Annotated in this window: 155 protein-coding genes, 1 other RNA gene, 5 pseudogenes and 1 other annotated feature (1 of these 162 running past the window's edge); of the genes and pseudogenes, 136 read left to right on the forward strand and 25 right to left on the reverse strand. The window is 45.8% G+C overall.

Translation table 11 applies throughout. From position 1 onward, the window contains the following. Positions 1 to 207, forward strand: partial view of a hypothetical protein gene (locus WA407_RS14000; RefSeq protein ID WP_336077609.1) — the 3' portion only. 183 nt of this gene lie to the left of the window's left edge; 207 of the gene's 390 nt are visible here — the last part of the coding sequence; its start codon lies beyond the left edge, outside the window; its stop codon occupies positions 205 to 207. A 352-nt stretch (positions 208 to 559) separates the two neighbouring features. On the opposite strand, the pseudogene WA407_RS14005 reads toward WA407_RS14000, so the two are convergent. Further along, positions 560 to 1,309 (reverse strand): annotated as a pseudogene (locus WA407_RS14005) (SDR family oxidoreductase). A 238-nt stretch (positions 1,310 to 1,547) separates the two neighbouring features. On the opposite strand from WA407_RS14005, the gene WA407_RS14010 reads away from it, so the two are divergent. From WA407_RS14010 to WA407_RS14050, 9 genes are all read left to right on the forward strand, one after another. After that, on the forward strand, positions 1,548 to 2,165 hold the full coding sequence (locus WA407_RS14010) for a TetR/AcrR family transcriptional regulator (protein WP_336077610.1): 618 nt from the start codon (positions 1,548 to 1,550) through the stop codon (positions 2,163 to 2,165). 468 nt (positions 2,166 to 2,633) lie between these two features. After that, on the forward strand, positions 2,634 to 3,083 hold the full coding sequence (locus WA407_RS14015; RefSeq protein WP_336077611.1) for a GNAT family N-acetyltransferase: 450 nt from the start codon (positions 2,634 to 2,636) through the stop codon (positions 3,081 to 3,083). An 89-nt stretch (positions 3,084 to 3,172) separates the two neighbouring features. Then, the gene (locus tag WA407_RS14020; protein WP_076157288.1) at positions 3,173 to 3,586 is read left to right on the forward strand and encodes a GNAT family N-acetyltransferase; all 414 of its coding nucleotides are present in this window, start codon (positions 3,173 to 3,175) and stop codon (positions 3,584 to 3,586) included. Positions 3,587 to 3,766: 180 nt separating this feature from the next. Next, positions 3,767 to 4,264 (forward strand): GNAT family N-acetyltransferase, encoded by a 498-nt coding sequence (locus tag WA407_RS14025; protein WP_023989595.1) that lies wholly within the window; start codon positions 3,767 to 3,769, stop codon positions 4,262 to 4,264. A 206-nt stretch (positions 4,265 to 4,470) separates the two neighbouring features. Further along, entirely contained in the window at positions 4,471 to 5,094 is a 624-nt protein-coding gene (locus WA407_RS14030; protein ID WP_336077612.1) for a hypothetical protein, read from the forward strand. Positions 5,095 to 5,164: 70 nt separating this feature from the next. Next, entirely contained in the window at positions 5,165 to 5,590 is a 426-nt protein-coding gene (locus tag WA407_RS14035) for a protein export chaperone secb (RefSeq protein ID WP_336077613.1), read from the forward strand. A 237-nt stretch (positions 5,591 to 5,827) separates the two neighbouring features. Then, positions 5,828 to 6,394 carry a hypothetical protein gene (locus WA407_RS14040; protein ID WP_061829684.1) on the forward strand — a complete coding sequence of 189 codons (567 nt, stop codon included), beginning with the start codon at positions 5,828 to 5,830 and terminating at the stop codon, positions 6,392 to 6,394. 349 nt (positions 6,395 to 6,743) lie between these two features. Further along, positions 6,744 to 7,199, forward strand: a complete 456-nt coding sequence (locus WA407_RS14045; RefSeq protein ID WP_336077614.1) for a DinB family protein — start codon at positions 6,744 to 6,746, stop codon at positions 7,197 to 7,199. A 21-nt stretch (positions 7,200 to 7,220) separates the two neighbouring features. After that, the gene (locus WA407_RS14050; protein ID WP_336077615.1) at positions 7,221 to 7,847 is read left to right on the forward strand and encodes a class I SAM-dependent methyltransferase; all 627 of its coding nucleotides are present in this window, start codon (positions 7,221 to 7,223) and stop codon (positions 7,845 to 7,847) included. 152 nt (positions 7,848 to 7,999) lie between these two features. Here WA407_RS14050 and WA407_RS14055 read toward each other — a convergent pair whose 3' ends face one another. Beyond that, the gene (locus WA407_RS14055; RefSeq protein WP_336077616.1) at positions 8,000 to 8,848 is read right to left on the reverse strand and encodes a sulfurtransferase; all 849 of its coding nucleotides are present in this window, start codon (positions 8,846 to 8,848) and stop codon (positions 8,000 to 8,002) included. A gap of 74 nt (positions 8,849 to 8,922) precedes the next feature. Further along, positions 8,923 to 9,867, reverse strand: a complete 945-nt coding sequence (locus WA407_RS14060; RefSeq protein ID WP_061829689.1) for a DMT family transporter — start codon at positions 9,865 to 9,867, stop codon at positions 8,923 to 8,925. Positions 9,868 to 10,100: 233 nt separating this feature from the next. On the opposite strand from WA407_RS14060, the gene WA407_RS14065 reads away from it, so the two are divergent. The 7 genes from WA407_RS14065 (at position 10,101) to WA407_RS14095 (ending at position 17,123) form a co-directional block, all read left to right on the forward strand. Continuing rightward, entirely contained in the window at positions 10,101 to 11,009 is a 909-nt protein-coding gene (locus tag WA407_RS14065) for a hypothetical protein (RefSeq protein ID WP_235309209.1), read from the forward strand. 212 nt (positions 11,010 to 11,221) lie between these two features. After that, positions 11,222 to 11,935 carry a 2,3,4,5-tetrahydropyridine-2,6-dicarboxylate N-acetyltransferase gene (gene dapD, locus WA407_RS14070; RefSeq protein ID WP_061829691.1) on the forward strand — a complete coding sequence of 238 codons (714 nt, stop codon included), beginning with the start codon at positions 11,222 to 11,224 and terminating at the stop codon, positions 11,933 to 11,935. A gap of 182 nt (positions 11,936 to 12,117) precedes the next feature. Continuing rightward, positions 12,118 to 13,254, forward strand: coding sequence for an N-acetyldiaminopimelate deacetylase (locus tag WA407_RS14075; RefSeq protein ID WP_254325200.1), 1,137 nt, complete (start codon positions 12,118 to 12,120; stop codon positions 13,252 to 13,254). A 76-nt stretch (positions 13,255 to 13,330) separates the two neighbouring features. Beyond that, positions 13,331 to 14,440 (forward strand): ABC transporter ATP-binding protein, encoded by a 1,110-nt coding sequence (locus WA407_RS14080; RefSeq protein ID WP_025720927.1) that lies wholly within the window; start codon positions 13,331 to 13,333, stop codon positions 14,438 to 14,440. After that, on the forward strand, positions 14,430 to 15,242 hold the full coding sequence (locus WA407_RS14085) for an ABC transporter permease (protein ID WP_023989586.1): 813 nt from the start codon (positions 14,430 to 14,432) through the stop codon (positions 15,240 to 15,242). Before WA407_RS14080 ends, WA407_RS14085 begins: the two co-directional genes overlap by 11 nt. Further along, positions 15,232 to 16,053 carry an ABC transporter permease gene (locus tag WA407_RS14090; RefSeq protein ID WP_013311255.1) on the forward strand — a complete coding sequence of 274 codons (822 nt, stop codon included), beginning with the start codon at positions 15,232 to 15,234 and terminating at the stop codon, positions 16,051 to 16,053. Before WA407_RS14085 ends, WA407_RS14090 begins: the two co-directional genes overlap by 11 nt. Then, positions 16,050 to 17,123: an ABC transporter substrate-binding protein gene (locus tag WA407_RS14095; RefSeq protein WP_220025672.1), complete on the forward strand. Its 1,074-nt coding sequence runs from the start codon at positions 16,050 to 16,052 to the stop codon at positions 17,121 to 17,123. The genes WA407_RS14090 and WA407_RS14095 overlap by 4 nt, the downstream gene beginning before the upstream one ends. Positions 17,124 to 17,570: 447 nt before the next feature. On the opposite strand, the gene WA407_RS14100 is transcribed toward WA407_RS14095, so the two are convergent. Continuing rightward, on the reverse strand, positions 17,571 to 18,734 hold the full coding sequence (locus WA407_RS14100) for an aminotransferase A (protein ID WP_336077617.1): 1,164 nt from the start codon (positions 18,732 to 18,734) through the stop codon (positions 17,571 to 17,573). Between the two features lie 183 nt (positions 18,735 to 18,917). Between WA407_RS14100 and WA407_RS14105 the strand changes: the two genes are divergently transcribed. The 5 genes from WA407_RS14105 (at position 18,918) to WA407_RS14125 (ending at position 25,823) form a co-directional block, all read left to right on the forward strand. Further along, positions 18,918 to 22,292: an S-layer homology domain-containing protein gene (locus tag WA407_RS14105; protein ID WP_336077618.1), complete on the forward strand. Its 3,375-nt coding sequence runs from the start codon at positions 18,918 to 18,920 to the stop codon at positions 22,290 to 22,292. Between the two features lie 115 nt (positions 22,293 to 22,407). Then, positions 22,408 to 22,809, forward strand: a complete 402-nt coding sequence (locus tag WA407_RS14110; protein ID WP_061829696.1) for a VOC family protein — start codon at positions 22,408 to 22,410, stop codon at positions 22,807 to 22,809. A gap of 109 nt (positions 22,810 to 22,918) precedes the next feature. Next, the gene (locus tag WA407_RS14115) at positions 22,919 to 23,449 is read left to right on the forward strand and encodes a GNAT family N-acetyltransferase (RefSeq protein WP_235309222.1); all 531 of its coding nucleotides are present in this window, start codon (positions 22,919 to 22,921) and stop codon (positions 23,447 to 23,449) included. Positions 23,450 to 23,650: 201 nt separating this feature from the next. After that, positions 23,651 to 25,060 carry an aspartate ammonia-lyase gene (gene aspA, locus WA407_RS14120; protein WP_061829699.1) on the forward strand — a complete coding sequence of 470 codons (1,410 nt, stop codon included), beginning with the start codon at positions 23,651 to 23,653 and terminating at the stop codon, positions 25,058 to 25,060. A 175-nt stretch (positions 25,061 to 25,235) separates the two neighbouring features. After that, positions 25,236 to 25,823 (forward strand): restriction endonuclease, encoded by a 588-nt coding sequence (locus WA407_RS14125; RefSeq protein ID WP_336077619.1) that lies wholly within the window; start codon positions 25,236 to 25,238, stop codon positions 25,821 to 25,823. A 95-nt stretch (positions 25,824 to 25,918) separates the two neighbouring features. On the opposite strand, the pseudogene WA407_RS14130 reads toward WA407_RS14125, so the two are convergent. Continuing rightward, a pseudogene (locus WA407_RS14130) lies at positions 25,919 to 29,096 on the reverse strand (bifunctional cytochrome P450/NADPH--P450 reductase). A gap of 286 nt (positions 29,097 to 29,382) precedes the next feature. On the opposite strand from WA407_RS14130, the gene WA407_RS14135 reads away from it, so the two are divergent. From WA407_RS14135 to WA407_RS14160, 6 genes are all read left to right on the forward strand, one after another. Further along, positions 29,383 to 30,387: a BMP family lipoprotein gene (locus WA407_RS14135; RefSeq protein ID WP_235309227.1), complete on the forward strand. Its 1,005-nt coding sequence runs from the start codon at positions 29,383 to 29,385 to the stop codon at positions 30,385 to 30,387. A 27-nt stretch (positions 30,388 to 30,414) separates the two neighbouring features. Further along, a complete protein-coding gene (locus WA407_RS14140) occupies positions 30,415 to 32,070 on the forward strand; it encodes a methyl-accepting chemotaxis protein (protein ID WP_235309229.1) in 1,656 nt (551 codons plus the stop codon). A gap of 214 nt (positions 32,071 to 32,284) precedes the next feature. Next, the gene (locus tag WA407_RS14145; protein WP_235309231.1) at positions 32,285 to 34,726 is read left to right on the forward strand and encodes an AraC family transcriptional regulator; all 2,442 of its coding nucleotides are present in this window, start codon (positions 32,285 to 32,287) and stop codon (positions 34,724 to 34,726) included. 129 nt (positions 34,727 to 34,855) lie between these two features. Next, on the forward strand, positions 34,856 to 35,863 hold the full coding sequence (locus WA407_RS14150; protein ID WP_336077620.1) for a tripartite tricarboxylate transporter substrate binding protein: 1,008 nt from the start codon (positions 34,856 to 34,858) through the stop codon (positions 35,861 to 35,863). Between the two features lie 48 nt (positions 35,864 to 35,911). After that, positions 35,912 to 36,913, forward strand: a complete 1,002-nt coding sequence (gene kdgT, locus WA407_RS14155) for a 2-keto-3-deoxygluconate transporter (protein ID WP_336077621.1) — start codon at positions 35,912 to 35,914, stop codon at positions 36,911 to 36,913. 139 nt (positions 36,914 to 37,052) lie between these two features. Further along, the gene (locus tag WA407_RS14160; RefSeq protein ID WP_235309238.1) at positions 37,053 to 37,406 is read left to right on the forward strand and encodes a hypothetical protein; all 354 of its coding nucleotides are present in this window, start codon (positions 37,053 to 37,055) and stop codon (positions 37,404 to 37,406) included. A gap of 82 nt (positions 37,407 to 37,488) precedes the next feature. Here WA407_RS14160 and WA407_RS14165 read toward each other — a convergent pair whose 3' ends face one another. Next, a complete protein-coding gene (locus tag WA407_RS14165; RefSeq protein ID WP_254328850.1) occupies positions 37,489 to 37,971 on the reverse strand; it encodes a DUF1641 domain-containing protein in 483 nt (160 codons plus the stop codon). Positions 37,972 to 37,983: 12 nt separating this feature from the next. After that, positions 37,984 to 40,926 (reverse strand): formate dehydrogenase subunit alpha, encoded by a 2,943-nt coding sequence (fdhF, locus tag WA407_RS14170; RefSeq protein ID WP_336077622.1) that lies wholly within the window; start codon positions 40,924 to 40,926, stop codon positions 37,984 to 37,986. A gap of 640 nt (positions 40,927 to 41,566) precedes the next feature. Between fdhF and moaA the strand changes: the two genes are divergently transcribed. The 8 genes from moaA to WA407_RS14210 all read left to right on the forward strand — a co-directional run bounded on the left by moaA (position 41,567) and on the right by WA407_RS14210 (position 49,099). Then, positions 41,567 to 42,580 (forward strand): GTP 3',8-cyclase MoaA, encoded by a 1,014-nt coding sequence (moaA, locus tag WA407_RS14175; protein ID WP_235309242.1) that lies wholly within the window; start codon positions 41,567 to 41,569, stop codon positions 42,578 to 42,580. Positions 42,581 to 42,620: 40 nt separating this feature from the next. Further along, the gene (gene fdhD, locus WA407_RS14180; RefSeq protein ID WP_165178516.1) at positions 42,621 to 43,433 is read left to right on the forward strand and encodes a formate dehydrogenase accessory sulfurtransferase FdhD; all 813 of its coding nucleotides are present in this window, start codon (positions 42,621 to 42,623) and stop codon (positions 43,431 to 43,433) included. Between the two features lie 133 nt (positions 43,434 to 43,566). Next, positions 43,567 to 43,815, forward strand: coding sequence for a MoaD/ThiS family protein (locus tag WA407_RS14185; protein ID WP_235309244.1), 249 nt, complete (start codon positions 43,567 to 43,569; stop codon positions 43,813 to 43,815). 55 nt (positions 43,816 to 43,870) lie between these two features. Further along, positions 43,871 to 44,602 carry a molybdenum cofactor biosynthesis protein gene (locus WA407_RS14190; RefSeq protein ID WP_302058564.1) on the forward strand — a complete coding sequence of 244 codons (732 nt, stop codon included), beginning with the start codon at positions 43,871 to 43,873 and terminating at the stop codon, positions 44,600 to 44,602. Positions 44,603 to 44,665: 63 nt separating this feature from the next. After that, positions 44,666 to 45,745, forward strand: a complete 1,080-nt coding sequence (locus WA407_RS14195; RefSeq protein WP_302058565.1) for a thiazole biosynthesis adenylyltransferase ThiF — start codon at positions 44,666 to 44,668, stop codon at positions 45,743 to 45,745. Positions 45,746 to 45,847: 102 nt separating this feature from the next. Then, the gene (gene modA, locus WA407_RS14200) at positions 45,848 to 46,669 is read left to right on the forward strand and encodes a molybdate ABC transporter substrate-binding protein (RefSeq protein WP_061829723.1); all 822 of its coding nucleotides are present in this window, start codon (positions 45,848 to 45,850) and stop codon (positions 46,667 to 46,669) included. A gap of 27 nt (positions 46,670 to 46,696) precedes the next feature. After that, positions 46,697 to 47,362, forward strand: a complete 666-nt coding sequence (gene modB, locus WA407_RS14205) for a molybdate ABC transporter permease subunit (RefSeq protein ID WP_336077623.1) — start codon at positions 46,697 to 46,699, stop codon at positions 47,360 to 47,362. Between the two features lie 201 nt (positions 47,363 to 47,563). Beyond that, positions 47,564 to 49,099 carry a right-handed parallel beta-helix repeat-containing protein gene (locus WA407_RS14210; RefSeq protein WP_336077624.1) on the forward strand — a complete coding sequence of 512 codons (1,536 nt, stop codon included), beginning with the start codon at positions 47,564 to 47,566 and terminating at the stop codon, positions 49,097 to 49,099. 236 nt (positions 49,100 to 49,335) lie between these two features. On the opposite strand, the gene WA407_RS14215 is transcribed toward WA407_RS14210, so the two are convergent. Beyond that, positions 49,336 to 50,649 carry an amidohydrolase family protein gene (locus WA407_RS14215; protein ID WP_336077625.1) on the reverse strand — a complete coding sequence of 438 codons (1,314 nt, stop codon included), beginning with the start codon at positions 50,647 to 50,649 and terminating at the stop codon, positions 49,336 to 49,338. Positions 50,650 to 50,799: 150 nt separating this feature from the next. On the opposite strand from WA407_RS14215, the gene WA407_RS14220 reads away from it, so the two are divergent. Next, positions 50,800 to 51,234, forward strand: a complete 435-nt coding sequence (locus WA407_RS14220; RefSeq protein WP_442952033.1) for a MarR family winged helix-turn-helix transcriptional regulator — start codon at positions 50,800 to 50,802, stop codon at positions 51,232 to 51,234. A 119-nt stretch (positions 51,235 to 51,353) separates the two neighbouring features. Continuing rightward, positions 51,354 to 51,701 carry a DUF2294 domain-containing protein gene (locus WA407_RS14225; RefSeq protein ID WP_013311231.1) on the forward strand — a complete coding sequence of 116 codons (348 nt, stop codon included), beginning with the start codon at positions 51,354 to 51,356 and terminating at the stop codon, positions 51,699 to 51,701. A gap of 109 nt (positions 51,702 to 51,810) precedes the next feature. On the opposite strand, the gene WA407_RS14230 is transcribed toward WA407_RS14225, so the two are convergent. Further along, a complete protein-coding gene (locus tag WA407_RS14230; RefSeq protein WP_442952034.1) occupies positions 51,811 to 52,245 on the reverse strand; it encodes a DUF4395 domain-containing protein in 435 nt (144 codons plus the stop codon). Positions 52,246 to 52,550: 305 nt separating this feature from the next. Between WA407_RS14230 and WA407_RS26755 the strand changes: the two are divergent. The 3 genes and pseudogenes from WA407_RS26755 to WA407_RS14240 all read left to right on the forward strand — a co-directional run. Continuing rightward, positions 52,551 to 52,929: pseudogene (locus tag WA407_RS26755) on the forward strand (tRNA(His) guanylyltransferase Thg1 family protein); the annotation flags it as partial. A 2-nt stretch (positions 52,930 to 52,931) separates the two neighbouring features. Further along, entirely contained in the window at positions 52,932 to 53,384 is a 453-nt protein-coding gene (locus WA407_RS14235) for an AAA family ATPase (protein WP_235309259.1), read from the forward strand. An 11-nt stretch (positions 53,385 to 53,395) separates the two neighbouring features. After that, entirely contained in the window at positions 53,396 to 54,226 is an 831-nt protein-coding gene (locus WA407_RS14240) for a siderophore biosynthesis protein (RefSeq protein ID WP_235309261.1), read from the forward strand. A 60-nt stretch (positions 54,227 to 54,286) separates the two neighbouring features. Here the strand turns inward: WA407_RS14240 and WA407_RS14245 are convergent, their stop codons facing one another. Both WA407_RS14245 and WA407_RS14250 read right to left on the reverse strand, forming a co-directional pair. Continuing rightward, entirely contained in the window at positions 54,287 to 54,775 is a 489-nt protein-coding gene (locus tag WA407_RS14245) for a hypothetical protein (protein WP_061830400.1), read from the reverse strand. Between the two features lie 568 nt (positions 54,776 to 55,343). Continuing rightward, a complete protein-coding gene (locus tag WA407_RS14250; RefSeq protein WP_235309263.1) occupies positions 55,344 to 55,562 on the reverse strand; it encodes a helix-turn-helix domain-containing protein in 219 nt (72 codons plus the stop codon). A gap of 168 nt (positions 55,563 to 55,730) precedes the next feature. Here WA407_RS14250 and WA407_RS14255 point away from each other — a divergent pair, with 168 nt between their 5' ends. From WA407_RS14255 to WA407_RS14285, 7 genes and pseudogenes are all read left to right on the forward strand, one after another. After that, positions 55,731 to 56,156: a hypothetical protein gene (locus WA407_RS14255; RefSeq protein WP_235309265.1), complete on the forward strand. Its 426-nt coding sequence runs from the start codon at positions 55,731 to 55,733 to the stop codon at positions 56,154 to 56,156. Further along, complete coding sequence (locus WA407_RS14260) at positions 56,140 to 56,364, forward strand: hypothetical protein (RefSeq protein ID WP_235309267.1); 225 nt, start codon at positions 56,140 to 56,142, stop codon at positions 56,362 to 56,364. Before WA407_RS14255 ends, WA407_RS14260 begins: the two co-directional genes overlap by 17 nt. Before the next feature lie 717 nt (positions 56,365 to 57,081). Then, entirely contained in the window at positions 57,082 to 58,683 is a 1,602-nt protein-coding gene (locus tag WA407_RS14265) for a ClC family H(+)/Cl(-) exchange transporter (protein WP_235309269.1), read from the forward strand. 120 nt (positions 58,684 to 58,803) lie between these two features. Next, positions 58,804 to 60,275 (forward strand): annotated as a pseudogene (locus tag WA407_RS14270) (carboxypeptidase-like regulatory domain-containing protein). 272 nt (positions 60,276 to 60,547) lie between these two features. Then, positions 60,548 to 62,020, forward strand: coding sequence for an Ig-like domain-containing protein (locus WA407_RS14275; RefSeq protein ID WP_336077626.1), 1,473 nt, complete (start codon positions 60,548 to 60,550; stop codon positions 62,018 to 62,020). 203 nt (positions 62,021 to 62,223) lie between these two features. After that, positions 62,224 to 63,102: a hypothetical protein gene (locus WA407_RS14280; protein ID WP_336077627.1), complete on the forward strand. Its 879-nt coding sequence runs from the start codon at positions 62,224 to 62,226 to the stop codon at positions 63,100 to 63,102. 193 nt (positions 63,103 to 63,295) lie between these two features. Beyond that, a complete protein-coding gene (locus tag WA407_RS14285; protein ID WP_336077628.1) occupies positions 63,296 to 67,879 on the forward strand; it encodes a fibronectin type III domain-containing protein in 4,584 nt (1,527 codons plus the stop codon). A gap of 48 nt (positions 67,880 to 67,927) precedes the next feature. Here the strand turns inward: WA407_RS14285 and WA407_RS14290 are convergent, their stop codons facing one another. Then, positions 67,928 to 68,437 carry a discoidin domain-containing protein gene (locus WA407_RS14290; RefSeq protein ID WP_235309277.1) on the reverse strand — a complete coding sequence of 170 codons (510 nt, stop codon included), beginning with the start codon at positions 68,435 to 68,437 and terminating at the stop codon, positions 67,928 to 67,930. 238 nt (positions 68,438 to 68,675) lie between these two features. On the opposite strand from WA407_RS14290, the gene WA407_RS14295 reads away from it, so the two are divergent. Next, positions 68,676 to 68,840 (forward strand): hypothetical protein, encoded by a 165-nt coding sequence (locus tag WA407_RS14295; protein WP_235309278.1) that lies wholly within the window; start codon positions 68,676 to 68,678, stop codon positions 68,838 to 68,840. Positions 68,841 to 69,229: 389 nt separating this feature from the next. Next, positions 69,230 to 69,931 (forward strand): RNA polymerase sporulation sigma factor SigK, encoded by a 702-nt coding sequence (gene sigK / locus WA407_RS14300; protein ID WP_013311218.1) that lies wholly within the window; start codon positions 69,230 to 69,232, stop codon positions 69,929 to 69,931. 328 nt (positions 69,932 to 70,259) lie between these two features. On the opposite strand, the gene WA407_RS14305 is transcribed toward sigK, so the two are convergent. Then, complete coding sequence (locus WA407_RS14305; RefSeq protein WP_061830395.1) at positions 70,260 to 71,234, reverse strand: alpha/beta hydrolase; 975 nt, start codon at positions 71,232 to 71,234, stop codon at positions 70,260 to 70,262. Further along, positions 71,231 to 71,860, reverse strand: a complete 630-nt coding sequence (locus tag WA407_RS14310) for a TetR/AcrR family transcriptional regulator (RefSeq protein WP_061830394.1) — start codon at positions 71,858 to 71,860, stop codon at positions 71,231 to 71,233. The genes WA407_RS14305 and WA407_RS14310 overlap by 4 nt, the downstream gene beginning before the upstream one ends. A gap of 189 nt (positions 71,861 to 72,049) precedes the next feature. Here WA407_RS14310 and WA407_RS14315 point away from each other — a divergent pair. Next, positions 72,050 to 72,196, forward strand: a pseudogene (locus WA407_RS14315) (sigma factor); the annotation flags it as partial. A 328-nt stretch (positions 72,197 to 72,524) separates the two neighbouring features. Next, entirely contained in the window at positions 72,525 to 72,986 is a 462-nt protein-coding gene (locus WA407_RS14320) for a DUF523 domain-containing protein (protein WP_061830393.1), read from the forward strand. 103 nt (positions 72,987 to 73,089) lie between these two features. Here the strand turns inward: WA407_RS14320 and WA407_RS14325 are convergent, their stop codons facing one another. Next, positions 73,090 to 73,839, reverse strand: a complete 750-nt coding sequence (locus WA407_RS14325; protein ID WP_061830392.1) for a YdcF family protein — start codon at positions 73,837 to 73,839, stop codon at positions 73,090 to 73,092. A 217-nt stretch (positions 73,840 to 74,056) separates the two neighbouring features. Here WA407_RS14325 and WA407_RS14330 point away from each other — a divergent pair, with 217 nt between their 5' ends. The 5 genes from WA407_RS14330 (at position 74,057) to WA407_RS14350 (ending at position 79,756) form a co-directional block, all read left to right on the forward strand. Then, a complete protein-coding gene (locus WA407_RS14330) occupies positions 74,057 to 74,944 on the forward strand; it encodes a DMT family transporter (RefSeq protein ID WP_104497103.1) in 888 nt (295 codons plus the stop codon). Between the two features lie 241 nt (positions 74,945 to 75,185). Beyond that, a complete protein-coding gene (locus WA407_RS14335; RefSeq protein ID WP_336077629.1) occupies positions 75,186 to 75,962 on the forward strand; it encodes an NAD-dependent epimerase/dehydratase family protein in 777 nt (258 codons plus the stop codon). Positions 75,963 to 76,196: 234 nt separating this feature from the next. Continuing rightward, complete coding sequence (locus WA407_RS14340; protein ID WP_069290040.1) at positions 76,197 to 77,192, forward strand: ABC transporter permease; 996 nt, start codon at positions 76,197 to 76,199, stop codon at positions 77,190 to 77,192. Between the two features lie 18 nt (positions 77,193 to 77,210). Beyond that, the gene (locus WA407_RS14345; RefSeq protein WP_061830389.1) at positions 77,211 to 78,104 is read left to right on the forward strand and encodes a carbohydrate ABC transporter permease; all 894 of its coding nucleotides are present in this window, start codon (positions 77,211 to 77,213) and stop codon (positions 78,102 to 78,104) included. Positions 78,105 to 78,214: 110 nt separating this feature from the next. Next, positions 78,215 to 79,756 carry an extracellular solute-binding protein gene (locus WA407_RS14350; protein ID WP_254328867.1) on the forward strand — a complete coding sequence of 514 codons (1,542 nt, stop codon included), beginning with the start codon at positions 78,215 to 78,217 and terminating at the stop codon, positions 79,754 to 79,756. A gap of 125 nt (positions 79,757 to 79,881) precedes the next feature. On the opposite strand, the gene WA407_RS14355 is transcribed toward WA407_RS14350, so the two are convergent. Together WA407_RS14355 and WA407_RS14360 are read right to left on the reverse strand one after the other, a co-directional pair. Then, a complete protein-coding gene (locus WA407_RS14355; protein ID WP_336077630.1) occupies positions 79,882 to 82,143 on the reverse strand; it encodes an AraC family transcriptional regulator in 2,262 nt (753 codons plus the stop codon). Between the two features lie 225 nt (positions 82,144 to 82,368). Further along, on the reverse strand, positions 82,369 to 83,082 hold the full coding sequence (locus tag WA407_RS14360; protein ID WP_061830386.1) for an expansin EXLX1 family cellulose-binding protein: 714 nt from the start codon (positions 83,080 to 83,082) through the stop codon (positions 82,369 to 82,371). Positions 83,083 to 83,434: 352 nt separating this feature from the next. Between WA407_RS14360 and WA407_RS14365 the strand changes: the two genes are divergently transcribed. Beyond that, complete coding sequence (locus tag WA407_RS14365; RefSeq protein ID WP_061830385.1) at positions 83,435 to 84,151, forward strand: metal-dependent hydrolase; 717 nt, start codon at positions 83,435 to 83,437, stop codon at positions 84,149 to 84,151. 99 nt (positions 84,152 to 84,250) lie between these two features. Here the strand turns inward: WA407_RS14365 and WA407_RS14370 are convergent, their stop codons facing one another. Then, on the reverse strand, positions 84,251 to 85,330 hold the full coding sequence (locus tag WA407_RS14370; protein WP_235309291.1) for a M42 family metallopeptidase: 1,080 nt from the start codon (positions 85,328 to 85,330) through the stop codon (positions 84,251 to 84,253). 185 nt (positions 85,331 to 85,515) lie between these two features. Here WA407_RS14370 and spoVAC point away from each other — a divergent pair, with 185 nt between their 5' ends. The 15 genes from spoVAC to WA407_RS14445 all read left to right on the forward strand — a co-directional run bounded on the left by spoVAC (position 85,516) and on the right by WA407_RS14445 (position 98,410). Then, positions 85,516 to 86,022, forward strand: coding sequence for a stage V sporulation protein AC (spoVAC, locus tag WA407_RS14375; protein ID WP_025723396.1), 507 nt, complete (start codon positions 85,516 to 85,518; stop codon positions 86,020 to 86,022). Then, positions 86,019 to 87,041 carry a stage V sporulation protein AD gene (spoVAD, locus tag WA407_RS14380; RefSeq protein WP_023989537.1) on the forward strand — a complete coding sequence of 341 codons (1,023 nt, stop codon included), beginning with the start codon at positions 86,019 to 86,021 and terminating at the stop codon, positions 87,039 to 87,041. Before spoVAC ends, spoVAD begins: the two co-directional genes overlap by 4 nt. Then, on the forward strand, positions 87,038 to 87,394 hold the full coding sequence (gene spoVAE / locus WA407_RS14385) for a stage V sporulation protein AE (RefSeq protein WP_013311204.1): 357 nt from the start codon (positions 87,038 to 87,040) through the stop codon (positions 87,392 to 87,394). The genes spoVAD and spoVAE overlap by 4 nt, the downstream gene beginning before the upstream one ends. Positions 87,395 to 87,607: 213 nt before the next feature. Then, positions 87,608 to 88,567 carry an AAA family ATPase gene (locus WA407_RS14390; RefSeq protein WP_103049576.1) on the forward strand — a complete coding sequence of 320 codons (960 nt, stop codon included), beginning with the start codon at positions 87,608 to 87,610 and terminating at the stop codon, positions 88,565 to 88,567. A gap of 3 nt (positions 88,568 to 88,570) precedes the next feature. Beyond that, complete coding sequence (locus WA407_RS14395; RefSeq protein WP_254330629.1) at positions 88,571 to 89,818, forward strand: DUF58 domain-containing protein; 1,248 nt, start codon at positions 88,571 to 88,573, stop codon at positions 89,816 to 89,818. Beyond that, a complete protein-coding gene (locus tag WA407_RS14400; protein WP_336077633.1) occupies positions 89,815 to 92,061 on the forward strand; it encodes a transglutaminase TgpA family protein in 2,247 nt (748 codons plus the stop codon). The genes WA407_RS14395 and WA407_RS14400 overlap by 4 nt, the downstream gene beginning before the upstream one ends. Positions 92,062 to 92,206: 145 nt before the next feature. Further along, on the forward strand, positions 92,207 to 92,737 hold the full coding sequence (locus WA407_RS14405) for a YqeG family HAD IIIA-type phosphatase (protein ID WP_013311200.1): 531 nt from the start codon (positions 92,207 to 92,209) through the stop codon (positions 92,735 to 92,737). Next, positions 92,730 to 93,857 (forward strand): ribosome biogenesis GTPase YqeH, encoded by a 1,128-nt coding sequence (yqeH, locus tag WA407_RS14410; protein WP_039272319.1) that lies wholly within the window; start codon positions 92,730 to 92,732, stop codon positions 93,855 to 93,857. Before WA407_RS14405 ends, yqeH begins: the two co-directional genes overlap by 8 nt. A gap of 105 nt (positions 93,858 to 93,962) precedes the next feature. Further along, positions 93,963 to 94,832, forward strand: a complete 870-nt coding sequence (gene aroE, locus WA407_RS14415) for a shikimate dehydrogenase (protein ID WP_322160757.1) — start codon at positions 93,963 to 93,965, stop codon at positions 94,830 to 94,832. 68 nt (positions 94,833 to 94,900) lie between these two features. Further along, on the forward strand, positions 94,901 to 95,197 hold the full coding sequence (gene yhbY, locus WA407_RS14420) for a ribosome assembly RNA-binding protein YhbY (protein WP_013311197.1): 297 nt from the start codon (positions 94,901 to 94,903) through the stop codon (positions 95,195 to 95,197). A gap of 17 nt (positions 95,198 to 95,214) precedes the next feature. Further along, complete coding sequence (gene nadD, locus WA407_RS14425) at positions 95,215 to 95,805, forward strand: nicotinate-nucleotide adenylyltransferase (RefSeq protein WP_336077634.1); 591 nt, start codon at positions 95,215 to 95,217, stop codon at positions 95,803 to 95,805. After that, positions 95,789 to 96,385 carry a bis(5'-nucleosyl)-tetraphosphatase (symmetrical) YqeK gene (gene yqeK / locus WA407_RS14430; RefSeq protein ID WP_039272316.1) on the forward strand — a complete coding sequence of 199 codons (597 nt, stop codon included), beginning with the start codon at positions 95,789 to 95,791 and terminating at the stop codon, positions 96,383 to 96,385. The genes nadD and yqeK overlap by 17 nt, the downstream gene beginning before the upstream one ends. Further along, a complete protein-coding gene (gene rsfS / locus WA407_RS14435; protein ID WP_025723405.1) occupies positions 96,382 to 96,729 on the forward strand; it encodes a ribosome silencing factor in 348 nt (115 codons plus the stop codon). Before yqeK ends, rsfS begins: the two co-directional genes overlap by 4 nt. Beyond that, on the forward strand, positions 96,726 to 97,634 hold the full coding sequence (locus WA407_RS14440) for a CvfB family protein (protein ID WP_235309301.1): 909 nt from the start codon (positions 96,726 to 96,728) through the stop codon (positions 97,632 to 97,634). Before rsfS ends, WA407_RS14440 begins: the two co-directional genes overlap by 4 nt. A gap of 2 nt (positions 97,635 to 97,636) precedes the next feature. Then, positions 97,637 to 98,410, forward strand: a complete 774-nt coding sequence (locus WA407_RS14445) for a class I SAM-dependent DNA methyltransferase (RefSeq protein WP_235309303.1) — start codon at positions 97,637 to 97,639, stop codon at positions 98,408 to 98,410. Positions 98,411 to 98,482: 72 nt separating this feature from the next. Here the strand turns inward: WA407_RS14445 and WA407_RS14450 are convergent, their stop codons facing one another. After that, positions 98,483 to 98,872, reverse strand: a complete 390-nt coding sequence (locus WA407_RS14450; RefSeq protein ID WP_039272313.1) for a tautomerase family protein — start codon at positions 98,870 to 98,872, stop codon at positions 98,483 to 98,485. A 184-nt stretch (positions 98,873 to 99,056) separates the two neighbouring features. After that, positions 99,057 to 99,313: a binding site (T-box leader), on the forward strand. Positions 99,314 to 99,374: 61 nt separating this feature from the next. On the opposite strand from WA407_RS14450, the gene leuS reads away from it, so the two are divergent. Continuing rightward, on the forward strand, positions 99,375 to 101,813 hold the full coding sequence (leuS, locus tag WA407_RS14455) for a leucine--tRNA ligase (protein ID WP_039272311.1): 2,439 nt from the start codon (positions 99,375 to 99,377) through the stop codon (positions 101,811 to 101,813). Here the strand turns inward: leuS and comER are convergent. Next, complete coding sequence (comER, locus tag WA407_RS14460) at positions 101,794 to 102,639, reverse strand: late competence protein ComER (protein ID WP_028540440.1); 846 nt, start codon at positions 102,637 to 102,639, stop codon at positions 101,794 to 101,796. The two genes, leuS and comER, sit on opposite strands and share 20 nt — an antisense overlap. Positions 102,640 to 102,934: 295 nt before the next feature. Between comER and WA407_RS14465 the strand changes: the two genes are divergently transcribed. The 7 genes from WA407_RS14465 (at position 102,935) to holA (ending at position 111,616) form a co-directional block, all read left to right on the forward strand. After that, positions 102,935 to 103,582, forward strand: a complete 648-nt coding sequence (locus WA407_RS14465) for a ComEA family DNA-binding protein (RefSeq protein WP_336077635.1) — start codon at positions 102,935 to 102,937, stop codon at positions 103,580 to 103,582. A gap of 88 nt (positions 103,583 to 103,670) precedes the next feature. Next, positions 103,671 to 104,189 carry a deoxycytidylate deaminase gene (locus WA407_RS14470; protein ID WP_336077636.1) on the forward strand — a complete coding sequence of 173 codons (519 nt, stop codon included), beginning with the start codon at positions 103,671 to 103,673 and terminating at the stop codon, positions 104,187 to 104,189. A 256-nt stretch (positions 104,190 to 104,445) separates the two neighbouring features. Continuing rightward, positions 104,446 to 107,025, forward strand: a complete 2,580-nt coding sequence (locus WA407_RS14475; protein WP_442952035.1) for a ComEC/Rec2 family competence protein — start codon at positions 104,446 to 104,448, stop codon at positions 107,023 to 107,025. A 125-nt stretch (positions 107,026 to 107,150) separates the two neighbouring features. Then, complete coding sequence (locus WA407_RS14480) at positions 107,151 to 108,140, forward strand: iron-hydroxamate ABC transporter substrate-binding protein (RefSeq protein ID WP_336077637.1); 990 nt, start codon at positions 107,151 to 107,153, stop codon at positions 108,138 to 108,140. Positions 108,141 to 108,368: 228 nt separating this feature from the next. Further along, positions 108,369 to 108,917, forward strand: coding sequence for an RNA polymerase sigma factor (locus WA407_RS14485; protein ID WP_013311184.1), 549 nt, complete (start codon positions 108,369 to 108,371; stop codon positions 108,915 to 108,917). Beyond that, positions 108,914 to 110,371 (forward strand): anti-sigma factor family protein, encoded by a 1,458-nt coding sequence (locus tag WA407_RS14490; RefSeq protein WP_336077638.1) that lies wholly within the window; start codon positions 108,914 to 108,916, stop codon positions 110,369 to 110,371. Before WA407_RS14485 ends, WA407_RS14490 begins: the two co-directional genes overlap by 4 nt. 213 nt (positions 110,372 to 110,584) lie before the next feature. Further along, positions 110,585 to 111,616 carry a DNA polymerase III subunit delta gene (gene holA / locus WA407_RS14495; RefSeq protein WP_029515366.1) on the forward strand — a complete coding sequence of 344 codons (1,032 nt, stop codon included), beginning with the start codon at positions 110,585 to 110,587 and terminating at the stop codon, positions 111,614 to 111,616. Between the two features lie 142 nt (positions 111,617 to 111,758). Here the strand turns inward: holA and rpsT are convergent, their stop codons facing one another. Then, a complete protein-coding gene (rpsT, locus tag WA407_RS14500; RefSeq protein ID WP_013311181.1) occupies positions 111,759 to 112,031 on the reverse strand; it encodes a 30S ribosomal protein S20 in 273 nt (90 codons plus the stop codon). A 198-nt stretch (positions 112,032 to 112,229) separates the two neighbouring features. Here rpsT and gpr point away from each other — a divergent pair, with 198 nt between their 5' ends. The 6 genes from gpr (at position 112,230) to WA407_RS14530 (ending at position 119,367) form a co-directional block, all read left to right on the forward strand. Next, on the forward strand, positions 112,230 to 113,231 hold the full coding sequence (gpr, locus tag WA407_RS14505; protein WP_039272306.1) for a GPR endopeptidase: 1,002 nt from the start codon (positions 112,230 to 112,232) through the stop codon (positions 113,229 to 113,231). Positions 113,232 to 113,454: 223 nt separating this feature from the next. Then, positions 113,455 to 114,714 carry a stage II sporulation protein P gene (locus WA407_RS14510; protein WP_069290028.1) on the forward strand — a complete coding sequence of 420 codons (1,260 nt, stop codon included), beginning with the start codon at positions 113,455 to 113,457 and terminating at the stop codon, positions 114,712 to 114,714. 27 nt (positions 114,715 to 114,741) lie between these two features. Continuing rightward, positions 114,742 to 115,254: a hypothetical protein gene (locus tag WA407_RS14515; RefSeq protein ID WP_336077639.1), complete on the forward strand. Its 513-nt coding sequence runs from the start codon at positions 114,742 to 114,744 to the stop codon at positions 115,252 to 115,254. 71 nt (positions 115,255 to 115,325) lie between these two features. Next, a complete protein-coding gene (lepA, locus tag WA407_RS14520; protein WP_029515362.1) occupies positions 115,326 to 117,140 on the forward strand; it encodes a translation elongation factor 4 in 1,815 nt (604 codons plus the stop codon). 405 nt (positions 117,141 to 117,545) lie between these two features. Next, positions 117,546 to 118,733, forward strand: a complete 1,188-nt coding sequence (gene hemW, locus WA407_RS14525; protein ID WP_039272303.1) for a radical SAM family heme chaperone HemW — start codon at positions 117,546 to 117,548, stop codon at positions 118,731 to 118,733. A gap of 157 nt (positions 118,734 to 118,890) precedes the next feature. Continuing rightward, positions 118,891 to 119,367, forward strand: a complete 477-nt coding sequence (locus WA407_RS14530) for an N-acetyltransferase (RefSeq protein WP_013311174.1) — start codon at positions 118,891 to 118,893, stop codon at positions 119,365 to 119,367. 82 nt (positions 119,368 to 119,449) lie between these two features. Here the strand turns inward: WA407_RS14530 and WA407_RS14535 are convergent, their stop codons facing one another. Further along, positions 119,450 to 120,016 carry a hypothetical protein gene (locus tag WA407_RS14535; RefSeq protein WP_235309319.1) on the reverse strand — a complete coding sequence of 189 codons (567 nt, stop codon included), beginning with the start codon at positions 120,014 to 120,016 and terminating at the stop codon, positions 119,450 to 119,452. A 326-nt stretch (positions 120,017 to 120,342) separates the two neighbouring features. On the opposite strand from WA407_RS14535, the gene hrcA reads away from it, so the two are divergent. The 10 genes from hrcA (at position 120,343) to WA407_RS14585 (ending at position 131,384) form a co-directional block, all read left to right on the forward strand. Further along, the gene (gene hrcA / locus WA407_RS14540) at positions 120,343 to 121,374 is read left to right on the forward strand and encodes a heat-inducible transcriptional repressor HrcA (protein ID WP_013372178.1); all 1,032 of its coding nucleotides are present in this window, start codon (positions 120,343 to 120,345) and stop codon (positions 121,372 to 121,374) included. A gap of 121 nt (positions 121,375 to 121,495) precedes the next feature. Further along, positions 121,496 to 122,068 carry a nucleotide exchange factor GrpE gene (gene grpE / locus WA407_RS14545; RefSeq protein ID WP_013311172.1) on the forward strand — a complete coding sequence of 191 codons (573 nt, stop codon included), beginning with the start codon at positions 121,496 to 121,498 and terminating at the stop codon, positions 122,066 to 122,068. Positions 122,069 to 122,155: 87 nt separating this feature from the next. Next, positions 122,156 to 124,000: a molecular chaperone DnaK gene (gene dnaK / locus WA407_RS14550; protein ID WP_013311171.1), complete on the forward strand. Its 1,845-nt coding sequence runs from the start codon at positions 122,156 to 122,158 to the stop codon at positions 123,998 to 124,000. 247 nt (positions 124,001 to 124,247) lie between these two features. Then, on the forward strand, positions 124,248 to 125,378 hold the full coding sequence (gene dnaJ, locus WA407_RS14555) for a molecular chaperone DnaJ (protein ID WP_069290025.1): 1,131 nt from the start codon (positions 124,248 to 124,250) through the stop codon (positions 125,376 to 125,378). 156 nt (positions 125,379 to 125,534) lie between these two features. Continuing rightward, the gene (gene dcuS, locus WA407_RS14560; RefSeq protein WP_336077640.1) at positions 125,535 to 127,190 is read left to right on the forward strand and encodes a DcuS/MalK family sensor histidine kinase; all 1,656 of its coding nucleotides are present in this window, start codon (positions 125,535 to 125,537) and stop codon (positions 127,188 to 127,190) included. Further along, positions 127,183 to 127,890 (forward strand): two-component system response regulator DcuR, encoded by a 708-nt coding sequence (gene dcuR / locus WA407_RS14565; RefSeq protein ID WP_069290023.1) that lies wholly within the window; start codon positions 127,183 to 127,185, stop codon positions 127,888 to 127,890. The genes dcuS and dcuR overlap by 8 nt, the downstream gene beginning before the upstream one ends. A 121-nt stretch (positions 127,891 to 128,011) precedes the next feature. Then, positions 128,012 to 129,358, forward strand: coding sequence for a 2-hydroxycarboxylate transporter family protein (locus WA407_RS14570; protein WP_336077643.1), 1,347 nt, complete (start codon positions 128,012 to 128,014; stop codon positions 129,356 to 129,358). A gap of 64 nt (positions 129,359 to 129,422) precedes the next feature. Beyond that, the gene (locus WA407_RS14575) at positions 129,423 to 130,619 is read left to right on the forward strand and encodes an NAD(P)-dependent malic enzyme (RefSeq protein WP_235309324.1); all 1,197 of its coding nucleotides are present in this window, start codon (positions 129,423 to 129,425) and stop codon (positions 130,617 to 130,619) included. Positions 130,620 to 130,799: 180 nt separating this feature from the next. Continuing rightward, complete coding sequence (locus WA407_RS14580; RefSeq protein ID WP_013311164.1) at positions 130,800 to 131,174, forward strand: hypothetical protein; 375 nt, start codon at positions 130,800 to 130,802, stop codon at positions 131,172 to 131,174. 24 nt (positions 131,175 to 131,198) lie between these two features. Then, positions 131,199 to 131,384, forward strand: a complete 186-nt coding sequence (locus WA407_RS14585; protein ID WP_235309326.1) for a YfhD family protein — start codon at positions 131,199 to 131,201, stop codon at positions 131,382 to 131,384. A gap of 84 nt (positions 131,385 to 131,468) precedes the next feature. Here the strand turns inward: WA407_RS14585 and WA407_RS14590 are convergent, their stop codons facing one another. After that, complete coding sequence (locus WA407_RS14590) at positions 131,469 to 131,888, reverse strand: hypothetical protein (protein ID WP_039272296.1); 420 nt, start codon at positions 131,886 to 131,888, stop codon at positions 131,469 to 131,471. Positions 131,889 to 132,083: 195 nt separating this feature from the next. On the opposite strand from WA407_RS14590, the gene prmA reads away from it, so the two are divergent. The 5 genes from prmA to WA407_RS14615 all read left to right on the forward strand — a co-directional run bounded on the left by prmA (position 132,084) and on the right by WA407_RS14615 (position 136,581). Continuing rightward, positions 132,084 to 133,049 (forward strand): 50S ribosomal protein L11 methyltransferase, encoded by a 966-nt coding sequence (gene prmA, locus WA407_RS14595; RefSeq protein WP_069290019.1) that lies wholly within the window; start codon positions 132,084 to 132,086, stop codon positions 133,047 to 133,049. A gap of 2 nt (positions 133,050 to 133,051) precedes the next feature. Continuing rightward, positions 133,052 to 133,744, forward strand: coding sequence for a site-2 protease family protein (locus tag WA407_RS14600; RefSeq protein WP_023989504.1), 693 nt, complete (start codon positions 133,052 to 133,054; stop codon positions 133,742 to 133,744). 188 nt (positions 133,745 to 133,932) lie between these two features. Then, entirely contained in the window at positions 133,933 to 134,697 is a 765-nt protein-coding gene (locus tag WA407_RS14605; RefSeq protein ID WP_235309328.1) for a 16S rRNA (uracil(1498)-N(3))-methyltransferase, read from the forward strand. 1 nt (position 134,698) lies between these two features. Continuing rightward, positions 134,699 to 136,042 carry a tRNA (N(6)-L-threonylcarbamoyladenosine(37)-C(2))-methylthiotransferase MtaB gene (mtaB, locus tag WA407_RS14610; protein WP_235309330.1) on the forward strand — a complete coding sequence of 448 codons (1,344 nt, stop codon included), beginning with the start codon at positions 134,699 to 134,701 and terminating at the stop codon, positions 136,040 to 136,042. Between the two features lie 104 nt (positions 136,043 to 136,146). Continuing rightward, entirely contained in the window at positions 136,147 to 136,581 is a 435-nt protein-coding gene (locus WA407_RS14615; RefSeq protein WP_013311157.1) for an NUDIX hydrolase, read from the forward strand. Here the strand turns inward: WA407_RS14615 and WA407_RS14620 are convergent. After that, positions 136,571 to 137,593, reverse strand: a complete 1,023-nt coding sequence (locus WA407_RS14620; RefSeq protein WP_336077664.1) for a Na/Pi cotransporter family protein — start codon at positions 137,591 to 137,593, stop codon at positions 136,571 to 136,573. The genes WA407_RS14615 and WA407_RS14620 overlap by 11 nt on opposite strands. A 358-nt stretch (positions 137,594 to 137,951) precedes the next feature. On the opposite strand from WA407_RS14620, the gene WA407_RS14625 reads away from it, so the two are divergent. The 32 genes from WA407_RS14625 to rnpB all read left to right on the forward strand — a co-directional run bounded on the left by WA407_RS14625 (position 137,952) and on the right by rnpB (position 179,355). Beyond that, the gene (locus WA407_RS14625; protein WP_336077647.1) at positions 137,952 to 139,331 is read left to right on the forward strand and encodes a class I SAM-dependent rRNA methyltransferase; all 1,380 of its coding nucleotides are present in this window, start codon (positions 137,952 to 137,954) and stop codon (positions 139,329 to 139,331) included. A 236-nt stretch (positions 139,332 to 139,567) separates the two neighbouring features. Next, the gene (addB, locus tag WA407_RS14630; protein WP_336077648.1) at positions 139,568 to 143,134 is read left to right on the forward strand and encodes a helicase-exonuclease AddAB subunit AddB; all 3,567 of its coding nucleotides are present in this window, start codon (positions 139,568 to 139,570) and stop codon (positions 143,132 to 143,134) included. Further along, positions 143,131 to 147,150, forward strand: coding sequence for a helicase-exonuclease AddAB subunit AddA (addA, locus tag WA407_RS14635; protein WP_336077649.1), 4,020 nt, complete (start codon positions 143,131 to 143,133; stop codon positions 147,148 to 147,150). The genes addB and addA overlap by 4 nt, the downstream gene beginning before the upstream one ends. 28 nt (positions 147,151 to 147,178) lie before the next feature. After that, complete coding sequence (locus WA407_RS14640; RefSeq protein WP_165178415.1) at positions 147,179 to 148,363, forward strand: exonuclease SbcCD subunit D; 1,185 nt, start codon at positions 147,179 to 147,181, stop codon at positions 148,361 to 148,363. Beyond that, positions 148,360 to 151,755 (forward strand): SMC family ATPase, encoded by a 3,396-nt coding sequence (locus tag WA407_RS14645; protein ID WP_336077650.1) that lies wholly within the window; start codon positions 148,360 to 148,362, stop codon positions 151,753 to 151,755. Before WA407_RS14640 ends, WA407_RS14645 begins: the two co-directional genes overlap by 4 nt. Before the next feature lie 261 nt (positions 151,756 to 152,016). After that, positions 152,017 to 152,421, forward strand: coding sequence for a hypothetical protein (locus WA407_RS14650; protein ID WP_254330583.1), 405 nt, complete (start codon positions 152,017 to 152,019; stop codon positions 152,419 to 152,421). 329 nt (positions 152,422 to 152,750) lie between these two features. Further along, positions 152,751 to 154,094: an aminotransferase-like domain-containing protein gene (locus WA407_RS14655; RefSeq protein WP_336077651.1), complete on the forward strand. Its 1,344-nt coding sequence runs from the start codon at positions 152,751 to 152,753 to the stop codon at positions 154,092 to 154,094. A gap of 162 nt (positions 154,095 to 154,256) precedes the next feature. Beyond that, the gene (locus WA407_RS14660) at positions 154,257 to 154,616 is read left to right on the forward strand and encodes a histidine triad nucleotide-binding protein (protein ID WP_025722131.1); all 360 of its coding nucleotides are present in this window, start codon (positions 154,257 to 154,259) and stop codon (positions 154,614 to 154,616) included. A 171-nt stretch (positions 154,617 to 154,787) separates the two neighbouring features. Continuing rightward, positions 154,788 to 154,961 carry a 30S ribosomal protein S21 gene (rpsU, locus tag WA407_RS14665; RefSeq protein ID WP_005547957.1) on the forward strand — a complete coding sequence of 58 codons (174 nt, stop codon included), beginning with the start codon at positions 154,788 to 154,790 and terminating at the stop codon, positions 154,959 to 154,961. A 16-nt stretch (positions 154,962 to 154,977) separates the two neighbouring features. Beyond that, positions 154,978 to 155,421, forward strand: a complete 444-nt coding sequence (locus WA407_RS14670; RefSeq protein WP_013311146.1) for a GatB/YqeY domain-containing protein — start codon at positions 154,978 to 154,980, stop codon at positions 155,419 to 155,421. Positions 155,422 to 155,701: 280 nt separating this feature from the next. Beyond that, a complete protein-coding gene (locus tag WA407_RS14675; protein WP_336077652.1) occupies positions 155,702 to 157,069 on the forward strand; it encodes an NfeD family protein in 1,368 nt (455 codons plus the stop codon). 43 nt (positions 157,070 to 157,112) lie between these two features. After that, the gene (gene floA, locus WA407_RS14680) at positions 157,113 to 158,114 is read left to right on the forward strand and encodes a flotillin-like protein FloA (protein ID WP_039272282.1); all 1,002 of its coding nucleotides are present in this window, start codon (positions 157,113 to 157,115) and stop codon (positions 158,112 to 158,114) included. Positions 158,115 to 158,158: 44 nt separating this feature from the next. Further along, the gene (locus WA407_RS14685) at positions 158,159 to 158,737 is read left to right on the forward strand and encodes a hypothetical protein (protein WP_235309343.1); all 579 of its coding nucleotides are present in this window, start codon (positions 158,159 to 158,161) and stop codon (positions 158,735 to 158,737) included. A 419-nt stretch (positions 158,738 to 159,156) separates the two neighbouring features. Further along, positions 159,157 to 160,566, forward strand: a complete 1,410-nt coding sequence (locus WA407_RS14690; RefSeq protein WP_336077653.1) for an amino acid permease — start codon at positions 159,157 to 159,159, stop codon at positions 160,564 to 160,566. Between the two features lie 378 nt (positions 160,567 to 160,944). Further along, positions 160,945 to 161,238: a sporulation protein YqfC gene (gene yqfC / locus WA407_RS14695; RefSeq protein WP_029517796.1), complete on the forward strand. Its 294-nt coding sequence runs from the start codon at positions 160,945 to 160,947 to the stop codon at positions 161,236 to 161,238. Next, positions 161,235 to 162,428, forward strand: a complete 1,194-nt coding sequence (gene yqfD / locus WA407_RS14700; RefSeq protein WP_336077654.1) for a sporulation protein YqfD — start codon at positions 161,235 to 161,237, stop codon at positions 162,426 to 162,428. Before yqfC ends, yqfD begins: the two co-directional genes overlap by 4 nt. A gap of 6 nt (positions 162,429 to 162,434) precedes the next feature. After that, complete coding sequence (locus WA407_RS14705) at positions 162,435 to 163,406, forward strand: PhoH family protein (protein ID WP_029517794.1); 972 nt, start codon at positions 162,435 to 162,437, stop codon at positions 163,404 to 163,406. Positions 163,407 to 163,501: 95 nt separating this feature from the next. Continuing rightward, positions 163,502 to 165,748 (forward strand): HD family phosphohydrolase, encoded by a 2,247-nt coding sequence (locus tag WA407_RS14710; protein ID WP_039272278.1) that lies wholly within the window; start codon positions 163,502 to 163,504, stop codon positions 165,746 to 165,748. Positions 165,749 to 165,803: 55 nt separating this feature from the next. Beyond that, a complete protein-coding gene (gene ybeY, locus WA407_RS14715) occupies positions 165,804 to 166,301 on the forward strand; it encodes an rRNA maturation RNase YbeY (protein WP_336077655.1) in 498 nt (165 codons plus the stop codon). Continuing rightward, entirely contained in the window at positions 166,301 to 166,675 is a 375-nt protein-coding gene (locus WA407_RS14720) for a diacylglycerol kinase family protein (protein ID WP_039272277.1), read from the forward strand. Before ybeY ends, WA407_RS14720 begins: the two co-directional genes overlap by 1 nt. A 49-nt stretch (positions 166,676 to 166,724) precedes the next feature. Further along, positions 166,725 to 167,627, forward strand: coding sequence for a GTPase Era (era, locus tag WA407_RS14725; protein WP_029517791.1), 903 nt, complete (start codon positions 166,725 to 166,727; stop codon positions 167,625 to 167,627). Between the two features lie 516 nt (positions 167,628 to 168,143). Beyond that, positions 168,144 to 168,281, forward strand: a complete 138-nt coding sequence (locus WA407_RS14730; RefSeq protein ID WP_013372137.1) for a YqzL family protein — start codon at positions 168,144 to 168,146, stop codon at positions 168,279 to 168,281. Between the two features lie 42 nt (positions 168,282 to 168,323). Further along, on the forward strand, positions 168,324 to 169,076 hold the full coding sequence (gene recO / locus WA407_RS14735; protein WP_013311133.1) for a DNA repair protein RecO: 753 nt from the start codon (positions 168,324 to 168,326) through the stop codon (positions 169,074 to 169,076). Positions 169,077 to 169,479: 403 nt separating this feature from the next. Continuing rightward, the gene (gene glyQ, locus WA407_RS14740; RefSeq protein ID WP_023989480.1) at positions 169,480 to 170,367 is read left to right on the forward strand and encodes a glycine--tRNA ligase subunit alpha; all 888 of its coding nucleotides are present in this window, start codon (positions 169,480 to 169,482) and stop codon (positions 170,365 to 170,367) included. Continuing rightward, a complete protein-coding gene (gene glyS, locus WA407_RS14745) occupies positions 170,360 to 172,435 on the forward strand; it encodes a glycine--tRNA ligase subunit beta (RefSeq protein WP_336077657.1) in 2,076 nt (691 codons plus the stop codon). Before glyQ ends, glyS begins: the two co-directional genes overlap by 8 nt. A 121-nt stretch (positions 172,436 to 172,556) precedes the next feature. Continuing rightward, positions 172,557 to 173,033 (forward strand): YaiI/YqxD family protein, encoded by a 477-nt coding sequence (locus WA407_RS14750; protein WP_250268942.1) that lies wholly within the window; start codon positions 172,557 to 172,559, stop codon positions 173,031 to 173,033. Further along, positions 173,026 to 174,900, forward strand: a complete 1,875-nt coding sequence (dnaG, locus tag WA407_RS14755; RefSeq protein ID WP_336077658.1) for a DNA primase — start codon at positions 173,026 to 173,028, stop codon at positions 174,898 to 174,900. The genes WA407_RS14750 and dnaG overlap by 8 nt, the downstream gene beginning before the upstream one ends. A 43-nt stretch (positions 174,901 to 174,943) precedes the next feature. Next, positions 174,944 to 176,077, forward strand: coding sequence for an RNA polymerase sigma factor RpoD (gene rpoD, locus WA407_RS14760; RefSeq protein ID WP_007431230.1), 1,134 nt, complete (start codon positions 174,944 to 174,946; stop codon positions 176,075 to 176,077). Between the two features lie 87 nt (positions 176,078 to 176,164). Continuing rightward, positions 176,165 to 177,004, forward strand: coding sequence for a hypothetical protein (locus WA407_RS14765; RefSeq protein ID WP_336077659.1), 840 nt, complete (start codon positions 176,165 to 176,167; stop codon positions 177,002 to 177,004). Continuing rightward, entirely contained in the window at positions 177,001 to 177,762 is a 762-nt protein-coding gene (locus WA407_RS14770; protein ID WP_039272271.1) for a tRNA (adenine(22)-N(1))-methyltransferase, read from the forward strand. Before WA407_RS14765 ends, WA407_RS14770 begins: the two co-directional genes overlap by 4 nt. Further along, positions 177,738 to 178,853: a Nif3-like dinuclear metal center hexameric protein gene (locus tag WA407_RS14775; RefSeq protein ID WP_039272270.1), complete on the forward strand. Its 1,116-nt coding sequence runs from the start codon at positions 177,738 to 177,740 to the stop codon at positions 178,851 to 178,853. Before WA407_RS14770 ends, WA407_RS14775 begins: the two co-directional genes overlap by 25 nt. 103 nt (positions 178,854 to 178,956) lie before the next feature. After that, positions 178,957 to 179,355: RNase P RNA component class A (gene rnpB, locus WA407_RS14780), an RNA gene on the forward strand. A gap of 410 nt (positions 179,356 to 179,765) precedes the next feature. Here the strand turns inward: rnpB and WA407_RS14785 are convergent. After that, the gene (locus WA407_RS14785; RefSeq protein ID WP_039272269.1) at positions 179,766 to 180,986 is read right to left on the reverse strand and encodes an aminotransferase-like domain-containing protein; all 1,221 of its coding nucleotides are present in this window, start codon (positions 180,984 to 180,986) and stop codon (positions 179,766 to 179,768) included. 116 nt (positions 180,987 to 181,102) lie between these two features. On the opposite strand from WA407_RS14785, the gene pdxR reads away from it, so the two are divergent. Both pdxR and WA407_RS14795 read left to right on the forward strand, forming a co-directional pair. Continuing rightward, positions 181,103 to 182,578 carry a MocR-like pyridoxine biosynthesis transcription factor PdxR gene (pdxR, locus tag WA407_RS14790; protein WP_235309360.1) on the forward strand — a complete coding sequence of 492 codons (1,476 nt, stop codon included), beginning with the start codon at positions 181,103 to 181,105 and terminating at the stop codon, positions 182,576 to 182,578. 88 nt (positions 182,579 to 182,666) lie between these two features. Further along, positions 182,667 to 182,897 carry a hypothetical protein gene (locus WA407_RS14795; RefSeq protein ID WP_071558470.1) on the forward strand — a complete coding sequence of 77 codons (231 nt, stop codon included), beginning with the start codon at positions 182,667 to 182,669 and terminating at the stop codon, positions 182,895 to 182,897. Positions 182,898 to 183,067: the final 170 nt, after the last annotated feature.

The raw sequence follows: 183,067 nt of genomic DNA on the forward strand, positions 1-183,067 counted from the left end.
TTCATAGTGTCTATTACAATTGATGGTAATATATATACTCTTATGAACGATAAACAGGGAAACAGAGAAATTCTTCTGGTTGTTGGTGGTCAGTTAGGAAATTATTGCGATAACATTTGTATAGAATTAATTCCTATGCTTGGAGTAATAAAGTATTACTATGAAACTAGAAAACTACTCGAAACACATAAATGGAAACAAGAATAATAATTACTTTGAACGCAACTCGAAGAAGTAGGTTTCATCATCTAACATCGAATTAAACGCATCGGAGCAGGACAAGCTCTACGCTTTGTCTGGAAGAGGCATTTCGGAGGAGCGGATTCACCGGACACATTCGACCTGTTAAGTCTGACGAGTCACCTTAAGTTGCTTGAACTTCAGAAATACCCAACGTTATGTGAAATCAACGGAATTATTTAAGAGGTAAACATGGGGGTTCCGCTTGGCGCTTTTTCTTACTCCACGTGCAAGTTGCAATAAAATGAACATGAAGTAGACGGAGCTGAGTGTCTACTTCATGTTCGCTTAAATTTTTAAAAACTGAATTACAGATGGATCAATGGATCTTTGGAGGTTCAGAATTCATCATATCGTTAAGCTGGGTCACAAAAACACCTTCGTTCGGGCCAGGGTGATTTCGAAACATTTTAGCTTCTTCCACCAGAACTTCGTCTGTATCCGTAACAAGTATCTTTATTGTTGCATCAATGAATGAAGTAAGTGGCATCGCCCGTGGTTCATCGTTGTTGCTTTGAACCCATGGGGGCACAATTTCTATTACTTTAACCGATGTGTCTTTAAGCAAGTACCTTTGAGACAGCGTATAGGTATGAAGTGCTGCCTTCGTCGCGGAGTATACAGCAGTTGTCGCTAACGGTACAAATCCAAGTATTGAAGTCGTGTTGATGACAACCGCTTCTTCTTTGGACTTCAAATGCTCGATGAATACAGAAGTCAACCGAATGGGACCTAGCAAGTTTGTAGTGACAGTCGAAATCAAAACATCCTCATCGATCACGCCCGCCGCGTCATCGGACTGTATGATGCCAGCGTTGTTAACCAAGACATTAACATCCGGGTATTCTTCGATTAACTGCTTGGCGGCCGCCTCTATGCGGGCAGGATCTTGTACATTCAATTCCACTGCGGACATGCCGGGATTCGCTTTGATCGTCTCCTCCAGACGCTCTTTACGTCGACCGGCGATAATAACTTTGTTTCCAAGATTGTGGAGAGCTTCTGCTAACGCACGTCAAATTCCCGAACCGCCGCCTGTAATAAAAATCGTGTTTCCTGTAAGTTTCAATTTTTAAACCCTCCTAATTCAATGTAAATTAAATTATCCAAAGATTGTAAAACAATAGATTTCATGATTATACTCCTCTAAAATTGAACATATGTTGAATCATCAACATAAATTTTATAAAGTGAATGTAACAGAGCGGTATATGGGGTTCAATGGTTAAAACAAGCGTGGTTGTTGATTTTTCAACAGAGGACTTCGAAATGTTCATTTTTTCGGATGGTGCAAAGGGGAGAAGGATATGGACAGGCGTATTCAAAAATCGAGGCAAGCCATTATTGATGCTTTTATGAGGCTGATGTCAGAAAAGGAATTCGAGAGAATTACGATCAATCAAATTGCGGAGGAAGCGAATGTTAATCGTGGAACGGTTTATTTGCATTTCGCTGACAAGTACGATCTGCGCGACCAATGCATGGAAGTTCAAATTAACGAGTTACTACGCAATTGTATGTCTGAAGATAACTTCTTTCATCTCCCTTCCAAAACCGCATTACTGCGCACGTTTGAATATTTAGAGCAGCATGCTTCATTCTACTCTAGAATGCTAACGAACAAGGGAAGTACGGTTTTTCGGAACCAAATGGAGACCATGTTTCGGCAAAGTCTGAGCGAGCATCTGGATTCGATCAACCTCGATCAGGAAATGAACAGGGACATTACGGTGCAATTTTTAATTTCAGCGGCAGTGGGGGTATTGGAATGGTGGATTACCCGTTCGATGCCATATCCGGCATCGGTCATGGTTGAACAATTTTGGAATTTGCTGAACTGTGGTGTCGAGGGACACGAACGAACATCGTCCATAGGAGCCTCTAATTTAGAGGCTTTATACACAAACGTTATCAGAAATTCTTGAATTACTAAAAACATAATAATTAGATCTCAAAAGTACTAAAAACTATAGTATAAAGAACGCGAAAGATCTGGAGGTCATTTTATGGATATACTCTTTGCCAATTATTGGATTAATATAATTCGAAGAGATGGGAGAATATTCATTATTTTGATGCTGGTGGAATAGTGGTTCAAATGATAGAAATAGAAATAACAGAAGAAGAGTCATTAAAAGCTCAGAAAAGTGAAAGAGATGCATATGAACTAATAATTAAACTACAAAATGAAAAAAGACCATATTAGAAAATTCGCTGATAAAAAAATTTGCAGATTGATTTTGAATGCATAGTGAAGAAGTTCGGTAACTTCTGATAACATAATATTCAAGCATAAGAATCCTCACGGAGCTTTGGCCTGTTGGGATGGAGTTGGAGGAGGGATTTCAGCAGACAACCCCAGAAAAAATAAAAAGACAATGGAGGTATGTTGGGTGCTGACACTAGAAAAAGCTAGAGAAAATGATGCACAAAAACTTGCTGAAATACAAAAGGCCAGTTTTGAGGATGAATCAAAGCATTTTAATAACAACGAAATCGTTGGGCCAATAGGATATGACTCCATAAGTTGGCAAGAAGAGATGATGCAAAATTGCGAATATTTCAAGGTACTCTTTAATGGAAAAATAATCGGGGGAGCAATGATATTCGTAGAATGTAATCAAGTGCATAATCTAGGAAGAATCTTTATTGATCCAAATTTTAAAAATCAAGGAATCGGAACGAAGGTGATGGAGAAAATTGAAAATAGATTTCCAGATAGCACTGAATGGTGGCTGGATACTCCTAGCTGGAGTGTGAAGAATCATCACTTCTACTCAAAGTGTGGGTTTACTAAAGTTAGAGAAGAAGGTGACTTATACATTTTTGAAAAGACTTTATAAACTTATGTAATGTACAAACGTTATGAGACATCAGTACTATGTGTTACCAAGAAGATATTCAATGAAAAGAGTGAAAGGGAGGATTTACAATGAAGATTGATTTTGCAATTGAATCAGATTATGAGTATATCTCGTTAAGAGACAAGCACATACATAAGACACTTATAAGACCAAAAATAAAAGAAAATGAAATTCTAATAATTAGAGAATCCAATCAAGAAATAGGTTGGATGAGATACGGATTTTTTTGGGACAACACACCATTTATGAATATGATATGGATAGATGAGGAGTATAGAGGAACAGGTATTGGTAAAAAAGTTGTCCAGTATTGGGAAGAATTAATGAAACAAAAAGGATTTGAAATGGTCATGACCTCAACACAGTCGAATGAAGGAGCTCAACATTTTTATAGAAAGCTTGGATATAGAGATGCTGGATGTTTAATGCTTGAGAATGAACCTCTGGAAATAATACTGACAAAGGAATTAAACAAAAATTGACGTTGAGTAAATCAAGGAAGGCACTGTCATCTGACAACATAATATTCAAGTTGCGTCTCCAATGGAGCCTAGGTCTGTGAGTTGGATTTCGAAGAGGGATTTTGCAGACACCCCCTTCGGGTTCAGGAATACAGAAACGTTAGGTGAAACCTTTGAGAATCTAGAAATGAGGTAACTTCAATGATGCAATACAGAATCCGACCAATAATAGAAGATGATGTGTTTTTTTTATGGGAGATGTTATATGAATCATTATTTGTCCCAGAAGGTCAAGAGCCATTCGATAAAGCGATAATAAAAGACCCTTATATATCAAAGTATATTGAAGGTTGGGGGAGAGATGGGGATTTTGGATTTATAGCAATGAACCATGAGGGTGAACCCGTCGGATCAATAACAGTTCGATATTTTAACGAGGATAATAAGGGATTTGGATTTATTGATAATGATGTACCCGAACTAGGAATGGCTTTGTTAAAAGAATACAGGGGAAGAAAAATCGGAATGGCCTTAATGGATGAATTATTTAAAGAAGCTAGGAAGAGGAATATAAAAAAATTATCCCTCAGTGTTGATCCGAGCAATGCGGCGGCAATGAAACTCTACGAGCGATTCGGATTTAAAGAAGTTGGGAAAGTTGATTCATCAATCACGATGGTTGTCGATTTGAGAAGTTAAAATACAGTAGTAATAGGGATTATTTTAAGGAACTCAAAAGAGATCAAGGGTATCGCCTAACATCATATTCAAGCAGCGGTCCTTACGGAGTTTGGGTCTGCGAGGTGGATTTCGGAGAGGCATTTCAGCAGACAACCCCTTAGGGGTTCATGAATAAAAGAACGTTAGCTGAAATATGACTAAAGAAACAAAAAGGGGCCAAAACAATGAGTGAATTGACTTCAGGATGCTTATCACTATTGAAATATAAAGAAGCAATTCTTGAGCATGATCCTATATACGCGGAGGATTTAAATGACAAATGGTTTGTTTTCGTAACCAAAGATACAGAAGAAAGTGAAGAAATTCCAGAAATTTTATTTCAAATTTCAGAAAAAATCCCAGTGTTATATTTTTATAATTTTGAAGATCACTGTTGGGGATACCGTGTAGTTTATAATTCACAAGAGATAGCAAGTCTTCATATATCATATGTGTTATTAGATACTTCAATTATTAAGCTTGCAGAAGAAAGATATCCAGAGGAAGATCACATTGAATTTTTATATGTCGACCCTAGAGGGGACAAAATCAGAACTGAATTAATTGAAGAAGTTCTGAGATCTAATGAATACAATGAGAAAATAGCAAAACAGTTTACAAATTGCAATCTAAAAACATTTAGATTTTTTGAACTAGATAATGAGCGAATAAAACAATTAGACGATATTTTGAATAATAATTACTATACACAACTGGAATCTGAGCATCAGTTAGTAGAAGAGTTTAAAGAATTATTAAACATTGAGGAAATGAGCTGGATACGAGCAGATAGAATGAATGAAGATTAGAAGCTAATAGATAGTGAGGGCTTGTAGATATAAGAACGTTAGGTGAAATACGGAGTGTTAGGAGGTTTGCATGAATTATTATGAACTAATGAATGAAGTATTCTTTAAAGATGGAAGTCTAAGGGACATTTATATATTGGATACAGACATCCAAGTATGGGCTCTAATTTTTGATCATTTGGAAAGTAATAGAATAAATTATCGAGTGACTATAGATGGGCTAATAACTAGAATTAGGGATATTGCTGAATTGTTAAGAATAAAAAAAGAAGCAAGTATTGGGATAACTATTGAATATAGTGAAATTGATATTTGTGGGCATTTTTATGAAGGAAGCGTTATTGAATTTGATATTTCACCAATACAGATAGATTCAGAGAAAAAAATAGATGTACTTATGAACTTCCTAAAAGATTTAAGTCGGAACCTAAACAAAACGATAATTATAACTCCAGAAATGACTATGGAAGAGGTATTAGTTCGAGTAGAGCCCTAAAGGGAAAATTGAATTAATTATGTGAGTATTTCAGTGCATTCCACCTAACATCGTAATTCACACTGTGGCCGCTTTCGCTTCCTTGATCCGCTAGATGCGACCCAAGAAGCGAATTCAGTGGACCGTCTGAGAACTTAACCACATAGCGGATAGCTTCTACAGAGTCTTAAGGTTCGCATGTTCGTGAATACACAAACGTTAGCCGAAATAACTGTAATATTGAAAAGGAGAATATACATGAAATTTACTTATACACTAAGTAATATTGGTTGGGCAGATATACATCTTCGAATTGAAAATTCGGAAATTTATATTTCTCCAAGCTATCTCTCTGAGCCATTAATTGACCTAGTAAGAGCAATTGAAGTGTTGTTGCCTGAATGTACACCTGCGGATGAAGTTAAAAGTATTGTTCACTTTGATTGGGATTCGGAACCAGCTATACATAACTGGAAAATTGTAAAGAAATCAAAAGAAAAGGTGCAAGTTAATATAACTGTCTATGAAGATGGGATAAAGACACACCCAGGGAAATTAGAGTTCAGTGAAGAATGTAACTTTAATGAATTCATATCAGAGGTTGTACAATCAATGGAAGTATTACTAAAGGATCATGGAATTTTAGGATATAGAAAACAATGGTATGCTCAAGATTTTCCGATTAGTAGTTATCTTCAATTGAAATATTATCTTGAGAATAAGAGCAGCTTTCCAACTACAATTAGAAATCCAAATGATTGGATTGAAAAAATAGAAACTAATTTGAAAGACGAACTAGATATTTTAAAGAAATACATTTTGTAAGTATTTAGATTTTAGCTATTAGGAATTAGTTATTCAAAGAAGCGACATAAGTAGATATCACAGTATTCATGCTGCGAGCCTATCGCCCTTGGGTCGTTCGAAGGTATGAGCTGGGAGGGGATCAGGCGATCAACCTTGCAAGGCTAAGTATTCGACTCGGTGCTGAAGCACCTTAATCCTTTCGGGGGCATGAATACAGATACTTAATATTCAACTGCGTCTCCTGACGGAGCCTAGGCCTGCGAGAAGGAGTCTCGAAAAGGGATTTTCAGCAGACAACCCCTTTGGGGTCCATGAGTCAGAAACGTTGTCCTAGATAAATGAAATTTGAAAAAAGGAGCGTGATACCATGAATGAGAAGTCGCGGTTACTAGAGGAGTTCAAAGAATGGATCAGTTTTGTTTCTGAGATTCGTGAAATGGATTGGCAAATAACGATTGCTGAAGGTAAATGGTCAGTTCAGGATATCGTAAGTCATATACTGCTGTGGGATAAATACTTTTTTGAAGCAGCAATAAGTCCCATATTAAACAATACACCTTTGACATTAACACATATGGATTTTGAACAATTTAATCAGGATGCTATTGAATATGGAAAAACAAAAACGAAAGAAGAATTAATTAAAATGACTATTCAGTATCGTAACATGATATTGGAGAGTATAGAGAGTTTTGAAGACGACAAGTTTACTAAAGAATATGCTGACGGGAAGTTTACTGTAATATCCTATTTAAGAGATTTTATCTGGCATGATCAACATCATATCAGACAGATTAATGAACTTAAAAGAAGAGCTATGTGAGTATATAGGCGGGTGAATCATATGGGGGATTATTGGAACAAAAGATTTACTGAAGAAGGGATGATTTGGGGTTGTGAACCAAGTCAAACTGTAACCCAAGCTATAGATTTGTTCAAAAAGAATCATGTACATGATATTTTGGTTCCTGGTGCTGGATATGGAAGAAATACGAAGGCGTTCTCTTCTTATTTTCAGGTCGATGGAATTGAGATATCTAGTTCAGCTATAAATCTAGCAAAAGAATGGGACTTAAAAACGAATTTTATTCAAGAATCGGTATTAGAGTTTAGTACATGCCAAAGGTATGATGGGATATACTGTTATGATTTATTACATTTATTTTTGTTAGAAGACCGAAAAAGACTGATACAGAATTGCGTGAAGCATTTGAAGGAATTGGGAGTAATGTATTTCACATGTTTTTCTAATTGTGATTTTAATAACGGTGTGGGTAGGGAAATTGAGGAAGGAACTTATGAATACAAGGAAGGGAAATATGCTCACTTCTTTACTGAAGAAGATTTAAAAGGTCATTTTAATGATTTGAATATATTAGAAACGGGTTCCATAAGAGAAACTCTGATATATGCAGAAAAACAACAGAAAAAATATGAATTAAGATATATATTTGTTCAAAAGATGGGATAGCTATTCAAAAAAGCAAGCAACTTCAACTACATCGTTTTATTGCTTCACTCAGCTCAAGTTGTTTTTTTAAACAAAGACAAATACACTGCCGTAAGCCTAATCGCTAGGACAGTGTATTTGTCTTTAGAACCTGTATATCCGTTGAAAACTTTTTATTCCTCTCCGGTCGCCACCGGATTCTCCTCATAACTGATCCAGTCGCTCCAGCTTCCCGGATATAAACGGACCTTGCTAAATCCAGCTTCATTCAGGGCGAGTACATTGGGACAGGCGGATACGCCAGAACCGCAATACACGATAATTTCTGCGTTTGGATCAAGGTCGGCAAAGTGCTGCTGCAATTGTTCCGCATTTTTAAAGCTACCTTGTTCGTCCAATACTTCTTTCCAAAAGAAATTCACCGCACCTGGGATATGCCCCGCTGCTTGATCTATGGGCTCCTCCAGCCCCAGGTAGCGAGGCCGCTCTCTCGAATCAATCAATATGGAAGAGCCACTAGGAAGCGAACCTTCGGATACACGTTGCACCTCTTGCATACTTGTGAGCATTTGCGGCTGTACATTCGGTGTGAATGTACTTGGAATGCGAATCGGCTGGTCTGCCGTCACCGGGAACTTCGCTTCTTTCCAAGCGCTGTAGCCCTCTTCCAGTACATATACCTGCTCATGCCCGAGATAGCGCAGGAGCCACCAGAAGCGGGAAGCCATCATACCGCCTTGGTCATCATAAGCGACGATGCGTGAAGATGCGTTGATCCCGGCACGACTCAGACGTGCGGCAAGTGTATCCACATTAGGTAATGGATGGCGACCACCATGCTCACCTAGAGGAGCGGTAAGGTCTTCTTCCAAATCGAAGTGAACTGCCCCTGGAATATGGTCTTCATTAAATTGAGTCCGTCCAGCCCCGGCTTGTCCGAGCAGGGAACGGCAGTCGGCAATGATCATGTCCGGCTCATACAATCGGGCCAGTAGCCAGCGTTTGGATACGATGGATTTCATAGAGGATTCCGCCTTCCTTTATTTAACAGTAAATTTAATCCATTGAGTATGGTTTATGAAAATGGGGTAATAAGTTAAGAGCTGGCCTTCAGGGGGTGCTCAGTGTCGGGCAACTCACTTTGATGGATGACTTTCTTTTTAAAATCCGCTCCGTATCGGATAAAAATCCATACCCCGAACAGGATGAAAAAGCCTGCACCAAATTGTAAAGTAGACAGCCTTTCCCCGAGCAGCACCCAAGCTAGCAGGGAAGAAATAACGGGTTCGCCGAGTACCGCCATCGATACCGCGGTGGCGTTAATATATTTGAGTAGCCAGTTAAACAGGTAATGTCCGAACAGCGTAGGCACAATGGCAAGCAGCAGGAATAGTCCCCATTCCCGTGGAGCGTATCCGGTAAAAGGAATGGCATTGACCATATTATACAGCGCAAGTGATGTGGCTGCGATGGCGAAAACCCAAAAATTATACACAAACGCGCTCAAATGCTCGCGTAGATGCTTACCCATCAGCATATGGATGGACACGGCTACCATACCCAAGAAGGACAGTGCGTCCCCGAGCAGGGCTTGTCCCGAGACATGAAAGTCTCCAGCTCCGATGGCCAGTGAGCCGATAAAAGCCATACCCATTCCGATGAGCATAGCGCGATTCGTGCCCGTCCGGAAAAACAAAAAAGAACCGAGCATGACAAGGATCGGCTCCAATGTCATAATAACGGTAGAGCTTGCAACGGTGGTCAGTCGCAGTGAGCCCATCCAGAGCAAGAAATGCAGCCCCAGCGCTATACCGGACCAGAGGATCAGCATCCACTGCTTGCGGGTCAGGCTAAATAGCTCGGTGCGGTATTTCCAGACCAAAGGCAGCATGATCAGATTGGTTAGGTACAAACGGTACATAGCGATGACGGACACCTCGGCTTCAGACCATCTTACGAAGATCGAGGAGAACGAAATGGCGATAATACCTATGATGTACAATAATTCAAAGGAAAACGACGGTTTGTGTGCTTGATTCATGTGGCAGCTCCATCCGTATGGAGGAAAATAAATACGTTTATATTCCTTCCAAGCGGTATCTCGAAAATTGGGTTTAATACAGCCCATTATACCGTACCTGACATTCCCGTGGTATTAGGATTTTGCAAAATCCTGAGAATATAATAAACGGGAGCAGGAGGTAGGGTTTTAAGTGAGATGCTGCGTAGAACTTTTGCTGCACAAGCTCGTCTATCATAGTGGAGGTGGATTTTATGAAAAAACAAAACACATTTTCAATCATACTACTGACTGTAGTGGCAGTGCTGGCTCTGTCAGCCTGTGGAACGAAACCGCAAACCAATAACACCGCACCTCAAGGGTCAGACCAACCGCAAACGCAACAGCAGCCGCAAGTTAAACCGGAGCCAATCGCTGAGCCGGAAGTTAAAAAAGGCACAGGTGTATACAATGGAGCTGCTGACCCGCATACGGTAGAGATTGAAACCAATGGTGAAGCCCAATCCTTCCAACTGGGAGACGGACTGGACACGGTAATAGCAGGGCTTAAGGAAGGCGATACAGTAGCGTTTGAATACAACGAAAAAGCAGTAGAGGGCGACGCGACGGCGAAGCAACTGACTTTAACGAAAATACAAAAAACAGAGGCTGCAACAGATGGCAATCAAAACGGAAGTTCTGGTCAAGCAGTAGGCGGAGAACGCTCGAAGACTCAAACTTTTGAGCTTACCCTTGAAGGAAAAAAGGAAAAGCAGACAGCAACATTGGCAAAAGGAGAGGGATATTCACTGTATGTGTTTGATCCGATGTCCCTGTTTCCCGATCAAAACCGTGTTGCCTTGGCTGTAGATGATAACTATTATGCTGAAATTACGAAGCTGCCCTCCGACTTTAATCTGGATGAGCTTCAAAAAGAAGGCGAAAAGGACCTAGCTTCCATCGGCAAGGTGCAGAAGCTGGACAAAGCAGCCGTACCTCAAGCGCTGTCCAGTAGCCGTCTGTTCTTACAAGCGAGCGGTTCGAAGATGACACAGCAATATATTGTTGTAGAAAATAAAACAGGTGGTTTCATCGTGAAAGTGAACATTCCACAAGGTGAACCTGCTGAAGGATTCGAATCCTTCATTTATACATCGCTGGAGAGCCTGCAAGCTAATAAATAACCCTACTTTGTTGCGGGATGGTCGGCGGCTTACAATTATGAATTTAAGGCAGTTACGCCGCTGGAAATTGTTATTTTAAGGGATAGGTTAGAGCTATAAGGGTCTAATCTATAATTGCGAGACCTGCACTTTTGTGCTATAAAGGATGAGAGAATAAGATCATTCCGGCTTACGAAGTCGTATGAAGCGATGAAGGAGTTGTTAGATTTACTATGTCCATCGAAATGAATACACAAGAAGTCATCAACGTGATTAAAAACAGCAAGAAAAAGACGCCTGTTAAAGTATATGTAAAAGGAGCTTTGGCTTCCGCATCTTTTGGCGAGAATGTTCAAGCTTTTATTTCTGGAGACAGTGGTGTTGTATTTGGGGATTGGGCTGATATCAAGCCTGTACTGGATAGCGCAAACGCGAAAGAAGAAGACTATGTGGTGGAAAATGACCGCCGTAACTCTGCTGTTCCTATGCTCGATCTGAAAGGCATCAATGCCCGTATTGAGCCAGGCGCATATATTCGTGATATGGTTGGCATCGGTAACAACGCAGTCATCATGATGGGTGCAGTGATTAACATCGGTGTCACCATTGGTGAAGGCACGATGATTGATATGAATGCTGTGCTGGGCGGTCGTGTTAAAGTAGGTAACATGTGTCACATCGGTGCAGGCGTTGTCCTGGCGGGTGTCATTGAACCACCATCTGCACAACCAGTTGTAGTAGAAGACGATGTATTGATCGGTGCAAACTCAGTCGTATTGGAAGGCGTACGAATTGGTAAAGGTGCAGTTGTTGCAGCCGGATCTGTCGTAACTGAAGATGTGCCTGAATACTCCGTAGTGGCGGGTACACCTGCACGTGTGATCAAACAGGTTGACGATAAGACCAAATCTAAAACTGAGATTTTGAAAGAACTGCGCATTCTGTAAGAAGGCAAAATTTTTTTAATGTACCAAAGGTGAACGATTCCTTGTCAGAAGCATGATGCACTGACAGCATAACTTAGGGACGAAGCACAACGGACAAGGCTCGGCGGCTGCGCCGGGCTTTTGTCCTTTTGTTCTTTTGCCCGATAAGAGCTGATGAGCTATAAAGAGGAGGCGTAGCAGCAATGAGTACGGTCGACTATCGTTCTTTTGTCCAAATACGAAGGGATTTACACCAAATTCCCGAACCGGGTTTTGAGGAATACAAAACACAACAATATTTGCTGGATTATTTGGAAACGCTCCCTCAGGAGCGGTTGGACATTCGTACATGGCGTACGGGCGTGTTAGTGTTCATTCATGGAACAGCTCCTGAACGCCGCTATGGATATCGTTGTGATATGGACGGTTTGCCGATTGAAGAAGAGACAGGGTACGATTTCCGTTCGACCCATCCCGGCTATATGCATGCTTGTGGACACGATTTACATATGACGATTGGATTGGGAATTGTTACTCACTTTGCAAGCCATCCGATTAAGGATGACCTGGTTGTTCTGTTTCAACCTGCTGAGGAAGGGCCGGGCGGAGCCTTGCCTATGCGGGACAGCACGGAGCTGGCAGACTGGATACCCGATGAAATTGTCGCACTGCATGTTGCGCCCGAATATCCTGTTGGCACAATTGCGACTCGCCCGGGCATTCTATTTGCCAATACGTCGGAGCTTTTCATCGATCTGAAGGGTATGGGTGGGCATGCTGCGTATCCACACAAGGCGAATGATATGGTAGTGGCTGCTTGTCAGCTTGTGGGACAATTACAGACGGTTGTAGCCCGTAATGTGAATCCACTTGATGCAGCGGTCATTACCGTGGGTAAGGTTAGCGGAGGCACGAAGCAAAATATTATCGCGGAAACCGCCCGTTTGGAGGGTACGATCCGAACGTTGTCAGCCGATACGATGAAGCTGGTTAAATCACGGATTGAAGCACTAGTGCGTGGTGTGGAGGCTGGATTTGAATGTCATGCCGAGATTCATTATGGCTCCAATTATTTGCAAGTGTACAATGAAGCCAAGGTGACCGAGGAATTCATGAACTGGGTCCGTAATCGGCAGGATGTGCAGCTTATTGAATGCGGAGAAGCGATGACCGGAGAAGACTTCGGGTATTTTCTGGAGCGAATTCCCGGTCTGATGTTCTGGCTTGGTGTTGATACGCCTTATGGTTTGCATCATGCCAAGCTGGAGCCTGCGGAGGAAGCGATTGGTGTAGCCATTCGTGTGCTGACAGACTATTTTACCTGGAAGTCTCAAGGGTAAATGATGCGCCCTGAATAAATAGGTTTAATGAAAAGAATGAAATGGAATGAAGTCGAATTTTTTGAAGGAGGGTGTTATGGGAGAGCAAACCATCATCCGATTTGAACGGGTGACCAAGCAATATGACAACGATCCCCCAGTGCTGGCGGACGTCAGCTTTGAGATTGAGCGTGGTAAATTTTATACACTGCTGGGGCCTTCCGGCTGTGGTAAAACGACGATTCTGCGTATGATTGCAGGTTTTGCGGAGCCGACAGAAGGCTCTATTTATTTAAATGGAAAACTCATTAATCGTGTTCCAGCCAATGAGCGGCAGGTCAATACGGTTTTTCAAGATTATGCGCTATTTCCGCATCTGAATGTGTTTGAAAATGTAGCCTTCGGTCTGCGAATTAAAAAGATGAACAAAAAGGACATTCAGGAGAAGGTGACACAGGCGTTGTCCTTTGTCAATCTGGAAGGCTACGGCGAGCGGGAAATTTCTGAGATGTCCGGGGGACAGCGTCAGCGTGTGGCCATCGCACGGGCTATCGTCAATGAACCTGATGTTCTCTTGTTGGATGAACCGTTGTCTGCACTGGATTTAAAGCTACGTACTGAAATGCAGTACATTTTGCGCGAAATGCAGCAGCGTCTTGGAATTACTTTTATTTTCGTTACGCATGATCAGGAGGAAGCGCTGGCCATGTCGGACGAAATTTTTGTTATGAACAAAGGTAAGATTGAGCAGAGTGGTACGCCTAATGATATTTATGATGAGCCGATCAATCGGTTTGTTGCTGACTTCATCGGCGAATCCAACATTGTCCCAGGACGGATGATTGCAGATTATCAAGTGGAATTTAACGGTCGACAGTTTGAATGTGTCGACGGAGGATTACGTCCGAACGAACCCATTGAAATTGTGATCCGGCCAGAGGACTTGGAGATTACGAATGTTGCTGAAGGCAAGCTGCGTGTGAAGGTAGATACCCAATTGTTCCGTGGTGTTCACTATGAAATAAGCTGCTATGATGATTCGGGTCAGGAGTGGCTTGTGCATTCTACCAAAAAGGCGGAGCTGGGCAGTGAAATCGGTCTGCGATTTGACCCGGAAGCGATCCATGTGATGCGGTTTGGGGAAACAGAAGAAGAATTTGATCGGCGTCTGGAAGCCTATGAAGAGGTGGATCAGCATGTCCGGTAATACAAGAGCAGCGTATCTGCTGCCTTACTATTTATGGATTGTGCTGTTCGTGGCAGCTCCGGTTGTACTTGTGTTTTACTATTCACTATTTGATGTGGATGGTCATCTCACATTCAACAACTATGCTCAGTTTCTGACACCCGTTTATTTGAGCATGACGCTCAGCTCGTTTTGGTATGCATTTCTGATTACCGTATTTTCACTGTTAGTTGCTTATCCGGCGGCGTATTTGCTCACACGCACAAAGCATAAGCAGCTGTGGCTGTTGCTCATTATTTTGCCGACCTGGATTAACCTGTTACTCAAAACGTATGCTTTTATCGGGATATTTGGTACCTATGGCCCGGTGAATGCGGTGTTAGGTATGGTTGGGTTGGGTGGTCAGCAATTATTGTTTACCAGCTCCAGCTTTGTGTTTGTGTCGGTTTATATTTTTGTGCCTTTTATGATTTTGCCCATCTATAACGCGTTGGAAGGGTTAAACCCTTCACTGCTGGACGCTGCCCGTGATTTGGGAGCCTCCAAGTGGACCGCGTTTCGTAGGGTTATTTTCCCGTTAACGCTTGCGGGTGTGCGATCCGGTTGCATGGCTGTGTTTATTCCAGCGTTGTCGCTGTTTATGATTACCCGCCTGATTGCAGGTAACCGTGTGATTACACTGGGGACGGCGATAGAGCAGCATTTTCTGGTTACTCAGGATTGGGGGATGGGCTCTACGGTTGCCGTGTTCCTGATTTTGGCGATGGGGATCATTATGCTGCTCACCTCGGGAACGAAACGGAGGGTGCGGCATGGTAAATAAAAACCGGTTCGGGAATATTTATTTGGTGATTGTTTTTCTCGTGTTATACGCACCTATTTTGTATTTGATGTACTATTCCTTCAACAGTGGCGGGACGATGCATGAGTTTGAAGGTTTTACACTCCAATATTACAAAGAGGTGTTTGCAGACACTCGCTTGATCATTATTGTCATTAACACCTTGGTGATTGCTTTGCTGTCGTCTGCGTTGGCTACGATTATTGGCATCATGGGTGCGCTGGCTATTCATCAGATGCAAAACCGTCGAGTCAAAAATACGTTGCTATCGCTCAATAATGTATTGATCGTGAACCCGGACGTCATTATTGGCGCTTCCTTCCTCATTTTGTTCACGATGGTCGGGATTAAGCTGGGTTTCTACTCCGTTTTATTATCCCATATTGCATTTAGTGTGCCGATTGCGGTCATTATGATTTTGCCGCGGTTGCAGGAAATGAGTCCATCTCTGGTCGATGCCGCGCGTGATTTGGGTGCCAGTCGAATGGATGTGCTGACCAAGGTGATTCTACCCTTTATCAAGCCAGGGATTTATGCGGGCTTCTTTATGGCGTTAACGTACTCGCTGGATGATTTTGCGGTGACCTTTTTTGTGACAGGCAGTGGCTATTCGACCTTATCGGTGGAAATATACTCACGTGCCCGTCAAGGGGTTTCATTGTCCATCAATGCGCTATCCACGCTCATTTTCCTGTTTACTGTGCTGCTGGTGGTGGGTTACTACTTTATTATGCGCAAGGCGAATCGTAATGGTAAAAAAGAGCCTGCGGCAGAAATGGGGGTGCCTAGATGAAGTCACTTGTGCGCGTGTTTCTGTCGATTTTCATCATCTCGTTTGGGCTGATGGGGGTGGCCGCATGGTTGAATTCCAGTCAAGGCTACTCCGGTGGTAACACACTGACGGTGTACAACTGGGGAGACTACATTGATCCTGAGCTGCTGGAACGGTTTCAAAAGGAGACGGGGATTACCGTCATTTATCAGACCTTTGACTCCAATGAGGCGATGCTGACGAAAATCGAGCAGGGAGGAACTTCGTTTGATGTAGCGGTTCCCTCGGAATATGCTTTGGCTAAAATGAAGCAGGAGCACTTGTTGCTCCCGTTGGACCACAGCAAGCTGCCGAATTTGAAGCATGTGGATTCTCATTTTCTAAATCTTTCGTTTGATCCGAATAACCAATACTCGGTGCCGTATTTTTGGGGTACAGTCGGGATTGTGTTTAACCCGGAGCTGACGAAAGGCATTGATTTTCATAGCTGGAACGGTCTGTGGAATCCAAAGCTGCGTAATAACCTACTGTTGGTTGATGGTGCGAGGGAAGTCGTAGGGATGTCACTGAACAGCCTTCACTATTCCTTGAACGATACGAATGAGGCACATTTGCAGCAGGCTTTGACGAAGTTGGAGAAATTAGCGCCCAATGTCAAAGCGGTTGTCGGTGACGAGATTAAAATGCTGCTGGCAAACGAGGAAGCCGCTGCTGGGGTTGTATGGTCCGGTGATGCGTCTGAAATCATGGATGAGAACGAGAAGCTCGATTACATCGTGCCAGATGAAGGCTCCAACTTGTGGTTTGATAATATGGTTATTCCAAAAACCGCTACCCATGTGGATGCGGCCCATAAGTTCATCAATTTCATGATGCAGCCCGATGTAGCCGCTCAAAATGCCGAATTTGTAGGATACTCCACACCCAACGAGGATGGAAAGAAGTTGTTGCCTGAAGATATCTCTGGTGACGAGCGTTTTTACCCTCCGTCCGAAATTACAGACAAGCTGGAAGTATACAACAATCTAGGCAAGCGCATGCTCGCTCATTACAATGAATTGTTCCTGCAATTCAAAATGCATTTAAAGTAGGGGAGTGGCGTGAGGATTAGGGGGTGGTGCTTTAAAGGTCGCTGCGGTGGCGGATGGTGCTTACCATCGCTGTTAAATTCCGATTTTTATGATTGAATATTTAAAGGTTAAAATCGGAATTTAAAGGCGACCGCTTCGCTTGTCCAGCACCATTCCGCCCCCTCCGCTGCACCGTGCTTAAAGGTACGCACCCATGAATCCCACACCCAGGTGAGGGAGTAGAGGAAGAAAGAACAGGCCCTTGAACCACCCGTGTAGGTGGTTCAAGGGCTTGTTTTGTTTATTCACCGTGTAAAGCAGTGAGTATTGTACTTCTTTTCCCCATACTTCACACACGTTAGAGAATCGTGGGACTTTAAGGCGGGCAGTGAGCGAAGTGGGCCATTTGAATCTGGAGAAGCAACAGCGATCGGAAGATCAAATGGACTGCGTAGCGCCTCTCCCACCTTAACTCCTCACAATTCCCCTAACAAACCTCTCTATTTTATCCAACCCTTGCTCCAGCACATCCTGTCCGTAAGCATAGGACAAGCGAATGTATCCTTCGCCATAAGAAGAAAAGGCATCTCCAGGTACGACAGCCACTCCATGCTCTTCCAGCAGCTTCACGGTAAAATCCATCGAGCTTAATCCAAAATGGGCGATAGAAGGGAAAAGGTAAAAGGCTCCTTCGGGTTTCTCCAGCGGGATACCCATGTCTGTCAGCCTACCATGTACATAATCACGACGCTTGCGGTATTCCTCACGCATCGGGAGTGCATCATCGACACCAACAGTCAAGGCTTCCAGGGCAGCATATTGGCTAATCGAGCTAGCACAGGTTACATTGTACTGATGGACTTTGACCATGTGCTGTGTAATTTCAGCGGGTGCAAGTGTAAAACCAATGCGCCATCCCGTCATGGAATGTGATTTGGACAGACCGTTAATGACGATGGTGCGCTCCCGCATACCTGGTAAAGCTGCAATGGACACGTGGGGTGTTTCGTAAATAAGTTCACTGTATATTTCATCCGAAATGATAAACAGATCGCGCTCCTTCAGTAAATCCGCGACCGCTTCCAGTTCTTCGCGACTCATTACTCGTCCGGTTGGATTCGAAGGATATCCGAGAATGACTGCTTTTGTCCGTTCGGTCAGATAAGGCTCCAGCACCTTGGCCGTGAGCTTGAAGCCGCTGTTGCGGGTGTCAGCAAACACTGGAATGCCGCCTGACAAGCGGATCAATGGCTCGTACCCTGGGTAGATCGGCACTGGCAGAATGACTTCATCGCCGGGTGATAAAATCGTGCGTAAGGTAATATCCAGCGCTTCACTGGCTCCGTTCGTTACGATCACCTCATCCTGTCCACGGTAATTCAGGCCGTATTTACGAGCTACAAACGCCGCTGCGGCTTCTCGTAATTCCGGCAGTCCCGGATTAGGTGTATAGGAGGTGCGTCCTTCGTTAATCGCCCGATGGGCAGCTTCCATAATATGCGCAGGGGTAGGGAAATCCGGTTGTCCGATCGTTAATGACAGGGTTCCGGGTAATGCGGCAACTTTGTTGGCGATTTTGCGGATGCCGCTGATTTGAATGTTTTTGACCTGATCGTTAAGCAAATGCTCCATAGCGTATGTGCCACCTTTTTCTGTATTAGAACAAGTTTACAATAATTTGATCTGAATATGCTACGGCAAGAAGAATTCATTTTACATAATTAAGGTACTAAATTGACTAATTTATGGTATCTTAAAAGATGAATATATTTGTAAGCGTAATCATAGTAAAAATGGGGAGGGGAGTATCTTTTGATGAAACAAGAATACATAGAAAAAATATTACCTACGAAATTAAAAAGGTTCGGGATCACATGGCTCAGTGCCATACTGCTGCTTTCAGCTGGAGGGCCGGCAGGGTTGTCCAGTGGAAAAGCTTCGGCAGAGCCTGCATCTTTTGCAGGAAAAGAGGTGCAACCTTCACCCGTAACTGTAGGGGCAAGTGTATACGCAGATGTCTATTTTCCTAAAAAGCTTCGCATCCATGATGTACAGGGGGCAGCACACCGTTCTCCATATGAAGGACAAAAAGTAGCGGATATTGAAGGCGTTGTCACGATGGTGAAGGGGAGTAGTTTCTATATCCAAGAGTTGGATGCTCAAGTGGATCAGGATGAAAAAACATCCGAGGCCATTTTAGTGTACAAGCCTAGTCACGGTGCACAGGTAGGGGATGAGGTAAAGGTTAGCGGTTCGGTGAAGGAATACACGGAAAGAACATATGCGAGCAAGCCAATCGACCTGACAACCACAGAAATTGTGGCTTCTTCGGTTAAGGTAATTGCCAATGACCGTCCATTGCCAACTCCAATTTTGCTAGGTGAACAGGGCCGTGTGATGCCGACATCTGTTGTGGATCATGACGGAATGACGGTGTTTGATCCACAGGAGGATGGCTTGGACTTTTTCGAAAGCCTGGAAGGCATGCGTGTAGAGTTGAAGGATGCCACTGTAATTGGTCCTTATGGCTATGAAATTCCAGTCCGAATTGATAACGGTCCCAATACAGGTGAGGTTGTAACGGAGGCAGGCGGACTCATGCTGACAGAAAGAAGTCTGAACCCGCAACGGATTCTGATTGATGCGAAGCCTTCGACACCGTTGAAAACAGGCGATCGTTTTGCGGGTTCTATCACAGGTGTGGTGAGCTATAGCTTTAGCAATTATAAGCTGCTGCCAGAGCGTATGCCGGATGTTGTACCTGGCGGCCTCCAGCCAGCCAATACGCGTTTGATAGGGGATGACCGTAAGCTGACAGTAGCTTCTTTTAATGTGGAAAACTTCGATCCCGGTGATGGAAAACGGATAGATCAGCTGGGGCAGGCTATCGCTGTAAATTTGAATCATCCGGATATCATAGGATTGCTGGAAGTACAGGATAATAACGGTGAGAAAGATGATGGCACCACAGACGCTTCCGAAAGCTTCCGTGTGCTCATAGAGGCGATTCGTGCTCATGGAGGCCCGGAATACAATTTTACAGATATTGGCCCTGAAAATAATAAGGATGGCGGTGCCCCCGGTGGCAACATCCGTGTTGGCTTCTTGTACAATCCGCAACGTGTTACGCTGACCGACAAGCCCAAGGGGGATTCAGTTACGTCTGTCACTTATGGAGTGCAGGGACTTTCCCTCAACCCGGGTCGGATTGATCCCCTGAATGCATCATTTGAAGACTCGCGCAAGCCGTTGGCCGCTGAATTTGAGTTTGAAGGCCAGCAGGTGATTGTGGTCGCTAACCATTTTAATTCCAAAGGGGGCGATCAAGCGCCATTTGGAGGAATTCAGCCACCTGTGCGAAGCAGCGAAATACAGCGTGCGAAGATTGCAGCGATTGTGAATGGCTTTGTAAAGTCGGTACTGCAAGTAAACCCTAAGGCCAATATAGTGGTGCTCGGTGACCTGAATGATTTTCAATTTTCGGAAACGCTGGCTTTGCTACGGGGGCAGGAATTGACCAATCTGATTGACCATTTGGATGAAAAGGAACGGTACTCCTATATTTATGAAGGTAACTCGCAAACATTGGATCATATGCTGGTCAGCCCGTCACTGAGCAAAACATCCGTGCTGGATATCGTTCATATGAATGCGGACTTTAGTACGGCAGACGGGCGGGTCAGTGATCATGATCCGTTGGTTGCGCAAATAGATGTGCCGCGCAAAACGGAAGAACCACCAACAGAGGGTGGGAGTGGCCGAAATGACGATGATGAGGAGGATCAGCAGGATAACGAGGGAAGCGCCAACGCTGGAAATAGCAGTAGCGTTAACTTGAATGGAACGGGAAATGGGCAGGTTCAGATCCCCAGTAGTGAACCCAATGGAAGCAGCCTGTCTGGTACAAATGTGGTGCAAGTCAAGTCTGTAGTGACCGGAGTGGAGCAAAACGGACTGAAAAAGGCAATTGCTCAAGTAACAGCTGCTGAAATACAAAAGGCCATTCAAAATGGTGCGAAGGGTACGCTTGTGATCCGTGCAGGGGAGCAAGTAGAAGCGGGGACGTACGAGGTTCATTTAAGCGGGGAAGCTTTGGAAGCCGTTTTGAACGACCGTATTCGTACCCTTCGAGTAGAAACGCCACAAGGTGGATATGAAGTAGCAACAAGTCGTTTGTCTCTTCAAAAGCTGGCTGATACCTGGCAGGTGCCTGTAAAACAAATTTCCTTGAATTTTTCCATCGCTTCGAACGAAGAACTGGCTAAACGCTTGGATGTAACAGGGCGCAAACTGTTACAGGCTTTGAATATCGCCGCTGAGCTGAGAAGCGAGGATGGACCGAAACAGCTTTTGGCAGGTAACGGAGACTCTGGTAGTGGGTATGAACGTTATCTGTTACGTGTTCCTGCAACGGTCGATGCAGAGCAGCTTGCTGTAGTGAAGGTATCGACCAACCAAGCCGGACAGCTATCATATACCCCCGTTCCTTTTCACACTTCGAGTGAGGAAATAACCGTGTATGGACGTTCGGGAGGGACTTACGCTGTGCTTGATGGCGGGGCTTCTGGTGAAGTCAGATCGTTCATGGATATATCCGGTCATTGGGCGCAGCAGGACATTACACGGCTGGCAACTCGTCTGCTTGTGACGGGGACCGATCCAACAGCGTCTACAGCTAGTGCTACTCGTGAAAGGGACTTAGCGAACGTACATTTTGAGCCTGAAGGCCAGGTACGACGCTCTGAACTGGCAGCGATGCTGGTTCGTGTGCTTGGACTGGAGCGTACTGATCGCACGCTGACGAGCTTTGACGACGTTCAACCCGAATCGTGGTATGCGGATTCCGTACGTACCGCAGCAGCAGCTGGGCTGATCAACGGCTATACTGACGGAAGCTTCCGTCCTGATACCCCGGTATCGAGGGAGGAACTGGCTGTGATCATAGAGAGAGCCTTGCGCTTCGCAGGGAACACAGGAGAAAAAACAAGAGAAGTGAGTGAAAGTATATCCGTATCATTGTCGGATGCGCAGGAGATTTCTACATGGGCTGCTCCGGCTGTGAAGACTTTGTCTGGACTAGATATTATGAAAGGAGACGAGAAAGGCCGTTTTGGTCCGGCTACATCCGTGACGAGGGCAGAAGCTGCGGCTGTATTATCTCGCACACTGGCTAAGCTTCATTGGGAATAGGAGATTTCCCTATACAAATGTTAGATTGATTGACTTTATACGATAGTTAAGTTATCTTTTGTGGAGAGGTAGTATGATAAATTAGAATGAATGACAAATGAAGAGGTGAAATGTCGTGGGAGTAAAAGCTAAACAAATTTTTGTGAATTTGCCAGTTAAAAATCTGCAACAGTCCATTGATTTTTTCACTACCATCGGATTTGAATTCAGTGCTCAGTTCACTGATGAACATGCAACCTGTATGGTTGTTAGTGAGCATATTTTTGTCATGTTATTGGTTGAAGAACGTTTTAAAGCGTTCACGACAAAGGAAATTTCAGATGCCACAAAAAGCACAGAAGCAATTGTTGCCTTATCGGTGGAGAGTCGAGAAAAGGTAGACGAGATCGTCCACAAGGCTTTGGAAGCGGGCGGCAAGCCCTCAAACGAACCTCAAGATCATGGTTTTATGTATGGATGGAGCTTTCAGGATTTGGATGGTCATCTGTGGGAGTTCTTTTATATGGCAGAGCAGTAATGGAAATGAGAATGATGAAGTAAGCGAAGTATTATGGAAAGTAAACTATCCTAAAAAGATAGTTTGCTTTCTTTATTGTATATTATCGAACTCATCGGGAGGAATCACAATGTCTAACGAAATGAGAGTCTACCCTGTTCAGGCTTTGGATGAAGCCCTGGTAGATTCGCTAAGTCGACTGCTAATCGACGTGGTTGCAGACGGTGCATCTATAGGTTTCTTACCCCCATTAGGTTATCAGGAAGCAGCAACTTATTGGAACAATGTACTTGAGGACGGCGTAGTTCTGTGGATTGCCGAGAAGGACGGAGTACCTGTAGGGACGGTCCAGCTTCATTTGGCTCAAAAAGCTAACGCTATTCATCGTGCGGAAATTGCAAAGCTTATGGTACATCCGTCCGGTCGCAGACTGGGGATCGCACGACAGTTAATGAAGGCAGCGGAAGAAGAGGCACTAAGTCAGGATAGAACGTTACTGGTGCTAGATACGCGGGTGGGTGATCCCTCCAATGGACTATACGAGTCGATCGGGTTTGTAGAAGCTGGTGTTATTCCGGGTTATGCTCAATCAGCCGATGGTCAGCTTCATGCCACTCGATATTATTATAAGTCATTAAATCCGTATTCAAGTCATAGCTGAGCATTTACCGAATAAGTGTGGTATATACGGGTAATCATAACTTGTCATAGGATTACATAGCTTTTTCCGCGTTTATTCAACTGGAAAAGCACGGGAATAGAAACGTATAATGAAGAGGGGGATCAGAGAAGGTCTTTTTATGTCAATTTGGCTGTACTGAATTGAAGAAACGTAGCAAACACAGCGGAGGAATCAGAAAATATGAGGTTGGAGCATGATTTTTTAGGTACCAAGGAAGTGCCATTAGATGCCTATTATGGTGTACAAACGCTGAGGGCAAAAGAAAATTTTCCAATTACAGGCCAAAGACTGCACCCTGAGTTGATTAAAGCCATGGCGATTGTAAAAAAGGGAGCAGCGACGGTAAATATGGAACTAACCCGTTTACACCGCCCCAAAGCAGAGGCCATTATTCAGGCTGCTGATGAGATTATACAAGGACAGTTGCATGATCATTTCATCGTCGATCCGATTCAGGGCGGCGCAGGCACGTCCATTAATATGAATACAAATGAAGTGATTGCGAACCGCGCGTTGGAGCTGATTGGCAAGCAGCGCGGAGATTATCAGGAGATCAGTCCTAATAATCATGTTAATATGGCGCAATCGACGAATGATGCTTTTCCTACAGCCGTACACTTGGCTGTATTAAGTATGATTGATAAGCTGTTAGCTACCATGAGTGAGCTTCAGGAAGCATTTTCCCGCAAGGCAAATGAGTTTGATAGTGTGATTAAAATGGGCCGGACTCACTTGCAGGATGCAGTGCCGATCCGATTAGGACAGGAGTTTCAGGCTTATGCGCGCGTGCTGGGTCGTGATATCGGACGCGTCCGTGCGACCAAGCAGCACCTGCTAACGATTAATATGGGTGCAACTGCGGTGGGTACTGGCCTGAACGCAGACCGTCGTTATATTCAGCGTGTCGCAGAGGTACTGGCAGACGTCAGTGGCTTCCCTGTGGAAGCTGACGAAAATCTTGTAGATGCTACACAAAATACGGATGCTTATACTGAAGTGTCTGCCGCCTTGAAAATTTGTATGATGAATATGTCTAAGGTGGCAAATGACATCCGTTTGATGGCTTCTGGACCACGTGCGGGTCTGGGGGAACTGAGTCTGCCTGCCCGCCAGCCAGGGTCATCCATTATGCCGGGCAAGGTAAATCCGGTGATGTGTGAGGTCATTAACCAAATTGCTTTTCAGGTCATTGGCAATGATCATACAATCTGCTTGGCTTCAGAGGCTGGTCAGCTCGAGCTGAATGTAATGGAGCCCGTACTGGTGTACAACCTACTGCAATCGCTGGAAATTATGAAGCAGGGCTTTCACGTGTTCCGCATTCATTGTGTGGAAGGAATTGAAGCAAATGTGGAGCGGTGTCGTGAATATGTGGAGAACAGTGTAGGCATTATTACAGCGCTTAATCCGCACCTTGGATATGAGGTGGTATCACGCATTGCTCGCGAAGCAATTACGACTGGGAAATCGGTGCGCGAGCTGTGCTTGCTGTACAATGTACTGACCGAGGAGGAGCTGGACATTATATTGGACCCGTACCAAATGACTCAGCCTGGTATTGCCGGAGAATCTTTGCTGAATCGCGAATAATGATGCGGAGTATGGAGTTTAGACAGCTTTGAGGCAAGACGAAGATAGCCCCGTCGAATCTGGCGGGGCTATTGTTATGTGATAAAGAGAGATGTAATACGGGAGCCAGCCTGCATAGGGGAGTTCCCTGTTAAAGATGATACGGCTATGCTTACGGTAGAAGAGGGAGAGTTGGATGTTGCTAGAAAAATTATTGACATACAAGGAATTAGGAATAGGACTCATTGTACTTTTAGTGTTGTTTGCGCTCATCATCAGAGGATTGATACGTGGTCGTAGAAATCGGATTTTACGTGATCTGGACCCACGCAAAATTGGAATTCAGGATATAGATCGTATGGAGGATGGTTCGGAATTTGAGCTTTATTTGCAGCGGTTATTATCCGCGCTTGGCTATAAGGACATCTATAAAACAACCAGTAGCCGGGATTTTGGAGCGGATCTGGTTTTTACAGACCGTGAAGGCGTTAGAGTTGTCATACAGGCCAAACGTTATGGGATACAACATCCGGTAGGTTTGGGCGCGGTGCAGGAAATTTATACCTCCATGCGTTATTATGCGGCCGACAAGTCTGTCGTCATCACCTCCGGCCGTTATACGGAATCCTGTAAAACACTTGCTGCTGTCAACGGGGTTAAATTATTAGACCGCAACGACTTGATCGACATGATTAATTTATTCAAGACGAAACGCCGCGAGGAAGTCATGGATCTTATAGAAAGTAAAACCGAAGTGATTGCTTCCAAATGGAGTGAAAGATAATCATAAAAGGGACTGAATTACTGGCGACGAGACCGAAGCCCAGAAATCAGTCCCTTTTATTTTTTAACATGATGCTTGCTCTTATATTGTTATCATTAGATGCCTGTCCAGACATCCTTAGCATAGCGTTTTTCCTCTTGGAGACGATCCAACCATTGCTGTGCTTCTTCTTTACTGGTATGGTGTGCTTCCGCGTAAGCAGCACAAAGGGCGTCTTCTACATCGGGAGCCATCCGGCTACCATCACCACATACATACAGATGCGCTCCTTCATCAAGCAAGTGAATCAGAGCGTCCGCATCTTCCTTCATGACATGCTGCACGTATCTTTTGGGTTGATCGGGCAGACGTGAAAAGGCTGTATGAAGCGTAACGATTCCCTCCTGCTCCCAGGCTTGCAGCTCTTGCTTGTACAGATAGTCGAGCTTAGGATTACGGCAGCCATAGTATAGATGAGCCTCGCTGAGCTGTTCTCCTCTCTCCTTAAGTATATGGCGTGTCTGGAGGAATCCGCGGAATGGTGCCACTCCAGTGCCCGGACCGACCATGATGACAGGCACGGTTGGGTCTTCTGGCAATCGGAAGCCCGACTGAGGCTTACGCACAAAAATGACAATTGACTCATCTGGTTGGAGCTGTGCTAAATAATTGGAGGCAATTCCTAGGTATTCACCTTGTCCGCTACGGGCTGGTCCACGCACGACGCCCACTGTTATACTCGCCGAATTATCCGATTCAAGCGGAGAGCTTGAGATGGAGTAGTACCTAGGCTTGAGTGGTGGTAACAGCGAGATAAAGTTTTCAAATGGCAGCTCGCAGGCTGGATACTTCTCCAGAATATCCAGCATCGTGACGCGCTTCTGTCGTATCTCTCGATCAAAGGTAGTATCCTCCAGCAAAGCTTCAATTTCTTTTTTGTGCGGTGGACACACGGTAAAGGATGCCAGTTGCCGTAGCTGGGCTCTCGTTGCCGGTTCTTGCAGTTCCACACTGAGAGTGAGCAAATCTCCTATACTGACAGGCCGATCTAAGGGGAGATGCGCCGCATCCCGGTCACTGCCTCTCAATACGATGTAATCCTGTTCCTGTAATTTAAAGCGTTGCATCACCCTTTTGACCAGCGAAGCAGGATTACGCGGCAACACACCAAGGTGGTCACCTTCGCGATAGGACAATCCGGTTGGTAATTTGAGCTCCAGATGTCGTGTACTGCGTTCACTTTCAGCAGCAAGTAGCTCACGATTCGCTGTAACGACGGCGGTCACTGCTCCGTAGTTGTCTGCAAGAGGTGTACTGAGTATGGCGCTGACGAACTCTATGCTCAGGCTGTTGCTGTCCTGCGGTTCTGTATCATTGTGCTCTACCCCGAAAGCATTCAACAAATCCGGCCATAAGCCGTGGTTCCAGGCTTCCCAATCCTTCTCGAAGTCACCGCTGGCATCGCCCTCACCCCGGTCATACAGTCGCTTCGCCCCTTTGGCAGACATCAGCTCGTCGATCAGCCTTGGAATACGCTGATATGTGCTGGCCCAATTGCGGTCGCCGCAGCCGAATACAGCATACCTTACGCCTGCCAGTTGCCCTTCGCCTGCCTGCTCTAACCATTGTACAAAGGCATCAGCATTATCCGGCGGATGCCCGTTATAAGATGCGGTCGTAATAAGTACTACGCCTTCTTTAGGCAAATGGTCCACACGATCATTCAGAGTTGCTATGCTACTGTTGAAACCCCAATTTCGACCTAAATCGGCTAGTTCACCTGCAAGTCCCTCAGCCGTACCCAGATTCGAGCCGTACAAAGACAGCAAAGAAGTATCATGCTTTTCGGCATGGGGGGGGGGCAACCTTTTGTTCCTCTTGTTCATGAAGTTCTTGAACGGCACCTGGCAGTATGACAGCAGTCTGTGTGCTGCGCGGGCGTACTTGAATGGTGAAGCCCTCCGGCTTGAGTGTGAGCGTCTCTTTGACTTTCAGCTCATAATGAGTATGATCAATCAGCTCAAAATGTTTCACTACCATACCCAACACAAGAGTGGCCTCCTGTAAGGCAAACTGCTGTCCAATACAGGCGCGTTGACCGTTGCCAAATGGTTTGTAGGCATCTTGCGGAATGGCGGATGGGTCCTCGAAGCGCTCCGGTCGAAATTCCTCAACATCTTCGCCCCAAGCCTCGGTATCACGGTGCAGTTTTGGGATGAGTACATTAACGCTGTCACCTTTTTTAAGTGGGTAGGTTCCGTCGAGCAACGTATCTTCTTTGGCAAAGAGAGAGAAGGCGGGCGCTGTCGGCCATAGTCGCAGAGCCTCATTCAGTATCATCCTTATGTACTTGAGTTCACGAACCTGAGTATAAGAAGGCAGCGAATCGGTGAGCACGCGATCCACTTCTTCATAGGCCTTGGTTAGCGTTCGCGGATTCTTAAGCAAATAGTAAATGGCAAAGGATAAAAGCCCACTGGTCGTTTCATGACCGGCGATGAGGAAGGTGATGATCTGATAGCGGATATTTTCATCATCCAGCGTCTCACCAGTTTCTGGGTCCTTGCCTTCCAGCATATGCGCTAGTAAATCTTCTTCTCCTTGGTTGCCAAGGGTTTTACGCTCTTCAATAATGCTGTCCACCAGAGAAAACATCGTTTCGATGTCATGTTTAAACTGCTTTCTTTTCGATAACATCAGCTTGTTTTGCAGATTGAGGCGTTGCAGCTGACCCATCGCTTCATCTAATGCGCGTGTCATACTGGTCACGAACGGATGGGGCTGATCGCGGTAGAAGCTGTTAAAACGATAATTAAAGCCGCATAATCCGATGGTATCCAAAGTCAGCCGGGTCATATCTTCCGGTACCTCTACACTTTCATCGGGATTGAGTCGAGACCATTTCTGTATCAGCTGAACAGCAAGATCAAGCATCATATTGTGGTAACCCTTCATAGCCCTCTGACTGAAGCTTGGCAGTAAAATTTGGTGGGCCTTGCGCCAGTTCGGTTCCTCAGTCCAGCTTGTGAATAGTCCGTCTCCTGCAAAAGCTCGTACTTTTTGTAATGGAGCCCACACTTGTTTGTCGAAACGGGATTCATCACAAGCATCTGCGACCAGCTTATGACCAGAAATATAAATGTTCGTTCCTTCAGGCAGATCCATGCGAAAAATTGGACCGTACTCATAAGAAAGCTTAACCAGAGACTGGACAGGGGCATGTGTATCGATCAAGGGCAGATTACCTAAGGGACCATAAGTTTTGGGCTGTGGAATTAAATTGGTCGAAGTCATTTTTAATGTTGCTCCTTTCGGATTGAAATAGAGTGATGGTTTCAGAGTACCTATGTTTTCCAAATTACACTTTATTCTTACGACATAAACGAAAATAAGTGAATTTGGACAGTTCGTATAATAAAAGAAGTACAAAAATATACATTTTTTACATATAGAGAAAAAAATAATCTTATTTATCACATTCTATTTACAATGATTTTACAGAAACTCTTCTGAAAAAATATGCTTTTATAACCGATATAAAGATGTTGGGGATTTCCAAATTATGCCGAGGTGATATGTCATGAAGAAGCGAGCAGTATTATTAATTTGTAGGTGGATTCCCATTGTCACAATCTTTGCATTATTGCTAAGTGCATGTGGGCAATCGGTAGCACAAACCAAGGCTCAGCCCATTAAGGTGGGAATCGTACTGTCAGATATTGGTCTGGGTGACCAATCTTACAGCGACGCTGCTTTCCGGGGTTTGGTCAAAGCACGGGATGAGGGGAAAATTGTTTTTGAATACCGAGAAATAACGGAGACCAAGACGTATGATGCGGCTTTTGAACAGCTTGCTCAAGAAAAGGCTGATTTAATCATTGGGCTGGGTTACATGGTGAAGGACAGTTTGGAATCCATTGCTAAAAAATATCCAGACCGTAAATTTTTAATCGTGGATGAGAAATCAGATTTACCGAATGTGGCCTCTATTAGCTTCAAAGCAGAAGAGGGCAGTTTTATGGCTGGAGTCGTTGCGGGTTTGACGAGTCGCACCGAACAGGTGGGTTTTCTCGGAGGTGCGGAATCTCCTCTGTTGAAAAAATTTGAAATTGGGTATCGCGCAGGAGTGCAATCAGTCAAGCCTAATGCCAAAGTTACTGCAACGTATGCAGGAGATTTTGGAAAGCCGGAACTGGGTACGGAAATTGCAGATGACATGATTAATCAGGATCAGATTGATGTCATCTTTGCAGCCGCAGGTCTTACGGGCGTAGGTGCGCTGCAGGAAGCGCAAAAGCAGCATAAATTCGCCATCGGGGTCGATAGCGACCAGTTTTTTATTGCGGAAAAAGCGGTAGTGACCTCGATGTTTAAAAATGTAGACATTGCAATTTATACAGCAGTCAAAGGATTTGCAGATCATCAAAGAAAATTTACGGAGAAGGATATGGTGTTTGGTCTTGCGGAAGATGGTGTAGGTTTGGCGCCTATTCGTGTCGTGACACTGAGTCCGGATCAGCAAAAGTTGTTGGATGATTTAAAGGAAAAAATCAAATCCGGCACACTGACTGTTCCCACCCAATAAATTTTCGCAAACGGAGGATGAAAGCTGATGAAACTGCAAGGTAAACTGGTGCTGAACGCGATGATTTCCTTGATTGCTTGCCTAGCTTTAGTGGCTTATATCATTTTTGAATTAATTCGTATTAACTCGCAAAGTAGTAATCTGGTTCCGGCTATGTTGAATGTACAGCAGCTCAATGCCTATTTGATTCAGTCAGGGCAGGCACTGCAAAATTATTCAGCTTCCATGACGGAGAGCAACAAAGCCGATGTGCAAAATCAACTGACTCAGTCTGAAAAGACGATTGCTTTGCTTTCACAGGGCATGATGCAAACCGAAGCGCAGCAAAAGCGACTGAATACGATTAAAACAAAATTCAGCCAATTGAAAGTAGCAACGGAGAAAGCCATGAGTACCCAAAACAGCCCGGAGTCCAAGCGGGAGGCCATGCGTGCCCAAGGGATTCAGAACGATGTATTTATGCTGGATCTGCTGACCAAGGCACGTTATGACCAATACACAGAAGATTTGACCAAGAGCATTCGTTTTACATGGCAATTGGCCTTGGCAGGTGCAGTTATACTTCTGGTGGCGGTTGGGCTATATAATACATATACATCCAGGCAGCTTGCCCTTAGAACACGCAAATTAACGGATGCCGCAAAGCAAATTGCTGAGGGAAATCTGACAGTGCAGCTTGCCCAAACCAAGGGACGCGATGAGCTGGACGAGCTTAATGAATCTTTCCGGGTGATGATCGGGAACTTGCGCAGCATTGTACTCTCCATTGATCAGGCGGGTAATCGTGTCGATCTGATGGCTCGGGATATTGATCAGCATAATGAGGCCATGAAGGAAATTGTGGCACAAGTCAGCACGTCAACAGAGGAACTGGCAATAGGCAGTCAGAAAATTGCTGAGGATCTGTCGTCGACAGTTGGCGTTGTGGACGAGATGCAGCAGAAGTTTGAATCGAATCTACTGGAGACCACACAATCGACCGCGTATAGTGAGGATGCTTTGCGTGTCATTGAGCAGGGTACGCGGGTCATGAGCGATCAACTGCGTATTGTTGCAGAAAATCGTTCAGCCATGTCCGAAGTGGAGCAGACGGTCAAGGAGCTGGAGGCTAATGCAGCCGAGATTACAACCATGACTGGATACGTATCCGAAATTGCCAGCCAAACATCGCTGTTGTCCTTGAATGCTTCTATTGAGGCTGCACGTGCAGGTGAAGCAGGAAAAGGTTTTGCTGTTGTTGCCAATGAAGTGAAAAAGCTGGCGAATCAATCAGAGTCTGCTGTAAAGAAAATTTATACTGCTGTTGACAGTATCACGCAGGCTATGGATAAGGTGAAGACTTCTGTGGCGCAAAGTCAGGAGCTGTTCCGTGAGCAGGAGAAGGCAACCTCCTCGACTGGAGAATCGTTTACAGAGATTAGTGGCAAAGTGCAGCAAATCGCCAGCCAAGTCAGCAAGCTATCAACGGACATGAATGTATCGCGAGAACTGAGCGTACAGGTGCAGCAAGCTATTGAAAATATCAGCGCAATCACTCAGCAGTCCGCCGCAGGCAGTGAAGAGATTACGGCTTCCACGGTGGAGCAGAAGCGTTCATTTGAGGAATCGGCTGAGAAGGTAAAAGAGCTTCGTCAGATTCGCGAAGAGATGCAACGGGAGCTGGATCGTTTTCAGGTGGAATAGACTAGCTAAAACCTGTGAAGCGAGTATCTGTTTTTGCTGAATAATGATACAAGCAGTGCCAAAGAAGGAGTTCTACCTTGTACAGTACAGGGAGGCTTCTTCTTTTTTATATGAATCCTTATATTAAGTTTGATATACATAGGCAGGGAATTCCAACTCTTACGTCAAATAGATTTAGGGAGAATATGTCACCACGTATATTGGCAAGAGGAAGATGGACAACGAAGTCCGGAAGGATGAAGTTACGGGAATGTTGCGACTTAAGCTTCGATTGATACTGAAAAATAAACAGACAAGATTGATTCTACTGCTCACTCTGTGCGTGTCGCTTGTAATTAGCGTGATCGGCTTGCTATCGTATTCACGATACCGTGAAGGTTTGGATACCGAGCTGAACACACCCAATATAGAATTGTTGCAAATCAATCTGGATGTGACCAATCGGGCTTTTCGTGAGTCTGATAACAAGGCGCTGGACGCAGCATATCATCCAGACGTAGAGGCCTTTGTACGTGTCCAAACGGATGGGGAATCGCTGGAAGACAAGGCCTCCGTCATAGATCGGCTTCACAAATACTTGAAAACCCTTTCTTCGCACGAAGAAATTTACTCGGTTGAAGTTATTTCTTTGGACAATCATGCTCTCGTATCCAGCAATTATGGTTACAGGCCTGATTGGAAACAGGCACCGGATACCACATGGGTTCCCTGGATTCAGGACATTCAAAAAAAGCCGTTGTTGATTAAGCGGCGATGGTACGGCACCGATCGTGAGCAGGGGGCGGTAGAGCTGCTTTCGCTGGCCAGGCCCATAGTAGAGAATGGTCAGGTCATGGGTGCGGTGCTATTCAATCTGGATTATGACCGTTTTTTCTCCAAACTCTATATTCATTTATCCAACTCGCAATACGTGTATGATCTGGAGGGCGAGTTGATCTATCCCAAGCTAAGATCGTCCCTACCCTTAAATGATATGGGCAGGATTTTGAAAGAGCTGGATGTGAGTCCCTATGCTTATGTGGAGATAGGGAACATGGAATATATGGCGAACCAAACCTTTTCTGATGTAACGGGCTGGCGTCTAGTATCGCTCGTTCCGATGGACAAGCTGCTGAAAAATGTAAAGCTGGCGCGCAATATGATGCTGTGGCTGGCCTTTATCTCCATACTGGCTGGGTGCTCAGCAGTTTACTATTATAATTATGCAGCTTTTCGCCCCATGAAAAAAATTAATAGCCTATTGAATTCGGGCAATAAGGGAACGCGCCAAGGAGGATTGTATGACCTGGAACCTGTGATTAGCAAACTGGTTGGAGAGTTTCACCGCAAATCATTGGTGGTAGAGCGTAGCCTGCCGGAGCTGCGTTCCAAATATATGGAAGATGTCATCCAGCGTAGAATGGGCATACAGGAAATGCGTATGAAATGGGAACAGTATTTTTCCGATTGGGACGGCCATTCTTTGTTTGTCATGATCGTGTCCATTGACCGGTATTCTGCGTGGGCCGCAAGCTTTCCAGAAGAAGATAAAATGCTGCTCAAGTATGCGCTGAACAATATTTTGCTAGAGATGCTCGAACCTCACTGGAAAGCAGTATGCTCGCCGGAGGAGGAAAGTGGTTTTATTGTGCTGTTACAGTTCAGCGAGAGTTCGAATGAAGTTGGTACAGAGACTGACCTCCAAGAGAGCATTTTGCTTCAAAAAAGCGTGGATAGGCTGATTCAGGTTGTCGGTGAGTATCTTCCTTTGACTATTTCTATAGGAATTGGTCATATGGTCACGGATATTCGAGAGGCACGGGCGTCTTTTATAAAAGGAAAAGAGGCCCTTAATTTGCGTTTGTATGAGGGGTATGGACGTTCATATACGAATATAGACAGCAGTATAAGTGTGAAAAAGGATAATACGGTGGATGAACAGTCAAAGGAGCAGATTCAGGATTCAACATTGCTGGACAATCGGCGTGTGGAAATGATTCGTGCCCTGGAGTCACAGGAACCTGGTGCAAGTGTAAAGCTAATCAGCCACTGGGTAGAAGAACTTCGACTCCACAGAACATCCCCAGCTCAGGTCTACTTGTTTGTTCATGAATTGCTGGAAGATTTGCTAAAATGGTGTGCCACTCAGAGTGTGACGCCGCCGGATCAGCTTGCTGATTACCACTGGAATCAGATTCTGACGCTAGACCTTCAAGACATGGAGGTATTGCTGGTCATTATGTTGACTGATATTGAAGAAAAATGGAATGGACGCATCCAGTCCAAAGATTTTGTGCGTGTACAAGAGATGATCGAGTATATGGAACATCACTTGCATTTGAACATCGGGCTTCAGGAAATTGCGGATCATGTTCACATGAGCGTGTCCTCGGTGAGCAGCATGTTCAAGGAAGAAACGGGGACCACCGTTTACGATTATTTGACTGGATTACGCGTAAAAAAGGCATGCACATTACTATGTGAAACCCATTTGAAAATCGGTGAAATTGCAGAACAGGTCGGATACCGAAATGAGAACAGCTTTATCCGGGTATTCCGCAAGCACAAACAAGTGACCCCAGGGAAATTCAGACAAATCAGCAAATCTTCCAATGAATATGCAGATCGGTCAAAAGGTCGATACTTTGGCGAAATAGAAGATAAATACGAAGATTAAGCGATAGCTGTAGCCCTCCACGTTGCGGTACATTGACTTCATGTAAACGCAAACAACAAGACCAAAAACGTTGGAGGTGAAAACGGGCGCATGACGGGCCCAGTTCATTTTTGGAGAAGAGGAAACGTAATGAAGAAAAAGCCATGGCAAAAATATGTGCTGGTTGCGGCGGGAGTAGCTATGCTTTCTGCCTTGAGTATCAGTGAATATGTGGATCACCACACCTTGCAGGATCACAGCCGTATATTTCCTACGAAGCCAATAACACTCGTCGTTCCTTACGCAGCCGGAGGCGGTACGGATATTACCGCGAGAGCGTTGGCGAAAGCCGCCGAAAAGCATCTCGGTCAGCCGATCATCGTCGTTAATCGAACGGGAGGAGGCGGTTCTGTCGGGCTGATGGAAGGGGCTGAGGCGCAGGCGGACGGTTATACCGTAACGTATCTGGTCGCTGAGCTGACTACGTTGCCTCATTTGGGACTGCTACCGCTCACCTATGAGCGATTTAAGCCGCTGCTTCAAACCAATATGGACCCTTCCGCCATTACGGTCCGGGCGGATGCACCATGGAAGACAGCGGAGGCATTTCTGGAGGATGCTGGGGCTCATCCCGGCAAGCTCAAAATGGGGAATGCAGGCACAGGGAGCATATGGCACCTTGCTGCCGCGATGCTGGAGCAGAAAAGCGGAGTTCGCTTTACCCATATCCCTTATGAGGGAGCAGGCCCAGCCGTCTCCGCTTTAATGAGCGGATTTGTGGATGCTGTACCCGTCAGTCCCGCAGAAGTGAAGAAATACGTGGACGAAGGGAAACTTCGCATACTGGCGATCCAGGCAGACACTATTTCGGAAGCGTTTCCAAAAGTGTCGACACTACAGCAAGCCACTGGGCTACGTGTACATTTTATTGGCACTTGGAGAGGGCTGGCTGTACCCAAGGAAACACCGGAGGAAGTTGCTCAAACGCTGACAGATGCACTGATCAAGGGGACGAAAGACGAGGAATTCAGGGAGGAAATGCGTAAGCATGGGTTGGGATTGCGTGTCCAGGATGCAGAGGCATTCGCGCGGCAACTGAAGGAGAGTCACGATACCTTCGCGAGACTGATTCCCGAGCTCGGCTTGAGCCGCAAGTAACACGGCCTTGTTTTTGCATTGGCAAAAACGAAAGGGTTGAACGAAGTTATGAAAATCAAACAAAACATTGATAAAATTCCAGGGGGCATTATGCTGGTGCCGCTGTTTATTGGCGCGCTTTTTCATACATTTACTCCATGGGCAGGCGACTATTTTGGATCTTTTACCAAGGGGCTGATGACAGGTACGGTACCCATCTTGGCAGTGTGGTTTTTTTGTATGGGTGCTTCTATAGATGTGCGAGCGACGGGTACTGTATTGCGTAAATCAGGAACGCTCGTACTGACTAAAATCGCGGTCGCGTGGGTAGTGGCGATCATTGCGTCCAGATTGCTGCCTGTTGGTGGCGTAGAAAGTGGACTATTTGCAGGTTTGTCGGTGCTGGCGTTGATCTCAGCTATGGATATGACAAACGGCGGGTTATATGCCTCCATTATGCAGCAGTATGGCTCCAAGGAAGAGGCAGGAGCATTTGTACTGATGTCACTGGAATCGGGTCCGTTGGTGACCATGATTATTTTGGGTAGCACCGGGCTGGCCGTTTTTGAACCGCAGACCTTTGTGGGGGCGGTATTACCATTTTTGGTCGGATTTATGTTGGGCAATCTGGATCATGATTTCCGAAAATATTTTGGGAACGCAACGCAAGCTTTGATTCCATTTTTCGGTTTTGCACTTGGTTGTTCCATTGATCTGAGTGTCATTGTCCAGACAGGAATGCTTGGTATTTTATTAGGTATTTTTGTCATTATCGTTACAGGTATTCCACTGATTTTGGCTGACAAATATATCGGTGGTGGCAACGGTACAGCAGGAATTGCAGCCTCCAGTACAGCAGGTGCAGCAGTAGCCAATCCAGTCATTGTCGCCAACATCAAGCCTGAGTTTCTGCCTGTAGCGCAATCTGCAACGGCCTTAGTTGCTGCTTCGGTCATTGTGACCTCGATTTTAGTACCTATTCTGACGGCATACTGGGCCAATTATATGAAACGTAAGGGGAAATCCCAAGGAACAGGACCTGTAAAACCAGGGGTGAATTTGCCTAAATAAAGTTTGGATGATGATGGCTCGCCTTATGGACCTTTCCATTACCCGGGAAATGCTTTTACAGTTATACCTTTAATCCTAACATTACAAAACTTGTCCTAAAACGCTTCTGCAAACATACATATGTAAGCAGAGGAGCGTGATGGGATTGGAAAACAAGGTGCGTCGCTACTACCAGTTAAAGCAAAAGCAAAAAGAAATTGAAGGTGAACTGACTGATTTACGTAATGACATTACCGCACATTGTGCACAGCAGGAAGTATCAGATTGGGAAATTGGCAACTACCGAGTCAAGATTATACAGCAGCACCGCAAGGAATACGATCATACAAAGCTGTATGATTCACTGCCTGATCCGCAGCTATGGCGCTTGTTTTCCAAGCCAGATACGTCGAAGATTGCCAGTTTGCTTAAGCTCAAGGTCATCGCAGAGGAGCAAATAAAAGATGCCATTTCTCTTAAAACGGTGACGCTATTGCAGGTGGATAAAAAATAAATAAAAAGAGCTGCCCCCGTTTTCGGAGCCAGCTCTTTTTATTGTCTGTTGTTACTAGTCTTCCACCTTCACGCTCTATGAGCTATTTATCAGACAAACTTTTTCCCACTCCTTTGAGAAAATGAATGCCAAATCCCATTGCCCGGTTTACATCTGGATTATTCATCGCCTTCATAAGATCGCGCAGACGAGTCTTTTTATTCTGCTTTAGATGTTTATCGGCTTCGTTCAGGCCATTAGTAACGCTTTTTGCCAGCTTTTTCATCAGCTCGGGGTCTACCTCAGACAGCATTCCTGCTGCTCCCATGAGATTATTAATGATGTTCGTCACAGGCTTACGCGTCGCTTGTCCTACAGCGATTTTGGCGATGCTTTCTTTAGCCTTCAGCATAGACTGAGCTGCTTCGAGAAGACCACTATCGTGCAGTTCACGTACGATTTCAAGTGTCTTCTGCAATGCCGCCCCATTGTCCGCCAGATCAGCAGTAAGCTGATCCAGCGATTGTTTTTGCCGTTCTTCTTCTGTCAAAATGCGTTTTCTCACAATTGAAATAGGCTTAGCCACGGCTTGACCTCCTTATTTTTGATCCACTAAATCGACGTAACCGGGACGATTCCACTTACGGTCCACTTCAACCCCATTTTGCGGATGACGCTTTTTGTAACGCGGATTGATACGTGGTAGTGGATTTTGACCGTCTACCTCCAAAATTTGCATCCGTACTTTGGCTTGTTTATAGGCCGGTGTACGGGTGACCACATCGAACGCTCCACCAGTTAACAGATTGACCGCACCATCATGGCTGGTAGAGTGCATCGGCACATAAATTTCAGTTCCCTGCACCCGGTCTGTAACCAGAACGCGTAGCTTGACCGCACCATAAGGGGATTCCAATCGAACCAGCGATCCATTATGGATTCCGCGCTCTTCAGCCAATTCAGGGGACACTTCTACAAATACTTTTGGAAGTTTGAGCTGAATACCCGCTGATTTGGTCGTCATATTTCCTTCATGAAACTGTTCGAGCAGTCGACCATTATTTAAGGTCAGATCGAATTCAACGGGGTACTCTTTCGGTGGCACATATTCGAAAAGTCCCAAACGCGCTTTTTTATCCGGAAAGTTAAAGCCGTTGGTGTGCAGTAGCGGTGTATTGCTACCATCCGGCGATCCCCAGTGGAAGCTGTTCCAGCCTTCCAATACATCATAATTACATTGGGAGAAAAATGGAGTGAGCGACGCCATTTCCTCAAAAATTTCACTTGGATGGCTGTAATCCCAATCAAATCCCATGTACTTGGCAAATTGGCTGAAAATCCACCAATCCGGTTTACTGTCTCCCATAGGGCGGAGTGCTTCATATAAACGCTGGACACGACGTTCGGTGTTCGTAAAGGTTCCGTCTTTTTCGAGTGAAGGTACGGCTGGCAAAATGACATCGGCGAATTCAGCTGTTTTGCTCAGAAATACATCCTGAACGACAAGGAAATCCAAATTCGCCAGCATTTCTTGGGTATGGTTGGAGTCGGCATCCACCCATGCCATCTCTTCTCCAGCGATATACATCGCTTTGAGCCTACCTGTTTCAATAGCTTCCAGCATCTGAATGTTGTCTAGTCCGCGTTGACCTGGAATTTGTACGCCATAGGCCGCTTCGAACTTGGCACGAACGACATCGTTCGTCACGGGCTGATAGCCCGGGAAAATATCCGGCATTGTACCCATATCGGCAGCACCCTGAACATTGTTATGTCCGCGAAGCGGATATGCGCCTGCACCCGGACGCATAAAGTTTCCAGTCACCAGCAGTAGGTTGGCAATTGCAATCGAAGTGTAAGAGCCTGCGATGTTTTGCGTCACACCCATGCCCCAGCAAATGGCAGTGCCGTCGGCTTCGTGAATCATAGTCGCTACCTGAATCAGTGTCTCTTTGGAAATACCAGTTTCCTGTTCGGCAAATTCCAGGGTGAAACGATCTAGCAACTTCAAATATTCAGGATAGAAGTTTACATGCTCTTCAATGAATTTTGCATCATGCCAGTTTTGCTCAATGATGTATTTGGCTACAGCGGATAACCATACATAATCCGTACCTTGCTTCGGACGAATGAACAGATCTGCGCGTTCTGCCATTTCATGCTTGCGCAGGTCGACCGAGATCAACTTTTGACCGTGCAGCTTATGCGCACGTTTGATACGAGTAGCCAGCACTGGATGTCCTTCTCCCGGCGCGCAACCGACCAGCATGACCAAACCTGCTTTGGCAATGTCTTTAATTGTACCGCTGTCCCCACCGATGCCTCCGGTGTATTGCAGCCCCCATGACGCAGGAGATTGGCAATACCGTGAGCAATTATCGACGTTATTCGTTTGGAAGACCTGACGAGCCAACTTCTGCATCAAATAGTTTTCTTCATTGGTAAATTTGGACGAAGAAATAAAGCCGAGTGCCTCACCGCCGTAAGTTTCTTGAATAGCTCCCATTTTGCTGGCCATCAGGCTCAAGGCTTCTTCCCAGGTAGCTTCCACAAATTCGTCACCTTGACGAATTAAAGGGGAGGTCAAACGCTGATCGCTGTTCACAAAATCCCAGCCAAATTTCCCTTTTACGCATGTTGAGATACCGTTAACAGGTCCCTCAGAGGTAGGTTGTACCTTCAAAATTTTGCGACCTTTGGTCCAAACCTCAAAGCTACAACCTACACCGCAAAACGTACAGACGGTTTTCGTTTTTTTCGTACGGGTTTCACGCATTGCTGCTTCGACTTCGGAAATAGCAAAAATCCCACTATAGCCCGGCTCCACTTCCTTTATTAAATCTACCATCGGATTTAATAAATCCTTGTTCATACCACTCATGAAGCCTGCTTCTCCCAGCATGGATTTCTCCATCAAGGCATTGCATGGGCAGACGGTTACACACTGACCGCAGCTGACGCAGGAAGAATCGTTAATCGCAACCCTGTCATCCCATATGACCCGAGGGCGTTCCGCTTCCCAGTCAAGGGACAGCGTTTCATTGACCTGAAGGTTTTGGCATACCTCTACGCATTGGCCGCATGCAATACATTGATTGGGGTCATATCGATAGAAGGGATGAGACATATCTACTTCTGTCGGGTCAACTTTCGGTTGATACGGATATTTTTGATGTTCAATCTCCATAAGCTCTGCTGTATTATGCAAAGTACAATTACCGTTGTTGTTATCGCACACTGTGCAGTAGAGGAGATGATTTTCTAGCAATCGGTCCATAGCCTCGGTTTGAGCTGCTTTCGCGCGATCCGAGTGTAAATGAATATTCATTCCATCCGAAGCCAGTGTTGAGCAGGAACGCATAAGTTTTCCGTCCACTTCCACGATACATGTGTCACAGGTGCGGATCGGATCGACTTCGGGAACGTAACACAGCTGGGGATGGGCGATGTTGTTTTCGTTAATCACTTCAAGAATCGTTGCGCTGTTCTTCGTTTTCAGTTCCTGTCCGTTTAATGTAATTTTGATCGTACTATCAGTCACGGTTCAGGCTCCTTTCAGATTTTAAATTTAAAAATTAGGAATAAAAAAACTCCACCATAAACACAAGTGCTCGTGTTCCAGCACTTGTGTTTATGGTGGAGTAGTGACCAAGCTCTAGGTCCTGGAGGCCAATCCGCCATTTGAATATGTATTAATAACAAACAGTACGCACCGTCTGTATATCAATAACTTCTGAATAACTTAGATATGTCATTTTCTGCATGTCATCTCGTGTAACTATAACGTAAAATTTAAGATAGTTCAACGGTACATTATTAATTTTTTAATTGATAATGATTATCGTTTGAGAAATCGAAAAATCATTGACAAACGTTCCAGGATTGCTAACAATAGGAATGTAATCTATTTCAGAGCAATCGTAAATGGAGTGTGCGTGGGAACCGCGTATATTTTATTTGTCGCAGCGCTTGTTAGTTTGATTTTTCTATATCACATGAAGTGGGATTCGTAAAATCCTGATGTAGATAAATTAACCGGCATTTAGCAGATTCTTCGATATTCATAAGCGAAGAAGTTGTTGTGATGCCGGTTTTTTGGTTCAGTATAAAATGAATGGAAATGCCGTTCCAATTTAGAGTGTAAAGAGTTTTATTAATGAAGACGGATTGAGGTGAACAGGATGGCGAACCGGAGCGACGATCAATGGAATCGTCCGTTACGGGACTTAAGAATATCCGTCATAGACCGATGTAATTTTCGGTGCCGATATTGTATGCCGGAAGAAATATTTGGCCATGACTATCCGTTTTTGCCAAAAGAAAAAATATTGACCTTTGAGGAAATTACGCGCCTTTCCCGTATTTTTGTCTCGCTGGGCGTTACGAAGTTGCGTATTACTGGTGGTGAGCCGTTGCTGAGGAAAAATTTGTCCTTGCTTATTCATTCGTTAACTCAACTCGATGGCGTTGAAGATATTGCAATGACGACAAACGGCGTATTTTTGCCTAAATATGCTGTAGCACTGCGAGAGGCGGGACTGAAAAGAGTGACGGTTAGTCTGGATTCGCTCGATGATGATCGGTTCCGCCAAATGAACGGGGGCAGAAGCAGTGTAAAGGCGGTGCTGGATGGTATTGAGGCTGCCGCTCATGCAGGGATGCAGGTGAAAATAAATATGGTCGTGCAAAAGGGCTTTAACGATCAGGATATTGTTCCCATGGCTGACTATTTCCAAAAGAAAAAGCATATTTTACGTTTTGTTGAGTTTATGGATGTAGGCAACACCAATGGCTGGAAATTGGATCAGGTCGTTTCCAAGCAGCAGATCATCGAAGCCATTCATGAGCATATGCCGTTAGAGCCTGTTCCACCCCAGTACAAAGGTGAGGTGGCGACGCGCTACAGGTATCAGGACAGAGACGGGGAAATCGGCATTATTTCGTCTGTTACGGACGCCTTCTGCTCCACATGTACACGAGCGAGAATTTCTGCTGAAGGTTCCTTGTACACGTGCCTGTTTGCCTCTCAAGGGTACAAGCTTCGCGCGATGCTGCGTTCCGAACAGTCTGATGACGAGATTAGAGCTTACATTGAGCGTGTTTGGAGAGAACGTACGGACCGCTATTCAGAGGAACGGCTGAATCATACACAGCAAGCAACGTCTAAAATTGAAATGTCACACATCGGCGGGTGAGCCGAAGAGCCCGCCTGTCAGAAACAAGGGAGTGGAGCACATGGAAAAGCCAGCTGAGGTAAAACGTGAGATTCTACGTTATCGTGACGGTCAGATCAAGCGTTTTGAAGACACTGTGGTGACGGAGCATCCGGTGACCATCAAAATCAATCAGCAGGAATTTGCTACCATGGTTTGTACACCAGAGTATGTGGAGGATATGGCAGTAGGTTTTTTGGCCTCTGAAGGCGTCATTCAACGGTACGATGATATTGAAGATATTTGGGTTCAGGAAAAAGAAGGTTTTGTTCATATTAAAACCCGTCGAATGAATGAGTTTTATCAAAACTTTCATTCCAAACGGTACATTACCTCCTGCTGCGGAAAAAGCAGACAGGGCTTTTATTTTATGAATGATGCTAAAGTGGCAAAAAGAATGAATGATACCCATGTTACGCTGTCTTTTGACGATTGTTTCCGCTTGATGAATTTAATGCAAAGCTCGGCACTTACGTTCCAAGAGACCGGTGGTGTTCATAATGCAGCGTTGTGCGATAAAGACGGGATGATCCTGTCCAGAATAGATATCGGCCGACACAATGCGCTGGATAAAATCTATGGGCATTGCCTAAAACATGATATTGTATTACAAGACAAAATCATAGTATTCAGCGGACGCATTTCGTCTGAAATTTTGTTGAAGGTTGCGAAGATTGGCTGTGAAGTTGTGTTGTCCAAGTCAGCTCCCACAGAGCTTGCACTTGAGTTAGCTGAGGATCTGGGAATTACAACCGTCGGCTTTATACGCAGTCATTCTCTGAATGTATATACGCATACCGAGCGGATTGATGAACTGGTTGAATCTAAAATATAATATACAAATCCTCATTGTACACCGTCATAGTTAACCAGCATGGAATAAAACCTTTCGGGGTATTCATTCATGTTGGTTTTTCTTGGTACATATGTGGTGGACAGTCACTGTACTGAAAAGGAGGGGATGTTAAATGAACTATCATATTCAAGTATTTGCCGGACTTGCGGAACAGATGGGAGGGCCTATAATTACGGTGCCTACTGATCAAGAAACGATGAGCGTTTCCGCGTTAAAAGGCTTGCTATCCGAGTGTTTCCCTGAAGCAGCAGCCCAGTTGCAGGGTTCTTTTGTTGCCAGAAATCAAGCCTATGCCGCTCCTGAGGACCTCATAAGTATCCATGATGAGATAGCGATTATTCCTCCGGTTTCAGGAGGGTGAATTCTATTAATAGAATAAATGAATTCGATAGAATAGGTGCAAGGGGGCAGATCATATGCAATACCGTATTCAGCTATTCGCAGGTATGGCGGAGCAACTTGGTGATGTGATCACGGTAGAACTTTCACAGGAAGCAGTGACCATTGCAGACATTCGAAAAAGGCTGAATGAGCTGTACCCGGAAGTGACTTCACAACTGCCAGGTTCTTTTTTTACCCATCATAAAAATTTGGCTTCTCCAGATGAACTTGTGCTTCCATCAGATGCAATTGCTCTCCATCAGTCAGCACCCGGGATGGAGACGGTCGTTTCAAAATGTGGCTTATTTGCTATTACGTACGACCCGATTGATGCCGATGAAGTAACCTCAAAGGTGCTCGACCCTTCTCATGGCGCCTCGCTGACCTTCAATGGTACGACTCGGGAATTTACGCAAGGTCAGCGAACGGTGCTGCTAGAATATGAGGCGTATGTCCCGATGGCCATGAACACGATGAAGCAGATTGGTGACGAAATTGCAGAGCGTTGGCCTTCTACACGTACTGCAATTACACATCGGCTTGGTACGGTAAGAATTGGAGAGACGAGTGTGGTGATTGCTGTCTCTGCTGCACACCGTGATACTTGCTACGAAGCCAGCCGCCATGCCATTGAACGGTTAAAGCAAATCGTACCGATTTGGAAAAAGGAAGTGTGGGAGGACGGCTCAGAATGGAAGGGGCATCAGCTGGGTGGCTGGAACCCTCAAAATACTCCAAAGCTTTCGCATAAGGGCGAGGACATTTGAACTTTTAGCTTGTCTGATCAACTTGTAGCTATCAATGGATAAGTATGGGGGCGTAAATCAACGATGTCAGAAATGGACAAAATCCAGAAAATAGAAGTTGCTGCACAAGCACATGCGCATGCGTCTCATGCCCGTTATTCTAGACAGGAATTATTCTCGAAAATTGGACCGACAGGCCAGCAAAATATCCGTAGTAAGCACGTGCTGATGGTGGGGGCCGGCGCACTGGGCACTGCCAATGCTGACATGCTGGTGCGAGCGGGCATCGGACGGCTGACGTTGGTAGACCGTGATTATGTAGATTGGAGCAATTTGCAGCGCCAACAACTCTATGACGAAGCGGATGCCCGTGGTCAGATCCCCAAGGCAGTGGCCGCGCAGAAGCGATTGCAGCAAATCAATTCGGACGTGGACATTCGTGCGCTAGTCCGGGACGTCTCGCTGGAGGAAATCGACGATATCGCAGCAGGGGTGGATCTTATCGTAGATGCCACTGACAATTTCGATACACGTCTGCTTATGAACGATTATGCGGTCAAGCACCGAATTCCTTGGATTTATGGAGCGTGTGTAGGCAGCTACGGGACAACCTTTACCATCGTGCCAGGGCAGACACCGTGCTTGCATTGCCTACTCGGGACCGTACCACTTGGCGGTGCGACCTGTGATACGGTCGGTGTGATTAGCCCGGCTGTACAGATGGTGGCCGCTTATCAAAGCGCCGAAGCATTGAAGCTGCTCACCGGGGACGATTCGGCTTTGCAAAATAAGCTGATTTCTTTCGATCTGTGGAACAATCAGCATCAGGCGATTCAAATCAGCGCCATGAAGAAAGCCGATTGCCCAACGTGTGGTGAGCACCCAGTGTATCCATTTTTACAATCGGAGCATCAGGCTAAAACGGCTGTCTTGTGCGGACGAGATACGGTTCAAATCCGCCCTGCCCCGGGTACTGTACGTGATCTGAATGAAGCGGCACGTTTGTTATCCCGTCAGGGGGGCAAGGTGGAGCATAATCCATACCTGGTATCCGTTGTTATCGGAACGCATCGAATCGTTCTTTTTCAGGATGGACGCGTCTTAATTCATGGCACGAAGGACATCGCCGAGGCGAGATCGATTTATCACAAATATTTGGGTTGACCCAATAGATTCGACCCGTTATGAGATGTACAATGTTTCCTTATTTTCGCTATCACATTTCGTCATCTCATTTTGGAATTTATAGGATAGGGGAAAAACAAGTTGAAAAAGAAATTTGGGTACATATTCACGTTCGTTGGATTGTTGGCATGGGTTCTGGCGGGCTGCTCGTCTCCGGCTGCTGTACAATCGGCACAGTCCGCACCCAAGACAGAACTAGTTGTATCTGCCGCTGCAAGTCTTCAAGATAGTCTGAATACGCTCAAAGGCCAGTATGAGAAACAGCACCCAGATATCAAACTTACCTTTAACTACGCTTCATCTGGTACATTACAAAAACAGATTGAGCAAGGCGCACCCGCTGACGTATTTATTTCGGCAGGCATGAAGCAAATGAAGGCGTTAACCGATGCTTCATTGGTGGAAAAGGATAACGTGCTGCTTCAAAATAAACTGGTTGTGGTTATTCCGCAAGATAAGGCGAAAAGCACAGATAACAAAAGCATTACGCTCAATGACTTGATGGGTCCTTCTTTCCTGAAAGTGGCTGTTGGGGAGCCTACTACCGTTCCCGCTGGACAGTATTCCAAAGAATCGTTAACGAAGGCTGGACTATGGGACAAGCTGGAACCTAAGATGGTATTCGCCAAGGACGTAAGACAGGTATTAAATTATGTTGAAACAGGCAACGCCGATGCAGGACTCGTCTATTTAACGGATGCCAAATCATCCGATAAAACGGTCATAGCACTGGAAGTGCCCGAGGAATTGCATGCACCCATCCTGTATCCTGAAGGCATTGTAAAAGCAACCAAACATAGCCAGGAAGCAGGCGAGTTTCTTGATTTTCTACGGACAGATGAAGCAATGAGTGTGTTCAGTAAAGATGGATTTTCAGCCCCTACAGAAATGACGGGAAAATAGAATTCACAGATAAAGGAGGGGGTCCCGTTGGATTGGTCAGCTTTTCTTCCTCCGGTTATCGTATCTGTTAAAGTCGCTGTCGTCGCCAGCATCATCGTCTTTTTATTAGCTACTGTGGTAGCGCGAATGATGGCGAACTGCATGCCGCGGAGGGGGACCAGCGTGATCGAGACCGTCCTACTTCTTCCGCTCGTTTTGCCTCCCACTGTTGTTGGCTTTATTTTGCTCATCTTGCTGGGAAGGAAAAGCTGGATTGGCACTGCCTTCGAAAACCTGTTCGAGCAGACGATTGTATTTACGTGGGGAGCTGCAGTGGTGGCGGCCGTAGTTGTTGCTTTTCCACTGGCTTACCGTACGATTAAAGCAGGATTTGAAGCTGTAGACCCGGAGCTAGAACAGGCTGCACGTGCGCAAGGTGCCAACGAATGGCAAGTGTTTCGCCACATTACGATGCCCCTTGCCTATCGACCGCTCATTTCAGGATACATTCTCGGATTTGCCCGAGGGTTAGGGGAATTTGGCGCTACGCTGATGCTTGCAGGTAATATTCCTGAACAGACCCAAACTCTGCCTACAGCAATTTACACTGCGTCCGAGGTCGGAAATATGACACTCTCCTGGAGCTGGGTAGCCGTCATCATTTTATTCTCTTTTATCATGTTGATGCTTTCTAATCGACTGGTAAAGGATTAGTCCGTCTGGAGTAAGAACATGCGCAGTCTGACGATAGGGCAGCTGCGGCAACGTTATAGAGCAGCTTAGATCACCAAGAAACCCTGCGATTACTAAAACGCAGGGTTTCTTGTTCCTTTCGACAACGATTACGGTGACCTCCCGGTCCTTGGTATCGCGCATATGGTGAAATTTACAATAAAAACAAAGAGGATGAGGAACATGAAGAAATTCGGGCAAATGTTTCTGGTAGGTTTAGCCATGGCTTTCGGGCTTGGTCTGGTGGCCGGAAATGTGCAACCTCCCGCCGCTTCCGCGGCCGGTACAGAATATTATGTGGCCACGAGCGGCAGCGACTCTAATGCCGGAACGAACGATGCGCCGTGGAAGACGTTGCAGCACGCGGCCGACGTGGCTCCTGCGGGCAGCACAGTTTACGTCCGAGGCGGCGTGTACAACCAGAAATTAAAGATTACCCGCTCTGGCTCCGCTTCGCAGGGTCCCATTGTGTTCACTAACTATGGGACAGAGAGCGCCATTATTGATGGCAGCGGACTTCCGGTCAGCGGGAACGAAGGACTGATCGAACTGGCCGATGTCAATTACGTTACTGTTCAGGGGTTTGAAATCCGCAATTTTACCACTGCTTCCAAGAACGTGGTGCCTGTAGGTATTTATGTCCACGGTTCGGGCGGCTTCATTAATCTGTCCAACAACAAAATCCATGACATCAAAAACACGGTCACTCCGACCGGCAAAGATCGGCTGGGTCGGGACGCTCACGGTATCGCTGTTTACGGCACGAAAGCTCCGGCTTCGATTCACGACCTTACGATCAGCGGCAATGAGCTGTACAATCTCGTGCTGGGCTCCAGCGAATCGCTCGTTTTGAACGGCAACGTGGATGGCTTTGCGGTGACCGACAACCTTATTCACGATAATGACAACATCGGGATTGATTTGATCGGATTTGAGGGCACCGCGCCGAATACGACTTACGATCAGGCGCGGAACGGGTTGGTGAAGGGCAATCGGGTGTATAATAATTCAGTTCAAAATAACCCATCTTACAAGAGCGATGACAACTCGGCCGGCGGCATTTATGTAGATGGAGGCAAGGACAGCATTATTGAGCAGAACTACAGCTACAACAACGATATCGGCGTCGAAATTGCCTCTGAGCACGCCGGTAAAGCAACCAGTAATATTACGGTCCGCAGCAACGTGATATATAACAACCGACTGACCGGCATTGCCATGGGCGGTTACAATGAGGAGCGTGGCTTCACGGTAAACTGCAAGATCGTGAACAATACACTATACAAGAACGATACGTTTGACGACGGAAGCGGTCAGCTTTTGGTTCAATATGATACGCGAAACAACGTGATCAAAAACAATATTTTCGTGGCCAGCTCCACGGATGTGCTGATATCCAATGGATACACCAAAAATTCCGGCAATGTTGTGGATTATAATTTATATTTTTCTCCAGGCGGCAGCTCAGAGGCCAATTGGACTTGGAAAAATAAAGAGTATACGGGATTCTCCGCATATAAATCAGGAACCGGCAACGATACGCATTCTCTATTTGCCGATCCTAAATTCGTGAATGCCGCGAACAGCGACTTCCATTTGCAGTCTTCGTCACCTGCGATCGATGCCGGGAATACGGACCGTGCCATCATTGGAACACTGGATATCGACGGGAAGCCTAGAGTACAGGGAGCCGCTGTGAACATCGGTGCCTACGAGTAAGTCCTATATTTTATGACAAACAATGCATGGCGAAAGTGTTTGGGGCCACTGTTTGTACATTTTTACAATGTTCCTTGTAATTAAAACACCTTCAAAGTGAAACCCCATGTCGTAAGATATGGAGATAACCTTGAAGGTGTTTTTGCGTTGGCAACAAGATTAAGCTATCCTCGGAAAGTAAAAATGGAAGTCATACAAATGAGATTAGAAAGTTGTTCCTGTTCGATAGGCTACGATTAACATAGTTGTTGCACACCTTTTAACCATACGGATTTGATCGACAAAGTATCCGAGATGTTGGTTGTCGGATCACCGTTTACTAGTATAAGGTCAGCGAGCGAACCTTCGGCAATACAGCCGCGATCGTTAAGCCCAAAGCAACGGGCCGGTTTCGCGGTAGCCGACTGAAGCGCTTCTATGGGAGTAAATCCGGCCTCAACCAGCAATTGCATTTCATGATGAACGCTGGCTCCATGAGCAAGGCCGCCAAGATTGGGAACAGGAACGGGGGCGACATCCGTCCCGACCAGAATATCCACACCGGCACGGTGAAGATCCATCACATTTTTAAAGCTATTCTCCAAATTGCCTTGCGGGAAAGTATGGAAGCTTGAGTTCAAAATATCGATCCATTCCGGACTTAATTTGGAATAAACACGTGAATCATTCGCCAATTCTGATGCCGGATTCCCCAGAATGGATGAGTTCAATACCAAGCACGGTATAACAAATGCGTCTGAATCCGCTATGGATTTCACCAACTCAGATGTGAATTCGGGCCTGTCGAGAAATAAGTGACCCAATCCGTCGACTCCCATATCGATGGCGGTTTGCGAAGAATGAGCCGTCAAGACGTGAGCTATGACTATTTTATCGAATTTATGGGCTTCTGCCACGGCTGCTTTTAAAATTTCGTCGCTTAAAATAGGCAGTCCAGGGGCACCCAAGACCGTCCCTTCTTCAATCATGATTTTAATATAGTCGGCGCCACTCTCCACCTGGGTATGCACATGTTTGATCGCTTCTTCCACTGTCGTCACTTGGGGCACTTTTTCGTGATCGTGAGCGTAGGCGGCTAGCATAGCTTCCCGGTCTTCGTTGGGTAACTTCTCCAATTCCTTTAATACGAACTCAGGAATTTCATCCTCATCCTGCAATAATTCATCCGGATGACCACCTGGAGCAGTGATCGCTGTGCCGGCGGAACGGACTTCAGCGGCGTTATTCACGTTTTTCAACTGGATCTTGCGCCCTCTTTCTGTAAAGCTGCCGTTCATTTCGAGTTCTGTCGTGACGCCGAATTTTAAAGCATCTCGTAACCCACCGATTGAAGTGTGGACATGCGCATCAATCAGGCCAGGCAATAATGTCGCATTTTCCCCATCGATGATCGTTGCATGTGTCGGAAGATCTCCGCCTACCGAAATAATGGTTTCCCCTTGGATGACAACATTTCTGGGCTCAATAACTTTTTCTCCATCGAAAATACGTACATTCGTAATCGCTGTAACTTTTTCTACCGTAGAGCTGCTTTGAGTTACATTCTTCATGTCGTTCCTCCTTAGTGTTCAGTTTTAAACACTTAGAATTCTAACTATTAGTTTTATAACTGTCAATAAACTGATTTTCATTTGACAAACAGTTTAGAGATTTATATAGTTTATTTACTGACAATTAGACTTCTAATAATTTGAGGAGGTATGATTATGGAAACCCAAAAGGATACGGTTTTTCTGGATTTGTTTCAGGTTATCGGTCTTAAGTTAAAGAAAAGAGCGGACGAGAGCATAAAAGAGTTGGGATTAAATGCTCAACAAGGAAAAATGATTAGATATATCTACGAGAATCAAGAAAATAATTTAATTCAGAAGGATCTGGCCGATCGGTTTCATCTGCGCGGAGCCAGCATTACAAGCATACTTCAAGGTCTTGAGCAAAAAGGATTCATCGAGCGCAAAATCCCGGCCAATAATGAGCGGCAAAAAAATATTTATGTTTTACCAAAAGCCATTGAATTGATTGAAGCTTTTAGCGACTCTTTTCAAAAGGTGGAGGACGAAATTGTTCAAGCCCTGACCGAAAAGGAGAAGCAAATCTTAGAGGAAATGTTAAACAAAATTAATGAACGTTTATAATTTTAGATAAAATCATGTTCCAAAAATCACTTTCGCTAGTCTCTGTTTTATAGGAGAGGAATCGGTTATGATGGATATAGTAATAGGGATTTTAGTAGATTTTAGGAGAGCGGTGCGATATGAGAAGGGAAACGGGTTTTAACGAAATTATTCGAAAAGTACGTAAAGAGCTGTTTGGGAAAGGCCCGGAGCGCATACATACAACCTTTGTAGATAATATGGCCATCACGATGCTGTATGGAAATTTAACCCCATCTGAAAAGTTTCTGGCACAAGAAGAATCTGGGAAAGAGATGGTGCATGCAGCTCGAACCAAAATGGTTCAAAAAATATATCCTACACACTTCAATAAAGAACTGGAGGATTACATGGATTCCCGGCTGCTGCACCTCTTTTCAGATATTAAAGTGGAGGAAGATATAGCCATCTCCGTTTTTGTATTTGAAGATAATATTACCGCAAAATAAAAAGAAGGCGGAACCGATATAGCATCCATATTGTTGGAGAGTTCGGCTACACCCTCGATTTAATTAACGATGTCCTAATTGAAATGGAATGAATAGAGAGTTTTTCTGTTTACACGTTTTTTCTTCTTCGATATTGATATTGGGACCATTGGTAGAGAACAAAACATCCTATGCAAAAACCAAGGATAGCCACCAAAGCCGCCACTAGGACCATGGCCGAAAATACATAAGCGACAATACTCCACTGGAGCATAAATCCTACCCAAGCGACCAGCAGAAAAAAGACGGCAAGAAGCTGATTAAACCTTTGCTGTTCTCGGTCCTCCTGCACATATGAGGAGGGGCTTTTCTTCAAGAAAAGCTTGGCTATCCGCATTACTGGATTGAAGTTAAAAAGGACGCCGAGCAACCCCGCGATAAGAGGAATAACTAGCATCCCATATCCCCCTGTAATCCAAGTAAAAACTACAGATAAAACAATTACCCATTGATTAGCCCTGACTAACGGGCGCGGAATGGATGGATTTTGGCTCAAATATATCATCCTTTTCATATCGAAATAAATTCAAAGATGGAAATATTATAGCCTAACATTTGGGGAATAGATACCAAAAAACCAAAGACTCTGCAAGCCCATCTGCTAAGGTTTTTTGTCTTGCTTAATTCCTAGCAATGCATAATCCAATTTGTTACAATTCTTATATACGCCTATTGGGGAAGATAGACATTGTTGTACTCTATGCGTAAATCACGGATCAGGAAAGGGACCTACATAGTTTATGAAAAAAAATGATTTTGGAAATAGGATGAAGGAATATGAAAATGCCTATAGATTAAGCCTACCACGCCGTTTACCCAGGTCAGCCTTTAGCCACTTTTGATGCGAGAGCATGGGTCTTGCCCAAGGATGAGGTTACAAACTACTTTCTATGGAGACAACAAGATGCTACTAAAAATAGCATTTCTATGGTAGCTCAAGCCCATTTCAGGCATTCAGAATTAGAAGGATTGAACGGAAAACAGCTACAAGACAAGCTTTTTGTGGAAAAAGGGCTAAACTGGAACGAACTTCCGGTCTGGCAAAAGCGGGGAATTTGCATTACCAAACAACAGCACCAACAAAGGCGAAGCCGTCAGAAGCAAGTGGGATGTTGATCATGAAACACCGATTTTTTCACAGAATAGAAATTACATTAACCAATATGTATACTTGGACAAGGATGTGTAGATTTGGAGTGTGTCATTTTTATAGGAATTCAGGCTTCGGGCAAGTCGACATTTTATAAAGAACATTTCTTCAAAACACATATGCGAATAAACCTTGATATGCTTAAAACACGGAATAGGGAAAATATTTATCTACAAGCCTCCATCGAAACCATGCAGCGCTTTGTTGTAGACAATACAAATGCTACCGTTATAGAACGGAAGAAATATATAGATGCTTGTAAAAATAAGGGGTTTAAAATTATTGGCTACTATTTTGAGCCCGATTTTGCAGAATCTATTAAGCGTAATGGGCAGCGTACAGGCAAAGAGTATATTCCTGAAATCGGTATTAAAAGTGTAATGAGTAAACTAGAGGTTCCAAGCTACGAAGAAGGATTTGATGAACTCTATAGCGTGATTTCCATTGAAGGAACGTTTCAGATCAGAAGACTGCCGGAAAACCATACAATATAGGGGGGACTACCATGAACATACCTGAGAGATTCATCAAACGTTTTCCAGCATACGAAGATGTATTTGCCAGCGATCTTGAACATCATCGCAAGCACTTTCTGCCGATTTGCTCGATTAATCTTCAGTTTTTATTCCCGGAGCAGGACGAGTGGCTGCATTTTGTTTCCGCAAAAGAAATCTACGAAGGCTGTGTGGGTGAAAATACTCAGCAATTTCATACCTCATATACCAAGGAAGATATGCTGGGTTTCGATGTCATTGACGGCAAATACAAATTCGAAGCAGACTGGAATTATTTTAGTCTCCATCAGAAAGAGCAATTGGAAGTCACCTATGAGGCGCTGAAATCTACCGGAGATAAAGCGTACCTACGTATGAAGAGAGAAGTCATGGCGTTGGACGGACTGGAACAGGTGTACATGGCTAATGAACAAGACTACCAAGCTCGCAAAGCATTTTTCCTGGAAAACAATAAAATTTATACATATTCCTCCTTTGGAGAGGCCAAAAATTCTGTGGAAGAACTCATCCGTGATTTTGAGGAAAAGCAATCCAGCGGTTGGGGGCTGAGTTTCCCTGAAGTTAACGGTATTTTAGAGGATATCGCATTTCAGTCTGACAAGGCTCAAAGTTTTATCAAGGAATATGACGAATCTCTGGAAGAGATGCTCCAGTTCGAGCAAACCAATCTGCTTCATGTGCCTAAGCGTCCCAATGGTGAGACTTTTATCTATATCGGTTCCATTACCGGATATTATTTTCAAGCGTGCGGGGCGGATGCCGTCTATTTATTTTACGACCAAGAATTAAGCAAAGCGGTAATTTGCTTCGAATATTCATAAGTGAGGATTTTGCAAAATCCTGAAGTATATAAAAAACTCCCATCAAGGGAGTTTTAATATTTATTTCTTATTCATCTCCACATCATGCTCTTTGGCAAGTGTGTTGACCTGTTCACCAAAATCTCTGAATAGTTTTCTACCTTCGCTGAGCTTAGTATTACTTTCATTGATTAAGTTCAGATCCTGTTTATCCAATGCATCGAGCATCTTAATGAAGGCTTCCTTTTGAGTACTAGCGGCCTTGATGTAGGTTTCGTGGACGGCTCTTACCTCAGGCGTTTCCGTCTTTACAGCTTCTAACTTATCAACAAATTTGGTGTATTCCGGGATGATATCGTCTTTTAAAGCATTATATAGTGTAACATCATCTGTAAAGTTATCTCCGGTCACAGCTTCATACTTATCAGTAACTGCTTTTTCATCTTGTGCCAAAGGAAGCATTCCATCATTGACATACGTAATTAAATCTTTTTTAACCGGATCGGTAGAGCAAGCTGCCAAAATAGAGAAGCAACATAATACTAACATAAACACGCTAAGTTTTTTCATCTGTATTCCCCTTTTTTATGTATGTTATGGGTAATTCGATTCATTTAATAGTCAGAAAGAACTATCCATATTGTTTGATTATATCGTATAAATAAGAGAATGGTAGGAATTTTGTGGTAAAATAGTGTCAAAATTAAGTTGATTGATATGCTTTTAACATAAGTGCAACAGGAAAGTTAAGCGAACCCCAGGTGCACATAAAAAAAACGGATCATTCGCACCTTAAGCGGGGCGCGGGATTTTAGAAATTCACGCCTATTTGCTTCCATTTTTGAGTTAAAAAATGAGATTCGCACTTTATGCGGTGAGAAGCCTTATGCAGTAAGGCTTCTCACCACATGCTTGCTGTCGCTCCCCATGTGGGAGCGTGGATTGAAACTTGAAAGGCTCGACTCTCTATAAAAGTGATGTGAGCCTTCTTTGTCATGGAAAGATAGAAGTGTAGATGTGGGGAACAAAGCATAGGGGGGATGTACGATTGGAATTGGGTGAAATGAAAAAGAGAAGCCCAATAATTATGTAGGCTTCGTGGAGTGTTGAATTTTAGGGTGTAGCGAGTGTACAATAATCAGTTATTTTCTTCCTCAAATTGCAACAGTATGGATATGTCTTTGATATCTAGGGCATGGGCGATTTTTTCAAGCATGAGCAGGTTCACTTCTTGTCGCCCATTTTTACAAAGCTGTGAAATTCTTGCTTGGTTAACACCTGATTTTTCAGAAAGTTGCATTTGGGTCATGTTTCGCTCTTTTAATACTTCTTTAAGTCTTATGTTTAATTTTAGCAAAGAAAATAGACCTCCTAAAAATCCATTGGCATTATTCTTTTATGCGAATAATATAGTACATATAAATATTCGCTAAAGCGAATATAATTTATCGCCCAAAGGGATGTTACAACATACCCTTAGCTTTGCTATTGCCATTTTACCAGATTTCAAAAGGAGGAAGATACAGTGACTACGAAATTCAAAGCGAATGAGCAAGCAATCAAGGATATTGTACGCATGAGACCGGTTTGGACGCAAGAAGTTGAACATGGAGAAACTGAGCTACACTACTATCATATTATGGATGCCCTCAATCGCAAGTGGCAAACCATTGGTATAAACGTCTCTGACGCTATTGAGGTGTTTGAAAAAGGACACAACGATGCATGGACATACATTTTGGAGCCAGCCCCATTTAATCCTGACCTGACCGCTAACGATTTAATTAACAGGCTCCATATCGGCCCCGATGCGTGGCATATACGCAATGCTATGCAAATCATACTGAACTCGGTGGAAAGACGCAATGCATTCGTGAGTCGTCTCGTTAATGTAAACAGGGAGGATATCTGCAAGCTTCTTTGCACCATGAAAAATGAATCTCCAAAATAATCAGCTTTCAGACGAGGCATTTATACATATGTATGGAGTGAATCCTGTGGAGGCCTTGTCTGTTTATTTTCTGGAGTCTGTGGATATTCATACCCATTGGGAATGGTGTGATGCTGGCGGTACAAGCCAAAAGGCTATTCAATATAAACGGGAGGCCCCTTTTATGACGTTGGTCCAGGCTATTGAGAGAGCTGAGTTGGAAGCATAAATTGCTATAGCATTATATTTTTGCCCGCAAAATGGACTTCCACGGAATGTGTCTCCTTTACGCCCAATTGAAACCAAAAGCTGAAAAGGATATAGAGAAGTACGGTATGGGTTGCGTTGAATATAGGTAGCAAAATATAATAAATAAAGCTGGTGCGAACCCCAAGCTCACATAAAAATCCCGGTTCCTTCGCACCTCAAGCGGGACGCGGGATTTCAGAGATTCACGCCCATTTGTTTCCATATATACGAGTCGAAAAAGGACATTCGCACTTAACATGCTGGGAAGCCTTACACAGCAAGGCATCTCAGCAGGTGCTGTCGCTCCTTATGTAGGAGCGTGGGTTGAAATCATCCAATAGTAATCCCCATATACCTAAATTTTTGTCGCTCCTTATGTAGGAGCGTGGGTTGAAATGTCAGATGCGTGGTATCCGCAGTTTCATTCAGACGTTGCTCCTTAAGCAGGAGCGTGTCTGCAGACACGCAATTCAGAAAAGCTCCTTAGAGTGAGGGAGCTTTTTTGTCGTGATGTGATATAAAGTGCGGTTAGCTAGGAGAGTTGCAGGGGGCGTATGACCGAGGCTAAGCTTGATCTGTTAACGTTATAGGGAGAGCTGGCAATTGCTCAGCCTGTGATGTAATTTATTGCAGAGATACGTGACAATGAATTATTATATTAGCCATCTGTAAAATTGAAGTGAAGTAGGTTATGTGAATGGAAAGAAATGATACACAAAAAACACTGGCGACCTGGTTTAATTTTAAATTCCGACTCTTGATAGGCGGCATAGTAGTTGGCTTGTTATCTGGTAGCGTGGTTGTGTTGTTCCGATTTGTGTTGGAAGAAGCTTTGGAGCGTGTTCTTGAATTTTACCACTATCAATTGCGCCATATGTGGATTGTCCCATTATGGTTCGTGATATTAGTAATAGTCGGCTGGGCAACGGGAATGACCGTCAAAAAACAGCCTGCGATTTCCGGTAGTGGTATTCCCCAAGTCAAGGCAGTCCTACAGAATAAGCTACATATGAATTGGTGGAAGGCTCTTACAGCTAAATTTCTAGGGGGTGCCATTAGTATTGGTTCCGGTTTGTCCTTGGGAAGAGAAGGTCCTTCTATTCAAATCGGGGCTCTAACTGCCCAGGGATTTAGTCGTTTGATGAGTAAATCGAAAACAGAAGAGAATATCCTGATCACCTGTGGAGCAAGCGCTGGACTGGCAGCGGCATTTAATGCACCCATTGCAGGGGTCATTTTTGCGTTGGAAGAAATTCATTTGAATTTCTCGCCTCTTATCCTGATTGCGTCACTCGCTTCATCACTGGTGGCTGATTTTGTATCCAAAGAGTTTTTTGGAATGAGTCCCGTTTTTCATTTTATGAATGTGGGGCCTGTTCCGCTGAATCAGTACGTTCATTTACTTATTTTAGGCATTATTGTGGGTATTATGGGCGTTATTTTCAATAAGTCTATATATGCCTTTCAAGATTTCTATCAAAAAATGACCTGGCTGCCTGCTCCATATAGACCCATTCTCCCTTTTGTAATTTCTGGAGTGCTTGGACTAAGCATGCCATTACTGCTTGGGGGCGGAAATGGCCTGGTGAACGATTTGATAACGGATTCTTTTTCGTTGAAATTTCTTCTTGTTATTTTAATACTTAAGTTTTTATTCACGATGTTCAGTTACGGTTCTTCTGCTCCTGGTGGAATATTTTTACCTATGCTCGTGATCGGGGCCTTAATTGGTGTGATGTATAGCAAGTTCATAAATGGATTATGGGGAATGCCTGTGCTTAGCGAAAGTAGTTTCTTGATTTTGGCAATGGCAGGCTATCTTACAGCGAGCTTGAAGGCTCCTATTACTGGAATCATATTGATTACCGAAATGACAGGGAATTTCACTAATCTGCTATCTACAGGTGTTGTCTGCCTCGTTGCCTACATGACGGCCGAGCTGTTTCGTTCTCATCCCGTGTATGAAGTTCTGCTGGAGCGCTTTTTGCATCAAAGAAAGGCAAGTGGTGAAACGGAGCAATCATCAAGCAAAGTTATACTTGAAGTACCTATTCTTCAGGGATCGCGTTTGGACGGTACACAAATCAAGGATTTTCAGTGGCCTGCTCACTGTCTCATTGTTTCTGTCAAGCGCGGGTCGGTTGAAAAAATTCCTGATGGACAGATGCTTTTGCTGGCAGGAGATTATTTGAATATACTTACAAGCGGACGACACGCTGCCTATGTCCATGATTGTTTGAGAGAACCCGCAGGTCAAAGCACCGACTGGATAAAAGGGATTCCAAATGAAAAACCTTAAAGAAATATCTTCCATCGAAACCAGAATTACTTTATGATAAAGATAGATATCCTATAATTTCCCTGTATATATTTAGGGAATAGCTGAATATCTTTAATACATTTGAGAGGAGATTTCAGTATGAAAAGGTTTAAAAAGGTGGTTTCAGTTACACTAAGCTCAATGCTCCTGCTTTCATTCGGGATGACGGCAAACGCGAGCGGGAGAGGACGGACCAAGCTGCTCGGGCAGTTTCCAATGTGCAGCTAACAACTGATAAGGAAAGTTTTATTGAACAATTAACACGCGCGGACAAGCCTGCAGTATCACAGATTCGGTGTACACCATTACAGAAAATATGAACTTGGCGACACCACAGAAATCGGTATTGAAAAAGAGAGTGACCCCTTCGCTCAAAGCCAGCACAAAATCAGTATCAGCTAAAGCCGCAGCGACCGTAGCGACAGCGTCCACTGCTACATATTCCGGTACGATTTCAGAAGAGGGAGGCACACAATTTTTATATCCGATCTATTTACAGCCAGGTGAATTGCTGCAGGCTCAGTTGGATGGTCCATTTTCAGCCCAGCTTGACTATGACTTATACCTGTATGAGTTTGACATGGCAACAGGTGATACTAATTCCAATCCTATAGATGTTTCCAACTACGGAACTTATGTTAACAATTATGAGCAAGGAACTGCTTCTCTTCCAGAAAACGTAGGAGCTCGCAACTCAATCGGAGCCGAGAAGGCTTACGCGCTTGCAGTTCATGCCAAGAAGGGGTCTAGCATTAATGATCTTTTCTATTTAACTGTAGCAGTAAGCTCCAGTTATGATGTCTATGAGCCGGATGACAGTGCCTTCCATGCTTATAATTTTACTGTTAACGACAAAGGCTCCTCGATTAACTTCCGTACCATCCATTCCGCTATAGACAACGATTGGAATCAAGTTACAGTACCAGCCAGCCGTAAATTATGATGCATTAAATGTGAAGCTGGATAGCACTTCGGAAAGCTATGGGTACAAAGCGGAAGTTTATGCAGCTCTTACGGGCAATCAAATGGTGCTTCTACCGCAAACCAATCATAATGTTACCCTAAACACAGGGACCTACTATGTACGAGTGTACAGCACAAGTCAGTATTCAGCCGACCATTTGTATACACTATCAATTAAACCAGTGCTTCGAGCTGGCAAAATTTAAATTACTGGCTATAACTCCAATGGCTATTATGATTATCCGACATATTCTTACGGTCGTCATTATCGTATTAACGGAGGCAGCAGTCTGATCGTGAACGGTGTTGTGAAAACAACAGATGGTCAACTGGTTCCCAATGCTCCTGTCACGGTCGTATGGCTGGATAAGAACTGGAGCGAGAGCAGCGGTAACCGTACGAGAACGGCTTCTACGTACACCGATGATAGCGGTAAATTCAGTGTGCCCCTTTCTCTTCCACAATCGACAGGAAAAAATGTAGTTTATATAAGTGAAATTGGTTCTACACACTACTATGATCTTACAGGAGTTGCCGCTCAGGTCGATGGAACTTCGATTAGTGCGACGGACATTGTTTATCTGTTTGCTTATAGCTTGAGAAATTAAGATATGCTTTAATGTAGTTTTGATTCATGAGAGTCGCTTTTTTTGAATGGTTAGCTGAGGCTTTCCACTTCTGAAAGAGCGACTTTTCATGTTTATTCACCAAGAATAAGAAAATGGTCTTGTTTTCATAGATTACAAATAGAAATTGTTTTGCATAATATATTCCAATAGAACCAAAGATGATTTATGATTGAGCCATACAGCCTAGAAATCACCCTGGTTTATCCGGGGATAGCGGGAATTCCTTAAACCATTTGAGAGGGGATTTCAGTATGAAGAGGTTCAAAAAGGCTATTGCAGTAATGTTAAGCATGATGCTCCTGTTTGCTTTCGGAATGACTGCGAATGCGAGTGAAAGTACGGAGGCTGCATCGGATCAAGCGATTAAAGCAGAATCCGAGATTCAGCTAACAACTGTCAATGAAGACGTAATTAAGCGTTTAACACGGGCAGACAAGCCAGACAGCGTTACGTCTTCGGTTTATGTCATGCAAGAAAATCTCAACTTCAAGACACCAGAGACAACCTCATTGAAAAGGGAATCCATTTCTTCGCTGAAAGCAAGCCCAATGGCTGCTTTAGCCACAGCTTCTTCTGCTACGTATTCCGGTACGATTACGCAGGAGGGAGGCACACAATTTTTATATCCGATTTATTTGCAGCCTGGTGAATTGTTGCAGTCCCAGTTGGATGGTCCATTTTCAGCCCAGCTTGACTATGACTTATACTTATATGAGTTTGATATGACGACAGGTGACATTAATTCTAATGCCATTGACGCATCCACCTATGGTACTTATTTTAACAATTATGAACAGGGGGCTGCCTCACTTCCTGAAAACGTAGGAACCCGTAACACTGCCGGATATGAAAAGGCATATGCGATTGCTGTCCAGGCCAAAAAGGGTTCCAGCATCAATGATCCTTTCTATCTAACGGTCGATACAAGTTCCAGCTACGATGCATATGAACCAGATGAGAGTGCTTTCCATGCCTATAATTTTACCTTTAGTACGGGTGGTTCGTCGCTTAATTCACGCTCCATTCATTCAGGCATTGATAACGACTGGTACCAAGTTACGATCCCTGCCAGCCGCAATTATGATGCTTTGAACGTAAAGCTTGACAGTGTATCGGACGGCTACGGCTACAAAGCGGAAGTCTACGGAGCCCTTACCGGAAACCTAATGGTACTTTTGCCACAAACGAATCACAATGTTAGCCTAAATACAGGAACCTACTATGTGCGAGTCTACACAACCAATCAGTTTTCAGCTGACCATTCATATGCACTCACACTTAAACCGGTGCTTCGGGCTGGGAAAGTTGTAATTACCGGTTATGATTCTTCTAAAAATGGGCCTAATGACTACCCAACCTATTCTTATGGGCGCCATTATCGAGTTAATGGAAGTAGTAGTTTTACTGTGAAGGGTGTGGTTACTACAACTGACAATTATCCAGTTGCAAATGCTCCTGTTGACGTAACATGGTTGAATCAAAACTGGAGCGAAAGCAGCGGAAATCGCACTCGCACAGGTACTGCATATACGGATCAGAATGGAGTTTTTAGTGTTACTCTTTCCCTGCCACCTTCAACAGGAAGTATTGCAGAATATCTGTCTGGAGCTATCAGTTTCACACACTATTTTGATCTTACAGGGGTAGCTGCTCAGGTGAGAGGTACTTCGAATATAGCCACAGATGTTGTATATCACTTTGCTTACAGTATTTATGGAGGGTGATAGATGGGGTTATAAAGCAATCACTTAAGGTGAATTGTTGCTTGAATGAAATAAAAGTAGTTTGTTTCAATATTTGTTCATTATTGGGACAAAGCATATATTCATTCCATATATGCTTTGTCCGATATATATAGAAACAGGGTCACATTACACTATACATACGCCTTAGATTGCCTGTTACAAACATGACAGGAGGAAATAGAATGAATTTTGGACCTTTTAGAGCACAGCAAGCGATTCTTAATGCAAGTAGTTTACGGATCAATCCGACAAGCAAGCAAGCTCCACCACCCCAGCTTCATGAAGAACAGGTCTCCAGAATGGTAGTTCAAGACTCCGTGGAGATCAGTGAAGCTGGTAGACAGTTGGCCGAAGGGGCTATTGTATCACAGGCTGCCAAGTATTTCGGTACAACACAGATTAATGATTCATTAAACCGGGTTTTGGAAGGTCAGCCAGAAGAAGTGTCTAATGCAGTGTACAGTATGATTCAATCTAATTTTATCGTCGACGGAACAGTAACGGATGAGAGTCAGCGAGCTGTGCTACTGGAGATGGGAGTTACTCAATCCAAGTATATTGCTGATCATTACATGGAAGGCGACAAGGCCAAAGAGTTTCTGGAAACAATGAACCAGATTGCTGGTATTGCTTTAACACGATCCACTGATCCAGAGACCGGAGATATTAGCTACACGACTCCAATAGATCGTCCGTCAGGTGCTCCTGAGGATTATGTCAAGCTGTCGGAGGTGATGAAGCAGGTCGATCCTCAAAAATATACGGCGTACATGAATGATATTAAAGGTGGAGGAAATGGGCTGAGCCAACTGTTAAATTTTGCGCAAAAGGTTCCTCAACATCCCGATTGGATTGAGAAATACAAGGAACGCACGGGACAGAACGCAGAGTTGCTAAATAACACACCGTTAAACAATAGGTTTGACAAAGCTGATACGACATCAGCTTCGGCTTTTATGAATAGTATGCAAAATCTTCTTAAGGAATCTTCCGCTACTCAGGATTCTTACATGCAAAATATGCGAGGATTTTTTCGGAACTTGGGCGTTCAGATTCATTAATATCCTCAAATAATTTGTCAGTTCTGTTTACATCCTGCTAGGAACGAAGTATAATAGCTTCAAAACATACTCGTGATATAGAGGAAGCACCTCAAACCTAGGCATTAACGCCTTCGTTTGAGGTGCTTTTTCTATTTTACCCGAAGCGAGTTTGTAAAACTCTTTGAAAATAAAATAAAGTAAGGAGAAGTGTATGTATCGAAAAAATAAGCGAAAGGTAAGGAAGTATAGGAAGTGGGTGTATGGATTTTTGGCTGTATTCCTACTATTAACGATGATTCCCATATTTCCGGAAAGGGCATCAGCTGCTGCTCAGGAGATCATGGGGGGCCCTTTTTGCCAAAACAATTTGCCGGGTGGAGGCGATAGTTGGGGTTCTTGGTCAGGAAATGGGATAGGAGCAACAGAAGTATATACTGGCATGGGTTCGGCCAGGTATAAATGTGATGGTACTACGCAGCCGACAAATCGTTTTATTGATATTGGAAGATCCATTAAGACTTCGGATTACAGGATTTTTGTTTACATTGAAGGGTCTTATCATACTGATATATATGCATCTAATAACGCAGTAGGCGACAGTTGGAGGCCTAATGGAACAAACTTATATACATGGACTAATGTAACGAAATTCTATGCGGATAGATATTATCAGGGAAAATGGTTAGATATCACCGACTCTATTACATTAAGAGATGTTCGATATTTCAGAGCGGTGGGAGATAGCCAACAGACAAGTGCTGAAATATCCAAGTTTGGAATCCGTGTTATTCCCAAATCGGACCTAATGCCTAAACCACCTCAGATCCATGCAGGTACAGAGGGACAAGCGATCACAGGATGGACCAAAGAACCTGTAACCGTGTGGATAAATGGGGACGTGGCTCCTGAAGGACTAAAATACTATGAATATAGCCTGAATGGAGGAGCATTTCAGCAATACACCGGGCCTTTCACTGTTTATGAACATGGTGTAAATACAATTTATGCCCGGACGGTGGATGTAAATAATCAGTATAGTGGTCTTTCTTCTGGGAATGTCCGAATAGATAAGATGCCTCCAACTCCACCCACCCTAAGCGCAACGGGAAATAGTAATGACTACACCATTTCATTACAGCCGGGAACAGACGATTATTCTGGACTAGCCCATACTCAATTTCGTTTGACAGGCGTTATGAATCAAGATTGGCAGGACTATGTTGGAGTGTTTCATGTGAATAAAGATGGCAAAAGCACGGTTTATGCACGCTCCATTGACAGCGTCGGTAATGTGAGCCAAGAAGTAAGCAAAGAAATCACGATTGATAAAAAGGGACCGACTGCTCCTGTCATCCGGGCTAGTGAAACAGGTCCAACGAACCGTGATGTTAATGTTACCATTGATTCAGGAAGTGATTCTACAAATGGAATTAAGATGACACAGTATCGCTTGGGTCCATTAGGGGAATGGCAGACATACAATGGCATTTTTACATTAAACGCAGAAGGGGCTTACGAATTAGCAGCACGGACGATCAATAATCTCGACGTGTCTAGTCCAATCGTGACTCAATCGGTCTTGATTGATCGAACCCAATCAACCCCTCCGAAAGTGACATTTTCTGAGTTGACGACACCTACCCGATATACCAATAAGCCAGTTCAGTTTGCTCTATCGGGTGCGACGGATACTACAGCAGTACATTATGAATATCAATTGGATTCTGGCGCTTCTGTGTCTGATTCATCAGGAATATTAAAGGGTTCAGGGATCATACAAGTGACTGCACAAGCTGTGGATGCAGCTGGAAATCGAAGCGATACGGTGTCCGCAATGTCTTATATTGATTTGGAACCACCGACGATCCAACTGACGCCGGATTCGCGTGAATGGAAAGATACCCCTATTCATGTGAGGATACGATATGCCGATCAGCATTCGGGGGTTGAGTTATCCACAATGCAGTATAAAATCACGAACAGCCCTGATTCACCCGAAAACTGGGATGCTGCAGCCGATACAACAATCCAGATGGATCTTTCAGATGAAGGTGAATGGTATGTTCATGCCAAGGTCAAAGACAGGGTGGGTAATATTTATGAAACAGTTAGCAGTGCTCTGTGCATTCAAAATCAGCCCCAACCGGTTGTGCTCTCTGCGACATCCGTACGAAATACGGAAGCTGATTTGCAGTGGACTCTCCCGTCGGGCCTTGATGATGGTTACGTTTATACAGTCCGAAATCTAACAACTAATGAGGTTTGGGATGTTACGCATCCAACAAATTATTTTACAGTTAGGGGGCTACAAGGAGGACGGCAATACGAATATGAAGTGCGTTCCAGTAACCATGTAGGAGGCAATGCATATTCCAATCGAGTCCATGTATTAACGTTACCTGATGCTCCTGATCATATCCAGTTACAACCTGTCTCTCGTCATTCTACAGAAATCATGGCTGATTTTACGCCAGTTTTCTCAGCTAACAAATATAACATTACAGCAGCGGACGTAAGTACGGGAGAAATCATATTTAGGAATACCGTTACACAGGATGTGTATAATCCAATTACGGGAATGAAGCCTGGTCAATATTACGATGTTTCTGTATCAGCTATTAATGACACTGGAGAGGGTACAGCAAAGCATGTATCTTTTCTAAGCCTACCAGACAGCCCGAACGGATTCCGGAATGTAACTGTAAGAGAAGATGGAATCGATTTGAAGTGGAATTCTGTAATCACTGCCACCTACTACGCCCTAGAACGTGACGAGGTCTCGGTTTATAACGATGTGTATACAGAATTTACCGATAGTGATCTTCAGGCAGGAACAGAGTATGGTTATAACGTTTCCGCTGAAAATGCAACAGGATTCGGAGACTATGCCCATCTAGGAGTCATCACTTTACCTGATCGAGTAACTACAATATCAAGTGTGACGAAGGATGTGTATGCTATCGGTGTTGCGTGGCAGGATGTGCAGGGGGCTGAAGGATACATCTTGAATGTTAACGATGAACCGAAGGTGCGGGTTGCACGTGGTATCCATTCATATACTTTTGAGGGCTTGCCTGCGGGTAGATCTGCCAATATTAAAATACGAGCCTACAATCGAAGTGGTACAGGTAAAGATACATCTATCAACGCATTAACACTACCTGATTCAGCTGTGCAACTTGCAACTGAAGATGTTCGTGAGCACGATGCCACGTTGATATGGGCCCCGGTTGATGGGGCAACTCAATATAAGGTAACGATCAACGGTCAAGATTATTATAGTACGGAACCACGTGTGGTTGTATCTGGTTTAACAGGTGGGAGAAACTATGATTTTCAAGTGAGCAGTGGGAACAGTAGTGGTTTCAGCCAGCCAGCGTTGGGTAAGCTGTTGACACTTCCTCCTCAAGCACAAAATGTTAATGTTACAGAACTTGAGGATGGACAGATTTTACTGAGCTGGGATGAAATCAAGAGCGCTTATCAATATACTGTAACCCGTAAAGATACGGGGGAAGTTTTTAACACCAGAGATGCCCATATTAAGCTTTCAAATATCCAGCCTGGTATGATTTACTCGTTTGGTATACAGGCCGTGAATACAACGGGGGTAGGTAATATAACTCCCTTTACGCATCGCGCTTTGCCAGGTCAAATACCAGATAATAGATTGACTGTGAAAGAAGTAACAGATACCGACTTGGTTGTTACGTGGAAAGAAGCTTCGGGTGCAGATGCTTACAATGTCTACCAAAACGGGGGGCTTATCGGTCATACGACCTCCCATGAATTTAAAGTAGATGGATTGGATAGTTCTACATTGTACCGTATTACCGTCAAGCCATTGAACACAAGTGGTGAAGGTAAGCAGACAGAAGGTCAGGTCGAGACGCTGCCGTCTCCAGCGTTTGCATTTTCGAAGACAGAAACAACGAATAGTGAGTTTATCATCCATTGGGAGTCAGACCATGAGAATGATATTTTCGTCCTCGCGAGTGAAGGAGTAGAACTATATCGTGGTAAGGAACGAAGCTATACATGGAGAGAACTTAAAGAGAAGCAATTGTATAAAGTTCAACTATGGGCAGAAAATAGTCAAGGAAAACGCACAGAGGCAAAACAAGCGAATGGAAAAACAACGGGTAATACTGCGGACGCAGGGGGTGGAGCAGGAGGGGCGGAGAGTGTAAGACCGATTCAGCCTGTTGTAAAGGAATCGTTAGAAGCAGAGTATATTCAAGATTCAACCGTTGAGAAGAAGCCAAATCATTTTAGCGACATTGAACGGGTATTTAATAAAGAAAAAATAAATGTGCTTGCCGATTTGGGTGTAGTAAAGGGAACAACTCACATGCTATTTGAGCCGAACAGACCTGTGACGCGTATGGAGTTCACTTCTATGCTGGTCCGTTCCTTGAAATTACCGCTCGAAACGGATGTGACTTTAGGCTTCGAGGATATCAATCCATCGGCGTGGTACGTTGATCTGCTCAAAACGGCGATTAAAGATCAGGTCGCTCGTGGGTTTAGTAATAGAGAATTTGGCCCAGATCGGATCATTAACCGTGAGCAGGCGGCTAAAATGGTGAATAACATTATCAAAGCTACTCCACAGCAAGAAAGCAATGCATACTCGGATTCCTCTCAAATTGTAGAGTGGGCCAGAAAGGATGTACTTGGACTAACCGAGATTAATTTAGTACAAGGATATCCAGATGGTAGCTTCCGTGCCAAACAAGAGGTCACACGGGCGGAAGCGGCTGAGATGATTTATAACATGCTACAAATGAAATAGAATGAAAAAGGGGCGGCGTTGGCCAGCCCCTTTTTTGTGTGTAGTGACTTATTCTGCAATAGCGGGGTTTATGTTGGATGCTCTGTAGGCAGGAACGCCATTAATGAGTGCGGTTCTTAGCTGAATATATCGTATACCATAATAGGAGGTTGTACTACTCAAGCCGGATGAAAGTACAGTTATTTTATAATATGAAAAAGGAATCTCATTACTAAATTGATAAGTTGTTTTTGCAGTGGTTGGCAAAGTTTCGACTTCACCTAACCTAAACCAATTTTCTCCGTCATTAGAGCCGTGAAAAGAAAATGAAAGTATAAAAGCTCGAGAAGATGGCTGAGCTAAAAGAATATCATTGATCGTCTTACCTGTATCTAATTTGAAGATGATTTCTCCACCTTTACCGCTTAAACTGCTCTCCCAATAGAGATTATTATCGACTAAAACATTTTTCGGAAAAGTATTTTTAGACTCCCCGTTGGTTGAAACATTTTCCTCTGCTATAACAACAGGATCTACAGAAAAAGTATAGTTGTCTGGATTTTGGCTGAATTTTGCCATGTTGAAATTCCCCTTTTAGTTTAATTTTTGAATGTGTTGAAAAGGTTGATTTATATCATTTATATGGAACTCTCTATGAATATATTCCTTGATGATGGAATGTATACTAGTGTTTAAGCGGTCTAACATCATAATTGCAAGCTCATTTGCGGGCGGGGAGTTGCATGTTTAGAATATAAATAACTAATTGAGGTGCGAGAAAGGAAATGGATAGAATATGAAAATATACACTTATTATTTGGGAGACGGCATATTCCCTTTGGATTGGGAAGTTTGTTTTAGTACTGTTGAGGAATATAAAAGAAAATTATTTGAGAAGTACACGGCTTCCCAAGAATATAATGATTTTGTAATAGGTGGATTTAATGTGCTTACCGACAAAATAGATGTGATTCTGAATTGAGGCGATGAAAGTAATGGTGCTGAGTTTGCTATTGTTTTAAAACGAGATGAAGATGGAGATACAATGGTCTATTCCCCACTCCCATTGTCATATTTAGAAAGAAGTTAATACTCTGCTGAAAGAAAAGGAGGAAATCAAGTGATGAATAATGTAAAGCTATCCCGGGTTTCCCTCTGGCTATATGGAGTGCGTTGATTTGTGTCGAAGAGATCTCTACGTTTCGAATTAAGTATCGGAGGTTGCTCCAGAAAGGTATCTGGCAAATTGTTGCGGAGCAGTTTTCGGAGTACAGGCACGGATGGGCACCTGCCTACATACAATAAACAGACCGCAAGCCCGGTAAGTAACAAAGGCCGGTAAGTTCGCAACTACCTCAGGAGGTGTCATCCGTGCCCGGACTATTTAGCGCTATCGCTCTGTTCATCAAGGAATTGACGCTGCTCGTTTCCTACGTGAAAAACAACGCCTTTCCGCAGCCATTGACTGAGAAAGAGGAAGCTCGACACCTAAAGCTGTTTGCCGAAGGCAACGCACACTCCCGTAACACACTCATTGAACATAACCTACGGCTGGTGGCCCATATTGTGAAAAAATTCGATAACACCGGCGAAGATTTGGAGGATCTTATATCCATCGGTACCATCGGACTGATCAAGGCCATTGAAAGCTTTCAGACTGGGAAAGGAACCAAGCTGGCAACATTTGCAGCCCGTTGTATAGAAAATGAAATTCTTATGCATTTACGATCCCTAAAAAAAACACGCAAAGACGTATCTCTCCACGATCCTATAGGGACTGATAAGGAAGGAAACGAGATTACTTTGATTGATATCCTCGGCACCGAGGCGGATGATATTGTAGATAAAGTACAGCTCAAAATTGAGAAAAGTAAAATCTATCGCAATCTGGATATTTTAGATGAGCGTGAAAAAGAAGTGGTGATCGGCCGCTTCGGCCTGGAAGCCGGAGGAGAAGAACGAACACAGCGGGAAATTGCACGAGAACTGGGAATTTCGCGCTCGTACGTGTCACGAATCGAAAAGCGCGCGCTGATGAAGTTGTACCATGAGTTTTACAAGCAGAAGGGGTAATGGATAAGGAGATATATGAAGCCGCTTGAGGCCCTTAACAGGGCCTTTTTAGGTCTTTTTCATAATTCAATTACTTGCTTCTTTTCAGAGGCGTGTTTAAATTGCATCCCCCTCTACCCATCCAATATTCTTATCTAAGGCTATCTTATAAAAACAACTGCTCCTTTTCGCTTAAATAATAACTATTTTGCTATGTGTTTTCATTTAAAACGCAAATAAAAGCCTGTAGTGGTTTTCTACACTACAGGCTAAAAATGCTTGATATTATTGGGCGTTTTATACTTCGTCAGGACAAGCTCCTTCGCTAGTGGGCTCTCTTGGATTGAATTTATTTTCCTACATACTCATCCAAAAAGCGATCTACTCTTTTGAAATACTCAGTAGGGTAATGGTTGATGGCATCGATGTGCTCCGTATTTTGCGGGTACCATACTTCTGCTTTTGGGTTATCTTTTAAGGACTCGTAAATAATTTCTGTATTTTTATAACTAATTTGCTGATCTCCAGTACCATGAATGAGCATAACTGGCTTGTCTTGCATCTTTTTTACCGCATCCATAGGAGATATGGAATCAAGATCAACCTTAAAGGCCCAATTTGCCATCCATGTCGATGTATAACTGAATGGAAACGCAGGTAAACCTGAAAAGAAGGGCAAACCCTCTCTCAAAAATAGACCAGCATTACGAAAAGGACTATCCGCAATTACGGCTTTGATGTCATCACTTTCACTTGCGGCTAGCAAAGAAGTAGCAGCACCCATTGAAAAGCCGATAACTCCAATCTTATCACCCGTATGGTCTCTGGATTTTAAATAGCTTACAGCTCCTAGCAAATCGTATTTTTCATTGAAGCCCAGTGTAATCAAATCACCATCGGATTTACCTTGTGAGCTGAGGTCAAATGCCAATACATTGTAGCCTTTCGGAACGAAATGCTCTACTAACTTTTGGGTCCGCCCTTTGACTAAACGATTGCTCGTATATCCATGGACGACAATAATTGTCTTATTACTTGCTTTACCAGAAAGACCACTTGCAGGAAAGAAGGAACCTCTAATCGTATTATCATTTTTCAAACTCTTGAACTCGACCTCTTCGTAGGGAGTTTTATCGATATTCAATCCGTAGCTGACATTAGTATCTCTAGGATGGTGCAACAAGGTATCTACTACTTTATAAGATATAAAAAATACAAGAGCCATCACAAGCAAAAGCACGATCCCTAGGCTCCATAAAATTTTCTTTCGTTTTTTCACACGAACGTTAAATGTCAGCTCGGGTTGTAATGATGCCTGACTCATTCAGACTCCTCCAGTTTTTCTTTAGGTTGTATGGGGGCGAACAAATAAAAGGCATGCCCCTTCAGATTTTCCCACTCGGGATGATGAATAATACTTTCTCCAAGAGTTAAGCCCACTCCATTTAAGAAAGAGATATAGGCACGAGAGATCATTGCTGGAGAAAAGCTTTTGTTGAATTCTCCCATTAACTGTCCCTTGGCATAGACGCATTCGATCGCATCTGTCATTACCTTTATACTTTCAAGGACCTTCTGTGTAAGTTCAGGGAATCTTATTCGTTGTCCTAAGACAGATTGAACAAGCCGCAATTCATTTATATAGAAGTAGATATGGTTGAATTGTTCTGCCACCATGTTCTTAATCAATACGCCCGGCGTCCCCTCTTGTTGTAGACAAGCAAGCGATTTCACCTGAATATCAGCAAGCGGCTCAAGGACAGCGGCGTAGTATAAAGCTTCTTTGCTGGGGAAATATTGAAAAATGGTTCCAGGAGTCACTCCCACACTCTGCGCAATGATAGCCGTTGTGGTATTAGAATATCCACTTTCTGCGAACAGGACAACAGCTTCTTCTAGGATACGTTTACGCCGCTCCAGTCTTTTTTCTTCATTGATGGGTCTTGCCAAATGTATTCCCCTCTCTTTAAACTAAACTATTATTAATTAAATGATTGATTATTTAATTAATAATATATCTTAAATTATGACTTATAGCAAGAGTGAATTTATCTTACTTACGAGCAGGATGAACCTTAACAAATAAAAAACCAATATACGCCTCCGGCTTGTTTTTATCAGGTTATTTTGGATGAATACATTGAAAGCTTTCGGACCGGGAAAGGCACCAAGCTGGCAACATTTGCAGCCCGTTGTATAGAAAATGAGATCCTGATGCATTTACGTTCCCTGAAAAAAACACGCAAAGACGTATCTCTCCGCGATCCTATAGGGACTGATAAGGAAGTCACAAATTGAAAAGCGCGCTCTGATGAAGTTGTACCATGAGTTTTACAAGCAGAAGGGGTAAACGACAAAGGAGATACGTTGAACTCCGCAGTATTTGAAGGCCCTAATCAGGGCCTTTTTCTCATTACTTGTATTTCGAACAGAGTTCAAAAGGGTATGGGTAGAGTGCAGGATCATGATTACGATTAGGTCATCAGCTGGAAGAATATCCTTACGGAACGCGGACGTAGTGGCGAGTCAAAATTTTCGTACGATGACTCTATTAGAAAATTTGTTTATACTTTAACTACTTAATAGTGAATGCAATGGATATGAGGTGGAACTAATGATTCTGGTAAGTTCGTGTTTAGCGGGCATGAAGGTACGATATAACGGGACGGATAGCCTGGATGTACATATTCAGAAGTTGGTAGAGGAAAAGAAAGCTGTGACGATCTGCCCTGAGCTTTTGGGGGGCTTTGTGACTCCGAGAGAGCCTGCTGAGATTGTTGGAGGGACAGGCGAGGATGTGCTGAACGGCACAGCCAAGGTGGTCGAGTTTTCAGGCAACGATGTTAGCGATATGTACATTAGAGGTGCATATGAAGCCTTGAATATAGCCAGAGAGGTTAACGCAACACTTGTTGTTTTAAAAGAAAACAGCCCGTCCTGCGGATCAGCAGCAATATATAATGGGTCATTCGAAAATCGTAAAATAGCAGGTAACGGGGTAACCTCGGCTTTGTTAAAAAAGGAAGGCTTTAAGGTCATATCGGAAGAACAAATATCAGATATTTTCTTGGATTAGAATATGTAAGGGTAGATCAAGCGCCTTGCTAGCTTACAGGCTTATACCTGCGAGCGCAAGACGCTTGTTTGTGCTATGTGCCGCTATACGATTAGACATCACATTATTTAAGCTTTAATGCAAGAATTCCTAGGTATTCCTTGAGGGCTGTTCCAGTTGTAGACATGGCCCCAGCAGACGGCGAAAGCTTGCCAGCATACAGTGACAGCTTTTCACTTGCCAGATAGTCGGTAGGATAAGCTATGACCTGCATGCCTGCACGCTGAAATTCCAGTGCAGCACGTGGCATATGGAAAGCGGAGGTCACCAGAACAGGTCTAGTGAGTTGATGTTTTCCCAAAATTTGCGATGTATATACGGCATTTTGCTGTGTGTTCAAAGAACGGTTTTCGATCAGGATATCTTTTGCCGGAATACCGAGTCCTAGTAGCTGCCTTTGTGCAATATTCGCTTCATTACCACTGTCTCCAAACACTTGCCCGCCGGAGAAAAGAATGGGTAAGCCTGTTGCTTCGTGCAGTCGCGCCGCAGTGAGCAGTCGATTAGCCGCAGATCCTAGCAGATTGCCTTGTCCATTGATGTCGGGGGTTCCCTGTGTGGCTCCGCCCCCAAGTACGACAATGACATCGCCTTGAACGGTACGGGGTTGTGGGTACTGTTTTTCCAGGCTACTGATTAACAAATCTCCAGCCAGATTGGTCGAGGAAACATACAGCAGCAATGTGACAAGAAGCAGTACGACCGCAGGTATACGTGCCCTTTTCCATAGCCAGATCACGAGCCCTGTCATCACGAGGATGAACAAACCGGGAGGGAGCACAAAGCTGTACAAAAATTTGATGATATAAATCAAGTGCAGACAACCTCCTATCCTTATAAGCTTTATAAGTCTTTTTGGTATATTGTAACATAGGCAAATGACTGGATTCCTCTGTCCGAAGACATACCTCGATGAACAAGCGGGCATGAAAGGTGCAGCTTTCCAATACATATTTTTTGTTTGATAAAGTTGTTCTGCAGGCGTAGTATATAAAGTCTAGTGATTTTTTTCATAGAGGAGCGATAGCGTCATGGGAGAGTTAACGACAGCCAAGCGGATGATGATGATCGCGCTACTGGTTGTATTGTGGGGCATTTCTTGGCCCATTTATAAAGTGGCATTGGAATTCACACCTCCATTGTTGTTTGCAGGGCTACGTACACTGCTGGGCGGTCTGCTATTAGGAGCAATTTTAGTACCGAGATGGAATCGCATTCGTTGGAAAGAAAATTGGCGGGTGTATGCTATTTCAGGTATTTTTAACGTGGTACTGTTTTATGGTCTGCAAACAGTGGGACTGATGTACGTCCCCTCCGGCTTGTTTTCTGTGCTGGTATATCTCCAGCCTGTGCTGGTCGGTATTTTTGCATGGATGTGGCTGGGAGAAGCGATGTCCAGACTCAAGGTGATTGGATTGATCATCGGATTTTTGGGCGTTGCAGCTGTTAGTGTGGGCGGATTTTCAGGGCATGTGGCTGTGGCAGGTGTAATCATCGCCATTATTACTGCCGTGAGCTGGGCATTGGGAACGGTATATGTGAAAAAGGTAAACCAGCGTGTCGATTCGCTGTGGCTGGTTGCATTTCAATGTACACTGGGAGGCATCGTGCTGACGGGAGCTGGAACGGTGACGGAAAGCTGGTCAGATATCGTATGGAACGTCCCGTATGTGTCAGGGCTGATATTCGGCACGGTGCTGGGAATTTCACTATCCTGGCTGCTGTATTTCACGCTGGTCAATTCGGGGGATGCCAGTAAGGTCGCTTCCTATACGTTTTTGGTGCCTGTGATTTCAGTATTTGTCAGCTCGTTGGTGCTGGGCGAAGCGATTACGGCTTTCCTGCTTATCGGGTTGATCTTAATCGGGCTTAGCATTTATTTGGTTAATCGCAGAGCGAGAGTAGTACGACAAGCTTGAGCGTAGTAGTTGAAACAAAGAAATTGAAAGATAGAACTCGAAACATAGAATTTGAAACAAAGTAACAACAAGGGACTCTTGCACAATAGCAGGGTCCCTTTTTATATGCCGACAGGTGACACAGTTAAGTGGGTTATGACATACCGAATTCGAGAGTTTAAGGGGTTTCCTCCCTGGGGAGTTGGTTAAAATTATGATATGGATGACAGCATACAACCAAGCTAAGAAGGGAGATCGGGCGATGGCACGAAAATTATTGATTACAGGTGCGGCAGGTACAATTGGAAAAGTATTGTATGAAGGGCTACAAGCGGAAGGTAAATATGAAATAACCGCTGCTGATGTGAAGAACGATGAAGAGGCAGGGATTGTGGAAATGGATATACATGATGCTGCACGACTGGATGAGCTCACGCGTGGAGTGGATACGGTACTGCATTTTGCATGGATCAAGGATGAAGGGGATTTTCTCGGCAAAGTGCTGTCTGGCAATGTAAGCGGAGCCTACAAGCTGTATGAAGCTGCGGTCAAAAATGGGGTAAAGCGCATTGTTTTTGCCAGTTCCAATCATGCCACAGGGTTTTATAAAGTAGGCGAAAGTATAGATGTTGAAGATCCCTACCGACCAGACAGTTTTTATGGATTGAGTAAGTGCTACATTGAACTGTTGGGACGGCTGTATGCCGATCAGGGCAAAATATCTTCAATGAATATCCGTATCGGAAATTTTCCTGGGGATGATCGGCCCCATTCGGAGCGCGCCGCTCATATTTGGATTTCCGAGCGCGATATGATCCGTCTGACCGTCTGCTGTATCGAAGCTCGTCCGGAGATGAGTTATCTTAATTTGTACGGTACGTCAGCCAATACGGATAATTATTATGACATTGGCTACTTGGAAGAACTAATCGGGTATAAGCCGCAGGATAATGCCGCTGAGCTGCTGGAGCAGGCCAAGAAAATCGGATTACGGGTGAAACAGGATGAAACCACTTTTCAGGGTGGACAAAAGGAATAGAGTAGATCGTTCAAATATGCTTTGTGAATGGGCTCAAGGCGTCGATCAGGCGCCTCATATTACATAAAACTTCACAAATATCCGAATTGTTCACTCCTCCGGACACTCCTTTGTTCATGAAGCATGAGAGGCTTCACTTTTTATTTTGAATGCGCTTACATAAAATACAGTTATACGGCGGCGGTGCTACAAACCTTGCTGTCGGCAACGTATACAGAGGGGGAGTGACTCACATTGAATCAGCCTATGCCCAAAAATTCTGCAATGCTTGCAACGGATTCCCGCCTGAACGGTAAGAGGCTGGGAACGGGTAGAAAACACGGTTTTTTCTATGAACTGTTCCGCAATCGGGTATTATTTCTGATGTTGTTGCCCACTTTAATTTTTTTCTTCATTAACTCCTACATTCCTATGGTGGGTATTTATTATGCATTTACCCAGTTCGACTTCAATACCAGCCTGTTTGATGCCAAGTTCGTCGGACTCCAAAATTTTCGCTTTCTATGGCAATCCGGCACGCTGACAAAACTGACATTGAATACGGTCGGATACAACGCAGCGTTTATTTTACTCGGCAACGTGTTAGCGATTGTTCTCGCTATTTTGCTGAATGAGCTGCGAGGCCGCTACTTTAAAAAGATCGCTCAATCCGTGATGTTCCTGCCTTATTTTGTTTCTTTCGTTATTCTAAGTGTCATCGTGTATAACATATTTAATTATGATAATGGTTTTCTGAATACGCTGTTGCTGCAACTTGGTGGTGAACGCGTGGATGTATACAACAAACCATGGGTATGGATTTTCCTGATTATCCTGTTCTATTTATGGAAAAATCTCGGCTACAGTATGGTGATCTATCTGGCAGCAATTACAGGGATCAGTGACGAATATTATGAGGCAGCTAAAATGGATGGAGCTAATATTTTCCAACGAATCTGGTACATTACCGTTCCGATGCTTAAATCGACATTCGTTGTGCTGCTGTTGTTTGCACTTGGTAGTATTATGAAAGGACAATTTGATCTTTTCTATCAATTAATCGGCAACAATGGGGTGCTGTACAATACGACGGATATTTTGGACACTTATGTGTACCGTTCCTTGAAAGTGACTTTTGATGTGGGTATGGCTTCGGCAGCAGGCGTGTACCAATCCTTGTTCGGTTTTGTACTGATCATGACCGTGAACTACATCATCCGCAAGTTGAACGACGAATATGCCTTATTCTAGAAAGGAGGACCCAAACGGATGGCGATCAAAGAGGATGTATACACTCGAATTTTTAAAATCATCTCTTATGTGATTATCATTATTGCTTCCATTGCTTGTTTACTCCCGTTCCTACTTATTATTTCGGCTTCACTGACCAGTAATGAATCGATTATCAGGGATGGATATCACTTTATACCACAGCAATTCTCACTGGAAGGTTACCGGACGGTGTTCACCTTTCCTGAAGAGGTGTTAAGAGCGTACGGGGTGACAATTTTTACCACGGTTGTAGGCACGACATTGGGCCTGTTCCTGATGACGATGGCAGGATATGTGTTGGCACGCAAAGATTTTAAATACCGCAATGCGTTTTCATTCTATATATACTTTACGACGCTGTTCGGAGGCGGGTTGGTACCTTGGTACATTATGCTGACGAAGTATTTAGGATTGCTTGATACGTATACAGTGCTTATTTTCCCGGGATTGATGACTCCGTTTCTGATCATTTTAATGAAAAACTTCATTCGTTCTTCCATGCCGGAAGAACTGTTCGAGTCCGCTAAAATTGACGGCGCGGGTGATTTTAAAATTTACTATCGAATTGTGCTGCCTTTATCTACACCGGGGATTGCCACTGTGGGGCTGTTTCTGGCCTTGGCTTACTGGAATGACTGGTTCTCATCCTCACTATTTATTAACGATCCGCATAAATACCAGTTGCAATATTATCTGTATAATGTAATTAACTCCATGCAATTTATCGCTCAAATGGGTGCAGGTACTGGTGTGTCTCTTTCCAATGATATGCCGACAGAATCGACCAAAATGGCAATGGCGATCGTGGTTACTGGACCCATTTTGCTGCTGTACCCGTTCATTCAGCGTTACTTTGTTAAGGGGCTGACCATAGGCGCGGTAAAAGGCTGAAGCGGCACTAAAAGGCTTTGATGGCATAACGTGCTGACGGTATGCCATCAAAGCAGCACTTTTTGTAAGCGTTTTAATAAACAGACTACCATTTCAAAGGGAGGATTCACATGACATTCACAAAGAAAAGAAAACAACGCATGTCCATCCTGATTGCAGTAATGGTCATCATGGCGCTATTAGCCGGATGTGGAGGCGGTAGCGGAAACAGCGCACAAAAAGCAAATGGAGAGGATGATAAATCCCAAAAAGTTCAGCTGCAATTTTATATGCTGGGGGATGCTCCTAAGGATCTGTCTACCATTGAGGCAGAGATTAATAAATTGGCGGAAAAGGATCTGAATGCCACCGTCAAATTTAACTATACGACGTGGACAGACTGGGATCAAAAATATAAGCTGTTATTGTCTTCGGGTCAGCCTATCGACCTGATATTCACTGCAGATTGGACGCAGTATCAGGCCTATGCCAAGAAGGGCGCATTCCTGCCGCTAGACGATCTGCTGCCTAAGGTTGCACCTGCCTTGCAAAAATTTGTACCTCAGGACATGTGGGATGGAGTTAAAATTGGAGGCAAAATTTATACCGTGCCTGGCACGTATAAAGAGTATGTCACTAACGGTTTTGTATGGCGTGAGGATTTACGAGAGAAGTACAATTTGCCTAAACCGACAGATATCAAAAGTTACGAGGCTTATATGGATGGGATACGTCAGCATGAGCCAAATATGAAAACCGTATCTCTGAACAGCGATATCAAGGGAAATCTGCATGACCGATATACCGAATTAGTAACGAAGAGTGTAGGTGCCTTGCCTTATGGCATTGGCATTAAATATGAAAAACCAACAGAGGTTTATAAATATTGGGGCTCGGATGAACAAAAGGAAGAGCTGAACACTTACAAACGCTGGGCCGATAAAGGATTCATTCCCAAAAACGTATTAAACGTAAAAGATACGCTTCAGGATCAAGTGACTTCTGGCAAAGCAGCGAGTATTTTCGGTGACAATCCAACCCGGTTTAATGATATGGTCATTAAGCTCAAAGCATCTCACCCGGACTGGAAGCTCGAGTATTACCCATTCCCTTTGACGACAGGTTATGCAACTCCAGTGCATCCGATTCATAACGGCTTTGCAATTCCAAAAAGCAGCCCAAATCCGGCGCGCGCATTAGCTTTTTATGAAAAGCTTGTGACGGACAAACGCTATAACTTGCTCACGCAATATGGTATTGAAGGCAAAAACTATGAAGTCAAAGATGGTTACTATCATATGATTGGTAGCGGCAGTTCTAATGGATTTTCACGCGAAGGTATGAACAGTTGGGCTTGGCGTAACCCGGAATATATGCTGTTTGATTCAGGCTTTGACCGTGTGAAGAAGATATTTGCTGAGCTGGATAAAATCCAGAAGCCTGACCTGTTTACCGGTTTTGCAGAGGACTACACAACCTACCAAGCTGAAAAAGCGGCTCTAGAACAGGTGGAGAAGCAATATCTGTATCCGCTCCAAGCTGGGCTGATCGACAATGTAGATCAAGGCTTGCAGACCTTCTTGCAAAAGGCAAATCAAGCTGGTTTGGAGAAAATCCAAACTGAATATACAAAACAATGGGAAGCTTACGTAAAGGAGAAGGGTATTAAATAAAACATAAAGATTTATGATAAAGAAGAAAAGCAAGTCTCCAGAAAGTTGGAGGCTTGCTTTTTAATATCAGTCTATTTTTTGGGAGCAATGTTCCGTTCTCAGAGTTGTCGTGTAGAGCAGCCTACTTATTGCGCATTTGCTTTAGAACGACGAAAATCTGTCGGTGTTACGCCCAAGCTACGTTTGAACATGCGATGGAAATAAGAGCTGCTCGCAAATCCGGTTTGTTCTGCTACGTCAGCCACGGACCAGTCGGTCTGTTCCAGCAGTTCACAGGCCTTGCGAATACGGAGTTGTTGGATGACGTCCACGATGGTGGACATAGTCTGCTGCTTATATAGCCTGCTGACGTAGATCGGCGACATATCCAGCTCTTCCGCAATCTGATTGAGACAAAAATTGGGATCGGTATAGGCTTGCTCCATTCGTTCATTAATTTGCCGCACCAATCGTTCCTGCTTCGTGTTTCGTTTTTCCGATAGACTGGAGCGAATATGATCAAAGACCAATTGATAATGATCAATAAGATTCTCAGCGGTCTCTAACCGATCTGCGGATGGTAATTCAGGTTTAGTTTCTATAGCAAATCCATTGAGCTCACTAATATGCCGAACAGCATTATTCACACTCATGATGAGCCGGGATATCGCCACTTGAACAGAGGGAAACGGATATTTTTCCATATGCATCAATAATTCTTTGAACATACTGTGTGCATCCTCCGTATGACCAGACAGTAGCGTATCCAGCATTTTTTTCTCTTTATCGGCTGGATATACGTAAGTATTTTGGATATCCTCGTCTGTAGTGTTTTGCGCATTAATAATGCATCTGTGCCCCTGAAAAAATCGGTGCATAGATGCGTCTTGTACCTGGCGGTACAGCAGATGAAGCCGTTCTGGTTGGCTCGTGATGGCACTGTAAGTCAGTGAAACGCTCAGCTTCAAATATTCAAAGCAAGCTTCACGTATTTGGCGTAATAAGGTTTCTAGCAGTACAGTGTCTGTATGTTCTGCGGGATCGAGAATGTTAAGCATCAGCAGTACACTGTCCTCATCCATATCAACGGTCTCCACTTGGTACGTCTGTCCGCATATTTCAGAAGCAATGTTCATGATTGCAAACTTATAGGGTAGCAGATCAGGTCCACGTTCGCTTTGCCATCGGGTATATTCATCTATGCGCAGCAGCACAAGGCGGGAGTCTTTGTCGAACTGGAACGTAATCCCAAGCTCGCGCAATCGTTCCGGTTCTTTACCGGCAGGAAGATTTTGGATTCCTCGGATTACATTCCGTAAAATGTTTTGCCGGATCGTGTACATACTGTTTCGTTTCTCCGATTCCAGTGAATTCATATGCACAACAATTTGGCCAATAGGCGTATACAGCATTTTGGACAGCAGCCACGAAGCCACGAATCCTGCCAATGCAATGATGGCGGCTATCAGTAACATCGCATTACGAATAACACTCGCCATTTTGATAACGCTTTCATATGATGTGACACTAATATACTGCCAACCTAGTCCGTCCGGGGAGGTGTAGGAAATGAGTGATCTTTTACCGTGAAAGTCTTCTATAAAATAGCCTGTTTCTTGTTTTTTGACTCTCGTGTGCAACCATAGCTGCTCTTTCTCGTTCAAAGTTTCGTCTGTCAATGTTGTACCAGACAACAGTCTGCCCTGATCGTCTAAAATATAAGCGGTCCCGCCTGAGATTGGATTCGCCGCCATTTCCTTGTTCATCCAGGCCGCCGACACATTCACAATCACAGCCGAATTCATCGCTTCGTTCGAGTTAATTGCGTCATAACATAAATACGTATAAGCTGCGATATCTGGGCTTGCTTGCTCTACTCCAGCTCCGGAGTCTGAGGCCGACAGCAGCGGATACGTGCGTGGAATAGGCGTAAAGGGTTTATAGTCCTGATAATGATCCAGCACGCGAATGATATCTGTATCAGCCAGTTCATGTTTGCTGAATAACCCGTTTTGACCTTGTGAGGACGCAATGTAGAAGGTGCCGCTTTTAGGGTTAAACACGTAGATGGATTCGATATACGGCATGGAGTTAAGATAATTGTTCAATTCGGTCATGGCAGCGGTTACATCATATACATTAGGTTTTGGATAATACAACAACTTGGACAGGGTACTGCTGCGATACATTTGGAATGCCAAAGATTGAGCAATAGATGTCATGTTAATAACTTCTTTGCTTCTCAACGTCAAGCTGTTGTGATTGGCCTCGAATGCCTGCTCCTTTTCCACGCGAATATAGTAAAAATAATACACAGTGGTGGATACCAGCAACGTTAGCGTAATACATAACGTAATGCTGACCAGCAATTTGCTGTGAAGCTTGTGATGCTTTTTGAAATTGCTCATATGAACAGGCCTCCTGTCTGTGTGCACGTAGCTGTAAAGTACACCCTATTTATGTATTCATTATACGTGTGATCTTGTGAACAGGACAGTGAACAAACCGATTCTTTGTGAAAAATAATGATTTTTTCGCAAAAAGGCCAGGAACACTTATACGCATTGGATTGCGTCGGTTCCCGGCCGGGTTTGTGTATTCAAATAAAAGAAGGAAAGATGACGGTACTGCAATTAGTCAGGAAATTGAACGTTACCATTAACGATATAGGCTCCGCCTGTACCATTTTCCGCTAGAGCTGGGATTGTATCGTTTAGCACGACACCGCGAATGTCCGTAATCCGTATTTTCAGAGGTTGTTTTCCTAAGTTAGTACCTAGAAAGTGGTTGTAATCCTGTTTTTCGAGATTGAGCCATTGTCCGTTTTGTTGGACTTCCATCTTCAAGACCGGATATTTATGATTGCGTACTTGAATGGCTGCCCACCATTGGCTGCTGCCTTCTTTAATGCGGTAGGAGACATTGCCGTTAACCGGAGCTTTGACAACTTTCCACGAAATATTAATTTTTCCGTCTATTTGATTGCCAATCAGGTTGAACGCGTTTGGGGACAGATCGAGTGCGCCACTTGGACCTTCAGGGTAAAGATCAGTTACATATACGGTTGTTTTCCCTTTGGGACCTTGAACTTCCAAATAGGCTCCAGCTAATGCAGCTTTGATTCCGTTATAATTCAGTTGTGTGCGATTAAGCGCTGTAATTTTGGCATCCGAAGGGATGGGATCAAGCAGTAATGCCCCTCCAGAGTAACCTGATCCTGTATATGTGGCGTACCCCGTGTATGTATCATTCCAAGCAGCAGAAGCGGGAAGGGCGAATAATACAAGACTTAGCAACGATGTTAGACCGATGGTTTTGAACTTTCGGAACGTCGATATTTTTTGCATAACATTTCCTCCTTATTCATTTAATAGATTCATATAGTAAATATAAACACTATATTACCTAATATTTCAAATTGTACAATAGGACTTTGAGGCAAAAAGAAAATATTGAAGATGTTTGTCAACATACTCATAGGCCATATGGCGTGTTTTTTTAAGAAATGGTTGTACAGATAAAGAACAAGGGGAGGATTAAGTAATGAGGACGAAAATAGGACTTTTGGATGAAGTCTTTTAAATAGAATAAGCGAACTATTGTTCTCCTTTTGTTTGTCGTATACAATCGAATCATGCTGATTCAAATGGAGTGATGTTGAACTCTGTTGTATGCTACAACGAAAGGATGTTTTGCACCATGATGGGAAGAGCCCATTTGATTATTGGAACCGGGGTCTCCCTGTCGGTATTAGCTTTAAGTGGATACGAAGTGACCCCGGCTGCCGTGGCAGCTGCTGTGGTCGGTTCACTGTTGCCGGATATTGACGAGCCTAACTCCATGCTCGTGAGCCGTGCGCTGCCAACCAAAATGCTTAGGCTTATACAGCTTCTAATGATTGGGGCTGCTGGTTGGGTATTTTTCACCCGTTTGGCTCCACCGCCATGGAATCTTGTTTTGGCTTTGCTGATGATCAGTGCTTCTTTTATGCCTTCACGATCCATGCGCAAGGTTATTATCTTTCTAATTGGTATCGGCCTAGCCTGGTATGGAGAATCATATGCACCGTGGAATTATATCGCCGGGTGTCTGCTGATCATTTGTACGTTAGTCCCACACCGGGGGTTGACACATACGGTATACGGGACAGTCGCATGGACTGCGTTGCTTTATGGTACGACACGTTTGCACGGTGACAGCATATGGCTGGCTGGAGGTCTAGCGTACTTGCTGCATTTACTGGCAGATTCCTTGACGAATAATGGAATCAAACCTTTGCCGCCGTTCAAATGGAAGCTGCGATTTAAATTGATGAGTACCGGAACCCGGAAGGGAGCTAAGATAGAAAACGTCTGTATTGCTTTAACTACTGTACTTGTAGTGATTGCTTTGCTTCGTTATAAGCATTTGATTTGATATATTCTATCTTTTGTTTCTATTAAATTAAAAAAACAGTCAATGCACGTTGTACGTGTCTTGACTGTTTTTTTATAGATTGCGATTCTCTGTTACAACTTAGGCTCGTTCAATAATGGTATTCAGCGTTGTACGATCCAGATTTTGAACTAGCTTGATGATCAGCTCTTTGGCTGCATCATAATCATCAGTGTGAATAATGGACGAGGAAGTATGGATGTATCGTCCACAGATGCCTATGACAGTGGATGGCACGCCAATTCCGCTCAAGTGCACTTGACCTGCATCGGTTCCCCCTGTGGAGATGAAATATTGATACTTGATTTTGTGAGTTTCCGCCATGTCTTGCACGTACTCCACAATCCCGCGATGTGTAATCATACCTGGATCAAATACCCGCAGCAGTGCGCCTTTACCGAGGTGCCCGTAAGCATTCGGGTCGCCGCCCATATCGTTGGCTGCACTGCAATCCAGTGCAAAGAATATATCCGGCTGAATCAGATTGGCCGCTGTGCGTGCACCACGCAGTCCCACTTCTTCTTGAACAGTGGCCCCCGCAAACAATGTATTGGGAAGCTTGTTTTTTTCTTTATGTAATGCTTCAAGCAGTTCAATAGCCAAGCCTACACCGTAGCGGTTATCCCATGCTTTAGCCATGATTTTTTTAGGATTTGCCAGTGGAGTGAAATCACAGATCGGCGCAATGGCCGTTCCTGGTACGATCCCCAGATCTTGCGCTTCTTGTCTGCTGTCTACGCCGATATCCAGATACATATGCTTGATGTCCATAGGTTTGCTGCGTTGCGATTCATCCAGCAAATGAGGCGAGACAGAGCCAACTACACCGATAACTGGGCCTTTTGGAGTCAATACTTGAAGACGTTGTGACATAATGGCTTGGCTCCACCAGCCTCCAACCGGCTGAAAACGAATCATTCCAGTTTCCGTAATACCATTCACGATAAAACCGACTTCATCCAGATGGCCTGCCACCATCACACGTGGTCCACTCTCTTGACCGCGTAGCACCCCAAAAAGACTGCCCAGTCGATCTTGCACGATTTCATCGGTATAGCCGGATATCCGTTCCTTAACCCATGCCCGCAACTCACGCTCATGTCCCGGAATGGAAGGAAACTCCGTTAAGGTTTTAAACAATTCCAATGTTTTTGATTCCATGATGTATACCTCACTCCTTATTAATTAACCAGTGGTCGTCATGTATTCAGTATGAATGGATTTGTATCGAATGTCCACGATATCATTTTCCTGACATAACATTTCTCCAAAAAGCTCATAATGAAAAAGAGCCAAGCAATTCGAACCGCCAAGCGCGAAAACTTACAGATAAGGGGTGGTGAATGATGCCAGCTAAATCCGGGCAGCGCGGTTTTCGTACCAATACGTCGCCGCTGTCCATAAATGAGAAGGACTATCAGAATATTTCACAAAAGCATGAACCCTCGAGAAAAGTATTTGCCAATTGTGTGCGCGCTTTTCTGGTTGGAGGCGGGATATGTGTGATTGGACAGGCGATTCAAGAGGCTTTTATGGCAGGAATGCACATATCAGCCAAGGAGGCCGCCCCGCCGACCTCATCGATGATGATCTTGCTGGCGGTCATATTAACCTGTATCGGGGTTTACGATAAGGTTGCTCAATGGGCAGGAGCAGGAACCGCTGTGCCCATTACAGGCTTTGCTAACTCGATGTGTTCGGCTGCATTGGAATATCGTTCTGAGGGACTGGTGCTCGGAGTAGGCGCCAATATGTTCAAACTTGCAGGCTCGGTTGTCGTATTCGGGGTGGTGGCTGCATTTATCGTAGGCGTTATATATGCCATCCTTGGTGTGGGAGGCAATCACTTATGAGAAGACAGGGCGGACAAACCTGGAAGTTTGAATCGAGACCGCGCATTATTGGAAGTGCCACTGTTGTGGGCCCGGATGAAGGAGAAGGGCCGTTGTCCACAGATTTTGATTATATTTATGACAATATAGAAATCAACGAGAAAACGTGGGAAAAAGCAGAACGTAGATTGATTGAGCATTCTACAGAGCTGGCGCTAATTAATGCCAATTTGAACAAAGAAGAAGTGCAGTTTTTTATTAGTGGTGATCTGATGAATCAGATTATCAGTAGCTCCTTTTCGGCTAGCAAGCTGGCTATTCCCTATTTGGGTGTTTTTGGAGCCTGTTCAACATCAATGGAAAGCTTAGCCTTAGCCGCACTTATTGTGGACTCAGAGGCCGGTGACTACGTGATGGCGGGTACGACCAGCCATAACTGTACTGTAGAAAAACAATTCCGCTATCCTAATGAATACGGATCACAGAAGCCCCCTACGGCTCAGTATACTGTTACCGGTTCCGGCGCCGCAATTGTAGGACATGCCAAGTCAGGGACGGTGGTGGATTGTGCTACCATTGGACGTGTAATGGACATGGGCATTAAAGACCCTTTTAATATGGGTGGAGCCATGGCTCCCGCGGCTGCGGATACGCTGTTGTCTCATTTTCGAGACACTGGTCGTGACCCTGGTTACTATGATCTCATTGTAACGGGCGATTTAGCCTCAGTGGGGCTACCAATTGCCAAGGAGCTGCTCAAAAAAGATGGGTTCGATATGAATCAGACGGAATTTAATGATTGCGGTTTACTGATTTACGACATCAATAAGCAAAAGAAAGTCATTGCAGGAGGCAGTGGTTGTGGCTGCTCGGCTGTTGTAACCTACGGGCATTTATTGAAGCGGATTGAAAAAGGAGAGCTGCAAAAGGTACTGGTCGTGGCGACTGGAGCGTTATTATCTCCTTTGACTACACAGCAGGGTGAAAGCATTCCTTGTGTTGCACATGCCGTAGCTTTTGAAGCGGGAGGAACAGTATGATATTTCTATGGGCTTTTTTAGTGGGCGGTGCCATTTGTGTTGTGGGCCAGTTGATGATGGATGTGTTCAAAATGACGCCGGCACATACGATGAGTACGTTGGTGGTTGCAGGTGCAATTGCTGATGCTGTTGGGATATACGATCCGCTTATTAAATTTGCAGGGGCGGGTGCGACCATTCCAATTACCAGTTTTGGTAACTCCCTTGTACACGGCGCATTAACTGAATTGGAGAAGGACGGATGGCTGGGTGTCATTACAGGGATCTTTAGTCTGACAAGTGCAGGAATTTCCTCTGCGATTATTTTCTCTTTTCTGGCATGCTTGTTTGTTCGTCCAAAAGGAAGCATATAAAAGCAGCTTACTTTAGATTTGACATAAAAATAAATGATTATATACATGTGCCCTTCGGATCTAATGACCGAAGGGTTTTTAATTGTTCTGCACACTGAAGATCGAAAAAAGGATGGAGTTTGAATAATACGGGCAGGGGGTTAAGTGTACTCTGTGCCCACCTTCATGTACAATAATAGGAAACATGTTGCTATCTAGGAGGTTTACAGAGCTATGCCCGTACGTCAAGAATCTGTGCAGATTGTATCTGCAATCCGTTCTAATCTGGAATCATGTATATTAGGTAAATCCTTTGAAATAAAATTACTGCTTACGGCTATGCTGGCGGGTGGACACATTCTGATCGAGGACGTTCCGGGTACGGGGAAAACGCAAATGATCAAGGCTCTTGCCAAATCCATGCGCGGTGATTACCGCCGTGTTCAATGTAATCCTGATATTCTCCCGAGTGATATTACAGGGGTATCCATATTTCATCCACGGGACGAGCGTTTTTATTTCCGTCCGGGTCCTGTGATGACTAATATTTTGCTGGCGGACGAAATTAACCGAGCGACGACGAAAACCCAGTCGGCTCTGCTGGAGGTTATGGAGGAACGCAGTGTGACAGTAGATGGGGACACTCATATGTTGCCTCATCCTTTTATGCTGTGTGCGACACAAAATCCGATTGATTTTGAAGGCACTTATATGCTGCCGGAAGCACAGTTAGATCGTTTTATGCTCAAAATCAGCTTGGGTTATCCTGACATGGAGACGGAGCGAAACATGCTGCTTCATCATCAGGCAGGCCAGCCAGCAGACCGCCTGGAGGCTGTAGCTCATATGGAGCAGATTGCTGACATCCAGCAGGAAATTAGAGGGATTTATATGGACGAAGCAGTGACGTCCTATTTACTTGATATCGTTCGTGCGACAAGAGAACATCCATCCGTGCTGCTGGGAGCTAGCCCCCGTGCGGCGCTTGCTTTTGTAATGGCTGCGAAGGCATACGCTTTTCTAGACAACCGTGACTATGTGCTGCCTGATGATGTGAAGGCGCTGGCACCTTATGTGCTAACGCATCGTTTGTTGCTGCGTCCCGAGGCGCGTCTGGACAGTTCCAGTGCCCAGTCCGTGCTGCAGGCTGTCCTACGGCAGGTTCATGTACCCGTACGAATGGAGCGTCCTTAGGGAATGAATATGGTCAAAAGGAAGCGCAGGCTTCCACGGCTGTCAGGCCGCATCTGGCTTCTGGTGGTCATATGGGTGGTATGCCTGCTATATTTGTTGTTTCAGGGCGGCAAGACGTCGGTCATGCTGTTGTCTATGGTTACGCTGTTAATCGTTTATTTATGGATCGTTGGTCTGAGCGGAGTTCGCCGTGTGCAAGGCTCCCGGCAGCTTTCGCAAGGCTCGCAGTTTGGAGAAATGCTGCATGCGGGAGATCAGGTGCATGTAAAGCTGAGCCTCAGTATACCTGGTTTTCTTCCATTACCCTATGTCATTGTCCGTGAGGTCCTCAAGCGACATACAGGTGAATCCTGGTCGTTTGAGGACAGTGTCATTCCCAGTCTAAAAGGGGGCGGTCAGCTTACATTTCAGACTCCTGCTTTAGAGCGAGGAAGCTATCACTTTGAGGATACAGAATGTGTGAGTGAGGACATCTTCGGTCTGTTGGAGCACAAAGGCAGCTTGAACGCACGCGGTGAATTTCGGGTGCTGCCCCGAACGGTATTCATTCCGTATTGGCAGATGAATGATCGTCGCTCAAGGATGTCTGGACCGCAGACCGTTCAAACTCGAACGCGGCGTGAAACGACACAAATTAACGGTGTACGGGATTATGTATATGGAGATCGGTTTTCGCGCATCCACTGGAATGCGACGGCGCGTACAGGTAGCTGGAAATCCAAGGAATTTGAGCATGAGACCGTTCCTAAAACGATGCTTGTGCTGGACGTACACATGAAGCATTATGTAAACGCCGAACAGTTTGAGCTAGCTGTGTCCTCTACCGCTTCATTGCTGGAATATGGTGGACGGGAGCGAATGGGGGTTGGATTGTGCACAGCTGGAGAGAAAGGTACCGTCTTTCAGCCAAGTGAGCAGACAATGGAACGACAACGAATGATGCATCACTTGGTAGACATACACACAACTTCACAAGGTAGCTTGAAATCCGCTGTAGAAAGCAGTGTACGCCAGTTTCCGCAAGGCTGTTATTTTATACTGATTAGTCCGCTGAAGGATTATCAGGCGATGGAGCTTCTTCGCTGGGCTGATACCCGGGGGATGACTCCGTGCCACGTCTATATCGGAGAAGGTTCTGCTGAGGGAGAAGCTGAAGAATGGATGAGCATGCTTCGTGCAAGAGGAATCAAGGGCTACGATGTTGAGACCCTTGAGGAGCTCCCGGCTGTAATGGGGGGAGGGACACTATGAAGAGCTGGTTACAATCGTTAAAGGGTTTCTGGGCCCCCGCTTTTACATTTTTATGGATTATTATTATTGCCATGCAATGGGTTTCTTTTGCTTCCGAATTATGGCTGGAAGAGACAAGAGCACTTGTACTGATAACCATTACGATGCTGGCTCTGGTGAAGATTGTACTACCATTTCGTCCTTGGATTGAATTTATTGTTAAGGCGGCGGCGCTGTTTTTTATTTTGTATCGGACATTGGTGTCTTACTCCATCATTATCCCCTTCGGAGGGGTAGCCAATCGCCTGGACCAATTTATATCCAATATGTCTCCTTATATTTGGTTTTCCCTTATCGCTTGGCTAGTTATTGAAATGGTGCCGCTCATCGTTACAACGAAGCAGCGGATTCTTGTTTTTGTGGGTATTAATATTGCCGCGCTGGCAGTGCTTGATTCCTTCACGCCAACTGTGCTGTGGGAGGAGGTTGCTTGGATCGTCTTTGCTGGTATGGGTTGGCTGGTGACACAGCATCTGCAGTATTTTCGGCAGCATTATCCTCAAGGGTGGAAGCATATTCGGCGCTATCCATATAAAATAGCAGCCAATATTGCGGTCATTTTTGCGCTCATTATTATGGCTGGTGTTAATATGCCTGAGGTACAGCCAGCTTTGACGGATCCCTATACAGCGTGGACCCAGAGAGATAGCTCAACCACCGCTGGGATCAGCAATGGATCTGGGGCACTGAATCAGCGGATGAACACCGCATCGGGTTATAGTCGCCAGGATAATCGGTTGGGTGGAGGTTTTAATTTTGATTATTCTCCTGTCATGACCATCACGACCACTCAGCGAAGCTATTGGCGGGGGGAAACGAAACGAACCTATTCCGGTACAGGCTGGAGTGACGGGGGCAACGATGATCAAACACTGAATGATGTGCCGATGACCGCAGAGCTTGAAAACACACAAGAAACGCGGCATTCGACTGAGCAGGTCGTTCAGACCATTACGATGCAAAACGACCAGAGCTATCCTGTTTTGTTTGGCGCCTATTCGGTGCAGCGTGTTCAATCGGTGGACAGAGATTCACGGGCAGACGGGTTACGTTGGAATCCGGAACAGGCGGAACTGCTTTGGAATCCATCCTCCCGAAGAACTGCTTATCCTAAAACGTATACTCTGGTATCGCATGTCCCTGTAATCCCTGAGAAAGAGCTACGCACAAAAACTTTTAATGAGTTGTACGGAAAAAATAAACAGGAAGCCTATCTACAAATTCCAGATGAGTTGCCACAGCGGGTTCGTGATTTGGCTCAGAACGTAACGTCAACGGCGAAAACGCCGTATGAAAAAGTCGGATTACTACAGCAGTATTTGCAGCAAAATTATGCATATACGAACAATCCAGACCTCTCACGGAAAAGAAGCAGAGATTTTGTGGATGCCTTTCTGTTTGAGATTCGGGAGGGCTATTGCGATTATTATTCCACCTCATTAGTCATGATGGCTCGCTCTGTTGGGGTTCCAGCCCGCTGGGTTAAAGGGTATGCACCTGGTCAGCAGACGTTTTCAGATGATGCAACAACGGGCGAAAGTGACGAAAATATGTCCTCTTACTCCGTGACAAATGCGGATGCTCATTCCTGGGCGGAAGTATATTTAGGTGAATACGGTTGGGTCCCTGTAGAAGCTACGCCTGGCTTTGATATGCCACTGCTTACGGAACAGGAGGATTCAAAGACTCCAGAAGCCCCTGAGGTTAAAGATCAACCTGAACCAGAACAGCCTGAGCAGACCCCGCAGACTAATCCGGAGGAAGGTTCAAAGATTCATCCTGTAATTATAGGTTCTGCTGTTGCAATTCTGCTGCTGTGGGCTGCTTATATCGTCTGGCGTAATCGGGCAGACATTCACTTTTACCTGCTGCGTTTACGCAGAGGTAAGCCGCTGACTCCGGATGAAAAGGTGGTCGTCGAAACTGAGCACTGGTTAAGGTACATGCGAAGAAGAGGATTTGTCCGCGCCAGTCACGAGACGCTGAGGGAATCAGTTGATAGATGGTCGCTAGAAGTACCGGAACACGCTTCAATTTTACATCAGCTGCTTGGCCGGTTTGAACAAGCGCGCTATAGCCCCTCATCCGTAACCGCAAAAGATTGGCATATGGTTCGCCAGCAGGCATCTCTGTTACACAAAGAAGGATGGATAAAACGATGGGCTGGACGAAAAGCTGCGACGGATCAGAAGGATCAAGACTAGTCTATTTTTGATTAGGTCCAAACGCCGGCTATTTTAATCTTTAGCTATATATTTAGTGAAAAAGCTGTCCGTTTGTTGCGGATAGCTTTTTACTAAGCCATAGTAATATGGTATAGTTTGTCGTATGAAACTGAGGTGACCGACGTTGTTTGAAATGCTGATGCCCAAATTACGGGTGAATACCGTCTTTGATATTGATCTTGAAGGCTTGTATGCTCAAGGATATCGCGGCATTATTACGGATCTAGATAACACGCTGGTCGGTGCAAAAGCGCCGAATGCGACTCCCGAGCTGGTGGCCTGGTTTGAGAAGGTCAAACAGGCGGGTTTTAAGCTTGTCATCGTGTCTAACAACAATATGGACCGTGTATCCGTGTTTGCTACGCCTTTGGACATTGAATTTATACATGCCGCACGGAAGCCCTCCAACTCGTCTTTTCGTAGAGCCATCCGTATGATGGGGCTGACTCCGGAAGAGACTATTATGGTCGGGGACCAAATGTTGACGGACGTATTGGGAGGCAACCGACTGGGATTGCATACGGTGTTGGTGCTACCGATATCCATTCATGATGAAGGAGTCATGACCCGATTTAATCGGCGGTTGGAGCGAATCGCGCTCACAAGGTTACGTAAGAAAGGCTTATGGCTTGAGGAGGAAAAGAAGAATGACTGAAAGACCTGACGGCGGCACTGCCGTCAAATGTAGTGGTTGCGGTATCACCGTGCAGACCACTAGCCCGGAGCTTCCGGGATATATTCCTGAAAAATTGCTTACTCGCGAACCTGTCATCTGTCAGCGTTGCTTCCGGATCAAAAACTATAATGAGACGTCTTCAGTGACGGTGGATCAAGATGAGTTCTTGAAGCTGCTCAGCCAGATTGGCGACAAGGATGCGCTCGTCATCCACATTGTAGATATTTTTGATTTTGAAGGTAGCTTGATTTCCGGTTTGCAACGCTTTGTAGGCTCCAATCCAGTTATACTGGCTGTGAACAAGACCGATTTGCTGCCTAAGGTAACGAATTGGAACAAGGTACGTAACTGGGTACAAAAGCAAGCGAAGGAGCAAGGACTTCGCACGGAAGAAATCGTACTGTGCTCAGCTAAAAAAAATCAGGGCTTTGACCGTCTGTTGGATGTGGTATCTGAGCTCCGTGGTAACCGCGATGTATATGTAGTCGGAGCGACAAATGTGGGTAAATCCACGCTTATTAATCGCTTAATTCGTGATTATAGCGATATGGAGCAGGAACTCACAACGTCCCGTTACCCGGGGACTACACTCGATATGGTGAATATTCCGCTCGACGACGGCAAGCACATTATTGATACTCCGGGTATTGTATACCCTTGGCGATTCAGTGAAATCGTCTCCCGCCAGGACTTGAGCGCTATTATGCCAGACAAGCCGCTGAAGCCTGCTGCATATCAGCTTGATGCTGGACAAACATTGTTTTTCGGCGGTATGGCCCGATTTGATTTTGTGGAGGGTCAGCACCAATCATTTACCTGCTACATTAACGGTGGTCTTAAGATACATCGCACGAAGCTGGAGCGAGCTGATCAGTTGTTCGCTGATCATGCCGGGGAATTGTTATCTCCGCCAACACGCGATCAATTGGCAGAGATGCCGGAATGGACAAGACATGAGTTCCGCGTTCCACGCAAATCTCCATCGGACATCTACATTTCCGGTTTGGGATGGATCAGGGTAAATAGCGAGAACGGAGCTCTGATTGCGGTTCATGCTCCTCGAGGAGTCCGTGTGCTTTTGCGGCCTGCGTTGATATAACGTTGCTGTAACCATGTTATAGGGCGGCAAGGAACAGGTACTGGTTCCTGCCGCCATTCATGTATTTGTACGGCCTAATATTTTGCAATATGGGGGAGAGCAACGATGAACAGCGGGGAGTCTGAAGCGACCGAACAAGGTCTTGTACTATTGGGCGTATTGGGTGATCCGATCAAGCACTCCAAATCGCCTCTCATGCATAAAATAGCTTTACAGGCAGCGGGGATTGAAGGAGATTTTGTACCTCTTCATGTCAAACCGGATCAGCTGGAAGATGCCATGAAGGGGATTCGCGCTTTGCATTTCCGCGGAGTCAATGTGACGATTCCCCATAAAGTTGAGGTTATGAAATATCTGGATGAGATTGATGAAGGGGCCAGACTCATTGGCGCTGTCAATACGATAGTGAATGACAATGGACGTCTTAAGGGCTATAACACGGACGGAATTGGCTACGTACGTTCCCTCAAAGAAGAGACTTCTGTCGAGTTGAAGGGCGCAAGAATTGCTGTTCTTGGAGCCGGAGGGGCTGCTCGTGGCGTGATTCATGCTCTGTTGGAGGAGCAACCGGAATCGGTTATTATTTTGAACCGAACACGTGACAAAGCTGAGCAACTGGCATTAGAGTGGACGACGGAAGCGATCCCAGTGAGGGGTTATTCCAACGAAGATGCCAAGAGCGTGCTCGCCACAGTGAATGTGTTGATTAACACAACCTCGGTGGGAATGTCTCCTTTAGCGGATGAGCTTCCACTGGAAACGAGCTTGATTCCGGAGGGAATCATTGTGAGTGATTTGATCTACAACCCGCTGGAAACGAGACTTTTACAGGAAAGCCGTGAACAGCGCGGCTGCACTGTACATGGGGGTTTGGGCATGTTCGTGTACCAGGGGGCTGTGGCTTTTGAGTATTTTACAGGGGTTGTCCCTGCTGTAGAGCAAATGAGAGCGGCTGTGCTGAGTAGCCTGTCGTAAGTAAGATTGTACATTAAAATTATGGAAATGCTGCATTGTATATGTGGCGACGAAGGGGTTAAATATACATGTTAACAGGTAAACAAAAAAGATATTTGCGTTCAATGGCACATCATTTGGACCCGGTTTTTCAAGTAGGAAAAAACGGTACGAATGAGCATCTTATGCGTCACATCAACGATGCGATTGAAAAGCGTGAGCTGATGAAAGTGCAAATTTTGAACAACTGTTTGGACGACAAGCATGAAATTGCGGAAGAACTGGCCGCGGAGACAGGTTCTGAGCTTGTTCAGATCATCGGGAGCACTATTATTTTGTACAAAGAATCCCGTGATCATAAGGAAATTGAGTTGCCTAGAGGATAACACGCGGGGAGAAAATTATGAAAATCGGTATTATGGGTGGTACATTTGACCCGATTCATATTGGACATCTGCTGGCTGGAGAAGCGGCAAGAGATGCCTATGGGCTGGATCAAGTATGGTTTATGCCTTCTCATATCCCTCCGCACAAGCATCAGGCGGGGGCGAGCGGTAAGGAACGTCTGGAGATGACGAGTGAAGCGGTGGCGGGTCATCCTGCTTTTGAAGTGCTGGATATTGAAGTGCTTCGCGGGGGAGTATCCTATACCATTGACACGATCAAGGAGCTTCAGGAGTTGCACTCTGCTGTGGATTTTTATTTTATTATTGGTGCGGATATGGTGAACTACTTGCCTCATTGGCAGGGAATTGAGGAGCTGGCGCAGCGAATTTGTTTTATTGGTGTTCGGCGCCCAGGGTTCCAGCTTGCGTTGGATGAGTTGCCGCATTATTTGCAGGACAAGGTACTGCTGGCGGATATGCCGGTGGTGGATATTTCGTCGACGGATATTCGAGAGCGTGCTGCGGAAGGGCGCACTATCCGTTATCTTGTGCCTGATCGTGTGCATGACTATATTACAAGGGGCTGTTTGTATGAAGTACAGCCGTGAGCAATTAATGGAAGCCGTATCTGGTCAAATGCCTGAAAAGCGCTGGAAGCACACACTAGGTGTTATGCATACCTCAGTGGAGCTTGCGAAGCGCTATGGAGCAGATCCGGATAAGGCAGAACTGGCGGCTATTTTGCATGATGTAGCAAAATATTGGCCTGTTCAGCAGATGGAAGAGGTGATTCGCAGTCATCCCGAATGTGATCAGGAGCTTTTGGAACATGACAAGCAGCTCTGGCATTCAGAGGTAGGATACTGCGTTGCAGCAAGAGATTACGGAGTGGATGATCCGGAAATAAGGAATGCGATTCGCTGGCATACGTCAGGACGCGTAGGTATGAGCCTGCTGGATAAAGTCGTGTGTCTCGCTGATTACATCGAACCGGGACGGGATTTTCCGGGGGTTGAGCATATCCGTAAACAGGCAAAGAAAAGCTTGGAGCAGGGCCTTATCGCTGGATTCGACTCCACGATTTCATTGTTGCTGGAAAAGAAAAAGGTTATTTTTCCACTAACAGTCTTGTCGCGTAATGACTTGATTCAACAACTAAAACAGAGAAAAACGGAGGTTCATGAATGACCCTAACTAATGAGCAATTAATGCAAACAGCGGTTGATGCTGCAAATGATAAAAAGGCAATGAATGTTGTCGCACTGGATTTGCGGGGAATATCACTAGTAGCTGATTATTTTGTCATCTGCCATGGTAATTCGGATACACAGGTACAGGCGATTGCAACAGAAATTCGCAAACGCGCTCATGATGAAGGTGTGACCATCAAAGGAATCGAAGGAATGGATTCCGCCCGTTGGGTTCTAATGGATTTGGGGGATGTCGTAGTGCATGTCTTCCATCGCGACGAGCGCGAATACTATAACATTGAACGACTCTGGTCGGATGCTAAGGTTGTGGAAAAAGTATGAGTTTGATCGCCGGTACTTATGTCACCATTATGGTGGATCGTGAGGTATCTCCTTTCGGCTACTTTCTCACTGTTGGTGAGCAGGATGTGCTGCTACATTATACGGAGCTGACACGTGAAATTGAAGTTGGTGAACGGTTGGAGGTATTTATTTTTCACGATACAGAGGACCGCTTGGCCGCAACCATGAAAAAGCCGTTCTTGTCGTTGGGCGAAATGGCAAAGCTTGAGGTGGCCGATGTGCATCCGCGTTTGGGTTGTTTCCTAGAGATGGGATTGGGTCGTCAGCTTTTGCTGCCGATTCGTGAGTTGCCAGAAAACCGAGATTTACATCCTCAGGTGGGCGACTACGTATATGCCATTATGGAGCATGACAAGCAAGGCAGACTGCGGGCTAAGCTGGCAGGGGAACAGGAGCTTGCTCCGTTGTGCTTTCACGCCCCTGATTCGTGGCTGAATACGTGGGTGCAGGCGACTGTGTACAAGCCGCTTCAAATGGGCACGTTCGTTCTGGTGGACGGAGGTGTGCTTGGTTTTGGTGCGATTGGGATGATTCACTCCTCGGAACGCAACCGGATGCTTCGCTTGGGCGAAGAGGTTAAGGTACGGGTCACACTTGTTCGCGAAGACGGTCGGGTCAACCTGGCGATGTCGCCACGCAAGGAAGTAGGCCGTGATGAGGATGCGGAGCGGTTGATTGCTTTTCTGAAGGAGCGTCCGGGTGGCGGCATGCCTTACTCTGACGCAACGCCGCCGGATATTATCAAGCAACGGTTTGGTATTAGTAAATCCGCTTTCAAGCGTGCGATGGGCAAGCTGATGAAGGAAGGAATGGTTACACAAAAGGAAAACTGGACCTACCTGGTGGAGAAAATGCCGAAACCGAAGGACGGGAATGGGGAATAAAAATGGCTTCTTACCGGAAGTTTGCCTATGTGTATGATGAGCTGATGCAGGACATGCCGTACCCAGACTGGTTATGCTTTGCACGGCAGGCCTGGGATCAGTACGGTATGCCGCATACGGTGGCTGAGCTGGGCTGTGGAACGGGTTCGATTACGATTCCCCTAGTTAACTCGGGCTTCGAAGTGTCTGGAATCGACTTATCCTCTGACATGCTGGCAGTAGCCCGTCGCAAAATGGAAACCACTCCCCAGGGACAGCGATTGTTTCGTGAGGGAAGCGTTCGCTGGATACAGCAGGATATGAGAGAATGGATTTTACCCGAGCCTGTGGATTCTGTAATTTCTTTTTGCGATTGTCTGAATTACTTGTTGGAGGAAGAAGATATAATTTCTACTTTTCGTAGAACTCATGCTGGACTGAAGCCTGGCGGAACCTTCTTGTTCGATGTACATCATCCCCAGACGTTTTTACGTTATGATGAAGAGCAGCCATTCGTACTGGATGATCGCTCTATCTCATATATCTGGACATGTGCGTTGGACACTCCTCGTTGTGAAATTGAGCATCATCTTAGTATCTTTGCGAAAGCAGAACATGAAGGACGCGATCTATACCAGCGTTTCGAGGAAATACATGTACAGCGTGCCTATGACCCAGACTGGATGAAGGCAGAATTGTCCAAAGCAGGTTTTCGTGATGTGAAGGTATATGCGGATTTTGAATGGGTAGAAGCAGAAGATGACGCGGCGAGACTGTTTTATGTTGCTGTAAAATAGTGAAGACTCATTGAGCAAATTTAGGAAAAGAAAGACGCTTTTCATGATGACATGAAGGGCGTCTTTTTGCACTCATATATTCACTTTATAGTTCAACTGAAGCTCATCACCCGGTACACCCCGAATACCCCAGTTCTGTTTGGGCGTTTCAAATATAGTAATCTCAAGATCCTGTGGAGCAATGCCAAAATGGTCCGTAATTCGTTGGAATAACAGCTGGATGAGTTGCTTCTTAGCTTCTGTCGTTCTGCCTTCAAAGATACTGATTTCAATAATGGTGTACGCCTCAGAGCGACCATCGGCATATATAAAGTCTTCCTGATCCATAGGAAAAAAACGATGAAACCTCTTGTCTGGAGGATATTTGAACGCATCCACCACAGCAGAATGAATCACCTCTGATAGTTGCTTTTTGATTGGATTTAGAGTTTCTTTTATTCCAAAAATTTTAATCTGTGCCATGTCTCAGCTCACCTTTCTTATCTCAACTCAACTCAATTTGCATCAATTTAATTCGAAGTTATTATAAAACATTCGTATGCATGTGTCATGAACAATTAGTATGAAGAGGGTCTTTAACACCAAAGCTAGTCCTTATTTGACTTTTTTCGCGGTTTTCAATATAATAGTGCCATTATTAACGGTTAAACAATCGCTGATGAGGAATAGTAGCTTTGTCTGGACATATAGAGAGCCGGCGGGTGGTGCAAGCCGGTTGACAGCGCAAAGTGAACTCGCCTCGGAGATATGCGTCCAACGCAGGAACGCCTTTACAGGTGCTTGTATCCTGTTATTAACCCGCATCGGATCACCTCCGTTATCAGGTGCAAAGGGAGTAGAACGCGAAGAACGCTTTCTGCTAACTAGGGTGGTACCACGGGAATAAAACCTCTCGTCCCTAGCGCTGACACGCTACGGGATGCAGAGGTTTTTTTGTTGCATACCGTTTGAGGAGGAAAAGACAATGACAGACACACAGCCGAAGCACGGCTATCAACCGCAAAGTATTGAACCAAAATGGCAGAAATATTGGGATGAGAACAAGACGTTCCGCACCGGGGAAGAGCCGGGCAAACCGAAGTTTTATGCTTTGGATATGTTTCCGTACCCATCTGGAGCCGGCCTGCATGTAGGCCACCCAGAGGGCTACACAGCTACGGATATTGTTTCACGTTATAAAAGAATGCGCGGCTACAACGTATTGCATCCGATGGGTTGGGACGCCTTCGGTCTGCCTGCCGAGCAGCATGCGCTGGATACAGGGGAGCACCCACGCGAAATTACGGTGAAAAACGTAAATAACTTCCGCCGTCAAATCAAATCGCTCGGCTTCTCCTACGACTGGGATCGTGAAATCAGCACGACGGACCCTGATTACTACAAATGGACACAGTGGATCTTCATCCAGCTGTACAAGCGCGGCCTTGCATATGTAGCTGAAGTACCCGTGAACTGGTGCCCAGCGCTGGGAACAGTGCTGGCGAATGAAGAAGTTATTGACGGCAAGAGTGAGCGTGGCGGTCATCCGGTCGTCCGTAAACCAATGCGTCAATGGATGCTGAAAATTACGGAATACGCGGATCGTCTGCTGGATGATCTGGAGGAACTGGATTGGTCTGAGAGTATTAAGGATATGCAGCGGAACTGGATCGGTAAGTCTACCGGGGCAGAGGTTCGTTTTCCAATTGAAGGCTATGACGAGCAACTCACAGTATTTACAACCCGCCCAGATACACTGTTCGGCGCAAGCTACTGTGTGCTGGCACCAGAGCAGGAATTAGTGGATATTATCACTACGCCTGAGCAAAAGGATGCTGTACAACAGTACCGTGAACAAGCTGCTCGTAAAAGCGATCTGGAGCGTACGGATCTGGCCAAGGATAAAACAGGCGTATTCACAGGAGCTTATGCAGTGAACCCGGTGAACGGCGAAAAGCTGCCGATTTGGATTGCTGACTATGTACTGGCAGGCTACGGAACTGGAGCGATTATGGCTGTACCTGCTCACGATACGCGTGACTGGGAATTTGCCAAGCAATTCGGATTGAATATTATTGAGGTTGTCCAAGGTGGAGATGTGGCTAATGAGCCATATACTGAGGATGGACCGCACGTCAATTCAGGCCCGCTGAATGGACTTACCAACGAGGAAGCGATTCCGAAGATGATTGAATGGCTGGAAGCCGAGGGCAAAGGACACGGCAAAGTCACCTACCGCCTGCGTGACTGGCTGTTCAGCCGTCAACGCTATTGGGGCGAGCCGATTCCGGTAATTCATCTGGAGGATGGAACGATCAAAACGGTTCCTGAGGACCAACTTCCGCTCGTACTGCCGGAGATGGACAATATTAAGCCTTCAGGTACAGGTGAATCCCCGCTGGCGAACGCAACAGATTGGGTGGAAACCATTGATCCTGAGACAGGTATGAAAGCACGTCGCGAGACGAATACAATGCCGCAATGGGCAGGAAGTTGCTGGTATTACCTGCGCTTTATTGATCCGAAAAATGACAAAGAGCTTGTATCCAAAGAGAAACAACGTGAATGGATGCCTGTTGATTTGTATATTGGCGGAGCGGAACATGCGGTTCTTCACTTGCTGTATGCCCGTTTCTGGCATAAGGTACTGTATGATATCGGCGTAGTGGAAACAAAAGAGCCTTTTTATAAGCTGGTCAACCAGGGTATGATTTTGGGCAACAACAATGAAAAAATGAGTAAATCACGCGGTAATGTCATTAATCCTGATGATATTGTCAATACGTTTGGCGCCGATACGCTGCGTATTTATGAGATGTTTATGGGGCCGCTGGAAGCGACCAAGCCATGGAATGAGAATGGGGTAGAGGGAGCACATCGTTTTCTGTCCCGCGTATGGCGCCTGTTTGTTTCCGAGGATGGTAGCCTGAATGATAAAATTACAAATGACGGCGGTAGCGATGAGTTCAATCGTACTTGGCATAAAACGCTGAAAAAAGTAACCGAAGATCTGGATGCGCTGCGCTTTAATACAGCGATCAGCCAGCTGATGATCTTCACCAACGATGCATACAAAGCAGACCTTTTGCCGCGTGCAGCAATGGAAAACTTCGTGCAAATGCTGTCGCCGCTTGCACCCCATCTGGCTGAGGAATTGTGGCAGCTGCTGGGGCACAATGATAGCATTACCTACGCGGCTTGGCCTGCTTATGATGAAGCATGGACAGTGGACGCCGAAGTGGAAATTGTTGTGCAAGTAAATGGTAAAATCGTACAGCGTGCAACGATTGCTAAGGACCTTGATGCTAAAGCGATGGAGGCATACGCTGTGTCGTTGGACAATGTTCAGCAGGCACTGGCCGGCAAAACGATCCGGAAGGTAATTGCTGTTCCAGGTAAGCTGGTTAATATTGTTGCCGGTTAATCGGCTTTAAGCCGAAGGAGACATCTACCTTTTGCATGTCCTCTTCATACTTGTTGTGCGTGGCCTGTATTAGCTCGGGAAAGACGCTATGCAGGCTGATGTCCAACAATGCGAGAGCTTCGGCGGTAATACCGCCGGGAACCGCCACTCTGGCCTGTAACTCGGCTGGTGTCATCCCGCCTTCCGTGAGCAGCTTTCCAGTGCCGATGATCATTTCACCGGCCAGGGCGCATAGCTCCGTACGGTCTATACCTGTAGCTTGAACTGCGGCTTGAATCCACTGGTCCATAAAAAAGGCCAAGAAAGCAGGACCACAACTCGAAAAATCCGACGTGATCCGAGTATAAGATTCTTTAACCCGAATCGGTCTGCTGATGTGGGACATAAGCTCTTCCAGAAGGGTGCGATCCTCCTCTGTAATCCGGCTTCCATGGATGCACAGCGAGGCTCCGCTGCCCACTTGGTGGGTGATACTTGGAATAATTTTGGACACTTTGGCTTTCAGTGCATGTTCCAAAATACGAATCTGCACCGGGCTTGTGATAGATACGACGATTTGCTCTTCTGTAATGACGTTGCGTATTTCATCCGTTACGGCTTTTGATTCCAGCGGCTTCACACAGATAAACAGAACATCGCTTTCCGCTGCCGTTTCACGGTTGCTTTGGGCTGCATGCAAACCTGGATAGCGACGGGCTAGCTCGGTTACCTTGGAATGCGTTCGATTGCTTGCTGATATTTGCTGCGGCTTGAGTGCGTTAGAATTAATAAAAGACTCAATTAGCAGACTTCCCATGCTGCCAGTCCCGATAAATCCAACTTTCATTGTTCAACGTCCTCCTTTCATACTTTGCGGTATAGACGCTGTGCTGTCAGCTGTCATTCTTCTTAGTGTATGCGCCTGGTCTTGGCCAACATGACGAATTTTATGTCTGAGCATGTTAGATCGTCCCCGGGGTCGTACCACTTTTTTGTGAAAATGCTCACAGCGAGACTGTATGGAGGTTGTTTGCACCCTCCGGTTTAACGGGAATTGGACAGACTTGCTCTGTTTGATTGAGACGGTGTTTTCAGTCGGCTCAATTTCCCGAAATCCATGTGGAGTAGGGGACGATACGGAAATGAAACGTGTATGGACAGGAACAGCGATAACGCTTGCTGTAATCGGGAGTGGACTTATTTTATTTGCCGGAGGACAGCGCTCTGAGCCGCAAGAAGAGTGGACTTTACTTAACCATAAGGTGGAGCAGGCTATGGCGATGGAGACAGAGCCAAATGAGTCGCAGCGCAGCAGTGACTACGCCCAGAAAAAGCCTGGTGTAAAAGAACCTTCAGACAAAGCTGAGCGCAGTAGGAATGCTGAAGCCGCTGACAATGTGAAACGTGATACTGTGCAGATTTCTACTGGTGTATCTGCTGCTGTGAGCGAAAACTCTATTGCGGGAAATTCAAGTGCCGTAAAGCAGTCAGGTGTTGCGAATCCGAGCTCAGACACAGGTATTGTCAGTTCGAGTGGTGCAACGACGAGTAGCACCAATAGGGTAAGTGATTCGGTTACTACACCCGATTCCGGCGAAAAAAAGATAAACATCAACACGGCGACTGCTGCTGAGTTAATGGAATTACCAGGGGTTGGGGCTAAAAAAGCCGAGGCTATACTGAACTACCGTAATCAGCACGGGGCGTTCAAACGTGTGAACGATTTGGATCATGTAAAGGGAATCGGAGCTAAAATGTTGGCTAAAATGAAGCCGTATGTCAGTTTGTAACTTATATAAGATTATAATGTACAGGTCCTGAGAACGGCGGTAGCGGATATGGTTTACGTTTTAACTTGTTTATACGGGAGAGATGGAAATGAGTGCAGATGTACGCAAGGACTGGGACACCTATTTCATGGATATCGCTTATATGGTATCCACCCGTTCGCGCTGTGCGCGGCGTCATGTTGGAGCCGTACTTGTACAAGGTAAAAAGCTCTTGGGGACGGCCTATAATGGAGCACCATCCGGGGTACCTGACTGTTCTGAGGCAGGCTGCATGATCTCAGAAGAGTATGGGGTCGTTCACCGTGATGGGCGTGAGGAAATGGTTAAGAAGCAGCGTTGTATTCGCACTATTCATGCGGAGCAGAACCTGCTGCTGTTTACTGACCGAATTGATCGTGAAGGCTCTTCAGTATATGTCACCGACCAGCCATGCTGGACGTGTGCCAATATGTTGGCGAACAGCGGTATTGTGGAGATTGTATACCACCGACCTTATCCCAAAGATGCCGACAAGGTTCGTGCTATGATGGAGGAAAAGGGAATCGCCTTTCGTATGCTGAAAACCTATCATCCACCAAAAGAAACACTGATGGATGTAATGAATTAAAAAAGTAAACGAGGAAGAACCTCTGACGAATGCTATTTTGTCAGAGGTTCTTTTTGTTTTGTGTTTTTTGGACAGAAAGCAATGTTTGCTACCGGAAGGTGATTGTATTCAAGCTAAGCTTGTGTTAACTAGACCTATATTGACCCTTACTGTTTGTTGGATTACAGGAAGTGCGGGAGCATGTCTGTATTCTGGACATATGCTTTTGTTACTCTGGGCGGGGGTTACCCTGATCTTTCCGCTTATAGCTTTATGGATGAAAATCCCCATCCGGCATATGGTATTACTTTGGCTTGCATTCAGTGGTGGTGGATTTCATTGGTTTTGGCATGATACGCATAATGTTAGCAGTATTCCCGATGCTCTTCATGTATCGTCTTCTATGGTGGAAGACATGCCTGTTCAAGTAGCAGGGCTTATCGCTTCTAAAGTACAGGTAGATGGTGATCGAACACAGTTTGAGATGAGAGTCACCTCAATCAATCACTACGGAAGTCATTCGAAAAAGGACGAGAATCGTACACCAATTTCTGAACAGGTCATTGTTCATATCAAGTTGGCTGCCAAGCAGGAACAGCAACTTGCGGCAGCATGGCAACGTGGAGATGCAATCCTAGTGCGTGGCACCTTAAAGGCTCCTACAAAAGCGGGGAACTTTGGAGGCTTTGATTACAGTGAATACCTGCACACACAGGAAATCCACTGGCTTTTCAAAGGCGATGGGGTAGCCTCGTTACAGAAACAGGAGGCTTCACTGTGGAACCGCTACACTTTGTTCAGATGGAATGATCAGCTAAGGGAGCAACTAGGGCAGAGAATGGAATCGGCATTTACATCACTTCATCACGCAGGATATATGAAAGGACTGGTGCTTGGGGTAACAGATGAGTTGGACCCAGCAACGTATAACGAGTTTACGAAGCTTGGTTTAACGCATATTTTAGCAATATCGGGCATGCATGTGGCGGTATATGCAGCTACACTATTATATTTACTCAAGCTACTAAGAGTTAGCCGCGAGACATCTCTTACAGTCGTGTTGATACTCATTCCGGCTTATGTCCTGCTGACAGGTGCTTCTCCCTCTGTTGTGAGGGCGGGAATTATGGCGATGATCGGCTTGTTTGCAGCCCGACGAGGTATGCTCAAAGACGGACTTAATATTCTAAGTATATCCGCGTTGCTCATGCTGATTTGGAATCCATATTATCTACTTAGCGTCAGCTTTCAGCTTTCCTTTTTGGTGACAGGTGGGTTGCTCATTTATATGCCGCTTATGAAGCCGTTTTTCGCCAAATGCCCTCTCCTAGTCGGCGGTGAGGTTGCGATTACAATTACGGCACAGCTTGTTTCGTTTCCAATGACTGTATTCTACTTTAATCAATTTTCGCTGTTATCATTTGCGGCCAATTTTGTGCTTGTGCCCCTTATTACATATATCGTGCTTCCATTAGGTACGGTGGCGATGGGGATTGCCTTTTTGTGGGAGGATGGGGCTCGTATTCTTGCATGGCCGGCAGAGCAATTGAACGATTTGACCTTCTTACTAGTGAAATGGCTGAATGTGGATGATGCTTATGTGAGTATTTGGCCGTCTTCCTCCATCCTGTGGGTCATGGCGTATTACGCGGCTCTGTATAGTGTTCTGTACTGGCTCAAAACGTGGCTGGCATCTCGCAGGCAAACAGACGATAATTCTGTTTTAAATTCCACTCCCATATCATCACCCGTGTATACGGGATTAGCGGCTTCTGCCGAATGGGCTGCTGTTTTGAATATAGCTCATGAACCTGAGGGAGCAGGGAAATTTGCGCGTCGACAGTGGAATGGTTATCGTCATTTGGCACTGGCTCTAAGTGTTATCGCCTGGCTTGGGATATTGTATACAGGTTACCAATCTCCTAGTGGAGGAAATACGGGAACTGTTCAATTTCTGGATGTGGGCCAAGGTGACAGCATTTTAATTACTACGCCGGGCGGGAAACATATTTTGGTAGATGGCGGGGGTACAATGGACTTTGCTACAGGGAAAAATGCTTGGCGCAAACGCGCAGATCCCTACGAGGTAGGTGAAGATACGATTGTACCCTTGCTAAAGCAACGAGGTGTGCATCGCCTGGACGCTGTCATTTTAACACACGGAGATCATGATCATGCAGGAGGACTACAGGCTGTGCTTGACCAGATTCCCGTATCTACCTTGTTTTTTAATGGTACCCTGACAGATAAAGCCCCATTCCGTAAGCTGTTGAACACGGCTTTAGACAAGCAGATTAAGCTGTACGGTGCACATCATAGTATGGAATGGGAGCCAGACCAGGCTACGAAAATCCGCTTTCTCTATCCGTTTACGCCACCGGAGAACGAATCTGAGCAGTTGCCTGTTATGAAGGAGCAAAATCATTACTCTGTTGCCATGATATTGGAGATGGAGGGAGCCTCTTTTTTGTTCACAGGAGATATGGATGATGCAGCAGAGTCGTCGTTGCTCTCTGAATTAACTCGTTTTTCATCAAGTGTGAAAGATAAGGGAGCAACGGGGGCTGTCGGGAAAGCTGTAGATGTCATGAAAATAGCACATCACGGTAGCAAGTATTCCACCTCGGAAGAGTGGTTATCCTTCTGGCGACCGAAAGTATCCGTTATTTCGGTTGGTGCGACCAATACTTACGGACATCCGAATGAAGCGGTATTGGAACGTTTATCGGCAGTTGATTCTGCTATATATCGAACAGATACGATGGGAGAGATACAGATTCGAGCGCAGCAAGGTAAACTGAGTGTGCGGTATCAACGTAAACGGTACAAAACAGATGATAATACAACAACATACTAAAAGGGTGCTCACTCTCAGGAGTGGGCTGTTTGCTTTGAATCCAATCTGCATGGACAGTAGCAGTAAGCTTTGGTAGAATCATATGAGTGATGAAAATGAGAATCATTATTAACGGGAGGAATATTGTGAGTTATTTTAAATTTAGAGCCTCAGCTTGTTTGTTTATCATTTCATTAATGCTGGTATTGAGTGCATGCGCTACAAGTGGGGGTGGGACTGTAACAGAAAGCGGTCAATCGACTGCTTCCAAGACCACATCAATTGGAGATGAGGCTGCCACACGTACATATGAAAGTGATAAAGGTACAATTACCCTTCCTGAGCATCCCCAGCGTGTCGTAGTGGCAGTCGGTGATTATGTAGGTGATGTGCTAGCACTTGGTATTACACCTGTAGGGGCTCCAGATACCGTATTTAATGCTCCATATTATAAAAAATACTTGAATGGTGTTGAAAATATCGGTGACAGCTCCGCGTTGTCCCTTGAAAAGGTGATCACCCTAAAGCCGGATCTGATCATTACCTATGATGAGAAAGCATATGAAAATCTGAAAAAAATAGCGCCTACTGTGTTTATTCCATATGGTAAATATCAATATAAGGATCGTCTGATGGAGCTGGGCAAAGTGTTAAACAAGGAGCAGGAAGCGAAGAATTGCCTGGCTGATTTTGCAACCAAGATTACTGAGAAGAAACAGGCTTTGTCTGACGTCATTGATTCGGGTAAAAAAATCGCTATTTTTGAGATTACAGGAAAAGAATTATATCTATATGGAAAATCTTATGGACGTGGAGGAGCCATACTTTATGATGAGCTGGGACTTCATGCTCCTGAGAAGGTAGAAAAGGCAGCGTTCGAGAAGGGGTGGGCCAGCATATCAATAGAGGCTTTACCGAAGATGCTGGGCGATGCCGATTTTTTAATGTTGGGTATTAGAGGCGACGGAGCAGACCAAGGAAAAGATATTTTATCTAAAAGTGTGTGGAAGAACCTTTCTGCCGTTAAATCAGGTAAAGTATATCAATACTCAATCGACGATTTTTATTTTCAAGATCCGATTGCTCTGACTTATCAATTAGAACGCATATCTGATTTTTTGGTTTCCAAGAAGTAACAATATGATCTTGCAGCTCGATAGGCTAGCATTTAGATGTATGTAGGAGCTAGGGGAAGGTGACTACCTTCCCTTTTTCTGTTATTCTAAGGGAGGATATGCTGGGGATTCTGGGCTTTTTGGTATAATTTTTTTTGTTAAAAAAATAAAATTAGTGTCAGACGTCTATCCTGCAACAATTTGCAAAATGGATACGTCTGTAATATTGCAGGGAGAGGGGGATCCTTTGTGGTAGAGCAGGGACTCATTCGAGCCGCTCAATCGGGCGATCGCGACGCTCTCATTACCCTATTAAGAGAGATAGAACAGCATGTGTACCGTACGGCATATTACATTCTAAACAATGAGCAGGACGCCATGGATGCTTCACAAGAAGCCCTCATACGGATCTATTCGAAAATTAACTCTTATGAGGAAAAAGCGCAGTTTAAAACCTGGGTCCAACGTATTGTAACGAATATATGCATCGACAAATTCAGAAGAACGAAACCCTCGGTTTCCATTGACGAGCACGACATGATATTCAACGATCCCCAAAATGTGGAGGTCGAGGTGTTGACCTCTTACATGGCACAGGATGTTCGTGAGGCTATACAACAGCTTCCGGAGCACCACCGGACGGTAATTGTCTTAAGATATTTGCAGGATTTCTCCTATAACGAGATTGCAGATTCTCTGGATTTGCCGCTAAATACGGTCAAGTCATACTTATATCGTGCAAGACAGCAATTGCAAGGGCTACTTCAGGAATATCAGAAAGGTGGTGTATCAGGATGAAGTGTGGGGAAGAGGTGATGGATTGGATGCAGCGTTATGTGGATCATGAGCTGGGCGAAGAAGAAACGTCCCAATTAATGAACCATATTGCGACTTGCCCGTACTGTGCGGAAAAATTTCTTATTCTTCAGACACTCTCTCGCGAGCTGGAGGAATTGCCTGCGGTTTCCCCGGCGTTCAGCCTGGTGGATTCCATCATGCCTCAGCTTGATGCCATTGACCGCGCACGTGAAGAGCAGGGAAGTGCGCTTCAGGAAATGCAGCCTGTGGCTGTAGAGCCTGGACCAGTGCCTAGACAGCGTACCCAGCCTACACCTTGGTGGAATCGAATGGCTGGGCGCGCTGCTATGGGCGTGGCTGCCGCTGCTGTTGTACTGGGGATTGTAGTATTTAACTTCGAGCCTAAAACAGTGCAGGATGCGGAAGGCATACTTACAACCCAGACGCCCGAAGTGACGAATCCGCAAAATCAGGCGGAAAATACAGATACAGCAAACGGCAGTGGAGGTCGTGATGCAGCCATTGGTTCGGATTCTACACAGCAGCCATCAGAGCAGGGGCAAGGAACGAATGCATCTCAGCTACCTGCGGATAAAGATCCTGACCTGAGCAAAGGTGCAACCAATGCAGACGATGAAAAGAACTCTTCCAAACGGGATGCTGGGAAACGTGACGATCAGCGAGCTGGGGAGGAAGATTCGACGAAGTCTACACCAGCTGAACATTCTTCTCTTCAGGAGGAAGGGCAGGGACAGCTACGTACGGATCGTCAGGTGGCAAAGGAAAATCCGTCTGCTGCAGATGCTTCTAAATCTGAGGACAAACAGTTAAGTCAGGAAAAATCTGATCAACCCACGATTGCTCCTGATGAACAGTTAGAACCGAAAATGGAAAAAGCGCCCCTAGCGGGTACGGGTACGGCTCAGGACGGTAATAACGATAGCACGAGTACGAATGATTCATCTTCGTCGCTTAGTCAGGAATTGAAGGTGCAGGAGCGGATTGCGTCAAACGAAACGTCGAAAGACACGACTTCCAAAAGCATCACTAAGGATTCGGGGAATGCCTTGGGAACGGATAGCAGCAATGCAGCTTCTAATGATCAGCAATCATCCGTGTCACAAGACCCGGTTCGTAAAGAAGGCTTTGTATCTAATTCACTGGTCTCTCCAGACAACGATAATGCTTCCAGCTATAGTGCTCAATCCGCATCTACAGATCAGCTCAACTCGCCTGATGGTAGCTATGCGGTGGCTATTGAGGGCAAAAAGCTGAAAGTGTATAAGCTTTCCGATAACGGTGTAGACCGAACAACCCTGGAAGTCCGTACTTTAAAAGGTGCCTGGGTCAAAGGAAGCTGGTCAGAAGACAGCCAGACCTTTATGTATGAGACGGAGCAGGATGGGACAGCAAGTAAATATACGTACACCGTCCCGCGCAGCACTGGAAAATAGTTTCCGTAAGTTGACACACTTTTAAAAACAGAGAATAAACTATATGAACCGACGTCGTATCCCGACGGCCGAAAGTTTCTAGAGCTTTCTGCTGCCGTGTTGATATAGATGGTGGTGAAGGGATCCTGCCTATAGGCAGGGTCCCTTCGTTTGTATCATGACTTGCCTTCCGTTCGGATGTCGGGTACGATCAGTGGGTGGGGGGAACGGAAAATGGATGTAAAAACAGCCTCTAAGGCTATTCGCAAAGGCGACATTTCGCCAGTGTATTTGCTATACGGCAGTGAAAAATATCAAATGAAGCAGTTTGTTGAGATGCTTAAAGAGAAAGTGGTGGAAGAGGAGCACCGTGACTTCGCCATCATTCCTTATGATTTAACCGAAACGCCCATTGAGGTGGTCGTGGAGGAGGCGGAAACAGCGCCTTTTCTGGTACCAAAGAAGCTGATTATTGTACGGGATACCAGTGTATTTGCAGCAGGCAAAGATAGCGGTAAGATAGAGCACCGGCTTGAGACGCTGTTGACTTATATGGATAACCCGACTGACTATAGCGTCATCGTTTTTACGGTTCAGGCTGAAAAGTTGGATGAACGGAAAAAGATTGTCAAAAAACTGAAAAGTGATGCTTCGGTTATTGCTTTTGCTCCAATGGGTGGAGATGATCTTGTGGCTTGGATTCATAAGCGTGCAGGAGAAAGAGAAGTGCAATTGGCTGCAGGAGCTGCTGAAAGCCTCATTCAATTCACAGGTACCGGGCTGCAATCCTTGGCTGCCGAGATAGATAAGCTCTGCTTGTACGCAGGAGCACAAGGAACCATCTCATCTGCTGATATAGAATCCCTGGTGCCTCGTAACACAGAGCAAAACGTATTTGCGATGGTTGAGGATCTGGCTAATTTGCGGCTGGATAAGGCACTCAGTATTTTCTATGAGTTGCTTAAGCAAAAAGAGGAACCGATCAAGATTGCCGCTTTGATCACGCGCCAGTTCCGTATTATGTTGCAGGTCAAAGAGCTGGCAGGTCAAAGCTATTCCCAGCAACAAATTGCGAGTCAGCTTAGTTTGCATCCTTATGGGGTGAAAGTTGCAGGAGACCAAGCGCGGAGGTTTCGCCCTGAGCAGCTGCGTCAGCTTCTCTACGAATTGGGCGAGCTGGATTATCATATGAAAACAGGTGTCGTTGATAAGGTACTGGGACTGGAATTATTTTTAATGAAAATGGGTGCGGGGGCTTCAATCTAATTCCCTCCATGTGCTGTTATAGAGTCAGCTAATGTATCGTGAAAAGCTGACTCTATAAATTAATAAAAGTTATAAACTAAAAAAACCTGATCAGCCAAGGCTGGTCAGGTTTTTTTCATTAACGTATGAAAGTAGCTCTTGCTTACGCTTGAGCTGTAAGAGCGTTAAGTTTTTTCGCCAAGCGGGATTTCTTGCGAGCAGCTGCATTTTTGTGGATCAGACCTTTAGTTACAGCCTTGTCCAGCTTTTGGGAAGCTACTTTGAAAGCAGCAGCAGCAGTTTCAGCTTCGTTACCTACCAACGCTGTATCGGCAGCTTTTACTGCTGTACGAAGCGCAGATTTTTGGGAAGCGTTCAACGCACGGCGTTTGTCGCTAGTTTTAACGCGTTTGATAGCGGATTTGATGTTTGGCATTACATTCACCTCCTGTAAAGGCATTACTTATGAACACAAACGTTTCACAACTTAAAATATTTTAGCATGCCACACCTCAAATTGCAATAAGAAAACATTCTGAGGCGATGCGAATTACAGGATGAAAATGGATGTGCATAAACCTGTTGGGTGTCTCGCACACTATAGTCAAAGATGGTATCCAAGGAGGCTTAAAAGATGGATCTGGATTTGCAGAAGTATGCGGTACGCACGGATTTGGCATTAGAGGCAAGAGAACTGGCCGAACGGGATCAGCCTGTACCTCTGGCAGGCATAAGTGAGAATGTGGAGGAAGATAACGGAATCAAAATCACACGGCTGGATGTACTGAATGAAGAAGGAGCCAACCGTATTGGGCGGGTACAAGGACATTACGTCACACTAGAAGTACCCGGCCTGCGTGAAGGCGACACGGGGCTCCAGCAACGTGTCGCTATTGCATTTGCAAAAGAAATGGAGCATTTTATACAAAAAATAGGAATCTCTAATACGGCAAAGGTACTGGTGGTAGGTCTGGGCAACTGGAACGTCACTCCCGATTCGCTGGGTCCGCTTGTCGTTGAAAATTTAATGGTGACTCGTCAATTTTTTGAACTGACACCTGATCAAATCAACCCGGGCTATCGAGATGTAAGCGCAATTGCACCGGGCGTCCTGGGTATTACGGGGATCGAGTCCAGTGAAATTGTTCAAGGCATCGTGGATCGCACAAAGCCAGAACTGATTATTGCCATTGACGCTCTGGCGTCACGTTCACTGGAGCGCGTCAACACGACCATTCAGGTGGCCGATATCGGGATACATCCGGGTTCAGGTATTGGCAACAAGCGGCGCGGTATCACCAAGGATATTATGGGCGTTCCGTGTATCGCTATCGGCGTACCAACGGTATGCTACGCTTCGACCATTGTCAATAACGTAATTGAACTGATGAAAACACATTTTACCAAAGAAAAGGCTTCTACAAAAGCAATCCTGGGGATGTTGGACGATATTTCAGAACCTGAGAGACTTGGGCTTGTGAGAGAGGTCCTACAACCGCTGGGGCATGATCTGATTGTGACTCCTAAAGAGATCGATGAATTTATTGAAGATATCGCGAACATTATTGCTACTGGATTGAACGCTGCTCTGCACGAAGCTGTTGATCCTGGCAATGTCGCCGCCTATACGCATTAATCAAGGGTTGGTAAAATCGTATTTCATACACAAAAGTCTCTATTTAACAGGAATCTAATCTCTTTCAAAAAGGGAGGTGATATACCTGTAGTAGAGATTTTTTGTGTTCTAGCAATTGTTCTCCGTTCATAGAGTTGAAGTATAAGAGATTTCCGTAGCAGATAGGAACCCTATGTTCCTAAATAAAGCGGGTTTCGACGGGACGAAGGAGGACAAGGCTCACATGAAAAAAATTCAGACCTGGAACGTCGGAAGATGGAGAAGAAAAGGTATCGAAATTTTGGCGATGGGACATACGCTTGTGCTGCTGATCATGGGCTCGGCGCTTTTATTTGTCGTTTTGGGGCTAGGGGGATTGGCAGAAAATCGTCTACAAACCTCTCCTGTTTCTTCCATGAAAGGATTGGCAGGTTCGGTGTCCAGCGGTTTTTTCGCGGATATGCTAGGTATGGAAGTACCTCATTTGGCACAAAAGAAGCAGCAATCTTCGTTGTCGGGTGAACAATGGTCGCCTTTTGTTTTTCAGATGCTTACAGGTATTAATCCGCAGGATCCCAAAAGTCTCATTTCTCGTGAGATTCCTGGCATGTCTGCAGGAGCACCTGTCTTGCTGCGCAAGGGTTCGGGGAACACCAAGGTAGAGGGCCCTACGGATTATCAGCCCGATCAGGGGACGACGGATGCCCCTGGTGGCTCAGATACATCTGAGAATCCACCGACTACTACGCCGGATATTCCGACAACACCGGAAACAGACCCGGTACGTGAGGATCATCCAGGTGATACAGCCAAAGGGGACAAGCGTATATTAATCTACCATTCTCATCCCAGAGAAGCATATAACCCACTACTCAGCAAAACCAGTTCCAATCCTAATTCAGGTTCTAAATCAGCTAATGTGTCAAGGGTAGGGGACTTTGTAAAGAAGAGGCTGGAAAAGCAAGGGATATCCACATTGCATGTAAACAAGGATTATGCCACTACAGTTCAAAATTACAATTGGAACTACTCCTATAAATATTCACGCGAAACAGTCAAGGAAGCTTTAGCTGGAAATAAAGGTTTAACTTATCTGCTTGATATCCATCGAGATTCACAACGTCACGGAAAAACAACAGCAACCATTAATGGGCTTTCATATGCCAAGGTATATTTTATTATCGGGCATGATAACAAAAATTGGCGCGAGAATGAAGCTTTTGCTGCTCGTATTCATGAAAAGTTGGAAAAATCGTATCACGGCGTATCACGTGGTGTATGGGGGAAAGATGGTGGCAAAGGCAATAACGGTGAGTACAATCAAAGCTTGTCTTCCCACAGTATTTTGATCGAAATCGGGGGTATTGACAACACCGAGGAGGAGTTAAAACGTACCTCGGACGTTTTGGCGGACATGATCGGTGAAGTGTACTGGGAAGATCAGAAAGCTCAGAAAGCGGGCACTAACGTATCGGATACAAAAAAGAGCAACAGCGGCAATTAAATGAGGTAGCGGTAAGGGGGAAGGGGAATGTCTGGACATTTTCGTAAGAAAGCACTTGGATTTGTACTGCTCATGGGGGCAGGTATTCTACTCGGTATGCAACTGGCAGGATCTGGCCTGCGTTCAGTGTATGGACCGGAATGGAACGGGGATACGTTTCAATCGGTAAATCAACAGAAAGTCGGATATGAACAGACGGTTATTGAGGATACACCCGCAGTTAACACTCGTGCATATAGCGGTACGTATAGCACAAGTGGAAATGTTAAGGTTGAGCCGACAACGGGAGCGGGTATAAACGAAGCTAGTGGAAGGGAAGAAAATGAGGAACAGACGGAGCGCGGGGCATCCAGGTGGTATTCGACGACTGCGCAGCATGTCAATACTCAGGGCCTGGAGACACCGCGTGAACTGCTGGCCGTCAAGGAACAGCAAGCCTCGGTGGATACCATGGCGGACAAAACAGCTGGGTTGCTTCAAAACCTGTCGAGACAGGGCATTCGATGGGTCGTATCTGTATTTGATGGAGTAACAGAATAGAAATATTGCTGACCCCCCTTACAACTGCTATAATAAGCTGATTGACACTAGGCATTGTGTGGGGGTAAGGCATGACTGACATTTTGGCAAGACAACGTAAAATTCGGAACTTTAGTATCATTGCACATATAGACCATGGTAAATCCACGCTGGCTGACCGGATTTTAGAATATACCGGTGCACTCACTTCTCGTGAAATGCAGGAACAAGTGCTTGACCAGATGGAGTTGGAACGGGAGCGCGGAATTACGATCAAGCTCCAGGCAGTGCGACTCACTTATAAGGCCGATGACGGCGAAGAGTACATTTTGAATTTGATTGATACACCGGGACACGTCGATTTTACGTATGAGGTATCCCGTAGTTTGGCAGCCTGTGAAGGTGCTTTGCTGGTAGTAGACGCAGCGCAGGGAATCGAGGCACAGACGTTGGCTAACGTATATTTGGCGTTGGATAACAATCTGGAGATTTTGCCGGTGCTTAACAAGATTGATTTGCCAAGTGCTGATCCTGAGCGGGTAAAACAGGAAATCGAGGATGTTATCGGCTTGGATACAAGCGAGACCGTACATGCTTCAGCCAAGGCTGGAATCGGTATCAAGGAAATTTTGGAGCAGGTAGTCAGAAGTGTACCTGCTCCGCAAGGTAATCCGGATAATCCGCTCAAGGCACTCATTTTCGATTCGCACTATGATCCTTATAAAGGCGTTATCGTATATGTTCGCGTCGTGGATGGTAGTATCCGAGCCGGTTCGAAAATTAAAATGATGGCGACTGACAAAACGTTTGAGGTTATTGAAGTTGGTGCTTTTATGCCGCGTATGAACATCGTGGACGAGCTGAATATCGGTGATGTTGGCTTTATCGTTGCCGGAATTAAGCATGTAGGCGATACGCGTGTCGGGGATACCGTGACAGATGCAAAAAATCCAACATTAGAACCGATGCCAGGTTATCGCAAAATAAATCCGATGGTTTATTGCGGTCTGTATCCAATCGAAACATCGGAGTATAACGATCTGCGTGAGGCGCTTGAAAAGCTACAGTTGAACGATGCTTCGCTCAGTTTTGAGCCGGAAACATCAAGCGCGTTGGGCTTTGGCTTCCGTTGCGGATTCCTTGGTCTGCTTCATATGGACGTCATCCAGGAGCGGATTGAACGTGAATTTAACATTCCACTGATTACAACGGCACCAAGCGTTATTTACCGTATTAAGTTGACGAATGGGGAAACGATCCAGATCGACAACCCATCGAATTATCCGGAAATCGGACGGATTGAACATGTGGAAGAGCCCTATGTAAAAGCAGGTATTATCGTCCCTAATGATTACGTTGGTACGGTGATGGAGCTTTGTCAAACCAAGCGTGGGGAATACGTAAATATGGAATACCTGGATACGACACGGGTAACCATTACGTATCAAATTCCGCTGTCTGAAATCGTATATGATTTCTTCGATCAGCTTAAATCAAGTACCAAAGGCTATGCTTCCTTTGATTATGAGATTTCAGGCTATCGCCAGTCCAACCTGGTGAAAATGGATATTTTGTTGAATGGCGAGCAGGTCGATGCGCTGTCATTCATCGTGCATAGAGATCGGGCTTATCATCGCGGACGTATTATCTGTGAGAAGCTGCGCGAGCTCATCCCGCGTCAAATGTTCGAGGTGCCGATCCAGGCATCTGTGGGAACAAAGGTTGTGGCGCGTGAAACCGTTAAGGCGATGCGTAAAAACGTCTTGGCCAAATGCTACGGCGGCGATATTTCTCGTAAACGGAAGTTGCTCGAAAAGCAAAAAGAGGGCAAGAAGCGTATGAAGCAGGTCGGTAACGTAGAAGTACCACAGGAAGCATTTATGGCGGTACTGAAAATAGATGAGTAAAGCTGCTTGAAGTATTCGTCCATTCTTTCATGGGGCATTTGCCGTGCATGGAGAATGGACGTTATTTATTTGAGCAAGCTATCCAGAGATGGAGTGTTTGTTATCTCAGTTGCAAAAATAGTATAACAACAGCATCTTTAGCGTATTTCTAAAGATGCTTTACTCTTACTGCAACACCTACACCACAAAAAAATAACCGATGGTGGTAGGCAGCAGCGGAGTGGTCCATTTGAATCTGGAGAAGCGTATCGCTCGCCTTTACTTCCCAATTTTAACTGTAAGTGTGCTTATATAATAGAAAATTGGGGAGTAACAGCGATCAGAAGAACAAATGGAACACGAAGCGGTTGATCTCGACCTCGGCGCATTTTTTCACTATTCCCTGAATTGACAAGGAGGATCGGTATGACCGCATCCATACAAAAACATGAACATTCATCCGCCCCTCAAGCGGTTTACCTGCATATACCTTTTTGCACGAATAAATGCTTTTACTGTGATTTCAACTCTTATGTGCTCAAGGATCAACCTGTTATGGAATATCTATATGCACTGGAACGAGAAATGGAACATACAGTCAAGCTTCACCCGCCAGGAGAGATTAAAACCATTTTTGTCGGGGGTGGAACACCAACAACCCTAAACCCGAAGGAAATGGAATATTTTCTGAAGAGTGTCCGAACCTATTTCCCACATTGGGCGGAAGATATTGAGTTTTCCATGGAAGCCAATCCAGGCACCACTGATTTTGAAAAACTCTCTGTGATGAAAGAAGGCGGCGTCAATCGACTGAGCTTTGGTGTACAGGCTTTTCAGAATGAGCTACTCACAGGCATAGGTCGTATTCACAGTACAGATGACGTATATCGTAGTTTGGAAAACGCCCGTAAGGTCGGCTTGGACAACCTGTCGATTGACCTGATGTTTGGTTTGCCGAATCAAACGGTGGACATGCTGCATGAAAGCGTGAGTAGAGCACTAGAGCTGGAGCTTCCTCATTACTCTATCTACAGCTTGAAGGTTGAAGAAAACACGCTCTTCCACACGCTGTATCAGAAAAATCAGCTACCGCTTCCACACGAGGATGATGAACTGGAAATGTATTTACTCCTCATGCGTCGCATGAAAGAAGCCGGTTATGAGCAGTATGAGATTAGCAATTTCGCAAAACCAGGTTTGGGGAGCAAGCACAACATGACCTATTGGCGAAATGAAGACTATTACGGTCTCGGCGCAGGGGCACATGGATATGTTGGCAGAGAGCGTCATATGAACATTAAGGGTATTAACCCTTATGTGGAGGCTAGTCGTAATGGTTTGCCACGTCTGGATAGCTTTGAGGTGCCAGCGGCGGAAGCTATGGAGGATTTTCTTATGGTCGGTTTGAGAATGCTAGAGGGCGTTTCTAAGTCCCGCTTTGAAGCTCAATTCGGTCAGGCGTTGGAGGATACATTTACTGCTCCTCTCGGAAAAATGCTCAATGCCGGGTTAATCGAATCCATTGAGGACGGTTATCGTTTGAGTGAACGCGGCATTTTATTCGGAAATGATGTATTTGCAGAGTTCATCGGTTCTATCACGGTAAATTCATAAGTCGTAGGCTTCAGTACAGTACGTTTCAACTTTATAAGCTGGGACGACCATTTTATAACACCATTCTGTCACAGCAGGGTAAATGGAGTATTGCGATTCTATGCGTTATGTTGTATATTTATTCATTATATGCGGCAAGCGGCAGGAGGAGAGCAAGATGGCTTCAGTGTGTAAAGATGTATTGTGCAGAAGTGCGGTTCCTGAGGATGTGGAGCCTTTATATCAAATGATTAGCGGCTATGCAGAGCGGGGGATTATGCTGCCACGTTCGAGGGAAGTGCTTACGCGCCAACTGGAGCTGTTTATTGTTGCAGAGGTGGACGGCGAAGTTGTTGGTTGTGGTTCTTTATGCAAATTGGGCGCTGATCTGGTAGAGATTCGCTCCCTTGGCATCTCTGAGGGACACAAAGGTATGGGTATTGGCTCTAAGCTCGTGGAGGGCCTTATTATAGAAGCACGGCGGCAACGTATTCCTAAAATTATGGCATTGACCTACGAGGTCTCCTTTTTTATAAAAAACGGTTTTGATGTAGTAAGCAAAGAGATTTTCCCTGAAAAGGTATGGACCGACTGCATTCACTGTAGTAAACAAAACAATTGTGATGAAATCGCAGTGTTGAAAGTACTGAACTGACCTGTCAATAATGAGGTCAGTTCTTTTTTCATCAGGACCTAATCATGCGTATATTATACAGGCTACATTGTTTAATCCTGATTCATTTCTCATATGTTTTGAGCAACCACCAAATGAATTGATGATGAGGCTCCAGTTCGGAAGGTATTCCATTCAGGCTTCTTATCGGATGGTCCTTATGATAATCAGTATCATTATAAAAGTATGCAGTGCCGGCTAATGGAACTCGGTGTTTATATTTATACAAGGCGACAACATATCTTTCAGACGCTCCGCTTCTGCTTGGACTATATGTATATCCTTCCCAATCGGCTAGTGTTAAATCATCGTAATGTTGTATTGCCGATATACTGTATTTTATTTGCTTGGGAATACTTGGACTGGATTCTTGAGGGTAAAACAAAATGGTATTCCATATGCTTAAAAGTATTGTAGGAACCAAGATTAAGGCACAACACAGGGGGCTTAATTTACGAATTAAATGGATGACTGAAATAATAAGGGCTGCATTCAGGATGAATACCAATGGCAAAGCAACTATTCTTCCTAGTCTTGTATACGGAAACAACTCGATTAAAATTTGAAACATACAAATTGTAGGTAAAAGTGCGATCGATGCGTATAAAAGATTGCGGCGATTAGTTCTCAAATTTAATTCCTCCTCAAGGACAAAGAAGCTATAATGGTATGGAGACATAGTCTCGAATTTTTCTATTTTCTGTGTCACTATACATAAATACGGTTTTTATGCGCTGTATATTGAGATTTTTCGTGAAAAAGTGTAAACGTTGTGGATTCATTCCAGTAAACTAAACTGTTGTGATAAATCTTGTTTATTGAAAATACTGAACTGACTTGACAATGATCAGGTCGGTTTGGTATTTTTGTATTAACGGTTAGCACTCATCGCGAACGAGTGCTAATGATTCCATTAACAATCATGCTATTATGGATAAACAACAAGGGGGGATTCGCTTGTTAACCGAACGTCAGAGACTCATTCTGAATGCGATTATTGATGACTACATTCGTTCGGCTGAGCCAGTGGGTTCCCGCAGCATATCCAAAAGGCAGGATGTCGGATTCAGCCCGGCCACAATCCGTAATGAAATGTCGGATTTGGAGGAACAGGGCTATCTGGAGCAACCCCATACTTCTGCGGGACGCATCCCGTCTCATAAAGGCTACCGTTATTATGTGGACCATCTGGTGCCACTGAATACACTGAAGCCTATGGAAATGCGGGAACTGAAAGCCTTTTACGCCGAAAAGCTGAATGTAATGGAGCAAGTGATCCAGCATGCGTCAGGCATTTTGTCCCATATGACCAATTATACTTCCATCCTGCTTGGGCCGGAGGTTTTTCATACTTCATTGCGTCATTTTCAGCTGCTGCCGCTCAACGAAACGACGGCTGTGGCGATAATCGTGACCAATACCGGTCAGGTGGAGAATAAAACGGTAGATATTCCACCGGGAATTTCAATTTCCGAGATGGAGAAGGTTGTGAATTTACTGAACAGCAAGCTGGTCGGTGTGCCGATTTATCAGCTTAAATCACGCCTTTACACCGCACTTGGTCAGGAGATGGAGAAGCATGTGTCTCATTTTGAGGACGCTATGAAGGTGCTGGATAAAGCACTGGATAATGAATCGGATCAGCGCTTGTATTTGAGCGGTGCGACGAACATGCTCAATCAACCTGAATTTAAAGATGTAGAAAAGGTTAAACATATTCTCGATCTGCTGGAGGAAACACCAACGCTACTTAAACTAATGACACCTGTTGCCGGAGCACCTGAAATTCAAGTCCGCATCGGCACTGAAAATGATCATGAAGCGTTTGCTAATTGTAGCCTAATTACTGCCACGTATGCAGTAGACGGAGAAGCGTTGGGCACTATAGGCATACTGGGTCCGACACGGATGGAATATGCGAGAGTTATTAATATTTTGGGTATCCTGTCTAAGGATTTGACCGCAATGCTAACGCAGCGGTTTAAATAGAACAAGACCGCATAGGTTGCGGTACTACATGTTCCGCGCCGGGATACGGTTTGTATCCTGCGCGGGTGCATTGTTGCGTGTTTTTGTAAAGGTAGTTATGACTTGAAGGAGGTGAAACATTTTGAAGGAAGAACAAGCGTTCCAAGAAGAAAAACAACAAAATGTAAGCACAGAGGAAGCCGCCGAAACGAGCCAGCAGGAAGAGCCGGTTAATGAAGCGGCGGCACTGGAAGACCAAGAAAGCGAAACAGAGCTGACTAAGCTTCGCGCTCAGGCGGAAGAGCATCAGCAACGGTTTTTACGCGCTCAGGCGGATTTTGATAATTTTCGCCGTCGTACGCTGAAAGAAAAAGAAGACCTTGCCAAATATGCATCTATGAAGCTGGTTACCGAGTTGGTGCCTGTTTTGGATAACTTCGAGCGTGCGCTGGCAACAGCACCGCAAGGAGCGGAGTCTGAGTCATTCAGCAAAGGCGTGGAAATGATTTTCCGCCAGTTTGAGAGTGTGCTTCAGGCAGAGGGAGTAACGGCCATGAATTCAGTGGGACAACCGTTTAATCCTGATTTCCATCAGGCTATTATGCAGGTAGAGAGCGAAGAGCATGAGGAAGGCATCGTCGTTGAAGAGGTACAAAAAGGATACATGCTGAAGGACAAGGTGCTTCGTCCAGCGATGGTAAAAGTGAGCATGTAGCTTTTTCAATATACATTAGAAATACATCAATTTGATTCAACCATTCTGGCCTGCGGGCCTCGTATATACAGAAGGAGGAATTGTCCGATGAGCAAAGTAATCGGTATTGACTTAGGTACAACCAACTCTTGTGTGGCTGTTATGGAGGGCGGCGAAGCGGTCGTTATTCCAAATCCGGAAGGCGCACGCACAACCCCTTCCGTTGTTGGTTTCAAAAAAGATGGAGAACGTACTGTAGGGGAGACGGCAAAACGCCAAGCAATTACGAACCCAGATCGTACAATCATGTCCATCAAGCGTCACATGGGTACAAATCATAAAGAAAGCATTGACGGCAAGGAATATTCCGCACAGGAAATTTCCGCTATGATTTTGCAAAAGCTGAAATCCGATGCTGAAGCTTACCTGGGACAAACGGTTTCTCAAGCTGTTATCACTGTTCCAGCTTACTTCAATGACGGTCAACGTCAAGCAACCAAGGATGCAGGTAAAATTGCCGGTCTGGAAGTTCTGCGGATTGTCAATGAGCCAACAGCAGCTGCATTGGCATACGGTATGGAAAAATCCGAAGACCAAACGATCCTCGTGTATGACCTGGGTGGTGGTACATTCGACGTATCCATTCTGGAACTGGGCGACGGTTTCTTCGAAGTTAAAGCAACAAGCGGCGATAACAAGCTGGGTGGCGATGACTTTGACCAAGTGATTATTGATTACCTCGTAAATGAGTTCAAAAAAGATCAAGGCATTGACCTGAGCAAAGATAAAGCTGCTGTACAACGTCTGAAAGATGCAGCGGAAAAAGCGAAAAAAGAACTGTCTGGCGTACTGACAACGACGATTTCTTTGCCGTTTATCACAGTAGCTGATGGCGTTCCACAGCATTTGGAGTTGAACCTGACTCGTGCGAAATTTGAAGAATTGTCTGAAGGTCTGGTAGAACGTACTTTGGGACCTACTCGTCAAGCGATGAAAGATGCAGGCATGAGTGCCAGCGACATCGACAAAATCGTTCTGGTCGGTGGTTCCACACGTATTCCGGCTGTACAAGAAGCAATCAAAAAGCTGACAGGTAAAGAGCCTCACAAAGGCGTAAACCCTGATGAAGTGGTAGCTTTGGGCGCGGCAGTTCAAGCGGGCGTACTGACTGGTGATGTGAAAGACGTCGTTCTCCTTGACGTAACTCCACTGTCCCTCGGTATTGAAACCGCAGGTGGCGTATTTACTAAAATGATTGATCGTAACACGACGATCCCTACGAGCAAATCGCAGGTGTTCTCGACGTATGCCGACAATCAGCCTAGCGTAGAAATTCACGTGTTGCAAGGTGAACGTGAAATGGCAGCAGGCAACAAAACGTTGGGTCGTTTCCAATTGGGAGATATCCCTCCAGCACCACGTGGTGTACCACAAATCGAAGTTACCTTTGATCTGGATGCGAACGGTATCGTGAACGTATCCGCTACAGATAAAGGCACAGGTAAAAGCCAAAAAATTACGATCACATCTTCGAGCGGCTTGAGCGATGAGGAAGTAGAACGTATGATGAAGGATGCCGAGTTGCATGCGGAAGAAGATAAAAAACGCAAAGATTTGGTAGAAGCGAAAAACGCTGCGGATCAACTGATCTACTCTGTAGACAAAACGATTAAAGATCTGGGCGAAAAAGCGGATGCAGGCGAAGTCGAAAAAGCAAATGCAGCTAAAGAAAATCTGCAAAAAACGCTGGAAACCGACAACCTGGAAGACATCAAAAAAGCTACTGAAGAACTGACTGAAATCGTTCAGCAATTGTCTGTGAAGCTGTATGAGCAAGCTGCTCAAGAAGCACAGGCTCAACAAGCTCAAGATGGTGCAGCAGACAGCAAAGGCCGCGACAATGTGGTTGACGCGGACTATGAAGTTGTTGACGAAGACCAGAAGAAAGACTAAGTTACGGATCGGGTAGTGGTAGCTTTACGGTACACCGATGCGTTATGATATACTGAATAGTAATTGCAGCGTAGCTGCCTTGATAAATAACAATTAGCCGAAGGGTAACAGTTATTTCCAAGATAAATAAGCATATTACGGGTTGTACTGCCTTGAAATGATGGGAAGGTCAAAGCCGGGTCATCCCGTGCCTTTGGCTTTCCTTTTATATGTAGTGCAGACACGTTGTAGGCATGGGGGTGGAACATTGGCTGATAAGCGTGATTATTATGAGGTGCTGGGCGTCGCGAAGGGCGCTTCGGATGAAGAAGTCAAAAAGGCTTACCGTAAGCTTGCGCGTCAGTATCATCCGGACGTGAACAAGGCTGCGGACGCGGAAACTAAATTTAAAGAAGTGAAAGAAGCTTACGATGTTCTCAGCGATGGTCAGAAGCGGGCAAGATACGACCAGTATGGTCATGTAGACCCGAACCAGGGCATGGGAGGCGGCTTTGGTGGTGGTGCCGACTTCGGTGGCGGGTTTGGCGATATTTTTGATATGTTCTTTGGTGGCGGCGGCAACGGTCGACGCGATCCGAATGCACCGCAGCGTGGGAACGATCTTCAATATACGATGACAATTGAGTTCAAGGAAGCGGTGTTCGGTAAAGAAACCGATATTCATATTGAACGTACGGAAACATGTGATACGTGTCACGGTACGGGAGCTAAAGCGGGTACTCAACCACAAACCTGCTCCGTCTGTCACGGTAGCGGACAGGAAGAAGTGGTGCAGAATACACCGTTTGGTCGTATGGTTAATCGACGCGCCTGCTCCAATTGCAGCGGTTCCGGTAAAATCATTAAAGAAAAATGTACGACTTGTAGCGGTTCGGGTCGGGTACGCAAGCAACGTAAAATTCATATCCGTATTCCAGCGGGTGTGGATGACGGCGCACAAATGCGTATTAACGGTGAAGGCGAAGGCGGTGTCAACGGAGGACCGGCAGGTGACTTGTACGTCGTGTTCCGCGTGAAATCGCACGACTTCTTTGAGCGTGAGGGAGACGATATCTACTGTGAAATTCCGCTGACGTTCTCACAGGCAGCATTGGGAGATGAAGTCGAGATCCCAACGTTGACCGAGAAAGTGAAGCTGAAAGTTCCAGCCGGTACACAAACAGGTACTTACTTCCGTCTTAAAGGAAAAGGTGTGCCAAAACTGCGCGGCGTAGGTCAGGGTGACCAGCATATTAAGGTCGTTGTGGTAACGCCTAGTAAACTGAGTGAGGAACAAAAGGATTTGCTGCGTCAGTTCTCTTCGCTTAGCGGAGAGCAGACACATGAGAATGAGCAGTCTTTTTTTGACCGTGTGAAGCGCGCCTTCCGAGGCGACTAAGCCCAATTAGGAATCGCGGAGCTTCAACCATGAATCAAAGGAAACTATTCCGCAATTGCGGGATAGTTCCTTTTTTTATATTCACGTAAACACATACATAACCATTTTTGTATAGGAATGTTGAACTGTTGAAGACTTAATATCAAGTAGAAAGGGGTGAGTCCCATCGGAAATGTACAGCTCAAGCTGCGTCGGGGTAAACCGCTATTAAAGCTCAGAGGCCTAATTACACTGCTAGTATGTCTAGTTATGGCACTTGTGCTTCTGCCTGTAACCCTGTTATTTGCTGAGAGAGTGGAGCATGAAACTGAGAAGGGACTAGAAGAAAAGGCAATGTCCATCGCGCGTACACTCGCCCATACGCCGCTTATTGTCGAGCAATTGCAAGGGACGGGTTCGTCTCCTTCCATGCAGGAGTATGTGAAGAGGGTTTTAGCAGCAAATCACATCCAGTTTATCGTGGCTATGGATATGAAGGGAATTCGTAAAACGCACCCGGATGCTAGGATGATCGGCAAAGCCTTTGTCGGCGGAGACGAATATACCGCACTTCATGGCCATGAGAGCGTGTCCGTTGCGAAGGGAACATTGGGCTTGTCCATGCGAGCCTTTTCCCCCGTGTTCAGTTTAACGGGGAAGCAGGTAGGGGCGATTGTTGTTGGTATATCCATGCAAGATGTACAGATGGCTCAGGAAGGCAACAACCGTCTTATTGCAATAGCCATTGGCACTGGAATGTTGATTGGCACTGGAGGTGCGGTTGTGCTGGCTCGTAAAATCAAAAATATGCTAGTCGGTCTCGAGCCGCCGGAAATCGCACGCTTGCTGGAGGAACGCAGCGCTATGTTGCAATCCATCAAGGAAGGAGTTATTGCGGTAGATGAATTCGGTTGCGTCATGCTGATGAATGCAGAAGCGATACGTCTGCTTAGACAAGCGGGGATTGAAGATTTCTCATTCTCCGGACAGGAGATTACCGTTTATCTATCCGCTTTTCGATTGCAAGAGGTCTTGGAAGCGAGTACTCCACAAATGGATGAGGAAATGGAGCTGGGTGGAATAACTTTGCTGACCACCAGTGTTCCGATACGGGTCAAGGGGGAAATTGTGGGGGCAATTGTAACCTTTCGGGATAAAACGGAGATGAACCAGCTTGCGGAACGTTTGACAGGAGTGTCCTTGTACACAGAAGCACTACGTGCGCAGGCTCATGAATTTATGAACAAGCTGCATGTCATTATGGGGATGGTACACTTACGAATGTATGATAAACTGGAGCATTACATTATGGATGCCGTCGAGCATCATCAAGTGGAGATTGGCTCCATCACCCGGCAGATCAGGGACCCAGTTATGGCAGGGTTTGTGTTGGGGAAATTAAGCCGGGCCAGAGAAGTAGGGGCGAATTTTGAACTGACTCCAGGTAGTTACTTGCCCGAATCCAGTCAAACTCAAACGACGCATGAACTGATTACTATTCTTGGCAATCTGTTTGATAATGCGGTGGAGGCGATGGAATCTTTGGAGCACAAGCGGATTACCCTTTCACTTTATTATGAGGAAAGTCAGAAGAACGGTTATCTGACCTGTATCATGTGCGATAATGGTCCGGGTATACCGGAAGGGCTTGTAAAGGCTATATTTGAAAAAGGTTTTTCGACCAAGGGAGAGTCACGAGGAATGGGCCTTTATCTGGTGACGCAAAGCGTGAAAAGATTACAGGGAAGTATAAAGTTGATCCCAGCCGAGCAAGGGTGCTGTTTTCAGATTACGATTCCATACATTATAGCGGGGAATGATGAACATGATTAATGTCCTGATTGTAGAAGATGATCCGATGGTTGCGGAATTTAACCGCAAATATATGGAGCAGGTGGAAGGTTTTCGATGTGGGGGCTGGGCTTCTTCTGTAGAAGAGGCGAAGAAATATATAGCTGAACAGGCCATTGATCTGATACTGCTAGATGTGTATATGCAGGAAAGCAATGGCCTCGATTTACTGTCATTCATACGGGAGACAGGTGTAAATATAGATGTCATTGTCATCTCGGCTGCAAGTGACATGAACAGTGTCAAAAAAGCGATGAACTTCGGCGCGGTGGATTACTTGATTAAGCCGTTTCACTTTAACCGTTTTTTGGAGGCCCTCACGGGGTACCGAGAGCACATTAGCATCGTGCGTGAGCACAGTCTACTTTCTCAGGAGGAACTGGACCGACTGATTTATCATAAAAGCTTGACTAAAGACTTGGCACGGTTGCCCAAAGGCATAACTAAATCCACGCTCGCTATGATATGGAATTGTATCCAGCGGCATAATAAGGTGCTATTTTCCACCGAGGATATTGCGGAGAGCGCAGGGATATCCAGGGTGTCTATGCGCAAGTACCTGGCTTTTATGACAGAGATTGAGGCTCTTTCCATGGAAACCATATACGGTACCATAGGACGCCCTGTTTACCAATACCGAATATTGCCACAGGCAGAAGGCATCATGAATAGTTTTATTTAAATCTTCTTTCTGATTACTTTAATTACAAAAGTGAATGATTAGTTATAAAACCAAATAAAGCGTTTTCCAAGGTGTAGAATGGAAACATGATCATCATTCTTCACTTTATGGAGGGAGATTTATGGAAAATGCTACGAATCAGCCTGTCATTCAAAAGGGGCAAAGATGGAGTAAAAATTTTGTAGATGGCATCAGAATGCTGGGTAGGATAAAGTTGGGGGTTATTCCTCTTCCACTCTATGCCGTGATCGCGCTGATTGTTTATGCAGCTGCAGTTACTGAAAGACTTCCAAACGATCTGTTGGGCGGGTTTGCCGTCATCATGATTTTAGGTATACTGCTCAGTGATCTAGGGGCCAAACTTCCGTTGCTTAAGCATATTGGCGGGCCGGCCATTTTATCACTTATGGTTCCATCGTTAATGGTATTTTGGAATATGTTCAGTCCATCTGCGATGGGTGCGGTACACACGCTTATGAAAACCTCGAATTTTCTTTACTTCTACATCGCATGTCTAGTAACGGGAAGTATTCTTGGCATGGATCGCAAAATGCTGATGAACGGAATTGTTAAAATTTTTGCCCCCATTATTATAGGATCTATTGCAGCTGTTGGCGTGGGGATGGTGGTGGGTATGGCTTTTGGCTATAGCGCCTATCATACATTTTTTTTCATCATCATTCCGATTATCTCCGGTGGGATTGGGGAAGGCATTTTACCGTTGTCCATTTCGTATGGATTAGTGCTGGGCAAGGATTCGGCAATATTCGTATCCCAGTTTATCCCGGCTGCAATTATCGGGAACATTGTTGCAATCATAGGTGCGGGTGTTCTGAAGAGATTAGCAGAGAAGAATCCAAAAACTTCAGGTAACGGAAGGTTACTAAAACTAGATAAAGATGCAGACAAGTTAGCCCCGGCAAGTCTGGAACAATCGATTTCTTTTCCATTGATGGGAGGAGGTCTGCTGTTGGCCTGTACTTTCTTCATTGTGGGTAAGCTGCTGGAGCCGTATCTCCATATTCCAGGTCCGATCCTCATGATTCTAGCGGCGGCATTAATTAAGTGTATTCAGATCATGCCGAACACATTGGAGCAGGGAGCTTTTCACTTGTACAAATGTATAACGGCAAGTCTGACGTGGCCCTTGATGGTGGGATTGGGTATTTTGTATGTACCTTTGGATAGTGTAGTTGGGATTTTAACGGTTCCTTATGCCATTACCTGCGCATCTGTTGTAGTTGCATTGATTGTTACCGGATACTTCACAGGAAAATGGATTCATATGTATCCCGTAGAAGCTGCTTTGGTGACTAGCTGTCGCGGTGGATTAGGGGGCACGGGAGATGTAGCCATTCTGTCTGCATCCAATCGGATGGAACTAATGCCTTTTGCACAAATTGCAACACGTATTGGCGGGGCAGGCACGGTCATTTTAGCCACTTTGTTACTCCAATTTTGGAGCTGATGAGTTTTATACACAGGACTGAGTTTTCATATCCAAATAGAGACATGAAAGGACGGAGAAAAATATGAGCAGTTTAATAGACGAAATTAGAGAATTACATGCAGGTGGCAAAATGGAGACCTTACCAAAGAAGCGAATTGAAACGATGGAGGGGTTGTCCAAAGTGTATACGCCGGGTGTAGCTGAAATTTGTATGGAAATCGCCAATGACCCAGCCAAAGCGTATCAATTAACGATCAAAAAGAATACAGTAGCAGTCGTTTCAGACGGAACAGCAGTACTTGGATTAGGAGATATCGGACCGGAGGCCGCTATGCCTGTAATGGAGGGTAAAGCAGTGTTGTTCAAACAATTTGCAGGTGTCGACGCCTTCCCAATCTGTCTCAACACGAAGGACGCTGATGAAATTGTTCAAATTGTCAAAATGATTGCTCCTGCCTTTGGCGGCATTAATTTGGAAGATATATCTTCGCCACGCTGTTTTGAAATCGAGAGACGGTTGAAGCAGGAACTAGACATTCCAGTTTTTCATGATGATCAGCATGGTACGGCAGTTGTTGTATTAGCGGGTCTGGTCAATGCATTAAAGGTATGTGGCAAAAAAATGGAGGATGTTAAAGTTGTATTTGCAGGGATTGGTGCGGCGGGTATGGCCTGCTCCCGTATGCTGCTTAAGGCAGGTGTGCGCAATCTGATTGGCGTTGATCGACAGGGAGCTATTCATCGTGACGTGGAGTACAGTAACCCGCATTGGACAGAGTATGCGAACATGACTAATCCGCACAATTTAAGTGGAAGTTTATCCGATGTGATTGTGGGAGCTGATGTATTCATTGGTGTGTCAGGCCCGAATATACTGACTGTAGAGGATATACAGAGCATGGCAACTGATCCTATTGTGTTCGCCATGGCGAATCCGAAGCCGGAAATTGATCCAGCTGTAGCCGCACCTCATGTACGTGTACTTGCTACCGGTCGCTCCGATTTTCCAAATCAGATTAACAATGTGCTGTGCTTCCCGGGAATTTTTCGGGGTGCTCTAGATTGCCATGCTACGACGATTAATGAGGAAATGAAACTAGCTGCCGGACTTGCCATCGCTGATGCGATCTGTCCTGAAGAGCTAAGTGAAACTTATATCATACCGAATGTTTTTAATCCGAAGGTGGTTCAAAAGGTACGGGATGCTGTTATTCGTGCTGCATGGGAGACAGGAGTAGCCAAGTCAGGTGAAGCTCCGGCAGCTACTTTACACCCGTAAAAGTTATAGTCTTCACAAACTATAGTTCACTGTCTAGGCCCACTGTTTCCATTATCGTCTGCATCCGTCTAGTCTTCGTAGGGAATATAAAATCGTGCCAATGAGCAGGATATAACAAAGCGTAACGCTCTATGCTTTTGAAGAGCAGTTACGCTCAATACTACACAGGGAGATTTTGAGATGGGCGAAAAAAATATTTTGGCGTATTTCAAAAGTCCTGAGGAAGCACAGGGAGCCGCTAGAAAACTGGAAGCACTCCGGGTAGCCGATGTGTCGATAGACCGATTTAGCCGGTATCCGCGGCAGTCTACGGGCAACGCCGGATTGCCTGTATTTTCAGGACAGATTAGCAGCTTGTCCTCACTGACACAGGGCGTGGACTTTACAGATGCAACTCCAGCAATACTGGCTGCGGCTGATCCGTCCGCCAGTGGCATGAGTGATGGAGGACAAGGCGGACCGACAGGCCGCGATATTTTGTTGACCGCTGTGGTGGATGAATCCATACATCATCAGGCGATGTCCATCGTGGAACAGGCGGGTGGAATGCTGTGAAAAGTTTGGAGGGAGCAGTGACCGATGTCCAAAAACAAACGGTTTGATAAAGTGCTGACCAAAACCGAAAAAATCAAACGCATACAATCTGCTAAAAATGAAGATGTTGAGTTCTCGGCAGATCAGGCAGATGCTGAGGATCTAGAAGCGATCCGGCGTAGCGAAGTAGCTGACCGTCGTCAGCAGCGTATCATAAACGACAATGAGTAGAATTTAATAAAACGGGTTATCCCCATCAACAATGATGATTTTGGGATAACCCGTCTTATTTGTGTTCTTTCCTCTTCCTATTCATTATCCGCTATATGCTGTTGCACTAAAAACAAGAGGACCGGAGACAAATGCAGTCGTCGCAGGCGTCTGATTTTCAATAATCAGTTGGTAGTTTTGCACGCCCAAAGGTGCAACGTCTACCGTTTCGACATTAAGAATAATATTGTTATCGAAGACATTCGATTCCAGTCCGTAATAAATTTCTTTGCCAGCTCTCCAAATCCGTACAAGCACTCTAATGTTGCCAGCACCGACAAAACGTAGTCCAATCGAGGCTTTTAACTCTACTCGGTTGTTGACAGCTCCAGGAATAGCAGGATCAATAAATACAGACGTCGTAGCAATTCCAAGTCCGGCTGGAGAAATCGGAACAGGAAGATTTATACCATTCGTGATAGGTGTAATAACACTGGCATTATAATCTAACACCGTCTTTGCCATACTAAATCACTCCTTTTCTAGTATATTGTATTGTATGTACTAGAGTTAAAGGTGCTTGGACTAAAAGAGAGAACAACAAATACAAGCTCTACAAAAAATATTTTGTACACGGATAATATCAGCTTTTTTGAACTCCTGTGCATGTATATAGTACAATGTAATGTATGCATGTGAAATGAGGAGGAAATGAAAACCATGTTGTGGAATGAAATTACAATACATACAACCGAAGAAGCCATCGAAATGATTTCGAATTTTCTGCACGAAGCAGGTGCAGGAGGGGTTTCCATTGAAGAATCTGGTTCGCTCAACAAGCCACGGGATACGTCCTATGGACAGTGGTATGATCGGCCTTTGAACGACATCCCTGAAGGACAAGCGATCATCAAAGGCTATTTTGCCGAAGAAGTGGACATGGATAGTATTCGTTCGCAGATTGAGCCGCGCGTCGAAGAATTGAGAACTTTCGATATTGATCCTGGCGAGGTTCAGTATGAGCTGAAAACAGTTGATGAGGATGACTGGGCAAATGCTTGGAAGCAATATTTCAAGCCTTTGCGTGTATCGGACCGTCTGACGATTAAACCCACTTGGGAGGAATATGAGCCTGCGAGTGAAGAGGAAAAAATCATTGAGCTGGACCCTGGTATGGCCTTTGGGACCGGAACGCATCCTACGACATCCCTTTGTCTGAGAACGCTGGAGTCTGTGATTAAGGGTGGAGAAGAAGTTATTGATGTCGGCACGGGTTCCGGTATTTTGGCCATTGGAGCTGTAAAGCTGGGAGCGAAGCATGTACTTGCCTTGGATTTGGACCCGGTGGCAGTATCCAGTGCGCGGGAAAATACGCGTTTGAACGGACTGGAGGAACGCATCACCATTAAAGAAAGTGATTTGCTATCTGTGCTTAATGCAAGCGATCCAACGCTGGGTATCCAGTTACCGGTCAAGCTGGTGGTAGCTAATATATTGGCAGAGATTATTCTGCTGTTCATTGATGATGTATATAAAGCCCTGGAACCAGGTGGTATTTATATTGCTTCAGGGATTTGGAAGAACAAAGAAGAGGTTGTCGAAACTGCTTTGAAAGCAGCTGGCTTTGAGATTGCCGAAATAAGCCGGGATGAAGATTGGCTGGCGTTTGTGGCGAGAAAGAGGTAAGTATGGATTTTCTACAAAATATTTTTCGTGTAAATTTAAATGTTCTTCCCTTTTATTTACTGGCTGTGATCATATCGTTCACGGTTCATGAGTTTGCACATGCGTATTATGCCAATAAATTTGGTGACCCTACAGCCAAGCTACTTGGGCGCGTGACTTTAAATCCGGCAGTGCATATTGATCTGCTGGGTACGCTGCTGCTGTTGATCGGAGGCTTTGGCTGGGCCAAGCCAGTTCCGGTTAATCGTGACAATTTTAGCCGTCCGCGCCTCATGGGCATTATCGTATCGGCTGCGGGTCCGCTGAGCAATCTGCTGCTTGCATTTGTTACTACTTTGATCTATGCCGTGCTCCTTCATTTTCAAGTATTGCCGGGGATGGAGAACCAACGGGTAGCTCAAGCAATCTATTTGTTTATCAATGCTCTGATCAATTTAAATCTATTTTTGTTTATCTTTAATTTGATCCCACTGCCTCCACTGGATGGATACCGGATTGTGGAAGATGTGGCCCCCACTCCTGTACGCCGCAAACTTCAGCAATTTGAACAGTGGTCGATCTTTATTTTTCTGCTTATACTGGTCATTCCGCAGGTTCGAGCTGTAACGATTGAACCTCTTTACACGCTGGCCCAGATGATTTATATACAGTTTTTGCAGTTCTCTTTTTATATCACTGGATTGTTTGGAGCCTAAGGGCTCCTTTTTTTACGAGAATAGGTAGGTATAAACTGAATAGAAGAGGGAACAGACTGGTCATACAGGCGCAAAAGATGATATGATGTTGCTTGGTGATTTATTCGGATTTTGTACGGAACGTTAGTGGATAACAGTTATTTTTAGAATGAGGATTTTGCAAAATCCAGGAATAGGTGTGAGAGAGAATGCAGCGTTATTTTATTCCGGCAGAGCAATTTCTAGAAGATCACGTGATTGTCGCGGGTGAGGACGCGCGGCATATCGCTAAAGTCATGCGGGGCCGTAGTGGTGACAAAATTATAGTTAGTGACGGGGTGTCTAAAGAAGCGCTGGTTGCTTTGGATACGATTGAGCAGGATCATATTACGGCGACGATTATTGAGCCGCTGAAGATGACCTCTGAACCACATGTGCAGGTCACCATCGCTCAGAGTCTTCCTAAAGGAGACAAGATGGAGACGGTGATGCAAAAATGTACAGAAATCGGAGCAACCGGGTTTGTACCGTTTTTGTCCGAGCGTACGGTCGTGCAGTATGATGCCAAAAAAGAAGGCAAGCGACTGGAGCGTTGGCGCAAGATTGTGAAGGAAGCGGCTGAACAAAGCCACCGTAATCGGATTCCAGAAATTAGCGCGCCCATGACGTGGAAAGAACTTCTGGCTTCTTTTGCTGGGTATGATTTGATATGTTATTGTTATGAAAAAGAGAAGGGTAAACAGCTACGGGATGTAATCCAGCCTTTGGCAGGACAATGGGCGTCGACGGACATGCCGCGTGTTCTGCTGGTGGTAGGCCCGGAAGGCGGCTTTACTGAAGCGGAAAGTCTGGAGGCCGAGCAGGCTGGAGCCCAGTCTACAGGACTGGGAAGACGTATTTTACGTGCTGAGACCGCAGGAATGGCTGCATTGGCATGCATTTTATATGAGACAGGAGAAATGGGAGGGGTTTAATATGCCGTCAGTGGCATTTTACACATTGGGCTGTAAGGTAAACTTTTATGATACAGAAGCGATCTGGCAGCTGTTTAAAAATGAAGGTTATGAACAGGTGGACTTTGATGAGCAGACTGCTGATGTCTATCTTATTAATACATGTACCGTTACGAATACCGGTGATAAAAAGAGTCGTCAGATTATTCGCCGTGCGATTCGCCGGAATCCAGATGCCATTGTGGCAGTGACGGGCTGTTACGCCCAGACTTCTCCTGCCGAAATTATGGATATTCCTGGCGTTGATCTCGTTATCGGGACTCAGGATCGGGACAAAATCATTCCGTTCGTGCAGGAAATTCAAGGGACGCGTCAACCGGTGAACGCCGTGCGCAATATTATGAAAACGCGTGTATTTGAGGAAATGGATGTGCCTGATTTTGCTAATCATACTCGGGCATTTTTGAAAATTCAGGATGGTTGCAATAACTTCTGTACCTTCTGCATCATTCCGTGGTCGCGGGGTCTATCCCGCAGTCGTGACGCTGCGAGTATTATTGCACAGGCGCGTCAACTGGTACACGCAGGCTACAAGGAAATAGTACTCACTGGTATCCATACAGGCGGTTATGGTGACGACATGGATAATTATGACCTATCTGATCTGCTGTGGGATCTGGAGAAGGTGGAAGGGCTGGAGCGTATCCGTATCAGTTCGATTGAAGCCAGCCAGATTGATGAAAAAATGCTTGATGTGCTGAACCGTTCCACTAAGCTGGTTCGTCATTTTCACATACCGCTTCAGGCGGGGGATGACACTGTATTGAAACGGATGCGTCGCAAGTACACGACAGAAGAGTTTTATAACAAAATGCTTATGATTCGCAAAGCAATGCCAGATGTAGCGATTACAACGGACGTGATTGTCGGCTTCCCTGGGGAGACGGATGAAATGTTCCGCAATGGCTATGAGCTGATGAAAAAAATCAGTTTTTCGGAAATGCACGTGTTCCCGTACTCCAAGCGCAGTGGAACTCCTGCGGCGCGTATGGAGGATCAGGTGGACGAAGACGTGAAAAATGCACGAGTGCATGAGCTGATACAACTGTCAGAGCAAATGCAACTGGCGTATGCTGAGAAGTTTGTAGGTCAGGTGCTGGAGGTCATTCCGGAAGTTGCGCCGAAAGGGACCGAAGATAGCGGCATACTCCATGGATATAGTGACAATTATATTCAACTGGCGTTTGAAGGTACTGAGGATCTGGTTGGCAAGGTATGCCGCGTGAAGCTGACGAAGGCAGGCATTAATGAAAGTGAAGGCCAATTGGTCCGCGTACTAGAGAATGGGCTGCAAACAGCTCTGTAAGAACAAAAAAAGCCTGAACAGGCAATAGAGATGGCAGACAAGGATTTCGCCTTTCCTTACAGAGAGGACGGAATCCTTGTTGCGCAAGGAAGGGAGATTACAGGATGGCAGCAAAAAAGGAAATTTCCGCAGGCGGCGTTGTGTTTCGCAAACAGGGGGAGCAGCTTGAAATTCAGCTCATTACTGACCGATATGGCAAGGTATCCTTGGCTAAAGGGAAAATGGAGTTGGGAGAAACAATCGAACAGACGGCTTTACGTGAAATTCGCGAGGAAACAGGGTTGAACGGGCGGATTATCCAGCATGTAGATATGATTGCTTATACGTATCAGCATCCAGAATTTGGGGAAGTAGATAAAGAAGTACATTATTATCTCGTAGAGGCACTGGATGGGGATTTACAGGCACAGATTGAAGAAATTAAAGGAGTTGCGTGGCATACGCCTGAGGAAGCATGGCGTCTCCAGCGCCAGGGTGGATATGACAATAATGATGTCATTTTAAGCAAGGCGCTGTCCATGCTAGGAATTAATGTTTGATTCTGTGGGGAGATATACGATCCTCTAAACGCGTCCACACAGGTAGATAGCAGAGAGGCAAGACCAGCAGAGAGCTAATAACGTTAAACAGAGTTTGGGCATGGGCTACCTTGGCTCCGGGCTCGGTAGATATCCAGGCAGCGGTCATCTCTAGGCCAGGGATCAACGGCATAAAGAGCAAGGCTCCGCCGACGTTCAGCAGCACGTGGGACCAGGCTACAAATTTGCCGGATACGCTGCCGCCAACAGCGGCAATCAGGGCGGTTACGCAGGTGCCTACATTGGAGCCGATGACGATGGCGATCCCCACATCGGCTGGCAAGGCTCCAGCAGCGGCAAGGCTAATCGCCATGCCAATGACGGCTGCGCTACTGTGAACCAGCGCGGTCAGGCAGGCTCCAGCAGCGAACGCCCACCACATGTTGGCTGCAGCGTGATCAAGAAACCAACGGAATAGTCCTGCCTGCTCAATCCAGGGTCCGACCGACTGCATCACGCGAATACCCGCCAGAATCAGCGAAAATCCAGCAAAGACGAGGCTGATATATTGTACAGCCTGCGGACGGCTGAGCCCATTGGAGCCGGATGAAGCTCCGGCAGACACATACTGGCGACTGGGGACAGCTTCACTCCACAGGACGGTAGTGCTCCAGCAGAGCAGTGAGCCGCAGAGCAGCGGAATAGCCAGCTTGCCGAGCTGGAGCCCCATCAGCTCGGTGGTCAGGCAGGTGCCGATATTGGTGCCGAGAATGATGCCGAGCGTGCGGCCGTAGGTCAACAGCCCGGCGTTGACCAGTCCGATCGTTAGCACCGTTACGGCGGTGCTGCTTTGCAGCAGGGCGGTAATGCCTGAGCTGAACAGCATGCCCCGCCAAGGGGAAACTGTGGCGTGGTTCAACCAGCGGGTGAGGAAGGGGCCGGCCAAATGCCGGAGGGCTGCTTCCATCAGCTTCATCCCGCCCAAAAAAATAAACAGCCCGCCGCACAGCGGCAAAATAACGTGTATAAACACGAGCATAGCCCCCTTTTCTAGGTGAAAATACTTATGTAACAGCCTATGATCTACCGAGGACAGCCATGACAAGCATGGCCGAGCTGTTTTTTTATAGAACGATAATTTTTGTAGTATCTTCACAAGCTTTAAAAGCGTGACGTCGATATACAGGCGGGCAGTAGCGAAGCGGATCATTTGAATCTGGAGAAGCGAGAGCGTTCGCCTTTGCAGGGGGATTCTTACCATTAAAATCATTTATAAAATCCAAAGAATCCCCGTGCAACAGCGATCGTAAGATCAAATGATCCGCGGAGCCGCGCCCCTATCGAACAACGTTTTAACACTTTGAGTAATCTAAGAATGGGAGTGAAGGATTTTGCCTTCAGTAATATTAGAACGCAGCCGTAAAAAAAGGCTGGAGCATGCACACCCTTGGGTGTTTAAAAACGAAATAGCCAAGATTGAGGGTGACCCAGAGGCAGGCGATTTGGTCAGCATCGTTAACCATCAGGGGCGTTATTTGGCGACAGGTTACTATAATCCGGCTTCACAAATTACAGTACGTGTGATGTCCTATGAGCCGCTGGAAGCAATGGATCAAAACTTTTTTGCCCAACGCTTTCGCAAATGTCTGGAGCACCGCCAACGTTTTGTGACCGGGGGAGACGCTTATCGGTTGGTGTACGGCGAGGCTGATTTTTTGCCTGGACTGATTGTAGATCGATTTGGTGATGTGTTGGTCGTGCAGTTGTTAACGCTTGGCATGGATCGGCGCAGGGAAGAAATCAGGGATGCGCTCGTTGAAGTAGTGGGTCCTGTTGGTATATATGAGCGCAGTGATGTATCCATCCGAGAGCTGGAAGGATTGGAACAAACAAAGGGTCCTTTGTACGGTGATTGCCCGCGTCATGTAGTGGTGACGGAAAATGGGCTACACATCAAGGTTGATATCGTAGAGGGCCAGAAGACGGGTTATTTCTTTGACCAGCGTGAAAATCGTGCGGCCATAGCACCGTTGATGACAGGTTGGGGAGCACGTAGTGGAATTACGCTACAAGAAGTTGCTACAGACTCAGGGGACGCTGGCACAATGGTCATGAAGCCAGTGAATAAAAGTGGTAAGGTTGTTGAATTCCCATTCTGGGATGGCGCAACCGTATTGGAATGTTTTTCGCATACGGGAAGCTTTACGCTCAATGCCTGTAAACATGGTGCTAAAAAAGTAACTTGTCTTGATATTTCTGAGCATGCGATTGAAAGTGCGCGGGATAATGTCAAGCTGAATGGTTTTGAGGAACGCGTCGAGTTTGTCGTCGACGATGCTTTTCAATATTTGCGCAAGCAAGTGAAAGGTGTAGAGGAACGCAATGCACGAGCCGGGGGCAAAGGAGATACATCCAAGCCGCTGACAGCAGGTGGCGGACGCACCTTTGATGTGGTCATTCTCGATCCGCCAGCCTTTGCCAAAACGAAGAACGCTGTCAAAGGAGCTACACGTGGGTATAAAGATATCAACCTGCATGGGATGAAGCTTGTCAATGAGGGCGGCTATCTGGTGACAGCGAGCTGTTCGTTCCATATGCGGCCAGAGCTGTTTTTGGACACTATTAAGGAAGCGGCGGCAGATGCCGGCAAAATCCTTCGTCTGGTAGACTGGAGAGCGGCTGGTAAGGATCATCCTCAAATTTTGGGTGTGGAGGAAGGCCATTACTTGAAATTCGCCATCTTTGAGGTGCGCAGCCGGACACAGCTTTAGGTTTCATACAAAATCAAAGTCAATCGCCTTTTTGGTGATTAAATAGGTAAAATAGACTCATTTTAGGTATAAATCAGTCCTGTAGAGAAGGCATGCACCAAGCCAACCTGCGGGACTGATTTATTTTTAGGGGGAGGATGAATTGCTACAACATGGCAAACGTACGTTCTTTTCTCCCTTGCCTGATATGCTATACTGTTTAATAGAATGTTGTTCGTTGGAAAGGAGGCCGCATCATGTCGGTCCGCTTGTTGATTGGCCGCTCTGGTAGTGGTAAAAGTACGTTAATCCGCAATGAAATGACGTCTATGTTACGCGAGGAGCCGCTAGGTAAGCCTATGCTGTTACTTGTACCGGAGCAATCGTCATTTGCTTCCGAGCATGCGTTACTTACAGAAGCCGGAAACGGTATTCAGGGGTCGGTGCGCGCCCAAGTGATGGGATTTCATCGTCTTGCCTATTTAGTTATGCAGGAAACCGGGGGTTCAGCATTGGTGCCTGTAACGGAAGAAGGCAAGAAGATGCTTTTATATAAAATTATTCGTCGTCGCAAGGATGAACTGAGCTTGTTTAAGGATTCGGGAGACCAGCTCGGCTTTGTGGATCGGTTGAATACATTGTTTACGGAGCTAAAGCAGTATGGAAATGATACTCGGTCTGTACCCGAGCAACTGGAGCGAATGAACGCTGCGGGAGAGTCAACTCCGATTTTGCGCGGCAAGCTCAAAGATATCAGTCTAATCTATGAGGATTTTGAACGAGAGCTGACGCTTAAATATATTGACGGTGAAGATACGTTGCGCATGCTGGCAGAACAGATTGCTGAGTCTTCCCTTGTGCGTGGAGCAGATATTTGGATGGATGGCTACCGCAGGTTTACACCACATGAATACAAGGTGGTGGAGCAGCTTATGCTGCATGCCTCTTCGTTGACGGTGGCGCTGACTTGCAACCGCAGCTACGAGAGCGGACAGCTTCCGCATGAGTTGGATTTGTTTCATCCCTCAGCGGCTACGTATGTAAAGCTCAAAGGAATGGCGGATGAGCTGATGATAGAGACGCAGACACAATTACTGCGCCCTGATCCGCTGCCGAGATTTAAGGAGCGTCCAGCGTTGGCATATTTGGAGGCTAACTTTGAACATCGTACAGGGTTACGGAATCAGGAACAACGGATGCGGCTGCAGCAGCTACGAGAGCAGTGGACAGAAGAACAGCCGGAGGGCATAAAACTGTACACTGCGGCGAATCGCCGTGCAGAGCTGGAAGGGGCTGTACGCGAAATGCGCCGTCTGGCCCGAGATGAAGGCGCGCGTTACCGGGAGATGGCTCTGTTTGTACGTCATATTGAAGATTATGAGCCATGGGTGGAACCGGTATTCAAACAGTATGAGGTTCCAGTATTTCTGGATCAGCGAAGAAGTGTATTACATCATCCTTTGGTGGAATTGATTCGGGCTTCGCTGGATATCGTGCAGCGGCGTTGGCGGTATGAGGATGTATTCCGTGCGGTCAAAACAGACCTTCTACTGCCGCTGGACGGTCGGGTGAGCCGCGAGGAGATGGACCGTTTGGAAAACTATGTTCTGGCCTGCGGAATACAAGGCAGCCGTTGGACAGATGGTCGGCCGTGGCAGGCTGTACCCAGCTTGTCACTGGAGCTGGAGGAGCAGGAACGGAACCGTAGGCGGGATGAAACGTTGGATTTGATGGAGCTATGCCGGGATGTGATCGTGACGCCTTTACGTGCGTTTGAGAAACGTGTGGGCAAGGCACGAACTGCACTTGAGAAGTGTGAAGCGGTATATCTGTTACTGGAAGATGCAGAAATCGGCCACAAGCTGGACGCCTTCATTCATCAGGCAGAGGAAGCAGGAAACCCTGAGCAGGCCAAGGAGCATCGTCAGGTATGGGATGCAGTGCTTGAACTACTGGATCAGATCGTCGAAATGATGGGTGATGAGAGACTGGATACCTCTTTGTTTGCGGGCGTGCTGGAAACGGGATTGGCCGAGTTCCGTATGGGACTTGTTCCGCCAGCTCTGGATCAGGTTCTGGTCGGAAACACGGACCGTACACGTGTGTCCGGTATTCAACATGCCTTTGTGCTAGGTATGAACGAAGGTGTGATGCCGGCTGTGTTCCATGAGGACGGTGTGCTGAATGAGCAGGAGCGTACGGCATTAAACGAACGAGGCGTAGAGCTGGCGCCGGATATGACAAGACGTCTGTTGGACGAACGTTTTCTCGCTTATACGGCCCTTACCTCAGCCAGTAAAAGCCTGTGGATGAGCTATGCAGTGACTGATGAAGAAGGCAAGTCATTGTTGCCGTCTGAGTTAGTACGACATGTGCGGCACCTGTTTCCTAGTCTGGACGAACGTCCGTTGGCTGGATACCCTTTGCCTGGGGATGCTTGGACGACGCAATGGGAGTATGCTTCTCATCCGTCCGAGGCTTTGCCGCAGCTCACTGCGCAATTACGGCATTGGCGACGTGGCGGTGACATTTTATCTCCTTGGTGGGAGGTATATAACTGGTATGCAAGCCAGCAAGGGCGTGAGAAGGACAAGCTGCGTCAGCTGTTGACCTCACTTTTTTATGAGAACCATGCCAAAATGCAGAAGGAAACAAGCCGCCGTCTGTACGGTAGCAAGCTGCGTACCAGCGTATCTCGTATGGAACGTTTTGTGGCATGTCCATTTTCGCACTTTGCCTCTCACGGTCTTCGTTTGAAGGAACGTCAAATGTATCGCCTGAAGGCCCCGGATATCGGACAATTATTCCATGCAGCGCTTGGAGAGATGGCGATCAATCTGCGTAAACGCAATGTCAGCTGGGGCAGTCTCAGCACCGAGGAATGCCGACAAGAGGCGGAAAGTACAGTGGAGCGTTTGGCTCCTCGTCTGCAAGGCGAGATTTTAATGAGCTCCAAGCGGTATGGCTACATTTTGCGCAAATTGAAAGACATCGTGAGCCGTGCTTCGTTGATTTTAGGTGAACATGCGCGAAGAGGTAGTTTTGAGCCGATTGGGCTGGAGTTGGACTTTGGACCGGGTCAGCAGCTTCCTCCGTTAAGCTTCCGGTTAGATAACGGCGTTGTGATGGAAATTGTCGGACGGATTGACCGTGTAGATGTGGCAGAGGGAGAAAAGGGGTTACTTTTGCGTGTCATCGATTACAAATCTAGCCAAAAGGATCTCAAGCTGCATGAAGTGTACTATGGCCTGTCCTTGCAAATGCTCACCTACCTGGATGTGCTGCTGAATGCGGCGGAGGAATGGTTGGGCGAGACAGCTTATCCAGCGGGTACCCTGTATTTTCACGTCCACAATCCGATGTTGCAGTCGCCTAACGGTCTTAGCGCAGAACAGGCCCGTCAGGAGCTTTTGAAACGTTTTAAGATGAAAGGATTATTGCTTGCAGATCGGGATGTAGTTGGACAAATGGATACAGCATTGGACAAAGGATATTCCTCTATTTTACCTGTTGCGGTGAAAGCAGACGGCAGTTTTTATAGCAGTGCTTCGGTTGCTTCGCCGGAACAGTGGGACAGCTTGTTAGCCTCGGTGCGTAATAATATTCGGACGATTGGCACACGGATGACAGAGGGCGATGTGGCCATTGAACCTTATCGAATCCAGCAAGAGACGGCTTGTACCTTCTGTTCTTTTAAGCCTGTTTGTCAATTTGACGACAGTCTGGAGGGCAGTGGCTACAATCAATGGGGTAAACCCGGTAAGGATCAAATCTGGAATCTGTTGGGTCATACACAGGAAGGGAAAGGAGGAATGGACCAATGATAGGCACGTCAAACACTAAAGACATGCCGAAGCCGGAAGGCAGTATGTGGAGCGATGACCAGTGGCGTGCCATTTCGGAATCGGGTAACAACATGCTGGTCGCGGCAGCGGCAGGGTCTGGTAAAACAGCGGTGCTCGTAGAGCGTATTATTCGTAAAATTGTCGATCCCCAGCTTGGCTTCAGCGTGGATCGGTTGCTGGTGGCAACCTTTACGAAGGCTGCAGCCGCTGAAATGCGTCAACGGATACGTGAAGCGTTGGAACGTATGCTAGAGCAGGAACCGGAAAGTGAGCATGTACGCCGCCAGCTGTCGTTGCTGAATCGGGCCTCGATTACAACGCTTCACTCATTTTGTATGGAGGTCATCCGCAGGCATTATCAGGCCATTCCCCTTGATCCCAGTTTTCGGATTATGAATGAGCATGAGACAGAATTGCTGCGTCAGGAGCTTCTAGAAGAACTGTTTGAGGAGAAATATGAGGCTCATGATGAAGGCAGTACATTCCGCAGACTGGTCGACTGGTTTAGTGGAGAACGCACCGATGATGCAATGTACGTGCTTGTTCAGCGGTTGTATGATTTTTCTCAAAGTCATCCTTGGCCAGAACATTGGCTGCGGGAGACAGCGGCAGCATTTCGTGTACAGGATGTAGCCGCTTTGGGAGAGACTCCCTGGGTTCGCAGCATTTTGGCGGATGCCGTACTTTCTTTGCGCGGAGCAGCGAGCTTGCTGGAACAGGCGCATGAAACAGCTATGCAGCCCGGCGGTCCTGCGCCTTATGCCGTGACGCTGCAAGAGGATGCGACGATGGTGAAGGGATTGCTGCAAGAACTGGAGACACAGCCGTGGGCATCTCTATATGATCATTTTCAGGCAGCTGCCTTCGGTAAGCTCAAGCCGGTCAAAAAAGATCAGACTGAGCCTGCATTGCAGGAACGGGTTAAGACGCTGCGCGAAGCAGCCAAAAAAATGATTACAGATATGAAGGCTTCCCTGTTTGGCAGGAGAGCAGAAGCCTATTGGGAGGAGCTGCACGCCGCGGCTCCGCTGATGGACGAATTGGTAGAAACCGTGATTGTATTTGGGGAACGATTTCAACAGCACAAGCAGTCAAAAGGGTTGGTGGATTTCGGAGATTTGGAACATTATTGTCTGAAAATATTACGACATCCTGATTCTACTCCGTACAAGCTACTACCTTCCGACGCTGCACTCGAATACAAGGCGCAATTTGACGAGGTGCTGTTGGATGAGTATCAGGATACGAATACCGTACAGGAAGATATCGTTAGGCTGGTATCACGGGAGGAACCGGGTAACCGTTTTATGGTGGGCGACGTGAAACAGAGTATTTATCGGTTTCGGCTGGCGGAGCCGGGTCTGTTTTTGAATAAGTATCAACGGTACGGCATGCAGGAGCAGGAAGATGGCTTTTTAGTTGATCTGGCACGTAATTTCCGCAGTCGGCAGGAAGTTGTCGATGCGGTCAATTTGGTCTTCCGCCAGATTATGAGTGTGGATGTGGCGGAAATTGAGTACGATGAACGAGCCTGGCTGGTACACGGCGCATCCTATCCCGACCCGTCGGATCAAGACACCGCATCTGTATATGCACCTGAGCTGCTCTTAGTTGATAAGGGTGGACAGGGTCTTTCCGAGGCTTCGGAGCTGTCCGAAACGGGGGACGAATCTGCTCTACAGGAAAGTGAGCTGGCTGAGCTTGCGGAGCTAGAAACGGCACAGTTAGAGGCTCGTGCGATCGCGCAACGGATTAAAGAACTGACCGGAGACACTGGACAACCACTGTTGATTTACGACAGAGGATTAAAAGCGATGCGCCCGGCAGTCTACGGCGATATCGTCATTTTGCTTCGTTCCGCAAGCGTGTGGGCCCCCCTAATTGTAGAGGAACTGCGGCTTGAGGGCATTCTGGCTTCAGGGGAGCAGACGACAGGATTTTTTAAAGCAACGGAAGTTGAGGTGATGTTGTCTCTGCTGCACATTATTGATAATCCGCAGCAGGACATCCCGCTTGCATCCGTGCTTCGTTCGCCGATTGTTGGCTTGACCGAAGATGAACTTGCACAAATTCGGTTGGAGAAGCCGGATGGATTATTTTATGACGCATTGCTGGCGGCGGCAGAAGCTGACCCACTGGAAGAAAGTGAAAAAGGGATCTCAGCTGACATCATGGAGTTGGATCTTTTCCCTAAGGACTCTTTATCTTCATCTGACTTTGGTAATAGAAATGACGGGAATACGTTATCTGCCCGACTACGTTCATTTTTGCGTAATTTGAAAGCCTGGCGGCAGGAAGCCCGACAAGGAAGCTTAAGTGCATTGATTTGGAATGTGCTGGAGGAAACAGGATATCTGGATTGGGTCGGTGGACTGCCTGGCGGCTCACAGCGTCAAAGCAATTTGCGGGCGCTATATGACCGAGCGAGACAGTATGAGACTTCTACGTCCAACCGAGGATTGTTCCGATTTCTGACCTTCATTTCCCGTCTACGGGAGCGAGGCGGTGATTTAGGATCCATTAGCGGGGGGACTGAACCCGATCAGGCTGTCCGTATTATGACCATTCATAAAAGTAAAGGACTTGAATTCCCTATCGTGTTTATTGCCGGGACAGCAAAAATGTTCAATCAACAGGATCTCAATGCGCCGTTTCTTATGCACAAGGAGTTGGGGTTTGGTCCTAAATATGTGGAGGAACAAAATCGTGTCAGCTACCCTACGCTGCCTAATTTAGCGATCCGCCGACGCTCACAGCTGGAGCTATTGGCTGAGGAAATGCGGGTGTTATACGTGGCGCTTACGCGTCCGCGTGAAAAGCTGATTATGACCGGAACCGTGAAGGATCTCGCTTCGCGCGCAGTGGGTTGGGCACGTGCCAAAGAACATACGGAAACGGTATTACCAGACTATATGCTGGCGGCAGGCCGCAGCTATCTGGACTGGGTAGGTCCTGCTTTGATTCGGCATCCTTCTGCTACTTTGTTGAGGGAAGCGGCAGGTGATCAGGATGGGTACTATCACAGGCTGGAACATATGCGGGGAACAGACTGGTTATTTAAAATCGTAGCCTCGGAAACACTTTCCGGCTCTCGTGTGAACTCAGATCATGAGGAAGAGGTGTCGGGCGAAGAACGCCAAAAGAAGACAGAAGCACTGAGAAATGCGGAGCTAATCGACTTGAACGAAGAGAGTGAAACGGATATTGAAGCTGCTCTTTCCTGGATCTATCCGTATGAACGGGCTGGCAAGACGGCAGCCAATACATCGGTTACTGAGATGAAAAGATGGCTGGAAATGCAGGAAATGGGTTCGGACGATTGGCTGAATCTATCTAACTCTCTACTAGCAGAGTCACCGGAGGATCGGGAGGATTCTCACACTGGGGGAAGTCAATTACACTTGCGCAGACCTAAGTTTATGGGGAATCAGCGACTGACTCCAACGGAACGAGGAACAGTCTATCATACGTTGATGCTGCATTTGCCATTAGATGAGGGGATGAGCGCCGAAGTTATTGAGGAAACCAAGGCTCGTTTGCTCAATCAGCGTATGTTACTGGATGTTCATGCAAAGGCGCTAGATACGGATAAAATATTACGCTTTTTCACTAGTGAGCTGGGTAGCAGAATGCTGAGGGCATCCCATGTTCAAAGAGAGCTTCCGTTTACTTATACCATGCGGGCAACCGATTACTGGAACCACAGCTTACCATCAATGTCACCAGGACAAGAAACAGATTCGGAAGGTGGACAGGACGGCGATAAAGTGCTGATGAACGGGATTATTGACTGTCTATTTGAAACTCCCGAAGGACTCGTGCTGGTAGATTATAAAACAGATCGGATATCTGAATATCGTACATTGTCCCATTTAACAGACCAATATCGTTTTCAATTGGAGCTGTATGCCCGTGTGATCGAAGAGATTACAAGCAAAAAGGTTGCTGAGAAGTGGCTGTATTTTTTAGAAGCTGGAGAGAGTGTACAGCTGTAGTTATATAGATAGGGAGAGGAGGAATAGCATGCGGATTTTGCATACAGGTGATTGGCATTTGGGCCGCACGCTGGAAGGACGCAGCCGTTTGAAGGAGCAGGAGGCGTTTTTGGAAGAGTTGGCGAAAATGGCTGACGATCAGCAGGCCGATTTGATTATGATGGCTGGAGACGTATACGACTCAGTCAATCCTTCGGCCGCAGCCGAGCAATTGTTTTATGAAACGTCTGCCCGTCTTACGGCTGGAGGAAGACCACTCGTCGTCATTGCGGGCAATCATGATCAGCCGGAAAGGGTATCCTCGGTCACACCGCTGGTGAGCGGGCGTGGAATTACGTTGCTGGGACTGCCCCATGGGGAAGCGGTACGCGTTCGTACACCGCGAACGGGTGAAATGGCATGCATTGCAGCCTTGCCATATCCGTCCGAGTCTCGTCTGAACGAGCTATTGTCTGAAGACGGAGATGAAACAGTCTTGCGCGAGGCATACAGTCGCCGTGTGGGCTTGCTGATGTCACAACTGGGTACAGCATTTCGGCCTGACACCGTTAATTTGTCGATGAGCCATATTTATGTGCTTGGCGGGCTGGAGTCGGACTCGGAACGCCCGATTCAGGTCGGGGGGGCGTATACCGTAGATCCGTCTGCTTTGAGCATTGGGGCACAGTATACGGCTCTAGGACATTTGCATCGTCCCCAATATGTGAAGGGAGACGGGCTGATGCGTTACAGTGGCTCGCCGCTGGCTTATAGCTTTTCCGAAGCCGGACAAGCCAAATCGGTTACGTTAATTGACGTGGTTGCTGGCAAGCCTGCTCAGGTCGAGGAACTGTATATCACCAGTGGACGCCCATTAGTGAGGTGGCGCGCACGGGGAGGTCTGGAGGAAGTATATCGCTGGCTGGACGAAGGATTGGATGCCGATGCCTTTATTGATCTGGAAATTACGCTGGATGAAGCGATGTCGATGGGAGATATTCAGCGGCTGCGCAAAAGCCGTGAAGGCATCATTCATATTCGCCCCATGTATCCAGAAATGGCTGCCGCACAGCTGGAGCACCAACGATCAGAACTGCCAGTGCATGAGTTGTTCCGGGCATTCTATCAGCGGCAGACAGGTGGAGCACAGCCAGATGACGGATTAGTACAGTTGTTTCTGGAACTGGTGGAACAGGATGATGCAAGAGACCACGCTGAGGAGGATGACGCATGAAACCAATCCTTCTAAAACTGGCGGGGTTGCAAAGCTACCGGGAGTCGCAGGAAATTCGCTTTGACGATTTGACCGAAACTGGGCTGTTCGGAATTTTTGGCCCAACAGGTAGTGGAAAATCAACGCTGCTGGATGCCATTACGTTGGCTATGTACGGCAAAGTGGAGCGGGCAGTGAATGGTACACAAGGCATTATGAATCATGCTGAGGATACATTGTCTGTTGCATTTACGTTTGAATTAATGTCAGCTCAAGGACCTCGTCGTTACCGTGTAGAACGACGTTTCAAACGTGCTGGAGGCGTATCGGTTAATAATACGCTTAGCCGTTTTATTGCGTTAACAGAGGATGGCGAGGAAGTGCTTGCCGATAAGGTGCAGGATGTGACGCGCTGTGTGGAGGAGTATATCGGCCTGAAAATGGACGATTTTACACGAGCTGTCGTATTGCCACAGGGAAAGTTTGCGGAATTCTTGTCCTTAAAGGGCAGTGAACGCAGACAGATGCTACAGCGTTTGTTCCATCTGGAGAAGTACGGAGATCAACTTGCACAGAAGCTGAGCCGTCGTGTGAAAGATAACGATATCGCACTGAAATCGTTAGAGGCAGAGCAGCAAGGGCTGGGAGATGCGAGTGCTGAAGCGCTTGAACATGTAGAGTTGCGTCTCAAAGAGGCGATTGCCAATGCAGAAGCTTCGCGTCGTGAGCTAGAGCGTGTCTCACGTGAATGGGAGGCGCTAAACAAAACCCGTGAGCTGGTCGTCGAGCTCAGCCAAAGATCGAACGAGCTGGAGCAGTTGGCAGCACAGGAGCTGGGCATTGCTTTGCTAGAGCGCAAGCTTCGACAAGCATCTGCAGCCGAGGCATTGCTGCCTGCGCTGACGGACTGGAAGGAAGCCATTGCTGAAGCGGAAAAACGGCAAAAGACTGCCGAAGAAATGGAAGTCTTGGCCACTACCGCGCAGGAGGCTGCGCTTGTGTCTGCGCAAGCAGATGAGCAGGCCCGGCAAGCACTCAGTGCCGAAGAACCGAAGCTATTGCTTCGGATCGACCAACTAGAGCAGGCACTTCAACTGGAGCGTGATACGGAAGCATTGCGTATTGAACGGGAACGTCTGGCGGCCGAGCTTGTGCAAAGCGAACAAACCCTTGCTGAACATGCAGAAGGACTCGCAAAGGAACAAGAGCTACAGACGCGAGGCTTGAAGCGACAGCAGGAGCTTCAACAAGAGCTAAAGCAAAATGAAGTGCGGGCAGATGAGCGGCGTATGCTGCAAGAGGCTGTGCAACGGTTGCAACAGCTGGAAATCGCGAATGAGCAATTGCGTGAAGCTGAACTGGAGTACACCGCTCAGGAGAAACGGCTTGCGCAAGCTGACGAACGTCTAAAGCTGACGGACCAGGAGACACAGGAGACAGAGGCACGGCGTTCTGCCCTTGCTGCACAGGCAGCTGATGGTATTGAGGCATTGCTTACGTTGGAGGCAGAGATCACCGCCGGTATGTCGTCACTGGCCTCCGAGGAAGAACAACTGCGCCACGAGCTCCGTGCGGAGGAGCTGGGGCGTCTCGCACAGCATCTCGCTGCCGAGTTGCGCGAAGGCGAGCCGTGCGCAGTGTGCGGCTCGCTGCATCATCCCGCGCCTGCCGTCGTTGCGGCGCATAGCGCGGATGCCGCTGCGCCAGATGAGCTGCACCGCCTGCGGCTTGGTTTGCAGGAGCTGCGCCTCACACTGCGCCAGCAGTTGCACGAGCAGCGCAGCTTGCTGGCGCAGCCCGCCACCGCAGACAGCGGCGCGGCCGCCACGGGCGAGCCTTTCACGCCTGCGGCAGCGCCAGCAGAGCCGCGCGGTATTGCCGCTTGGGTGGAGCGCTGCACGGCGCTGGAGCGTGCTGCGGCAGAGCTAGCCGCACGTGCGCATGCACTGCCTGCCGAGGCACAGGCGCTACGCGAGGCAGACGCCGCCGGACAGCAGCGGCGCATCCGTGCTGCTGCCGAGCAGGAGGCAGCAGCTGCAGCGCTGACGCAGGCACGCAGCAAGCGCGAGGCATGCACCACGCGCAGCGAGGGGCTGCGCGCCGAATGGGCGGCGCAGCTGCCGGATGTCGCTCCGAGCGAAGCCGCGGAGCGTTACCGTGTCATGCAGGAGCGCGACGGGCGTGCGGAAGAACTGCGGTCCCGGCTGGAGACGAGTGTGACCTTCCTCGAAGGAAAGGCGGCGCGTGTTCAACAGATACAGCAGAGTATCGTCGAGGAGGACAAAATCATTATTGCCCGTCGTACAGGGCTCCAAAGCAAAGATGATTCGCTTCGTGAAAAGCTAGCACAGCTCCGAAAATGGGTTGGAGATGGCCAAGCGGCTTCATTGTTGGAAGAAGCGACCTCGCGACTGTTGGGACTGAAAAACGGAGCCGAAGCCGCGGCACGCCGCCGTACCGAAGCGGAAGAACGCAAGCAGCAAGCCGTTCATGCTTCACTGATTGCCCGGCAGGCCTCCGACTCGGCAGAAGAAAGACGTCAGATGGCAGAGTCCCGTTGGGGCAGCCGTCTGGAAGCCTCCTCTTTTGCTACGGAAGCAGAGGTTATGGAATGTTGCTTGGGACCGGAAGAAGTCGCACGTTATGAACGTGAAGTGAGTTTGCATCGAGAACGAGAAAAAGAGCTGTCTTCCCGCTTAAAGCATGTCGAAGAGCAGCTGAATGGAGCAACGGTAACAAAGGAACAGTGGGAAACGACCACTGCGCAGCTGCGCGATTGCCGTACACGCGACGAAGAGGCGCTTCAGAATCGCGCCAAGGCTGAGCGTGATTTAGAGGACTTGCAGCATCGACACGTCCGCTGGATGAAGCTGGAGTCCAATCGTATACATTTGCGTAGCGAAGCGGAAAAAATGTCCAAGCTCCAGTCTGTTTTTCGTGGCAATGCCTTTGTTGAATATATTGCCGAGGAGCAGCTCATGCAGGTTAGCCAGTCGGCTTCACGCCGCCTGCGTTTTCTGACCAAGCAACGTTACGCGCTAGAGGTAGATTCCAGCGGTGGTTTTGTCATTAGTGACGATGCCAACGGTGGGGTCAAACGTCCAGTGTCGACCTTGTCCGGTGGTGAAACGTTCCTGACCTCCTTGTCGCTTGCGCTTGCGCTGTCGGCTCAAATTCAATTGCGGGGCCAATACCCTCTGCAATTTTTCTTTCTGGATGAAGGCTTTGGAACGTTAGACCCTGAGCTGCTTGACACAGTGATCACTTCACTGGAAAAGCTGCACCACGATCAATTGTCTGTTGGTGTGATTAGTCATGTGCCTGAACTACGGGCCCGTCTTCCGCGCAAGCTAGTTGTTCTTCCAGCAGAGCAGGCTGGAGGCGGCTCACGTGTGGTTATGGAAACTTTTTGAAGTAATGTGATACAGGTCACAGATACAGTTTCAAACTATTGTTATAATACAGCCAAGCCGACAAGTTAATCATACAGCACCCCGGCGGACGTATGCTGCGGAAGAAATCTTCCCGTCATACGTCCGTTCAGAGGGGCTCTGCCAAGAGCTCCCGGGGTGCTTCTTTTTTTTGCAAGCCGGAATTCGCCCAATTTGATGTAGCAAATAGCCCGTTTTTGAATAACATACGGTATACATGCAAGAGCCTAGGAGGAAACAACCATGGAAAAAAGCATGACGACCGAAAAAGTTACAGCACCGGAACAGACGGATGCTAAAACACTATGTCAAAAGCATATGCATCGTTATGTATGCGTATGGGTGAAGGACGGGACAATGTATGATGGCATTGTAGAGCATGTGGATGATGAAAAGATATACTTAGCCGTTCCTATGGGTGGAGACGAGATGGAGAAAGTCAATGTTAATCTCCCATATCCACCTAACAATTGTGGCTGCGGCTCCCGTGCTTATGGTGGCTATGCGTCTTATCCTCCGTACCCGTATCCGTACCCGTATCCAGTACCCGCTTATGCATATGGGTTCCCATACGGACGCCGTCGCTTTAATCGTTTGATTCTGCCACTTGCAGCGTTGACAGCGATTAGCTTGCTGCCTTATTACTAATCCTAATTCCTTAGTCGCCAGATATAGTGAATTCTCTGCTCTCTCCCGCCTACAGTTCTTGTACAGTACAAGTGACTTTAAGGCGCATCCATACATCATCACCATGCAAGGCTGTTTCTTCCATTATGAAGAAACAGCCTCTTTTTCACGTAAACCATCCCAAATATGATCCAATAATTGAAACTGTATCAGTACAGTTCAATGAAATGAGGTATCCTGTTTATCCATAAACCATGGTAACATCTAGCGTGTAAAGAAACATAAGACGGAATAAGCATGTAATGAAATGAGCATGTAATGAGTATGTAAAGAGCAGGTGGGAGGATATTGTGAAAAAATACGTTTCAATTTTATTGGATATAGAACTTAAAATTCGCGAGGGACAATATAAATCAGGTTACAAGCTGCCGTCGGTCCGTGAGGCTTCTGAATTATACAGGTGCAGCAAAAGCACGATTTTGCGGGCATACGCTGAACTTGAAAAGAAACACGCCATCTATTCCATACCGCAAAGTGGATACTATGTAGTGGAAAATTCGGGCGATTTACACCATAGCCATATGCAAGACTTCGTTGATTTTGCTTCGGCCTCCCCCGATTTGAATGTATTCCCTTATCTGGATTTCCAACATTGTTTGAATCAGGCTATTGACACCTACAAATATCATCTGTTCACCTATGGTGATTCGCAAGGACTGGAAACACTGCGTCATACATTGGTTTCCCATTTAGCCGATACTCAGGTGTTTGCAAAAATGGATCGGATTATCGTTACTTCGGGTGTTCAGCAGGCATTGGAGATACTCGCTAAAATGCCGTTTCCCAATGGCAAAGAAAAGGTTTTGGTCGAGCAGCCAAGTTACGATATATATTTGCGTTTTCTGGAGGAAGAGAACATACCCGTCAGTACCATCGTCCGGACAGCGGAAGGTATGGATTTTCACGAATTGGAGAACCAATTTAAGAACGAGAGCATCAAGTTTTTTTATACCATGTCAAGATATCATAATCCATTAGGAGTCTCTTACAACACAGAGGAGCGAAAAGCGATAGCTGCCTTAGCCGCCAAATATGATGTGTACATTGTAGAAGATGACTATATGGCAGATTTGGGGACCGATCATCTTTTTGATCCCATTTATGCATACGACCAGACGAACCATGTTATTTATTTGAAAAGCTTCTCGAAAATCATTTTCCCCGGCTTACGATTAGGAGTTGCGGTATTGCCAGAATCCCTATTGAAGACGTTTAATACCTATAAAAGATATGTCGACACATCTATTTTGTCTCAGGCGGCGCTTGATATTTATATTAAAAATGGAATGTATGAACGCCACAAGCACACGATATGTAAACTGTATTCGGAGCGCGTTCGTGCTCTTAACAAGGCTGTGGAACGATACAATCAGGGCGGATACGTTCAGACTTCAGCTGTAACCTCAGGAGTTTATATGCAGTTTAAACTGCCTCGGACGGTGAATTTGGAACGTTTGGTACAGTGTCTTTCCGCGAGGAACATCCAGGTTGTAGCTGGGAAAGGCTTTTATTTGTCAGGCTATAGGGAACAAGAGAAGTTTTTGCGCATAAGTATTTCGCGCTCGCAGTTGGATCAAATTGATGCAGGGGTGAAAGCTATTATAGAGGAAGTTAGTAAGGGAAACTGGTATTAAGACCCTTTTTCCGTTATGATACATATAGAAACATAAGTATAACCAAACATGGCTGTATATGTTTCTATTCAGTGCGGGAAATACATAACTTTGAATGCCGAGAGCAAGGGCAGTTTTTGCCTATTTACTTATGATCGGCTCACTGCCAAAGGAGGGTTTTGAATGGACGATCTGTTTTTGAAAATTGTGGATGGAACCATCCCCAGCAAAAAGGTGTTGGAAACCGACAATGTGCTCGCATTTCATGACATCCAGCCTGCGGCGCCAGTACACGTGCTCATTATTCCCAAAAAATATATTCCTTCGATGAACGCTGTGACGGAGGAGGATCTTCCTCTTATCGCGGAGATTCATCGTGTTGCGGTTGAGGTTGCGAAAAAGTTAGGAATCGCTGAGTCTGGCTATCGGTTGATTAACAACTGTGGCCCAGATAGTGGACAAGCGGTGGGGCATCTGCATTATCACTTACTGGGCGGCGCCAAATTGGGTGCCTTGACAGGTATTTCGGACTCACATTCTTAAAAAATGACAGAGCTTGTCTTTTCAGTAATACGGAAGTGAATGGAGAAAAATGGCCCTTTATGTATTCATTTTTTCTTATAGGTTGACACCTGGTTTCCGTTTCACCTATAATAAAATTTGATGAACCGTGTTATTGCTCTTGGACGGTCTGGTCGGAGGGAGGGAAAACTGGTGTCTGAAACTAAAGTTCGCAAAAACGAGACAATTGATGCTGCACTTCGTCGCTTTAAACGTTCCATTGCTAAGGATGGCGTATTGGCTGAGGTGAAGAAACGCAAGCATTATGAAAAGCCAAGCGTAAAGCGCAAGAAAAAGTCCGAGGCTGCTCGTAAGAGAAAGTTCTAGGAGGATCTAAGCAATCATGAATTTGAGCGAACGATTGAACGAAGATATGAAGCAAGCAATGAAGAGTAAGGACAAGTTCAAACTCTCCACCATTCGAATGGTTCGTTCTACGATTAAAAATCTTGAAATAGATTTGAAACGGGATTTGGACGACAACGAAGTGCTTGATATTCTGAGTCGTGAGATCAAACAGCGAAAAGATGCCCTCCATGAATTTGAAAAAGCCGGTCGTGATGAACTTGCGACAAGCACTAAAGCAGAAATAGAGATCATCGCTCAGTACCTTCCCGAACAACTTTCTGAGGAAGAAATTAAAGTTATTGTACAGCAGACCATCCAGGAAACCGGTGCTTCTTCGAAAGCCGAGATGGGGAAAGTAATGACGGCCTTGATGCCTAAGGTAAAAGGCCGCGCTGACGGTAAGCTCGTGAACCAAGCGGTTCAGCAATTTCTGCAATAAACCTGCGACAAACAGGAAAACACAACACCCTCTGTTTACAGAGGGTGTTATTTCTATATATGCAATGCCCACCATAGAATGTAATGATGAGAAGATTCTTATATGTAAGCGTTAGCGCTAATTGTGTGAAACGTGATGTCTGTTGGGTGCGTAAAGTATCTGACAGCCGTCAGGATTAGCAATATACCCAATAATTTCACATTAAATCCTGAAAACTGTATAGTTTGTCTAACAAAGTTTGGTATGCTGTAACATAGAAAGATCGAAAGGGGGGAGAGAAATGCATAGAGAACATCACCACTCCAGTCGCAAATTGATCTTTTTAACGTTGTGGATTATGGTATCCGTTTTGCTGTTACCCTTAGTTCATTCCGAATCAGCGGCGGCCCAAACTAAAGGTGGAGCAGTGTTTGTTATACCAGTTGATCAGGAAATTGAGCAAGGTCTGGGCAAATTTATGGAACGTGGATTTGCAGAAGCAGCAGATTTCAAAGCAGGTCTGATTTTACTGGATATTAACACTCCCGGTGGACGGGTAGATACAGCGGAGAAGCTGGGCAAACTGATTAAAGACAGTCCAATTCCGACCGTAGCCTATATAAGGGGCGAAGCGGCCTCAGCGGGTAGCTATATTGCGTTGAGCGCAAACAAGATTGTTATGAAACCGGGGAGTATTATCGGAGCAGCAGCGTTAGTAGACGGCAGGGGGCAGGCTATCACAGATCCAAAAACGATAGCTTGGTGGAAGAGTAGCATGGCATCTGCCGCAGAAGCTGGAGGACGTAATCCGGATATTGCCAGAGGTATGGTTGACTCTAAAACGACCATATCTATTCCAGAGATGAACTTTAATAAGGAAAATGGTCAGATCATTTCTTTAACCAGTGAGGAAGCGCTGAAGTTGGGTTATGCAGATCACATCGCGTCTTCCGAACAAGAAGTTATCCAGTGGATGGGTTACAGCACGGATGATGTAATTCATGTGGAGCAAACATGGGCTGAAAAAGCAGCCGAGATATTGACCAACCCAATTGTGCAGACGTTGCTTTTATTTATCGGTATCGCGGGTGTCGTTATTGAGCTGCTCGTACCCGGTTTTGGTGTACCGGGAATTTTGGGCATACTCGGGTTTGGGTTGTATTTTTTCGGCAATTATATCGCTGGTTTTGCAGGTTCGGAGACGTGGTTGTTGTTTATTATCGGTCTGGCTCTGCTTATCCTTGAAATGTTCATCCCAAGCTTTGGTATTTTGGGCATTTTGGGTTCAGTCAGCCTTGTCGTCGGAGTTGTTCGCGCAGCATACAACATGCAGCACGCGTTTATATCTTTGGGCATTGCCTTTGCAGCTGCGGTTGCCGTGGTGGCGATCATCGCGGTTGTATTCAAGGACCGAGGGATATGGAACCGTTTTATACTTAAAGAAAGTTTAACAGCTGAACAAGGTTTTTCTTCAGTTGTGAACCGGGAAATGCTATTAGGTCAAAGGGGTGTCAGTCTGACACCACTTCGTCCAGCCGGAACGGTGCTGATCGCTGATGAGCGAGTCGATGTTGTAACGAACGGCGAGTTTATTGCTACAGATATGCCGATTATAGTATCCAAAGTAGAAGGTGGGCGTATTGTGGTCAAGGCAGACACTAGCGTCTAAACAAGTAAACAACAAAGAATTAGATTAATGGAGGATGATGCGAGTGTTCGAATCAGGTATTGTCAGCGTTTTGCTGATTGCCGTTGTAGTGATTATTGTATTGAGCGTATTTTTCAGTTTCTTCCCGGTGATGCTGTGGATTTCAGCATTGGCTTCGGGTGTGCGCATTGGTATCATTACGCTGGTAGCTATGCGGTTACGGCGCGTCACGCCAAGCCGAATTGTCAATCCGCTCATTAAGGCAACCAAGGCGGGTCTGGGCTTGAACATCAACCAGCTGGAAAGCCATTTTCTCGCAGGAGGGAATGTAGACCGAGTGATCAATGCGTTGATTGCTGCGCAGCGAGCTAACATTCCGCTTGAGTTTGAACGTGCGGCAGCGATTGACCTTGCGGGACGGGATGTTCTGCAAGCGGTCCAAATGAGCGTTAATCCGCGTGTTATTGAGACACCTATTGTGGCTGCGGTAGCCAAGGATGGTATCGAAGTAAAGGTTAAAGCTCGTGTTACGGTGCGTGCCAACATTGATCGACTTGTTGGGGGTGCCGGAGAAGAAACGATTATTGCACGGGTCGGTGAAGGTATTGTTACAACCGTAGGTTCCAGTAACTCGCATAAGGACGTATTGGAGAATCCAGATTCAATTTCAAGAACTGTATTGTCCAAAGGTTTGGATGCCGGGACAGCATTTGAAATCTTGTCCATTGATATTGCGGACGTTGATGTAGGTAAAAACATCGGTGCTTTTCTACAAACAGAGCAGGCGGAAGCGGACAAACGTATTGCGCAGGCAAAAGCGGAAGAGCGGCGTGCGATGGCTGTAGCGCAGGAGCAGGAAATGAAGGCACGTGTTGTAGAAATGAGAGCACGCGTGGTGGAATCCGAGTCCGAAGTGCCGCTGGCAATGGCTGAAGCGCTGCGTGGCGGGAAGCTTGGCGTCATGGACTATATGAATTTGAAAAATATTGAGGCAGATACGCAAATGCGTAGCTCCTTAGGCAAACCGAATGAGAACTCGGGGAATGACAACAAGAACCGGGATTAATAACGGGACATAGCCGATGAATGACGGCAGCTAGGTGGTGAGTAATGAACTTTATCAGCTGGATCTTTGAACATTTGTATATCCTGATCGTGATTGGCTTTGCTTTGGTGTCCTTCTTGGGGAAAAGCATCCAAGGTACAGGGCGGAAATCACCGCCGCGAAAAGGTATGCCTACCTTTGGGGGGGATCAGGGTTCTCGCGGGCTCTCGACGTCATCCAGACCCTTCACAACGGAACATGGGCAAGAGCAGCGCCAGCAGGATGTTGCTGGTGAGTTGCAACGTCAATTTCCTAATGAACGACGGGCGGTTATGGAAGCTCGTCGTATAGAAGAAGTGGGCGATCGGTCGGAAACGGAAGAACGGATGAACCGGGATTCATTAGATAACGGTTCGACTCTAGAGGATCGGATCCGTGCTATGGAAGAAGAACGTAGATTGGTTTTAGCCCGTCTCGATCGTATATCCAACGCGAGGGAGTCAGGTGAAATTACAGATGCGCCAGAGATAGCTTCGCAAGACCGTAATGCGGTGGGTACGGCTGATCTGCGCAGAGGTGTGATTTGGGCAGAGATATTAGGTCCTCCGCGTTCTAAGCGCTACATGGGTGGAGGAAGACGTTAAAATGATAGTGGATCCGTCACGGCTTTGGCTGTGGCGGATCTTTTTTTGTGATGCTTTAGGAATACATAAGCATGCTCAGAATAAAAAGTGAATTAACGAAAAATGCTCTAATTACCTGACAACGAATGTGATAATCTCTTGTGTGCCCTAGGTTTCTAACATTTGCTGTCATCTAAAATGGTGGCATTTTGTCTAATTTAGGGCCTCATTTATGAAAATATATTCGTGAGAAATGATCAAATGTAACAATATGAATGAAGCTTTCCGAAAGCAGTTTTCATTTTTTCTTTTTTATATATAATGTTTTCAATGATAGATACTTATGAAATTTACTCCATATTTAGCTAAAATTTGATTTAAATTGAGGTGATAAACAAGGTTATAAAAATGAAAAATTAATTTTTAGGAGGATGGAATGGATGGGGAATAGCTTGTTCAGAAAGAAGAGCATTGATCAGTTGATTGCTGCTACGCGGGGGGAAAAAGCACTCAAAAGGGAACTGGGTATGTTTGATTTAACGATGCTTGGAATTGGAGCCATTATTGGAACGGGGATTTTTGTGTTGACAGGTACGGGAGCAGTTACAGCTGGTCCAGGCTTGGTTCTTTCTTTTGTGATTGCGGGACTCGCCTGTTTGTTCGCAGCATTGGCTTATGCGGAGTTTGCATCTACTGTTCCAGTATCCGGTTCTGTTTACACTTTTACATATGCAACGATGGGGGAACTATTGGCCTTTATTATTGGATGGGATTTGATTTTGGAATACATGCTGGCAGCCAGCGCCGTTTCCGCAGGTTGGTCGGGTTACTTTGTATCATTTTTGAATGGAATTGGCCTTCATATTCCGCTTGAATTCACTGCTGCACCTGGGGCTTTAAAAGACCAAATGACTTATTTTAATCTCCCAGCTTTTTTAATTTTGATGGGTATCACGTTCTTGCTTTATTTTGGGATAAAAGAATCAAAACGGATAAACAACATCATGGTAATCGTAAAAATTGTTGTTATTTTATTGTTTATCATCGTTGCTTTTAAATATGTGAAGCCAGATAACTGGACACCGTTTATACCGTTTGGGTTCAGTGGGGTGTTTGGAGCCGCAGCTCTTGTGTTTTTTGCTTTTATTGGTTTTGATGCTGTTTCTTCAGCGGCTGAAGAAACCAAAAATCCCGCTCGTGATTTACCGCGAGGCATTATTTTCTCACTTGTTGTTTGTACATTTTTGTATGTCGTTGTTAGCGCGATTATGGCTGGTATAGTACCGTTTATGCAATTTGAAGGTATCTCTCACCCTGTGTCATTGGTATTGCAGGTTGCAGGTCAGAACTGGGTTGCAGGTATTATAGATATAGGAGCTATCTTAGGAATGACAACGGTCATGCTGGTTATGCTCTATGGTCAAACTCGCATTATGTTTGCTATGTCACGTGACGGCTTAGTCCCCAAAGTATTATCCAAGGTTCATTCCAAATATAAAACGCCCTACATTAACACGTTGTTTTTCGGTACTTTATCTGCATTAATGGGTGGGCTGATCCCGCTAGATGAGTTAGCTAGTTTGGTGAACATTGGAACCCTGTCAGCATTTATTCTGATTTCGATCGCCGTCATCGTTATGAGAAAAACAAAACCTGATTTGCCAAGGGCCTTCCGATGTCCTGGAGTTCCGTATATTCCAATCCTGGCTATCGTTTCATGTGGGGTGCTCATTCTTAATTTGAATGGTCAGACATTTATTCGCTTTATGATTTGGCTTGTCATTGGTATGGCTGTTTACTTCTCATACTCTAGAAAAAACTCTCTTTTGAATCGAGATACCGAGAAATAACCGTGTCATATAATGAAAATCAAAAAAGCTAACCTTATTTTCGATATGAAAACGAGGTTGGCTTTTTTGGTGTGAATTTTGAAAGAACCCATCTTTTGCCTCTGCAATATAGTAGCAGCTACGAATTGTAAGTTTAGCCTCATAAATGCGGGGACTGGATCATAAAATGTACAGAACAGATATCTGTGGCGCTGCTGTAATGGTGTTCACTGATAATAAGAATATACGATGAAAAGCCAGCAGCGTAGCTGCCATGAAACATCTATGGGTCCGAATGGCAATAACAGAAGATGAAAAAATAGCAGCGTGCTGTCATCAAAACAACTATGAGCCATTGGATAACAGATGTTTTGATGACGGGAAAGGAGATTTCGCCGTATGAGCAGGATGAGCCGCAAACTGCGAAAGTGGGCCAGCGAGACGCTGGAGCTTCCGCAGGACATTCTATTTGACTTGCCGCGGTTAACCCTCATCGGCAGCCGCCAGCTTTATGTGGAGAATCACCGGGGCGTGGTGGATTTCACGCCGGATCAGCTCGTACTTGCACTTGCGCAAGGCAGGCTGAGGGTGTCCGGCCATGATCTAGTCATTACGTCTATTCTGCCAGAGCAGGTAAGTGTGGAGGGACATATAACGGATATCCAAATGGAAGGAACGGAGGAAGGCTCGTGAAACATCCTGCTTTAGCAAAGCTGCATGGCACGGTTACCCTTGCTGTCAAGGGCGAAAGTGTGGAAGATTTCATTAATTTACTCACCGATCAACATATACCTGTTTGGAACGTGCGGCCGATGAGTACTAGACATGCAGAAATGAACCTTCTGCTGCCGCACGTCTTCCTCCTACGCCCGCTTTTGAGAAGGACAGGCTGTAAAATGCATGTTCTGAAGCGGCAAGGGCTTCCCTTTACTGTTATACGACTTGCCAAACGTAAATTTTTTCTGGCTGGATTGGCTTTGTTCTGGGTAGGTCTCCTGCTGATGTCTTCGCTTATCTGGGACATTGAAGTGAAGGGGAATGATAAGCTCTCGACGGAATCCGTTCTCAAAGCCGCCCGACAGGAGGGGCTGTATCCGTTTCAATGGAGCTTTCGGCTTTCCAGTCAAGACAAGCTTTCCCGTGCGCTCATGCAGAAGCTTCCAGAGGCATCCTGGATCGGTGTGGAAAAACAGGGTGCTTTGGTGACGATTCAGGTTGTTGAAGCTTCACAGCCTACCCCTGCGCCGCTCTACAGCCCACGTCATATCATCAGTAAGGCAGACGCGGTAGTCACTGAAATTTTTGCCGAGCAGGGTCGTCCTGTCGTGCATAAAAATACGCGTGTCAAAAAAGGAGCCATTCTCATCTCGGGAACGCTTGGAGATGAGGAGAATCAGCAGCAGGTCGTAGCCAAAGGAGAGGTTAAGGGTCTTGTATGGCATGAATACGAAATTAGCAGTCCCACGGTGCAACGCAGCAGCACGTATACAGGTACAAGTCACGACCGCTTGTATCTGGTGTTAGGCAACCGTGCGATACAATTGTGGGGATATGGGAAAATACCTTATTCTACACATAAAACAACAGTTGAACATGATCCGCTAACCTGGCGTTCCTACAAACTTCCAATGGGTTGGATGACCGAAAGTGTGAGGGAGACAAAGATACAAGAGCAGAAGCTTACGGAAGCAGAAGCGAAAATGTCAGGAATAGAAGGCGCGCGAGCTGATATTTTAGCTAAATACGGCAAAGGAACGAAAATAATGAGCCAAAAAATTTTGCATGAGAAGAGAGAGAATGGTAAAGTTTATATGAAAGTGCTTTTTGAAGTGGAGCAGGATATTGCGGAAGAACTTCCGTTAGTTCATAACCAAGGAGAATGAGGCTATTTGGCAGAACAACAACGCAGCATACAAATTGCATTGAACAATGCGGGAGAAGGACAGGCGTTATTTGGCCCGCAGGATTCCTTTTTAAAATTAATCGAAGCCGCTATTCCAGCAAAAATAGCATCTCGTGAGGCAGAAGTTAATGTTTTTGGTAATGCACACGAGGTGGAAGTGCTCGAACAATTGTTCGATGTATTACTCCAGTTAATTCGCAATGGGTATATACTGACCGAAAGGGATGTCCATTATGCGATTGAATTGGCCAAAGATTTGCGCGCTGATCAGCTGCTCGATTTGTTCAAGGGTGAAATTACGACGACGTTTCGGGGTAAACCGATTCGCGTCAAAACGATTGGACAAAAGCACTATGTAACCACGATTAAGAAACGCGATATTGTATTTGGAATTGGCCCGGCGGGTACTGGTAAAACCTATCTGGCTGTAGTGCTGGCCGTAGCTGCTCTGAAGGAAGGTTCAGTTAAGCGCATTGTACTGACTCGTCCTGCGGTGGAAGCAGGTGAAAATTTAGGTTTTTTACCAGGGGATTTACAGGAAAAGGTTGATCCGTATTTACGTCCATTGTATGATGCACTATACGACGTGATGGGCCCAGAGCAGACTGCAAAGGCACTGGAGCGCGGGTTAATAGAAATTGCTCCTTTGGCTTATATGCGGGGACGTACGCTGGATGATTCATTTATTATTTTGGACGAAGCGCAAAACACCACACCCGAGCAAATGAAAATGTTTTTGACTCGACTTGGCTTCGGCTCCAAAATGGTCATTACCGGCGATGTCACGCAAATTGATTTGCCTCGTGGCAAAAAATCCGGTCTGATTGAAGCGAATGCGATTTTACAAGGGATTGAGGAAATAGGCTTTGTCCAGTTTGCAGAAGAGGATGTTGTCCGTCATTCCCTCGTTCAAAAAATCATTGTTGCTTATGACCGTGTTGCCGAGAATCAAGGATAGCCATTCAAGTACAAGTATGGTGTGTACGATCAGAAAAAGTATAAAATGAGCAGTGTAGCTGCCTTGAAAAAGATGATGGAGAGGGATTGTTTTAGATGACCTCGAAGGAATTATCTAAAGGGAAAACGTTCCAGCATAGAATGAATGGATGGAAGTATAGCGTGGCGACACGCTATCTTCTGTTTTTATTTTTGGTGGTTCTTTTTTATGTAGGCTTTGCGTCCAAGCTGCTTCCCGAGCGTTATGATATTCGGGTAAATCAACCGAGTGAAAAGGAAATTGTCGCCCCGATGCAGCTTCCTAACAGTAAGGCGACTTTGAAGGCTCAAGAGGAATCAGCTGAACGTGTGCAGCCCATGTATACCATTGTGCCCGTTCGCAACGATAACCTGATTACTGGTATTTTGGATCGAATTGAACGGCTCAATCAGGATGATCAGGTTTCCAGAGCAGATAAGATTTCGATTTATAAGGATGAGATTCCGCAACGTGCACGGGAATTTGTGCAAAATTTTGTGAATAACAGCCGTAATGCGGATGCCTACCCAGATAAGCTGCTGGATGAAGTGCTGGAAAAAACGAAAGAGCAAACGTATCGAATTCCAGAGGAGACATTCATTAAAATTCCGCGCCTTACATCTGAGGATATTGCTGAAATGCGGCCTGTTGCCCGTGAGATTGTGACAGGGTTGATGAATGATCAAATTACGGATGCTCAGACAGCCCGAGCGAAAGTAGCTGAGCGGGTTAGTACAAGCTCGCTTACTAAGCGTACTTCACGGGAGGTTGTTCAGGAACTTGCAAGGCTTGTGATTACCGCCAACAAGTTTTATGATGATACAGCTACGAAGGACGCCAAGGTACAGGCTCGTGAAGATACACCGACAGTTTACATTAAACAGGGTGAAGTACTCGTCAAGAAGGGTGAGATTATTACCCAGGAAATCTATACACTGCTTGATGAAAATGAATTGCTCAAGGATAAAATCAATTATTGGCCACAATTTGGGCTGCTGATGTTGTCTATGATGCTGGCATTGGGTCTGTTTATGTATATTCGTCAATTTCAATCACGAACACGAAACTTCAAGTATAATAATGCGCAGTTGCTCATGCTAGTATTAATCTTTGTGATTACAGTGGGAGCAATGATGTTAATTTCCATACTGCAGAACAGTGAACGTTCCTATCTCGGCTATCTGGCGCCTATCGCGCTTGGAGCTATGCTCGTAACGCTGTTGCTTGATATGTCGTTGGCTTTCGTATGTGCCGTTATATTCAGTATATTGGCAAGTGTTATTTTGAATGTCCGTCAGGGACAAATTTTTGACTTTAATTTTGGGTTTTTTGCTATTGTGGTCTGTCTGGCAGCGATTTTCTCTACCCATCGAGCCAGCCAGCGTTCAACACTGTTCAAAGGGGCGATTATGGTATGCCTGTTCGGTGCCCTGTCTGTTTTTTCTTTGGCACTGATTGACCAAGGAAATTGGACTCAAACGACGACGCTCTATGGGGTAGCTTTTGCTTTTGCAGGCGGTCTGATAACAGCAATACTTGTTATTGGGCTAATGCCATTTTTTGAGTCTACTTTTGGTATCTTGTCGGCACTGAAGCTTGTTGAGCTGTCGAATCCCAACCATCCATTGCTCCGTAAGCTGCTTACGGAAACACCTGGAACGTATCATCATAGTGTAATGGTGGGTAATCTGTCAGAGGCCGCAGCGGAGGCTATAGGAGCAAACGGCTTGTTGTGCCGGGTTGGTTCGTATTATCATGATATTGGTAAAACCAAGAGGCCTTCGTACTTCATTGAAAATCAAAATGGGTTGGAAAATCCACATGATTCAATAGAGCCCAAGCTTAGCAAATCCATCATTATCGCCCATGCTCGTGACGGCGTGGAAATGCAATTGGATTACAAGCTACCCAAGCCAATTCGCGATATTGCCGAGCAGCACCACGGAACGACATTCTTACACTATTTTTATCACAAGGCGTTGCGTGAGGCTGAAGAGCGGGGGGTGGAGCCTGACTTCACGGAGGATGATTTCCGTTATCCGGGACCGAAGGCTCAGTCTAAAGAGTCTGCTGTGGTGGGAATTGCTGATAGTGTGGAGGCAGCAGTTCGTTCCTTACGGAAGCCGACGGTGGAACAGGTTGAATCCATGATTGAGAAAATTATTAAGAGCCGTCTTGATGATCACCAATTTAACGACTGCGAGCTGACCATGCGGGAGCTTGATATCGTGGCTCAAACCCTCAAGGAAACAGTAATGGGGATTTTCCATTCCCGTATTGAGTATCCAGAGGAAAGGCCCAAGTCTGAAAACGGAAAAGCTTAATATAACTTGTGCATGAAGCACGGGTAGAGCACTAGAATTAAAAGGAGCGGTTGGCATGGGCCTTCAATTAGCTTGGAATAATGAACAAAACGATATGGTAATTAACGAATCTTTAATTACGCTGCTGAACACCTTATTAGAGGAGGCAGGCAGAGTGGAGGGAGTCATAGACGGTGAGGTCGCCCTTACCTTCGTTAATGATGAGCAAATTCATGAGTTGAACAGGGACTATCGGGGAATTGATCGTCCCACCGATGTGTTGTCTTTTGCTATGAAGGAGACACTGGATGAAGAGCTTGAAATTATTTACGAACCGAATGAAGAAAATTCATTGAATGATGTACCAGATGTTCTGGGGGATATTATAATCTCTGTACAGACAGCGCAAGCTCAGAGCGAAGAATACGGACATTCCATTGAGCGTGAAATCGGTTTTTTGTTTGTTCACGGGTTTCTGCATCTGTTAGGCTATGATCATCAGGATGATGTGAGTGAAGCTGAAATGATGGGCAAACAGGAAGCTGTACTGGCTCAAGCGGGGTTGACAAGGTAATGAGACGTCAGCCTTGGAGAATGACCTTTCGCTATGCGGCAGAAGGCGTGATGTATGCTCTGCGTACGCAAGTAAATATGCGGATACATGTGGCCGTGGCGTTCCTTGTCATTGTAGCAGGCTTAACTCTGCACATCTCCCGGCTCGACTGGTTATTCGTCTGCGTGGCTATCGCTATAGTCATTGTAGCCGAACTGTTCAACACCGCTGTTGAAGCAGCGGTGGATCTCATCTCACCTGATATTCATCCGCTGGCCAAAGCGGCTAAAGACACCGCCGCCGGAGCCGTGCTCCTGGCAGCGGTTTTTGCTGTAATTATTGGTATATTTGTGTTTTATAGGCCTATGTTGACGTTAATTAGTTCGCTGTTTTAATGGAAAAACCAAAATAAAATAGGTGCTTAATCGCGCTGGAGGAAATGAAATGGCTAAGAAACACTTTAAATCAGGCTTTGTCGCAATTGTTGGCAGACCCAATGTCGGAAAATCAACACTGATGAACCACGTCATTGGGCAGAAGATCGCCATTATGTCAGACAAGCCACAAACTACACGCAACAAAATTCACGGCGTATTTACTACAGAGGACACGCAAATAGTATTTTTGGATACACCCGGGATTCATAAGCGCCAGTCAAAATTAGGCGATTACATGAATCAGACTGCTTTTAATACGTTGGGTGAAGTAGAAGCGGTACTTTTTCTTATTGACGCTGCTGAAGGCCTAGGCGGTGGCGACCGTTTTATTGCGGAACAGCTTAAACAAGTAAAAACGCCAGTTATCTTGGTGCTGAATAAAATTGATCGCATTGAGCCGGAAGCGTTGTTGCCCCTGATTGAGCAGTATCGCAAGTTGTACGACTTTGCAGAAATCGTACCGATCTCGGCCAAAATGGGCAACAATGTAAACACCCTGCTGGAGCAGGTGCAAAAATACTTGCCAGAAGGTCCGCAATATTATCCGGATGATCAAATTACCGACCATCCTGAACAGTTTGTTATTGCCGAGTTGGTACGGGAAAAAATTCTGCATATGACACGTGAGGAAGTACCCCATTCTATTGCGGTTATGATTGAAGACATGAAAGTGCAGGATAATGGGGTAGTGCATATTATGGCTGTTATTTTTGTAGAGCGTGACTCCCAGAAGGGGATCATTATCGGCAAACAGGGAGCCATGCTCAAAGAGGTGGGTAAACAGGCCCGCCAGGATATCCAAAACCTGCTAGGTTCCAAGATTTTCCTGGAACTTTGGGTTAAGGTAAAAAAAGACTGGCGCAACCAGGAACGCGTCCTTCGTGACCTTGGCTTCCATCGCGACGCTTAAAAACAGAATTCGATTCTACGTTACTTTAGTTCAAGGGTTTATTGAGGCTAAAAAAATGGATATTAAATAAATATGCATAGTTGTTGTAAGCATCATAAAAAAGCCGTCCGATCTCTATGACTGAGATAAGTAACAGTCTTCTAGTCATTCAAAGCGCCGCGCATATGCGGCGCTTAACTCTTGCTCTTTTTTACCCTTTTCGTCGAGTGATGAAATAACGAACGTTTTAAAAAAGGTTATCTGTATGCACGTTGTAGCGGAGCGAAGGCTTTGAAACTGAAGAAGCGATAGCGTTCGCCTTTACCCCCGAATTTAACCCTTTGTATGTTTGTACATTCAAATAAATTCGGGGGTAACAGCGATCGTAAGATCAAATCATTTGCGAAGCGGCATTCCAATCTACATACAGCAGCCTTTTTTAACGCAATCCATTTATTTCATCGCATACTTCTCCCCTCCTCGCATCATCCTATTTTTGAGATGCAAACGTCATTTCCGAAGAAAGGATGAATACAATTGCGAGATTTTTCGTGGAAGTATTTTGCGATGACTGGAGATGTCGGTGCGTATCTGTTATATCGGGAGAGCGCCGTGACAAGGGAGCAAGACACGGATGAGGGAGAGTCGGACGAGCATGAAGAAGCCCGTGAATAGTACAAGCCACTGGCTTCTTCGCGAATGTTTGGGGGAAGAGGCATGCTTTACAGGGTGGAAGGAATCGTCATCCGCAGCATGGATTACGGTGAGGGGAACAAAATTATTACGCTTTGCACCGAAAGCGGAGGCAAAGCAGGCGTGCTGGTCAGAGGTGCAAAAAAGTCCAAAAGCCGTCACGCTGCTTTAACGCAGCCGTTTACGTACGGTGAATTTGTTTTTTTTCGAAACACAGGCTTAGGCACGTTGAATGCCGGTGAAATCATCCAATCCCACCATACATTGCGCGAGGATATTACTAAGGCTGCTTACGCATCTTATGCTTGTGAATTACTCGATCGGGTGTTACAGGATGAGGAAACAGGTGCGTTCTGGTTTAAGCAGCTAAAAGCATGTTTGGAGGCGCTGGAGAGTGGCAAAGATCCGCTGATCGTCATGAGTATTTATGAATTTAAAATATTGCAGGCGGCCGGATATGCTCCTCAGCTGGATGCATGTATTTCAAGTGGTCAACAATGTGCTGATGAAGATATGTTTGTCAGTCCGAGGTTAGGCGGAGTTTTGTGCCGAAGCTACAAGCATTTTGATCCAGCTGCATTGAGCGTGACTCCACGTACATTGAAGTTGCTGCGCTTGTTCGCCAGAATGGATTTGAATCGGCTCGGCAACATTGACGTGAAGGACTCCACTAAGCTGGAGATCAAACATGTCATGCGTCAGTTCATGGATATGCAGTTGGAGGTCAAGCTGAAATCCCGCAATTTCTTGGATCAGCTCGACAAGTACGATATGTGAAACGCCCTATTCTCTTGACTGTATTGCTGAAAACGTGTAATATCCTACTATATATCTCCTTCGGGAGCAGATGCATTGAACGAGAAAGTAGCGGGATGTATTCTCTGTAATTAGCGAGTTGGGGACGGTGTAAGCCCAGCGGGAATTCTTCGTGAACAAGGCACTCGGGAGCATCTGAATGGACACGGAAAAGAGGATTACGATCTGATTGGTGATGTAGGATCGCAATCAAGTAGGGTGGAACCGCGGGAGTCAGCTCTCGTCCCTACGTCTGTACAGGCGTAGAGGCGGGGGCTTTTTGCTGTCTCTAGCAAGGCTTTTGGGATAAAATAGCCCTGTACATACGAGCTTAATGAGAAGAAATCACCAACATTTGAGGGAAGTAGAAAGGGAGCGTGTACCAATGAATTTTCAGCAGATGATTTTAACGCTGCAACAATTTTGGGCAGAACACAACTGTATTATTGTACAGCCGTATGACACGGAAAAAGGGGCAGGCACGATGAACCCAATGACGTATTTACGTTCGATCGGACCTGAGCCGTGGAATGTAGCTTATGTTGAGCCTTCTCGTCGTCCGTCAGACGGACGTTATGGTGAGAACCCGAATCGCCTGTATCAGCATCATCAGTTCCAAGTAGTTTTGAAGCCTTCACCGGATAACATTCAAGAATTGTATTTGGAGAGTTTGAGCCGTTTGGGCATTAACCCTCTGGAGCATGATATTCGTTTCGTTGAAGACAACTGGGAAGCACCGACGTTGGGAGCGTGGGGCTTAGGTTGGGAAGTATGGCTGGACGGTATGGAAATTACCCAATTCACCTATTTCCAGCAAGTGGGCGGTATTGATGCCAGTCCGGTTGCCGTAGAAATCACGTATGGTATGGAGCGTCTTGCTTCCTACATCCAGGACAAGGAGAATGTGTTCGATTTGGAGTGGGTCAATGGAATCACGTACGGTGATGTTTTCCACCAGCCTGAATTTGAGCATTCCAAGTATACGTTCGAAGTATCTGACGTCAAAATGCTCTTTACTCTTTTTAATATGTACGAAGAAGAGGCAAATAAAGCGATGGCGCAGCATCTTGTATTTCCAGCCTATGATTATGTGCTGAAATGTTCTCATGCGTTCAACTTGCTGGACGCTCGCGGAGCGATCAGCGTGACGGAACGGACTGGGTTTATTATACGAGTACGTAATTTGGCGCGTCAGGTGGCTGCGACCTATCTGGAGGAGCGCGAGAAGCTGGGCTTTCCGCTGTTGAAGAAAGGAGGTGCGGCAAATGTCTAAGGATTTATTGTTTGAGATCGGGTTGGAAGAAGTCCCTGCACGTTTTATCCCGAATGCGATTCAGCAGTTGAAGCAGCGTATGACGGCGTGGCTTGACAGCTCGCGTATTGCTTATGGTGCTGTAGAGGCTTATGCTACACCTCGCCGTTTGGCGGTACTTGTCAAGGAAGTAGCGGAGAAGCAAGAAGATATTAACGAAGAAGTTAAAGGTCCTTCCCGCAAAATCGCACTCGACGAAGCTGGTAACTGGAGCAAGGCTGCACTAGGCTTTGCTCGCAGCCAAGGTGTTGATCCTGAACAGTTCACATTCAAGGAGCTTGGAGGCGTGGAATATATTTACGCCACTAAGAGCAGCATAGGTGTACCAACAGCGGATGTACTATCCGAAGGTTTATTGCACATTTTACATGCCATGACATTCCCTAAATTCATGCGCTGGGCAAGTTATGACTTTAAATTTGTTCGTCCGATCCGCTGGTTGATTGCCTTGTTTGGTAACGATATTGTTAATTTGGAGATTGCTGGCGTGAAGTCAGGAAATGTGACAAGAGGGCATCGTTTCCTGGGACAGGATGCCGTTGTAGCAAGTCCAGCTGACTATGTTGAAGTACTTCGCAAGCAGCATGTCATTGTGGACATTGAGGAACGTCAAACGCTTATTGTAAAGCAAATTGAAGCGCTGGCTGCCGAAAAAGATTGGACGATTGCGGTCAAGGATGATCTGCTGGAAGAAGTGCTGTATTTGGTGGAAACCCCAACAGTACTGTTCGGAGGTTTTGATCCTGCGTTCCTGAACATTCCGAAGGATGTACTCATTACTTCCATGCGTGAACATCAACGCTATTTCCCAGTGCTGGATCGCACAGGAGAGCTACTGCCATACTTTGTTACGGTACGTAACGGAGGAAGTCAATCGCTGGAAGTCATTGCTAAAGGGAATGAAAAAGTATTGCGTGCGCGGCTGTCTGATGCCAAATTCTTTTATGAAGAAGATCAGAAGCTGGAAATTAAAGATGCACTCTCCAAACTGGAAAGTATCGTTTTCCACGAAGAGCTGGGAACGGTTGGAGACAAAGTGCGCCGAATTCGCCGTATTGCTGATGCTCTGGCAGAGAAACTTCACGTTTCCTCAGATACACAGGAATCGGTTAGTCGAGCAGCGGATATTTGTAAATTTGACCTGGTAACACAAATGGTATATGAGTTCCCTGAACTGCAAGGTGTGATGGGTGAGGATTATGCTCGTAAGGCTGGAGAGAAGGAAGAAGTGGCGAGAGCGGTGTTTGAGCATTACCAACCGCGTTATGCAGGAGAAACGGTTCCTTCAACGAATACTGGAGCGATTGTAAGTATCGCAGACAAGATAGATACCATTACAGGATGCTTCTCCATCGGTATTATTCCAACAGGTTCACAGGACCCTTACGCGCTTCGTCGTCAGGCAGCAGGTATTGTGCAGATCTTGTTGGATCGTAAGCTTTCGGCTACGTTATCTGATGTGTTCAATATCGCGCTCGATGTGCACGGCAACCTTGGAAATATGAAACGTTCCGCAGATGAAATACGTAAAGAATTACATGAGTTTTTCGGATTACGGGTGAAGAAACTATTGTCTGAGACACTTCGCTATGACGTTGTGGATGCTGTGCTTGCAGCTGGATATGACGATGTTGCTTCCGTTGTTAACCGCGGAACTGCATTAATGACTGCTGTACAAACAGGTGAGGTATTCAAAGCAACAGTTGAATCCTTTAATCGTGTAGGCAATCTGGCTGCTAAAGCAGTGCATAAGTTAGTTAATACGAGTGAGTTTACGGAGCAAGGCGAAAAAACGCTTTACGAAGCATGGTCTAGCGCTTATGAATCTTATAGCGTAGCTTTACGGGAAGGTGATGCGACACGAGCGTTAGCGCTTGCTTCATCCATTACCCCTGCGGTGACGGCATTCTTTGATTCCGTTATGGTTATGGCTGAGGATGATGCTGTTCGTAATAATCGTTTGGCATTGCTGGCTGCTATTGACTCAGAACTGAAGCGTTTTGCCGATTTTTCCAAGCTTGTAGTTTAAACGTTAGTTGTGATAGTATGAACAACTTGAAAAAATGGGTATAAATATACGGAACGGTGTGAGAGTAATCTTGCAGCCGTTCCGTATTTTACTCGAATGCGGATGGAGATGGGGGATGCTCATGGAGGGAACCGGAACTTTACTGGATGTGCGGATCGTTGTTGACGGGGACGCTTGTCCTGTTAAAAGTGAAATTGCGGAGATAGCTTCCCTTTTTCATATTGAGGTTATTATGGTATCTTCATATGATCATCTCATTCAGGGCAGCAAAGGCGTAAGCGTCGTTAAAGTAGACCGAAGCGACCAAAGTGCCGATCTCTATATTGCCAATCATATCCGCCGCGGAGATATTGTAACCACCAATGATTATGGTCTTGCTGCACTTGCCTTGGCAAAAGGTTGTGAAGTGATGTCTTTTCGCGGAGCTATGTATCGAAACGATTCGATTGATTTCATGCTTGACCGACGCCATACTTCTGCCAAAGAACGGAAAAAAGGACGTTATGGAAAAGGTCCTAAACCGTTTACATTAGAGGATCGTGAAGTTTTTCAACATAAACTGACAAAACTTTTACTTCGCTTGCAGGAGAATGAGTAACGGTATCGAATTATATTTACGTGCTAAAGAGATGAAGGTGGTTAATATGAGTGCCGGACAAGGCAACATACCGGACGATATCATTGAGTCGGTTTTACAACATCATGATATTGTAGATACGGTAAGCAAGTACGTGCATTTGGCCAAGCAGGGGAAATATATGAAAGGCCTCTGTCCTTTTCATTCCGAAAAAACCCCTTCATTCACCGTGACACCGGATCGTCAGATTTTTTACTGCTACGGCTGCGGCGCGGGAGGCAATGCCATCAAATTTATGATGGAAATCGAAGGACTATCCTTTCCCGAAGCTGTCAGGACAATGGCAGAAGAAAGTCATATCCCGCTCGGCGAATGGCAGGGACGTGATTCATCGCATCAGCATCCTGAGTTGGACAGGCTGTTGCAAGCGTATGAGTTAACTTCTAAGATGTACCATTTTTTGCTTAAAAATACGGAGCACGGCAAACCAGCCATGGAATACTTGCGCTCACGGGGATTCAGTGACAAGATCATTGATCAATTTCAAATTGGCTATGCACCCAACCGATGGGATACGATCGTTCAGTTTCTGGAGAAGCGTTCTTTTGATCCCGTGGAGATGGAAAAGGGAGGGCTCATTTCTCCCCGGCACGAGGGTGATGGATATGTGGATCGATTTAGAGATCGTATCATGTTTCCCATTTGGAATCGCAACGGAAAAGTTATTGCCTTTGCAGGCCGTATACTTGGTGAGGGACAGCCGAAGTATTTGAATTCACCGGAAACCAAGCTATTCAACAAGAGCCGAACGCTGTACAATCTCCATCATGCTAAAACCTCAATTCGCAAGCTACGCCAAAGTGTTCTTTTTGAAGGCTATGGTGATGTTATCTCAGCGTGGGAAGCTGGCGTACAAAATGGGGTGGCCGCCATGGGCACTGCTCTAACGGAGCACCATGCTACGATGTTAAAAGGACTGTGCGACGAGGTTATTATTTGTTATGATGGTGACCGGGCAGGACAAGCTGCTGCGCTTAAAAATTTTCCGCTGTTGGAAAATGCGGGGCTTCACGTGAAAGTAGCGCTGGTCAGTGACGGTATGGACCCGGATGATTTTATCCGGCAATACGGCGGCGAACGATTCCAGCGCCAAATTATCGAAAGTGCTGTTTCAACGGTGAAATTTAAGCTTATATATCTGAAAAAAAACCATATACTGCAAGAGGAAGAAGGAAGAATCGCGTATTCCCGCGAAGCATTAAATGTCATTGCACCTCTGTCATCCCCGACCGAGCGGGAAGTGTATCTGCGCGAAGTATCATCCGAAGTCAAGGTGGATTTTGAAACCTTGAAGCAAGAATGCAATTTACTCCGTCAATCCCTGCAAAAAAAACAGAACTTTGGGGATAATAACGAAAATGGGTGGAATAATGGTAGGCATAAAAAAGGGCAGGTCTCCACACCTAATCTGTTGCCAGCTTACCATGTGGCTGAACGCAGGCTGCTTCACTGGATGATGCAGGATTTAGAAGCTGCAGAGTATGTAGAAAAGCATCTGGGCGACGCCTTTAATATTGAGGATCATGCAGCAATTGCTGCTTATCTATATGCCTATTACGCGCAAGGGAAGTTACCGGATACAAGCCGTTTTATTTCATCTTTGCAAGACGACCGACTGGAGAAGAACGTAAGTTCGATCATGATGATGGATGCTCCAGGCGTATGGGCACCGCACATTTTGGATGATTATATTCATCAAGTGCGAAAATTTCCATTGCAGGAGCAACTGGATTTGAAAAGGGAAGAAATGAGAGCCGCTGAGCGCTTAGGTGACTTTTTGCGCGCAGCACAAATTGCAAGTGAGATTATAGCCCTAGAGAGACAATGAACACACAGAGGTCGGATGTTTCTAGGGAGGAGGGAGTCGAAAGATGGCGAATGATCAGCATACTGAACTGGAGACGGAACTAACACTGGATCAGGTTAAAGATCAACTGATTGAGTTGGGTAAAAAAAGTTCCTCTCTGAACTACAAAGATATCATGGAAAAACTGTCGCCGTTTGATCAGGACCCCGAGCAAATGGATGAGTTTTATGAGCAGCTGGGTGACTTGGGGATTGAGGTTGTGAATGACAACGACGAAGAAGTTACCAGATTGCGTCAAAATGACGACCCGGAAAACAATGATGGGGATGATTTTAATTTCGATGACGATCTGAGCCTGCCTCCCGGTATTAAAATTAATGACCCGGTCCGGATGTACTTGAAGGAAATCGGTCGTGTACCGTTGCTTTCTGCTGATGATGAGGTGGAGCTTGCCAAACGGATCAATAACGGCGATGAAGAAGCTAAGCGTCGGTTGGCCGAAGCGAACTTGCGTCTGGTTGTAAGTATTGCCAAACGTTATGTTGGTCGCGGAATGCTTTTCCTGGATCTGATTCAGGAAGGTAATATGGGTTTGATTAAGGCAGTAGAAAAATTTGATTACGAAAAAGGCTTTAAATTCAGTACGTATGCAACCTGGTGGATTCGTCAGGCCATTACGCGCGCAATAGCCGATCAGGCGAGAACGATCCGTATTCCAGTGCATATGGTGGAAACGATCAACAAGCTGATTCGCGTATCGCGTCAACTGTTGCAAGAGCTGGGGCGCGAACCTACGCCGGAAGAAGTGGCTGCCGAGATGGAGCTGAGCGTGGAAAAAGTACGGGAGATTATGAAAATTGCCCAAGAACCGGTTTCATTGGAAACACCAATTGGTGAAGAGGATGACTCACATCTGGGGGATTTCATTGAGGATCAGGAAGCATTGGCGCCTGCAGATGCGGCTGCCTATGAACTTCTGAAGGAACAGCTTGAGGATGTACTGGATACGTTGACCGAACGGGAAGAGAATGTTTTGCGTCTCCGCTTTGGTTTGGACGACGGAAGAACCAGAACTCTTGAAGAAGTGGGTAAAGTGTTCGGTGTTACACGTGAACGTATTCGTCAGATTGAGGCCAAAGCGCTGCGTAAGTTGCGCCATCCAAGCCGCAGTAAGCGACTGAAGGATTTCCTCGAATAGAAGCGTAACATTGCGGACCTTCTGCGGCTTGAAGCGCGCAGGGGGTCTTTTTTTATCTCATGGCAGCCTTGGTGGAGGGGAAGAAGCTTGGACCAGGAGGAAAAACGGGCAATACTGTTACATGAAATTGAGCATTGGCGGCGAAGTCGGCTGCTCCCTGAGCAATATTGCGATTTTTTGTCTAACCTGTATCGGGAGGACGAAGATCCGTCGCAGAGCCAGAACCGTAACAACACCGGGCTGCTTACATATCTTAGACACGGGCATGGGATCGCCTGGCTTCTTGGTTTTGTCATTATTTCCTGCATTTGTTTGATCGGTTTTTATTTTACCGCTTTTCCGTTGGCAATGCAAATATTCTCGGCAAGTGCAGTTACTACGATTTGCTATGGAGTGGCCGCATTTTGGCGGTCTTCCGAAAAGAGTATGAGTGCAATGTTGAGCACTTTAGGCAGTGCGATTATGCTGGGTTCGGGTGTGTGGATCATTCAGCTCCATCAAGGTGAAGCTAAGGTTTGGTTTCTTTTTCTCGTAGGCCTATGCGGTGTAGTATGGTGTCTTGTGGGATTAACTTTGCGGATCAACTTACTTCATTACTGTGGTCTTGCTGGGCTGCTTTTAGTGTACGCGGTCCTTATAGGCCGCTACTGGCCTACAGCAACTTTAATGATGCTTGAGGCATTTTGGATTTTGCACGCAGTATTGTTGATCTGGTTAAGCTGGTGGGTACATCGCCGCTTTCCGCGTCTCGCTTTGGTTTATTTCGCTATAGGCATGACACTAGCATTCATGGCTGAAGCAGACATGATTATCCTGCGCCATCAAGCAGCGGGAGATGTGGTGTTTTACAGCATACTGAAGTTGGCATTTGTTGTAGGGATTTTATTTTGGACTCGAAAAAAATGGATTACGTGGGTGACGTCATGAAACTTTCTCAACGATTACAATATATTATGGAACAAATTCCTGCCGGGAGCAGACTTGCGGATATTGGCTCGGATCATGGACTACTCCCTGTGGCTGCAGTGCGTAGTGGCAGAGTACCGCAAGCCGTGGCGGGTGAAGTCAACGATGGGCCGTTGCGTGCGGCTCAAAAGCAGGTGGCCGAAGCAGGTCTTACTAATCGCATTGCAGTTAGAAAGGGAGATGGCTTGGCTGTAATTAAGGCCAATGAAGTTGATGTTATTACGATAGCCGGTATGGGTGGTGCCTTGATCGCTTCCATTCTAGAGCAAGGGAAAGACAAGCTTGTTTCCGTAAAACAGCTTGTTCTACAGCCTAACGTAGGCGAGGATATTTTACGCCGTTGGCTCATCGAACATCAATGGGTACTAATAAATGAACACATTATGGAAGAAGACGGAAAAATATATGAGATTCTGACGGCAGTACCTGATTCGGTAAGCCCACTGAAACAGGAAGATCTGTATCAACCATGGAAACTTCCCGATAGTTCGCTGGTACTGACACAGGATTTGTTAATGCAACTCGGGCCGCTATTGGTTAAAGCACCGAATGAAATCTTTTTTTATAAATGGAAATTGGAGATTCGCAAGCTTCAGGATGTGCTGGCACAAGTGGCACGGTCAGATCAGGAATCCGCACAGCATAAGCGGGAACAATTGCGCAAGCAAATTGAACAGCTAGAGGAGGTACTTGCATGTTTGCCAAAGGACAGACAGTAATTAGCTACATGGAGCAGCTGGCTCCAAAATACTTGGCAGTTCCAGACGATAGAATCGGGCTTCAGCTGGGTAGTCTGCAAAAGGAAATCAAAAGCATATTAGTAGCCCTGGATGTTAATGATGAGGTTGTCGAAGAGGCAATCCGCATAAAAGCAGACCTCATTATTGCGCATCATGCGATTATATTCCGCCCACTTAAAGCTTTGAACACGGATCAGCCTGCGGGCAGATTGTATGAAAAGCTGATCAAGAATGATATTGCTGTCTACATCAGTCATACGAATCTGGATACGGCTGAGAACGGCATGAATGACTGGATGGCGGAAGCACTGGGTATTCAAAGTGAAGGTACGTTGGAGGATGTTCACACCGAGCAATTGTTCAAGCTTGTCGTTTTCGTACCCAAAACACATCATCAACGGGTACTGGATGCCGTACTGGGAGCGGGAGCTGGACATATTGGCAACTACAGCCATTGCAGCTTTAACATTGATGGCTACGGAACTTTTGTGCCGGGTGAAGGCACACAGCCGTTTTTGGGTGAGCAGGGTAAAATGGAACGTAGTGAAGAGGTTCGTATTGAGACCATTGTACCGCAGGGTGTACGCAATAAAGTTGTTCAAGCGATGCTGAAGGCTCATCCTTATGAAGAGGTGGCTTATGACCTATACCATATGGATTTGCAAGGCCGTAGCTTTGGTTTGGGTCGGGTCGGCAAGCTTAAGGAAGCCTGCACGTTACGCGAGTTTGTCGATGTTGTGAAAAACGGTCTCAACGTCGAGCATGTACGTGTGGTGGGCGACTTAGATCGTACGATCAAAAAGGCAGCCGTGCTTGGGGGCTCTGGCAGCCGTTATGTGAACAAGTCGCTTTTTAAGGGGGCTGATGTATTAGTCACGGGGGATATTGACTATCACACGGCTCAGGATGCCCTTATGGCGGGGATTGCTATTATTGACCCTGGACATAACGCTGAAAAGATTATGAAGCCTAAAACTGCAGAGTGGATGCGTAAACGCTTGGCAGAAGGTCGATACTCAACGGAAGTACATGTATCTCAGGTGGAAACCGAACCTTTTCAATTTTTGTAAAACCTCAACGTCTATGAGAAAATAAAGGTGCTTTCTACTTTTTACAATATTTTCAGGGTTGTAACGTGCGCGCGTTCCCTGTATACTATGTAATGTTGTTCGGAAAGTTTGACAGACAATCGCTGGCGGCGTAAGCCGCGAGAGGAAAGTCCGGGCTCCATAGGGCAGGATGCTGGATAACGTCCAGTCAGCGCGAGTTGAAGGATAGTGCCACAGAAATGGACCGCCGATGGCCGCTTGCGGCACAGGCAAGGATGGAACCGAGGTGTAAGAGACCCCGAGGAACGCTGGTGACTTCGTTCCTGGTAAACCCCATCTGGAGCAAGACCTAATGGGACACAGCTTCTTTGCGAAGCAGCCTTAGCCCGAGGCGTGTCTAGGTTGGTCGCTGGAGCTGGATAGCAATGTTCGGCCTAGATAGATGATTGTCGCTTGTAGTGGGAGGGTAGTTCCCGTCTGTACCACGAATAGCACAGAACCCGGCTTACGGAAAACTTTCCCCACTGCAACACCTTAAAATGTATGAATTTAACTTTTGTAAATGACCTGTTTGCATGAAAGCTTTTAATCCAAATGTATTTATTGAATTAAAAAGGGTGTGTCATATTCCTGTGGGAATCATGACACACCCTTTTTAACATACCGTATTTGCGCAGAAATAGTGCATTTTTAGAATGAAGCCCCCAAGCATAACTACTGGAGGCTTTCATTTTAATTTTTACTCCCTCTATCGTAAAAACGTGCGAGGAAGAGGCACGTAGTCAGCGTAGCAACGCATTTGAGTCTATAGAAGCGAGGCGTGCGGCTTTTGTCCCAGATTCCACCACTATTCAAAATCCAAACGAATCAGGGATAACAGCGATCGTAAAAACAACGTGAAGCGGGCCTCACGTACGTGTTCTGCCAACTCCATCAGCGTACGCTTTTTACCACACTTTCCTCTGTGTACATCTTCAGTGCTCGATCCAATCGGTCAACTGCTTTTGGAAGCAGGGAAGGATCGGTATGTGTGAAGTTGATTCGCATATGGTTGCTGCCGCTCAGGTCAGCATAGAAGACTTGTCCAGGCACAAATGCGACTCCTTCCTGAATTGCGAGTTGCAGCAACCGGTCAGAACGGAAGCCCTCAGGGAGGGTAACCCACATAAACATACCGCCAAGTGCATCATTCCATGTGATTCCTTCCCATTGGCGTTCTTTCATCAGCGATGTGAGACGTAGCATACGAGTGTGGTACTCGGCGGACACGGTACGAATATGTCCGTCCAAGTCAAAAAAGTCCAGTAACTCATTCAAAGCACGTTGATCAATACTGCTGGAGTGCAGATCGGCAGATTGTTTGGCATTCGCGACTTTAACGACGATAGCTTGATCGGCCACCAACCATCCAGAGCGAACACCTGGAGCGACAGTTTTAGAGAATGTAGAAGTGTACATTACATGACTGTCTCCACCTAACTGTTGATCAATTGAGAAAAGGGATGGAAAGTTAAGGTTTTCGTCAAATTTAAGACGTCCGTAAGGATCATCTTCAAAAATCAAAGTGCCGTATTTACGGCATAGTTCAACAACGCCTGTTCTGCGTTCCATACTCCAAACACTTCCTGCCGGGTTGGAGAAGGTGGGAATGACATACACGAATTTAGGCTGATGTTTTTTGATCTTGGCTTCAAGATCATCTAATTGCATACCGTTAGAGTCTGTATCTACACTTACAATGTTGGCACCATAGGAATTAAATACCTGAAGAGCGGCCAAATAAGTAGGGGACTCCACCAATACAGTATCCTGCGGATCGAGCAACACACGCGAAACCAGATCAATGGTCTGCTGTGAGCCCGTCGTCATAATGATATTATCTCTGGTGACGGAGATGCCTTGGGATGACATGATTGCTGCAAGACGTTCCCGTAGAGGAATGTAGCCCTCGGTTAGGCCGTATTGAAGAGCGGTAGTACCGCCGAGGCGAAATACCCGCTCATAGGCTTTAGCAACAGCTTCGATGGGGAAAAAGGCATCGGCAGGAAGGCCGCCTGCCAGAGATAACACATCTGTTCCCTGTGTCAGCTTTAAAATGTCCCTTACCATGGACGAGCCCTGAGTACGAGCCATACCCGAAAATTTGTGTTCCAATCCAATCATCTCCTGTGTTCTATACTGTACTATGAAATTTGTTGTATTATATCGATAATGAAGTATAACAGTAAACGTCTAAATGTAACAGTTGATTTTTTGGGGGGACAGTTCCGATGCATATTGATCTCAGCCGCAATAGCAGTGTCAAATTATATTTACAGATTGCCAAAACATTAGCAGATCGCATCCAGTCTGGATTGCTGCCTCAGGGCACAAAGCTTCCGTCTGTCCGTCATCTGTCCAGCCTACTTGCGGTAAGTCCCGTAACTGTAAGCAAGGCGTATGCTGAGCTGGAGTCTATTAATTTGGTAACCTGTACACAGGGAAAAGGTTGCTATGTAGCGGAGCCTTCGGTAGCTGTTCAAGGTGAGGGAGCGCAGGATTTGTCATGGCAAATGTCGCTGATCGATTATTTGCCGCGCGCACAGCTATGGAGAAACTTTAACCATAGCAGACAGGTTCCCTATTCTTTTCATATAGCAGCAATTCAACCGGAGCTTCTTCCTACACGCGAAATCATTGCTGATACTCAACGTCTATCCTCTGGAAATCCCGATGCAATGGCAGCATATGGGACTTTTGAAGGTGATTTAGCGCTGAGGGAAGTGTTTGTAGATCACTTGAACGAACGCAGTATATGCACAGTGGCAGAACAGCTACTCGTAACCAGTGGTGCCCAACAGGGGATTGACTTGGTGGCACGTACTTTTGTTGGTTCTGGAGATGTTGTCTACATGGAGGCTCCTACATATACCGGGGCCATTGATGTGTTTACCAGTCGTGGTGCCAAAGTAATTATGATTCCGATGGATGAGCAGGGCATGCGGATCGATATCCTCACACGTCTTTGCGACACTCATCCCCCAAAACTGATCTACACGATACCCACTTTTCATAATCCTACCGGAGTAACTTTAACGATGGCCAGACGCACACAATTACTGGATCTAGCTCAAAGTTATCATTGTCTCATTGTTGAAGATGATCCATTTTCCGACCTTTATTATAAAACAAAGCCGCCACTCTCTATCAAGGCGCATGATCAGTCCGGACATGTGATATATATCAAAAGCTTTAGCAAAACCGTTGCTCCCGGCTGCCGTATAGCTTGTGTAGCGGCCACGGGCAGTGTAATGGATCGTTTGGTGGCTGCCAAGTCTACTACGGATTTGGGGAGCCCTCTATTAACGCAAAAAGCGCTACTGCCCTTTATCAAGAACCGACTTGATCAGCACCTTGTTTGGTTGCGGGAACAAATGCGGGATCGGTTGACAGTCGCATTGCACACGCTCCAGCGCTATGCTCCGCCAGAGGTCAGCTGGTATGCTCCCGAAGGCGGCTTAAATGTGTGGATTAAGCTTCCTCCTAATGTTGATATTCCAGAATTGGAGCGGCTGGCTGACCGAGAAGGCGTTTCCTTTTTACCTGGGGCAGTATGCTATGCAGGTGGTATGAACAGTAATCATATCCGTATTTCTTTTTCGTATGCGGACAAGGAAGCACTTAAAACAGGTCTTCACAAACTGTGCCGTTTGTTGGGTGAACTGCTTGATCGTTCGGTCATTGTTGAACGGAAGCCTATTTTATAAGGGATATTTGTATTAGGGGGTAAACATCCAAGCACAGCACCTGCCTTCTTAATATGCTGTACTAATTCACCGAAAGGAGTTGCACATTATGAGTCATTGCCCTTACGACCCGATCGTGTGCCCACCGATCCAATTTGTAAATCATCAATTTTTCCCACAAGTCGTGCCTGTGGTTCATCCGATTGAAATTGTAAATCAGACGCACATTGTACCTGTGCCTCATCACGTATTTCCGGTGAGTATAAAGGATCCTGGAGAACCTTGCTGTCATACTCGCAGCCATGGCAAGCGTCCTGTTCGCAGCAGTTCCAAGCGTTAATAAAGCCCAAAAAAGCAGCCATGGGAGCAACTGAACTGCACCTCATTTGTTAGACACGACTAACAATGGAGGTGCAGTTTTTTGCCTAAATTCAGTTTAGATGAGAAATTGGAGGCCATTCGTAGGTATCAGCGTGGTACTGAGGGAGTCAAAAGCATTGCACAATCATT

The organism is Paenibacillus sp. 203 (assembly GCF_037027525.1).
GTDB lineage: Bacteria > Bacillota > Bacilli > Paenibacillales > Paenibacillaceae > Paenibacillus > Paenibacillus polymyxa_B.

Coding starts and splice junctions, on each gene's coding strand:
- recO (WP_013311133.1), top strand. CDS start 168,324: ATGCTTTACAGGGTGGAAGGAATCGTCATCCGCAGCATGGATTACGGT.
- WA407_RS14135 (WP_235309227.1), top strand. CDS start 29,383: ATGAAGAAGCGAGCAGTATTATTAATTTGTAGGTGGATTCCCATTGTC.
- WA407_RS14040 (WP_061829684.1), top strand. CDS start 5,828: ATGAAATTTACTTATACACTAAGTAATATTGGTTGGGCAGATATACAT.
- WA407_RS14675 (WP_336077652.1), top strand. CDS start 155,702: ATGCATAGAGAACATCACCACTCCAGTCGCAAATTGATCTTTTTAACG.
- WA407_RS14305 (WP_061830395.1), bottom strand. CDS start 71,234: ATGAGTCAGGCATCATTACAACCCGAGCTGACATTTAACGTTCGTGTG.
- WA407_RS14670 (WP_013311146.1), top strand. CDS start 154,978: ATGAATTTGAGCGAACGATTGAACGAAGATATGAAGCAAGCAATGAAG.
- comER (WP_028540440.1), bottom strand. CDS start 102,639: ATGAAAGTTGGATTTATCGGGACTGGCAGCATGGGAAGTCTGCTAATT.
- fdhD (WP_165178516.1), top strand. CDS start 42,621: ATGGAAAAGCCAGCTGAGGTAAAACGTGAGATTCTACGTTATCGTGAC.
- WA407_RS14060 (WP_061829689.1), bottom strand. CDS start 9,867: ATGAATCAAGCACACAAACCGTCGTTTTCCTTTGAATTATTGTACATC.
- WA407_RS14640 (WP_165178415.1), top strand. CDS start 147,179: ATGCGGATTTTGCATACAGGTGATTGGCATTTGGGCCGCACGCTGGAA.
- nadD (WP_336077634.1), top strand. CDS start 95,215: ATGAAAATCGGTATTATGGGTGGTACATTTGACCCGATTCATATTGGA.
- WA407_RS14055 (WP_336077616.1), bottom strand. CDS start 8,848: ATGAAATCCATCGTATCCAAACGCTGGCTACTGGCCCGATTGTATGAG.
- WA407_RS14590 (WP_039272296.1), bottom strand. CDS start 131,888: ATGGCAAAGACGGTGTTAGATTATAATGCCAGTGTTATTACACCTATC.
- spoVAE (WP_013311204.1), top strand. CDS start 87,038: ATGATATTTCTATGGGCTTTTTTAGTGGGCGGTGCCATTTGTGTTGTG.
- WA407_RS14570 (WP_336077643.1), top strand. CDS start 128,012: ATGGAAAATGCTACGAATCAGCCTGTCATTCAAAAGGGGCAAAGATGG.
- spoVAD (WP_023989537.1), top strand. CDS start 86,019: ATGAGAAGACAGGGCGGACAAACCTGGAAGTTTGAATCGAGACCGCGC.
- mtaB (WP_235309330.1), top strand. CDS start 134,699: ATGCCGTCAGTGGCATTTTACACATTGGGCTGTAAGGTAAACTTTTAT.
- WA407_RS14690 (WP_336077653.1), top strand. CDS start 159,157: ATGGGGAATAGCTTGTTCAGAAAGAAGAGCATTGATCAGTTGATTGCT.
- WA407_RS14395 (WP_254330629.1), top strand. CDS start 88,571: ATGAATATGGTCAAAAGGAAGCGCAGGCTTCCACGGCTGTCAGGCCGC.
- WA407_RS14330 (WP_104497103.1), top strand. CDS start 74,057: ATGGGAGAGTTAACGACAGCCAAGCGGATGATGATGATCGCGCTACTG.
- WA407_RS14095 (WP_220025672.1), top strand. CDS start 16,050: ATGAAGTCACTTGTGCGCGTGTTTCTGTCGATTTTCATCATCTCGTTT.
- WA407_RS14530 (WP_013311174.1), top strand. CDS start 118,891: ATGGCTTCAGTGTGTAAAGATGTATTGTGCAGAAGTGCGGTTCCTGAG.
- pdxR (WP_235309360.1), top strand. CDS start 181,103: ATGCATATTGATCTCAGCCGCAATAGCAGTGTCAAATTATATTTACAG.
- kdgT (WP_336077621.1), top strand. CDS start 35,912: ATGAAAATCAAACAAAACATTGATAAAATTCCAGGGGGCATTATGCTG.
- rsfS (WP_025723405.1), top strand. CDS start 96,382: ATGACCCTAACTAATGAGCAATTAATGCAAACAGCGGTTGATGCTGCA.
- WA407_RS14265 (WP_235309269.1), top strand. CDS start 57,082: ATGGAAAGAAATGATACACAAAAAACACTGGCGACCTGGTTTAATTTT.
- rpoD (WP_007431230.1), top strand. CDS start 174,944: ATGGCGAATGATCAGCATACTGAACTGGAGACGGAACTAACACTGGAT.
- WA407_RS14720 (WP_039272277.1), top strand. CDS start 166,301: ATGAGACGTCAGCCTTGGAGAATGACCTTTCGCTATGCGGCAGAAGGC.
- WA407_RS14575 (WP_235309324.1), top strand. CDS start 129,423: ATGAGCAGTTTAATAGACGAAATTAGAGAATTACATGCAGGTGGCAAA.
- WA407_RS14020 (WP_076157288.1), top strand. CDS start 3,173: ATGAAGATTGATTTTGCAATTGAATCAGATTATGAGTATATCTCGTTA.
- WA407_RS14475 (WP_442952035.1), top strand. CDS start 104,446: ATGAAAATCCCCATCCGGCATATGGTATTACTTTGGCTTGCATTCAGT.
- era (WP_029517791.1), top strand. CDS start 166,725: ATGGCTAAGAAACACTTTAAATCAGGCTTTGTCGCAATTGTTGGCAGA.
- WA407_RS14440 (WP_235309301.1), top strand. CDS start 96,726: ATGAGTTTGATCGCCGGTACTTATGTCACCATTATGGTGGATCGTGAG.
- WA407_RS14400 (WP_336077633.1), top strand. CDS start 89,815: ATGAAGAGCTGGTTACAATCGTTAAAGGGTTTCTGGGCCCCCGCTTTT.
- hemW (WP_039272303.1), top strand. CDS start 117,546: ATGACCGCATCCATACAAAAACATGAACATTCATCCGCCCCTCAAGCG.
- WA407_RS14240 (WP_235309261.1), top strand. CDS start 53,396: ATGAACATACCTGAGAGATTCATCAAACGTTTTCCAGCATACGAAGAT.
- dapD (WP_061829691.1), top strand. CDS start 11,222: ATGTCCATCGAAATGAATACACAAGAAGTCATCAACGTGATTAAAAAC.
- WA407_RS14600 (WP_023989504.1), top strand. CDS start 133,052: ATGGATTTTCTACAAAATATTTTTCGTGTAAATTTAAATGTTCTTCCC.
- WA407_RS14320 (WP_061830393.1), top strand. CDS start 72,525: ATGATTCTGGTAAGTTCGTGTTTAGCGGGCATGAAGGTACGATATAAC.
- WA407_RS14470 (WP_336077636.1), top strand. CDS start 103,671: ATGAGTGCAGATGTACGCAAGGACTGGGACACCTATTTCATGGATATC.
- moaA (WP_235309242.1), top strand. CDS start 41,567: ATGGCGAACCGGAGCGACGATCAATGGAATCGTCCGTTACGGGACTTA.
- spoVAC (WP_025723396.1), top strand. CDS start 85,516: ATGCCAGCTAAATCCGGGCAGCGCGGTTTTCGTACCAATACGTCGCCG.
- WA407_RS14275 (WP_336077626.1), top strand. CDS start 60,548: ATGAAGAGGTTCAAAAAGGCTATTGCAGTAATGTTAAGCATGATGCTC.
- WA407_RS14090 (WP_013311255.1), top strand. CDS start 15,232: ATGGTAAATAAAAACCGGTTCGGGAATATTTATTTGGTGATTGTTTTT.
- WA407_RS14035 (WP_336077613.1), top strand. CDS start 5,165: ATGAATTATTATGAACTAATGAATGAAGTATTCTTTAAAGATGGAAGT.
- glyQ (WP_023989480.1), top strand. CDS start 169,480: ATGAATTTTCAGCAGATGATTTTAACGCTGCAACAATTTTGGGCAGAA.
- WA407_RS14220 (WP_442952033.1), top strand. CDS start 50,800: ATGATTATGGAAACCCAAAAGGATACGGTTTTTCTGGATTTGTTTCAG.
- WA407_RS14045 (WP_336077614.1), top strand. CDS start 6,744: ATGAATGAGAAGTCGCGGTTACTAGAGGAGTTCAAAGAATGGATCAGT.
- gpr (WP_039272306.1), top strand. CDS start 112,230: ATGGATCTGGATTTGCAGAAGTATGCGGTACGCACGGATTTGGCATTA.
- WA407_RS14145 (WP_235309231.1), top strand. CDS start 32,285: ATGGACAACGAAGTCCGGAAGGATGAAGTTACGGGAATGTTGCGACTT.
- WA407_RS14580 (WP_013311164.1), top strand. CDS start 130,800: ATGGGCGAAAAAAATATTTTGGCGTATTTCAAAAGTCCTGAGGAAGCA.
- WA407_RS14370 (WP_235309291.1), bottom strand. CDS start 85,330: ATGGAATCAAAAACATTGGAATTGTTTAAAACCTTAACGGAGTTTCCT.
- WA407_RS14605 (WP_235309328.1), top strand. CDS start 133,933: ATGCAGCGTTATTTTATTCCGGCAGAGCAATTTCTAGAAGATCACGTG.
- WA407_RS14030 (WP_336077612.1), top strand. CDS start 4,471: ATGAGTGAATTGACTTCAGGATGCTTATCACTATTGAAATATAAAGAA.
- prmA (WP_069290019.1), top strand. CDS start 132,084: ATGTTGTGGAATGAAATTACAATACATACAACCGAAGAAGCCATCGAA.
- WA407_RS14285 (WP_336077628.1), top strand. CDS start 63,296: ATGTATCGAAAAAATAAGCGAAAGGTAAGGAAGTATAGGAAGTGGGTG.
- WA407_RS14650 (WP_254330583.1), top strand. CDS start 152,017: ATGGAAAAAAGCATGACGACCGAAAAAGTTACAGCACCGGAACAGACG.
- WA407_RS14080 (WP_025720927.1), top strand. CDS start 13,331: ATGGGAGAGCAAACCATCATCCGATTTGAACGGGTGACCAAGCAATAT.
- WA407_RS14210 (WP_336077624.1), top strand. CDS start 47,564: ATGAAGAAATTCGGGCAAATGTTTCTGGTAGGTTTAGCCATGGCTTTC.
- WA407_RS14025 (WP_023989595.1), top strand. CDS start 3,767: ATGATGCAATACAGAATCCGACCAATAATAGAAGATGATGTGTTTTTT.
- WA407_RS14010 (WP_336077610.1), top strand. CDS start 1,548: ATGGACAGGCGTATTCAAAAATCGAGGCAAGCCATTATTGATGCTTTT.
- holA (WP_029515366.1), top strand. CDS start 110,585: ATGGATGTAAAAACAGCCTCTAAGGCTATTCGCAAAGGCGACATTTCG.
- dnaK (WP_013311171.1), top strand. CDS start 122,156: ATGAGCAAAGTAATCGGTATTGACTTAGGTACAACCAACTCTTGTGTG.
- aroE (WP_322160757.1), top strand. CDS start 93,963: ATGAACAGCGGGGAGTCTGAAGCGACCGAACAAGGTCTTGTACTATTG.
- WA407_RS14515 (WP_336077639.1), top strand. CDS start 114,742: ATGTCTGGACATTTTCGTAAGAAAGCACTTGGATTTGTACTGCTCATG.
- yqfC (WP_029517796.1), top strand. CDS start 160,945: ATGAGCAGGATGAGCCGCAAACTGCGAAAGTGGGCCAGCGAGACGCTG.
- WA407_RS14190 (WP_302058564.1), top strand. CDS start 43,871: ATGCAATACCGTATTCAGCTATTCGCAGGTATGGCGGAGCAACTTGGT.
- WA407_RS14795 (WP_071558470.1), top strand. CDS start 182,667: ATGAGTCATTGCCCTTACGACCCGATCGTGTGCCCACCGATCCAATTT.
- WA407_RS14100 (WP_336077617.1), bottom strand. CDS start 18,734: ATGGAGCATTTGCTTAACGATCAGGTCAAAAACATTCAAATCAGCGGC.
- WA407_RS14115 (WP_235309222.1), top strand. CDS start 22,919: ATGTCTAACGAAATGAGAGTCTACCCTGTTCAGGCTTTGGATGAAGCC.
- WA407_RS14050 (WP_336077615.1), top strand. CDS start 7,221: ATGGGGGATTATTGGAACAAAAGATTTACTGAAGAAGGGATGATTTGG.
- addB (WP_336077648.1), top strand. CDS start 139,568: ATGTCGGTCCGCTTGTTGATTGGCCGCTCTGGTAGTGGTAAAAGTACG.
- WA407_RS14775 (WP_039272270.1), top strand. CDS start 177,738: ATGTTTGCCAAAGGACAGACAGTAATTAGCTACATGGAGCAGCTGGCT.
- WA407_RS14685 (WP_235309343.1), top strand. CDS start 158,159: ATGAACTTTATCAGCTGGATCTTTGAACATTTGTATATCCTGATCGTG.
- WA407_RS14350 (WP_254328867.1), top strand. CDS start 78,215: ATGACATTCACAAAGAAAAGAAAACAACGCATGTCCATCCTGATTGCA.
- WA407_RS14750 (WP_250268942.1), top strand. CDS start 172,557: ATGGAGGGAACCGGAACTTTACTGGATGTGCGGATCGTTGTTGACGGG.
- WA407_RS14345 (WP_061830389.1), top strand. CDS start 77,211: ATGGCGATCAAAGAGGATGTATACACTCGAATTTTTAAAATCATCTCT.
- WA407_RS14260 (WP_235309267.1), top strand. CDS start 56,140: ATGAATCTCCAAAATAATCAGCTTTCAGACGAGGCATTTATACATATG.
- dnaG (WP_336077658.1), top strand. CDS start 173,026: ATGAGTAACGGTATCGAATTATATTTACGTGCTAAAGAGATGAAGGTG.
- WA407_RS14245 (WP_061830400.1), bottom strand. CDS start 54,775: ATGAAAAAACTTAGCGTGTTTATGTTAGTATTATGTTGCTTCTCTATT.
- ybeY (WP_336077655.1), top strand. CDS start 165,804: ATGGGCCTTCAATTAGCTTGGAATAATGAACAAAACGATATGGTAATT.
- glyS (WP_336077657.1), top strand. CDS start 170,360: ATGTCTAAGGATTTATTGTTTGAGATCGGGTTGGAAGAAGTCCCTGCA.
- WA407_RS14465 (WP_336077635.1), top strand. CDS start 102,935: ATGAAACGTGTATGGACAGGAACAGCGATAACGCTTGCTGTAATCGGG.
- WA407_RS14160 (WP_235309238.1), top strand. CDS start 37,053: ATGGGATTGGAAAACAAGGTGCGTCGCTACTACCAGTTAAAGCAAAAG.
- WA407_RS14585 (WP_235309326.1), top strand. CDS start 131,199: ATGTCCAAAAACAAACGGTTTGATAAAGTGCTGACCAAAACCGAAAAA.
- rpsT (WP_013311181.1), bottom strand. CDS start 112,031: ATGCCAAACATCAAATCCGCTATCAAACGCGTTAAAACTAGCGACAAA.
- WA407_RS14450 (WP_039272313.1), bottom strand. CDS start 98,872: ATGGCACAGATTAAAATTTTTGGAATAAAAGAAACTCTAAATCCAATC.
- yhbY (WP_013311197.1), top strand. CDS start 94,901: ATGTTAACAGGTAAACAAAAAAGATATTTGCGTTCAATGGCACATCAT.
- WA407_RS14290 (WP_235309277.1), bottom strand. CDS start 68,437: ATGGCAAAATTCAGCCAAAATCCAGACAACTATACTTTTTCTGTAGAT.
- WA407_RS14140 (WP_235309229.1), top strand. CDS start 30,415: ATGAAACTGCAAGGTAAACTGGTGCTGAACGCGATGATTTCCTTGATT.
- aspA (WP_061829699.1), top strand. CDS start 23,651: ATGAGGTTGGAGCATGATTTTTTAGGTACCAAGGAAGTGCCATTAGAT.
- WA407_RS14195 (WP_302058565.1), top strand. CDS start 44,666: ATGTCAGAAATGGACAAAATCCAGAAAATAGAAGTTGCTGCACAAGCA.
- WA407_RS14445 (WP_235309303.1), top strand. CDS start 97,637: ATGGCTTCTTACCGGAAGTTTGCCTATGTGTATGATGAGCTGATGCAG.
- dcuR (WP_069290023.1), top strand. CDS start 127,183: ATGATTAATGTCCTGATTGTAGAAGATGATCCGATGGTTGCGGAATTT.
- WA407_RS14280 (WP_336077627.1), top strand. CDS start 62,224: ATGAATTTTGGACCTTTTAGAGCACAGCAAGCGATTCTTAATGCAAGT.
- WA407_RS14490 (WP_336077638.1), top strand. CDS start 108,914: ATGAAGTGTGGGGAAGAGGTGATGGATTGGATGCAGCGTTATGTGGAT.
- WA407_RS14660 (WP_025722131.1), top strand. CDS start 154,257: ATGGACGATCTGTTTTTGAAAATTGTGGATGGAACCATCCCCAGCAAA.
- WA407_RS14185 (WP_235309244.1), top strand. CDS start 43,567: ATGAACTATCATATTCAAGTATTTGCCGGACTTGCGGAACAGATGGGA.
- WA407_RS14365 (WP_061830385.1), top strand. CDS start 83,435: ATGATGGGAAGAGCCCATTTGATTATTGGAACCGGGGTCTCCCTGTCG.
- WA407_RS14355 (WP_336077630.1), bottom strand. CDS start 82,143: ATGAGCAATTTCAAAAAGCATCACAAGCTTCACAGCAAATTGCTGGTC.
- WA407_RS14125 (WP_336077619.1), top strand. CDS start 25,236: ATGTTGCTAGAAAAATTATTGACATACAAGGAATTAGGAATAGGACTC.
- WA407_RS14360 (WP_061830386.1), bottom strand. CDS start 83,082: ATGCAAAAAATATCGACGTTCCGAAAGTTCAAAACCATCGGTCTAACA.
- leuS (WP_039272311.1), top strand. CDS start 99,375: ATGACAGACACACAGCCGAAGCACGGCTATCAACCGCAAAGTATTGAA.
- WA407_RS14085 (WP_023989586.1), top strand. CDS start 14,430: ATGTCCGGTAATACAAGAGCAGCGTATCTGCTGCCTTACTATTTATGG.
- WA407_RS14105 (WP_336077618.1), top strand. CDS start 18,918: ATGAAACAAGAATACATAGAAAAAATATTACCTACGAAATTAAAAAGG.
- WA407_RS14150 (WP_336077620.1), top strand. CDS start 34,856: ATGAAGAAAAAGCCATGGCAAAAATATGTGCTGGTTGCGGCGGGAGTA.
- WA407_RS14390 (WP_103049576.1), top strand. CDS start 87,608: ATGCCCGTACGTCAAGAATCTGTGCAGATTGTATCTGCAATCCGTTCT.
- yqeK (WP_039272316.1), top strand. CDS start 95,789: ATGAAGTACAGCCGTGAGCAATTAATGGAAGCCGTATCTGGTCAAATG.
- WA407_RS14510 (WP_069290028.1), top strand. CDS start 113,455: ATGAAAAAAATTCAGACCTGGAACGTCGGAAGATGGAGAAGAAAAGGT.
- WA407_RS14645 (WP_336077650.1), top strand. CDS start 148,360: ATGAAACCAATCCTTCTAAAACTGGCGGGGTTGCAAAGCTACCGGGAG.
- yqeH (WP_039272319.1), top strand. CDS start 92,730: ATGACTGAAAGACCTGACGGCGGCACTGCCGTCAAATGTAGTGGTTGC.
- WA407_RS14215 (WP_336077625.1), bottom strand. CDS start 50,649: ATGAAGAATGTAACTCAAAGCAGCTCTACGGTAGAAAAAGTTACAGCG.
- WA407_RS14770 (WP_039272271.1), top strand. CDS start 177,001: ATGAAACTTTCTCAACGATTACAATATATTATGGAACAAATTCCTGCC.
- WA407_RS14230 (WP_442952034.1), bottom strand. CDS start 52,245: ATGATATATTTGAGCCAAAATCCATCCATTCCGCGCCCGTTAGTCAGG.
- WA407_RS14615 (WP_013311157.1), top strand. CDS start 136,147: ATGGCAGCAAAAAAGGAAATTTCCGCAGGCGGCGTTGTGTTTCGCAAA.
- lepA (WP_029515362.1), top strand. CDS start 115,326: ATGACTGACATTTTGGCAAGACAACGTAAAATTCGGAACTTTAGTATC.
- WA407_RS14225 (WP_013311231.1), top strand. CDS start 51,354: ATGAGAAGGGAAACGGGTTTTAACGAAATTATTCGAAAAGTACGTAAA.
- WA407_RS14710 (WP_039272278.1), top strand. CDS start 163,502: ATGACCTCGAAGGAATTATCTAAAGGGAAAACGTTCCAGCATAGAATG.
- WA407_RS14335 (WP_336077629.1), top strand. CDS start 75,186: ATGGCACGAAAATTATTGATTACAGGTGCGGCAGGTACAATTGGAAAA.
- WA407_RS14065 (WP_235309209.1), top strand. CDS start 10,101: ATGAAAAAACAAAACACATTTTCAATCATACTACTGACTGTAGTGGCA.
- WA407_RS14075 (WP_254325200.1), top strand. CDS start 12,118: ATGAGTACGGTCGACTATCGTTCTTTTGTCCAAATACGAAGGGATTTA.
- addA (WP_336077649.1), top strand. CDS start 143,131: ATGATAGGCACGTCAAACACTAAAGACATGCCGAAGCCGGAAGGCAGT.